Genomic DNA, 205,972 nt, shown 5'->3' with positions numbered 1-205,972 from the left:
TTCCGCGGCGCCGGCTGTTGCTGCGGCTGCTGGGCGCGCTGCGCGGGCTGGGCCGGGGACTGCGGCGCGGCGGGCGCCTGCTGCGGCGTACCCGACTGCTGCCGGGCCCGCGCCGGGCCCGCACCGTCACCGGAGCCGTTCGGGCTCGCGGCACCGGAGGACTGGCCCGCCTGACCGCCGCGAATCCGGCCCATCACGCGATCTGCGCGACTGGCGGCGTCACCGCCCGGTTGGCCACCCTGACCGTAGAAGTCCTGCTGACCGCGAACAACGGTCTGCTCGGCATCCGACTGGCCACCCTGACGGGTGCGGCCGGTGCCCTGCGGATCACTCACGGTTGTCCTCCTCCGCCTCGGCGGCGTCCTCGTTCACATCGTCATCCGGCGACCCATCATGCCCGCCGGACTCAACCGCGGTCGATTCGTCCACCTCGACCACGACCTCCTCGGCCGGACCGTCACCAGCGGCAGCCTCCTCGGCCGCCTCCGCCTCGGCCGCGACCTGTTCCTCCGGGTTGAGGGCGATCAGCGAGACCGCGTCATTGCCCTTCACCCCGACGAACTTGACTCCCATCGTGTCACGTCCCTTGACCGGAACCTCGGCGACACTGCTGCGGGTGATCTGTCCGGACTGCTTGATCGCGATGATCTCGTCGCTCTCCTGCACCACCAGACCGCCGACCAGCTCGCCGCGGCCCTCGTTCAGCCGCATCGCCTTGATACCCAGGCCACCGCGGCCCTGCTGGCGATATTCGCTGACCTTGGTGCGCTTGGCGTAGCCACCGTCGGTGACGGTGAACACGTAGCGGTCGTCCTCGGGCAGGTCCGCATCGATGACGGCCATCGACAGCAGCTTGTCGTCGTCGCGGAACTTCATCCCGGTGACACCGGAGGTCGCCCGGCCCATCGGCCGCAGCTGCGCGTCATCGGCGGCGAACCGGATCGACTGGCCGTTGCGCGAGATCAGCAGCACATCGTCCTCGGGGCTGACCAGCCCGGCGCCGATCAGCTCGTCGTCCTCGTCGCGGAAGTTGATCGCGATCACGCCGGCCTGGCGCGGTGAGTCGTACGCCGGCAGTGCGGTCTTCTTGACCAGCCCGTTGCGGGTGGCCAGCAGCAGATATTCCGCATCCTCGTACCCGCGGATCGCCAGCACCTGCGCGATCTTCTCCTCGGGCAGGAAGCTGAGCAACCCGGCCACGTGCGAACCGCGGGAGTCCCGGCCGCCCTCGGGCAACTGCCACACCTTGGCCCGGTAGACCCGGCCCATGTTGGTGAAGAACAGGATCCAGTGGTGGTTGGTGGTGGTGAACAGGTGCGCCACCTCGTCGTCGGCGCGCAGGCTGGCGCCGCGTACGCCGCGGCCGCCGCGCTTCTGCACCCGGTAGAGGTCGGTGCGGGTGCGCTTGGCGTACCCGCCCTGGGTGATGGTGACGACCACGTCCTCGTCGGGGATGAAGTCCTCATCGGACAGGTCGCCGTCGGCGGAGATGATCCGGGTACGCCGGTCGTCGCCGTACTTGTCGACGACCTCGGCGAGCTCGCTGCCGATGATCTCGCGCTGTCGGTCCTCCGAGGCCAGGATCGCCTTCAGCTCGGCGATCCGCTTCTCGATCTCGGCCAGGGTGTCGATGATCTTCTGCCGCTCGAGGGCAGCCAGCCGGCGCAGCTGCATGTCCAGGATCGCGGTGGCCTGGACGTCGTCGATGTCCAGCAGTTCCTTCAGACCCTCGCGCGCCTCCTCGGTGGACGGCGAGCGGCGGATCAGCGCGATGACCTCGTCGAGCGCGTCCAGCGCCTTCACCAGGCCGCGGTAGATGTGGGCCTGTTCCTCGGCCTTGTTCAACCGGTACTGGGTACGTCGGCGGATCACGTCGAGCTGGTGGGCGATCCAGAAGGAGATGAACTGGTCCAGCCGCAGGGTGCGCGGCACGTCGTCGACGAGCGCCAGCATGTTGCAGCCGAAGGTGTCCTGCAGCGCGGTGTGCTTGTAGAGGTTGTTCATCACCACGCGCGGCTGGGCGTCGCGCTTGAGCACGATGACCAGCCGCTGACCGGTCCGCGCGGAGGAGTCGTCGCGGATGTCGGAGATCCCTTGGAGCCGGCCGGAGTTGACCAGTTCGGCGATCTTCAGCGCCAGGTTGTCCGGGTTGCACATGTGCGGCAGCTCGGTGACGACCAGCAGCTGGCGGCCGTTCTTGTCCTCCTCGATGTCGATCACCGCGCGCATGGTGACCGACCCGCGGCCGGTGCGGTAGGCGTCCTCGATGCCCTTGCGGCCGACGATCAGCGCACCGTTGGGGAAGTCGGGGCCCTTGACCCGCTCGATCGCGGCCTCGAGGAGCTCCTCGGCGGGCGCGTCGGGGTGCTGCAGGCTCCACTGCACGGCCTCGGCGACCTCACGCAGGTTGTGGGTGGGGATGTTGGTGGCCATCCCGACCGCGATCCCGGTGGAGCCGTTGACCAGCAGGTTCGGGAACCGGCTGGGGAGCACGACCGGTTCCTGCTCGCGGTTGTCGTAGTTGGGCTTGAAGTCGACGGTGTCCTCGTCGATGTCGCGGACCATCTCCATGGCCAGCGGCGCCATCTTGCACTCAGTGTACCGCATCGCGGCGGCCTTGTCGTTGCCGGGCGAACCGAAGTTGCCCTGCGAGGAGACCAGCGGGGCGCGCATCACCCAGGGCTGCGCCAGGCGTACCAGGGTGTCGTAGATCGCCGAGTCACCGTGCGGGTGGTAGAGGCCCATCACCTCGCCGACGATCCGGGAGCACTTGTTCCAGCCGCGATCCGGGCGGTAACCGCCGTCGTACATGGCGTAGAGCACGCGGCGGTGTACCGGCTTGAGACCGTCCTTGACGTCCGGCAACGCGCGGCCGACGATCACGCTCATCGCGTAGTCGAGGTAGGACCGTTGGATCTCGACCTGCAGGTCGATCGGTTCGGTGGTGCCCTTCTCGGGCGGGGTGATCTCGTCGACCACCGAATCGCTCTCGTTGGTCGGCTCGTCCGGGGTGTCTGTCATCGAGCATCCTCACTGATCGGGCCCGGCGGGACCCGCCATTGAAATGGGTACGCCGCAGCGGCGGGAGGAGCCTCCCGGCGGGCACACCCATATCGCGACTTGGCCATCTCGGCGATTCTATCCGGTCAGAACCAGTTGGTACGCCTCATCGCGGCGTGTGGGCCCATCGACTGGAAAGATTCAGACCGGAGGTGGAGATGAGGGGTCTCGGCAGACGGTTCGCAGGCCGACGCGGCGACCCGGATCGCCGGGCGGCTCGGCTCGAGCTGGCCCCGCGATCCATCGAGGCCTGGGTGCATCCATCGAGCGCTGCAGCACGCGATGGGTGCACTGTGGGCTCGATGGATGGGCAGGTAGTGGATCGCCGAGGTACCGGTCGGTCCCGCGGACTGACTCAGCGGGAATCGGAGCCGACGTGCACGGCGAACAGGGTGAGGATGGCTCCGGCGATGAGCGAGAGCGACGCCGCTGTAGCGATGGTGACTCTGGCCTCACCGAAGATGCCCCATCTGGGCGACTCGAGCAGCACGAACTGGAGCCAGGTGAATCCGACTCCGAGACCGAGCACGACGGCACCGATCTGGGCCAGTTTCGCCGACCGTTCGGATCGCTCACCGGCGAACCACAACAGGGCGGCCACGACGGCTACGACGGTCGCGCCCCAGACGGCCGGCAGCACACCGAAGGTGATCCAATGGCCCTCGGGAGCCTTGTCGGTGAACAATCTGACGATCAGCGACAGCAGCGACAGCGATTCGTCACCGAGGTCCCCGTCCTCGTCGGTCATGAAGGGCAGGAACAGTCCGGCGATCAGGGCGACCAGCGCCGTCACCTGGACCATGCCGAACTGGCGACGCTCCAGTCTCTCCACCCGGTGGACCAGGTCCCAGTGCTCGCGCCGGATGTCACGCACCGTCGGGTGCGTGGGCCCGAACTCCTCTGGTGCGGAACCGTCCTTCATGTGAATCAGGGTAGGTACCGACCGGCTCACCGGGCTCCGCCCGCGGACTGAACCCAACTGCGATCCAGCGAACCGTACGTGCATCCCGCCAGCCCTATAGGGCAAGCGGTATCACCAAAAGATTCGCTGGATCGCGAACGCGCGGAAACTCAGCTCCTGGCGATGATCGGGTTGCTGACCGTACCGACGGATTCGACCTCGACGGTCACCTCGTCACCGGGGTGCAGGAAGACCGGGGGCTTGCGGCCGGCGCCGATGCCACCGGGCGTACCGGTGGCGATGACATCACCGGGCAGCAGAGTGATCGTGTCGGTGATGTAGGCGATGATCCTGCTCACCGAGTGGATCAGGTCGCGGGTGTTGCCCTTCTGCATCACCTCGCCGTTGACGCGGGTGGTCACCTCGAGCTCGCCGGGATTCGGGACGTCGTCGGCGGTCACCACCGGAGAGATCGGGCCACTCAGGTCGGCATTCTTGCCCACCGTGAACTGCGGGGTCTCCAACTGCTTGGTCCGCGCGGACAGGTCGTTGAACGCCGCATAACCCAAGACGTGATCGTCGGCGTTCTGCTCATCGGCCTGCCAGACCTCGTCCCCGATCACCGCGGCGAGCTCCACCTCCCAGTCCAGACCGGGTTCGTTCGGCGGCACCGGCACGCCGACCCCATCGACGGTCAGCGACTGCTGCCAGCGGCCGAAGATCATCGGCACCTTCGGCTCGTCCAGACCGGCGAGGTCCTTCGACTCGTCGGCATGACTGCGGTAATTGATGCCCACACAGAAGATCCGGGCGGTCTCGGGCACGGCCGGAGTCAGCTCGAGGCCGGCGAGCGGGCGTACCTCACCCCCGGATCCGGTGAGCGCCGCCTTCGGGTCCCGATAGAAGTCCGCGGCACTCCCCAGGTCGCGTACCCCATCGCCCTCGATGGCGCCGATGTGGCGTACCCCGTCCTGCACGAATCCGGTCAGTTTCATGATTTCCTTCTCTGGTTGGCTTCTTGGCGTCACACGCGGTTGATCAGGGTTGACCGTAGTGCGGCCCGGTCGGGAACTCCTCGACGACGGCACCCTCGGGGATCGCGTCATTGGCCAGATCACTGCCGTAGGGCCGAGACATCTCGTAGGCGATCTCGCGGACGATCTGGCCGTCCTTCATCTCGAACAGATGCACCAGCCGCATGCTGAGTCGGTCGCCGGGTTTGAACGGCAGGTTGGGCATCTGGTCCCCGACGACGGTCATGTCGATCACCTGGTCGTCGAACACGTAGTCCTCGGTGGCGAAGCGGCGCAGCGTCGTCGCCTTGTTGAAATGCACCGTGCTGTAGATCCCCATGTACGCCTCGCGCACCTTGGCCGGGTCGGTGAGATGCTGGCCGCGGTTCGGCCCCTCCCAGCTGATCTCGGGTCCGTAGAGCGCGATCGCCTTGTCCACGGTCTCCGGCGCCTCGTTGTGGAAGTGCGCCTCCACGACCTTGAGGTTGTGGGCGATCAACTCATCGCGGGTCATCGTGGACGTGTCGATCGGTCCCGGCAGGACCTCATCCTCGTTGATGGTCATCGTTCTCCTCCCTTGGAATGGCCCCACGGCGTCATCCTCCTGCTGACAGTTCCTGGCAACAGATCTCTCATGTGCCGAGGGATTGCCTTCGACGCTAGGCCTGTCCGAGAAATCTGTCAACAGTTTCTCTCGACACCGATTCCGGTAGGCGCGGTAGGCTGCCCAAGCAGATCGGTACCCCTTCGGACCGTGCCCGACCGGGCACCCAGTGAAAGGCCTGGCAGACGTGACCATCGAAGCGAAGGCGTCGCCGACGATGTCGGTCGATGAGATCTTCGTCCAGCTCCGGAACGAGATCCTGCACGGACAGCTCGAGGCGGGTGCGGTGATCAGCCAGGTGAAGCTGGCCGAACGGCTCGGTGTGAACCGGACGCCGCTGCGGGAGGCGTTGCGGATGCTGCAACGTGAACACCTGGTCACCGCCGAGCTCAACCGCCGCGTTCGGATCGCCGGGCTCGACTCCACCGACCTGGTCGACCTCTACGCGCTGCGGATCACCGAGGAGGCGCTCGGCATCCGGCTCAGCGTCCCGAAGTTCACCACGGCCGATATCGCGGAGCTGCGGGATCTGCTCGCTTCGATGGATGAGTACGCCGACCCGGAGACCGTCGATGTCTGGGAGACCTATCACCGGCGCTTCCACCGCCTGCTGATCAGTCACGCCGGGGAGCGGATCACCGGGGCCGCCTACGATCTGGCCGACTACTGCGAGCGGTACCGGCGCGCCCTGCTGGTCAGCCGGCCGATCTCCTTCGACATCGGCCGCGCGGATCATCATGCGATCACCGACGCCTGCGCGGACCGCGACGCGGATCAGGCCGTGCACGCTCTTTCCCAGCACCTCGCGCGCACCGCGCTGAGCCTGCTCTCGATGACCGATCCGGCCTTCGACCCGCGACCGGTACGCGAGGCATTGGCGCTGGTTACCCGCGCGTGACCCGGCCGCGGTGAGTCGTCAGCGTTTGGTGCCCACCGCGAAGTAGGTCAGCTTCGCAACGATCGTGTCGGTGACCGTGTCCAGCGCCACCGTTCCGCCCGCGCCGGTGGCCGCCGCCGCCATGCGGGTCCGTGACGCGGGGTTGTGACCTCCCGAAGGCCAAGGCTGAGAAGTCTGGCCTGTGCCTGAGATTTGCAAAATGATGTTCCATGACCCCCGCCGATGTGGTTGGGTCCGTATTAGAGAGTTCCCATGAACCACACCTGCATTGAGGAGATTGTGATGAAGAAGGCCTTCGCCGCCGCTGCCCTGGGCATCGGGATGGTTTCCGCTGCCGCGCTCGCCGGCGCCCCCGCTCACGCCGCACCGAGCGGCAAGGTCACCGCCAGCTACGGTTGCCAGTCGGCCACCTTCACCAACAACAGCGGCAGGACTGCCACGGTGACCTATGGCTACGCGGGGTCGGAGAGCAACAAGTCGGTGACGCTGTCGCCCGGGGCCTCGAAGTCGGTGAAGGCGACCTCGGGAGAGAGCAAGAGCTTCGGCTGGATGGCCAAGACGGCGAATGGCACCGAGGTGGGGCTCGAGGACTATCCCGGGGTGAACCTGTTGAAGTACTGCTCCGGCACCGGTTCCAGCAAGCCGTCCACCGGGGGGCTGGCCAAGACCGGCGTCTGAGGGGCGATCTGTTCATCTCGACACGTCGTCCCGGCGTCGCTCCGCAGTGCCGGGACGGCTACTCGATGAACGTCAAGTCGGCGGGCGGAGGACGTCGAGGTCGACGCCGCCGTTGATCCCGTCGACGCGGGCCCAGAACTGCACCTGCCAGATCCGCCATTCCCCACTGGGGCGGAGAAAGAAGCTGGTCGTCCACTCGGGCCGGCCGGCGACCGGTGCGATCTGGTAGACCGAGGTGAAGCTGTTCCGCGCGTACACCACGAGCGGCCGACCCCAGGCCGCCTCGACGGCGGTGACGAAGGCTGTCAGCTCGGTGTCCACCCATTGCTGCGAGGGCCGGTCGGTGCAGCTGCCGATCAGTTCCAGGTCGATCGCCGGCGCGAGCGCGGCGGGGTCGGGCGGCGCGGTACGCAGGAAGTTCGCGGCCTGTTCGGCGCCGGGTGCGCACACCGTGAAGAAGTGGTACGCCCCAGCGGGCACCCCGGCGCGGCGGGCCTCGGCCCAGTTCCGGGCGAAGAACGGGTCGACCCAGCCCCGACCCTCGGTGGACTTGATCATCGCCGCACCGATCCCGTCCGCGCGTACCCGTTGCCAGTCGATTTCCCTTTGGTGGTTGGAAACGTCGACCGCGAGCAGCTCACCGGGTTGCAGCGCGGGCCGGTACGCCGGGACCGCGAGGTAGCGCACCGCCAGTCCGATCAGAGCCAGTGCGAGCACCGCGATCCCCGCCGCCCGCAGGCGGCGTACGATCACGGTGCTCGTCATCGGCTCAGATGTCGAGGAAGCGGACGTCTTTGGCGTTGCGCTGGATGAAGTGCCGGCGCGATTCGACGTCTTCGCCCATCAGGATGGAGAACATCTCATCGGCGCGGGCGGCGTCCTCGAGGGTGACCTGCAGCAGGATCCGCTGCTCGGGATCCATGGTGGTCTCCCACAGGTCGTCGGGGTTCATCTCGCCCAGACCCTTGTAACGCTGGATCGGGTTGACGTTGGGCAGCTTCTTGCCCTCGGCCAGGCCCTTCTCCCGCAGCGCATCCCGCTCGGCATCGGTGTAGGCGAGTTCGTGCGGGGCATTGGTCCACCGCAACCGGAACAGCGGCGGCTGGGCCAGATAGACGTAGCCGTGGTCGACCAGCGGCTTCATGAACCGGAACAGCAGCGTCAGCAGCAGGGTCCGGATGTGGGCGCCGTCGACGTCGGCATCGGCCATCAGCACGATCTTGTGATAGCGCAGTTTGGCGATGTCGAAGTCCTCGTGCACACCGGTGCCGAGGGCGTTGATGATCGCCTCGACCTCCTTGTTCTGCAGGATCTTGTCGATACGCGCCTTCTCGACGTTCAGGATCTTGCCGCGGATCGGCAGGATCGCCTGGATCCGCGGATCCCGACCGCCCTTGGCCGAGCCACCCGCCGAGTCACCCTCGACGATGAAGACCTCGCACTCCTCGGGGTTGGTCGACTGGCAGTCGGCGAGCTTGCCGGGCAGACCGCCACCACCGAGCAGACCCTTGCGGTTGCGGGCCAGGTCGCGGGCCTTGCGGGCCGCCTGCCGCGCGGTCGCCGCGTCCTGCGCCTTGCGGACGATCAGCTTGCCCTCGGTCGGGTTCTCCTCGAACCAGTCGGAGAGCTTGTCGTTGACGACCTTCTGCACGAAGGAACGCGCCTCGGTGTTGCCGAGCTTGGTCTTGGTCTGACCCTCGAACTGCGGTTCGGCGAGCTTGACCGAGATGATCGCGGTCAGCCCCTCGCGGATGTCCTCGCCCTTGACCCGGTCGTCGGCCTTCTTCATCAGGCCCCAGGTCTCACCCCACTTGTTGACGGTGTTGGTGAGCGCGCCGCGGAAGCCCTCCTCGTGCGTACCGCCCTCATGGGTGTTGATGGTGTTGGCGAAGGTGTGCACCGATTCGGTGTACGCGGTGGTCCACTGCATCGCCAGCTCGACGCTGAGGCCCTCGTCGGCGTTCTCGGCCTCGACATCGATGACGGTGGGGTTGATCGTCTCCTTGCCCTTGGTGAGGTAGCGGACGTAGTCGATCAGGCCCTCGTCGTAGCGGTAGTCGGCGGTGTTCGGGTGGCCGTCCTCATCGACGTGGTCCGGCCGCTCGTCGGTGATCCGGATGGTCAGGCCCTTGTTCAGGAAGGCCATCTCGCGGAACCGGGTGGACAGCGTCTCGAAGGAGTAGTCGGTGGTCTCGAAGATGTCGCTGGAGGCGTAGAAGATGACCTTGGTGCCGGTCTCGTCGGTCTCCTCGCCGCGCTCGAGTTCCCCGGTCGGTACGCCCAGGTGGAAGCCCTGCGTCCAGACGTAGCCGTCGCGGCTGACCTCGACGGTGAGCCGGTCGGAGAGGGCGTTGACGACCGAGGCGCCGACGCCGTGCAGGCCGCCGGAGACCTTGTAGCCGCCGTCGCCGAACTTTCCGCCGGCGTGCAGCTCGGTGTAGACCAGCGTCACAGCGGGGATGCCGGTCTGCGGGTGGATCTTGACCGGGATGCCGCGGCCGTTGTCACTGACCGAGATGCCGCCCTCGGGCAGCACCTTGATGTCGATGGTGTCGCAGTAGCCGGCCAGCGCCTCGTCGACGGAGTTGTCGACGATCTCGTAGACCAGGTGGTGCAGGCCGCGCTCACCGGTCGAGCCGATGTACATGCCCGGGCGCTTGCGGACCGCCTCCAGACCCTCCAGCACGGTGATCGCGGAGGAGTCGTAGACCCCGGCGTCGACGAGATGCTTCTTCTGTGCCTCGGCCTTCTCCTCGACCGTGGCGGACTGCTCGGCGGTGATGCCCGCAGCGGCGTTCGGCACCGGCACATCCGCGGTCTCGTCGGGACGCTCGTCAGGGGCGTCAGTCATGGGTCTCCTATCTCCCTACAGCATGGCAAGTCTACCCGCAGAAACCACCGATTCGCGGAGATCTGTGGGCCGTTTGGACACCGGTTTGCGTTCACACGCCCGCTGATGCCGTTGAGACGGGTTCGACACCCGTCCCCGGTCCCCACCACGCGGTACGCCTGGTCGTCACGTCTGAGCGGGGGCTCCGGCCGAGTCTGGACGAGCCGACCGTCTTGGTTCACCCCAAGTATCCGGGGCTTCGCCGAGTGGTCCGGCCGGGCCTTCGTTCGCCGCCGCCATCGCGGGGCCGGCCGACCAGGTGGCTGCTGCCCATCTATCTGGTGGCGGTTCAAGGCCATCAGTGGCGAAGACCGCGGCCACTTTGTCCGGGATACCGGGCCAGGCTCCAATTTCCCCCGGACCGGTTCACCAGACGTCAGCCGTTGACCACGAATCCCTTCAATCGATTGGGTATGGAACTGGGGTCTATATTGATCGGGCGACCGTCCTGTCTATAGATCATGACTTCCTCGGGCACTCCGTCGTCTGTCACCGACAAAAGTATAGAAATTGTCTCGCCATCAGTATCCTCGGCTTCCGCCTCGACTGGTATCCCCTTTTGGATCTGTGGAATCGGCACAGGATTCTCTGGAAAAATAAGGAAGCTGAGGCTGTCGGACCAGCTTGGAGAAACATGAAACGACTCCAGTTGTCCCAAAAGGCATGTCGACCCATCGAAGTCTTCATGCGCGAGTCGCTCAAGTAGCTTTCGTTGCCAGGACTGCGGCCTGCTACGGCTTGGGGAAATAGTAGGTTCCGACATGGATAGTGCTCCCATTCTTGATAGGCATTGCTCTATACTCTACGATTCTTCCCCCGACGTTACTCCGACCCCACAGGGATCCGGCTGGAGCATGGGTGGAGTTTGCGAGCCGTATGCCTTGTTAATATCGGCCCAAGAGGTCGGTGTTAATCCGTAACCATTCCTGCTGTACCGATCATAGAATCGGCCTGGATGGAGGTAAGCTATTAGCTTGGTCGCAGCCTTTGTTTTTGGGGCTTTGGCAATAGGTTTCGAGTATGCAGCACGCGAGTTTCTGAACCTTCGATCAGCCTCCTGGTAACGGTACCCCTTGATTCCATAGCCTTGCTTGTAACTGACACCACCGGCCCGCCAGGAGGGTGTTCTGTAAGCGGCATTGTTTGCGCGCATTTGTGATTGTGTATGGCTGTAACCCTTCTTCTTGCTGCCGTTGAATACCTGGAGGTATCTGGTGTACATCTGCCCGTCCATGTCGTCGGGGCGGAGTCCGGTCGGGTCGGGTTGATCGGTGGGGTTGTTTGTTGCCGTAGCCGTATGCGTTCCACTGGGTCGAGCTGCTGCTTGCATCCAGGATCGGGTCGGGTTGGAGGAACCGGCCGGTGGCGGGGTCGTAGTCGCGCGCGCCGATGCGGATCATACCGAGTGCGGGGTCGTTCAGGCCCTGCACGAAGCCACAATCGGAGGCAAACCGGGTCGCCATATCACGGGGTGCGCCGTAGGGGGTGGTGCGCTGAGTGGTGACCGCCCCGTTGGTGTTTTGGACCTGCCAGGCAGCGGTGTTGTTGAGGTCGGGCCAGAGCGTGTAGACATCGAAGTCGTTGCTGCTGGTGCGCATGGCCACGGTCTGACCGGCGAACTGGACGTAGCGTGCGGAGGCTGATTCTGCGGCCGAGCTGGTCGTAGGTGTAGGCGAGGGTTTCACCCTTGGCGTTGGTCGAGGTGAGCATTTGCCCGGCCACGTCGTAGCTGCGGCTGGAACGGCCGGTGTCCGGGTCATCCCCGCTGGTTTTTGGCCCTGCAGGTTGTAGTTGTAGGTCCAGGTGTTGTCGGCGTGGTCGGTCGTACCTCCTTTGCTCAGCCAACGGGTGGCAGGCTCGATTCATCTCGAACACGCTCATCTCGACACGCTCGCTGCGCGAGCTACTCGATGAGCGGAGGGATGTGGCTCCGCTCCGACGGGGTTGCTGCTCGATGAACGGATGGCGTGGTTTCGACTCGGTCGTACGTCCCTCGCTCAGCCAACGGGTGGCAGGCTCGATTCATCTCGACACGCTCATCTCGACACGCTCGCTGCGCGAGCTACTCGATGAGCGGAGGGATGTGGCTCCGCTGCGCCGGGGTTGCTACTCGATGAGCGGGGGCATGACTTCGAGTCGGTCGTACCTCCCTCGCTCAGCCAACGGGTGGGCCGGGCGCGATAGGGTCGGACCGTGGTTTCGAGGACTCCGGAGTATCTGGCTCAGAACGTGTTGCGGCCGGTGGCGCGGGCGGCGATCTTTCTCACCGTGACGGTGCCGGAGGGCCGAGAGGCCGATGTCCGCGACGCCCTTACCGATGTGCCCTCGCTGATCCGGGCGGTCGCCTTCCGGGTGCCGGAGGGTCAGCTGAGCTGCGTCACAGGGATCGGCGCGGAGTTCTGGCAGCGGGCGTACCCCGACCTCGAACCGCCCGCCGACCTGCACCCGTTCATCCCGCTGGACGGCGGCAAACATCAGGCCCCGCGTACCCCCGGTGACCTGCTCTTCCACATCCGCTCGATGCAGGTGGACATGTGCTTCGAGCTGGCCCGCCAGCTCCAGCTCCGCTTCGGCGATTCCATCGAGATCGTCGACGAGGTGCACGGCTTCCGCTACTGGGACGACCGCGACCTGCTCGGCTTCGTCGACGGCACCGAGAACCCCGACGCCCCACTGGCCCAGGTCGAGGCGACGCTGATCGGTGATGACGACCCGGTCTGGACCGGCGGCAGCTTCGTCATCGTGCAGAAATACCTGCACGACCTGACCACCTGGGACGCGATCTCGGTCGAGGAACAGGAACGGGTGATCGGGCGGACCAAGCTCGCCGACATCGAACTGCCCGACGACGTCAAACCCAGCAACTCCCACGTCGCGCTCAACCAGGTCAACGACGCCGACGGCAAGCAGTTGCAGATCGTCCGCGACAACCTGCCCTTCGGCCGCCTCGACGGGGAGGAATTCGGCACCTACTTCATCGGATACGCCGCCGACCCCGGCGTCACCGAGGAGATGCTGCGGAACATGTTCCTGGGCAAGCCGGCCGGCAACTACGACCGGATCCTCGACTTCTCCACCGCCGTCACCGGGTGCCTGTTCTTCGTGCCCCCGGCCGGTTTCCTGGAGGAACCGGAGGCGTACGCCAGCACCGAGGCCAGCGACGAAACCCCCACCGAGCACCAACCCGCCACCGATGGTTCACTCAACATCGGTGGTCTGTGAAGGAGTCACGAATGAACAACCTGCACCGCGAACTCGCCCCGATCTCCGAGGCCGCCTGGGCCGACCTCGAGCAGGAGGCCCGGCGCACCTTCAAGCGCTGGATCGCCGGCCGCCGCGTCGTCGATGTCAGCGGCCCCGCCGGTCCCGAACTCGCCGCGGTCGGCAACGGCCGGCTGACCGAGCTGAGCAACACCGACGGGGTCCGTACCCGGCTCCGCGAGACCCAGTCGCTGGTCGAGCTGCGGGTGCCCTTCGAGGTCTCCCGCGCGGAGGTGGACGGTGTCGAGCGCGGCTCCCAGGACGCCGACTGGCAGCCGGTCAAGGACGCGGTCCGCAAGCTGGCGCTCGCCGAGGACGACGCGATCTTCAACGGTGCCACCGAGGCCGGCATCACCGGCATCGTGCCGAGCAGCTCGAACAAGAAGCTCAAGGTGCCCAGCGAGGTCCGCGACCTGCCGGACGTCGTCGCCAAGGCGCTCTCGGAGCTGCGGCTGGCCGGGGTCGACGGGCCCTACACGCTGCTGCTGTCGGCGGAGAACTACACCGCGGTCAGCGAGATCACCGACCACGGCTATCCGATCCGCGAGCACATCAACCGGCTCCTCGACGGTGAGGTGATCTGGGCGCCCGCGGTCGAGGGGGCGCTGCTGCTCAGCACCCGCGGCGGTGACTACGAGCTGTTCCTCGGCCAGGACGTCTCGATCGGCTACCTGTCCCACGACGCGGAGACCGTGCAGCTCTACTTCCAGGAATCGCTGACCTTCGTCGCCTACACCAGCGAGGCCAGCGTCGCCATCGCCGGCTGAGCGCAATCAGACCGAGATGAGTACGCCGCTGGGGCCGCGACCCGGTTCGCTGCCGCCGATCCACCTCGATCCAGAACCACTGGATCGGGGCTGGCGGCCGCCGCGACGCGGCGACCAGCGGTGGTCGGCGAGCCAGAAACTCCTCGTCGTGGTGGCGGTCCTGCTGCTGGCCTTCGGAGTCATCCTGACCGCCGGCGGGTTCGCGAAACGCGGCGACCGGGCCAAAACGTACGCCGCCGGGCAGGTCGTCGATGTCGGCCCGTTCACGCTCACCCTGGAGCGGGTCGAGATCACCCTCCAGCCCAAGGCGCAGTACAACGATGCGGACTTCGACAAGTTCGCGGTGGTGGCTTTCGGCACCGCCACCAGCAAGTTGAAGAAGCCGACGGCGGTGGTTCTCGACCCGGCACTGGTGATGCTGGAGAACGGCCGCCAGTTCAAGGCCCGGATGCAGTTCGGCGACGAGGCGCAGCCGCCGAGCACGCTGGCACCGGGCCTGACCGGCGTACCGGTGCGGATCACCGCCGAGATCCCGGCGACCTGGCGACCGACCGGCCTGCTGCAGGTCGGGGTCTGGCAGCAGAAATACGGCCGGCAATCAGAAGAGATGGCCGACTCCCGCAAGAACTGGGGCAAGACCCAGACCGCGCTGCTGTTCTGGTGCCCGGTCACCCGGATGCCGGACAGGACGAACTAACCGACCGGCGGCTCAGCGCGGCGGGGTGAGCGCGTTGTGCCGGGTCCGCCAGTCCCGCTGGCTGGTGTCGTAGATCCCGATCAGCCGGTCGACCTGACTGCGGGGAATCTCGAAGGCGAGTTCGCCCCGCGTCGGCTCGCCGACCGGGAAATCCGAACAGTAGGCCCGCAACTCCCGGCCATAGACCTTGCTGCTGTTCTCGTAACTGCGCCCGTCGGCACCGGCGAGATTGAACAGGCAGAGCTCGTCATCGACCGCACGGGTCACCTCGAAGGTGACCGCGACGAAGGTCATCCCCTCATCGGCGGTGATCGGTTCCCCGCCGTAGTCGGCCGAGCGCGCGAGCACCGGGCTCTGCACCATCGACAGCACCCGGAAGCTGGACCCCTTCGAGGTGAGCCCCGGTTCACCGGGCGGGCGCTGCACCACCCGCAGGTTGAGATGGGTGTAGGACCAGTACGCCCAGCCACCGACGTAGGTGGCCGAGAGCATCAGCACGCACCACAGCGCCAGCCAGGGCCGCGGATCGAACCGTCGGCGATGCAGCGGGCGCGCGGGAACCCGGGTGCTCATCAGATCCCCCTGGCGGTCGCCCGCGGAATCGGCAGGATGGTGCTCCGCGGCACCCCGAGCAGGGCGTCGGCCCGTTGCGGATCGACGTCGAGGTCGATGACGGCCCGCTGCCGGTAGCGGTAGGTGAGCTCCTCGTGCCACAGCCGCAGCTGCACCGGCTGCCTGCCCGCGGCGGCGCGGAAGCGCTGCGGGTCCACCTCGGCATAGGCCGGCCCGGTGCTCTCGGTCCCCGGATCGGTGGTCGGCAGGTTGCGCAGTCCGGTCGTCAGCCCGGCATAGCTGAGTTCGCCCTGCAGACCGAGCGGGCGTTCGTTGCCGCTCGCCTCGACGCGCAGTTGGAACACCAGATAGATCCCGGTGGCGCGGTCGATCTCGTTCCCGGTCGGCGGATCCAACTGGTACGCCGATTGCAGCCGGTCCACGCTCACCTGCACGCCGTCGATGGTCGCGGTCTCGCCGAGGCGTACCCGGGTGTCGTCGAAGACCTCCGGCGCCGATGAGCCGATCCGCCGCTCGATCACCCCGTCCACCGCTCCGGTGACCAGCAGCACCAGGACCGCGACCAGGGCGGCCAGCCAGGTGGCCCGGTCACGCCGCTTCATCGGGTCACCTCCGGCGCGGTCTTCCCGGCCTCGGCCTCGGTGGCCTCCGCGTCGGCGGCGGCCTCGGCGCGGGCGCGGAAGCGGGCCAGGCAGGCGGCGAAGGTGACCGCGAGCAGGCAGATCCGCAGGGGCTGGAACGGCACCTCGCGGGCCAGGTCGACGAGCGGGCCCCACGTGTACCAGAACTCCGAGCGGTGCCCGCCGATCAGCCATTGGATGGCGTACGCCCAGGCGTCCTCCAGGCGGGTGATGGCCAGGTGCAGCAGCACGAACGCGACCAGGAAGAGTACGCCGGAGCGCAGCACCAGTCGCAGCGATTGCAGTGTGGGCACGTATTTGTCGTCGATGTCGCCGAGGAACAGTTCCTGGAATTCCAACCAGGCGCGGCGGCCGACACCGGAGGATCTGACCGCCTGGTGCCGGCGCTGGCGTTCGGCGAGCTTCTCCACCGCGCGGGTCGGCGGTTCGCCCTTGCGCCACAGTTCGGCCACCGACAGCACGTGCGAGCCGTAGACCAGGGCCGCGACCGCGAGCCAGGCGATCGGCTGGGAGATCACGTTCAGCAGGAACGGGAAAAGGTTGTCCTGCAAGAAATTCCCGACGACCAGGATGATCGCGGGCAGGTTGATCTTGATCTGCGCGAGCACCGCCGACAACCCGTCCACCCAGCCGTCGACCCAGGCAGAGAGCACCCGGTCACCGAGCCAGTTCTTGACGAAGTTCAACAGGTTGCCGCCGGCCAGGATCAGGCTGAGCATGAAGAACGCCTCGACGAAGGCGGCGGCCAGCCCGAGCACCCGGCGGTCGGTGAACTCGTGCAGCAGGTCCAGGCCGCGGCGGACCACGTAGGCGCCCGCGACGATCCCGATCACCATCAGGACGCCGTCGCGGCTGCGGGGCGCGAACTGGGTCATGATCGTGGCATCGGAGAGGAATCCGGTCTGCTGCAGGGAGGCGACGACGAGTTCACGCGCCCGCTCCTGGACATAGCCGAAGGCGGCGTAGATGCCGAGGAACGGCAGCAGCGTCAACGCGAGCAACCGGGGTACCGATTCGTCGCGGTCGTCGTTCGGGGCACTCTCCGGCAGCACCTGGCGTACGCCCAGCTCCGCGCCGACCAACCGGAGCTGCAGCACGATCGCGGTGAGCAGCGAGACGAAGCCGGCGGAGAACACGACCAGCGCCGCCCAGGCCGACTTCTCCACCAGCGAGGCGGCGATCCGCAGGCTGGCACCGTAGCCGAGCCAGCCGAGCAGCTGCAGGGTCACCAACTTGGGGAACAGACGGATGAAGACCCGCCAGGTGTCCCCCGCAAGCTGGGTGAGATAGCCCCAGAGCTCTCGCAGTGCGCCGATCATTGGGCAGCATCCTAGGGCCCGACCAGCATCCCAGGGTCTGCCCCGGTGGTGGAAGACGTTGCTAGCGTGCGTGCTCCGAAGCTTTTCCAATGCTGGAAAGGAACACCCCCATGGCCGACAAGCCCGCAGTCGTACTCGTCCACGGATTCTGGGGAGGCGCCGCGCACTGGGCCGGTGTCATCACCGAACTGAACAAGCGCGGCTACACCGATCTGCATGCCGTGGAGAACCCGCTCACCTCGCTGGCCGACGACGCCGAACGGACCCGCAAGATGATCGCCCAGATCGAGGGCCCGGTGCTGCTCGTCGGCCACTCCTACGGCGGCGCGGTGATCACCGAGGCCGGCAACCAGCCCAACGTGATCGGACTGGTCTATGTCGCGGCGTTCGCACCGGATGCCGGGGAGAGCCCGGGTGCGATCAGCCAGGAACACCCGCCGGCCGCGATCGAGAACCTCGAACCCGACTCGGACGGCTATCTGTGGGTGAAGCAGGACAAGTTCGGTGAGAGCTTCTGCCAGGACCTGCCGACCGATCAGCAGCTGGTGATGGCGGTCACCCAGAAGGCGCCACTCGCCTCCACCTTCGGCGACAACGTCACCGAGCCGGCCTGGAAGTCCAAGCCGGTCTGGTATCAGGTGTCCACCTCCGACCGGATGATCGACCCGGACAACGAGCGCCGGATGGCCGCACGGATGAACCCGCAGAAGACGATCGAGCTGGATGCCAGCCACGCCTCGCTCGCCTCCCAGCCCGGCGCCATCGCCGACCTCATCGACGAGGCCGCCGCCGGTACGGCCAGCTGACGTTCATCGAGTAGCCGCCATGCGGAGCAAGGGAGCAACTCCCCGCCACGTTCATCGAGTAGCCACCATGCGGAGCCTGCGGAGCAATGGTGGCGTGTCGAGATGAACCGGCTCATCTCGACACGCTCGCTGCGCGAGCTACTCGATGAGCGTGGGGGGTTCGCTGCGCGAGCTACTCGATGAGCGTGGGGGTGCTCGCTGCGCGAGCTACTCGATGAGCGTGGGCTCAGCCGTAGGTGTCGCGGGGGCCGCGGCCGCGGACCGAGCGGCGGCCGTGCTTCCAGCTCGGGGCGTCGGGGCCGAGGACGTGCACCCGCCGTACCGTGCCCTGGCCGAGTTCGTCATTCAACCGGGCGACGAGCTGGGGTGCGAAGAGCCGCAGCTGGGTGGCCCAGGTGGTCGACTCGGCGCGGATGGTGAGCACCTCGTCGTCGTACTTCTCCGGGCGCGAATGTTCGGCATTCACCGTGCCGACCAGCGCCGGCCAGTTCGCCAGCAGCAGATGCACGTTCACCTGGGTGTCCCAGCCCTGTTGACGCATCAGCCCCTTCAGCGCCGGGCCGAGCAGCTGCGGATCGCGGTCGTCGGGGTGTGCGCCGGAGGACTGGACGCCTTCGGGGCGCTTCTTCCGCTTGCCGGGCCGGCGGCGTACCCCCTTGCTCGCGGCACCCACCTGCGCCGCGATCTGGCGGGCCAGATCCATCCCGGTCGGGTCGTGCGGCTCCGCGGCGGCGGCCAGCTCGGAGGCGGGTTCCTCGGGACGCTCGCTCGGGGAGTTCGGGGATTCAGTCATCGGCGCGCACCTCCCCGCCGCCGACCAGGAATCGCTGCCCGGCAAGCATTTCCGGGACATCGGCACCGACCGCGGCGGTGACCAGCAGCTGTTCGGCCTGCACCACCCCGGCCGCCAGCCGTTGCCGGCGGGTGGAGTCCAGCTCGGCGAAGACGTCGTCGAGCACCAGGACCGGTTCGATGCCGTCGGCGCGGAGCAGCTCGAAGGCGCCGATCTTCAACGCGAGTGCGAAAGACCAGGATTCGCCGTGGGAGGCGTACCCCTTGGCCGGCAGCTCGCCGAGCGTGAGCGTCAGGTCGTCGCGGTGCGGGCCGGCCAGGGTGACACCGCGCTGCAGTTCGTCGCTGCGACGGTTCAGCAGTTCGGCCTGCAGTGCCTCACCCAGGGCGTGGCGGGTCCAGTCCTCGCCGATCTCGATCGCCGACTTGTACGCCGCAGCGGCCTCGTTGTTGGTCGGTGCGATCTCGGCGTACGCCCGGGCGGTGTGCGGGAGCAGATCGCGCAGCGTATCGAGCCTGGCCTCCAGCAGCTCCGCCCCGGCGCGGACCAGCTGGGCGTCCCAGACCTCGAGGGTGGACGCGGCGTAGGGATCGTCGCGATTGGCCGAGCGTCCCCGACCGGCCAAGGATTTGAGCAGGCTGTTGCGCTGCTTGAGGATCTTGTCGTAGTCGCTGCGCACCCCGGCCATCCGCGGCCATCGGTTCACCACCAGCGCGTCCAGGAAGTGCCGCCGCTCCGCCGGATCGCCCTTCACGATCGCCAGGTCCTCCGGTGAGAAGACAACCGTGCGCAGCATCCCGATGATCTCCCGCGCCCGCGGCAGCGGCGAGCGGTTCAACCGGGCCCGATTCGCCTTCCCGGGGGTGATCTCCAGTTCCAGCAGGATCCGCCGGTCGTCTTCCAGACCCGCGCGTACACCGGCCCGCACGATCGCCCGCTCGCAGCCGGCGCGGACCAGCGGGACCTCCGAGGACACCCGATGGCTGGACATCGTGGAGAGGTATTCGACGGCCTCGACCAGGTTGGTCTTGCCCTGCCCGTTGGCGCCGACGAAGGTGGTCACGCCGCTGGCGAGCGGCACGTCGACCGCGGGGTAGGAGCGATAGTCGGCCAGCGTGAGATGGTCGACATACACCGCTATTCGCCCCCTTCGTCGTCCTGTTCCTGCCCGCGTGGCGGCTCGGCCAACCCGAGCTCGAAGGCCCGGATCACCGCCTTCAACCGGGATTTGCAGTTCAGTTTGTCCATGATCGTCGAGACGTGCGCCTTGACCGTCGATTCGGACAGCCCGAGCGCACCGGCGATCTCGGCATTGCTGGCGGCCCGGCAGAGTTCGCGGAGCACCGCACGCTCCCGGCCGGTGAGTCCGTGCGGGCCGACCTCGGCGCCCTGCCACTCGTCCTGCGGCAGGTAGCGTTCGGCGAGCCGGGTGGCCGGTCGGGCGGAGATGACGTGGCCGCCGGAGTGCGCGACCTGGATGGCCTCGACGATCGCCTCCGGCGCGGAATCCTTGAGCATGAAGCCGTTCGCGCCGGCAGCCAGCGCGGCCAGCATCAGCTTGTCCTCATCGAAGGTGGTCAGCACCAGGACCTTCACCCGGCTTCCGGTACGCCGCAGCTCGCGGGTCACCTCGATTCCGTCCATCTCGGGCATCCGGACGTCCATCAGCACCACATCGACACCGTGGCCGGCGAGCAGTTCCAGGGCCTGCCGGCCGTTGCGGCAGGTGCCGACCAGCCGCATCCCGCTGTTGCGGGTGACGTAACCAGAGAGTGCGTTGCGGACCAGGGAGTCGTCGTCGACGACGACCACCCTGATGGTCTCAGCCGACACCGGCGGCACTCCGCAGCGGCACGGTGAGCTGGGTGATCCAGTGGTCGCCGACGCGATGGGCGGTCAGCTCGCCGCCGCTCCGGCCGGCCAGCTCGCGCAGCCCGATCAGGCCGAGACCGGAGTGCGTGTGGGCGGTCGAGCCGTTGCTGCCGGGAGCCGGGGCGTTGACGAGCAGCACCTCGAGCTCGTCGGGTCCGGCGTCCACCATGATCTGCGCCGGCTGCACCGGGTCACCGTGTTTGCTGATGTTGGACGCTCCTTCGTTGATCACCCGCGCGGCGAGCTGGCGTACCTCCTGAGGCATCGACGCCACATCGCCCTCCACTCCGCATTCGACGCGGAACCCGAATGCCGACAGCTTGTCCACCTGAGCCTGGACCACCGCGGGCAACGAGTCCCCGATGGAGGGTAGCGGGGTGGACTCGGTGTCGTCACGAAGCAGCGACAACATGGTGCGCAGCTGGCTGGTCGCATCCCGCCCGGTTCGCGCGATGTAGTCCAGATCCTGCAGCGTCTTCTCGTCCTGGTTTCCGCGCAGCCGAGCCTCCTCGGCCTTCATCACCATCGTCGTGGTGGCGTACGCCAGGGTGTCGTGCAGTTCGCGGGCGATCGCCAGCCGCTGTTCGGTGGCGGCCTCGATCGCCTCCTGGCGCTGCTTCTCCTGGCGCTGCCGCAGGCGGAAGATCACTTCGCCGATCACCAGGGGAAGCGCCATGAACACCATCAGGAAGGTGACGCTTCGCAGGATCATGTCGGGCGGCGTGCCCGCGACGGTCAAGGAGATCGAGAGCGCCAAGAACCAGAGGGTGTAGATAGTGGCGACGAGCCGCCTACCGATCGCACAAGACGTGGCGATGACGATCGCCGGCGCCAGCATGGCCAGTCCCACGGCTTGGGTCTGGCTGAATGTGAGCAAGGTGAGCGCCACGCCAAGAAGCGCTCCGGAGATGACCGGCCAGCGAAGGGCAGTGCCACCGAGGATGCAGCAGCAGACCAGCACCGTCATTGCCAGTGGGTCACTGAAAGCAACCGTCGGCAGGGAGATCACCAGCAATACAACGGCGACCAGAACGGCTGCGACCTCGCGGCGCAGCGCAGCAGAAACGATTCGTCCGGGATGGCTTCGCGGCATCCCCGTCCTGGGCGCCCTCACCCGGACAGTCTACGGTCCGCGACTGTCCGGGTGTGCTCCACGATCAGTAGCAGAAGGGCTTGACCTTGGCCCACTCGCAGAAGCCGTCAACAGCCATCACCGTCACGCCGGAAGCGGCGCCCTGGGCGGGCTGGGCGGAGGCCATCGGAATCGCGAACGAGACGGAGGCGATGGCAGCGGTCAGAACGGCGAGAGCACGCATCTTCATGGGGGACCCCTTGTTATGAGAGAATTAGATGGGACTCCTGTGTGGAGCGCCTCGAGACTATGGGTCTTTAGTACTGGGCAACCACCGACGAAAGTACGGAGCACCCCCTACTTTCGTACTGTCTTCTGAGGGTCCCTTCCCACCTCCCGCCGCACCCAGCATGATTTTCCTCAGGGGTTGAGTTCGGACAGGGTCCCCGAAAATCTGTCCGAGCCACTCGACTCAGCACCACCCCCACTTTGATCGGAGCCCCGTTCCCCGGCGGGGCTCCGATTCATTTCCCCGACCATCCGGCCTCCATGTCGACCGGTGGACGCGATTCGATCGCGGTCCCCGGCCCGGGCAGGATGATCGGAGTGAGCCAGTCCAGCGCCGAACAGCACCCCTCCCGGGCCGTTGTCGTCCTCTCGGTGCTCGGCGCGGTCATCTGTGGCGCCCTGGTCGCCGTCCAGTCCCGGCTCAACGGTGACCTCGGCACCCGCAGCGCCGACCGGTTGTTCGCGGCGGTCGTCTCCTTCGGTGTCGGCCTGCTGCTGATCGGCCTGGTGACGATCGGCCGCCGCAGTGGCCGCGCCGGCCTGCGGACGGCCTGGCAGTCGTTCCGCTCCGGTACGCCGCCCCGCTGGCTCTTCTTCGGTGGGCTGTTCGGAGCGGTCACCGTGCTCTCCCAGACGACCACCGTCGGCGTACTCGGCGTCGCCATGTTCACCGTCGCCCTGGTCGCCGGCCAGGTGCTCAGCGGACTGATCGTCGACCGGACCGGATTCGCCGGCGTACTGCGCAAACCGCTCACCCCCAACCGGGTCCTGGGCGCCGGCCTGACGGTCGCCGCGGCGCTGCTGGCGGGAATCCCGCAGCTGCGCGGCGGAGCGACGATCCTGCTGCTGCTCCTGCTGCCCTTCCTGGCCGGTTGCCTGAACAGCTTCCAGTTCGCGATGAACGGCCGGATCCGGCTGCTGACCCACTCCGCCCCGACCGCGACCACCGTCAACTTCACCGTCGGCCTGCTGGCACTGCTGATCGCCTTCGGCGGCAAGCTGCTGGCCACCGGCCGGCCGCCGACCCCACCCGCCGAGTGGTGGCTCTATCTCGGTGGCGCGATCGGGGTGCTGGTGATCGGCGCGAACACCGTGCTGGTACGCCACATCGGGGTGCTCCTGCTGCTGATGGCCACGATCGCCGGCCAGGTGCTCGCCTCGCTGATCATCGACGCGCTGTTCTTCCACCACGCCCCGCCGCTGAGCACCCTGATCGGTGCCGCCATCACCATGATCGGCGTCCTCGTGGCCGCCGCCCCCAAACGCCGCGTCGCCATCGACTGAACGCTCCTCGAGTAGGCGGGCCATGCGCAGCGAAGCGGAGCAATGGCCGCCGTGTCGAGAGGAGCCGGCTGGCGGGCTCGGCTCATCTCGACACACTCGGCATCGCTCCGCTCCGCTCCGCATGCCGAGTTACTCGATGAGCGTGAGAACCGTTGACATTCTCAATCGTTGATGATTCCCTGTGATTCAGGTCGCACAGAGAGGTGCCCCGTGAACACACCGAGCATCAGCCAATGGCCGGTTCGCCAGGCCGCCCGCAGTCCCGAGTCCGTCGCCACCGTGTTCGACGGTGTGCAACGCAGCTATGCGGAGTTCGACACCGACATCGCCCGCGCCGCTGCCGCGTTGCGCGCCCGCGGCATCGGCCACGGTGACCGGGTCGCGCTGCTCAGCGCCAACCACCCGGCCCACATCGATCTGTTCTTCGCCTGCGGCCGACTGGGCGCGATCCTGGTACCGCTGAACGCCCGGCTCAGCGAGAACGAGATCGCCCACTGCCTGAGCGACTCCGGCACCGCCCTGCTGGTCACCTCGGCCGAGTTGGCGGGTCGCGGCACCCCGGCCGCCGAGCAGGCCGGTACCCGCGAGGTCATCGACCTCGCAGCCTGGACCCAGCTCTGCGCCGAGACCGACCCGGACCGGGACGAACCGCGCGGCACCGGGGACGACCCGTGCATGATCATGTACACCTCGGGCACCACCGGGCGACCCAAGGGCGCGGTGCTCACCCACTCCAGCGTCACCTTCGCCACCCTCAACGCCGCCCTCGATCTGGGACTCACCGGCCGGGACGTCTCGCTCGCCTGCGCGCCGCTCTACCACACCGCGGCGTTCTTCATGGGTGCGACGCCGACGCTGCTCCGCGGTGGCACCGTGATCATCCAGGACGGCTTCGAACCGGGCCGGGTGCTGGCGCAGATCGAGGCCGACCGGATCAGCTACGGCTTCGGCGTACCGGTGATGCTCGACATGCTGTCCAGACACCCGGACTGGGACCGGACCGATCTGACCAGCCTGCGGGTCTTCACCGTCGGCGGGGCACCGGTCCGGCTCGACACCCTGCACACCTGGCTCGCCCGCGATGTCGCGGTCTGCCAGGGCTACGGGCTCACCGAGTCCGGACCCGGAGCGCTGGTGCTGACCCCGGAACAGGCCAAGGACAAGGTCGGTTCCGCCGGTCTGCCGCACCTGTTCACCGAGGTCCGGATCGCCGGGCTCGACGACGCACCGGTCACCCCCGGAGAGCGCGGCGAGATCCAGGTCCGCGGCCCGAATGTGATGGCCGGTTACTGGAACAACCCCGGGGCCACCGCCGCGGCCTTCGCCCCGGACGGCTGGTTGCGTACCGGCGATGTCGGGGTCGCCGATGACGACGGCTTCATCACCGTGGTCGACCGACTCAAGGACATGTTCATCTCCGGCGGGGAGAACGTCTATCCCGCCGAGGTGGAAGCCGCGATCATCGAGCTGCCCGGCGTCCTCGAGGCCGCCGTCCTCGGCGTACCCGACGAACGCTGGGGTGAGACCGGGCTGGCGCTGATCCGGCTCGCCGACGGGGCCGAACTCACCGCGGAGGCCCTGGCCGACCAACTGGCCGGCCGGCTGGCCCGCTACAAGATCCCGCGACGACTGCAGATCGTCGACTCCATCCCGCGGAACCCCACCGGGAAAATCCTCAAATCCCGCATCCGCACCACCTTGGAGGTCGACCAATGAGCACCCCGACCCCCGCCGGCGAACAACTCGAACCGGCCGCCGAGAGCAGCCCGTCCCAGGTCCGCAAGGTCGTCATCTCCAGCTATCTGGGCAGCACGATCGAGTTCTACGATTTCCTGCTGTACGCCACCGCGGCTTCGTTGGTCTTCGGTCCGGTGTTCTTCGGCAACCTCGACCCCTGGGCCGCCACCATCGCCTCCCTCGGCACCTTCGCGGCGGGTTATGTGGCCCGCCCGATCGGCGGACTGATCCTCGGCCACTTCGGCGATCGGATCGGCCGCAAACGGCTGCTGCTGCTGTCGATGATGGTGATGGGGCTCGCCTCCTTCGCGATCGGGCTGATCCCGCCGCCGTCGATGATCGGCTCCTGGGCGGCGGTCATCCTGGTCACCATGCGCGTCCTGCAGGGCATCGCGATCGGCGGTGAATGGGGTGGCGCGGTGCTGATGGCACTCGAACACACCGGCGGCCGGAACCGCGGTCTGGCCGCGGCCTTCACCAACGCCGGTGCCCCCACCGGTGCGGTGCTGGGCACCCTGGCGATGACCGCGGCATCCACCCTGCCCGACGAGCAGTTCCTGAGCTGGGGCTGGCGGATCCCGTTCCTGGCCTCGGCGCTGCTGCTCCTGCTCGGGTTGTTCGTGCGGCTGCAGGTGACCGAGAGCCCGCTCTTCGCCAAGGCGGTACAGGCCGGCCAGCTCGCCGAACAGCCGGTACCGCTGTTCCAGGTGTTGCGCCGGCCGATGACGGTGATCAAGGTCGCGCTGGCCTGCATGGCCGCCTTCGGTATCCAGACCATGTTCGCCACCTTCGCGGTCGGCTACGCCGTGGGCACCGGACTGTCCCGGCCGCAGGCACTCACCGCCTTCGCGATCAGCCAAGCACTCGCCGTGCCGGCGGTGTTGGCCAGCGGCGCCCTCTCCGACCGGCTCGGTCGGCGCACGGTGATGATCGGCTCCCTGGCCGTGTTCCTGGTGCTGTGCTATCCGATCCTGAACCTGCTCGGCAGTGGCTCCTTCGGTCAGGTCGCGCTCGCCTTCTTCCTCGGCATCGTCGTCTGTCAGAGCACCATGTACGGGCCGATGGCGGCGTTCATCGCCGAGCAGTTCGGCACCGGGTCGCGTTATACCGGCGCCTCCCTGGGCTATCAGTTGGCCACGCTGATCGGCGCCGGCTTCACCCCGGTGATCGTCGCCTCGCTGGCCGCTGTCGGCAGGGGTTCGACGATCTGGGTCGGGGTGTTCCTGATCGGGCTGGCGCTGGTCAGCGCGCTCTTCGTCGCCCTCATCCCGGAGAGCCGCAAACACGACCTGGAGACGGTATGACCGGCTCAGCCGCCCCGCACCGTCCCGCCGTCGGTGAGCACCAGATGGCGCAGCAGCGCGACCAGTCGCTTCCCCTCGGTGCTGCGCAGCTCGGCGAGCGGTACCGCGTGAGCCTGATCGACCAGGAGCCGGGCCCGCTCCCGCACCTCGCGGCCCTCGGCCGTCGGGACCAGCAGCCGGTTCCGGCGATCCGCGGCATCCTGGGTACGCCGCAGCCAGCCGGCGCCCTCCAGGTCGTCCACGATCGGCACGATCTGCGAGGGATCCAGGTCGAGCACGGTGGACACCCGCCGCTGGGTCACCCCATCGCCCTCGTCGCAGACCAGCGCCAGCACCGAGTAGGGACGGATCCGCAGGTCCAGTTCGGCCAGCGCGGCGTTGGCGCTGCGGTTCAACTGGATCGCCAGCCGGGCGATCAGGAAACCGGGCTCGTCGAACAGGGCTGCCTCGGTCATCCATCGGTCCCTTCGCCGTTCCTGCATCGTCTCGTCCCGCCCACCGGTCGCGGCGGAGCCACCAGCAAGTCAATCATTGAACTGATCAACAACCGAGAAGGAGCACGCGCATGACCACCTCCACCCCACTGCTCACCGACAAGGTCGCCGTCGTCACCGGCGCCGGCCAGGGCCTCGGCCGGGCGTACGCCCTGGAACTCGCCCGGCAGGGCGCGGCGGTGGTGGTGAACGATATCGACGCACAGGCCGCCCAGGCGGTCGTCGATGAGATCACCGACGCCGATGGCCGGGCGGTCGCCGCGGTCGCACCGGTCGGCCCGACCAGCACCGCCGATGCCCTGGTGGCGGCCGCCGTCGACAACTTCGGCCGGCTCGATGTGATGGTCACCAATGCCGGGCTGTTGCGCGACAAGGTGCTGTGGAAGATGAGCGACGACGACTTCGACCAGGTGATCGAGGTGCATCTGCGCGGTACCTTCACCTGCGCCCGCGCCGCCGCGATCCGGATGCGGGAACAGGGCGAGGGCGGGCGGATCATCTGCGTCGCCTCCCCCGCCGGGCAGCGCGGCAACTTCGGCCAGACCAACTATTCCGGTGCCAAAGCCGGCATCGCCGGCATGGTACGAACCTGGGCGATGGAGCTCGCCAAGGCGGGCATCACGGTGAACGCGGTGGCGCCGGTGGCGGCGACGGCGATGACCGAGACCATCCCCTTCCTCGCCGACCACGTCCGCGCGCTCGCCGAGGGCGTACCGCTGCCCGACCAGTTGCGACACGATCTGGGCTTCGGTACGCCGGAGGACGCGGCCGGCCTGATTTCCTTCCTGGCCAGCGATTCCGCGGCCGGGGTCACCGGTCAGGTGATCGCGATCGGTGGGGATCGGGTCGCGCTCTGGTCCCATCCGCAGCTGACCGAGAAGGCGTATCACTCCGGCGGCTTCAGCGCCGAGGACCTGATCGAGATCTGGCCCGGCACCTTCGCCGAGCATCAGGAGTCGGTCGGTGAGGATCTGCCGGAGGTCGCACCCCGATGAGCTATGCACCCGAACTCGATCTCGCGAACCTCAAGGCGATCGATATCCACACCCACGTGGAGATCGACAGCACCGGGCACCGGTCGGTCGACGACGAGCTGATGGACGCCTCCGCGGCGTACTTCAAGGCGACCGACACCCGAACCCCGACGATCGAGCAGATCGCCGACTACTACCGGCAGCGGTCGATGGCCGCGGTGGTGTTCACCGTCGATGCGACGACCGCGCTCGGCCGGCCGCCGAACTCGGTCACCGAGTTGGCCGAGCGGGCCGCGGACCATCCGGACGTGCTGATCCCCTTCGGCTCGGTCGATCCGTGGGCACCGGATGCGGTGGAACGCGTCGGACTGCTCGTCGAGCAGTACGGAGTGCGCGGATTCAAGTTCCATCCCGGCGTCCAGGCTTTCCGGCCCAACGAGGAACGGTTCGCGCCGATCTATGCAGCGATCGCCGCGGCCGGCGTACCGGCGCTCTTCCACACCGGGCAGACCGGGATCGGGGCCGGGCTGCCGGGCGGCCGCGGCATCAAGCTGCACTACAGCGATCCGCTGCTGCTCGATGACGTGGCCGCCGACTTCCCCGACCTGACGCTGATCATGGCGCACCCGGCAGTGCCCTGGGTGGACGTGCAGATCTCGATCGCCACCCACAAACCGAATGCGTTCATCGACCTGTCCGGCTGGTCACCGAAATACTTCCCGCCGCAGCTGGTCCGGGCCGCCAACTCACTGCTGCAGGACAAGGTGCTGTTCGGCACCGACTTCCCGCTGATCAGCCCGGACCGCTGGCTCGCCGACGCCGAACGCCTGGACTTCAAACCCGAGGTGCTGCCCAAGCTCCTCAAGGACAACGCGCTGCGGGTGCTCGGCCTGCGGCAGGAGGGATGACCATGACCACCGAGGTTGCCGATGTGACCGAACTGGAGGCGCTCGCCGGCTCCGACCTGGGCACCACCGACTGGCTGAGTGTCGATCAGCAGCGGATCCAGCTGTTCGCCGACGCCACCGACGATCAGCAGTGGATCCACACCGATCCGGAGCGGGCCACGAAGGAGAGCCCGTTCGGCGGGCCGATCGCCCACGGCTATCTGACGCTGTCACTGCTGATCCCGCTGTGGAGCAGCCTGTTGGTGGTACGCAGCCAGAAGCAGGCGGTCAACTACGGGCTGAACAAGGTCCGCTTCGTCTCCCCGGTACCGGCCGGTGCCCGGATCCGGTTGCGCGGTGTGCTGAACGAGGTGACCCGGTTGCCGAACAACGGCGCCCAGATGACGGTGGCCGCCACCATCGAGCTCGAGGGCTCCGACCGCCCCGCCTGCGTCGCCGAGGCCATCTTCCGGGTGTACGAGTAACCCGCCCGCTGGTTGAGCGAGGGAGGTACGAGCGAGTCGAAGCCACCCCGCTCACGTCGGTTGAGCGAGCGAGGTACGAGCGAGTCGAAACCACGGCCTCTGGGTGACGATGGTTTCGACTCGTCGCTGCGCTCCTTGCTCAACCAACGTGGAGGGGACCGCTGCGCTCCTCGCTCAACCAACGGCGGGGGAGGTTCATCTCGAGACGCCAGAAGGCGTCACGAGACCCCAGTTGCAGTAGGGGTCTCGTGACCGTCCTTGGTGTCTGGCGGCACTTTCTGGTGTCTCGTGCGGGATGGTTTCGACTCGTCGCTGCGCTCCTCGCTCAACCAACGTGGGAAGAGCTGCGCTCCTCGCTCAACCAACGTGGGAAGCGCTGCGCTCCTCGCTCAACCAACGTGGGGAGGGGCTCATCTCGACACGCTCGCTGCGCGAGCTGCTCGATGAGGGTGGGGGTCAGTGGCGGGCGAGTTCGCCGTCGACGGTGCGCAGCAGGTTCAGCGGGTTGCCGTCGCGGAGGGCTTCGGGGAGCAGGGCCTGCGGGACATCCTGGTAGCAGACCGGACGCTGGAAGCGGCGGGCGGCGGTGATCCCCACGCTGGTGTGGATCGAGCCGACGGTGGCCGGGAACGGGCCGCCGTGCTGCATCGCCCAGCTCACCGCGACACCGGTCGGCCAGGCGTTCCAGATCACCCGGCCGGCCCGCTCGGACAGCAGCGGCAGCAGCTTGCCCGCCAGCTCGGTGTCGGCTTCGCTGCCCTGCACCGTGCAGGTCAGCTGGCCCCCGAACTCGGCCGCCAGCTTCAACAGCTCCTGCTCATCGGCGTACTCGACGATGATCGACAGCGGGCCGAAGCACTCGGTCATCAGCTCCTCGCGCTGGCCGAGGAACTCGGGCACGGTGGTGGCGAGCAGCGTCGGGCTGGCCTGCTCGTCGGTCTCGGTACCGGCGGTCAGCACCTGCACGGCGCCGTTCTCGCGGCGGCTGGCCGCGCCCTCGGCGTACCCGCTGTAGACGCGGTCGTTGAGCATCTGGGCCGACCCGACCTCCGCGGTCGCCTGCGCGAGCTTCTCGGACAGGCCGTGCCCGGCGGGCAGCAGCAGGATGCCGGGGCTGGTGCAGAACTGGCCGACGCCCAGGCTCATCGAGCCGACGTAGCCACTGATCAGCTCATCGGGGCGATCGGCCAGCGCGCCCGGCAGCACGAAGGCCGGGTTGGTGCTGCCCAGCTCGCCATAGAACGGGATCGGGTCGGGCCGGGTGGCGGCGATCCGGTGCAGCGCGGTCCCGGCGCCCTCCGACCCGGTGAAGCCACCCGCCCTGATCCGGCGATCCTTGAGCGCGTCCGTGCCGACCTCGACGCCCTCGATGAGTTGCAGGATCCCGGCCGGGGCGCCGGCCGCCTGCATCGCCGCGGCCGCGACCTGGGCGGTACGCCGGGAGGTCTCGGGATGGCCGGGGTGCGCCTTGGCGACCACCGGGCAGCCGGCGGCCAGCGCGGAGGCGGTGTCCCCGCCGCAGACGCTGAACGCGAACGGGAAGTTGGAGGCGCCGAAGACCAGCACCGGGCCGAGGCCGACCAGTTCGCGGCGCAGATCCGGTCGCGGCGGGGTCTGCTCGGGGTCGGCGGAGTCCAGGATGTATTCCGACAGCCAACCGCTCTCCAGCGCGTCGGCGAACATCCGCAGCTGGCCGGAGGTACGCCCGACCTCGCCGGTCAGCCGTGCCTCGGGCAGGTGGCTCTCCTTGATCGCCAGCGGCACCAGTTCTTCGCGGTGCGCATCCAGGGCGTCGGCCGCGGCGCGCAGCCAGCCGGCCCGGGTCGCCGGGGCGGCCGCCGACAGGACGGGCGCGGCCTCGGTGGCGGCGTCGAGGATCTGGTCGAGTTCGGTGCTGGTGGTGTCGGTCATCGCATCTCCTCTGGTGGTTCGGTTTCTGTGGCTTCTGGTGTGGCTTTCGATGTGGCTTCGACTCGCTCGTTCCTCGCTCGCTCAGCCACCGTGAGGGGGCCGCTCAGCCGACGGGAGGGCGTTCGCCCCGGCACAGGGCGCTGAACGGCTCGCGGCCGAGGGCGACGGTATTGGTCAGGCTGCCGAGTCCGGCGATCTCGATGGTGATCACATCGCCCTCCTGCAGCGCGAAATCCAGTTCCGGCACGATCCCGGTGCCGGTGGACAATGCCACCCCGTCGGGGAACTCACACCCCCGGAACAGCCACTCCAGCAGGTCGGCCGGTCGGCGGGCGAGCTGGGTGGTGCTGGTCTCACCGCTGAACACGACGTTACCCGCCCGCTCGATCCGCATTCCGATGGCCAGGTTCGTCGGTTCCCCGACCCCGGTGAGCAGGGTGATCCGCGGCGCCAGCGCCATCGCCCCGGCGTACACCTTGGCCTGCGGGATGTAGACCGGATTCTCCCCCTCGATCGAGCGCGAGCTCATGTCGTTGCCGATCCCCAGGCCGACCAGTTCACCGGCCGCGTTGGCATAGAGCACCAGTTCGGGTTCGGGCACGTCGTGGCCGGAGTCGGCGCGGATCCCGACCGGCTCACCGTCGGTGACCACCCGCCAGGCGGGTGCCTTGCCGAACAGCTCGGGCCGCTCGGCGGCGTACACCTTGTCATAGACCGACGCCTCGGTGGACTCCTCCATCCGCGCCCCCATCGAGCGGGCATAGGTGACACCGGCGCACCACACCTCACCGCGGCCGTCCAACGGCGGCAGCAACCGGGTCACCGTGAGCTCATCGCCCGGATTCTCCACCAGTGAAAGGATCCGTGACAGGGGCAGCGCGAGCAGCTCGGCCATCGAATCGACCGGCAGAGCGTGTACGCCGTCAGCGGTCGCGACGCCGATGCGTACGCCGCCCGGGGTCTCGGCCCGGACCAGGCTGGTTGGGTCGGTCATGGGAATTCCTTGTCTGGGTTGGGGAATGTGGCTTCGACTCGCTCGTTCCTCGCTCGCTCAGCCAACGGTGGAGAGGATCACATGCTGGTGCCGAGCAGGCCGCGGGTGACCTGGAAGCCGAGATTGCCGGTCCGCAGCACGGCGGCGCGGCCGCGGCCGGAAGCGGCGTCGGCGATCAGTCCGAGCGCACCGGCGGCCTGCGCCGTGGCGTCACCGGTGAGGACCCCGTCCAGGTCGCCGAAGCAGACCTCCTCGGTGGCCGGGTCGGCGGTCACCTGCAGCACCGGTACCAGCCGCTCACCGGTCAGCGTGCCACCGGTGACGTGCACCAGCAGCTGCTGCACCCCGGTCGCAGCCAGCCCGGAGGCGGTTTCGGTCCAGTCGTGGGTCGGGTTCCGCATCACCTGCCAGCCCGGTTCGGTCGGCTGTTGGCCGTGCGCCAGCGTCGGCTCGACCGGATCGGTGCTGCCGAACGCAACCCGGCGGAACTCGGGATCGGCCAGCAGGGCGCTCGTCGCCGGCAGCACCACCGTGCCCCCGGCGGCGACGATCCAGCCGCCGAGGATCGCCAGCGCCTGCACGGTCGCCGGCCGCATCGCACCACGGGCGTCCAGACCGAGCGACAAGGCGCCCAGCTCGGCCGGTTCGCGGTCGGGGGAGTCGACCGCGGCGGCCGCCTCGGTGAACCAGTCCTCCGCCTTGCCGGTGACCTGGCCGATGCCGCCGTCGAGCTGGATGCTGGCCCAGCCGAACCGCGTCGGATCCAGACCGCGGGCCAACACGGCGTTGCGGAACCAGTCGTTGTGGGTCTTCTCACAGCCGTGCTCGACGAGCAGTGCGAGCAGCACGTTCGGGTGCAGCAGGTGCCCGAGCATGATCCGCTCGTAGGTGTCCACCACCGCCCCGCCGGAGACCCCGCAGCCCTCGGTGTGCGGCAGCGCGCAGGCCCGGTCGATGACCGGCCCGGCCCAGCGTTCGGCCTGTTCGGAGAGCCCGAGCCCGACCTGGCCGGAGCACAGGCTGGTCGGCAGCACCAGGCCGATCCGTTCGGTGGCCCAGCGGCCGTCGATCCGGTGGAGGCGCAGCTCGACCGCCGGCGCCGGGGGCAGCGCGGCGACTGCCTCCGGGGTGACCGGCAGCGGTTCCCCGGGCAGCGGACGGTCGGCGAGCTCGGCGGGCAGATCCTCGGTACGCCGGGCGATCCGGCCGTCGACCGAGATCGAGACGCCCGCGACCGGGCCGGTCTGGCGCCAGTTCCGCCAGATCGAGACCTGGCTCTGTCCGGTGCGCTCCCCCGCGCTCGGGGTGCCGGAGGCGATGGCCAGGGTCTGCGCTAACACCTCGGCGGTCAGCTCGGCCATCGGTTCGCCATCGAGATAGCGGCCGGCGTTGACGTCCATCTCGTTGTTCATCAGCTCGAAGCGGCCGGTGGTGGTGACGTATTTCATCGTTGGGACGAAGGGAAAGTTGGTGATCGAACCATTGCCGGTGGTGAAGTGGATCATCGTGCAACCGCAGCCGATCTGCCCGGCCACCGACTCCAGGTCGTTGCCCGGGGAGTCCATGAACACGTAACCGCCGTGTCGGATCGGCCGGCCGTAGTCGACGACCTCGTCCAGGCGTACCTGCCGGGCCAGCTTGCGCGCGGCACCGACCGATTTCAGCACGATGTTGTAGAGACCGCGGTAGACGTTGCCGCCGGACGGATTGCCCTCGGCGGTGTGCCCGTGCCAGGAAACCCTTTCCTTGAAGGTGTTCACGCGATCCACGAAAGCCCGCGCCACCTCCGCGGAGCGGACGTTCTTCAGCACATAGGGTTCGGCGCCGATCAGCTCGTCGGTCTCGGCGATCACCGCGGTACCACCGTGCCGGATCAGCTCCGCGGACACATTGCCGAGCAGGGGGTTGGCGCTCAGCCCGGAGAAGGCGTCCGAACCGCCGCACTGCAACGCGAGCGACAACGCGGCCGCGGGCTGCGGCGTACGCTCGGCGCGGACCTTTTCCAACCACGGTTCGACGATCGCCTGCGCACGATCCAGGTCGGCGGCGAAGGATCCGCTGCGGGTGAAGGTCTCCACGATGCCGGTCGGTGCCGGATAGTCGCCTGCGCGCAGGTGTTCCAGCACCTCGGCGCTGGTCAGCGCGGCGCCCTCGGTGTCGACCAGCAGGATCGCGGCCACGTTGGGGTGGCCGACCGAGCCGGCCAGCACCGACAGCACGAACTCGGCGTTGTTGGGGCGGGTGTCCTCCCCGGCCTCGGTGTGCGCGAGCGCGACCACACCGTCGAAGCCCTCGGCTTCCCGACCGGCGAATCGCTTGGCCAAAGCGGTCGCGAAACTGGCGCCGCGGGAGGTCACCCCGCAGATGACGATGTGGTTGCGGGTGCCGACGCGGCCGTCGCCGCGGTCGTAACCCGGGAAGGTCGCCGGCTGCTCCACCGGTGGCACCTGCTCCCCGACGACCAGCGCGGATTCGTCGAACTGGTAGGGATCCAGCGGCACGTTGGCCGCCGACGCCACCTCCGGGAGCCCCTCGACGCCCCGGTCCTTCAACAGGGCGAGGGACTGGTCGGTGCAGACGTAGTCACCGGGGGACAGGTCGCGTACCGCGGTCGCGAAGGGGGTGAGCCAGGAGGTCAGCGGGCCACCGGCCGGGATCGGCGCGATCACTAAGCGGTGCCCCTCCATCACCAGGTGCGGCAGGGTGATGGGCTTCGACTCGCTCGTACCTCGCTCGCTCAGCCGGCGTACCTCACCAGGAATCGCGATCTGTGTACCGGCCGGGATGTCCGCCACCGCGACCGCACAGTTGTCACCGGGCTCGGGAACGACGGCGAGACTGTCCAACGGTTCGGCCATCTCAGTTCTCCTTGCCCCAGCGCAACAGGAAGATGTCGCGCCGCTGTGCCAACTCCACCAATTTGCGCCTGGTGTCGGGGTGCACGGTGCCGCCGGGGTGGCGCATCGTGTCGTGGGCGATCACGCCGGCCTCGACGAGCAGCACCTTGACCGCGGCCTGGGCGACCTGGCGGTTCTCGTAGTGGATCAGCGGCAGCAGTCGCTCCCAGGTGTGTTCGGCCAGATCCCGTTCCCCCGCATGGAAATCGGCGATCAGGCCGTGCAGCTCGTGCGGCAGGGTGGCCGAGGACATGCAGCCCACCGCTCCGGCCTCCAGGTCGGGGATCAGGGTGATCGCCTCCTCCCCGTCGAACAGACCGGGCAGGTCGGGCGCCAGCTCGCCGAGCGTGCGCAGGGTGGCGGCGGCGCGGGCGGTCTCCACCTTCACCGCCTGCACACCGGGTACCTCGCGGGCGATCCGGGCGAGCAGTTCCGGTGCCAGCAGGGTCGGGCTCATCGGCGCGTCCTGGACCATGATCGGGACGTCGATGGCCGCTGCGACCCGGGCGAACCAGTCGACCACGTCATCGGCACCGACCCGCATGCTGGCACCCACGAACGGCGGCATCAGCATCACCATGTCGGCGCCCAGGTCCTGGGCGCGGCGGGAGCGTTCGGCGGCGATCCGGCTGCTGAAGTGGCTGGTGGTGACACAGGCCGGTACCCGGCCGTCGAGGTGCGTCATCGCGGTCTCGAGCACCTGGTCGCGCTCGGCGTCGGAGAGGGCGTACTGCTCGGAATAGTTCGCGAGCAGGCAGACCATGTCGGAGTCGGCGTCCACCAGATAGTCGAGCACCCGGCGCAGCCCGGGCAGGTCGAGCGCCTCGTCGGCGTCGAAGATGGTCGGTACGACCGGGATCACCCCGGCGGCGGGAACGGTCATCGGGCGGGCTCCTCGGCTCGGATCTGCGCGGCACGGACAGTAGCCTGATTCGAAATTTCGAACTACGTTTGGGATATCGAATGAAAGGATCGCCCGGTGGTCGAACCAGTGTCAAGGACCCGGCTCACGCCGGCGGTGTTGCGCAGCCTGGACATCCTCGAGCTCTTCCTCGATCACCACGACGGGCTGACCGGGGCCGAGGTGGCCCGGCTCACCGGGCATCCGCGGGCGTCGGTGCACGAGTTGTTGGCGACCCTGGTGGCCCGGGGCTATCTGAGCCGGGCCGGGCAGACCTATCGGCTCGGCGTGTGCACCCTGCAGCTCGGCAACGCCTATCGGGAATCGATCCGGCTGCCCGAACTGGCCCGCCGGGTGGCCACCGAACTCGTCGCCGAGTGCGGTGAGACGATCAACGTCGGCGTGCTCAGCGGCCGCGACGTGGTCTATCTGGTGAAGGTCGATTCACCGCACCCGGTGCGCATGGTCTCCAGCCCGGGCGGACGGGTGGCGGCGGCCGGTACCAGCGTGGGCAAGATGCTGCTGGCCTCGGTGGAACCCGCCGAGCTCGACGTCCTGCTGGCCGCCGGCTGGCCCGCGCTCACCGAACGCACCATCACCGATCCGCAGCTGCTGCGGGCCCAGCTCACCGCGGCCCGCCGGGACGGGATCGCCCACGAGTCCGGGGAGTCCACCCCCGAGGTGAGCTGCGCCGCCGCCCCGGTCCGCGACGATTCGGGCCGGGTGGTCGCGGCGATCAGCGTCGCGGTCCCCGACTCGCGCTGGGAGCAGCGGCCAACGGATCACTGGGATGGGGTGGTACGCCGCGGTGCGGAGTCACTGTCGCGGCTGCTCGGGTACGTCGAGCCCGCGGCCGGCTGATGTCGACAGGCGATGTTGACGGGCGTGGACAGAGTTCAGATCGGACCGGTCAGGCGGTGCCGCCCGCGACCGGCGGCTGCGGCGGCTGACCGGGTGCGGCGACCTCCTGCACGGCGTGCCCGCCGAACTGGTTGCGCATCGCGGCGACCATCTTCATCGCCGGCGAATCCTCCTGCTGGGACACGAAACGCGCATAGAGGGCGTCGGTGATGGTCGGCAGCGGTACGCCGAGTTCGATCCCGGCCTCGACGGTCCAACGACCCTCACCGGAGTCCGCGGCGTACCCGCGGATCTTGTCCAGGTGCTCGTCGGAATCCAGTGCCGCGACCGCGAGATCCAGCAGCCAGGACTTGATCACCGAACCCTCGCGCCAGGAGTTGAAGGTCTCCCGCACCGAGGTGACGTGACCGGCCGCCTCGAGCAGCTCCCAGCCCTCGGCGTACGCCTGCATGATCGCGTACTCGATGCCGTTGTGCACCATCTTGGCGAAGTGCCCGGCGCCATGATCCCCGGCGTGCACGAAGCCGTAATCGCCGGCCGGCTTGAGGGAATCGAAGATCGGCTGGACCTTGGCGACCACCTCGTCCTTGCCGCCGACCATCAGCGCATAGCCGTTCTTGATGCCCCAGACGCCGCCGGAGACACCGCAGTCGAGGTAGTCGATGCCCTGCTTGGCGAGCTTCTCGGCCCGCGGGCCGTCGTGGGTCCACTTGGAGTTGCCGCCGTCGATGATCACATCGCCGTCACCGAGCACCCCGGCCAACTCATCGATGACCTGATCGACGACCTTGTCGGGCACCATCACCCAGACGACCTTGGGCTGATCGTCGAGCTTGCTGGCCAGCTCCGCCAGATCCTTGACATCGGAGAGCTCGGGGTTGGTGTCGTAACCGACGATCGTGTGCCCGGCCTGGCGCAGGCGGTCGCGCATGTTGCCGCCCATCTTGCCGAGTCCGATGAGTCCCATCTGCATGCTGAAGCTCCTTAGGTGTGTACGCCGGGTCCACCCTAGCGAGGCGCCGATTTCGGTGGACGCCGGTGGCGGGTGAGAATGGGTGGACACCGACCCCCACCGGCCGAGACCCGGGCGGCCAAGGCGACACCTCGTTGACGCGCGTTCGTCACCTCGACCGCCTAGCCTGCGCCAGAGCCCGATGGTGGTCGGAGTCGAAGGCGTGTGAGGGAAGTTGCTGGCAGTGTTTCGGAGTTCTGATGTTGACCGGGTGGCGGGGATGTTCCGCTACCTCGCGGCCCTGGAACGCCTCCGGCTGACCCCGGTGCGCACCACCCGGGCATACGCCGACACCGCGGACGGCCGGGTCGTGGCGCTGCCCGGACTGCGGGACACCGACGATCCCACCACCCCGCTGCTGGTCGCCGGCCGTGGCGATGCCGCGCACGAGACCCTCTTCGCGAGCGCGCTGGAGCACGCCGCCCGGCCCGAGGAGCTCGAGCTGGTGCTGGCGCTCGGGCTGGTACGCCGCAGCGGCCCGCCCGCGGTCGCGCGGCATGCCGTGACGATTCCCGCCCGGCTGGTGACCGATGCCGACAGCGGGCGGGTGTCGCTGTTCACCGACGGTGACCCGGTGCCCGAACTGCGCAGCTTCCTCGATCCGCGGGACTGGCCCGATGCGGGCACCGACTGGGAACAGCGGGTGCGGACGAGCCGCGGTGGCTGGGCCCAGCTGGTTCCGCTGCTCGCCGACCTCGACGCCGAGCCGGAACCCACGCTGGTGCTGCGCCGCCGTGGCCAGCAGGGGATCGCCACCGTGCTGGAGCAGATCGCCGAGCGGATCGTCCGCGACGACCGGGTACCCGACGGGCTGGGGCCGCTGCTCGACCCGGATCGGGTGCCGCCGCCGGTCGGGACCCGGCAACGATCCCCGGGTGAGGGCGCGTTCGTCGAGGTGGCCGGGGATCCGTTCGGGCCGCTGCCGCTGAACGCGGCCCAGCGCCGGGTGCTGCAACGGGTCGACAACCAGGCCCAGGTGGTGGTCCAGGGACCGCCCGGTACCGGCAAGACGCACACCATCGGCGCCCTGGTCAGTCACCTGCTCGCCCAGGGTCAGCGGGTGCTGGTCACCGCGCCCACCGACCGGGCCCTGACCCAGCTCCGGGCCCAGTTGCCGGCACCGCTGCGGGCGCTGGCGGTGAGCGTGCTGGGCACCGCCGAGGCCGAACTCGACGAACTCACCGAGGCGGTCCGGCGGCTCGCCGACGAGGCCGCCCACGACGATCCGGACGCCCGGACGGCCCGGATCCGGCAGCTGCACGGCGACCTGGACCGGCTCGGTGCCGAGCGCGCGACCTGTCTCGATGCCCTGGTCGCCGCCCGCGCCGCCGAGACCGTCGAGGTCCCCGAATCGGGTCGCCCTGGCACCCTGGCCGAGGTGGTCGGCTGGCACCGCGAGCACCTGGACCGGTACGGCTGGGTGCGCGAGTTCTTCGACCCGCAGCGCTCCTGGTCCCCGGTCGGCGGTGCGGACCTGCTCGGTCATCGGCGCGCCGCGCGGGGGGCCGCCGCGCAGGCCGAACAGGCCGACGGGGAACTGCAGCGTCGGCACCAGGCGGCCCGCCGCCGGGCCGAACGCCATCAGAACCCGGGCCTGCAGCGCTGGCTCCCCGGGTTGCGCGCGATGGCCCCGGTGCAGCGCCGAGACTTCGCGGCCACCCTCACCGATCTGCGCGGCCGGATCACCCGACTGCGGCAGGCACGCTCGTCGTGGACCGAGTCCGCGATCACGGCGGTGCTCGAGGGTGCGACCTCCTGGCGGGCCCGGGCCGCGACCGTTCGGGAGGTGGTCGGCGCTGCCGAACGCCAGGCGGAGGCGCTGGGGCGTACCAGCCAGGTCGTCATCGACGGACCCACCGACGGCCTGCTCGAACTCGTCACCGGGGCACGTGACTATGCCGGCGACCACCGGATCCGGCTCGGCGCCGACGGTCACATCCGGACCCGGCTGCTGACCGGGCGCACCTTGCGGGCGGTCGCCCCGGACCTGGAGCGGATCCGGGTGGACGGCCGGATCCCGACCACCCCGGACCAACTCGACCAGGTGATCGCCCACCTGGAACTCGAACGGCTGCTGACGCTGGCCGATGACCAGTGGGAGAACCCGCCCGCGCCCGGCGCGGACCTGCGGACCCGGTTGGACGCGCATCGCACCGAACGCGATCGGCTGGTCGAGCTGGTCCGGATCGCCGAGGAGCTCGGCGGGATCGACGACTTCGCCGCCTCCCGCGGCTGGCCCAAGCCGGACTGGGCCGAGTTCCGCAGCGGCCAGGAGCTGCTCGACGCGGTCGCGGCGATCCCCGACCTGGATCACGAGCAGGCGATCGCCCGCGATCTGGCCCGCTCGCGGCAGGAGTCCGACCGCGGCCGGGATCGGCTGGCCGGGGAGATCCTGGACTGGAATCCGCGGTTGGCGGCGGCGCTCACCGACTCCGACGAGTCGCAGGATTCGCTGTGGCAGCAGCGATTGCGGGACTTCGACGCGGCCTGGGCGTGGGGGCGTACCGATCACTGGCTGAGCACCCGGGCCGCCGCCGACAGCCAGGATGTCCGGGAACGGTTGGACGCCCTCGACGCCGCGATCGTGGCCGTGGTCGCCGAGCTCGCGGCCGAACAGGCCTGGCAGCACGCGATCGAGCGGCTCACCCCGGCGGCGCGGGCGGCGCTGACGGCGTACGCCCAGCAGGTGCGGTTGCTGGGTCGCGGGACCGGTCGGCACGCGGCCCGGACCCGGCGCGAGATCCGGGAGCTGCTGGCCACCGCCCGGGGCGCGGTGCCGGCCTGGATCATGCCTCTCTATCGGGTCGCCGAACAGGTCGAGGTGAGCGAGCAGGCCTTCGATGTGGTGATCGTCGACGAGGCCTCCCAGGCGGGCCTGGACGCGGTCTTCCTGCAATACCTGGCGCCGCGGATCGTGGTCGTCGGCGATGACAAGCAGGTCTCGCCCGCCGGCGTCGGCCAGGACCGGGACCAGCTGCGTGCGCTCGCCGCCGAACATCTCGGCGACGACCCGCTGGCGCGACTGTGGACCAACCCGATGCGCTCACTGTTCGACGAGGCGACGCTGCGCTTCGGCAGCCGGCAGGTGCTCACCGAGCATCGCCGCAGCGTGCCGGAGATCATCGACTTCTCCAACCGGATCGCGTACGCCGCCGAGGGCATCCGGTTGCAGCCGGTCCGCCAGTTCGGGCCGCTGCCACCGTTCCGGACGATCGCGGTCACCGGTGCCGAACTGGGCCGCGGCAATGTGAACGCCGCCGAGGTGGACGCGGTCGTCGCCGAGGTCACCCGGTTGGTCGCCGACCCGGGATACGCGGGGATGAGCATCGGGGTGGTCAGCCTGCTCGGCCAGGAGCAGTCCCGCGCCATCGCGACCCGGTTGCAGCACGAGCTGCCCACCGAGGTGTGGAGCGAACGGCGGTTGCAGGTCGGCGAGCCGCCGGCCTTCCAGGGCAGCGAACGCGACGTGATGGTGGTTTCGATGGTGGCGGCGCCCGCCGCCCGGCTGGTCGCCCAGACCCGGGAGGTCGCGGTGCAGCGCTACAACGTGGCGATCTCACGGGCCCGCGACCAGGTGATCCTGGTGCATTCGGTGGGGTTGGCGGACCTGCCGAATCCCGAGGATCTGCGGCGGCAGTTGCTGGAGCATGCGCTCGAGGTGGAGGCCCGGGCCGGTGGTGGATCCGGGGTGCCGGTGCCCGGTGAGTTGAGCGATGCGGTGGGCGATGCGGTGTTGGTACCGCCGTTCACCTCGTTGCTGCAGCAGCGGATCGCCGATGCGGTGCTGGAGCAGGGTTTCCGGGTGAGCGCGGGTGAGGTGGTGCAGGGCCAGCAGCTCGATCTGGTCGTGCACGGGAGCCGTGGCCGGGTGGCGGTGGAGTGCGAGTCGGCGCAGTGGGCGGGCGCTGCGGCGTACCGCTCGGAGCTGACCGGCCGTCGCGATCTGGAGCGCGGTGGCTGGCGGTTCGTGCGGATCACGGATTCGGCATGGGCGGCCGATCCGGCGGCGGCGCTGCGGCCGTTGTGGGAGACCCTCGGGATCGCCGGGATCGAGCCGGTCACCCAACCGGCGCCGGCGGCGTCCCGGGCCGCCGGGTTGGAGGAGTACCGGGTGTTCGCCGGCCCGATCGCCGCCGATGCCGACCTGTCGAGCCTGCTGCCCGAACTGGTGGCGGTCGAAGGACCGGTCGTCGGGCAGCGGCTGGCGGAGGCGTACGCCGGGGCGGCGGGGTTGCGTCGCATCGATGCGGGGCTGGTACGCCGGCTGGGTGAAGGGTTGGCCGCGCTAGTGGCCGCCGAGGTGCTGGTGGTCGACGATCCGCTCGGCAGCGACGACTGGCGGGAGCGGGTGTACCGGTTGCCCAGCCAGCCGGAGGCCAGGGCCCGACGGCTCGGCCCGCGCCGGTTGGCGCTGATCCCGTTGTCGGAGGCGGCGCTGCTGCTCGATCTGGTGACCGCCCGGCGGCCGGCGGCGGCCGAGGACGAGCGGTTCACCGCCGTGCTCGAGCACTGGGGTCTGCCGCGGCGGTTGAGCGATGCCGCCCGGGAGTATCTGCGTACCGCCGACCGGCTCGGCTGACCAGCACCGGTCCTCGAGTAGATCGCGCAGCGACCGTGTCGAGAGGACCTGAGCGAAGGTTCTCCCCAGAGTTGTCCACAGGCTGGGGAAAGTTACATCGATGTTTTTTGGGAGCGCGCTCGGCGGCTTGGCTAGCGTGTGCGACGTGACTGAGATTCCTGTCATCCGCACCCTCGCCGAATTGCGTGAGCGGACCGAGCCGGTACGCCGGTCCGCCGGCCGGATCGGCCTGGTCGCGACGATGGGCGCGCTGCACGAGGGCCATCTGAGCCTGATCCGGGCGGCCGCGGCCGAGTGCGAGCAGGTGGTCGTGACGATCTTCGTGAATCCGGCGCAGTTCAACGACCCCGGTGACCTGGACGCCTATCCGCGGACCGAGGACGAGGACGTCCGGCTGGCGACCGAGGCCGGGGCGACGGTCATCTTCGCGCCGGGACCGGAGGAGGTCTATCCCCCGGGGTTCGTCACCGCGGTCCGGGTCGGCGGGGTCAGCGAACCGTGGGAGGGCGCGGCCCGCGGGGCCAGTCATTTCGACGGTGTGGCACTGGTGGTGGCGAAGCTGTTCGGGATGGTCACCCCGGATCTGGCCTGGTTCGGCCAGAAGGACGCACAGCAGGTCGCGGTGGTCCGCCGCCTGGTGGCGGACCTGAACATCCCGACCGCGATCCGGGTCGCGCCGACGGTCCGGGAAGCGGACGGTTTGGCGATGTCGAGTCGCAATGTCCGGCTCGATGCCGCCGACCGCGAGGCCGCACTCTCCCTGTCCCGGGGGCTGCGGCTGGTCGCCGATCGGGCGGCCGCCGGGGACACCGATGCGCCGGCGCTGGCACGGGCCGGGCGCGCGGTGGTCGAGCAGGCCGGCGCCGAGGTCGAGTACTTCGCGATCGTCGATCCGGGGACCTTCGCCGAGCTGGATGACGTCGGTGACCGGAACGCCCTGGCGATCGTGGCCGCCCGCGTCGGCCAGGTTCGCCTGATCGACAACTGGGAACTCCCCCGTCACACCTGACTCTTGGTCAAAGACTTCTCCCCAGAGTTATCCACAGCCTGGGGAAAGCTACAAGCGTGTAGTTTGCTCCGGATCTCCGGTCCCTGGGGTCCCTCCGAAACGATGCGTTTCTGCATACACCCCGTAGGCAGACCCGGACCGCCCGCACCGGGTTCAATGAGGGTTGACCATCGCCGCCGCGAACGGTGTCCCCAGCGGACCGAGGCGGACGCCGGCGGTGAGCCGCTGCCAGGTGAAACCAGCCGGGTCGGCCTGCATCGGGCCAGGAGCGAGCGCGACGAGAACCTCAGCGGCCATCGGCTGGTAGTCGCCGCGGAAGTGCACCGAGCTCTTCACCGCCACGATCGCCTGATCCTCGGGGTCGAGGCCGGCCGCACGGATCTGGTTGCGATCCATGATCTGCGCCTTGTGCGCGTTCACCACGACCCGGACGTTGCCATGGCGAAGCAGGCAACTCGGACCGACGGACAACCGGTTGCCGTGCATCATCGGCCCGTCGAAGACCAGTTCTCCGGAGTTGAGCGCCTCCACCTCGAACTCGGTTTCCATCGGCTCGTCCCCCGGTACGCCGGAGCCGGCGAACCGCGCGGTGACGGTCGCACCGACACCGGCTTCGGTCGCGGCGCGAGCCACCTCCGGGTACCAGAGCGCGGCCAGCACGGTTCCCTCGACATCGGCGGCCAGCAGTTCCCGGAGCAACCCGAGACTGGTCGCATCACCGCCGGCGCCCGGGTTGTCCTGGGTGTCGGCGATCACCACCGGACGGCTGCCCTCCGCCACCAGTTCACCGGCGCGGGCCACGGCCCGGTCGGCGGGCAGCGCCTGCAGCACGAATTCCGCCTCGGCGGCAGCGACCCGGCCGGCCAACTCCGCCACCACCCGGCGTACCGCTTCTTCGTCCGGTCCATAACCGAAGACGCACGGCCGGCAGTCTGGAAAGTCGGCGGCGGGGAACCCGGCGGCGAAGGTGAGCACCACCCCCTCCGATTCCAACTCCTCGAGCTCGGCGTACAACCCGCGAGCCGGTTCCAGCAGGGTGCTGCCCGAGTTGATCGGAATGAGGAAGTCCAGCTGCTCCGCCGCGGCGTGCAATCGCCCGCCACCGAGCAGTACCCGCAGTTGTGCGGTGCTGCGCACCCCGGTCTCGGCCATGTCCACATGGGGATAGGTGCGATAGGCGACCATCGCATCGGCGGAGGTCAGCATCAGCTCGGTCACGTTGGCGTGCAGGTCGAGGCTGACCGCGATCGGCACATCCGGACCGACGACGTCGCGGACCCGGCGCAACAGTTCACCGTCACCATCGTCGAAGTCCTCGGTGACCATCGCGCCGTGCAGATCCAGATAGACCGCATCCGGCTGTTCGGTCCGACAGGCTTCCACGATCAACTCGGACACCCGTTCGAAGGCATCGCGGGTGACCGGAGCCGAAGGTGAGGCGGCGCACCAGATCACCGGAACCAGCTCCCACTCCGGGTCAGCCGAGGTGAGGAAACCACCCATCGGGATGTTCACCTCGGCCAGTTCGACGATCTCCACGCCGCGGTGCATCCGCGGAAACCCTTCCCCGTTGACGAAATTCTCCCAACCGGCCGGCGTTCTGGCGAAGGTGTTGGTCTCGTGCAGGAAGCCAGCCACCAGGACGCGCGTCATGTGCTGACCCGCTCCCGCTGCAACACCGTCGAGGGTCTGATCAACAGCAGGGCAATGATGGAAACGACCAGCAGCACGACCATCGCGATCAGACCACCCTGGGTGCTGCCGGTCGCCTGCTTCACCAACCCGATCAGATAGGGCGCGACGAAACCGCCGAGGATGCCGATGGTGTTGATGAAGGCGATCCCACCGGCGGCCGCCGTGCCACCGAAGTGTTCACCGGGCATCGCCCAGAACACCGTGTAGGCACCCCAGACCGCACAGATCGCCACGCACAGCGCCGGGAACGAGACGGCGAAGTTCTTCGCGGAGAAGGCGGCCACCAGCAGGGCAACGGCCGCGACCACGGTCGGTACGATCGCGTGCCAACGCCGCTCCGCGTGGGCATCGGAGCGCCGCGACAACCAGATCATCACCACGATCGTGAACACGTAGGGCACCGCACTGAGCAACCCGACGGTGAAATTGTCGGAAACCCCGTTCTCCTTGAGAATCGTCGGCAGCCAGAAGGTGGCGGCATAGATCCCGCACATGATCCCGAAGTACGCCGCCGCCATGATGTGCACCTGCGGTTGCTTCAGCGCGGTAGCGAAACTGTGCGTCGCCTCGTCCTTGCCCTCACCGACCGCACGGCGCACCACCTGCTTCTCCCGATCGGACAACCAGTCGGCCTGCTCGGGACGATCTGACATCACCTTCCAGAAGATGATGCCCATCACCACGCAGGGCAGGCCCTCGATGAGGAACATCCACTGCCAGCCGGCCAGGCCCCAGACGCCATCGAAGGTGCGGATGATCAGCGCGGACCCGCTGGAGCCGATGATCGACCCGATGGGCCCGGCCAGCATGTAGATACCCATCGCCCGGGCCATCCGCCGGACCGGGTACCAGTAGGTGAGGTAAAGAATGATGCCCGGTGCGAAACCGGCCTCGAAGATGCCGAGGAGGATCCGCAACACATAGAAGGTGGTGAGGTTGTTCACGAACATCATCGCCGCCGAGGTCAGACCCCACAGCACCATGATCCGGGTGATCGTGCGCCGCGCTCCGATCCGGTGCATCAGCAGATTGCTGGGGATCTCGAAACAGGCGTACGCGATGAAGAACAACCCCGCCCCCAGCCCGAAGGCCGCCTCGGTGATCGCCGGAATGTCCGCCTGCATGTGCAATTTGGCGAAACCGATGTTCACCCGATCCAGGTAGGCAAAGGTGTAGCAGAGCAGCAGAAACGGCAGCAGCCGCGCGTCGATGCGCCGCAGTACGGCCCGCTCCTCGCTGCGGTCTCCGGTCGTATCGCTGGTGCTCATTCCGGCCCCCTGGTCGATGAGTTCCGTCGAACCTAGAAGGCGGTGCACGCGATGGCGCCATAGGATGGAGGAGCGTCCCAAATCGGGGTTGCATGACGGAAGCGCCAGTGGTTTCGGAGGTCAGTGACGGATGCGCGGCAACCAGGTGGATGCCACGGATCTGGAGATCGTCGACGCCCTGCAGCACAATCCGCGCGCCAGCTGGGCCGCCGTCGCCCGGGCACTCGGACTGGCCGAGGTGACCGTGGCACGGCGCTGGCGCCTGCTCGAGCAGCAACGCCTGGTCTGGGTCAGCGCCGCACTGCATCCGGAGGTCTCCCTGGGGGCCTTCCTCGAGGTGAGTTGCGAACCGCGAGCGGTGGAACGGATCGCCGCGGCGCTCGCCGAACATCCGGACATGATCACTGTGGGGCGTACCACCGGGGACTTCCAGATCTTCGCGATCCTGCTCGCCGGCGACCTGGCTTCGCTGTTGCAGCGGATCGGGACCGGTCTGCCCGAGCTGGGTGAGGCGGTGCGGGTCCGGCAGAGCCTGTTCCGCCGACTGCACGGAGGGGTGCACTGGCGACAAGGCATCATTCCCGCAGCAGCCGCCGAACAGCTCACCCCCCGGTTGCCGGAGCTGGTGAGCAGCCCGCCGCCGATCTCGGCGGAGGACCGGGCACTGTTCCGCACACTGAACACCGATGGCCGGCTCACCGCCGCCGAGGTCGCCGAACGGATCGGCTCAAGCCGACCGGCGATCACCCGCAGGTTGACCCAGCTGGAGGGGTCCAGGCAGTTGTTGTTCCGCTGCGACGTCGCCCGGCCGCTTTTCGATCTGCCGTTGGGCATGCTGCTGTGGTTACGGGCGCCCGACCGGTTGGCCAGCGAGATCGCCGCAGCCCTCGGCGCCTGGACCGAGACCCGGTTGTGCGCGGTCACCATCGGTTCCAGCAACATCGTGCTGATCGTCGGGCTGCATGACCTGGCCGATGCCGAACAACGGTTGATCCGGATCGCCCAGGATCATCCGCAGGTCGAGGTGGTGGATCGCCGACTGATCACGCGGATGATGAAGGTCTACGGTCGAATCCTCGACGAGCAGGGCCGGGGCGCTCGCGCGGTACCGGTCGATCCGTGGCGACCGGACGCTCCTTCTGCGGCGCGGTGAACCTCGGCAGGGCGACGCCCCGGTGGGGATCAGACGCTGGGACATGCAGTAGTTGGATTCGACCGCACGGTAATCCCAGTCCCACTGGGTTTGATCATGGAAGTTTGGGACTACTGCATGTCCCAGTGCACGCTCAGGAGCAGTCGTCGCAGATGCCGGTGGCCGGGAGTTCGACGAAGCAGGTCGGGCAGACCGGGCGGCGACGCTCCTCGATCGGCGTGGGGCGGGCGGCCTTCGCGGGTCGCGGCGTCCCGGAGGAGGCGCGGGTACCGGTGGTTGCCTTCGCCCGGGTGGTCCGCCGGCGGGCGGGCGCGTCGGGGTTCGGGAGCTTCGCCCCGTAGGCCTTGTGCGCCTCCAGCCGGGCGGCCGAGACGACCGATGAGGGCGCCTGGCCGGGCGGGTCGACGAACTCGGTGAGCCGCGGTTCCCCGGATTCCTGGCAGCGGGTGGCGACCTCCGACAGCACATCGGGCAGCCAGCTCGCGGGCGGCAGGTCGGTGCGGATGCCACTGCGCCGCTGCACCTCATGGGCCACATCGGTGAAGGCGATCGAGCGGCCGTAGCGCGGGGCGATCTCCTCCAGGATGTCGTGCGCGTTCAGCGCCCATTCCCGGGTGGCCTCCCCCGCTGTCACCGGTGTTCGATCAAGTTCCCGCCAGATGCCCGCCACGACTCCAAGCCTAGTCCGCGACACCAGCCCCGACGAACTCGCCGACGCAGCCCCCGTCGGTCGATGGCGTACGGTGGCGCGGTGCCCGCTGACCTGCCGGATCTCGGTCTGCTGTTCGACCTGGCGATGGCCGACGCACGCTCCGGGGCGCTGATCCGCAGCGCCCTGCGCGGGGTCGACCTGACCGCGAGCGAATATGCGGTGACCAGCGTGCTGGCCGACTCCGACGGGCTCACCCCGAGCACGGTCGCCGCCCGGATCGGGCTGCCACGCTCCACCATGACCACCCTGATCGCCGGCCTGGAACGCCGCGGGCTGCTCGCCCGCAGCAGCGCCGCCGATCGCCGCTCGGCCCATCTCTGGCTGACCCCCGCCGGCCGCGTCGTGCACGACCAGGCGGTGGCCGCGGTGATCGCACGCTGGTGGCCGGTACGGGATCGGCTGGATCTCGCCGAGACCCGCCGGCTGGTACGCCGATTCGTCACCGAGGTCGATCGGGAGCTCGAGGCCGAACCCCCGACCGACTGACCGACCGACTGACGGACTGACCAACCGACCGGGCAGGGCGTACCGATGAATCTCTTTACAAACCCCTGGGAGTCCAGTTCACTGTGACTGGTACGAGATCGAACCATCTCGGGGGGCCAGTGATGATGAAGCGCACCAGGAGACTGCTGCCGATCGGGGCGCTGTCGTTGCTGCTGGCCACCGCCGCGGTACCGGCGTACGCCGATCCATTGCCGCCGGCGGGCACCGAATTGGTCGTCAGCAGCCAGCCCGGCACCCTCCCCGAGGGCATCGAGGTGGCTCCGAACGGCCGGGTCTACGTCACCGGCTCGGGGGACGGGGACGTATATGTGAGCGATCCGAGCCGCCCGGGGCAGCTCGTCTTGCTCGCCGATGGAGCCACCCAGGGCCGCACCGCCGCGCTCGGCATCGAGCGCGATCAGCGGGGGCGGCTCTGGGTGGCCGCCGTCGACCACGTCGATCTGTTGGATCGATCAGGTCGGCTGCTGCAACGGATCGACCTGCCCGATGGCGGCGCCGACAGTTATCTCAACGACCTCACCGTGACCCGGGACGCGGTCTATGTGACCGACTCGAACACCGCGGTCGTCTGGCGGATTCCCCTTACCGGTAACGAGATCGGGACGATGGAGCGGTGGCTCGATCTGACCACGGTCTTCCCCTACCCGGTCTACTACTTCTATCTGAACGGGATCGTCGCCTCCCCCGACGGGCAGCGCCTGCTGGTCGCCAGCCAGGGCCTCGGGGTGCTGTTCCGGATCGACGTCGCCACCCGGGGGGCCACGATCGTGGACAGCGGTGACTCGTCCTTCGGCGCCGACGGCATGGTGCTGCAGGGTGACACCGTCTACGGCGTGCTGAACTACGAGGCGCCCGAGGGCAAGCAGGGTGTCTATCGCGGCGTACTGTCCGCTGACTGGACCACGATGACGGTCACCCCGGTGGACACCACCGGTTTCGACAGCCCGACGACGCTGGCGCTGCACCGCGGCCGGTTCTATGTGGTGAACAGTCAGCTCGACCGCGCCCCCGGTACGCCGCCCTACACGGTCTCGGTGCGCTGACGCTGCGGCGTTGGAGCCGTCTCGTCGCTGCACTCCGCGTCCAAGCGCCCTCATCGGTGGGTTAGCGTGCGGCAATGGCCACCGATTCGACGACGAACGCCGGCAGCACGACGGCGCCCGGAATGAACACCCCGCAGATGCGGCGGATCCTGTTCTCCAGCTTCATGGGTTCGACCATCGAGATGTACGACTTCTTGTTGTACGCGCTGGCGACCAGCCTGGTCTTCAACAAGGTCTTCTTCGCCAACATGAGCGACGGGCTCGCGGCGGTGGCCGGATTCGCCACCTTCGCGGTCGGTTATCTGGCCCGCCCGATCGGTGGCTGGCTGTTCGGGCAGTTCGGCGACACCCTGGGCCGCAAGAAGATGCTGGTGATCACCATGCTGATGATGGGACTCGCATCGATGGCCATCGGTCTGCTGCCGGACCAGCGCACCATCGGTGTCGCGGCCCCGCTGCTTCTGCTGCTGCTGCGGGTGATCCAGGGCATCGGCCTCGGTGGTGAGATCGGCGGGGCGGTGCTGGTCGCGGTCGAACACGCCCCCGGACACCGCCGCGGTTTCGCCGCCTCCTTCGCGAACCTGGGTGGCCCGGCCGGTTCCTTCCTCGCCGCCTTCGTGCTCGGGTTGTTCAGCAAAATCCTGTCCCCACAGGATTTCCTGGCCTGGGGCTGGCGGATCCCGTTCCTGTTCTCGGTGGTGCTGCTCGCGATCGGCATGATGATTCGCCTGCAGGTCGCCGAAACCCCGCTGTTCACCGAGCTGCAGCAACGCACCGAGGCCCGGCGTACCCCCGCCGCGGATGTCTTCACCAAGCACTGGAAGGCGCTGGTGATCGGTGTGCTGGCAGGAATCGCGGGCTTCGCCACCCAGGGCTTCATGTCGGTCTGGGCGGTGCAGCGCGCCACCACGCTGAAGGTGCCGCAGGCCGCGATCCTGGACATCAAGGCCTGGGCGCCGCTGGGCATGTTCGTGGTGATGGCATTCACCGCCTGGCTCTCCGACCATGTGGGGCGTCGGGCGGTGATGCTGACCACCTGCGTGATCGGCGCGGTGCTCTGCTTCCCGTTGCTGAACGCCTTGGACACCGGAACCATCTGGGGGACCGCGCTGGCGATCATCGCCGGCCAGGCGATCATGCAGGGTGCCCTCTTCGGCCCCTACACCGCCTTCTTGTCCGAGCTGTTCCCGACCGAGGTCCGCTACACCGGCACCTCGCTGGCCTACCAGACCGCCTCAACCCTCGGCGCCGGCTTCACCCCGCTGATCGCGGCCGAGTTGATGCGTCGTTACGACGCGATGCTGCCGATCCAGCTCGCCTACCTGGCGGCCTTCGCGATCACCGCGGTCGCGGTGCTGATCGCCCGCGAGGGACGCAAGGTCGACCTGCGCAATCCTCACGTCGGCTGAGCGAGGGAGGTACGACCGAGTCGAAGCCACGTGGCTGAGTACTTGGCTTCGACTCGCTGGCGCTCGCTCAACCGGCGTACCACCGGGGAGCGCGGGAATGCTCAGCTGGGCAGGCGCATCAGCATGATCACATGCCGGTAGTCGGTGATCGGCTCACCGTCGAGCTCCGGCAGACCGGTGATCAGACAGGGCTTGCCCGGCGCGGTGAAGGAGAAGTGGGCATAGGGGGCGTCGAGCGCGCCGAGGGCGTCGAGCAGGTACGCCGGGTTGAAGCCGGCCGCCGAGATCGGCTGCTCGCCGCCGCTGTGATTGGTCACGGTGGCGGTGATCGCCTCGGAGGCCTGCGCCTGGTCGCCGGTCGCGGCCTCCAGCACCACCGAGTCGGAGTCGATCATCATCCGCAGCGAGGTGTTCCGCTCCGCGACCAGCGCGACGCGCTTGGCCGCGGCGATCAGCTCGGCGGTCTCGGCGCGGACCGACAGCGCGGGCTGGATGTTCATCAGGTGGCGTACCTTCGGGAACTCGCCGTCCAGCAGCCGGGTGGTGGTCTCGCGTACCCCGCCCGGGCCGGTGCCCTCGAAACCGATCAGCCCGTCGCCGGCGCTGCTGGCGGCCAGCGACATCGTCACCGACTCGCCGGCGGTCATCGACTTGGCGGTCTCCGAGAGCACCTTCGCCGGCACCAAGGCGTTGCCGTTGGCCTGCGGGGAGGCCGGGTTCCAGGTCAGCTCCTTGAGCGCCATCCGATACCGGTCGGTGGCCAGCAGGCTCATCGTGTCGCCGTCGATCTCGACGCGGACACCGGTGAACACCGGCAGCAACTCGTCGCGACCGGCGGCCACCACGACCTGGGAGACCGCTTCGGCGAAATCGCCCGAGGGCACGGTGCCGGCCGATTCCGGCATCGTCGGCAGTGCCGGGTATTCGGCGACCGGCAGGGTCTGCAGGGTGAACCGGGCGGATCCGCAGACCAGTTCCATCCTGGACTCGTCGGCGGTGATGTCGACCGGCTTGTTCGGCAGCGAGCGGCAGATGTCGGCGAGCAACCGGCCGGAGACCAGTGCCTCGCCGTCGTCGGCGACCTGGGCCTTCACGTTGATCTGCGCGGAGGTCTCGTAGTCGAAGCTGGACAGCACCACCTGGTCATCGCTGGCGCGGACCAGCAGCCCGGCCAGGATCGGCACACTGGGGCGGGTCGGCAGGCTGCGGGCAGCCCATGCCACGGCTTCGGCCAGTACGTCGCGCTCCAGGCGGATCTTCACTATCGCTCCTCGCAGGGGTGCTTCCCGCGTGTCAATCCGGCACGCGGGGTGTTGATCATATCGAGCCGGCCGGAGACGGTCCACGAGCCCGACCGGAGCTGGATTGGGGGTGGCTTCGTCTCGCTCGTTCCTCGCTCGCTCAGCCAGCGTGTGCGGGTACGCCTCAGGGGCGCCAGACGATGATCCGGTCGTCGCCGGAGCGCGGGCTGCCGCGGAAGGTGTTCGAGGTGACCACGAACAGACCGCCGTCACCGGTCGGTTCGACGGTGCGGATCCGGCCCAGGTTGGTCAGCAGCTTCTCGGGTTCACCGCCGGCGAGCGGGATCCGCCAGACGCCCTGGCCGCGCAGCGCGGCCATGTAGAGCGAGCCGTTCAGATAGGCCAGCCCCGAGGGGGAGGCCTCGTCGGTGCTCCACACCCGCAACGGATTGGTGTACGCCGGGTCGTTGCCCATCCCCTCGACCCGCGGCCAGCCGTAGTTCTTGCCGGGTTCGATCTTGTTCAGCTCGTCCCAGGTGTTCTGGCCGAACTCCGAGGCGTACATGGTGCCCTGCTCGTCCCAGGCCATGCCCTGCACGTTGCGGTGTCCGAGCGTCCAGACCCGGGTGCCGAAGGGGTTGCCGGGAGCGGGGTTGCCGTCCCGGTCGACGCGCAGGATCTTGCCGCCGAGCGAGTCCGGGTTCTGGGAGTTGGCGGTGCGGTTGCCGTCACCGGTGGCGATGTAGAGATACCCGTCGGGGCCGAAGGCGAGCCGGCCGCCGTTGTGGATCGAGGCCGCCGGCATCCCGTCGACGATCACCCGCTCCACGGTGAACCGGTTGCCGGTCAGCCGCAGCCGGGCCACCCGGTTGTCGTTGGCGGCGCGATAGTGCACGAAGACCACCTGCGGATCCTGCGGGTCCACCGCGATCCCGTGCAGACCACCCTCGCCACTCGGCTGCACCCCGGGCACCTGGCCGAGCGAGGAGCTCTCGCCGAGCGAGACCCGGGAGATCCGGGCCTGGTCGCGCAGGGTCACCAGCACCGATCCGTCGGGCAGCCGGGCCAGTCCCCAGGGCACGTCGAGATCGGTCTCGAAGTCCCCGACCGGCAGCGGCGGCGCGGTCGGGGTCGGGGTCGGCGAGGGTGCTGCGGTGCTGGTCGTCGGAGCGGGGCTCGGTGTCGGCGAGGGGCTCTCGGTGGGACCTGCGGGCCCGGTGGTGCTGGCCGGCGGTGCCGGACTCGGCGCCGTCCCCGGTGAGGGCGCGCTGCACCCGGCCAACAGCAGCGCGGCGGCGGTACCGGCGATCAGATGCGTGGGGGAAACGGCCATACGTCATTGTCCCGTGCCGACCCAACCGCTGGTACGCCCGGGCACTTTTGTTAGGTTAGCCTCGCCTTATCGCCATCCGGGGAATATCTGAGAGGACAGGATGCTCATTCCAGCACCGGACCGCCCCCAGCCCAACACCCTCCCGCTCGACCAGTTGCTCGATGGACCCGGTTCGGTCGGCTACGAGCGCGCGATGTGCGGCGTGGTCGCGACCGTGGCGGATCGATTCGCGCACTGCAACGGCCCCTGCTCCGGGATCACCCACACCGAGCTCGGCGCGCAGCTCGCCGCCGTCGATCTGGATCGCCCGCTCGGTGACACCGCCAGCGCGGTCCGGGAACTGGAGACGCTCTATCTCCGCGACGCCGTCTATTTCCACCACCCGCGCTATCTGGCGCACCTCAACTGCCCGGTGCTGGTCCCGGCGGTCGCCGCCGACGCCATCGCCAGTGCGGTCAACTCCTCCCTGGACACCTGGGACCAGAGCGTCGGCGGCACCCTGATCGAACAGCGGTTGATCGCCTGGAGCTGTGACCGGGTCGGTTTCGACTCCGGTTCGGCCGACGGCATCTTCACCAGCGGCGGTACCAAGTCGAACCTGCACGCGCTGTACCTGGCCCGCGAGCAGGCGCTCACCGCCAGCGACCGCCCGCGGACCGAGACCCTGCCGCTGCTGCGCATCCTCACCTCCACCGACAGCCACTTCAGCGTCACCACCGCCGCCCGGTTGCTCGGCCTGCATCCCGATGCGGTGCTCCCCGTGCGGACCGATGAGCGGCGGCGGATGGATCCGGCCGCGCTGCGGCAGGCGCTCGGCCAGCTCGGCGAACAGGGGTTGGTGCCGATGGCCGTCGTCGCCACGGCCGGTACCACCGACTTCGGGGTGATCGACCCGCTCCCCGCGGTGGCCCAGGTCGTCGAGGCGCAGCCCGATCCGCTCTGGCTGCATGTGGACGCGGCCTACGGCGGCGGGCTGCTGGTCTCACCGACCCGTCGCGGACTGCTCGACGGGCTGGAGCGGGCGCACTCGGTGACCGTGGACTTCCACAAGTCGTTCTTCCAGCCGGTCTGTGCGAGCGTGGTGCTGGTCCGCCGGCGGCACTGGATGGATCCGGGCCGGCACCACGCTGACTATCTCAATCCGATCGCCATGACCCGGGCCGGCATTCCCAACCAGGTCGACAAGAGCCTGCAGACCACCCGTCGCTTCGATGCGCTGAAACTGTGGGTGACGCTGCGGGTGCTCGGCGCCGATGGGGTCGGTGCCCTGTTCGACCGGGTGATCGACCTGGCCACCGAGGCGTACGCCCGGATCGCGGCCGATGACCGGTTCGAGGTCGTCGCACCCTCCGACCTGAGCACGGTGGTCTTCCGCTGGGTGCCCGGAACCGGCGCCGAACCCGATCCCGAGCTGGTGGCCGCCGCGAATCTCGCCGCCCGCCGGGAACTGGCCCGCAACGGCGAGGCGATGATCGCGAGCACCACCGTCGACGGACACACGTTCTTGAAGTTCACCCTGCTCAACCCGCGTACCTCGGCCGCCGACATCGCCGCGGTGCTCGAGTTGATCGCCGACCACGCCGCTACCGTCCACTCCGCCGCGCGTCCCTCGTTGGCGTCCTGACCCGGAAGCAGAACTCCATGATTCACGACTTCATCGGGATCGGCCTGGGACCGTTCAACCTGGGCCTGGCCTGTCTCACCGAACCACTCGAGGACCTGAGCGGTGTCTTCCTGGAACGCAGCCCCGGTTTCGACTGGCACCCGGGGATGATGCTGCCCGGGACGACCCTGCAGACCCCGTTCCTGGCCGACCTGGTCACCCTCGCCGACCCGACCTCGCGCTTCAGCTTCCTGAACTTCCTGAAACAGCGGGACCGTCTCTATCCCTTCTACATCAGGGAATCCTTCTTCCCGCTGCGCCGCGAATACAACGAGTACTGCCGTTGGGCCGCCGATCAGCTGGCCTCGATCCGCTTCGGCCACGAGGTGCTGCGCACCAGCTGGGAGGAGGCCGAGCAGGCCTATCGGGTCGAATCCCGGCGGACCGATACCGGTGAGCTGGTGGAACACCACGCCCGGCACCTGGTGCTCGGCACCGGCAGCCAACCCCACCTGCCGGATGCCGCGCGTGGGCTGGACAGCCCTGCGGTGCACAACTCGGCCTACCTGCAGCATCGTGAATCCCTGCTGGAGAAGCGCAGCATCACGATCGTCGGCAGCGGACAGAGCGCGGCGGAGATCTTCGCGGATCTGCTGGCGGAGAAGGAGAACCACCGCTACCAGCTGAACTGGGTGACCCGCTCGCCGCGGTTCTTCCCACTCGAATACACCAAGCTGACCCTGGAGATGACCTCCCCCGACTACATCGACTACTTCAGCGACCTCACCGAGGACCAGCGCTACCGGTTGATGGCCGAGCAGCACTGCCTGTCCAAGGGCATCAACGCCGAGTTGATCAACGACATCTTCGACGAGCTCTACGCCCAACGGCTGGGCCCACCGGCCGGCCCGGCGCCGCTGCTGCTCACCAGCACCGCGCTCACCGAGGTCGGCTACGACCCCGGCACCGGTGTGCACCAGCTCGGGCTGCACCAGCAGGAACAGGACCGCCGGTTCTGCCTGGCCACCGAGGGCCTGGTCTTCGCCACCGGGTACCGGCATCGGCTGCCGGAGTTCCTGGCACCGCTCGGCGACCGGTTGCGCTTCGACGACCACGGCCGGTACGCGATAGCCCGCAACTATTCGATCGATGACAGCGGCCGCCGGGTCTTCGTGCAGAGCGCCGGGGAGCACCTGCACAGCGTCACCTCACCCGATCTCGGGATGGGGGCGTACCGCAACTCGGTGATCATCCGGGAACTGACCGGGCGCGAGCCCTACCGGGTGGAGGAATCCATCGCCCACCAGCAGTTCGGCGTACCGAGGGAGCTGGCGCGATGACCGATCTGCGCACCATCCACCGCGACGGCAACGGCACCTTCGGCGTTCGTCCGGTCGACCCGGAGGGTGACGCGGCACTGCTGCACACCTGGTTCACCCATCCCAAGGCCCGCTTCTGGCTGATGGGTGAGGCGACCCTGGCCGATGTGATCACCGAATACCGCCGGATCGCCGCGCACCCGGATCACCATGCCTACCTGGGCTTCACCGACGGCGAACCGAGTTTCCTGATGGAACGCTACGACCCCAGCCGGGTCGAACTGGCCGGTGTACCCGAGATCCGCGCCGGTGATGTCGGCATGCACTTCCTCACCGCCCCGACCACCCAGCCGCGGCCCGGGTTCACCCGCTCGGTGATCACCGCGGTCCTCACCGACCTGTTCACCGACCCGGCCACCCGACGAGTGCTGGTCGAACCCGACATCCACAACACCGCGGTCCAGCAGCTCAACGCCGCGGTCGGCTTCACCCCGATCCGCGAACTCCGGCTGCCGGAGAAGACCGCACTGCTCAGCGAGTGCCCGCGGGCGGCCTTCCGCCCCGCCGGCCCACCACCCACGATCAAGGATCTCTCGATGCAGCAAGGAAAATCTGTCTATCCCACCGATCCCGCAGCGGCCGTCGCGCACCTCGACCCGGCCACCTGGGCCGAGGCGAACCGGATACTGCTCGCCAAGGCGCTGGGCGAATACAGCCACGAACGGCTGCTGGAGCCCGAACCGATCGGCGCCGATCGCTACCAGCTGCCGACCCCCGACGGGTCCGGGTGCTGGCGGTTCACCGCCCGCCGGCTGCCGCTGCGGCACTGGCAGGTCGACCCCGGGTCGATCAGCCACCAACGCGACGGCGTCGACCAGCCGCTCGATCTGCTGCGGTTCGTGCTGGACTTCGGTTCCCGGCTGGGACTCGACGACCAACTGCTGCCGGTCTATCTGGAGGAACTCAGCGCCACCCTGTCGGCCCTGGCGTACAAGCTCAGCGAACCGGCACCGAACAGCCGCGAGCTGATCCACGCCGACTTCCAGCAGATCGAGGCCGCCATGCTCGCCGGCCACCCGTGCTTCATCGCCAACAGCGGCCGGATCGGCTGGGGTGTGCACGAATACCGGGCCTTCGCACCCGAGGCGGCCCGCGGCGTACGCCTGCTCTGGCTGGCGGCGCGGCGGGAGGTGACCACCTTCAGCTCCTGCCGCGATCTGGACTATGACGAGCTGCTGGAGGCCGAACTCGGCGCCGAGGAACGGGCCCGATTCGCGGCCCGGTTGCGTGAGCTGGGGCTGGATCCGCAGGACTATCTGCTGCTGCCTGTGCACCCCTGGCAGTGGTGGAACAAGCTGGCGGTGACCTTCGCCGCCGACGTCGCCAACCGACGGCTGGTGGTGCTCGGCGAGGGTGGTGACGACTACCAGGCCCAGCAGTCGGTGCGGACCTTCTTCAATCGCAGCGATCCGGGCAAGCACTATGTGAAGACCGCGCTCTCGGTGATCAACATGGGTTTCATGCGCGGTCTCTCGGCGGCGTACATGGAGGCCACCCCGGCGATCAACGACTGGCTCGCCGACCTGGTCGCCGGTGATGAGACGCTGCGCGGGACCGGGGTCCGGGTGATCCGGGAGCGGGCGGCGATCGGCTACCACGCCCGGCAGTATGCCGAGGCCAGCGACAAGCATTCGCCCTACCGCAAGATGCTGGCGGCGTTGTGGCGGGAGAGCCCGGTGCCGGGGTTGGCACCGGGGCGCCGGCTCGCCACGATGGCGGCGCTGCTGCATCTCGATCGCGACGGTGGCTCGTTCTGCGCGGCCCTGATCGAGCAGTCCGGGTGGGCGCCGACGCAGTGGCTGCGGCGCTATCTGGAGGCCTATCTGGTGCCGCTGCTGCACTGCTTCTATCGCTACGGTCTGGTGTTCATGCCGCACGGGGAGAACATCATCCTGGAGCTCGACAACGGGGTGGTGGAGCGGGTGATCCTCAAGGACCTGGCCGAGGAGATCGCGGTGATGTCGGCCGACACCCCATTGCCGAGCGAGATCGAACGGGTCCGGGTCGAGGTCCCCGAGGAGCTGCAGCTGCTGTCGATCTTCACCGATGTGTTCGACTGCTTCCTGCGGCCGCTGAGCGCGATCCTGGCCGACCAGCGGCTGCTGGAGCCGGCGGAGTTCTGGGCGGTGGTGGCCGCGGTGGCCGGTGACTACCAGCGCTCGACACCGGAGCTGGCCGAGCGGTTCGCCCGGTTCGATCTGTTCACCGAGGAGTTCGCGCTGTCCTGTCTGAACCGGTTGCAGCTGCGGAACAGTCAGCAGATGGTCGATCTGGCCGATCCGGCCAGTGCGTTGCAGCTGGTCGGTTCACTGGCCAACCCGCTCGCGGGAGCGGCGGGCTCGGCGCAGCAGCAGCCAGCCGCCGATACCGAGCGCGGTCAGCAGCACCGCGCCGAGCAGCCAGGGTGAGCCGAGGGCCAGTTCGATCGCGGCGCCGATCACGGCGAGGCCGGCGGTGAACCAGAGGATCGCCCAGAGCACGGCGCCGACGGCGACGGCCGGCAGATAGCGCCGCAGCGGCATCCGCAGCGCACCGGCGGTGGCGTTGACGGCGGTCTGCAGGCCGACGGTGAGGAAGGACAGCGGGACGGCGAGTACGCCCCAGCGGGCGATCAGCGCCTCGGCGCGCGCCCGGCCCCGCTGCCGTCGCTCGGAGGGTGGCCGGTTGCGGCCCAGCCGGATCACCCCGGCGGCGGCGCCGCGACCGACCCAGTAGGTGGCGTTGCCGCGGAGCAGGGCGATGACGAACATGACCGCCAGCCCCTGGGCCAGGGGCAGCTGCCGCACCCACTCCATCCGCGCTCCTTGTTAGGTGACCCTAACTCTAGCTCGGATCACCGGTCGGACAAGGCGCTTTCGAAGGCGGCGTACGCCTTGTCGTCGAACAGCCAGAAGCGGGCCTCGGTGACCTGCGGATGCTCGGCCATCGCGGCTCGGGTGGTGTCGATCGCGATCCGGGCGGCCTGGTCCAGCGGGTAGTGGTAGATGCCGCAGCTGATCGCCGGGAACGCGACCCGCTGGTCACCGTTCTCGGCGGCCAGTTCGATGGCGCGGCGATAGCAGGAGGCGAGCAGCTCCGCCTCGTCCCCGGTGCCGCCGTGCCAGACCGGCCCGACGGCATGGATGACGTGGTTCACCGGCAACCGGCCGGCGCCGGTGATCTTGGCGTCCCCGGTGTCGCAACCGCCCAGCAGGCGGCATTCGGCGAGCAGCTCGGGGCCGGCGGCGCGGTGGATCGCACCGTCCACGCCACCCCCGCCGAGCAGGCTGGAGTTGGCGGCATTCACGATCGCGTCGGCGTCGGCGTCGGTGGTGATGTCGCCGCGGTGCAGGGTGATCTCGGCCATGCAGCAACGGTACGCCCCGCTCAGGGAGCGGGATCGGGTACCGGGGTGGGGCCCTTCGCCAGGGTGGTCGCGATGAACTCCTTCAGCGCGGGCACGTCATTGGGCAGATCGACGACGTGCCTGGGCAGGTCCTCGATACCGACGAAGGCCTCGGGACGATCGGGTTCCCGGTCGACGGCCTCGCGGATGGTGGCGGCGAACTTCACCGGCAGTGCGGTCTCCAGCACGATCACGGTCTCATCGGGTCGGGCGAGCTCGTCGGCGACCTTGACCGCGTCGGCGGTGTGCGGGTCGATCAGCACCCGGTGCTCCTGCCAGACCCGCTTGATGGTGGCGAGCCGGTCGGCGTGGGTGGAGGAACCGGAGGCGAACCCGAACCGCTCCGCCAGGCCCGCGAACTCCGGCGTACCGGACAGATCGAAGTAGCCCTGGTTCGGCAGCTGCTCGGCGAACAGCTCCCGCACCCGGTCCGCGTCGCCGGCGTACAGATCGTGCACGAACCGCTCGAAGTTGGAGGCCTTGGAGATGTCCATCGACGGGCTGGAGGTCTCGTGGGTCTCGGCGGCCGCGCGGACCCGGTAGACCCCGGTGCGGAAGAACTCATCGAGCACGTTGTTCTCGTTGGTGGCCAGCAGCAGCCGGTCGATCGGCAGGCCGAGCTGGCGGGCCAGGTGGCCGGCGCAGATGTTGCCGAAGTTCCCGGTCGGTACGCAGAAGGAGACCTGCTGATCGTCGGCCTCGGTGACGCGCAGCCAGGCGACGATGTAGTAGACGATCTGGGCCATCAACCGGGCCCAGTTGATCGAGTTCACCGCGCCGATGTGATACCTGGCCTTGAACTCGGGGTCGGCGTTGACGGCCTTGACCAGGTCCTGGGCGTCGTCGAAGACACCGGCGACGGCGATGTTGTGGATATTGGTCTCATCGAGGCTGAACATCTGCGCCTGCTGGAACGGGGTCATCCGCCCGCGCGGGGTGAGCATGAAGACCTCGAGGTTGTCCCGGCCGCGCATCGCGTACTCGGCGGCCGAGCCGGTGTCGCCGCTGGTCGCACCCAGGATGGTCAGGCTGCTGTCGCGGCGCTCCAGCTCGTATTCGAAGAGCCGGCCGAGCAGCTGCATCGCCAGGTCCTTGAACGCCGCGGTCGGCCCGTCGGACAGGTGCGCCAGCCAGCGCCGGTCACCGAGTTCGCTGACCGGCACGATCTGCTCGGTGGCGAAGTTGTCGGTGCTGTACGCCGCCCGGCAGATCCTGCGCAGGTCCTCGGCCGGGATGTCGTCGACGAACAGTTCCAGCACCTCGGCCGCGACCGCGGCGTACCCCTCCTCGGCCAGCACAGTGCGCCAGCCGGGCAGCCGGTCGGTGATGTCGGGGTAGCGCTCGGGCAGATAGAGGCCGCCGTCGGGGGCCAGCCCGGCGAGCAGGATGTCGCCGAATTGCAGTCCCTGATCGGGTGGGGTCCGGGTCGAGTGGTAGCGCACGGCCCAAGCCTAGGGTCACCGTGCCGGTGCCTGGTCCGTTGCTCACCAGCGGATCTCGATCACCCCGGGTGGCCTTCGGGTCACAAGAATCCCCAGGTTGGGCGCGGTCGTACTTGGGGTCTTGTAATTGAGTTTGTAATTTCATGGTCATCACAGCGGTTGTGGATCCTGTGGACAACCGGCGTCTGCGCTGGTCAGCAGCGAATTGTTGTTCCTCGGTGACTGTGGAGAAGTCGAAATCACACGGGGAGGATCTGCGGATGGGCACCGGGGGCCGGAACGCCGCCCACATGCCAGCGGGGTGGCTGTGGATGACGGGGCCCGGTCACCCACATGGCTGTGCCCAGCCTCGACCGGGGGTGTGCGGGCACCGGCCTGGTAACGAGTCGACAAGGAAACGGGGGTTTCGGAGTTAAGACAGGTCAGTTCTGGCACGATTGAGCCATGGTCGGGGAGACGGGTACCAAAGGGGGGCGCAGGCGCGAGCAGATCCTTGCCGCGGCGGTCGAGCTGTTCGGCGAGGTCGGCTACCGGGGCACGTCGCTGCGCGACATCGCGCAGCGCGTGGGGATCACCCATCCGGGGCTGCTCTACCACTTCCACTCGAAGCAGGAACTGCTCAGCGCGGTGCTGGAACGCCGCGACGACACCAACGACGACGTGTTCCACCTGCTCGAGCAGCCGAGTGCGCGCGAGCACGTGAAACGGGTGCTGGAGCTGGCCGCGCACAATGCCACGATCCCGGGGATGATCGAGCTCTTCGCCACGCTGTCGGCCGAATCCACCGATCCCGATCATCCGGCGCACGACTACTTCACCGAGCGCTACCGCAAGATCGTCGGCATCAACCAGCGGATCTTCGACGACCTGTACGCCGACGGCGAGCTCCGCGAGGGTGTCGATCCGAAGCTGCTCGGCCCCTCCTTCACCGCGCTGATGGACGGTCTGCAGATCCAGTGGCTCTATGACCCGGAGAGCGTCGACATGCCCGAGGCGCTGCGGTTCTACTTCAACACCTATCTGAAGAACCCGCTCTAGTCGGCGTATCGGGTCAGCGGCGCTGCTGCTTGATCCGGCTGGTCAGCTCGGTGACCTGGTTGTAGATGTTGCGGCGCTCGTTCATCAGCTGCCGGATCTTGCGGTCGGCGTGCATCACGGTGGTGTGATCGCGGCCGCCGAACTCCTGGCCGATCTTCGGCAGCGACATGTCGGTGAGCTCGCGGCACAGGTACATCGCGATCTGCCGGGCGGTCGCCAGGGCATGGGTACGCGAGGCGCCGCACAGGTCGTCGACGCTCAACCCGAAATACTGGGCGGTCTGGGAGATGATCAGATTCGGGGTGATCTCGGCATCGGCGCCGTCGGGGATGAGGTCCTTCAGCACCTCCTGGGCGAGCTCCATCGTCACCGGGGTCCGGTTCAGCGAGGCGAATGCGGTGATCCGGATCAGCGCACCCTCCAGCTCACGGATGTTGGTCTGGATCCGGGAGGCGACGAACTCGAGCACGTCCAGGCTGACGGTGAGTCGCTCCTGGGCGGCCTTCTTCTTCAGGATCGCGATCCGGGTCTCCAGGTCCGGTGCCTGCACGTCGGTGATCAGCCCCCACTCGAAGCGGGACCGCAGCCTGGGCTCCAGCGCTTCCAGCAGCTTCGGCGGCCGATCGGAGGTCATCACGATCTGTTTCTGCGCGTTGTGCAGGGTGTTGAAGGTGTGGAAGAACTCCTCCTGGGTCTGGATCTTCGACTCCAGGAACTGGATGTCGTCGATCAGCAGGACATCAACATCGCGATAGCGGCGCCGGAACTCCGCGGTCCGGTTCTCCGAGATCGCGTTGATGAAGTCGTTGGTGAGTTCCTCGGTGGAGACGTAGCGGACCCGGACCCGGTCGTAGTAGTGCCGCACATAGTGCCCCAGGGCGTGCAGCAGATGGGTCTTCCCCAGCCCGGACTCGCCGTAGATCATCAGCGGGTTGTAGGACTTGCCCGGGGTCTCCGCGACCGCCACCGCGGCCGCGTGCGCGAACCGGTTCGAGGAGCCGATGACGAAATTCTCGAAGGAGTACTTGGGGTTCAACCGGGAGTCGATCGGCGGGCGGTGCCCGTTGCTGCTGGTCTGGGGGGCGTAGCGATCACCGGCCGGCGGCGCGGCGGCGGTCCGCGGTTCCGGCTGGGTGCGCAGCGACGGATCCAGGTCGGGGCGCCGATCGATCTCCAGTGGGACGGCGTCCTCGGCCAGCGTCGGATCGATGCTGATCGCCAGCCGGCTGTCGCGGCGGAAGTAGTCCGACAGCGCACCTTCGATGTTGCTGCGCATCACCTGGTCGCGGGTGAACTCGTCGGGGACCGCGACCATCACCGTCGACTCGTGCAGCGCCAACGGCTTGCCGCGCCGCAACCAGACGCGCTGGTTGGGTGACACCCGGCCCATCAGCTGCTCCCAGATGGCGACCAGGTCGGTTCCGGGATTCACGGTGTCCTGCTCGGGGCGGTGGTCGGTGTCGGAGGATCGGTCGTCAAAAGTGGGTCGTCGGTCGCCGGCGTGCTGGCCGTCGTCGAAACCCGCTCCATCGAACTCGCTCACAATCACCCCGGGGTCTCACTCGTGGTCGTCCGTCCGGTTCGGATGGCTGTCCGCAATCCAGCCATCACCGGGCCTGAGTCCACAGAGTTTTCCACAGCCTGTGGGTAGCCCAAAATGCGGGTACCGCACCTGGCGATCCGACCCGGCTGGGGACCGCACCACAGCGGCGTACGCCACCGTGGATCGTGAGGTGTCACAGCCGGGACGGACGGTCAGGTGCCGCTGGCCCGGAGTGCCGACGCTAAACCAACCCAAACCATGATCGCAAGACACGAAGGTGCCGCTTCGGCGTGTCGAGTGGACGCCGTCACCGCGAGCTGTCTGGTTTGACCCGACAGGCCCCGCCACGTACCGTATGGAGGTCGCCGGGTAGTCCGGCAACCCTGCTGGCTGCCCCGAAACGGGCGGTGTCGCCACGCCCGTGCCGACACCTGCGGTCGGTGGGTACGAGCCACGACACAAGTGGGAGAACTCCCGTGAGCAAGCGCACTTTCCAGCCGAGCAACCGGCGTCGCAGCCGCACCCATGGCTTCCGTCTGCGGATGCGTACCCGCGCCGGGCGCGCCATCCTCTCCTCCCGCCGCCGCAAGGGGCGCGCCAAGCTGGCCGGCTGATCCGGCCGCGGCGACGTGCTCCCAGCCGCGCTGCGGATGAGATCGGCGGCCGAGTTCCGGCGCACGATCTCCTCCGGGGTCCGAAGCGGACGGTCCACCCTGGTCGTGCATGCGCACCAGCCCGTCACCGACGGGGGTGGCACGACCACGGTGGGCTTCGTCGTGTCCAAGGCCGTTGGCGGGGCTGTCGTCCGCAACCGGGTCAAGCGTCGGCTGCGGCACCTCTCGGTGCCGCTGCTCGCCGAGACCCCTGCCGGGACCCGGGTCGTGGTCCGGGCGCTGCCGCCGGCGGCGACCGCGCCCGAGCTGGGCAACGATCTCCGCGGCGCCTGGCACGGCTGCCTGCGCAAGCTGGCGGCGTACCGGCCGAAGCAGCCCGCCCCGGAAACGGCACGACGGTGAAGTGGCTGCTGATCGGCTTCATCAAGGCCTGGCGGGCCGTGATCAGCCCGCTCTACGGGAACGTCTGCCGTTACTGGCCGAGCTGTTCGGCCTACGGTCTGGAAGCGGTCCAGGTGCACGGGGCGCTGCGCGGCAGCTGGCTCACCGTACGCCGGATCGGGCGCTGCAATCCCTGGTCGGCCGGGGGTTACGACCCCGTCCCGGGCACGCCGGCGGCCGCCGAATGGGAATGTGAGCAGGCCGAGGCCGAACGATCCCGTCGCGATTTCGGGGAGAACTCCGGGTCCGCGGAGGCGCTCGGATCGGATGAGCCGACGGACACTGGAACAGAATCCGAACGAACCACTCGAGGTGTGAACTGATGCAGACCCTGATGCCCCTGCTCACGACGCCGGGGCTGCTCCCGCTGGAAGGCTTCTGGGACACCATCATGGCGCCGCTCTACTGGGCGGTGTCCGGGCTGCTGGTGCTGGCGCACTACCTCTTCTCGCCGCTGTTCGGCACCGACTCCGGGATCACCTGGACGCTGGCGATCATCCTGCTGACCGTGGTCATCCGGACCGCGCTGATCCCGCTGTTCGTCCGCCAGATCCGGTCCTCGCGCAACATGCAGGTGCTGCAGCCGAAGGTCCGCGAACTGCAGAAGAAGTACGCCCACGACCGGGAGAAACTCGGTCAGGAGACGATGAAGCTCTACAAGGACGAGGGTGTCAACCCGATGGCGTCCTGCTTCCCGATCCTGCTGCAGATGCCGATCTTCTTCGCGCTGTTCAACGTGCTCAACGGCGCCGCCCGCGGCCAGGCCCGCGGCACCTTCCTGGTCGACCGGCCGGAACTGGTCACCTCGATGGCCAATGCCAAGATCTTCGGCTCGGTGCGGATCGCCGACACCTTCCTGCCGCTGAGCAACGGCTTCGGGATGATCCAGGTCGTCGCGCTGATCCTGATCCTGGCGATGGTGGCGACGACGTTCATCTCGCAGAAGCAGCTGATGGCGAAGAACATGCCGCCGGAGGCGATGACCGGCCCGATGGCCCAGCAGCAGAAGATGATGCTCTACATCTTCCCGGTCGTCTTCGGTATCGGCGGCGTCTCCTTCCCGATCGGTCTGCTGATCTACTGGACGGCCTCGAACGTCTGGACGATGGGCCAGCAGTTCTATGTGATCCGCAACTCGCCGACCCCCGGCACCCCGGCCTACGAGGCCTGGGAGGCGCGGATGGTGGCCAAGGGTTACGACCCGACCACCGTGAAGCCCGGTCAGAAGCCGCAGAAGCGGCGTACCGTCGCCGCCGAGGACACCAGCGAGCCGACCAATGCCGAGTTGGCCGCCGAGAACGGCACCGACGACCGGCCCAGGATCCAGCGGCAGCAGCCGCGTCGCCAGACCAGGGCGAACCGCAAGAAGTGAACTGACCCAGGCCACCAACGGCCGCCCGTCGCCACCCCGCGGCGGTTTCTGCGAAGGAGTCGAGTGTGAGCGAGAACCAGTCCCAGACCCACACCCTTGAGGCTGAAGTGCCCGATGGTGCGGAAGTGACCGAGGAGAAGGTGACCGAGGCGACGACCGTCGAGACGCCCGAGGCCTCGGAGACGACCGACGACGGTGAGGAGAACACCGGCGAGCGGCGCTCCAACAAGCAGGCCGTCCTCGACGAGGAGGGCGACATCGCCGCCGACTATCTCGAGGAGCTGCTCGACATCGCCGACCTTGACGGCGACATCGACACCTACACCGAGGGCGGGCGCGCGCACGTCTCCATCGTCACCGAGGGCAATGTGCTCGTCGGCAAGGACGGCGAGGTGCTGGACGCGCTGCAGGAGCTGTCCCGGCTCGCGGTGATGACCGAGACCGGCCGCCGCAGCCGGCTGATGCTCGATGTGGCCGGGCACCGCGACAAGCGTCGCGCCGAGCTCACCGATCTGGCCAACGACGCCATCGAGGAGGTCAAATCCTCCGGTGAGCAGGTACGCCTCAGCCCGATGAACCCGTTCGAGCGCAAGATCGTCCACGACGTCGTGGCGGCCGCCGGCCTGGTCAGCGAATCCGACGGCGAGGAGCCCAACCGGCGCGTCGTCGTGCTGCCCAACTGAGCAGCGGGGAGCCAGGGGTGGCCGACGTGCCGCAGTCGTCGCCGTCGGAGGCCGTCGCCGCGCAGGTGTTCGGGGACCGGTTCGAGGCGGCCCGGCAGTATCACGACCTGCTCGCGAACGAGGGCACCGAATGGGGCCTGATCGGGCCGCGTGAGGTGGACCGGCTCTGGTCCCGGCACCTGCTGAACTCCGCCGCCCTGGCCGAGGTGGTGCCCAGCGGAGCCGAGGTGATCGACGTCGGCTCGGGTGCCGGGCTGCCCGGGATCCCGCTGGCGCTTGCCCGGCCAGATCTGGGGATCACCCTGCTGGAGCCGCTGTTGCGGCGGTTCAACTTCCTCACCATGGCTGTGGAAAACCTGGGGATAACCGACCGGGTCGCGGTGGAACGGGGTCGGGCCGAGGACTTCGAGGGATCCTTCGACGTGGTCACCTCGCGCGCGGTCGCCCCCCTGGAGCGGTTGATCGGCTGGTGTCTGCCACTGCTCTCCCCCACCGGGGCGCTGATCGCGCTCAAGGGTGCCTCGGCGGCCGATGAGGTCAAGGCTGTGGATAAGCTGCTGACGAAGCAGAAGCTGAGTGCCGAGGTGTTGACGGTGCGGGCGCATCCCGCGGCCGAGGCCACCTTCGCGGTGCGAGTACGCCGCGGCTGATCTCCGCCGGTTCGAGGGTGACGAGCGGGCGGGTCAGCGGACCGGCCGGAATTCGACCAGGTCCACCTGTTCGCTCAGCGGTCGTCGGCCGACCTCCTCGAGGTGGAGGGTCAGGGGTCTGTTGCCGAACAGCGGGACTCCGGCACCGAGCAGCACCTTGTTGATCTTGAACCGGAAGACATCGATCTCCTCGAGCAGCTGACCGGCCAGCTCCCCACCGCCGCACAGCCAGAGATCCTTGCCGTTTGACTCCTTGAGACCGCGGACCAGGGCGAGCGGATCGTCGCTGACGGTGACGGTCGGGTCGGCCGGCAGGTCGTCGTGGTGGGTGATCACGTACTGGTGGAGATGCGGGTACGCGCTGGTCAGGCCGGCATCGAGAGCCGGTTGGTGGGTACGCCGGCCCATGATCACCGCATCGAAGTGCCGATTCGGTGCCATGACGCCCAGCGGTGCACGGGCCGGAGCCGGGCAGGTCTCGGGATATTCGGTGAAGAGCTGCCGGAGCACCGCGGGGGAATCGTCGAAGGCGGACCAGCCACCGCTGGTATCGGCGATGAAGCCGTCCAGGCTGACCGCGACGTAGAAGATGAGGGAGCGCATCGGGTTCCAATCACAACAGATGTGGTAGTTAGGGTGATCGGGAGTGTAGCACTACTGTTGTGGTGGTTGGAGGTGATCGGATGGTCGCGAACGCAAAACGCCGGGGGCTGATCGTTGATACGGCCCTCGCGCTGCTGGGCGGGGGTGGGTCCCGGGCGCTGTCCCACCGCGCCATCGACCGGGCTGCGGAGTTGCCCCTGGGAACCACGGCGAACTACTTCCCATCGCGGGCGGAGTTGGTCCGCGCGTGTGCGGAGCGGATCTTCGAGCGGCTGGCGCCGGATCCTGATCGCGTGGCCGAGATCCGGGCCTCGTATTCGGGGCGCACGGCCGTCGAGGAGTTCACGGTCGATGTGGTACGCCGGTTGGCCGCGGTACCAGCACTGACTGCGGCCCTGTTCGAACTGCGGTTGGAGGCCGGGCGTACGCCGGAGGTGGCGGCGGTGCTGAATCCGTTCCTGCGGACCGGGTTCGAGGAGGATGTCCGCTTCCACCGGGCAGCCGGTCTGCCGGGCGGGCGTACCGAGGTGGGTCTGCTGCACCAGGCCGTCAACGGTCTGCTGCTGGAATTCCTGGGCGGGCAACGCCCCGCCGAGGAGCTGGAGCCGACCACCCGCGAGCTGGTTCAGCGGCTGATCCCGGAAGAGCTGGTGCGGTAGTCTGGGGCGGCCCGCGGCCGATCGAAACAATCCAAGGAGTGTGATGAACCAGCCCAGTCAGGATGCGCTCGGATGGCCGCGACCATTGGCGCGTCAGGCCGGCCTGGGGTGGCCCGTACCGGGGGATTCCCCGGAGACCGCCGAGGACGAGCTCGCCGACGAGGTGGGTGCCGAGATCCAGGACACCGATGTGCAGCGTCCGTATTTCGCGGAACCGTCCGCGGAGAAGCTGCCCCCCGTTTCACGTGAAACGGCAGAAGACCCGGCCGAGGCGGAATCCCCGGCGATCGAATCGACCCCGGCCGTTTCACGTGAAACATCGCCGGACGAGCCGGCCAATGGCCAGGTGGCCGGTGACGCGCCGGACGAGATCCTCGGTGCAGCCATCTCCGCTGACGAGCTCGGCCCATCCGGCGAGGACGACGCCCCGGCCGCACCGCCCGTTCCACGTGAAACATTGCCGCACCCGGCGCAGCCCCGCGTCCTGGTGATCGCCAATCAGAAGGGCGGTGTCGGCAAGACCACCACCGCGGTGAACATCGCGACGGCACTGGCGCTGGGTGACCAGCGCGTGCTGGTCGTGGATCTGGATCCGCAGGGCAATGCCTCGACCGCGCTCGGGGTCGACCACGAACCGGGTACGCCGGGCACCTACGAGGTGCTGATCGAGGGGGCGGCGGTCGCCGACCACGTGAAGCCCTCGGCCGAGGCGGACAACCTCTGGGTGCTGCCCGCCACCGTGGACCTGGCCGCGGCCGAGATCGAGCTGGTCTCCACCGTCGCCCGGGAATCTCGGTTGGCCAAGGCGCTTCGGCGCTATCTCCGCGACCACGACGTCGACTACGTCTTCCTGGACTGCCCCCCGTCGCTGGGCCTACTCACCTTGAACGCGCTGGTCGCGGCCGAGGAGATCCTGATCCCGATCCAGTGCGAGTACTACGCCCTCGAGGGCGTGTCCCAGCTGCTCAACACGATCAACCTGGTGAAGGGCGAGTTGAATGACGAGCTCGAGGTGTCGACGGTGCTGCTCACCATGTTCGACCCGCGTACCCGGCTCGCCGCCCAGGTCGTCGACGAGGTCCGCGCCCACTTCCCCGAGCAGACCCTCGAATCGGTGATCCCCCGCTCGGTGCGGATCTCCGAGGCCCCCAGCTACGGCCAGACCGTGCTCACCTACCAGCCCACCTCGACGGGCGCGATCTGCTATCGCCGCGCCGCCGCCGAGATCGCCCACCGTGCCGTACCGGAGGAGACGCAGTGAACCAGCAGCAGCGCCGCAGTGGACTGGGCCGTGGCCTCGGCCAGTTGATCCAGAACACCGATCCCGCGACCACCCGGCCGCATCGCCCGGTCGATGGGGTGATCGACTCGCAGAAGTCCTCCCGCCGGATGCCGGAGGGCTCCTGGTTCGCCGAGGTGCCGATCGAGGCCATCACGCCGAACCCGAAGCAGCCCCGCACCGAGTTCGACGAGGATGATCTCACCGAGCTGACCGAGTCGATCAAGGAAGTCGGGCTGCTGCAGCCGGTTGTCGTCCGGCCGCTGGGCAAGGGTCCGGACGGTGAGCAGTTCGAGCTCGTGATGGGCGAACGCCGCTGGCGTGCCAGCCAGGCGGCCGGCCGCAGCACGATCCCGGCGATCGTCCGGCCCACCGAGGAACACGCCCTGCTCCGCGACGCCCTGCTGGAGAACCTGCACCGCGCCAACCTCAACCCGCTCGAAGAGGCGAACGCCTATCAGCAACTCCTCGATGACTTCGGCTGCACGCAGGAGGAGCTGTCGACGCGGATCAAACGTTCCCGGCCGCAGATCTCCAACACCATCCGCCTGCTGCGGCTTCCCGCCTCCGTACAGCGCCGGGTCGCCGCCGGGGTGTTGAGCGCCGGTCATGCCCGCGCCCTCCTCGGGCTCGATGATCAACTGGCCCAGGAACGCCTGGCTCAGCGGATCGTCGCCGAGGGGTTGTCGGTGCGGGCCACCGAGGAGATCGTCACCCTGGGTGAGACCGGCAGCGAGCCGCGGGCCCCTCGGGCGCCGAAGGAACGCCCGGAACGAGCGGTCGAACTGTCGGATCAGCTCTGCGACCACTTCGACACCCGTGCCCGGGTGGACATGGGTCGCAGCAAGGGCAAGATCGTGATCGAGTTCGCCTCACCCGAGGATCTGGAGCGGATCGTCGCCCTGATGCGACTGGGCGACCAGGGCTGAGCGCGCCCGCGCCCGCGAGGATCAGGAAGCCTGGTTCTCGATGGCGTCGGCGGCGGCCAGCTTGGCCTGGACATCCTTGGTGGCGTACCGCTCCGCGACGAACGACAGGAACGGCACCGTACCGGCCAGGGCGATTCCCAGCAGCCGCTTCCACGCCCACTTCACCCGGCGTCCCAGGTCGTACGCGGTCACCAGCAGCGCCATGTAGAGCCAGCCGTGCCCGATGCCGAGGACGGTGTTGATCTTGCCGCCGAGCTCGTTGAGCGTTGGATCGGGGGCCAGATACTTCAGCGGCATGCCGATGCAGATCAGCACCACGAGCAGCACGCCGACCACGTAGGCCATCACCCGGTAGCGCAGCAGCGCCGCTCGCACGGCACGGGGGTTATCCACAGTTTCTCCCATCAGTTCCGGTTTGCTCACCGGTCGGTCGTCCCCAGCTCACGCGGGTTCCCCGAAGCTCCCGCATCCGGCGTGTTTCCCCTGGTCAGCGCGGGAATGGACGCATCATCCGCGCCCTCGGCGGTGGCCTCGCGGGCGCCGTCCCCGGGTCGCTCGTCCACATCGTCGCCGGACTTCTCCACCGGGTTGTCCCCAGCGTCATCCACCTCGTCACCGGAGATCAGCGAGGTGCCCCGCCCGGCATCGCGAGAGAGCTTGATCGTCGCCGCCACGGCCGCGGCGGCGAAGATCCACCACTGCAGTGCGTAGCCGTTGTTGCGGGCCTGCCCGGCGGCACTCGGGACATCCACCTGGGCGGCGGTCATCCCCTGCGCCGCCGCCCCGGCGTCATCGAGGCTCAGGAACCCGGGCATCAGCTGGTCCGGCCAGAGCTGAGCCAGCCGCTGCAGGCGTACCGTGCCGAGCTGACCGGCCGGCGCGGGCGACTCCGGCTCCGCCTCGGTGGGCAGCAACAGCCCGGTCTGGGTGACCTCACCGGCCGGCGGCGGGGGCGCGTCGGTACCCTCGACGACCCCGCGGACCACCGGCAGCACCGTGCCGTCGGCCAGCCGCAACGCGGTCACAACCCGAAACCGCCCCGGGGCGTTCGGCTCGGGGACCAGCACCTGCTGCTCCGGCAGATACCGGCCCGTGGTCGTCACCGGGCGGCCATAACCGTCCTTGGGGATCTCCCCGACCTGCAGCACCGAATCCAGCGGTACGGCCGCCTGGGTCATCCGGGCGCGCATCGCATCCTGGCCCTGGGTGCGAAACGTCTGCATCTGCCACAACCCGAGCCCCAGCATCACCCCGGTCACCACCAGCCCCACCAGCCAGATCAGGGCCTGGCGGCGGCGCCGCGCGGGGGTGACGCGCGCCCGACCGGTTGGGGTGGCCGCGGCGGGCAAGGAAGGGTCATCGGATGGCTGTTTCATGCTGGCGACCATTCTACGATGGACCCCATGGAGGAGGATGTTCGCTACCGGGGCCCGTTCCGACCGTTGATCGGGGACGAGGACCTGCTGCGCCCGACTCCCAGTCGCATGGTGTGGCTCGGCCTCGGCCTGCTGGCCGCGATCGTGCTCGGTTTCGCGATCGGGCTCACCCAGCCGCGTCGCCTCGGCCAACCGGACCGGGAATCGAAGTGACCCTGCGCCCGCGGCTGCGGCCCTTGGTCGCCGAGCGACTCGCCGAACTCCCGCTGACCTGCTCGGAGTGTCCGCTCGGTGCGACGGTCCGCGCGGGTGTCGAAGCCGACCACGGCCCGGCCGGCTGGGCGCGGGCGGCCCAGCAGGAATGGGGCCTGTGCGGGATCACCGGCCACGAGGACGGACGGCTGGCCGGCCACCTGCTGTTCTGCCCGCCGCTGCACGTGCCGCGCAACGGGCCGCAGGGTGGCGGGCCGCGCAACCCCGATGCCGCCGTCGTGCTCTCGATCCGGGTCGATCCGGGTTGCACCGCCGAGGGCCTCGGCCGGCAACTGGTGCAGGCGGCGGCCGCGCGGATGGTCCGCGTACCCGGCATCCATGCCCTCGAGGTACGCGGCAGCCGCCACGGCGGGTCCTGCGTACTGCCCCCGGTCGAATTCCTGGAGCGGGTCGGCTTCCAGGTGAGCACCGACCATCCGCTGCAACCCCAGCTGCGACTCGAATTCTCCCGTACGCTGCGCTGGCGACCCGGGCTGCTCGACTCCGCCCTCGATCGGGTCACGGGATGGATCCGGCCGCTGCCACCCGAGCCCGCGAACCATCGACCGCACGGTGGCTAAGGTCTCCCCATGGAGATCGCACCCCACGGCGCCTGGCGCTCCGAACTCGGCGCCGACCTGCTGACCGGCTCCTCGGTCGGCCTCGGCGGACCCTGGCTGGACCAGGAATCCCTGTACTGGTTGGAATCCCGGGCGGATCAGGGCGGCCGGACGAGCCTGTGGCGACAGTCCCCCGACGGTACCCGGACCGAGCTCACCCCCGAGCACTACCTGCGCAGCACCGTGCACGAATACGGTGGTGGCGCCGTCGCCATCGCCGATGGTGTGATCGCCTTCTGCGACCATCCCAGCAATGAGGTGCTGCTGTTGGAACCCGGTGGCTCACCGCGGGTGCTCACCGGGTCCCCCGACCTGCGCTACGGCGATCTGCGGTTGCACCCGGCCGGCCGGTTGTTGCTCGCCGTCCGTGAGGACCATCGGGCCGAGACCCTGGCCGAGCACGGCGAACCGGTCAACAGCATCGTCGCCCTGGACTGGGAGACCGGCGCCGAATCCGTGCTCGTCGAGGGCGCCGACTTCTACGACGGCATCGCGGTCTCCCCCGACGGCCGGATCGCCTGGGTGGAATGGGATCACCCGAACATGCCCTGGGACCAGACCCGGATCCGGACCGCCGCCCTGACCACCGACGGCACCGGCGTCCGCCTCGGCGAGCAACACACGGTGTCGGATCGCCCGCACACCTCGGCGATCAGCCCGGCCTGGCAGGACGGCGCAATCGTCTTCCTCAGCGACGAATCCGGCTACTGGAACCTGCACCGCTGGCGCGATGGCACCAGCACCGCCCTGCATCCGGTCGACAACGAGTTCGGTACCCCACCCTGGCAGCTCGGGATCGGCGATTTCGCTGTCGTCGATGCCGATACGATCCTCTGCCGCTGGCTGGAGAGCGGCGTCGCTCGGCTCGGATTCCTCACCAGCACGGGATTGCAGCCGATCACCACCACCGCGAACACCATTCGAGGCCTGGCCGCGGACCATGATCGGATCGCCCTGCTCGCCGGTTTCCCGGATCGCCCGAGCGCGATCATCACCCTGGACCCGAAGACTGACACCGGCACCGACCCCGGCACCGAGACCGTGGTCCGGGCCAGCACCGAGGTGGATCTCGACCCCGCCCTGCTCTCGGTCGCCGAGCCGATCAGCTTCGGCGAGCCCGCGGCGTACGCCTGGTTCTATCCCCCGGTGAATCCGGCATTCTCCGCTCCACAAGGGGAACTGCCGCCACTGAAGGTGCTCAGCCACGGCGGCCCGACCAGCTTCTCCGCACCCGCTCTGCGCCTCGATGTGCAGTTCTGGACCTCCCGCGGATACGCCGTCGTCGACGTCAACTACAGCGGCTCCACCGGTTACGGTCGCGCGTATCGTCAACGCCTGCAGGGAAACTGGGGCATCGCGGACGTCGCCGACTGCGTGGCCGCCGCCCAGCATCTCATCGACCGCGGTCTGGTCGATCCCGCGCGGGTCTGGATCGAGGGTGGTTCCGCGGGTGGCTACACCACCCTCCGGGCACTCACCAGCACCGACTTCTTCGCCGCCGGCATCAGCCACTACGGCATCGGCGACCTGGGCGCGCTGGCCGAACACACGCACAAGTTCGAGTCCCGCTACCTGGACGGGCTGGTCGGACCGTGGCCCGCGGCACGGGCGATCTATGAGGATCGTTCGCCGGTGCAGCAGCTGGATCGGTTGAACACCCCGATGCTGATCCTGCAGGGTGCCGAGGACAAGGTCGTACCGCCGGAGCAGGCGTACCAGATGGCCGATGCCGTGCGGGAGAAGGGATTGCCGGTGGCCCTGGTCGTGTTCGACGGCGAGGCGCACGGCTTCCGCCGCGCGGATTCGATCCGGCGCACCCTGGCTGCCGAGCAGTCCTTCCTCGGTCAGGTCTTCGGATTCACTCCCGCCGATCCGGTACCGCGGCTGGCGATCGACAACCTGTGAGGTGCAGGCGAACCGGCGCGCTCATTCACCCATCATGACGTGGATCGCCGGCGGCAGGTCGAACTTCTTCGCCCAGCTGCGTGCGGTGAGTTCATCGACCGAGGCGCCGCCGCGCCGTGCGGCCAGCATCTCCTGCGGATCGAAGGCCGGTCCGATCGAATCCTCCTGATAGTCCGGCCCGTTCAGGTATTCGGTCGCGGCCTCGGGTTCGAGGACGTCGATCTGCAGCTCCACGAAGTTGCGGTCCGGGTCCCGGTAGTACAGCGAGGTGGTGATGCCGTGATTGACGCAGACGGCCGGTTCGATGCCACGGTCGCGGAGTAGCTGGTAGCGATCGAGCAGTGTGTCGATGCTGTCGAAGGTGTAGGCCACGTGGTGCATCCCGGAGGTCGTCGGGGTCTTCTTCTGCATGTCGATCGGCGGGTGCAGCAGCGCGACGCGATGGTGCTCCTCGTCGTAGGCGATGAAGGTCAGGGTGTCGTCGGCGAACACCACTTTTCCGTCGAGTACGCCAGTGTACCAGTCGCGCATCGCGTCCGGCTGGCCGGTCTGCAGCACCACATGTGCGAACTTCGGCGTAGCAGCCATCTGAATCGCCCTCCCTTGGACTGTCCATTGCTCGGCACCACCGTAAGCGCTATATGTGATAACAACAAGGCCGACCGGCGCGGAGTGATAGCGTCACGGGGCCCATGTACCGAGCCTCGAATCAAGGGGGATGCCATGGCGGCGGTCCGGCAGATCGAGTCGAGTTCGGTGACCGAGAAGGTGGCGACCGAGTTGCGCCGCTCGATCGTCTCGGGCGATCTGGCACCCGGACAGACCTTCTCGCTGCGGGAGATCGCGGCGATGCTCGGGGTGAGTTTCATTCCGGTACGCGAGGCCCTGCGGCAGCTGGAGGGCGAGGGTCTGGTGGTCATCCGCCCGGGTCGCAGCGCGATCGTCGCCCCGCTCGACCTGGACGACCTGCACGCCATCTATCGGCTGCGGCGTACCCTCGAACCCGCCCTGGCGCGCCGTTCGGTGACCCTGGTCGCCGAGCCGGAGCTCGACCGACTGGCCGCAGTGGCCCGCGATTTCGGTGCCCCCGACGAGGGCATCGACGCGATCTATGACGCCCATCACGAATTCCACGAGGCGCTGCTGGCCCCGGCGGCGAGCAGCTGGGACCTGCGGATGCTGCGCACCCTGTGGCGGGCGACCGAGCGCTATGTCCGGATCGGCTTCCGCACCCTCGACCCGGACCCCGAGGAACACACCCGCCGCCGGGTCGCCCACGAGGTGCTGCTGGATGCGTTCCGCTCCCGAGACCCCGAACGCGCCGGCGCGGCCCTCGATGCGCACCTGGCGTTCAACGAGCAGACCGCGATCGCCGCGCTCGGTCAGACGGCGAAGAGCTGATCCGGGTCGGCGAACGCCTTGAACTCGAGATTGTTGCCCGAGGGGTCGACGAAGAACATCGTCCACTGCTCACCGGGCTGCCCCTCGAACCGCAGATAGGGTTCGATCACGAACTCGACCCCGGCATCGCGGATCCGCTCGGCCAGCGCGTGGAACTCCGGCACCGGCAGCACCAGCCCGAAGTGCGGGACCGGGACGTCATGGCCGTCCACCGGATTCGTCGGCGCGGACCGGGGCGGCTCGGTGACCTCGTGGGTGACCAGCTGGTGGCCGTGGAAATTCCAGTCGGTCCACCGGGTGTCGGAGCGACCGCGGGCCAGCCCGAGCACGCCGCCATAGAAGTCGCGGGCCTCCTCGATGTTCTGCACGGGGATGGCCAGGTGCATCGGGGGCAGCGGGCTGGTCGTCACGGCGTCCTCCTGGAGATCGGTTCGGCTGGAGATCGGTTCGGTACGCCGACGCTACTGCCTCACAGCATCTCCAGTGGTTGCGGTCCACTCGGCGCCGGGAAGGCCCGATCCAGCGCCGCCAGGTCGTCCGGGGTGAGCTCGGTGTCCAGCGCGGTGGCGTTGTCGCGGACGTGCTCCGGGGTGCTCGCCTTGGGGATCGCACAGATCGACTCGCGGCGCAGCACCCAGGCCAGGGCGGCCGCTGCCGGGCTGATCCCGTGCGCGTCGGCGACCTCGGCGAGCGTCGGGTCGTTCAGGATACGGCCCTGTTCGATCGGCGAGTAGGCCATCACCGGCAGGTCGTGGTCGGCGCACCAGGGCAGCAGGTCGTACTCCGGCCCGCGCCGCGACAGGTTGTAGAGCACCTGGTCGGTGGCCAGCCCGTCGCTGCCCGGGACGTCCTGCAGCTCGGCGAGTGCGGCCCGGTCGAAGTTGCTGACACCCCAGGACCGGATCGTCCCGTCGGTGATCAGCTGCTCGAACGCCGCGAGCGTGTCCGCCAGCGGGTGCCCGCCCTGCCAGTGCAGCAGGTAGAGATCGATCCGGTCGGTGCGCAGGCGTTCCAGACTGCGCTCGCATGCCGCGATCGTGCCGGAACGGGACGCGTTCGACGGCAGCACCTTGCTGACCACGAACGCCTCGTCACGGCGACCCGCCAGCGCCTCCCCGAGGACCTCCTCCGCGCCGCCGTCGGCGTACATCTCGGCGGTGTCGACCAACCTCATGCCGAGATCCAGGCCGGTGTGCAGGGCCGCGATCTCGGCTCTTCGGCGGCCGGGGTCCTCGCCCCAGCCCCAGGTCCCCATGCCCAGCACGGGGACGGATTCTCCAGCTGCCAAGATGATTTGTCGCATCAACAACGGTAACCCTCGGCCCGATCGGCCCGACCCCCGTGGGGGGTACGCCTCAGAGCACCCGCCGCAGCTCCGCTGCCGCGGCCCGCACCCGGACGGCGGCGGCGTCGGCGTCCAGTCCGGCCAACGCGACGACCCCGACGCTGCACTCCAGATCCTCGTGGTCGTCGGGCAGGCCGAGCCCGCAGCCGACGCCGACCGCGCCCGGTTCCAGCTCGCCGCGGGTGACCGCATGGCCCAGCTCGCGGGCCCGGCGTACCGATTCCGGATCGTCGGCCTGCTCGGGCCGCGCGGCCAGGATCGCCACCCCGGAGGCGCCCCGGGTCAGCGGGTGCCGGGCACCCACCCGGTAGGCGACCCGCAGCGACTCGGTCGGCGGCTCGTGGGTGAGCGCGACGACACAGCTCTCCTGCTCGGCGACCGCCAGATAGGAGGTGGCACCGGTCTCGGCGGCGAGCCGGGCCAGCACCGGCCGGGCCGCGCTGCGCAGGGCCGGCGCGAACCGGGCCGCGAGCCCGAGCACCCCGGCCGCCAGCCGGACCCGGCCGTCCTCACCGCGGTGCACCAGGCCGTGCTCGGCCAGGGTGGCCACCACGCGATAGCAGATGGTCCGGTGCAGCTCGAGCCGCGCACCGAGCTCGGCGACCGAGATCCCACCGGGGTGCGCGGCGACCTCGTCGAGCAGCCGCAGCCCGCGGTCCAGGGTCTGCAATGTCGTCATCGGAACTCCTAACCGCCCCAGAGCCTTGCCCGGTGGGCACCGGCCCATTACAGTGCGTGCGCTGAGCGAAACCAAGTGTGCGTTATTCGACACAACGATGTGACAAGCGTAGGGGGCCTGTCGATGTCCTGCCCGGTGTCCGGCCATCTCCCCTCGGCCAATGCCGCCGCCTTCGACCCGTTCACCGGTGACTACCAGGTGGATCCGGCCGAGGCATTGCGCTGGAGCAGGGAGCAGGAACCGGTCTTCTTCTCGCCGAAGCTCGGCTACTGGGTGGTGACCCGGTACCAGGACGTGAAGGCCGTGTTCCGCGACCACGCGCACTTCTCCCCGGCGATCGCGCTGGAGAAGATCACCCCGACCGTCGAGGCCGCCGATGAGGTGCTCCGCGGTTACGACTACGGGATGAATCGCACCCTGGTCAACGAGGACGAACCCGATCACATGCGCCGCCGCCGGGCGCTGATGGAGCCGTTCACCGCCGAGGCGCTGGCCCCGCACGAGGAGATGGTCCGCCGGCTGGCCCGGGAGGCCGTGGATTCCTTCGTGGACGCCGGATCCGCGGATCTGGTCGCCGAGATGCTCTATTTCGTCCCGCTCACCGTGGCGATGCACTTCATGGGCATCCCCGAGGAGGACATGGGGCCGCTGAAGGAGTTCTCGGTCGCCCACACGGTGAACACCTGGGGTCGCCCGGCGCCGGAGGAACAGGTCGCGGTCGCCCACCAGGTCGGCAGGTTCTGGCAGTACGCCGGGGGCGTGCTGGAGCGGATGCGGGCCAACCCCGACCGGCCGGGCTGGATGCCCTACTCGATCCGGGTGCAACGCGACGAGCGCGCACAGGGCTGCCCGGTCGGGCAGGAGACGGTGCACGACTCCTATCTGCACTCGATGATGATGGCCGGTATCGTCGCCGCCCACGAGACCACCGCCCATGCCGGTGCCAACGCGGTCCGGTTGCTGCTCGAGGAGCCCGAGCGCTGGCAGCAGCTGTGCGCCGACCCGTCGCTGATTCCCAATGCGGTCGAGGAATGCCTGCGGTTGCGGGGGTCGGTGGCGGCCTGGCGGCGGATCGCGCTGGCCGACACCGAGGTGGGCGGCGTACCGATCCCCCGGGGCTCGAAGCTGCTGATCGTGCAGGCCTCGGCGAACCATGACGCGGACCGGTTCGAGAACGCCGACGACTTCGATGTGTATCGCACCGAGGCCTCGGACCATCTCACCTTCGGCTACGGCGCGCATCAGTGCCTGGGCAAGAATCTGGCCCGAATGGAACTGCAGGTCTTCCTCGAAGAACTCACCACCCGGCTGCCGCACCTGCGCCTGGCCGAGCAGGAGTTCACCTTCGTCCCGAACACTTCCTTCCGCGGGCCGGAACGGCTGCTGGTGGAGTGGGATCCCGAGCAGAACCCCGAGCGCACCGCGCCGGAGATCCTGCAGCAGCGACAACTGCTGCGGATCGGCGAACCCTCCCGGCACACCCTGGGGCGCACCCTGCGGGTCGTCGAGATGATCCCCGAGACCGCCGAGGTGACCCGGGTGGTGCTCGCCGATCCGAGCGGGAAACCGTTGCCGGCCTGGAATCCCGGGGCGCACCTCGATGTGGAGTGCGGCACCGACGCCAATGGCAAACAGCGCTCCCGGCAGTATTCGCTGTGCGGTCGACCCGGCCCGCACTGGGAGGTCGCGGTGCTCCGCGAGGACGACGGCCGGGGCGGTTCGCGCTGGCTGCACGAGCACACCCGCGTCGGTGCCGACTGGCGGGTCCGCGGCCCCAGCAACCACTTCCGGCTGGACCGGGGCGAGGTGGCTCCGCAGACACCGGTGTTGCTGATCGCCGGCGGGATCGGGATCACCCCGATCGCGGCGATGGCCCATGCGCTGCGGGCCGCGGGCCGGGCGTACACCCTGCACTATTCCGGACGTAGCCGGCAGACGATGGCGCTGCTGGAGCGACTGCAGGCCGATCACGGCGAGGCCCTGGTGGTGCATGCCGCCGATGAGGGGCATCGCGCCGACTATGCCGCGATCCTCGCTGCGGCAGGGAATGCGGAGGTGTACGCCTGCGGCCCGCAACGGCTGCTGGCGGCGCTCGCCGAGCTGGTACCGGCCGAGCGCCTGCATGTCGAACACTTCACCTCCACCCTCGGCGAACTCGACCCGAGCACGGAGCATGCCTTCGAACTCCGGCTCGCCGACTCCGGACAGACGTTGGTCGTGCCCCCCGATCGGACCGTGCTGGACACCCTGCGTGCGGCCAACCTGGATGTCCCCTCGGACTGCGAGGAGGGGCTCTGCGGCACCTGCGAGGTGCCGGTGCTGGCCGGGGAGGTCGACCACCGCGATCTCGTCCTGGACGCCGGTGAACGGGCCGCCAATCGATCGATGATGTCGTGCTGCTCCCGCGCCCGCGGGGACTCACTCACCCTCGGGCTCTAGGGCCGCAACCGCTGGAAATGCAGTTCAGAAAGGAAAAGGTCAATGGCGACAGCAGAGGTGGAAACACCGGGGAGATCCACCAGACCCCGCGGCTTCGGTCGGGTGATGGCCGGCTCGATGGTCGGCGCGGTGCTCGAGTGGTATGACTTCGCGCTCTACGGGGTGCTGGCGGCGACCGTGCTCGGTCCGCTGTTCTTCGCGAGCAGGGACCCGATCGTCGCCACCTTGTCCGCCTTGGCGACGATGGGTCTGGGGTTCGTGGCCCGGCCGCTCGGTGGCATCGTCTTCGGGCACCTCGGTGACCGGTTCGGCCGACAACCGATGCTGGTGACCACCTTCTTGATGCTGGGCGCGGCCACCGCGGCGATCGGGTTCCTGCCCACGCTGCAGAGCGCCGGCATCCTCGCCACCGTGCTGCTGGTGGTGCTGCGGCTGATCCAGGGCTTCGCCCTCGGCGGCGAGTTCGGCGCCGCGGTGCTGCTGGTCAGCGAATACGGGGAACGCGAGAAGCGCGGTTTCTGGGCCTCCTGGCCGCAGGCCGGCGCCCCGATCGGCACCGTGCTGGCCACCGTCGTGGTCACCGTGCTGCAGCTGATCTTCCCCGGTGAGGCGTTCCAGCAATGGGGCTGGCGGGTCGCGTTCTGGCTGGCGATCCCGCTGCTGATCTTCGGCTTCTGGGTCCGGCACGGGGTGGAGGAATCACCGGTCTTCCGCGCCGCCCAGCAGCACGCCGAGCAGGTCGCCAGTGAGCGGCCGCGATCCTCGATCATCCAGGCGCTGCGCCGCCCGCGCGCGGTGCTGCACGGACTCGGCGTACGCCTCGGTGAGAACGTCGCCTTCTACGTCTACACGATCTTCGTGCTCTCCTACGCCACCAAGGTGCACGGCTATTCGACACCGACGGTGCTCAAGGTGGTGACCGCCGCCTCGGTCGGCCAGTTCCTCGGCATGGTGGTCGCCGGCTGGTGGTCGGACAAGGTGGGCCGCAAGGTCGCGATGCTCGTGCCCTCGGTGGCCCTGCTGGTCTGGGCCCCGGTGTTCTTCTGGATGGTCGGCAGCAACTCGGTCCCGCTGCTGGCGGTCGGCGTCATCGTCGGCGCCACCCTGCACGGCATGCTCGCCGGCCCGGAAGCCGCCTGGATCACCGAACTGTTCCCGACCCGCTACCGCTACGGCGGCTCCTCGCTGGTCTTCCAGGGCTCCTCCATCATCGCCGGCGCCCCGGCCCCGCTGATCGCGCTCTGGCTGTCCACCCGCTACGGCACCTGGGCCGTCGTCGCCTATCTCGCCGTCACCATGCTCATCACCATCATCGCCCTCGTCACCGCCAAGGAGACCGCCGGCCGCGACCTCCACGACAACGACACCGGCCCCTACGACCCCGTCCCGACCACTCGGTAAGCCGACTTTGTCAGCAGTTATGGCCCGTTCCAGGCGCCCGAACGGGCGATTGTGACCCAAGGGATCAGAACTTTCGGATCGATTCCGGATCCGGCGGAACCAATCCGGAGGGCCGACTCGTGGAGAGGAGTATGAGGATTCACGCGTTCATCACCCCCGTCCTGATCGCCCCGGTCCTGGCCAGCCTGCTGCTCACCGGCTGCGCCGGCTCGGTACCCGCCGAGCCGGCCGGTGGCGGGTCCAACGGCCCGGCGAGTACGCCGCCACCGACCCCGCCGGGCGATCCGACCCCGTCGACCCCGCTCGATCCGGCCGCCCTGCGGGGCAGCTGGAAGGCGGTCGAACTCAGCCCGGCCGCCCTCGTACCCGGCAGGGAACCGCGGCTCACCCTGCAGACCGACCTGATCGGCGTACTCCCCGGTTGCAACACGATGGGCGGCAGCTATCGCACCGAGGGCAACCTGCTGATCACCGACGGCCTCACCTCGACGACGATGGGGTGTCCCGAGGAGCTGATGGCCCAGGAGCGCGCGGTCGCCGACCTGCTCCAGGCCGACCCCCAGTGGTTCCTGGCCGGTGACCGGCTCACCCTGATCGAGGGTGACAAGAAGCTCGTCCTGGTCCGCGACACGAGTACGCCCCAGCCGCCGCCGGCGCCGAGCGCCCCGGTCGAACCCCCGCTCACCCCGGCACCCGGCCAGCGCTGAGCGGCCCGCGGATCAACCGGACCACTCCTCGGCCAGGATCGCGAACAGACAGCCGTCCAGCCAGCCGCGGTCGCGGTGCAGGCATTCCTTGCGGGTAACGGCTTCCAGCCGCAACCCGGCCTTCTCCAGCACCCGGCGACTGGCTTGATTGTCGGCGAAACAGCCGGCGGTGAGCCGGCGCAGCCCAAGCTCGGTGAAAGCGATCCGGATCAGCTCCCGGGAGACCTCGGTGGCGAATCCGCGGCCCGCATACCGGGGGTCGATCGCGTACCCGAACTCGGCCTGGCTGCGCCTGGCCGGCGCCAGATCGTCTTGTGCCCAGCCGTCGGTCAGCTTCAGGAAGGTGTCACCGACCAGCGCGCCGTCGAGCTCGATGGCCAGGTTCAACAGGGCCGGATCGGCGAGCAGGGTGAGCATCCGCTCGCGGAACGCGGCCGGATCGGTGTACGCCCGGCCGATCCACTCATAGACCGCCGGCTGGCTGCGATAGGCGAACATCGCGTCGAGATCCGCCTCGGTCAACGGCCGCACGGTGAGCCGTTCGGTACGCCGGGGCCAGCTCGACTCGGTGAACTCCATGCCGCGATCCTGCCAGCCGGCTCTAGCATGTCGCCATGAGATTTGCGGTGGTCGGCGCGGGCAGCCTGGGTGGATACTTCGGCGGGTTGCTGCAGCGCGACGGCCACCAGGTCAGCTATCTGGCCCGCGGCCGGACCCTGGAAACCCTGCGGGAGAACGGATTGCGGATCACCGGGCAGACCGAGATCGAGTTGCCGCAGGTGACCGCGACCGACGACCCGGCCGAGATCGGCCCGGTCGATGCGGTGCTGCTCTGCGTGAAGACCCCGCAGCTCGATGCGGTACTGCCCCAGCTGCCCGAGATGGTCGGCCCGCTCACCGCGGTGATCACCATGCAGAACGGCATCGACGCCCCGCGACGGGTCGCCGAGGTGGTCGGCGAGGGTGCGGTGCTGCCCGGCATCGTCCGGATCTTCACCCAGCTCACCGAACGCGGGGTGATCGATCATCGCGGCGGGCCGGGTTCGATCGCGTTCTCCGAGCCGAACAACGCCGAGACCGATCGGCTGGAGGCCCTCCGCGACGCGTTCAGCGAGGCCGGGGTGACCGTCGTCGAGCCCGCCGACATCTGGTCCGAGCTCTGGCAGAAGTATGTGTTCTTCGCCCCCTCCGGCCTGCTCGGCGCGCTCACCGCCGAGCCGATCGGCGTGATCCGCAACCGGCCGGGGCTGCGCCAGTTGCTGCAGCGCGCGATCGGTGAGGCGGTGGCGGTGGGCCGGGCGGTCGGCATCGACCTGCCCCCCGATGTCGAGACCCGCACGCTCACCTTCTGCGACCAGCTGCCTGAGGGCGCCACCACCTCGCTGCAGCGCGACCTGGCCGCCGGCGTACCCAGTGAACTCGAATCGGTGCTGGGTGCCCTGGTCCGGTTGGCCGCGGTCGCCGGCGTCCCGGTACCGCTGCACGAGCTGGGTTACGAGGTGTTGTCGGTACGCGCCGAGCACGCCGCGGAGCGGGCGGCCCAGGCACCATGACGCCCGCCCCGCAGGCCCCCGGGAGCCGCGGAACCAACATCCCGCGCATCGGCGACTGGAATCAGCGCGTGGTGATCGACTGGGTACGCCGCAATCCGCAGGGCACCAGCCGGGTCGAGTTGGCCGCCTCCACCGGACTGACTCCGCAGACGATCTCCAATCTGACCCGCCGACTGCTGGAACGGGGGCTGATCGAGGAACGTGGTCAGGTCGGCACCGGGCCGGGCAAACCGCGCACCCTGCTCGGCCTCGCTCCCGGTGGCATGCACGCGATCGGGGTCCATCTGGATCCGCTGCTGATCACCCTGGTGGTCACCGATCTGCTGGGCCGGGTGGTGGCCCGCGCCCAGCGGCGTACGCCGACCGGCAGCCCGGGTCGGGTCGTCCGCAGCATCACCGAGGCCGTGCACCGGCTCATCACCGAGGCCGAGATCGACCCGGGCACCGTCACCGGGGTCGGGGTGGCTGCGCCGGGCCCGGTCGAGGTGGAGACCGGGACCCTGGTCGAACCGCCGCTGCTCGACGGCTGGCGCCGCGTTCCGTTGCGGGACCGGCTCGCCGCGGCCCTGGCGCTGCCGGTCCTGCTGGAGAAGGACGTGCTGGCCGCCGCCGTCGCCGAGGACTGGGTGCGGACCGATGGGGATCCGCGCACCTTCGTCTTCTGGTATCTCGGCACCGGGATGGGGGCCGGCTTGGTGCACCGCGGTGAGGTGTTGCGCGGGGCCTCCAACAATGTCGGCGAGGTCGGCCACCTGATGGTGGACCCGCACGGCGCCGCCTGTGACTGCGGGGAACCCGGGGTGCTGTCGCAGGCACTCGGTCCCCGGCAGCTGGTGGCCGCGGGGTTGGCCGCCGGGGTGCTCACGCCCCCGCTGCCCGAGAGCCGCCGAGCCGTCGACGACGCGGTCACCGAGCTGTGCCGACGCTCCGCCGAGGGGGATCCGGCCGCCGCCGCGGTCCTCGACCATGCCGGGGAGCTGCTCGCCCGCGCGGTGATCCAGGTCTGCGATCTGCTCGATGCCGACGAGGTGGTCTTCGGCGGCCCCTACTGGGACCGGTTGCAGCATCGGCTGGAACCCGTTGTACGCAAGGATCTGCACGCACGTGCCGCGATGCGGCAGGTGCATCCGATCCGGGTGCACAGCACCCGGCTGGGGGAGGACGTGGCCGCCATCGGCGCCGCCTCGCTGGTGCTGGAGGACGCGCTCTCGCTGCGTCCGACCTCGCTGCTGCTGATCGACTGAGTGCCACGACACGGTTCAGCAACGTTCTGAAACGACCTCGGGAATCTCTTGACAGCGGGAATCCGCGTCGCTCTACTGGGTTTATCCAAGTAATGGATTAACCTGCCCGATCAGTTCCCCGGACGCCGCGGCCGAAGGAGTCCCCATGCGTCGACGTACCTTTCTCGCCGGAATGGCCGGCCTCGCCGGCACCGCCGTCACCGGCCTCAGCGCCTGTGGCTCGGGCGGATCCGGCAGTGCCAACAGCGGCACGCTCAAGGTGGCGTACCAGAAGTTCGGCAATGCGACGGCAGCGGATTCCCTGTTCACGAAGATGAAGACCGTCTTCGAGCAGGCGAATCCGGACTTCACCGTCGAGCTGATCCCGATCGAGGCCAGCCAGAACGACTACTTCACCAAGCTCGCGCTGATGAACCGCTCCCCGAGCACCGCACCGGATCTGATGTATGAGGACACCTACATGATCCGCTCCGATGTGGGCGCCGGCTATCTGATGCCGCTCGATGACTACCTCAACGGCTGGCCGGAATGGTCGGATACATCGAGGTCGCCAAGACCGGCGGCCGCGCCGATGACGGGAAGATGTATGGCATCCCGCTCGGTACCGATACCCGCGGGCTCTGGTTCAACAAGCAGATCCTGCAGCAGGCCGGATTGCCCGGTGACTGGGCGCCGAAGAACTGGGACGAGATCCTCGGTGCCGCCCGGGCGATCAAGGAGAAGGTGCCCGGGGTGATCCCCTTCAACATCTATTCCGGCAAGCCGATGGGTGAGGGCGCGGTGATGCAGGGCTTCGAGATGTTGTTGTACGGAACGAAGAACACCCTCTATGACGACCAGGCGAAGAAGTGGGTCGTCGGCTCCCAGGGCTTCTCCGACGCCCTCGATTTCCTCCGCACCGTCTACACCGAGGGCCTGGCACCGACCCCGCAGCAGGCGCTGGACAGCAACCTGAGCACCCGCGTGACCGGCGAACTGCTGCCGCAGGGCAAGCTGGCGATCGCCCTCGACGGCTCCTGGCTGCCGAGCAGCTGGCAGCCGTCGGGCAAGGCGGCCTGGCCGGCCTGGGAGAGCACCATGGGAACCGCCGCGATGCCCACCCAGACGGGCGATTCGCCCGGCAAGGTGTCGATGTCGGGCGGCTGGACGCTGGCCATGGGGGCGAACACCAAGGCCCCCGATGCGGCGTTCAAGTTCCTCAGTCTGTGCATGAATCGGGAGAACTCGCTCGGATTCGTCATCGAGGACTCCCAGATCGCGGTCCGCAAGGACGTCGCCGAGGACCCGGCGTACCTGAAATCCAACCCCACCACGAAATTCTGGACCGATCTGGTGCCGGTGACCCACTACCGGCCGGCGACCGCCGACTATCCGCAGATCTCGAACGCCATCATGGTCGCGATGGAGGCGGTGATGACCGGGCAGAGCGATGTGGCCTCCGCCGCGGCCGCCTACGACAAGGCGGTGACCGGGATCGTCGGTGCGGAGCAGACCGTCAAGGCCTGATCGCGTCGATGACTGCCACCACGCTCCCACCCGCCCGGCGCACCCGCCGCCATCCGTGGCGCTCGGTGCCGCTGCTGCCAGCGGTGATCCTGCTCGCCATCTTCATGGTCGGCCCGGCGATCTGGTCGGTCTACGGATCGCTGACCAACACCGCGCTGACCGGGCGAGCGGCGCGCTTCCCGCGGTTCGTCGGGCTGGCGAACTACGAGCGGTTGTTCGCCGATCCCGAGTTCACCCGGGCGATCCTGCTCACCCTGGCGTTCACCATCGGCAGCGCGATCGTCGGTCAGAACGTCCTCGGGCTCACCATCGCGGTGCTGCAGCGACGGGCCCACCGGGCCGTGCAGACCGTCGTCGGCACCCTGGTCGTGGCGGCCTGGGTGATGCCGGAGATCGTCGCCGCATTCGCCATGTACGCGTTCTTCCAGACCGACGGCAGCCTGAACGCGGGCCTGGGGATCCTCGGCATCGCGCCGATCGAGTGGCTCTACCGGCATCCGATGCTGGCGGTGATCCTGGCCAACATCTGGCGGGGCACCGCCTTCTCGATGATGGTCTATTCGGCGGCGCTGGCCGACATCCCCGACGAGCTGACCGAGGCCGCTGCCGTGGACGGCGCGTCGCGGCGGCAGACCCTGTTCCGGATCACCATCCCGCTGATCCGGCGGGCGATCGGCACCAACCTGATGCTCACCACTCTGCAGACCCTCTCGGTGTTCACGTTGATCTATGTGATGACCGGTGGCGGCCCCGGTACCGACTCGTCCACGCTGCCGGTGCTCGCCTACCAGACCGCCTTCAAGTTCGGCGAGGTCGGTTACGGCACCGCCATCGCCACGGTGATGCTGGTCATCGGCGCGCTCTTCTCACTGGTCTACATCCGCCTGCTGCGCTCGGAGGTCGATCGGTGACCGCCGTGCAGAGTGTTCAGCGTCCGGCCCGGCCCCGCAGCCTGGCCGCGCCCGGTGCGACCTCGGCGCGCGGGCTGGCCGATGCGGCGCTGGTCGTGTTGGGTCTGGTGTTCCTGGTTCCCCTGCTCTGGTTGGTGTTCGCGTCCTTCGACACCCGGGCCACCCTGGTCGCCGGGCTGCCCGAGGCCCCGGGGTTGGGCAACTTCACCGAGGTGATCAGCTGGGATCGGCTCGGGCGGCCGCTGCTGAACAGCACCGTGCTCTCCGCCGGTGCGGCCGCCGTCGCGACACTGGTGGCCACCCTCACCGCGTACCCGCTGTCTCGCTACCGGCTCCGGTTCGGCCGCGGATTCATGTACGCCGTGCTGTTCGGCACCTGCCTGCCGATCACCGCGATGATGGTGCCGGTGTACGCCCTGTTCGTGAAACTGGAGTGGCTGGATTCGTTGCTGGCCAGCACCCTCTTTCTGGCCGCCACCTCGCTGCCGATGGCGATCTTCATGACCAAGAACTTCATGGATTCGGTGCCGGTGTCGCTGGAGGAGGCTGCCTGGACCGACGGCGCCTCGGCCCGGCAGACCCTGGTCTCGATCGTCACCCCGCTGATGCGGCCCGGGCTCGCGGTCGTCTTCGTCTATGTCTTCGTGCAGTGCTGGGGAAACTTCTTCGTCCCGTTCGTGCTGCTGCTGTCGCCGGAGAAGCAACCCGCCGCGGTCACCATCTTCTCCTTCTTCGGGCAGTACGGCACCGTTGCCTACGGTTCGTTGGCCGCCTTCTCGCTGCTCTACTCCCTGCCCGTGGTCGTCCTCTACGCGCTGGCCCAACGGTTGATCGGTGGCGCCAATGCGATGGCCGGCGCGGTCAAGGGCTGACCCCGAATCCACCGTCGTCGAAGGGACACCCATGCATGACCGCACCGAGCACACCATTGCTCGGCTGGACCGTTTCCTCAGCGAGCGGATCGAACCGGCCCTTTGGCGCCGTCGGGCGCCGCTGACGGTCACCGCCTGGCAGGTGCCTGACGAACCGGTCCCGTTCAGCGAGGCGGTCGGCCAACCCTTCCAGGAGTTCGCCATCGGGCAGGGCTGGGCCCGGCCGTGGGGCACGACCTGGTTCCGGGTGCAGGGTGGCGTTCCGGGCGAGTGGGCCGAGCAGAGCGGGACGGCCGTGGAGCTGCTGGTCGATCTCGGCTTCAGCGGCTCCGGACCGGGTTTCCAGGCCGAGGCGACGGCGTACACCCCCGACGGGGTGATCCTGAAGGGGATCGAGCCCCGGAACCATCACGTTCCCACCGATGCCCGGCCGGGCGAGCCGGTCGACGTCTTCGTCGAGGCGGCGGCGAACCCCAGCTTCGACGACGGCGGTTTTCGCACCCCGACCCCGATGGGGGACAAGGAGACCGCCGGGGCGGAACCCCTCTACCGGTTGCGTTCGGTGGAGGTCGCGTTGCGGGATCTCGCGGTCGCCGAGCTGCACGCCGATCTGCTCACCCTGCGCGGACTGCTCGACGAACTGCCGGCGACCAGCCCGCGCCGGGCCGAGATCCTCGCCGGTTGCGAGCGGGTGATCAACGCGGTCGACCCGGACGATGTGCCCGGCACCGCGGCGGCCGGCCGTGCCGAACTCGCCGGCCTGCTCGCCGCCCCGGCGTACGCCTCCGCGCATCGGGTGCACGCGGTCGGGCACGCGCACATCGATTCGGCCTGGCTGTGGCCGACCCGGGAGACCGTGCGCAAGTGCGCGCGAACCTTCTCCAACGTCATCGAGCTGCTGGAAACCCAACCAGGGTGGCGATTCGCGGCGTCCTCGGCGCAGCAGTACGCCTGGATCAAGGAGCACTACCCCGAGCTGTTCGAACGGATCCGTGCCCAGGTCGATGCCGGGGGTTTCGTCCCGGCCGGTGGCATGTGGGTGGAGTCCGACACCAACCTGCCGGGTGGGGAGGCGATGGCGCGGCAGTTCCTGCTCGGCACCCGCTGGTTCATCGACGAGCTCGGTGTCGAACCCCTGGACGTCTGGCTGCCGGACTCCTTCGGCTACTCCGGGTCACTGCCCGGGATCGCCACCGCAGCAGGAAAACGCTGGTTCCTGACCCAGAAGATCTCCTGGAACGACACCAACACGATGCCGCACCACACCTTCTGGTGGGAGGGCATCGACGGGCGGCGGATCTTCACCCACTTCCCACCGGTCGACACCTACAACTCCGATCTGTCGGCCGCCGACCTGGCTCGCGCCGAGCGACAGTACGCCGAGAAGGGCCGGGCGAACACCTCGCTGGTTCCCTTCGGCTACGGCGATGGCGGCGGTGGCCCGACCCGGGAGATGCTCGCCGCCGCGGCCCGGACCGCGGACCTGGAGGGATCGCCGAAGGTCACCCTGTCCAGTCCGGCTGAGTTCTTCACCGCCGCGGAGGAGGAGTACGCCGACCCGCCCGTCTGGCGGGGTGAGATGTATCTGGAGTTCCACCGCGGCACCTACACCTCCCAGCATCGCACCAAGGCCGGCAACCGGCGCAGCGAGCACCTGCTGCGGGAGGCCGAACTCTGGGCGACCACCGCGGCCGTCCGCGCCGGCAGCGCGTACCCGGCCGAGGAACTGGACCACTGGTGGCGGATCGTGCTGCTGCAGCAGTTCCACGACATCCTGCCCGGGTCGTCGATCGCCTGGGTGCATCGCGAGGCCGAACGCAACTATGCCGAGGTGGCGCAGGGGTTGGAACGGATCATCGCGGATTCGCTGGCGGCGTTGGGATCCGAGGCGGGTGCGCAGGATGCGGTGCTGGCGAATGCCGGGCCGTTCCCGGTGCGCGGGGTGCCGGCGCTGGGGGTCGGGCGTGCCCGGGAATCGGGTGCCGAGGCGCGGGTGCGCGTCGAGCAGGAGGGCGGCGACTGGGTGCTCACCGGCCCCGGGATCCGTGCCGTGGTCGATGAGCACGGCCGGTTGACTTCGGTGCGTGACCTGGCCGCGGACCGTGAGGTGCTGGCACCCGATGAACCTTCCGCCCGGTTGGTGCTGCACCGCGACGTGCCGAACCGCTGGGACGCCTGGGATGTCGACCACCACTATCGTCAGGTGTCCCGTGAACTCGACGAGCCGACCGTGATCGAACCGCTCGCCGATGGCCTGCGGATCACCTTCGTCACCGGGCGGTCGGAGATCGTCGAGACGGTGCGGTTGGCCGACGATCGGCCCGCGATCGAACTGGAACTGGAGCTCGACTGGCACGAACAGCAGCAGCTGCTGAAGCTCGATTTCGCGCTCGATGTGCACGCGGAGCAGGCGACCTCGGAGATCCAGTTCGGGCATCTGCAACGGCCGACGCATGAGAACACCTCCTGGGATGCGGCGCGTTTCGAGACCGTCGCGCACCGCTGGCTGCAGGTGGGTGAGCCGGGTTACGGGGTGGCGTTGGCGAATGACTGCAGTTATGGCTTCGACTGCACCCGAACCACCCGGGGTGATGGCGGGACGACGACGCGACTGGGTGTCTCGGTGGTGCGGGCGCCGCTGTTCCCCGATCCGGAGGCCGACCAGGGCCGGCACCGGTTGGCGTACACGCTGCGCGTCGGGGCCGGTGTGGCCGAGGCGATCGAGGAGGGATACCGGTTGAATCTGCCCCTGCGGACGGCGCCGGGATCCGGGGCGGCGCCGCTGTTGTCGATCGACGATCCGGCGGTGGTGATCGAGGCGGTCAAGCTCGCCGAGGACGGTTCGGGTGATGTGGTCGTGCGCTGTTACGAGTCCCGCGGCGGCCGGGCTCGCGCCAGGGTGACGGCGGACTTCGAGATTGTCGAGGTGCTGGAGACCGATCTGCTGGAGCGCCCCATCGAACCGCGGGTGCTGCGCGCGGTCGACGGCCCGGTCGCCACCCTCGAACTGCGTCCCTTCCAGCTCTGCACCCTCCGGTTCCGGCGCACACCCACGTCCCTGGAGTAACTCGCGCGGCGACCGTGTCCCGCACGTTCATCGAGTAGGTCGCGCAGCGACCGTGTCGAGATGAACCGAAGGCGAGTTGCTCATCTCGACACGCTCGGCATTGCTCCGCTTCGCTGCGCATGCCGAGCTACTCGATGAGCGTGCGGAAACCTAGCTCTGGTTGGGAATCAGGGCAGGCTAGGATTCCGGCGGAGCCGGCTTCTTCGCCGTCTGCTTCGCCGTCTGCTTCGCCCTCTTCTGTTTGGCTGCGTTGGCCTGGTCGCGGGCAGCCTGGCGTAGGTCGCGGAGGCGTTGGTTCTTGCGGGCGCGGCGGAGCCGCTCGCGTTCGCGAGCTTCGTCGGCTGCTTGTTCGGCTTCGGCCTGTTCCTTCTCCAACTGGGTCTGCCCGTTGCACAGGGTCTCCCAGAGAAGCTTTTCGGTTCGGGAGAGCGACGCCGCGGGATCGTTGATCAGGTGATCGGGTGGTGGATGCTCCCAGGTCCCGTGTGCGCTGACCCAGGCTTCCTGCCCGGCCGGGGTTTTCCAGTGGAACACCCCCGGGGAGGGTTGTTCGACCTGATAGCCGGCGTGGGTTCGTGCGCGGTGCGAGGCCCGGGTCAACGGCCCCAGGTTGCCCGAGCTGGTCGGCCCCTCCGGGGCGGGAATCGTGTGATCGAGATCGACGCCCCGGCCGAACGCACCGCGATTCGATCGGGGGAACATCACATACCGGTCGCGGAGCTTCACCCGCTGGGCGAGCTCGTCGCTGGGTCGGTAGGTGTTCACCATGACCGGCGCGGCCAGGTCGATCACCGGCCGCACCTTCACGGTCCCGCCGCAGCGCTTCAGTAGCTCCTTCAAGTGCTGGAGGGTGACCGGTCCGAGGGCGTCGCCTTCACCGCCACGGCGGTTGGCGAGGTCCTTCTGGTGGACGTGCAGGATCAACTCAGCGCCATGCCGGCACCGCTCGGAGGTGGGGGTGACGACCTCGCCGTCACGGTTGACCACCTCACCCGTAGGCGTGACGGTCGCGCCGTCGAACAGCGAGGGTTGGAGCAGTTGTCGGGCACGCTCGGGATGCGCGAGGTGACCCAGGGCTTCGGCCCGCAGCTCGTCCCTGGATGCCGTCGAGCCACCGGCTTTGAGCACGTCGGCGAGGCGGTCGAGGGTCCCATTCAACTGGGCGGCGTCACCGGCGTCGAGGTTGGCGTAGAGGTCGGTGATGCCAGCGATGGTCCGGTTCGGGATGAACTCGACGCGGCGGTGCTTCTTGGCGGCCTGGCGTTCGGCTTCCTTGTCGTCGTTGAGGATCAGTGCGACCTGAGCCTCGGTGGTCGCGACCGCGCGCTTTGGAGTGAGGTTGACCAGACGGAGTGACCAGAGGGAGTCGAATTCGCGGGCCTGGGTGAAGGACAGGTGCAAGGCGGCGCGGGAGACATCGCGGGCGACCCAGACGGGAATGTCGCAGTCCAAGGTGGCCTGCCACAGGATCGGATGCCGATGCCGCAGATTCAACACATCAGCGGTCCAGACCTGCGCGGTCTCCGGTGAGCACCCCAGCGACATCGCCAACTCGAGGTGGAAGAACTCGGTGATGCCGGGCGTACCGTCGGCACCGGGGAAGACGAGTTGTTCGCCGTGGAGCACGCGGGCGGTGAGTTCGTCGGTGTGGGTGTTGAGTCCGGAGTAGGTGTCGCAGGCGGCGGCGATCGCGACCAGCTGGCGGGCCGAAGCTTGGGCGATGGTGTCGCTTTCGGCGCGGATCGCTGCGAAGACGTCGACTCGTGGGTTGGTGGTCATCTGTGGTCACCTCCTCTCATCTGCTACATCCAATATTAGTCATCGTGTTCGAATAACTCAAGGGGTTTGGGGAGATCTTTTCGGGTTCATCTCGACACGGTCGCTGCGCGACCTACTCGATGAACGTGAGGGCGCAGGGGCGAAGGGGTTCATCTCGACACGGTCGCTGCGCGACCTACTCGATGAACGTGAGGGCGCAGGGGCGAAGGGGTTCATCTCGACACGGTCGCTGCGCGACCTACTCGATGAACGTGAGGGCGCAGGGGCGAAGGGGTTCATCTCGACACGGTCGCTGCGCGACCTACTCGATGAACGTGAGGGCGCAGGGGCGAAGGGGTTCATCTCGACACGGTCGCTGCGCGACCTACTCGATGAACGTGAGCGCGCAGGGGTGGTACGGGTTCATCTCGACACGTCGGCCATTGCTCCGCTTCGCTGCGCATGGCCGACTACTCGATGAACGGGGGTCAGTCGGGGCGGGTGAGGCGGAAAAGGTCGCCAGGGGCGGCCCATTCGTCGGGGCCGCCGAGGCGGGCGACGGGGTTCAGCTTCTGGTATGCGGGCCGCGGGCGTTTGGCGTCCGGGTCGAGCACCGACTCCTCGATCGCGACGCAGAGCACCTCACCGATGACCAGGAAGCTGTCACCGACCTCGACGATCCGGTGCAACCGGCACTCGATGGCGATCGGGGAGGCCGCGACCCGGGGCGGTGCGACCAACCGCGCCGGTTCGGTGGTCAGTCCGACCTCGGCGAATTCGTCAACGTCGGCAGGAAAAGTCGCCGAGGTGGCGTTCGCGGCCCCGGCCAGCTCCTCGCTGACGAAGTTGACCACGAACTCCCCGGTCTCCCGGACATTGGTCAGCGAGTCCTTGACCCCGTTCGAGGTGAACTGCACCATCGCCGGCCGCCGGGAGGCGACGGTGAAGAACGAATGCGGCGCCAGATTCACCACCCCGGCCGCGGACACCGTCGACACCCAGGCGATCGGGCGCGGCACCACGCTGGAGGTGAGCAGGGGATAGCCGGCCCGGGGATCCTCCTCGGCCAGCACGATCTCGCGTCGGGTCATGACCCCACTGTTGCCCGCCACCCGGGGGTCGGCAAACCGGTCTCACGCACAGGGCGCCGGCAGGATCTGCCCGCGTACCTCGCCGAAGCCGATCCGCGACCCGTGCGCCCCCGGTGCGGTCGCCGAGATCGCCACCTGATCACCGTCCAGCAGGAAGGTGCGCTCCTCACCGTTGACGGTGACCGGCTCCTTGCCACCCCAGGTCAGCTCGATGAACGCACCGCGCTGCTCCTTCTCCGGCCCCGAGATCGTCCCCGACGCATAGAGATCACCGGTCCGCGCCGTCGCCCCGTTCACCGTCATGTGCGCCAGCATCTGCGCCGGCGACCAGTACATCTCCCCGTACGGCGGACGCGAGACGACCTGCCCGTTCCAGGCCACCTCCAGCTCGATGTCCAGCCCCCAGCCGCGCTCCTCACGCAGATAGGGCAGCGGTGTCGGATCCTGGCCGGGCAGCTCCCGGCGGGCCTCGGTGAGCGCCAGCAGCGGTACCACCCAGGGCGAGATCGAGGTCGCGAAACTCTTGCCCAGGTGGGGACCCAGCGGCACGTACTCCCAGGCCTGGATGTCGCGGGCGGACCAGTCGTTGACCAGCACGCAGCCGAACACCGAACGTTCGAAATCGGCGGTGGTGAGCTGCTCACCGAGCCGCGACCCGGTGCCGACCACGAAGCCCAGCTCGGCCTCGATGTCCAACCGGGTGCTCGGCCCGAAGGTCGGCTCGCTGGCATCGGGTGCCTTCCGCTGCCCGCACGGCCGGCGGATGTCGGTGTCGGAGACCACGACCGTGCCCGAGCGACCGTGATAACCGACCGGCAGATGCTTCCAGTTCGGCAGCAGCGGCTCGGCATCGGGGCGGAACAACCGGCCCAGATTGCTGGCGTGGTGTTCGGAGGCATAGAAGTCGACGTAGTCGGCGACCTCGATCGGCATCTGCAGGGTGACCTCGCTCAGCGGGATCCGGGTCTCGGCGGGCAACGCCTGCTCGGTGATCCGCTCCTGCAGCTGCCGCCGCACCTCCACCCAGGACTCGTAGCCGCTGGCCATGAACGCGTTCAGCGACGGCTGCTCGAACCGCGGATCGCCGAACAGCTGTGCCAGATCGATCACCTCATCCCCGAGGCGTACGCCGACCCGCGGCGCACCGCCATCGACCGAGAACACTCCGTAGGGCAGGTTTTCCGGGCCGAACAGGGCGGCGTCATCGGCGGGCATGGCACTCCTTCTGGGCAGGTGCTGCGGGCGTACGCCGATCCTAACGGCCGCGGGTTTCGGCCGGCGCCGGTCACCGATGTGACACGATCGAGTGGTGAACCAGGACCAGCCGCGCTTCGTCACCGCCAGCCTCGACATCGCCGCCGAGCCCGCGGCGATCTTCGAGCTGATCGCCGATCCGGCGCAGCAGCCGCGCTGGGACGGCAACGACAATCTGGCCGAGGCCGCGCCCGGGCAGCGGATCCGCGCCGTCGGCGAGGTGTTCACCACCACCCTCACCAACGGGAAGGTCCGCGAGAACCACGTCGTGGAGTACGCCGAGGGCCGCCGGATCGCCTGGCGGCCGGCCGAACCCGGTACCGAACCACCGGGGCACCTGTGGCGCTGGGAACTGGAGTCGGTGCCGACCGGCGGCACCCGGGTCACCCACAGCTACGACTGGACCGAGCTGACCGACCCGGCGCGGCTGGAACGGGCCGGCAAGACCAGCGCGGACTGGCTGCTCGCCTCGCTGCACCGGCTCGCCGCCCTGGCCGACCCGACCCGGAGCGACCGCTGATCGTGGCCGAACCATCGGACTGCCCGGCACGCCGGTCCGCGCATCGCCCGCAGCGGATCATCCTGGTCCGGCACGGCGAATCCCAGGGCAACGCGGACGACTCGATCTATGAGACCGTGCCCGACCACGCGCTGACGCTGACCGAACGCGGCCGCGCCGAGGTGACCGAAACCGGGCACCGGCTGCGGGAGCTGATCGGCACCGAATCCCTGCGGATGTGGGTATCGCCGTATGTGCGGACCCGGCAGACCGCCGAACTGCTCGACCTCGGCGTACCCACCGACGAGATGCGGCTGGAACCACGGCTGCGGGAACAGGACTGGGCGAACTTCCAGGACCCGGTGCAGATCGCCGAGCAGAAACGGCTCCGCAACTCCTATGGCCACTTCTGGTATCGCTTCAGCGAAGGGGAATCCGGCAGCGACGTCTATGACCGGGTGTCGAGTTTTCTCGAGTCCCTGCACCGGAACTTCGACGATCCGGCGATGGAGGACAACGTCGTGCTGGTCACCCACGGTCTGACGATGCGGTTGTTCTGCATGCGCTGGTTCCATTGGAGCGTTGAGTTCTTCGAATCGATCAGCAACCCGCCCAATGGCGGATTCGTGGTGCTGAACCGGCAACCCGACAACCGCTACCAGCTCGCGGAACCCTTTGTGCAATGGGATTCCACGGTGCAACCGACACCGCGCGAACGCAGTTCCTGGCCCTAGGATCGGCCCCATGACCTCGAGCCCCGGCAGCGCACTCGCCCCGACCGGCACCCTGCGTGCGGTGATCAACCTCGGCAATCCGGTGCTCGCCGCCGGCACCGCGGACGCCCCGACCGGGGTCACCGTCGAGCTGGCCCGCGAGCTCGCCGAGCGGCTCGGTGTCCCGCTCGCACTGCGGACCGTCACCGGTGCGAAGGCCGCCTTCACCGCCCTGGTCGACGGGGAGGTCGATCTCGCCTTCCTGGCCGACGAACCCGCGCGCGCCGCGCAGGTCACGTTCACCGCGCCCTACCTGTTCATCGAGGGCGGATACGCCGTGCCGGCGGCCAGCGGGATCGACTCGGCCGACCAGGTGGACCGACCCGGCGTGCGGATCGGGGTCAAGGAGGGATCGGCCTACGACCTCTTCCTGACCCGTACGCTGCAGCACGCCGAGCTGGTCCGCGGGACCGACGGCACCGCCGTCTTCGCCGAGCAGGGCCTCGACGTGGCCGCAGGCATCCGCCAACCGCTCACCGCCTACGCCGCCGAGCACGGGCTGCGCATCCTGGAGCCGGCGTTCATGCAGATCCGCCAGGCGGTCGCCGGCCCGCGCGAGCTCCCTGCCGAAGCCGCGGCGTACCTCGCCGGATTCGTCGAGGACGCCAAGGCCTCCGGGCTCGTCGCCGCGGCCCTCGAACGCGCCGGCCAGACCGCGACCCTCGCCCCCGCCGCCGGAGACTGAAGGACCCGGCCCGCGGGGGAGAGTCCGCGGACCGGGTGGCCTTCGTGGGGTGCCTCCGGGTCAGGAGACGTTGCGGAAGGTGAAGTTGACCTTGCCGTCGGGGTCGATCGTGGTCACCTCGACCTCGACCTTGCCCCTGCGATCGAGTGAACTCCAGTCGCAGGTCATCGTGGTGCCGACCTTGGCGGCGAGATCGCGCGGGCAGTCGACGATCACCGTCTGCCCGCTCTGGTCCTTGACCTTGTTCATGATCGCCAGCTCGACGTTCACCCGGGCGACCTTGCCCCCGCTGGTCGTCGGCTCGTCGGTGGGCTCGTCGCTGGGCTCCGGGGACGGGGTGGAGCTGGGCTCCTCACTCGGGCTGGTCGTCGGCCTCGAGGTCGGGCTCGCCGAGGGACCGGTGTTCCCGCCGGCCGGCGTGCTGTCCATCCGGAAGCTGTAGTCCACGGTGCTGCCCCGGACGCCGCTGACACTGACCCGGACGGGGTAGACATTGCCGTTGATCAGGGCGCTGCAGTCCATCGACGTGCCCTGCTCACCCTTGAGGTCGCTCGGGCAGGTGACCGTCGGCTGGGTGTTGGTCTGGTTCGCGATCTCGGTGGTCAGCTTCGCCTCGACGTCGGCCTTCTTGACCGACTTGCTGCCGAACGAGAATCCCGCCGTGCAGCCGGTCACGGACAGGACCGCGGCCAGGGTGGCGGCGGCCAGGGAGATGGCGGTGCGGCTCATGTTCACTCCTTTGCAGTGCACCCGGGGTCCCGGGCGGTGCCGCGGTTGCCGGGCACGCGTGGAGTGACGCAGCCTCTTTGCACCCGGTTCCCGAATGCAAATACTTCTGCAAAGTTTTTTGTCTGGTCAGTTCAGACCCAGCAGCTCGTCCAGCTCCTCGACGGGTTCATCGATGCTGCAGGTGCCGAAGGACCGGAACGAGCGGCGGACTCCCGGATCCAGACCGGCCAATCCGGCGGCGACCCGTTTCGGGTCACGTTCGGCCAGCGCCGCCGCGACCTGGTCGTCGTCCGCACCGGTCAGCGCGGCGCCGGTGGCGGTGAGCAGGTTCGCGAAGCCGTGCTGTTCGAGCTCACCGGCCTCGCTGTCGGCGGTGTTGCGGATCGCGTGGTGGAGCCCGGCGGTGGCCTTGAACGGCACCTGTGATCGCACGGCCGCCCGGATCGCGGTGGCCAGCTGCGCATCGGTGGGATAGAGCTCGGGGGTCACCCCACCGGTCCGCAGCTTGGCCATCACCGGGGTACCGGCCAGGGCCTCGATCACCGCGGTGTCGTAGCCGCCGTCGGCACCCCGGGGGATCTCCAGGAACAGTTGGACCCCGGGCAGCACGGCGGCGAGCTCGGTGAGCCGCCAGGTCAGCCGGTCCGGTGCCGGGTCGCCGAGCACCAGTTCGAGCGCGGCCAGCCGGATCGAGGAGATGGTGATCGCGTCCTCGGCCACCGCGGCCGCCTCGGTCACCGGGACACCGGTCAGCGAGATCTCCAGCGCCCCGTCCGCCCAGCCGCGGGTGAGCCGGGGGATCTCGTCCAGTGCGGAGCGCGGCAGGACCAGCGGGCCGACCAGGTCGCGGTGCGCGGAGCGGCGGTGTGCCCGATGATCGGGGACGGCCTGTTCGAGCGGTTTGTTGCCGGGCGGGAAGACCGCGGCGTCGTCCAGAAGTCCTTGCAGCAGGGGATTCGCGTCAGCCACGATCGCCCCCGGGCTTCTCGTCGGCGGCCGCGGCGCCACCCGCGTTCCGGACCCAGCTCCAGGCGTACGAGTCGTCCTCGCTGGCGGTGGCGCCCTCACCCAGATCGAGCGGGCGGAAGGTGTCAACCATCACCGCGAGCTCGTCGAAGAACTCCGCACCGATGGAGCGTTCGTACGCCCCCGGCTGCGGCCCGTGCACGTGGCCGGACGGGTGCAGGGAGACCGATCCCTGGCCGATGCCGGAGCCCTTGCGGGCCTCGTAATCCCCACCGCAGTAGAACATCACCTCATCGGAGTCGACGTTCGAGTGGTAGTAGGGCACCGGGATCGACAGCGGGTGGTAGTCGACCTTGCGCGGGACGAAGTTGCAGACCACGAAGTTGGTGCCCTCGAACACCTGGTGGCTGGGCGGCGGCTGGTGCACCCGACCGGTGATCGGCTCGTAGTCGTCCACGCTGAACTTCCACGGATACAGGCAACCGTCCCAGCCGACCACGTCGAAGGGGTGGTTGGCGTGCACCATCTCGGTGCCGGTGATGCCGGCCCGGCCGTGGTGCTTGGTGAGCACCGGCACGTCGGTACCGGTCATCTCGAAGGTCTCGTTCGGCCCGTGCAGGTCGCGCTCGCAGTAGGGCGCGTGCTCCAGCAGCTGGCCGTAGCGGGACAGGAACCGCTTCGGCGGGGCGATGTGCGAGTTCGCCTCGATGATGTACGCCCGCACCGGCTCGGAGCCGTGCGGCAGCCAGCGGTGGATGGTGGCCCGCGGGATCAGCAGGTAGTCGTGGCCGGTCGCCTCGATCACCCCGAAGACGGTCTCCAGCCGGACATCCCCGGATTCGATGTAGACCAGCTCGTCACCGGTGGCGTTCTTGTAGAGCGGGCTCTCGGCGCGGGCGACGACGTAGCCGATCCTGACATCGTTGTTGCCGAGCAGCAGCCGCCGACCGTTGACCATGTCGGTGCTCGCCCAGCTCTCCTCGGCGAACAGGTCGTGCAGCTTGAAGTGCCGGGGCAGCAGCGGATCGTTGGGCCGGGTCTGCTGGTCGGGCAGCTGCCAGGGCCGAGTCGCCGAGATCGCCGAGGGGATGTTGCGGTGGTAGAGCAGCGAGGAATCGGCGGAGAACCCCTCCTCACCCATCAGCTCCTCGTAGTAGAGGCCGCCGTTGCTGTTGCGGTGCTGGGTGTGCCGCTTCGGCGGAATGCTCCCCACGCTGCGGTAGTACGCCATCGATCCTCCCTGACCGGTCCGGACTCCCACGACTCAGTTAGTACATGGATGTACTAAATTGTACCCGACCCTCCGCACCATGTCAGCAGTTATCGCCCGTCTGAACGACGAACACCGGCGGATGGGGCCCAAGAGATTGCTCGGGCGAGTCGATCGGGGAATTGCCCGGTCGTTCAGGCCAGGGCCTTGGCGGCCGCCTTCAGGGTGAACCCGGGTTCCCGGGCCTGCTCGGGGGTGACCCCACCGCCGCCGGCGGCGATCAGCTTCCGGGCGGCCAGGTGATCACCCGGGGCGCCGACGCTCTCCACGCAGACCAGCCGGCCGTCGATGAAACCGAGCACGCTGCCCTTCCCGGCGTCCAGCTCCCCGGTGGTCACGGTCTCCATCTCCGGCACCGCCAGGCCCGCGATCTGCAGCTTCGTGCCGCACTGCACGGTCCAGAACCACGGCACCGCGGTGTACGCCTCCGCGGTCCCGGTCAGCGTCCGGGCCAGTGCCCGCGCCTGATCGGTGGCGTTCTGCACCGCCTCCAACCGGACCCGGCAACCGGCGTACCCGCTCGGATAGGAGGCCACGTCACCGATCGCATAGATGTGCGGGTCGCTGGTCCGCAGCTGCTCGTCCACCGCGATCCCGTTGTCGATCCTCAGGCCCATCTCCCGACCCAGCTCGTCGGCCGGGGTGATGCCCAACCCGAGCACCACCAGATCGGCCTCGTACCGGGCCCCGCTGCTGCCGATCACCGCGCTCACCCGGCCGTCGCTGCCCTCCAGTTCCGCCAGTCCCTCGCCGAAGACCAACCGCGCGCCCGCGGCCTGATGCCGCGCGCGATAGTGCTCGGACATCGCCGGGCTCAGCACCCGCTGCATCGGCCGCTCGGCCAGCTCCAGCACGGTCACCGCCAGGCCGCGCTTCTCGGCGGCCGAGGCGAACTCCAGCCCGATGAAACCGGCACCGACGACCACCACCCGCCGGGCGTCCGCGAGCATCGAGCGGACCCGGATCGCATCGTCCAGGGTGCGCAGGATCAACACCCCATCCAGCTCGGACCCCGCACAGGGCGCGGGCCGGCCGTGCGCCCCGGTCGCCAGCACCAGGTCGTCGTAACCCAGTTCGGTGCCGTCGGCCAGCCGGACGATCCGGGCCTCGCGGTCCACCCGCTCGACCGGGGAGCCGAGCAGCAGGCGTACCCGCTGGTCCGCCCAGAACTTCGCCGCCCGCATCGGCAGCGGGCTCGCGTCCGCGCCCGGATCGACGTAGTCCTTGGACAGCGGCGGCCGCTGGTAGGGCTCGTGGGTGGCGCCGTCGACGATCGTCAGCTCCCCGTCGTAACCCTGCCGGCGCAGCGCGTCGGCGGCCTCGACCCCGGCATGCCCGGCGCCGATGATGACGATCGCCATCAGACCTGCTCCTCGGGCAGGCGCACCGCGAGGGTCTCGAAGTCGGCGCCGGCGGTGAGCTGGCAGCCGAGCCGGGACTCCTCGGTCCGCTCGCTCGCGGTCTCCTCGAGCATCTCCTCCTCATCCTCGGAGATCTCCGGGAGGCCGGTCTGGTCGGCGACGTAGACGTGACAGGTCGCGCACATCGCCTGGCCACCGCACTCGCCGACGATCCCGTCGACCCCGTTCGCCAGCGCAGCGCGCATCACCGAGACCCCGGCCTCGACGTCGACCTCGTCGACGGAGCCGTCGGAATGGGTGTACGAAATGTGGGGCATCGTTGCTCCTCCTCGCCGGGCCGCACCTGCGCGGCGTCGTGGCACCGAGTGAAGCACGTCCCCAATCCTCGGGAAAAGCGCCTATTCTCGGGTTGCAAACACGACTGGATCGAGGAATCGTGCCCGACTTCACGCTGCGCCAGCTCGAGTGTTTCGTCGCGGTCGCCGACGCGGCCACCATCGCGGCCGCCGCCGAGCAGCTGCACGCCTCGCCGTCGGCGGTCGGGGCCGCCATCGAGGAGCTGGAGCGGCACCTGGGCGAGCGGTTGACGGTACGCCGGCGGGCGCACGGGGTCACCCTCACCTCCGCGGGTTCGGCCCTGCTGCCGCGGGCCCGGGCGTTGCTGACCGCGGCCGCCGACCTGCAACCGGCCGCCGACGGTGCGCTGGCCGGCAGTCTGGTGGTGGGCTGTTACGAGACCCTGGCGCCGTCGCTGCTGCCGCGCATCGTCGAGGGGTTCGAGGCGGAGCATCCGGCGGTGCGGGTACGCCTGGCCGAGGGCTCCCAGTACGAGCTGCTGGACGGGCTGGAGTCCGGTCTGATCGACGCGGCGATCCTCTACGAGCGCGATCTGCGCGGCGACCTCGACACCATCGTGCTCTACCGGTTGCCCGCGCACGTGCTGCTGCCGGCCGATCATCGACTGGCCGGCGCGGACCGGGTCCGGCTCGCCGACCTGGCCGAGGAGCCCTTCATCCAGTACAACGTCGAGCCCGCCTGGCAGAACACCCAGGCCCTGTTCACCGCGACCGGCGTACGCCCGAACGTCCGGTACGTGACCGGGAACTACGAGCTGGCCCGGTCCCTGGTCGGCCGCGGTCTCGGCTACACCGTGCTGGTGCAGCGGCAGGCCACCGACCGCACCTACGAGGGCGGCCGGGTGGCGGTCTGCGAGATCGATCCGCAGCCGCAGCCGACCACCATCGTGCTCGCCTGGCCCAGGGAGACGGGCCGCTCGCGGCTGCTGCGGACGCTGGTGGGGTGGGCGCCCGGCCAGGTGCAGAAGTGGCGGACCGGCGTACGCGGTTGACCGTGGGCCGCCCCGGGTGATTCCACGACTCACTCGCGTTTCCACCCCTGATATCTGCGCGTGCGCCGATGAAGCGGCGGTGCGAGACTCGGCACAGGCCTCCCGAGGAAGTGAGTACGCCATGCAGGATGCAGCAGCGCCGACCACCGCACCGGTCATCGACTGGTTCGACCCGCACGAGATGTTCGCCGACCCCTACCCCGGGTACGCCCGGCTGCGCGAGGTCGGTCCGGTCGTGCAGGTGCCGACCATCGGGCGCCACCTGATGACCAGCCAGGCGGCGGTACTGGCCGCCGAGCACGATCCCGAGACCTTCTCCTCGCACAGCTCACCCAATCTGATGGTCGAGGCCCTCGGTGGCCGGCCGATGCTGCGCCTGGACGACCCGGCACACGCCGAGGAGCGCGGCGCGGTGAACCCGACACTGCGGCCGAAGGCGATCAAGACGGTCTGGTCGGCGAAGTTCGAGAAATCCGTCGACCGCTGGCTGGACCGGCTGGCCGAGGTGTCCGACCCCGACCTGAACCGGGACTTCGCGGCCCCGGTCGCCAGCCAGAACCTGATCGACCTGGTCGGCTTCGACGTGGTCGACGGGGTCACCGTCGATGACATGGCCCGCTGGTCGACCGACTACATCGCCGGGATCGGCAACATCCTCGACGACCAGGACATCTGGGCTCGCTGCACCCGCTCCCGCGAGGAGGTGGACGCGGTCCTCGACGAGCTGATCCCGCGGCTGGCCAAGGAACCGAACGGCTCGGTGACCAGCCACCTGATGCAGGCCGGGCTGTCCGAGGACCAGGTCCGGGTGAACACCCGGCTGACGATCTCCGGCGGGATGAACGAACCCCAGCACATGATCACCGCGATGGTCTGGGCACTCGAGCAGCACCCCGAACAACGCGCGATGGTGCTCGATGACCCGTCGCTGTTCGGCGGCGCCTTCGAGGAGACCGTCCGCTGGCAGTCACCGATCGGCATGGTGCCCCGGCAGACGACCCGGGACGTCGAGGTGCTCGGGGTGCAGATCCCCGAGGGCGCCCAGGTCGGTGTGCTGCTCGCCAGCGCGAACCGGGACCCGGAGGCCTTCCCCGACCCGGACCGCTTCGACATCACCCGGCACGCCCGCGGCCATGTCGGCTTCGGCAACGGCGCCCACATGTGTGCCGGTCGCTGGGCCGCCAAGACCGCGGTCGGTGAGATCGCGCTGCCGCGGCTCTATCAGCGGTTCCCCGACCTGGCGCTGGCCGCCGACCGCCCGGCCAGCTGGGCCGGCTGGGTTTTCCGCGGGATCACCGAGCTGCCGGTCACGCTTCGGGCGTGACCCCCTCCTCGATGCGGAACCGGACATCCCGGGAGATCCGATAGGGGTGTGACTCCACCAGCGCGCCCACGCTGCGCCGCAACCGGGACAGCTCGGCGCGGATGGTGACGGCATGGTCGGGGTCGCCGTAGACCAGGTTGCTCAGCTCGGCCGCGGTCAGACCCGCCGCCGGAGCACCGGCCAGCAGCCGGAGCAGCTCGACGTGCCGGGCGGTCAGCGGCGCCCGCCACGGGCCGTCGGCGGAATCGACCTCGAGCACCCGCTCGGCGGCGATCAGCCGCGCACTCATCCGGGCCTCGGCGGCCTCCGGGCGCAGCAGCCACCCCTCGGCCAGCCGTTCGGGCAGGCAGATACCGAGACCGGGGACCGCCAGCGGGTGCTGCTGCTGCGGCACCTGGACCCGGTCCCGGCGGGCCAACCCGGCCTGGTGGGCCACCCAGCCCAGGTCGTCGACCACCAGCAGCGGGCCGCGGGCCCCGACCAGCAGCGGTTCGGCGGTCCGCCGCAACCGGTCCAGCCGCTCCCGGTGCAGGTCGCCCAGCCGGGCCTCGGCCAACCGGACCGCGCTCTCCACCAGCACCCGGATCGTCGGGTGCAGGGTGAGCGCCGGGCCGCTGACATCGACCACACCCAGCAGCTCACCGGTGCGCGGGTCGTGGATCGGCCGGGCCGAGCAGTACCACGGGTGCTGGGCCTGGGCAAAGTGTTCGGCGGAGAACAGCTCGACCGGCGCGGCCTCGGCCAGTGCGGTGCCGATCGCGTTGGTACCGACCGTCTGCTCGGTCCACAGCGCGCCCTCGGCGAAACCCAGGGAGTCGGCCTGGCGGCGTACCCGGGTCGATCCCTCGCGCCACAGCACCACCCCGTCCGCGTCGGTGACCACCATCAGATAGCTCGATGCATCGGCCACCGAGGTCAGCACGTGCCGGAGCTCGTCGATCACCAGGGTCAGTGCGGAGGCGGTACGCCGCCGCTCGACCTCGGCGAGCGGCAGCGGATCCCGGGCATTGCTCGCGTCCGCGGCCAGCCCGGTGGCCATCACCCGGCGCCAGGAGCGGACGACCAGCTCCCGCACCGGTGGGGCCTTCGTCGGCCGCAACCCCGACAGGATCGCGTCGTGCAGGACGCGGAGCTCCCGGGCACGCAGGCTCAGATCGGTCCCCGGCGCGACCGCGCCACCCCGCCTCGTTCGGTCCTGCATGGTTCGGGCCATCGTCGTCCTTGTCGTCGGCTCGCCTTCGAGGATAGATGCCGGATGTGACGGCCGCCACGCCCGCGCCCCGGACGTTGCAACACGATGCAACGCTGTCGCCCCCGCTGTGGTCGGGGTGTGATGTGACCCTCGCCACAGATGACCGACCAGGGAGGCACCGCATGACCCAGACCCTCGATCCGGCCGCCGACGCCACGACCGACACCGGGGCTCCCAGCGACCCGCAGGCCCGCGTCGACGCCTGGTTGGCCCGTTTCCAGCAGGCGCTGTCCGCCGCGGACGGTGCGGCGACCGCGGACCTGTTCGCCACCGAGAGCTACTGGCGCGACCTGATCGCGTTCACCTGGAACCTGAAGACCGTCGAGGGGCGGGAGCAGGTGGCGGACCTGGTCACCCAGACCGGCGAGCGGACCGCCGCCACCGGTTTCGCCACCTCCGAGCCGCCGGAGGAGGCCGACGGGGTGATCACCGCCTGGCTCCGCTTCGAGACCGCCGTCGGCCGCGGGATGGGCCTGGTCCGGCTCGTCAGCGAGGACGGTGAGGACCGCGCCTGGACCCTGCTGACGGCGATGTATGAGCTGAAGGGCCACGAGGAGCCACGCGGCACGCACCGCCCGATGGGTGCCGAACACGGTGCGAACAAGCAGCGCAAGACCTGGCAGGAGCGCCGGCAGGAGGAGGCCGAGAACCTCGGGTCGACCACCCAGCCCTATGTGCTCGTGGTCGGCGGCGGACAGGGCGGCATCGCGCTGGGCTCGCGGTTGCGGCAGCTCGGCGTACCCGCACTGGTCGTCGACAAGCATCCGCGCCCCGGTGACCAGTGGCGGCAGCGCTACAAGTCGCTCTGCCTGCACGACCCGGTCTGGTACGACCACCTGCCCTACCTGAAGTTCCCCGACAACTGGCCGGTGTTCGCGCCCAAGGACAAGATCGGTGACTGGCTGGAGAGCTACGTCAACGTGATGGAGGTGCCCTACTGGTCGAGCACCCAGGTGAAGAGCGCCTCCTTCTCCGAGGAGGCCGGCGAGTGGACCGTCGAGCTGGAGCGGGAGGGCCGGGCGCTGACCCTGAAGCCCACCCAGTTGGTGTTCGCGACCGGGATGAGCGGCAAACCGCGGATCCCGGAGATCCCCGGGGTGGAGAAGTTCAAAGGCGATGTGCACCATTCCTCCGCGCATCCCGGACCGGACGCGTACGCCGGGAAGCAGGCGGTGGTGATCGGCAGCAACAACTCCGCCTTCGACATCTGTGGGGCGCTGTGGGAGCACGACGCGGACGTGACCATGGTGCAGCGCTCGTCGACCCACATCGTGAAGAGCGGCAGCCTGATGGAGTACGGGCTCGGCGATCTCTATTCCGAGCGGGCACTGGCGGCGGGGGTGACCACCGAGAAGGCGGACCTGATCTTCGCCTCGCTGCCCTACCGGATCATGCACACCTTCCAGATCCCGGCGTACGAGAAGATGGCCGAGGCCGACAAGGACTTCTACGACCGGTTGGAGAAGGCCGGATTCTGGCTGGACTGGGGCGATGACGGGTCCGGGCTGTTCATGAAGTACCTGCGCCGCGGCTCGGGCTACTACATCGACGTCGGGGCCGCCGACCTGGTCGCCGACGGTCAGGTGAAGCTGGCGCACGGGCAGGTCACCGAGTTCACCGAGAACGGGGTCCGGTTCGACGACGGCACCGAGCTCCCGGCCGATGTGGTCGTCTTCGCCACCGGTTACAACTCGATGAACGGCTGGGTCGCCGACCTGATCGACCAGGAGACCGCCGACCGACTCGGCAAGTGCTGGGGGCTCGGCTCGGACACCACCCTCGATCCGGGTCCGTGGGAGGGCGAGCAGCGCAACATGTGGAAGCCGACCCAGGTGCCGAATCTGTGGATGCACGGTGGCAACCTGCACCAGTCCCGGCACTACTCGCTCTATCTGGCGCTGCAGCTCAAGGCCCGCCTGGAGGGCATCGACACACCCGTCTACGGCCTCCAGGAGGTGCATCACACCGGTTGAGAAGGGCACCGCCGCATCGGTGGATTCCGTTACCTCACACGGAATCCGCGCGGTGCCGCGGGGTCTCCTCGACCTCGGTCGGGTCACCGGGCCGCCAGCTGTCCCACTGCCCGGAGCGCTCGAAGCCGATGTCCAGAGGGATGTGGCTGCGGTCCTTCAGCAGGATCGCCGCCGTGGTGCCGATCGCGATCATCACCACCAGGTAGGCCACGATGGCCCAGGTGGTGCCGGTGGCCTGCAGCAGCGCCTGGGCGATCGAGGCGGCGAAGGCGCCGCCGAAGATCGCGCCGATCGCATAGCTGATCGAGACCCCGGAGAAGCGCACCGAGGCGGGGAACATCTCGGCGTACCAACCGGCCTGCGGACCATAGGTGAGGCCGAGCCCGATCGCCAGCAGGGAGGCGCCGAGACCGATCCCGGTGACGCCCTGCTTGACCAGCTCGAACAGCGGGATCGCCGCGGCCAGCAGCAGCACGTAACCGAGGATGAAGGTGCGCTTCCGGCCGAAGCGGTCGGAGAGCCAGCCACCGAAGAGGGTGGAGAGGAACCAGACGAAGGCGCTGACCAGGATCGCCAGCTGGACGCCGACCGGGTTGAATCCGTACCCGCCCTGGGCCGGTGGGCGGGAAGCCAGGCCCTGGATGTAACCGCCGGTGGTCATGTAGCCGAGCGCGTTGTTGCCGGCGAAGAGCATCGCCGCGAGCACGACGATCCCGCCGTACCGCTTGAACAGCACGCCGATCGGGGCCGACTCCTGCTCCTTGTGCTCCTGGATCTCCTGGAAGACCGGCGATTCCTCGACGGTGCGCCGGACCACGTAACCGACGACGATCAGCACGATCGAGACCAGGAAGGGCACCCGCCAGCCCCAGGCCAGGAAGGCCGGACCGGGCGCGACGCTGCGCATGATCGCCAGCATCGCGGAGGCGAGCATCATCCCCAGCGGTACGCCCAGCTGCGGGAACATGCCGTAGAGGCCGCGCTTGCGGGCCGGCGCGTGCTCGACCGACATCAGCACCGCGCCACCCCATTCGCCGCCGGCGGAGATGCCCTGCAGGATGCGCAGCAGCATCAGCAGCACCGGGGCGGCGACGCCGATGGTCTCGTAGGTGGGCAGCAGGCCGACCAGGGTCGTCGCGCCACCCATCAGCAGCAGCGTGAGCACCAGCATCGGGCGGCGGCCGAGCTTGTCGCCGAAGTGGCCGGCGAGGAACGCGCCCAGGGGCCGGAAGAGGAAGGACAGGCCGATGGTGAGCAGCGAGAGGATCGTCGCGAACTCCGGCCCGGCCGGTTTGAAGAAGAGTTCGGCGAACACCAGGTTCGCCGCGAAGGAGTAGATGAAGAAGTCGTACCACTCGATGGTGGTCCCCACGATCGTCGCCGCGACGACCTTCCTGCGTTCTCTGGGACTGCTGTGCACCGCTGTGTTCACGGGGAGACTCCCTTGTCTCGGTATGTCGGCGTCTCGGCTGTATCGGCCGCGGACGATTCGTATCATATACGATCCGGTACGCCGCGGCGAGAGTCAACAGTCGGATCCGGATCGGGCTCGAACCGTTGTCAGCCCTCGATGGATCGTATACGATGCATCCCATGGCGACGACGCACACCCCCTCGGTACCGGCTCCGGCCCAGCTGGCCTGGGAGCTGCTGGGCACCCGCCCCGGCACCGTGTTCGCGATGCACATCTCCTATCCGGCCCGCGCCGCGCAGAAGGGGCGTACGCCCGAGGCCCCCGGCTACTTCCTCAAGCCGCCCACCTCCCTGGCGCCGGCGGGGGAGGTCGAACTGCCGGCCGGCTGCGAGATCCTCGGTTTCGAGGGCGAGATCGCGCTGGTGATCGGCACCGGTGGCCGCCGGATCCCGGTCGAACAGGCCTGGGACGCCGTCGCCGCGGTGACCGCCGCCAACGACCTCGGCGTCTTCGATCTGCGCTGGGCCGACAAGGGGGCGAACGTCCGCTCCAAGGGCGGCGACGGTTACACCCCGATCGGCCCGGACCTGCTGCCGGCCGCCGAACTCGACCCGGCCGCCCTCGAGATCCGGGTCTGGAAGAACGGCGAGCTGGTCCAGTCCGACGACACCTCGACGCTGCTGTTCTCGCTGCCGCAGATCGTCTCCGACCTCTCCCAGCTGATCACCCTCGAACCGGGCGATGTGATCCTCACCGGCACGCCCGCCGGCGCCTCCACCTTCAGCCCCGGTGAGACCGTCGAGGTCGAGGTGCGCGCGGGTGAGCGGTCCACCGGCCGGCTCGCGACCACCGCGGTTGCGGGCAGCGAGCCGCTGCCGGCGTACAGCCCGCAACCGAAACCGACCCCCGAGCAGTGGGCGGATGCCTCCGGCCGGCCCATCGAGGAGTTCACCGGACCCGCGGAAACCACGCTGAGCAAGGAGACCGCCGAGCGGTTGCGCGGGGTCGCGGTCGCCACCCTGGCCCAGCTGATGCGCAAACGCGGGCTGAACGATGTCACCATCGACGGGCTGGCACCGCTGCAACCGGGCGCCCGCCTGGTCGGGACCGCGCGCACCCTGCGCTACGTCCCCGGCCGCGAAGACCTGTTCGCCTCCCACGGCGGCGGATACAACGCACAGAAACGGCTCTTCGACTCCCTGCGCCCCGGTGAGGTGGTGGTGATCGACGCCCGCGGCGAACGGGACGCCGGCACCCTCGGCGACGTGCTCGCGCTCCGGGCCCGGCAGCTCGGCGCCACCGGGCTGATCACCGACGGCGCGGTCCGGGACGCCGACGTGGTCGCCGAGATCGGCGTACCCACCTGGTCGGCCGGCTCCCATCCCGCCGTCCTCGGCCGCCGGCACGTGCCCTGGGCGCTCGATGAGACCGTCGCCTGCGGGGGCACCACCGTGCAGCCCGGGGACGTGATCGTCGGCGACGGTGACGGCCTGCTGGTGATCCCACCCGGAATGGTCGAAGAACTCCTCACCGCCGCCGAACAGCAGGAGGCCGAGGAGGAGTTCATCGCCGAGATGGTCCAACAGGGCCACAAGGTCGACGGGCTCTTCCCGATGAACGCCGAATGGCGGGCCCGCTTCCAGGAGCAGCGATGACCCGGGCGACGGCGAGCAAATCCCAACAGGCGTACGAGATCCTGCGTGCCCGGATCGTCGAGGGTCGCTACGAACCGGGGATGCGGCTGGTCCTGGCCCAGCTCGGCGCCGAGCTCGGTGTCAGCGTGGTCCCGGTCCGCGAGGCGATCCGCCGGCTGGAGGCCGAGGGCCTGGTCACCTTCGAACGCAATGTCGGGGCCCGGGTCGCCGAGATCGACGAGCGGGAATACCTGGAGACCGTGCAGACCCTGTCGATCGTCGAGGGCGCCGCGGTGATGTACGCCGCGGAGGTCCCGGACGCGATCGATCTGGAGCAGGCCCGCGAACTCAACGACCTGCTCCGCGACAGCCTGGCCGACCTGGAACCGGTCCAGTTCACCCGGCTCAACGAGGCCTTCCACCGGGCCCTCAGCGATCCCTGCCCGAACAGCCATCTCCGTGATCTGGTGGATCGCGGTTGGCACCGGCTCGCCCGCCTGCGCCGCTCCACCTTCGCCTACGTGCCGACCCGCGCGGCCGCCTCGGTCGCTGAGCACGACCGGATCCTCGAACTGATCGGCACCGGTGCCGACCCGCGGGCCATCGAACTCGCGGTCCGGGAACACCGGCTCGCCACCCCGCAGGCCTTCCTGCACCGCCCGGGCCACGAGGCGCCGGCGGACCTCCGATGACTCAGAAACCGTTCCACCGAAAGAAAGCAGGGCATCCATGAGCCAGCGACCAGCGAATCTGCCGAGCCACCTGCAGCACTACATCGGCGGACGGCACGTCGACTCCGTCGGCGGTGAGAAGTTCGACGTGCTCGACCCGGTGACGAACGAGGTGTACGCCACCGCGGCCGCCGGTCAGCAGGCCGACATCGACGCCGCCGTCGCCGCGGCCACGACCGCGTTCAAAGAGGGCCCCTGGCCGGGGATGAAAGCGCGCCAGCGGGCGAAGATCCTGCAGCGGATCGCCGACATCGTGACCTCCCGGGACGCCGAACTGGCGGCCTTCGAGACCTTCGACTCCGGCCTGCCGATCACCCAGGCCAGGGGTCAGGCGCAGCGCGCCGCCGAGAACTTCCGCTTCTTCGCCGACCTGATCGTCGCCCAGCGTGACGACGCCTACCAGGTGCCGCACAGCCAGCTGAACTACGTCCACCGCAAACCCAAGGGGGTGGCCGGGCTGATCACGCCGTGGAACACCCCGTTCATGCTGGAATCCTGGAAGCTCGGCCCCGCACTCGCCTCCGGTTGCACCGTGGTGCTCAAGCCGGCGGAGTTCACCCCGCTGTCGGCCTCCCTGTGGGCCGGGATCTTCGAGGAGGCCGGACTGCCCGAGGGGGTGTTCAACCTGGTCAACGGCATCGGCGAGGAGGCCGGTGACGCACTGGTCAAGCACCCCGGCGTCCCGCTGATCTCCTTCACCGGTGAGTCCCGGACCGGCCAGCTGATCTTCCGCAACTGCGCCGAGGGATTGAAGGCCATGTCGATGGAGCTCGGTGGCAAGTCCCCGGCCGTCGTCTTCGCCGACGCCGACCTGGACGCCGCCATCGACTCCACGCTGTTCGGGGTCTTCTCGTTGAACGGTGAGCGCTGCACCGCGGGGTCCCGGATCCTGGTCGAGCGGTCGATCTACGACGACTTCGTCGAGCGGTACGCCGCCCGGGCCCGCAACGTCGTGGTCGGCGACCCGTCGGACCCGAAGACCGAGGTCGGTGCGCTGGTCCACCCCGAGCACTTCGAGAAGGTGATGTCCTATGTCGAGATCGGCAAGGGCGAGGGCCGGTTGCTGGCCGGCGGGGGCCGGCCCGAGGGACTGGAGACCGGCAACTACGTCGCCCCGACCGTGTTCGCCGATGTCGCGCCCGAGGCGCGAATCTTCCAGGAGGAGATCTTCGGCCCCGTCGTCGCGATCACCCCGTTCGACGACGAGTTGGAGGCGCTCGAGCTGGCGAACGACACCCGCTACGGCCTGGCCGCCTACATCTGGACCAGTGATCTGGTCCGCGGGCACACCTTCGCCCAGGGCGTGGAGGCCGGGATGGTGTGGCTGAACAGCCACAACGTGCGCGACCTCCGCAGCCCCTTCGGCGGGGTGAAGGCCTCCGGTCTCGGCCAGGAGGGCGGCTACCGCAGCCTCGACTTCTATTCCGACCAGCAGGCCGTGCACATCACGCTCGGCGACGTCCACACCGCCCGCTTCGGCTCCGTCGAGGACGCCGCCGAACTGGCCGAATGACCTTACCCAGCAGCAAAGGAGCCGCACCCATGAGCGAGACACCCAGCACCGAGATGCCGCCGCCACCCGACATCGTCCGGTGCGCATACCTGGAGCTGGTCGTCACCGACCTGGCCGCCAGCCGGAAGTTCTACGTCGACCTGCTCGGCCTGCACGTCACCAAGGAGGACGACGAGGCGATCTACCTGCGCTCGCTGGAGGAGTTCATCCACCACAACCTGGTGCTGCGCAAGGGCCCGGTCGCCGCGACCGCCGCCTTCGCCTTCCGGGTGCGTACGCCCGAGGACGTGGACCGGGCCGAGGCCTGGTACCGGGCATCGGGGTGTCGCACCGAGCGTCGCGCCGACGGTTTCGTCGACGGGATCGGTGACGCGGTGCGGGTGGAGGACCCGCTCGGTTTCCCCTACGAGTTCTTCCACGAGGTCGACCACGTCGAGCGGCTCACCCAGCGCTACGACATCTACGACGCCGGCGAGCTGGTCCGGCTCGACCACTTCAACCAGGTGACCCCCGACGTGCCGCGCGGGCGGGCGTACCTGGAAAGCCTCGGATTCCGTGTCTCGGAAGACATCCAGGACGCCGACGGGGTCACCTACGCCGCCTGGCTGCACCGCAAGCAGACCGTGCACGACACCGCGCTGACCGGTGGCGACGGGCCACGGATGCACCACATCGCCTTCGCCACCCACGAGAAGCACAACATCATCCAGATCTGCGACAAGATGGGCGCGCTGCGGATCTCCGACCGGATCGAGCGCGGACCCGGCCGGCACGGGGTGTCGAACGCGTTCTACCTCTACATCCTCGATCCCGACGGGCACCGGGTGGAGATCTACACCCAGGACTACTACACCGGCGACCCGGACAATCCGACGATCACCTGGGACGTGCACGACAACCAGCGCCGCGACTGGTGGGGCAACCCGGTGGTGCCGTCCTGGTACACCGAGGCCAGCCTGGTGCTCGATCTGGACGGCAACCCGAAGGAGGTCGTCGAACGCTCCGACGCCCGGGAGATGGATGTCACCGTCGGCGCCGACGGCTTCTCCTACACCCGGGCCCCCGGGGACGCGGTCGCCGCCGAACCCGACGAGGAGGTCGGCTTCAAGATGGGTCATCAGGTCTGATGGCCGGCGGGGGGCGCGGCCTGGACGACCGGACCGTGGCGCAGCTGGCCGACGAACTCGCCGCGGCGAGCGAGTCGCGGACCACGATCGAGCTGATCACCGCGCGGTATCCGGAGATGACCATCGAGGACTCCTATGCCGTGCAGCGGGTCTGGCGGTCCCGGCGGGAGGCGGCCGGGCGGACGCTGGTCGGCCGCAAGATCGGCCTCACCTCACGGGCGATGCAGCAGGCGACCGGGATCGACGAACCCGACTACGGGGTGATCTTCGACGACCAGGTCTTCGACTCCGGCGTACGCATCCCCTTCGACCGCTACTCGAACGTGCGGATCGAGGTCGAGCTCGCCTTCGAACTCGGCGCCCCGGTGGCCGCTGGTGCCTCGGTCGAGGAGGTGCTGGCCGCGACCGCCGCGGTGATCCCCGCGCTGGAGGTGCTGGACTCGCACATCCAGCTGCAGGGCCGCACCATCGTTGACACGATCAGCGACAACGCCGCACTCGGGGCGATGGTGCTCGGCGAGCGGATCCCGCCCGAACAGATCGACGACCTGCGCTGGGTCGGGGCGATGCTCTCCCGCGGTGCGGTGATCGAGGAGTCCGGGGTCTCTGGTGCGGTGCTCGGGCATCCGGCCCGCGGCGTCGTCTGGCTCGCCGACCGGCTCGCCGGGCACGGCGACCGGCTGGCCGCCGGTGAGATCATCCTGGCAGGCTCATTCACCCGTCCGATGTGGGTCGAGCGCGGCGACCGGGTGAGCTGCGACTACCACGAACTGGGACAGGTGACATGCTCCTTCGACTGAAACCGACCTTCGCCGACCGGCTGCGGGAGAGCACCGAACCATTGGTCGGGCTCTGGGCGGCGAGCGGCAGCCCGGTCGCCACCGAGATCGTCGCCGGATCCGGGGCCGACCTGGTGCTGATCGACGCCGAGCACGGGCCGATCGACGCCAGCACCGCCCTGCCGCTGCTGCAGGCGGTCGCCGGTCACGACTGCACCGCCCTGGTCCGGGTGCCGTGGAACGACGCGATCGCGATGAAACGGTTCCTCGACATCGGTGCCCAGAACCTCATCGTGCCCACCGTCTCCAGTCCCGGCGAGGCCGAGGCGGCGGTCCGGGCGATGCGCTATCCGCCGGCGGGGGTACGCGGGATCGGCTCGGCGCTCGCCCGCGCCTCCCAGTGGACCCGGGTGCCCGACTACGTGCCGAACGCCGATGCGTACGTGTCGCTGACCGTGCAGATCGAGACCGCCGAGGCCGTCGAGCGGGCCGCCGAGATCGCCGCCGTCGACGGTGTCGATGCGATCTTCATCGGCCCCTCGGATCTGGCCGGGTCGATGGGGCAGCCCGGTCCCGAGGTGGTCGGTGCGGCGGTGCTGCGGACCATCGAGGCCGTCCGGGCCGCCGGCAAGCCGGTCGGGGTGAACGCCTTCGTGCCCGCCGACGCCGAGCGCTATCTGGCAGCCGGGGTGGACTTCGTCGTCGTCCAGGCCGATGTCACCGTGCTGGCGCGCGGGCTCGACGCCGCGGTGTCGCAGGCCCGCGGCGCCGTCCGGGAGGAGCGGGGAGGGGTGTACTGAGTGCAGTTCCACCACTTCGGTTATGTGACCAGCGATCCGCGGGTCCTGCCCGCGGCCGGGATCGGGCTGGACCGCCCGGCCGAGCTCCCCGATGAGATGGATGTGCTGATCGTCGGCACCGGTCCGGCGGGGATGCTGCTCGGTGCCCAGTTGTCGATGTACCCGGGCGTGCACACCCGGATCATCGAGCGCCGCGCCGGGCGGCTGGAGCGGGGCCAGGCCGACGGGTTGCAGCCGCGCTCCATCGAGACCTTCCAGGCCTTCGGTTTCGCCGACCGGCTGCTGGCCGAGGCGTACCGGATCATCGAGATGCAGTTCTGGCGACCCGATCCCACCGACCGGGCCCGGATCGCCCGCGCCGAGAAGGTGATCGACAGCGCCGCCCTGCCGGGGAGCGCGCTGAGCGAGTTCCCGCACGTGATCTGCAACCAGGCCCGGGTGCAGGACTACTTCGCCGAATACATGGCCAACTCGCCGAGCCGGATGACCCCCGACTACGGCTGGGAGCTGGCCGAGCTGCGCGTCGAGGAGTCGGGTACGCATCCAGTGGTGGCGACGCTGCGGCGTACCGCCGGTGACGAGGTGGGGGAGGAGCGGGTGGTCCGCGCCCGGTACGCGGTCGGCTGCGACGGTGCCCGCAGCCAGGTCCGCACCGCGATCGGCGGAACCCTGCGCGGCGACTCCCGGAACCATGCCTGGGGGGTGATGGATGTGCTGGTGAAGACCGACTTCCCCGACATCCGCACCAAGTGCGCGATCTCCTCCGATGCCGGCAGCATCCTGCTGATCCCGCGGGAGGGCAACTCGCTGGTCCGGATCTATGTCGACCTGGGGGATCTGGCGCCCGACGACGCGCACCGCATCCGGGCCACCCCGATCGAGAAGATCATCGAGATCGCCCAGCGGATCTTCCGGCCCTACCGGCTCGAGGTGCCGCACGTCGCCTGGTGGAGCGTCTACGAGGTCGGCCAGCGGCTCACCGACACCTTCGACGACGTCCCGGCCGAGCGGCGCGGTGCGCAGCGGCCGCGGGTGTTCATCGCCGGCGACGCCTGCCACACCCATTCGGCGAAGGCCGGGCAGGGGATGAATGTGTCCATGCAGGACACCTTCAACCTGGGGTGGAAACTCGGCTCGGTGCTGACCGGGCTGAGCCCGGCGGAGCTGTTGGACAGCTATTCCAGCGAACGCCAGGTGGTGGCGCAGAAGCTGATCGACTTCGACCGCGAATGGTCGACGCTGATGGGTGCGCGGACCTTCGACCCGGCGCATCCCGAGCTGGGTGGCATCGATCCGCAGGAGGTCTACGACCACTACGTGCGCTCGGAGATCCAGGCCTCCGGCTTCGGCGTGCACTACCAACCGTCGGTGCTGACCGCCGGGGCGGAGTACCAGGGGTTGGCGACCGGTTTCCCGATCGGGCAGCGGTTCCGCTCGGCACCGGTGACCCGGGTCTGCGACGCGGTACCGATCGAGCTCGGCCATCATGCGCGGGCCGACGGGCGGTGGCGGTTGTACGCCTTCGCCGGGCCCGAGGCGCCGGGACAGGGTGGCGCGATCGAGGCCTGGGCGGACTGGCTGCGCACCGCACCGGAGTCGCCCTATGTCCGCACCCGGGTCGACGGCGCGGATGCCGGGGCGGTTTTCGACGTGAAGGTGATCTGGCAGCAGGACCATGATCAGATCGAGCCCGGTGACGTGCCGGCGGTGTTCCGGCCCGAGTTCGGGCCCTTCGGGGTGATCGACGAGGAACTGGTGTACGCCGCCGACCCGGCCGAGGACATCTTCACCGCCCGCGGCATCGACCGCGCGGGCTGTGTCGTCGTGGTCCGCCCCGATATGTACGTCGGCGCCCTCCTCCCGCTCGACCGCCCCGACCTGCTCGCCGCCTACTTCGCCCCCCTCCTCCTCCCCGCCCCGTAGCAGTTGATCATGGTTTTACCCGACCCCGATGGGACTTTGTCAGCAGTTATCGCCCGTGTTCGAGCCCGGGACCGGCCGATCATGCCCAAGAGGTCAATGATCATGGATAGCATGATCATGGAACCACAACGAGTTTGATCATGGTCGGCCGCGGACCGGGAAATCGGTCCGGGTGATCAACTTCTCCAGCAGCCGGGTGAGGGTGGCCCGCTCCTCGGCGCTGAGGGCCTGGGCCCACTGCTGTTCGCGGCGGTGGTGCTCGGCGAAGAGTTCGGTGATCTCGGTCCGCCCGGTCTCGGTGAGTGCCAGGCGAACCGAACGTCGATCCTGTGGATCCGCGGACCGGGAGACCACGCCCGCCTCGACCAGTGGGGCGGTGAGGTTGGAGATGGCGGCCCGGCTCTGACCGGTCAGCTCGGCGGCGCGCTTGGATTCCAGGGGGCCGGCGAGCCAGAGCACGAACATCAGCCGGAACGCCGCCCAGGAGCGGCCGCGCGGCCGGTGGATGGAGGCCTCCAGGTCATAGGTCACGACCGCGGACGCGCGGTTCAGGGTGAGCAGCAGCCGGGTCGCCGACGGGTCCGTGCTGTGCCCGCTGTCGCTGAGCGTATTGCTGGCCGCCTCGACGAAATCCCAGAACTCACCGGCCTCCATGGCCTCGAGTCTGGCAGAGATCTGCGGGTCCGACCCCGGACACCACGAACGCCCCGGCTAGGTGCCGGGGCGTTCGCAGGTTGGTTGGTTGGCTGTACGCCGACCGAGCGGCTCAGCGGCCGCCGGGCAGGTCGCCGCGGCCGACGTTGCCGTCGCCGTCGCGATCCAGCTTGTCGCGCAGGTTGCCCATCTCACCGATCGGGGTCCCGCCGAGACCGTGCTTGTCGCCGGCCTGGCCCTGACCCCCCTGCTGGGTCGGGTCCTGCTGGCCCTGGCCGCGCTGACCGGTGAGGTCGTCGGCGCCGAGGCGGCCGTCGTTGTCGCGGTCCAGGCGATCCTTCAGGCCGCCCTGCTGGCCCTGATCGCGATCCTGGTAGCCACCCTGCTGGCCCTGGTCGTAACCGCCCTGGCCGGTGCCCTGCTGGTATCCGCCCTGGCCCTGGTCGTAACCCTGGCCCTGACCCTGCTGGTAGCCGCCCTGCTGACCGGGGACCTGCTGGCCCTGACCATGCTGGTGACCGCCCTGCTGGGTGTAGTCCTGATCGGCGGAGCGCTGCGGGGCGCCACCGGCACCCTGCTGGTACCCGGACTCGCCCTGCATTCCCTGCCCCTGCAGGTTCTGCTGGCTCTGCACGCCCTGGCTCTGCTGGTAACCCGGCCCGCCCTGGACACCCTGGTCCTGCTGGTAACCACCCTGCTGGCCCTGCTGGTAACCGCCCTGCTGCTGCGAGGCCGCGCCGGCCGCACCACCGGCCGCGCCGGCGACGCCAGCGGCACCCGCCGCACCGGCCGCACCGTGGCCCTGCTGGCCCTGGCCGTAACCGGCGCCCTGCTGGTCGCGGTCGCGGCCGCGGAGGTCGTCGGAGTCGAGGCGGCCGTCGTTGTCGCCGTCGAGCTTGTCGCGTACCCCGCCCTGCTGGTTGCCCCGGTCGTAACCGGCGCCCTGCTGACCCTGACCGTAACCGGCGCCCTGCTGGTCGCGGTCGCGGCCGCGGAGGTCGTCGGAGTCGAGGCGGCCGTCGTTGTCGCGGTCGAGCTTGTCGCGGAGCCCGCCCTGCTGGTTCCCGCTGCGGTCGTCGTACTGACCGTCGCGGTCGCGATCCCGGCCACCGGCGGCAGCCCCGGCCGCACCCGCGGCACCGGCAGCGCCGGCAGCACCCGCAGCGGCGCCGGTTCCGACACCGCCGCCCTGCCGCTCATGGCGACGCAGCCGCTGACGCTCATCGGCGCCCTGGCCCTGGTTGGCGGTCATCCCGGTCTGCTGACCGCTCTTGTCGGCGATCCCGTAGTGGCTGTAGAGGCGGGCCTCCGAGTCGGGGGTCAGGTGCTCATCGACGTCGAGATTCGGGGCGTCCTTGATGGTCGCCTTGTCGTGCGGTACGCGGATCTCGCCGTCGGTGTAGGTGGCGTCCTGGAGCGGGACGAACGTCTCCTTCGTGCCGAACAGGCCGGTCGACACGGTGACCCAGCTCGGTTGGCCGGTGTCATCATCCAGATAGAGCTGACCCACACTGCCGACCTTGGACCCGTCCCTGTCATAGACGGTGGCGTTCAGTAGGGCATCGATCTCGTTGTTGCTGTTCGTCATGCTCGCTCCTTGAACTGGGCTTAGCTGCCGATCGAGAAAGAAGATCAACCTTCCGGAAAATCACTATATCTCCGGGTCTCCGCGCACTGTCGAGACCTCAAAGTGAAGGGGGATTGACCCGACGAAAAGTGGGTAACTGTGAGAAGTTCCTCAATCAGGGTAGAAAATGCGGCGGGTTCGCCGTGCGCCTGGGATTCACTCGCCGAGGATGTTGTCGGTGTGCTGCACCGCGCGATCGGCGCGCTCGGCGCCATAGATCGACAGGAACTCCGCGATCTCGGGATATCGGTCCCGAACCAGTTCCGCGGCGCCCATGAAATCGCTCGCCGATGCGGTCCGCCGGCAGATCTCCTGGATCTCGGTGGCCAGGTGACGGGTACGCCGGGGGGCGCCGGTCGTGGTCGTCGCGCCGAGCACCTCGGAGGACTCCGCATTGCGCTGCAGCTCGACCAGGGCGTCCGGCAGCGGCATCGTCCCGGTCTCCACCTGCTGGGCGATCTGGATCATCCACTGCAGCCGCTGCGCGGCGGCCGGATTGCCGATCTTGATCCGGTGCCCGTTGATCAGCTGGGACAGCATCGGCGCCGAGATGCCGAGCAGTTCCGACATCCGTGCCTGGGTCAGATTGAGGGCGCGGGCGCAGCGGCCGAGCACGTCCTGCAGCGGTTCGCCATAGAGCTCGACCTGCCGAGCTCGGGTCTGTGTGACTGCGGCGTCCCCGCGCTGCATCGGACCTCCCAGGTGAGCCGAACATTCCACTCTTTGCACTGACCCCGAAATTTTACTCAAGCAAAGATCGGCTCAGAAGATAGCAAGCACCAGGGCCACCAGCAGACAGATCAGGCCGGAAATTCCCAACACCCACACCGATTTCGGGGTACGCCGCCGCGGTGCCGTCTCGACGGTGGTCCCGCGGGCCGGCGTACCCGTCCCCGTCCCGGTGACCGCAACCGTCGCCGCCGACGCACCCGCCCGCGGCCCGGGTCCGTTCGGCCCCCAGCCCTCGGGCAGCGGGCCGATCTGGTCGAACACCTCGATCGGATCGCGCTCCGCCGCACCGCTCGCACGGATCCCGCGCAGCGCCCGGCGGGCCTCGGTGGCGGACTCGAAACCGTGCCCGGACTCGGCCGCCAGCCGCTCGACGAAATCGGTCAACGGTGCGGAGACCCCGGCCGCGGCCAGGTCCACCGGCGGATCGGTCTCCCGGGGCCGCTGGCCGGTGAGCATCTCACCGAGCACCATGGCGGTGGCATAGAGATCCTGGGCCGGTTCCGGATCGGCGCCCATCCGGGCGAGGGTGGACATGTAGCCGGGCGTACCGACGACCTCGGTGGTGTGGGTGAGCCGTGGGTCGTCGATCCGGGCGGCGATCCCGAAGTCGGCGAGCCGGACACTCGGCAGCGCCGTCCCGGTCGCCGCCAGCAGCAGATTGCCGGGCTTGATGTCGCGGTGGATCAGGCCGCTGGCATGCACGGTCTCCAGCGCCGACAGCAGCTGATCGATGATGATCATGGAAAACCAGTCGGGCAGCGGGCCATAGTCGTTGATCATGGTCCCCACCGAGCCGCCGCTGACCAGGTCCATGGTGAACAGCACCCGGTCGTCCTCACCGACCCAGGAGGTCGGGGCGAGCACGTGCGGGTGGTCGATCCGGGTGCCGGTCTCCCGGATGAAGCGCAGCAGAGCGATCGAGTCCGACTGCTTCATCAACTTCGCGGCCCGGTAGCCGAACTCCTTCCAGTCCCAGACCCGCCAGACCGTCCCGGCGCCGCCGGCGCCGATGGGGTCGACCAGCTCGAACCGCCCCCCGAACACCTCACCCATGCCGTCAGCATGCCAGCAGCCCCGCGCCGCTCCGGCGTACCGGGCCGGGCTGCGACACAATGGCGCGGTGAATCCTGGATCGCGCGGCCGGCTCCGCCGGTTGCTGGCGGGTACGCTCGCGGGCGGCCTGCTGCTCGGTGGTGCCGTCGCCGGCGCACCGCTCGCCGCCGCCGCTCCCGGCGAGATCATCGGCAGCACCGACCCGGCCAATGCGACCGCACTGCCGCTCGGGGACAGCCGCAGCAGCCTGGGCAACGGATTCGATCAGGTGGATCGGAACCGCTACTACCGACTGCAGCGCAGCCAGCCGGACAGCACCATCTATCTGGGTGCGGTGATGCTGCCGCCGGGGCAGGGCCGGGACGGGTTCTCCATCGACACCTCGCTCGGTCAGGGCCGGGACTGCTTCTCCGGCAGCGAGTTCACCCCGACCCGCGGCGGTGGGGTGGTCGCGGTCAGCGGGGATGCGCTGGACGGCTGCGGCCCCGAACCCTCGGTGCAGGCCCGGGTGCAGCGGGTCAACCTGCCCGAGATGACCGGGGCCGCCGAACCCGCTCAGACGCTGCTGCGGGTGACCGAGGTGCCGCGGGCCCGCAACTACGACCAGCTGCCCGGCCCGGCGCCCCGGCCGAACCCCGATGACCTGCCCACCGACAACCAGGCCCAGGTCACGGCGGGCACGCTCATCGACCCGGCTCCGATCGAGTCCGAGCGCAGCTATCGGCTGCGGCTCACCTCCGGACAGTTGCAGGTCTTCGCCACCGACCTCGACTGGGGGCAGTGGCTGCAGGTGCAGGCCCGGATCGCGCCCTCGACCGAGACGGCTCGGGTCGCCGATGCCGCCCCGCAGTTCGGGATCACCGCACTGGGTCCGGATCTCGGCACGGTGGCCGAGACCTCGGCATCGCTGACCGGTGACGCCGACCAGGCCGACCTGGTCACCGACCCGGTGGCATTGCGGGCCTACCGCGGTCGTGGTGGCACCCCGTTCCTGGCCGGCCGGCACCTGATCGCGGTCTGGCTGTCGCCCGATGCGCTGCCCGGTCCGTTGACGGTGGACTACACCCTGACCACCCGCGTCGGCGGCGCGGTCAGCGGTGTCCCGGACTTCGGCGGCGACCAGATCCGCGGGGCCGGTAGCGGCCGCCCGGCCTGGCGGATGCCGGCCGCGATCGGTGTCGGTGCGGTCGGGGTGGGACTGCTGGTCGCCGCCGGTGCCGTGTGGTGGGTGAGCCGGCGGCGTACCGGCGCGGCGCCGTAGCGAGCCGAGCGGATGGCCGGGGTTCCTGACGCCGCTGCTCAGCCGGGTCCGGACTCCCGGGCCAGTCGGGCGACCTCGACCAGCGCCGAGTCGTCGGTACGCCCCAGCCCCTCGCTCTGGCCGTCGCGGAACAGCCGCAGCGCGGTGTCGGCCAACGGAACCGGTTGGCGTACGCCCTCGGCGGCGTCGGTGACCAGGCCGAGATCCTTGGCGATGATGTCGACCGCGGAGGACACCGGCACCTCGGGATAGTCGAGCATCCGGGCGCCCCGGTCGTTGAACATGAAGGACTGTGCCGCACCGCCCCGCAACACCTCCCAACAGGTCCGCGGATCCAACCCCATCGCCTCGGCATAGGCCAGGGCTTCCCCGGCCACCGCGACGTGTACGCCGCAGAGCAGCTGGTTCACCAGCTTCAGCCGCTGCCCATCGCCCGGTTCGGGACCGACCGCGTGCACCGACCCGAGGGCGTCCAGCACCGGTCGGGCCCGCTGCACAGCGGCCGGCTCCCCGCCGACCATCAGCAGCAGCTCACCGGTGCCGGCGCGGACGGTGCCGCCGGAGACCGGGGCGTCGACCATCCCGATCCCGCGTTCGGCCAGCCGCAGCGCCGCCTCCCGTGCCGAATCGGGGCCGATCGTGGCGAACACCAGCACCACCGCGCCCTCGGTGAGCGCGTCCAGCACCGAATCGAGCACGGCCTGCACCTGTGCCGGGGTGGCCACCATCAGCCCGACGACCTCGGCACCGGCGACCGCGGCAGCCGCGTCGGGGGCATCGGCGATGCCGGCCAGCCCGCGCACCACCGGGTCGAAACCAGTCACGGTGAAACCGCTGCGGGCCAACTGACCCGCCATCGGGCCACCCATCGCACCCAGTCCGATCCACCCGACGTTCATCGCGCATCTCCTTCCTGGGCGTCATTCCCGGCGTCTGCATCGGAACGGGGGCGCTCCGCGGCGAAGCGGTCCAGCACCTTCGCCAGCGCGTACTCGTCGCCGACGTTGCCGGCGAAGACCACATAGGGCACGCCGACCACCTCCGGTGGTGCATCGAGGGCGCGGACCACCGACACCATGCCCTCGAAGAGCTGTCCGAGCACCAGCCCGCGGCGGATGCCGAGGCCGCGGACCGCGACGTCGTGGGAGGTGATGCCGCCCTTGGCGACCACCCAGGCCGGCCGGGCGTCGCGCACCTGCTTCACCACCTCGACGATCGCCTGGGAGACCTTGCGGGCGATCGCCAACGAGTCCTCGGGATCGTCGACGGCGACCAGTTCCCGGCTGGTGAGCAGCAGCACGTCGCTGTGCGTCAGCGAACGCGTCACCAGGCTGATCGTCGAGGCGAGATGGGTGTCCGCCTCCTTGCGGAGCAGGTCGGGTACCGAGAGTTCCACCTCGACCAGTCGCCCGCGCGCCCGCGCCCGGTCGAGCTGGCGGGTGGTCATCCCGACGTGCGAACCGACGACGAGCAGCCCGTGCCCGTCGTCGCGGCGACCCTCGGGCCAGATATCGGCGGCGGTGAGCACCGTCCGCGGTTCGATCCCGCTGAGCGCCCGGACATAGCTGGGCCCCGAGCGGGCCAGGAAGCTCGCCCCCTCGGCCTGCACCTGTTGCTGGGCGAGCGCGACGGTCTCCAGGTCGGCGTAGTCGGTGGCGTTCACCACGAACCAGGTCGGGCCGTCCGCGGTGGCGGTTCCGATCGCGGCGCGCAGTGCGTCGGCCACGGCGGTGACCCCGCCACCGCGGATCAGCTCCAGCGACAGCGACCGGACCCGGTCACCGGCGAGTTCGCCCGCGCTGAGTTCGGCCAGCAGCTCCTTCAGGTCGGAGGAGCGATAGCCGAAGGTGCGGTCCTTCGCGAACTCGGTCTCGCCGACGGGTACCGCCTCGCCGCCGACCATCGCCCAGTGCACGTCACCGGCGGTGAACCGGCCGGCCTCGAGATAGGCCGGCACCAGCAGGACACCGTCGAAGCCGTTCCCGGTGACCTCGCGGCGGGCCCGGTCCAGTGCGGTCACCTCGGTGAGGATGTGTCCGCGCAGCGTGGAATCGCTGCGGCTGACCAGATCCAGCGGCCAACCACCCTCGGCGGCGAGCGAGAACAACCCGGTGCCGAGCCGTTCGTTCAGCGTCATCGCGACGTTGCGGGCCAGGCTGCGGGAGTTGGTGAGCAGGAACGCGGTGGCACCGGGTTCGGCGAGCGCTGCGGCGTACTCGCTGCGCTCCAGCACGGTGACCACCTCCACCCCGTGCACGCTCTGCGAACCAGTGGGGTCGTCGTCGAGGGCGACCGTCCGTCGGCCCTGCTCCGCGCGCAGGCGCCGGATCTCGGCCCGCCGGCCCTCCTCGGAGACCGGTCCGGGTACCGCGTCGAGAATCGCCGTCAGGTCGGGAGAACCCGCCGCATCGCTGGTCATGGCCCGATCGTTCCGGCTGCCGGCCCCCACGGTCAAGGGACGTGGGCTGCGCTCCCGGACCCCCTAGGATGACGCCGGTGATGAGCGGAGAGCATGCGGTGCGGCGTACCTGGATCCACAAGGAGACGACTCGGGCGCTGGTGGCGATCGCGATCGCGCTGGTACCGGCGGTGATCGGTTACCTGGTCTTCGCCACCCTGCGCGGTGAGTTCTCCTCCAAGGAGATCGGTGCGGTGATGCTCGGTTGGGTCTTCTACGGGGTGGCCTACGGATTGCTGACCTGGCAGGCATTCCGGCGCGCCTCGGCGGCGGAGCTGACGGCGTTGGTCCGTCGGCCGCGCGGTGAGACGCGCGCGCTGCGCTGGTTCCTCGGTGGCGGCGACGGCCCGGACTCGGCGCTCGCGCTGGCCCTGGTCGCCTTCGCCGGCGCGTCGATCCTGCCGCGCATCGAGGCGGTGGGCAATCCGAGCGACCGCTCCATCCTCAGCGGGTTGGCGATCGGTGTGGTCGCGGTCAGTTGGATCATCGTGGTGGTCAGCTATGCCGTCTACTACGCGCGGTTGCAGGCCGACCACGGCGGTCTGGACCAGCCCGGCGGGAAACCGCAGGTCTTCTGGGACTTCCTCTATTTCGCGCTGATGGTCAGCACCACCTTCGGCACCACCGATGTCGACGTGCAGACCACCCGGATGCGCAAGGCCGTCTGCGGCCACGCGGCGCTCGCCTTCGTCTTCAACACCGTCATCCTGGCGCTGGTCATCGGCGCCCTCACCTGAGCAGGATCTCAGGGAAAACAGGGGGACATTCCCGCTGGTACGCCACCCGCCCGGCCACCAGCATGGAGACATGCGCACCGTCATCCAGATCATCGCCACCGCAATCGCCGTCTTCGTCGCCACCCTGGTCCCGGGCATCGACGTCACCGGCAGCAGCACCGCGGCCGTGGTCGGGACCCTGCTGGCGGTCGCGGTGATCATCGGCGTCGTCAACGCGTTCGTGAAGCCCGTGGTGTCCTTCTTCACCGGCTGCCTGATCTGGCTCACCCTGGGGCTCTTCCTGCTGGTCATCAACGCGCTGATGCTGATGCTCTCGTCCTGGCTGGCCGGTGTGCTGGGCCTCGGCTTCCACGTCTCCGGCTTCTGGGCCGCGCTTTTCGGCTCGATCGTGATCAGCCTGGTCTCCGGCGTGGTGATCGGCCTCTTCGAGCGCTCCGGGGCGCGTACCCGCAACGCCGGCTGAGCGAGCGCAGCGAGTCGAAGCCACCGCTCGGGAACACCTCCCGCACGCTACGGAACTGCTGCCACTGTGGCAGCAGTTCCGTACACGTTCCGAGACGTCCTTCCTCGAACAGCGCACTAGGGTGATCCCAGCACCCGACTCGACGAGGAGTTCAGCATGCGCATCGTGATCACCGGCGGCCACGGATTTCTCGGCAACGCGGTCGCCCGCGAACTGTTGCAGCGGGGGAGTTTCGACGGCCGGCCGATCGACCAGCTGGAGCTCGCCGACCGGATGGCGCCCGACCCGGACCCGTTCGCCGACGACGATCGTGTGACCACCGTGGTCGGCGATCTGACCGACACGATCGATGAGCTGTTCGCCGAACCGGTGGACGTTCTCTTCCATCTCGCGGCCGCCGTCTCCGGTGAATCCGAGCGGGATTTCGACCTCGGCATGCACGCCAACGTCGACGTCACCCGCGCGGTGCTCACCGCCTGCCGCGCCCAGCAGCAGGCCGGCGGCCCGCTGGTCCGGTTGTTCTTCGCCTCCAGCCTGGCCGTCTACGGCAGCGACGACGCCCTCCCGCTCGCGGCGACGATCGATGAGACCCAGCTGCCGATGCCGCAGGGCAGCTACGGTGCCCAGAAGGCGATCTGCGAATACCTGGTCAACGACCACACCCGCAAGGGATTCCTGGACGGCCGGGTCGCGCGGTTGATGACGGTCTGCGTACGCCCCGGCCGGCCGAACGCCGCCGCCTCCAGCTTCGTCTCCGGGATCATCCGCGAGCCGCTCGCCGGCGAGCAGGCGATCTGTCCGGTCGAACCCGAGCTTCCGGTGCTGCTCGCCTCACCCCGGCGTACCGTCGAAGGCATCCTCACCCTCGCCGAGGCCACCCGCGGCGACGGTCCCGGTGAGCTCACCGGACGGCTTCCGGTCAACCTGCCCGGGCTGCGGGTCACCGTCGGCGAGATGGTGGCCGCGCTGCGCCGGATCGCCGGCGACGAGGTCGCCGATCGGGTCGTCGTGCAACCCGACGACACCATCCGGGCGCTGGTCCTGACCTGGCCGCGGGATGCCGACAACTCCCGCGCCGCGACGCTCGGCCTGGAACCGGACCCGGACGTCGACACGGTGATCGAGCAGTACATCGCCGATCACCCCGAGGCCATCGCCGGCTCCGACGATGAAACTCGCTAGGCCTATCTAGGTCAGAAGCTAGAGAGTCGAATACGAGCCGATCGGGTCAGCGCGCGGTCACCCGGATCACCGAGGAGGACCAGTTGTCCCCGGCGTCGGTGGAGCTCACCCCGATCGACTGCAGCGGCTCGACATTGCGCGCCTGCTCGGGATCCATGTTCCCGGTCAACTGCGGCTTGAACGCGTTCAGGTCCAGATAGAACACCGCCTGGGCCCCGCCGGCGTTGGCCACCGCGGCCTTGAAGTTCGGCGAGTCCTTCAGCTTCTGCGTCGGGTTGCTGAGTTTCTGGGCGTACGCCGGGCTGAGCGAGACATAGGTGGGCTTGTCACCGACCTTCGTCAGCTGCAGGCCGCTCTGCTCGAACTTCGCGAGCAGCGCGTCGAGTTTGGCCCGGTCGGTGTCCATCGCCAATCCGATCGGGATGGTGTCCGGATTCGTCGGGTCCACCCGGTTCGGGTCGAAACGGTCCGCGGCGATCACCAGATCGTCACCCAGCAGCGTCTCCAGATCGCCGGGGAGCTGCAGGCCGGTCTGCGCGGCGACCGTGCTGGGGTCCATGCCGGCCTTGGTGAGGGTGTCCATGATCTGCGGCACCAGGGTGCGGCCGCCGGCGATGCCGAGCGCCATGGTGGTCTCGGCCGGCAGATCACCGACCTTCGTCTTCGCCGAACCGAGCGAGGTCCCACCGCGCGTGACGGCGGTCAGCTCGGGATTGCCACCGGTGAACCGCAGCGTGCCGGCGGTGGTCTCGAAGGGTGTCTGGGGGGCCGCCATGCCGATCCCGCCGGTCAGCCCGCCGGCGGCCTGCTGCAGGCCCGCACCATCGGCCCAGAAGCTGGCCACGCCGGTGCCACCGAGCTTGTCGATCGCATCGGTGAACGGCTTCTGATCGGCCAGCGACCCCTGGTCGGCGGCCCGGGCGGCGTCATCGGCGCTGCCCTGCCCCTCCGCCAGCACCAGGTGTCCGTTGCTGAAGGCCACGTTCATGTTCGAGCACTGGGCGAGCGGGGCGATGCCGTCGCGGGCCTGCTGCTCGTTCTTGGCGGCGAGCAGCACGATCGGCGACTGGGCGCCGCGACGCAGCGCGAACCCGGCCTGATCACCGAGCCACGGCTTGATCTGGTTCTCGTAGTCGACCGGGCAGTTCTGGTCCTTGGTGATCGACTCGAACAGCTGCTGCTTCGGGTCACCGCCCTCACGCAGGTTCGTCTTCTCCCGCACCGAGGGGAACTTCAGCGCGAAGCGGATCATCTCCACCTGCTGGGCGGCTCCGGGGTTCAGATTGATGTTGGCGTACGCGATGGTGTCCGCCGGCGCGGCCTTGGCGGTCTCGGTGTTCGCGCGCATCCCGAGCGGGTCGACGGCGACGAAGGCGCCGACGCCGACCAGCACCAACGCTGCCGCACCGGCGCCGATCTTCGCACCCAGCGGGATGCCCTTCTTCGCGGGCTGGCCCGGGGCTCCCGGCGGTACCGGCTGACCGGGCTGCTGCGGCGGGAACTGCTGCCCCTGCGGGAACTGCTGCCCCTGCGGGTACTGCGGCTGCCCCTGCGGGTACTGCCCATAAGGCTGGCCGGGCTGCTGCCATCCGCCGTTATTGGGTGGCTGGGTCACCGTTCCTCCTGAGGCCGCGCGTTCGTCGCGCTCAGCCTAGGGGAGGAGGGCGGTCACTTCGTGCCCTGCAGGATCTCCTTGCCGGCCGCGACGAGCTCATCGACCGGCTGGCTGCGCAGCCCGACGACCAGCACCGCGGTCTGACCGCGGCGTACCACGCAGACATCGAGTTCGTTGTCCGGCATCCGCCCGCACCAGGCGTCACCGATCTGGCGTACGCCGTTGGCCTTGATCTGGGTGAGCAGCGCGCGGCCGTCGGGCACCGGGCGGGCGCCGATCGCGATCAGCGCGGGCTGCCCGTTCTGCCGGTAGTTGGCGCTCGAGGTCTGCACGCTGCGGTCCACGCCGAACTCGGGCGGGGCCTCCACATTGCCCGGGTCGCGGGAGTACGCCCCGGCGGTCACCGGGAGGTCGGGCTTGCCGGTCGGCTCCGGGGCGAGCGGGGTGCTGGCCGGTGTCGGTGCCGCGGACTGCCGGGTGACCAGATAACCGACCCCGCCGAGGGTCGCGAGCAGCACGACCAGGGCGACCACCATCACCACGACCGGGATGTTGCTGCGCTTGTGCGGCTCGTCCTCACCGGCCAGGCCGGGCAGCTCGGTCGGTTCGTCGGGCTTGTTCGCGGTCCCGGGTTCCGGGTCGGGCCGGCCGGACTGGCCCGGGGACCAGGGCGTCGAGCCCTGCGGCGGTTGGCTGTCACTCATGGATCAGACGTACTCCTCGATGGCCCGGGTGATGGTGGCCTTGGTCCGGGCGCCCTGCAGGCTCTGGACGAGTTCCCCGTCGACGAAGAAGTGCACCGTCGGCAGCCCCTTGACCGCATAGTTGGTCGGGGTGACCTGGTTGTCGTCGGTGTCCAGCTTCACGAAGTCCATCCGGTCGCCGTAGGCGTACGACAACTCGTCCAGGATCGGCTCGAACTGCTTGCAGGGCGAGCACCACTCGGCCCAGTAGTCGACCAGCACCGGACGCTCGGAGCGCAGCACCATCTCATCGAAGGTGGTGTCGGTCACCTCGGTCACGGCCATTGCGGCGCCCCCTGGTCTGTCCAGTCGGTCGAAATCGTCGCCCCAAGTCTGCCGCGCCGGTCAAGTCGCGCCAACCCACGCCTCCCACGTTCATCGAGTAGCAACCCCGGCGCAGCGAAGCGGAGCCGGGGTTGCGTGTCGAGATGAACCGACCGTGTTGAGATGAACCGACCGTGTTGAGATGAACCGACCGTGTCGAGATGAACCGACCGTGTCGAGATGAACCGAGCGTGCCGACCGGCCTCAGCCGACGACCGGGAGCTCCTCCTCGAGGACCACACCGGGGGTGGCCTCGTCGTCGAGTTCGGCCAGGTAGGCCTCCGCGTCCAGGGCGGCGGCGCAACCGGTCCCGGCGGCGGTGATCGCCTGCCGGTAGTGGTGGTCCACCAGGTCACCGCAGGCGAAGACGCCGCGCACATTGGTCCGGGTGGACGGCGAGTCGACCAGCACGTAGCCGTCCTGGTTCAGCTCGACCTGGCCGTTGACCAGCTCCGAGCGCGGATCGTGGCCGATCGCGATGAACAGCCCCTGCACCGGCAGCTCGCGGGTCTCCCCGGTCACGGTGTCCTTGAGCGTCAACCCGGTCAGCGAGTCCTCACCGTGGATCGCGGTGACCTCGGAGTTCCAGGCGAAGTGCAGCTTGGGGTCCTTGACCGCGCGGGCCGCCATGATCTTGGAGGCGCGCAGCTCGTCGCGGCGGTGCACCAGGGTCACCGAGCGGGCGAAGCGGGTCAGGAAGGTGGCCTCCTCGACCGCGGAGTCGCCACCGCCGACGACGGCCAGATCCTTGTCCTTGAAGAAGAAACCGTCGCAGGTCGCGCACCAGGAGACGCCGCGGCCGGAGAGCCGGTCCTCATCGGGCAGCCCGAGCTTGCGGTAACCGGAGCCGGTCGCGAGCACCACCGAGCGGGCCCGGTAGGTGCCGGACTCGGTCTCGACGACCTTGACGTGGCCGGTCAGGTCGAGCTTGATGGCGTCCTCGGTGAGGATCTCGGCGCCGAAGCGCTCCGCCTGCTCACGCATGTTCGACATCAGATCCGGGCCCATGATGCCCGTCGGGAAGCCGGGGAAGTTCTCCACCTCGGTGGTGTTCATCAGCGCCCCGCCGCCCTCGAGCGCACCCTCGATGACCAGCGGCTTCAGCTCCGCGCGGGCGGCGTACACCGCGGCGGTCCAACCCGCCGGGCCACTGCCCACGATGATGATGTCGCGCACCTCGTCCGTCATGTCCTCAACTCCCAATTGCGACCCGTTGCAGATCGCTTGCTGCAACAACCTTGCCGACCATATCCAACCGCCGCCACGGCACCGGTATTCCCAGACCGTTCGCTGGTTAGAGTCATCGCATGCGGACCGCGGCGACCAGGACCCCTCGGGGCTCCGGCTGGCTCGCCGGGGTGGTCGCGATCCTGCTGCTCGCCGGCCTGGTGGTGGTCACCGCGGTCGCCTTCGCGCCGATCTCGGCACTGCCTGCGAACGAGGGGGCCCGGTACGCCGCCACTCCCGGCAGCACCGAACGGGTCGGTCTCGGTCGCGCCGAGCTCCCCGCCTCGGTCGAGAACCGGCTGCTGGACGGCACCGCGGTCGCCCTGGCCGTGCCACCGGTGGTGCTGGCCGGGACCGGACCGGTCGGGCCGGTGACCACGATGCGCTGGCTGGAGGAGGTGGTCAGCCCCGATGTGCCCGGTGGACCGGGGGCCGAGGAGGTCACCGCCCAGGCCACCCTGCGCTCGGCCACCGATGCCGGGCTCTCCCTGCACGCCCGCTACGGCCGGGAGAATCTGGCGCTGGAACCGGCCCTGCTGGAGCTACCGGCCGGGGTCGCCGTCGGCGAGCGCTGGTCCTCCGACGGCACCGTGACCAGCCCCCAGGGGCAGGGTCGGTACGCCAACCAGTCCTTCGCCCGGCCCGGACCCGAGGGCTGCCTGGTGGTGGAGTCGACGACCACGCTGCGACTGGCCACCGAGACCACCCGGACCGATGTGGCGACCTGGTGCCGCGACCGCGGCATCGTCGACGGCACGCCGACCCTGGCCGGCCTGTCGCGGCAGCCGTTCACCGGCCGCTGGCCCGAGCCCGGTCCGGTGCTGCCCGCCGACTGGACCGGTGTCCGGGAGGAGCTGACCCGCCGCCCCCCGGTGGTGGTCCGCGGCCCGGCCGGTGACACCGAACCCTGGCCCCGGATCGTCGACAGCGCCCGGCCCGCCGTGCTCAGCCGCAGCGGCACCCTGTTCAGCGTCGGCCAGCTCAGTGACGACATCGCCGGCCACCGCCCCGACGGGGAGACCCTGCTGACCCGCTGGTGGGGGCTGCCCGCCGGCGGCGTACTGAACCTGAACACCACCGGAGACATCGTCCTCGCCACCAGCGGGGACCGCCGGCTGGTGGCGTACACCGAAGCCGGGCTGCGGCTGTGGTCGGCCCGGCTCAGCGACATCGCCCCCGACGGGGCGGTCGGCCTCGGTTCGGACCGGGTGGTGCTGAGCACGCTGAGCGGCACCCTGGAGGCCTACGAGCTGCGTACCGGGCGGCGGCTGTGGCGCACCGAGGTCCCCGACGGCGCCGACGGGCGGCCCTGGGTGATCGGCGACACCGTCTATGTCAGCCGCAAGGCCGATGCCGGGCTGGCCGCCGTCGACGGCCGGACCGGTGCGCTGCGCTGGAGCAACAACGACCTCGCCTACGAGCTGGCCGGGGTGGCCGAGGACCGCGGGGTGCTGCTCGCGGTCTCCCGCTACGGCACCCTGCTGCGCATCGACGCCCGCAGCGGTGCCTCACGGAGCAGTGGGGTCGCCGGGCTCGGCAGCCGCCCGGATCGGCTGGTACCCGGCATCGACGACCCGGCGGTCTCCGCGCTGCGCACCCGGGACGGGGTGCTGCTGCTGGACACCGCGACCGGCGGCGTGCTCACCGAACTGCCCGGTGCGCGCGACGTGGTCGCCGCCGGCGAGGGCTGGTGGATCCGGGAGGACGGCACGGTCCGGCTGCTCGATCCGCGCGGGCGGGAACTGCGCCGGCTCGCGGTGAGCGGCCCGGTGCCCGCCGATGCCCGGATCCTGCTCGGTCCCGACCGGATCTGGCTGGTCGGCAGCACCGATTCCGCTCTCGACGTGGTCTGGGTCGGCCGATGACGATCCTCACCCGGCTCTGGCAGGTGCTCCGCTTCACCGTCCGGCACACCTTCATCGACCCGATCCGCAGCGGCCACCTCAAGGAGAACCCGCAGCATCCCTGGCCGCGGGGGATGCGCTGGCTGGTCGGGATCAGTGTCGGGTTGTACGCCCTGCTGACCGTGCTCGGCCTGGCCGCCGGCCGGTTGCGGATGCTGGATCTGGCCACCGGGCGGGGCCAGTCGATCCCGTGGGCGACCGGGCCGTTCCTGCTGCTGGCCGCGATCGTCGGCCTCAGCCTGGCCTACCTGGCCGCGGTGCATGCGGGCTGGCGGTTGCAGCTGCCGCTGGCGGTGCTGTTGGCGGTCGTGCTCGGTGGTACGCCGACCAGTCCCGGACTGAGCGGGCTGCTGCCGACCGCGGTCGCGCTGCTGGTGCTGCTCGGCTTCGGGCTGTGGCGCCGGCGCCGGCCGCTGAATCCCTGGGAGTTCGTGGTCGCGCTGCTGGTGATCGGGTCGTTGCTGGCCAGCCGGTTGCTGGCGCCGCTGTTCATCGGGGCGGGGATGCAGCAGTGGGGCCTCACCCTGCTCGGCTACTGGATCAGTCTGCTCACCGTGATCACCGCCCCCTCCGCGCTGCTCGCCGGTGCGGCGATGACCGAGCTCGCGGTCCGGCTCGGCGCCTGGACCGCCCGCGGCGTCTGGGAGGCGGTGCCCGGTGCCGATCCCGGGACGCGGACCCGCCGGCTGATCGGTGGCTGGTTGTTGGCGGTCGTGGTGGTCGGTTCGCTCGCCCGCGAGGTCTGGCTGGCGGTCACCGATGTGAACATGGAGCCGGCCGGGATCGCGTTGGCGGCCGGCTATCTGCTGCTGGTGGCGGCCGCCGGGCTGGCGGTGCTCCGGTTCGCGCCGGGCTCGGTGGCTCGCGGCGTACCCACCGATGTCGACGACCTGGCCAGTGCCTGGTCGCGGACCTCGTGGCCGCTGGCGCTGCTGCTGGCGCTGTCGGTGTTCGGCGGGGTGGTGCTGCAACTGCTGTTCAGCCTGTTCGGGCTGCGCCGGGTCCGGTTGGACTCCTTCTGGACCGGTGGCCTGGCCGCGGTCCCAGCGGCCGCGGTGGCGATCGGCCTGGGGGTGTTGTGGGCGCGCCGGGGCCGGACCGCGGCCGCGTTGCTGGCGACCGTGTTCGGCGGTGGGCTGCTGGTCACCCAACTGGTGCTGCTGCTGCAGGTCACCTTCGACACCCGGCAGATCGTCTCGGCCTCGGTGCTGCTGGCCACCGGCGTGCTGATCTGGTTGCTCGCGACCCGGCGGCTCACCGCGGACCGGGGGCTGGCGATCGCCTCCCTGCTGCTGATCGGGCGGCTGCACGAATACCGCGACATCATCGACGAACCGTTGGCCGCCATCTTCGCCGCCACCGGTGGCGGGGCGCTGTTGCTGCTCGGTCTGCTCTGGCGCCAGCTCACCGAATACCAGATGGCCCGCGGCCACAGCCGGACCCTGCCGCACTACGTCCGGGTGCTGCTGGCGCTGGCCAACATGACCCTGATCGGGATGACCGTCTCGCACTTCGCGCTCAGCGGATCCCCGGGCACCGCGCAGCTCAAGGTGCTGGAGAACGGCGGCGACGACCAGCTCGGCGGGGCCCTGCTGCTCGCCGCCCTGGTCGCCGGACTGCTGCTCGCGGTCCGCGGCCGCGAGGGCGGCGATCAACGCCCCGGCGAGGAATTCCGGGTCGATCACCCGATCCTCGTCGAACCCAAGTCCCCGCTGGCTGCCAGCAGCGACCGTGTCCCCCCACGTTCCTCGAGTAGGTCGCGCAGCGACCGTGTCCCCCCACGTTCCTCGAGTAGGTCGCGCAGCGACCGTGTCCCCCCACGTTCCTCGAGTAGGTCGCGCAGCGACCGTGTCGAGAGGAATCCCCCCACCCAGGAATTCCCGTGACCCGCATCCCACCGGGTCCCGGGCGCGCGGAGCGGACCGTCTTCGCGCTCGGCGATGCGTACGCCGGGGGCGCGTCCTCGCTGATCGCGGTGCTGCACCTGGTCTTCCTCACCGACATCGTCGGGTTGAATCCGGCGCTCGCCGGGACCGCGGCGCTGCTCGCGAAACTCTGGGATGCGATCAACGACCCGCTCACCGGTGCGCTCAGCGACCGTACCCGGACCCGGATCGGTCGGCGCCGGCCGTGGATCATCGGCGGCGGGTTGCTGCTGATCGGCGGGATGACCCTGCTCTGGTGGCCGCAACCCCCGGTCCGCGACCAGCTCGCCCTGGCAGCGTGGGCGATGGGCACCTACATCGTCTACAACACCATCCAGACGACGATCGCGGTGCCCTATGCCTCGCTGAGCACCGAGTTGAGCACCGACCCGGCGATCCGCAACCGGATCAATGTGCTTCGGCTGCTCTGTTCCACCGTCGCCAGTGCCTCGCTCACCCTGATCGCCACCCAACTGGTCACCCTCTACCGCGAGGGGTCGCTCTCCGCCCGGGGCCTGCAGCTCGCCCTGGTCGGCGGCTTCGGGTCGGTGTTCACGATCCTGGTGCTGCTGGTCGGAATCTGTTGCCGGGAACGGGTTCCGCTGCCACCGAGACCGACGCGACTTCGCTTCTTCAGCGGGTTCGCCGCACCGCTGAAGGTGCCGGCCTTCCGGGTGCTGCTCGGCATGTACCTGGCGCAGGCGATCGCGATGGACATCATCTCCGCGACCCTGCTCTACTACTCCGCCAACGTGGTCCGCGGCATCAACCCGACCGTCTTCCTGGGCACCTTCATCGCCATCAACCTGATCGCCTTCCCGATCGTCGGGCAGCTGGTGAAGCGGGTCAGCAAACACACCATCTATCGCACGCTGCTGCCGGTGGCACTGGTCGCGATCTGGGTCGTCGCGCTCTATCCGCGCGGTGGCTCGCCGCTGGGGGTGTACGCCGCAGCGGCCCTGCTGGCGATCGGGATGTCGGGTGCCCAGCTGCTCAGCTGGGTGATCTTCCCCGATGTGCTGGACGCCGCCGAGTTGGCCACCGGACGCCGCGACGCCGGCTCCTTCGGCGGTCTGATGACCTTCACCCGGGGCGTGGCGGCGGCGATCACGATCCAGCTGATCGGGCTGATGCTCTATCTCACCGGTTACCGCGTCCCGGTCGCCGGGCAGCTCCCGCCGCAGCAACCGGAGTCTGCGATCTGGGGCATCCGGCTGGTACTGCTGGTCGGGGTGTTCACGCTGCTTTCCGTTGCCTGGTTCATTTCCCGACGCTATCCCCTCACCCTGGACCGCACCCGTGGGATCGCCGCGGAGCTGGATCGGCGCCGCGGCGCCACCGTGACCGACACCCTGGAGCAACGATGACGAGCGACTGGACGATCAGCGGAGCGACCGATGAGGCGCGGGCGCCCAGCGGTGGCGAGGATCCGGGGATGGCGGTCAAGATGACCGGCGCCTCCTTCGCCGGTATCACCGATCTGGCCGCCGGGCGGCGCATCGATGAGACCGAACTGCTCGCGCTCTGCGACTTCGTCGATGCCCGCATCGACTGCGCCGACTTCCGGATGATCACCCTGCTCAAGGTGCGCTATGAGTGGGCCGACCTGCTCTCATCCGCCACGCTGGCCCGGATCGACGCCAGCATCCTCGGATTCCGCTACTGGATGGACGAACCGGGCGAGGACTCGATGTGCTACTGGTCGGAGAACCACCAGTGCCTGTTCGCGGTCTGCGAGTACCTGGCCGGAAACCTCTTCCCGGACGGGGTTTTCGGAAATCTCGGCGTCAACGGGCTGCGGCGCCGGGAACGGGGTGCGGCACGGTTGCGGGTCTGGCTCGCCGACCGGTTCCGGTTCGGGTTCACCGAGTGGCTGTCGAACACCTACTACGAGGAGGACATCGCCCCGCTGGCGCTGTTGATCGACCACGCCCCCGACGAGTCGCTGCGCACCGGGGCGACGATGGTGCTCGACCTGCTGCATCTCGATCTGGCGCTGCACCGCTTCGGCGGGCGGTTCGTGGGCAGCGCCGGACGCTGTTACGAGGCGCAGAAGCAGGATCCGGCGACGGCCGATGTGAACGACATCCTGCGGGATGCGTTCGGCGGGCCGGGGGAGCCCGATCCGACCCGGATCTCCGCGGCGTACATCTTCCGCAGCCGGTATCGGGTTCCCGAGGTGATCGCCGCGATCGCCGCTGAGGAAGGGGATCTCCAGGTCCGCGCCAGCCACGGACTGGACCTGGCCGAGGTCGCCACCGCGGTCGGCGGGGACCGGGTACGCCGGGGTCTCTTCTTCTGGTTGATGGAGGCCTTCACCACCCCGGAGTCCATCGACGACACGATGGCGCTGTTCGACCGCTGGCGGTTGCGCAGCAACTCCTTCCTGGCCCCGCTGGCACCGTTCGCACCGCTGCGGCGTACCGGCCTGCTGCCGGCGCTGGTCCGGTTGCTCAACCCGGCCACCCAGGGCGTCGCGATCCAGCGGGCGAACGTGCTCACCACCCGGACCCGGGGTTGGCTGCTGTCGGCCGCACAGCGTTACCAGCCACGGGAATTCGGCGACCAGCAGCATCTGTGGCAGGCCACCCTGCCGGGTGATGTCACGGTCTTCGCCAACCACCCCGGGGCGCCGATGTTCGACGACACCGCCCGCGGCTTCTCCCCGGCCTACTGGGTCGGCAACGGCATCAACCCCGATGTGGTCGCCGACGGCAATGCGCTGCTCGCGGTGCACGATCTGCGCGTCCGGGGCGGTTATCTGGAATCGACCAGGCCGCTGTTCAGCCATCTGTGGTTCCCCACCGAACGCTTCGATGAGGTGCTGCGCGGACCGGACTGGATCTGCGGCCGGGCGGGGGACTCACTGATCGGCGTCCGCGCCGCACGCCCGCTGGTTGAGCAACCCACGTCGGCTGAGCGAGGTACGAGTCGAAGCCACGACTTCATCCAGTCCGGCGAACTCACCGGCTGGGCGGTGCTCTGCTCCGACATCGGCGAATCCGGCAGCCTGGCCGAGTTCGCTCGGGGCATCGCCGCCAGCCCGCTGCTGCTCGCCGGCGACCTCGCCAGCTGGCGGTTGCCCACCGGTCCGGCGGCCCGCGGCCGGACCACCCTCTCACTGCGCCGCGACGGTCCCGCGCTGGTCGACGGGCAGCCGATCGAGACCGAGTATCCCCGGTTGGACAGTCGGTTCGCCACCGTGGCCAGGGAACCGGGGCAGATCGAGATCTCCCATGCCGGCAAGGGATTGCGGCTGGACTGGACGAATCGTCGAAGGGAAGCATGGTGACCACCCCCGATCCGCTGCGCACCGCGATCGCGCTCTGCGACGACCTCACCGGCCGGGACCTGGCGCAGGGCCGGATCCGCCGGTGGAGCTGGGGTCCGGCGCTGCTCGGCTTCGCGCTGACCGAGCTGGAGGCGTACGCCCCCGGGCACTATGACGACTGGCTGGGTGCCTGGGCCGAGCACCATCTCACCCATCCGTCGCGGATCGACCAGTCCGACATGGCCGCGCCCGCGCTGATCACGCACCCGCTCGGGCGGCGTACCGACGATCCGCGGCTGGCCGAACTCACCGAGCGGGTGGTGCACTATCTGCGGCACGAACCGCGGCTCGTCGACGATGTCACCAACCATCTCGGCCCGAGCGCGATCGGGCGGCTCTATCCGCGCTCGGTCTGGGTGGACAGCCTGATGATGTTCGGGGTGTTCGCCGCGATCCGCGGCCGCGACCGGGGCGAGGCCGATCTGGTCGAGCTGGCCGCCCGGCAACCGGAGCAGTACGCCCGGTTGCTGCAGGACGAGCGGACCGGACTGTGGGCGCACGCCTGGTGGGCGGGTCGCCGGGAGCCTTATCCACAAGGAGTTTTCTGGGGTCGCGGCAATGGCTGGGTGCTGGCGGCGTTGCCGATGATCGTCGAGGCGATCGGGGTGGCGCACCCGCGCGCCGATGCGATCGCTGGTCTGCTGGGGCGTACCTCGTCGGCGATGGTGGCCCGGCAGCGACCCGACGGGGCGTTCAACACCCTGCTCAGCCAGCCCTCCTATCGGGAGCTGTCGGCGACCGCGCTGGCGGCGGCCGGCTGGTTCAGCGGGGTACGCCTGGGGCTGCTGCCGGGCTGGTATCGGGAGCCCGCCGAGCTGGCACTGGCCGCGGTCACCGCTGCGGTGCACACCGAGCGCGGCCGGTGGGTGCTGCCGGAGATCTCCGGGCCGACCATTCCGCTGCCGCTGTTCCCGCGGACCGGTTATCTGCTGGTCCCGCGGGGCGCGAACTGGGACTACGGGGTGGCCGCGTTCGTCTTCGCGGCGATCGCCCGCGAGCGACTGCTCGGGGCTACTGCACCGGGCCGCTGAACTGGACCGGGCCCTTGTCGGCGGCGCCACCGTCGATCATGATCGTCACGTTCTGCAGCTGGTCGGCCGGGATCGCGAAGCCCATCGTCGCCTTGGCCTGTGCACCGGGTTGGACGACACCGGAGAAGGAATCGCCGAGCTGCTTGGTCTCGTCGACGATCTTGGGGGCGCCGACGTCGTCGTAGTAGCCCCAGACGGTGATCGCGGAGGTGTCGTAGGGCTGGCTGGACTGGTTGGTGACCAGGATCTCCGCGACCACCATGCTGCCCTCGGTGCCCTCGGCGCCGTGCTGCTGCGGATTCGTCACCGCCTTGGCGATGGTGGCGATCTCGACCAGCACCCCGTCGTCGTAGCGAGCCGCCTGGTCGAAGGTGAACTTGTCACCGGTCGGCGGATCGGTCGGTGCCGCCACCGGATCGGCGCGCGTCGGGCTCGAGCTCGGGATCGTCCCCGGCCCGTCCGCACCGGCCGAGGCGCCCGGTGTCGTTGCCCCCGGGGTGGGCGGCTTGCCGCAGCCGGCCAGTGGCAGCACGGCCAGGCAACCGATCGTCACTGCCACCAGGATGCCGTGTCGCGCGGTACGCCTCTGCTGCATGCGACCACCGTAGACCGCTTGGGAGCACCCCCGTAGCCTTTGCCCCATGAAGAAGCTGCTCGTGTTGCTGGCCGGGGTCGTCGGGACGCTCGGGGTGGTCATGGTGCGGCAGAACCGCAAGGCCCAGGCCGAGGCCGAACTCTGGGCCGAGGCCACCGACCCGCTGAGCCCCACCGAACGCCCCCCGCACGCCGGCTGAGCACTCGCCCCGCTCGTCGAGCAGGTCGCGACCCCACAACGTTCGTCGAGTAGGTCGCGCAGCGCCGGCCCCCCACGTTCGTCGAGTAGGTCGCGCAGCGACCGACCCCCCACGTTCGTCGAGTAGGTCGCGCAGCGACCGTGTCGAGACGAACTGGCTCATCTCGACACGCGATCCATTGCTCCGCTTCGCTGCGCATGGCTCGCTACTCGATGAGCGTGGTGGGGCACCGGCTTCATACGTTCGTCGAGTAGGTCGCGCAGCGACCGTGTCGAGACGAACTGGCTCATCTCGACACGCGATCCATTGCTCCGCTTCGCTGCGCATGGCTCGCTACTCGATGAGCGTGGGGGTGTCCGCTGGGCATGGCTCGCCATTCGATGGGCGTCAGGCGATCTCGGCGAGTTCGGCGGCGTGGGCGCGCATCCGGCGTACCGCGACATGGCAGCGCTGCCGGACGGCGCCGGGGTTGGCGTGGTGGCGTTCGGCGGCGGCCGCCCCGCTGCAGCCCTCGGCGTACACGGTGGCGAGCAGGGCGCCGGTGGCCCGGTCGATCAGGCCGAGCCGGCGGGCGGCGCGGATCAGCCGGCGGGCGGTGAGCTCGTCGGCGGTCTCCAGCACCGGCGGCAGCAATCGCTCCAGCTCGGGCTCGGCCACGGGGACCAGCTGCTGGTGCCGCTCCGCACGCACCGCCTTCAGCGTGTCCAGGGCCAGGTTGGCCGCGATCCGGCGTGGCCGGCGGTCCAGCGGATACCGCCGGATCACCAGCCACAGCTGCGCGAGATAGTCATCGATTCCGGCCGACGGGTCCCGCCGCGCCATCCGTCGCAGCTTCGGCAGCATGGTCTGCAGCACCACCCGCCCGGCCAGCGGGCAACCGGCGGCATCCTCGGCGAGCAGCGCCGCCAGCGTCGCATCGGGCTGCTCGGCGATCCGCTCCAGCACCGCCAGGGGCCCCTCGCAGCCGGCCAGCACCGGGTGTCGCTCGGCCCAGCCGCGGACCCGTGCCCCGCTGTGTTCGACCAGGTACGCCCAGTCCTCGGCGAGGTGGTCGAGGTGTTCGCGATCGCTGCTGCTGTTCATCATCTGCTCCCTTCGTCGGCCCTGGGATGAGCCTGTCCGGGGAGCGTTGCGGCAGGTGTTGTCCGAAACGTGCAGGTGTTGTCCGGACCCCGACACGCCGCCGGGAAACGTGACGAGGCGGCGCCATCCGCTCGGATGACACCGCCTCGTTTCGGTCCGGGACCCCGTGGCTTCGACTCGTTCCTCGCTCAGCCGACGGGGGATCTCGTTCCTCGCTCAGCCGATGGGGACCGGCATCACTTGACCTGGTACTTGGTGATCTTCGGATCCGCCTTCACCTGATCGGCGGCCTTCTGCATGTTCTCGCAGAACTGCTCCGGGGTCGCCTTGCCGGTGAGCAGGTTGCGGACCTGGTCCTTTGAGGCGTTCTTGATCGGCGCGTACCAGGTGTCGTACTGCAGGTTGAAGACATTGCTGCCCGCCGCCTGCTGGGCGTCGGCCACCGACTGCAACGCGGTCGAGGGGTTGGTCAACCGCTTGCCGGCGTCCTTCACCGCGACCAGGCTGCCGGTCAGCTCGGCGAACTTCGAGGTCGCCTCGTTGGACAGCATCTGGCGCATGTACTCCAGGCCGCCGGCCTTGTTCTTGCTGGCCTCGGAGACCACGAAGGGCTCACCCGCGCTGCCGCGGATCGCGGTCTGCGGCATCTTGTCACCGGGCAGCGACGGGGTGGTGAACACCTTCATGTCGAAGCCCTCCGGCGCCTTGGACTTGCCGGTGGCCTTGTCCTTGAGCTCGTTCTCCAGCCAGGAGCCGACCGGAATCATCGCCGCCTTGCCGAGCGCCCACTCGGCCTGCGAGGTGGTGTGGTCCAGACCCTCGGCGCCCGGTGCGATGAAGCCCTTGTCGTAGTACTCCCGCCAGGCCTTGGCGACGGCGAGCATCGAGTCGTCGGTCCAGGCACCGTCCTCGAGGTTGTCCAGCTTCTTGGCGTACTCCAGACCGCCCTTCTTGACCGCCATCGTGCCGATGATCGCGGCCATGTACTGGGTGTGCACACCGGTGTGTATGTAGGGCGCCATCTTGCCGTCGGCCTTGATCTTCTCCGACAGCGCCATGAACTCGTCCCAGGTCTTCGGAACCGTCCAACCCTTCTCGTTGAAGAGCTTGGAGGAGTACCAGATGCCCCACATCGAGAAGACGTAGTTCAGCTCGCGCATGACGCCGTCGAAGGAGCCCTGCTCGGCGGTCCCCGGGGTGAGGATGTCGCGGATCTTCTTGCTCGGGTCGTCGACCGTGGGCGCATCGAGCAGCGGGGTCAGGTCGGCGACCTGCTTCTGCGCGACCAGCTGGGCGCGGGGCAGCGCATCGGCACCGGAGTTGTCGAACACCTCCGGCGGGTTGGCCGCCTGGAACCGCGGCTGCAGCTCGGTGGCGATCTTGGTGGTGGACTTCATCTTGGCGACGTCGCCACCGGCCCACTTGTTGTAGAGCGCCACCTGCTCGGTGCCGTACTTGTCGCCGTAACCGCCGTTGAAGATGACCACCTCGATCGGGGCCGACTTGTCCACCCCGAACGGGTTGTCGGGTGACTTCTGCTCGCCCCCGGAGCTGCCGCTGCTGCCCGAGGTGTTGCCGCCGCCGGTCGCGCAGGCGCTGAGGGAGCCGAGGCCGATCACCGCGGCGCCACCGACGGCGATCTGGAAGAGGCTGCGGCGGCTGATGTTGTGTGGATCTGGGCTCATCATCGAGACCTTTCTGTGGGAATTACTTGACTGCGCCGGCGGTCATACCGGTCTGGATCTGCTTCTGGAAGATGAAATAGAGGATGAGGACCGGCGCCATGCCGATCACCAGTCCCGCGAACAGGCCGGAGAAATCGGACCGGTAACCGGCGTCGGCGGCCATCCGGGCCAGGCCCTGGGTGATCACGTACCGGCTCGGGTCGGGGTTCAGGAACAGCGGGATCAGGTACTGGTTCCACAACCCGACGAGGTTGAAGATGCCGATCGAGACCAGGCCCGGGCGGGCCATCGGCAGCATCACCAGGAAGAACGTCTTGAAGTGCCCGGCCCCATCGACGAAGGAGGCCTCGTAGACCTCCTTGGGCAGCGCCCGGAAGAAGGAGGTCAGGAAGAACACGGTGAACGACAGCGCCCAGGCGGTGTAGACCGCGATCATCCCGCGGTAGGTGCCGAGCAGTTCCAGCCCGCGCATGATCCCGAACAGCGGCACCAGGGCGACGAACATCGGCACCGCGTTCGCGCCGACGAAGATGCCGAGCAGGATCTTGCGGCCCGGGAACTCGTAACGGGCCAGGCAGTAGGACACCATCGAGCCGAGCACCATCACCAGCACCACCGAGCAGCCGACGATGATCACCGTGTTCAGGAAGTAGGACGCGAACCCGGACTCACCCCAGGCCCGCGCATAGTTCTGGAACATCAGCGTCTTCGGCAACTTCCAGGAGTCGACGAAGATCTCGTTGTCGGTCTTCAGCGAGCTGGAGAACACCCACAGCACCGGGATCACGGTGACCAGGGTCCAGATGATCAGCACCACCTGGGTGACCACGCTGAGTCCCCGGCCCGTGCGCTCCCGGCGCAGCGGCTGCTGCGTCGGGGCCTGCTCGACCTGCTCGTCGGTGAGGGTCACAGTTCCACCTGCTCTCGTCGGGTGATCCGGAAGGCCAGGGCGAGCAGGATCGAGGTGAGGAAGAAGACCACCACCGCCTGCGCGGAGGCGTACCCGATCCAGGCCTGCTCCTTGAAGGACCGGTAGACCGAGAGTGCCATCACCTCGGTCGCGCCATTCGGTCCGCCCGGTCCGACGGTCATCACCTGGATGATCGCCAGTCCGTCGAGGCAGAAGATCGCCAGATAGATCAGCGCGGTCTGCACCGCCGGCCAGAGCAGCGGCAGGGTGATCCGGAAGAAGGTCTGGAACTTGGAGGCCTGGTCGATGGAGGCGGCCTCCAGCAGTTCGCGCGGGATCGCGGCCATCGCGGCGGAGAAGTAGACCATGTAGAAGCCGACGTGCGTCCAGACCATCACCGTGATCACCGCGCCCAGCGCGAAGCGGTCATCGGCCAGCCAGGTCGGCCCGTCGATGCCGACGACGGCGAGCAGCGAGTTCAGCAGGCCGCGCGGCTGGAAGACCTGCTGGAACATGATGCCCAGGGCGGCCACCGAGATCACCTGCGGCACGAAGAACAGGAAGCGGTACGCCGGGGCGCCCCAGACGCCGCGGATCTGGCCGGCGCGGGCGCCGGAGAGATTGAGCATGGTGGCGAAGAACAGCGCGATCGCGATCGTGATCAGCGGCACCAGCACCAGCAGGATCAGGTTGTTGCGCAGGCCCCGCCAGAAGGTCAGATCGGGTGGTGCGCCGATCCCCAGGATGTATTTGTAGTTCTGCAGCCCGACGATGTTGAAATCCGGGGTGAGGCCCGTCCAGTCGGTGATCGACAGATAGAAGGCCTGCGCGAACGGGGACAGCACGAAGATCCCGAACAGGACCAGCGGCGGCACCAGGAATGTCAGCAGGAACGGGACGCGCCCTCGCTTCATCTACTCGGCCCCATCGTCGTCGGTGGGTCACCCTGGTGGTGACATCCGTGGAACAGATTTCTGTCAAACTACAAACTCGCGGGCCAAAGTTCCACCAACTCCGGTAACGATTCCCTCACCAACTCGTTTCCGGGCGGCTTCAGGAACCGGTGAACCGTGCCTGAGCGGCCACGAGCGGCTCGAGTCACACCGTGCACATTCTGCATCGAGCCGTGCGCTGCCGGACAAGCGTGGGTGCCGTCCGGCGGCGGATACTCGGTCCATCCTCGTTCAAGGGAGAGGTTGGGGATCGATGGAGACCTACGAAAGTCTGCTGGCAGCGGTGAGCGTCGAGGACGGCGAACCGATCACGAATCCGGCCACCGATGAGGTGGTGGGGCGGGCACCGCAGGCCACGGCCGATGATCTGACGCGGGCGGTCGCGGCCGCCGAGAAGGCCCAGCCCGGCTGGGCGGCCCTCGGTCACGAACGCCGCTCGCAGCTGCTGAACGAGGCCGCGGACGCGGTGGATCGTTCGGCGGAGGCGCTCGCCGAGCTGATCGCCCGCGAGCAGGGCAAGCCGCTGAACGGGCCCGGTGCCCGCTTCGAGGCCGGCGGGGTCGCCGCCTGGCTGCGCGCCGCGGCGGCCACCCCGTTGGAGCCGGAGCAGGTGCTGGATGACGAGACCGGTCGCGCGACCCTGAGCTACCGGCCGATCGGTGTGGTCGGCGCCATCGGGCCCTGGAACTGGCCCGCGCTGATCGCCAGCTGGCAGTTCGCGCCGGCGCTGCGGATGGGCAACACCGTGGTGCTGAAACCCAGTGAGTACACCCCGCTGTCGGTGCTTGCGCTCGGCGCGATCGTCAACCAGGTGCTCCCCGAAGGCGTCCTGCAGGTCCTCTCCGGTGGCCGGGACCTCGGCGCCGCGATGACCAACCAGCCCGGTTTCGGCAAGCTGATGTTCACCGGTTCGACCGCCACCGGCAGGGCCATCGTCGCGGAGAGTGCTGAGCAGCTGCCCCGCCTCACCCTCGAACTCGGCGGCAACGATCCGGGGATCGTGCTCCCGGATGTGGATCCGGAGGCGATCGCCGAGGACCTGTTCTGGGGCGCCTTCATCAACACCGGTCAGACCTGTGCCGCGCTGAAGCGGCTCTATGTGCACGAGGACGTCTACGACGCGGTCGTCGCGGCGCTCACCGCCGTCGCGGAGAAGATGGCGATGGGACCGGGCACCGACGAGCAGAACGTGCTCGGCCCGCTGACCACCCCCCAGCAGTTCACGATCGTCGATCGCCTGGTCGAGCAGGCCAAGGCATCGGGTGCGCGGATCGTCCTCGGTGGCGAGCCGGATCGGGATGCACCCGGAAACTTCTATCCGGCCACCCTGGTCGCGGACATCGATCCCGATCAGCCCCTCGTCATCGAGGAGCAGTTCGGACCGGCACTGCCGATCATCCGCTACCGGGATCTGGATGAGGTGATCGGGCTCGCCAACGCACTCGACGCGGGCCTCGGTGCCTCGGTCTGGTCTGGTGATCCGGGGGCCGCGCGAGAGATCGCCACCCGGATCCAGTCCGGCACCGTGTGGATCAACAGCCACGGTGGGGTGCACCCGATGGTCCCGTTCGGCGGTGTGAAGGGGTCCGGATACGGCTTGGAGTTCGGCGTCGAGGGCCTCAAAGCGGTGGCCGTGCCCCAGGTGATCAACGGATAGGGCCCATTGGCGGGTACGCCTCAGCGACCGGCGATACCGGTCTCGTAGGCGAACAGCACCAGACCCACCCGGTCCCGGGCCTGCAGCTTGGACAGCAGCCGCCCGATATGGGTCTTCACGGTGCCCTCGGCCATGTAGAGCCGGGCGCCGATCTCGGCGTTGGTGGCGCCGTGGGCGATCTCGGTGAGCACCTCCAGCTCGCGCTCGGTGAGCACCTCCAGCCGCGGGTCGGGGCCGCTCTGCCCCGGGTTGGCGGGCAGGCTGGGCGCGATGTGATCGAGCAGCCGCCGGGTCGCGCTGGGGGCCACCACGGCATCGCCGGCGGCGACGTCGCGGATCGCGGCGAGCAGTTCCGCCGGCCGGGCGTCCTTGAGCATGAAGCCGGAGGCGCCGGCCTTCAGGGCCGCGAACACGTATTCGTCCAGATCGAAGGTGGTCAGCACCAGGACCCGGGTCGGGTTCTCCGAACCGACGAGCCGGCGGGTCGCCTCCACCCCGTCCAGCACCGGCATCCGGATGTCCATCAGCACCACATCGGCCGGGCGGGCGGTCAGCGCGGTGACCGCCTCCTGCCCGTCCGCTGCCTCCCCGACGACCTCCATGTCGTCCTCGGCCTCGATGAGCATCCGGAAGCCACTGCGTACCAGCGACTGGTCGTCGGCCAAAAAGACCCTGATCATGCGAAGACCCTGATCATGCGTACCTCTTCTGTGCGTGTGCGGGTCAGCCCCGGGCGGGCATCCCCGGCTGGGGCTGGGTGCGGATGCTGCCGGTGGGCAGCACCGGTACCAGTGCGCGTACCCCGAATCCTCCCGCAGATCGGGGTCCGACCTCCAGCACCCCGCCCATCGCACCGACCCGTTCGGCCATGCCCTTCAGCCCGTTGCCCATCCCGTCGGAGGCCGAACCCTGTCCGATGCCGTCGTCGACGACCTCGGCGATGATGCTCTCCCCGGAGTAGCGCAGCGTGACGAGCGCGCGGGCCTGCGGGCCGGCGTGCTTGAGGAAGTTGGTCAGCGCCTCCTGCACGACCCGGTACACGGTGAGCTGGGTCGCGGCACCGCAGGGTGGTGGTGTCCCCTCGACGCGCAGTTCGACCCGGTCACCCATCCGCTGCACCATCTCGGGGATGTCGCCCATGCCGGGCATCGGGGCGTACGCCTCACCCTCGTCGGATCCGGAGCGCAGGACGCCGACGATCCGGCGCATCTCGGTGAGCGCCTCGCGGCCGGTGCTGGCGATGGTGTCCAACACCTCGGCGGCCTTCTCCGGCTTCTTGGCCGCCATCGCGCGGCCGCCCTCGGCCTGCACGACCATCACCGACACCGAGTGGGCGACGATGTCGTGCAGTTCGCGGGCGATCTGCTGCCGGGCGCTGATCTCGGCCATCCGGGCCCGCTGGTCGCGTTCGGCGAGCAGGTTCTGGATCCGTTCGGCCTCGGCATTGGCCTGCTGCAGCTTGGCCCGCTCCGATTCCCGCAGCCGGCGGCCGACCACGTAGGGGGTCAGCACCATGCCCAGGCAGACCAGCACGGCGAGCACCGCGACGTTGACGTCCCAACCGGTGTCGGCCTTGTACCAGCTCATCGGACCGAGGGCGGAGGCCGCCCCGCCGATCACCAGCGCGATCCGCGATTCCCGGGCATCCACCCAGCGGGCCACCGAATAGACGACCAGCGGGATCACGATCAGGCAGGGCAGCGGGGTGTCGGACAGCAGCAGGTGGAACACGCCACCGACGCTGACCAGGCCGAGCATCAGCATCGGGAAGTGGCTGCGCAGCGCCAGCGGGGTGACCATGGTCAGCCCGACCAGGATCTGCCCCCAGCCGGAGAACCCCCAGTAGCCGTAGGTGAGCACCAGGAAATAGGGGAACACCGTGGTGAGCAGCAGGAATCCGGTCAACGCCAGATCACCGATCCACCCACGCGGGTGGTCGGTCAGCTCACCGTCGGGGGTGAGCGTCGTGGCGCGGCGCAGCATGGACATGGCGCGTCCAGACTAGGCGTACGCCGCTGGCGGGACATCGGTCTGTGGTCGCTCGGTGCGGGCCCGGTGATCGGTCCGTGGAACGGGATTGCGCCCATATAGGAAGACCCTATAAGGTCATCGCATTCATCAATGAGGTGTCGGCGATGGCCGGCGCCCGTCAGCGAAAGGGACCGCCGTGGCCATCATCTTCAGCCACACCGTCGACGATCTGCTCCGGGCCCGGGTGGCCCAGATGGCGTCCGCGGTGGACTGTGGGGCGATGGCGCCGGACGAGGCGGTGGACCAGATCGCGGCCGCCGGGCTGCTGGGCCGCCCGGTCGGGGCCGGTCTGCAGCGCTCGGCGGACACGGTCGCCGCGCTGGCCGAGGAATGCCCCACCACGGCGTACGCGGTGCTGCGGTCGCTGGGTGCCGAGGGGATCGCGGCCGATGTGCTGGAGCTGTCCTGGTACGCGGGACTGATCCGGGGCGGGCTGGCCGATGCCGAGACCGTGGTGGACCGCGGGACCCACGAGCGGTACCGGGTCGAGGTCGACGAGCTGCGCGCGGAGAGCTATTCGCTGCTCGGCGGCTGGCAGCGCTGGGCCTGCAACACGATGGCCGGCAGCATCAGCGAACTGTGGGTGCTGCTCGGTGCCGCCCGGCTGCTGGCGCGGCGGGCCGGTGAGCTGGCGGTCGAGCTCGATGGCCGCCCGGCCGCCCGCCGCCGACTGGCCGCCGTCTCCGCCCCGGTCTCCTTCGCCCTGGCCGGCTGACCCCGACCCCCCGTTCATCGAGTAGCCGCCCCGGCACCGCGTCAGCGGGGCCGGGGCGGCGTGTCGAGATGAACCCTGCTTTCCGGGGGCCTACCAACCGTCGGTCCGCCCGCTCACGGGGTCCGGACCGGTGCGTTGACCGGATCGGCGCGCCGCCGCAGCCGCAGGGAGGCGTACAGCACGCCGCCGACGACCAGGCAACCGCCGAGCAGCTCGGCCCAGGCTGGTACCTCGTCGAAGGCGAGCCAGCTGGAGAGCACGCCGACCACCGGCACCAGCATCGACCAGGGCGCGACCTGGCTGGAGGGGTGCCGGGCCATCAGGCTGTTCCAGATCCCGTACCCCAGGATCGAGGCGCAGACCACGATGTAGAGCATCCCCAGGTTCGCCGGCAGGGCTGCCGGGGTGAGCGCGGTGCCGAGCGCCTGGCCGATCCGGTGCGGACCCTCGAAGAGCAGCGACAGCCCGAGCATCGGCAGCGGCGGGATCAGCGACATCCAGAAGGTCAGCTGGATCGGCTTGGGCGCCTTCGCCTGCCGGGAGCAGATGTTGCCGATCGCCCAGCCGAGCCCGCCGCAGAGTGTCAGCAGCACCGGCAGCAGGGCGGCGGCCTGGGCGCGGTGCCAGGCGATCACGCTCAACCCCGCGACCGCGATCAGCACGCCGATCAACTGCTGGCGGGAAAGCCTTTCGTGCAGGAAGATCCCGGCGAGCAACACGGTGAACGGCGCCGAGGACTGCAGCACCACCGAGGCCAGCCCGGCCGGCATCCCGGCCACCATCGCGACATAGAGGAAGGCGAACTGCAGCACGCCGAGCCCGATCCCGGTGCCGATCAGCCAGCGCAGCTTGATCTGCGGCCGCGGGACGAACAGCAGGGTGGGGATCGCCAGCAGGGTGAACCGCAGGGAGGCCGCGAGCATCGGCGGATAGTGCTGCAGGGCGTACGCGGTGGCCGGGAAGTTGAGCCCCCACAGCACGGCCACGCTCAGGGCCAGGAGCTTCTCGCGTGCGGTCATGGTTTCATCCTGCGCCCGGCGATCAGTGAAGGACAATCACAATGTTCTGAAGTGACGATGTAGCATCCCTTCATGGATCTTGCTCAGCTCGAAGCGCTCCGCGCGCTGGCCGAGTATGGGTCGGTGACCGATGCGGCGCTGGAGACCGGGCGTACGCCGAGCGCGGTTTCCCAACAGTTGAAGGCATTGCAGCGGTCGGTGGGTGCGCGGTTGGTCGAGCGCGACGGCCGCGGCGTCCGGCTGACCGACGCCGGGGCGGCCCTGGCCGCGGCCTCCCGCCGGGTCGCGGTGGCGATGGCGGAGTTGGAGGAGGAGTGGGCCGCGTGGCAGCAGGCCCCCGGTGGCACCGTGCGGGTGGCGACCTTCCACTCGGCCGGCGAACTGCTGCTCCCCGGGCTGCTCAACCGGCTCGGCGACCGGCCCGATCTGCGACTCGAACTCGCCGACCAGGACGTCTCCTCCGACAGCTTCGCCGCCCTCACCGGCCAGCACGACATCGTGATCGGCCACCGTGGTGACGACGCGATCCCCGCCGGCCGGGACCGGGTCGAGGTGCATCCGCTGTTCACCGAACCGGTCGATGTCGCGGTACCGGTCGATCACCGGTTGGCCGGCCGCTCCGGGGTGCGCGCGGCCGACGTCGTCGACGAGCCCTGGATCGGCGTACCACAAGGATTTCCGCTCGATCGGATCCTCACCGCGCTCGCCACCACCGCGGGCAACCCGGCCCGGGTGCGGCACCGCTCGGTGAACTTCCAGCTGGCCGAACGACTCGTCGCCACCGGGCACGGGGTGGCCCTGTTGCCGCGCCACACCACCGCGCTGCACGCCGTACCGGGGCTGGTGCTGCTGCCGGTCACCGATGTCCGGTTGCGCCGGCATGTCGAGGCGCTGGTCCATCCCGAACGCGGGGTACGCCGGGCGGTGCGCGCCGTGCTCACCGAGCTGACCGCCGAGGCCACCTCGATCGGGGCCGATACCGATGGATAGCGCACGCACTAGACATCCCTAGAAAAAGGTATCCGCCGGGCCCGGGGGCCCGGCGGATACCGGTGTCGGCGGCGTCGTCGCCGACTCAGCGCCCGGCCTCCCTCACCGCCCGGTCTCCCTCACCGCTTGGCCTCCTTCAGGGCGAAGGTGCCGTTGCCCGCCGGGATCGAACCGGTGTAGCGCTCCAGGTAGTAGTCCAGCCAGGGCGCCCGGCCACCGTGGGTCGGGATGTCGCCGGCCGGGTTCTGGGTGGCCAGGTCGAGCTTGGCCTGCTTGACCCGGATCGGCTGGTTGGTCGGGGTGACGATCCAGCTGCCGTTGCCGTCCACCGAGCCGATGCTGACCGCCAGGCTGTGCCCGGCCAGCAGCTTCCAGTCCTGCGACTTCAGCTCGAAGCTCAGCTCCCCGTCACCGGAGATCCGGGCCACGTTCTCGTTGAACATCACCGCCTGCCGGCTGCCGTCGGCCTGGGCGCCGGGGGAGACGTCCCACAGCCGCACCATCACCTGCGAGGAGGTGACACCCGGCGGCACGTCGACCTGCATGGTGACCTTCGGCGTACCGGTCAATCGGACGTCGTTCTTCACCGGTTGGCTGTAGCGGACGTAGCTGTCGGTGACCTCACCGGAGTTGCCCGGGTTGCCGGGTTTCGCGGGCTTGCGGGATCGGGCCTGTGCCGAGTTGCCGGGCGGGGCGTTCTCCATGTCCCACTTCTGACCGTTGCGCTGCCCCTGGGCCGCCTCGGTCGCCAGCGCCCGGGTGTCCCGGCCGGCGTCTATGAAGGTGCCGGACTGCAGGTTCACCGAGAAGTCGGTCCGCGGACCGGTCCAGGCGGCCTGCTGGCGCCAGCTGCCGTAGTTGTCCTGGACCGCGAAGTTCGGATCGATGACGCTCGGCTGGATGCCCTTGAGGTTCTTGTCATAGAAGCGCATCACCTCGTCGAACCAGCCCTCGCGGCCCATCTTGAGCCGACCGGCGCTGTCGGTCTCGTTGCCGCGCACGTGTTCCCACGGTCCCAACCAACCGCGTTCCTCACCGGTGTGGTTGTTCAGGTAGGTCTCCATCGCCTCGGGCTTGGTGTTGTTCTCCAGGAAGCCCTGGGTGACGATCAGCGGGGTGCTCGACCCGGCGGCCTGCGCGGCCAGGTTGCGCGCCTGCCAGTAGGGCGAGTTGTGGTCGGGATTGTTGTTGTTGCTCAGATTGTTCGCGAAGCACTGCGGATTCGACTTCTCGAAATCGGCGTTCTTCTTGTACCGATCGGTGTCGTCGGCCATCCCGGGCAGGCTCGCGATCGAGTTGTACGCCCGGGGCGTGCCGGTCACGTTCGGGCGCGGGACGCCGTTGCTGAACAGGTAGTTGTAGAGATCCCACACCGGTTCCTGGGCGACCACCGCCGACAGCCCGGGGGTGCCCAGGTTGTTGCCGATCAGGCCGGTGACGCCGTCGTAGGACTTGCCGTAGAGGCCGACCTTGCCGGTCGACCAGGGTTGGGTCGCCGACCAGCGGATCGCCGCGTCGACATCGGCCTGCTCCCCGGGGCCACCCCAGTCGAGACAGCCGGTGGAGCCGCCGAACCCGCGCAGGTCCACCAGCACCACGGTGTAGCCGCGCTCCATCAGCTGCCCGCCCTCGATCAGGTCGTTGAAGCGCTCGGAGGGGCCGGTCTGGCTGAACCCGTCGTCACCGGTCTGGCCGATATGGGCGAAGTAGGGCCCGACCGACAGGATCACCGGGGAGCGGTCGGTGGGCTTCAGGTTGGCGGGCCGCAGGATGTCGGCATGCAGTTCGACGCCGTCGGTGGAGCCGAAGTAGTCCTCGCTCCAGGCGGCGCCGTCGGGCACCCGGTCGTTCTGTGCGTTGGTGATGCCCGGGGCGGCACCCACCGGCGCGGGTGCCGCGGCGGTGTCGGTGGCGGCCGGCGGTGCGGCGTACGCCAGCGCGGGGCCAATTCCCAGCGTCAGGGGTCCCAGCGTCAGGGCCGCGGTGGCGGCCAGCAGGGGTCGGCGGAGCATGGAGGTGCACCTTTCGTCGTGCCACAACGGTGTGGCTGGGGTGTGACGTGTGTCAGCAACCTAATCGGTGCTCCCCCGACTGTCCATGGTCTGACCAGTGTCGTTCGGGTTGAGCGTGGTGCGGGGCGACGCCCGCGTCAGAGGTCGATCCGGTACCGCAGCTTCGCCGGATGGGGCGGGTACTCGGTCGCCTCCACGGTGCCGTCACCGACCCAGCCGTGCTTGGCATAGAAGGCCCGGGCGCGATGGTTCTCGGCCAGCACCCAGAGCCGGGCGCTGGCGTACCCGCGCTCGGCGATCGTCCGCAATCCCTGCTGCAGCAGGCGATGCGCCAATCCGGTACCGGCCTCGGTGGCGAGCACGCCGAGGTGGTCGATCCAGTCCTCATGGGTGGCGCAGTAGCCCAGGCCGGTCCCGTCGCGTTCGGCCCACCAGATCAGGTACGCCGGATCGGCCAGTTCGCGGTGCCACTTCGCCCGGATCTCCTGCACCGGAAAGGGAAACTCCGCCGGCGGGAAGATGTGCGCGAACGCCGGGGTGGTGATCCGCTGCTCCAGCAGCGCGCCGGCATCGGCGTCGGCGGGGCCGGCCGGCCGCAGCGTCGCGGCGCTCACCCGTCGGCGAGCGCGGCCAGGGCCGCACCGGTGAGCCGCTGCGAGGTCCACTCGCTCAACGGCAGCGCGCCGATCGAGCGATAGAACGCGATCGACGGTTCGTTCCAGTCGAGCACCGTCCACTCCAACCGCGGATAGCCGCGCTGCACGCACAGCTGCGCCAGCGAGGCGATGAGTGCCTTGCCGTAACCCTGCCCGCGCTGGGATTCGTCGACCCACAGGTCCTCCAGCCAGATGCCGTGCCGGCCGGTCCAGGTGGAGTAGGTGAGGAACCAGACCGCGATCCCGACGATCCCGCCGTCGCGCTCGACGACGTGCGCGAATGCCTTCGGCTCGGTGCCGAACAGCGTCTCGGTGAGCTGCGCCTCGGTGTTCGCCACGGCGTCGGGTTCCCGCTCATAGGTGGCGAGCTGTTGGATGCAGCGCAGGATCCCGGCCGCGTCACCGGCGACCGCGGGACGCAGCACCGCCCCGCCGGTCAGCGTGCGCGGCGGCAGCGGGGCAGTGGTCACCGCCCGCCCTGCTGGTGCTCCGAGGACAGCACCGAGATGCCCGGCTTTCCTTCGTGCACGATCTTTCCGGGGTTCAGATTGCCCTTCGGGTCGACCCCGTCGAACAGTTCGCCGATCATCCGCTCACCGGCCGGGGAGACGTCCTGGCTCATCCACGGGGCGTGCTCCAGACCCACCCCGTGGTGGTGGGACAGGGTGCCGGAGGAGTCGATGAAGGACTGCTGGATGGCCCGCTTCACGTGGTCGTACTTGTCCAGCACCTGCTCGGAGTCGTCGGCGATCGCGAAGGTGAAATAGAGGCAGGCGCCGGAGTGGTAGTTGTGCGAGAGGTGGCACATGATGTAGCCCTGCGAGCCCACCTCGGCCATCGCCTCCTCGGCGGCGGCGATCGTGTTGTCATACAGCGGTTCCAGCTTGGAATAGGGTGCCGCGGTCTCCGACACGTCCGCCGCCGCGCCCCGGTCCAGCAGGAAGTCGCGCAGGTAGGGGGTGTCGAACTTCTTCTGGTCGTAGAGCGCGCCGGGGCCCTTGCCGACGACCATGCCGCCGTGCTCGGTGACGAGCTCCTTGACCAGCTGCTTCTGCCGGGCGACGTGCGCCTTGGAGCCCTCGAAGCCGATGAAGCTCATGCACAGCTTGTCCAGATCCCAGCCGCGGCGCTGCAACAGCTTGAAGATCGCCTCGGTGGCGTACTTCTTGACGCCCTTCTGCTTCTTCTGGGTGGCGAAGGAGAAGGCGGTCTCGCGGGGATCGGAGACCCGGGCCACGATCACCTGGGCCTCGGACTTGCTGATCGCCTGCATCGCGCGCAGCGCCCGGGACCAGTCGGGGAAGAAGTACGCCAGCACCACCCGCTCCTCGGGCAGCCGGTGCACGTTCACCCAGGCCTCGGTGATCACGCCGAGCCGGCCCTCCGAGCCGAGGATCATCTCCCGCACGCTCGGCCCGGTGGAGGTGGCCGGCAGCGGGTTGAGCACCAGCACGTCCCCCGGCTGCACCATCCGCAGCCCGCGGGTGACATCGCCGATGTCGCCGTACTTGTCGGACTGCATGCCCGAGGACCGGGTGGCGATCCAGCCGCCGAGGGTGGAGTGGGTGAAGGAATCGGGGAAGTGGCCCATCGTCCAGCCGCGCCGGTTCAGCTGCTCCTCCAGCGCCGGGCCGAGCGCACCGGCCTGGATCCGGGCCAGCCCGGCCTCCTCATCGATCTCCAGCACCTTGTTCAACCGGCCCAGATCCAGCGAGACGACCTGGCGGTCCTCACCGGCCAGCGGCTCCAGGGCGCCGACGATGTTGGACCCGCCGCCGAAGGGGATCAGCACCGCATCGGCCTCGACCACCGCGTCGACGACCCGGCGTACCTGCTCCTCGTCGGCGGGGTAGACGACCACATCGGGCACCCGCTTGAGCTGGCTGCGGCGCATCCGGATCAGGTCCCGGACGGACTTGCCGAAGGTGTGCACCACCCGGTCCATGTCCTCGGTGACCACATATTTCTCACCGAGCGCGTCGACGAGTTGGCCGCGCAGCGGGTCGCCGAGCCGGGAGGCCGGCACCTCGATCTCGTCGAAGGCCGGCGGCCGGCCGGCGGGGGCATCCAGATCCAGGCCGACCTTCTCCAGCACGAACGGCGCGAAGTTCGGCTTGTCCTCGTGGTGGAAAGCGACGCCGTCGACACCCCAACCCCACCACTTCATGTGCTTGACGCCGTTCATTGGTCGTTCTCCTTCTCATCGGGCGAGTCGAGGCTCCTGGTCATCTTCTCCGCCAGCGCGGCCTCTTCGTAGTCCTGCATCCGCGGCAGACCGACGGCCTGGGCGGTGGTGTCGTGCAGTTCGCGGATGTAGCTCGCGATCCGCTCCGAGAACTGGTGTGCGGTCTCGCCGGGCTCGGCCCACATCGGATCGCCGAAGACGACGTGCACCGACGGGCGACCCCAGCGCGGCAGGCTGGCGCCGCGCGGCATCGCCAGCGCCGCACCGACCAGGGCGACCGGGAGGCAGGGCACATTGCGGGAGATGCACAGCGCCGCGACCCCGGGGGTGAACCGGCCCATCGCCTTGGTCTTGGAGCGGGTGCCCTCGGGGAAGAGCAGCAGCGGTACGCCGTCGTTGAGCAGGTGGCCGGACATGCCGCGGGACCGGGAGCCGCGCTCGCCCTTCTGCCGCTGGCTGAAGCCGCGTTCCACCGGGAAGGCGTTGAAGAACAGCGAGGTGGGGGCGCGCCGCCAGAAGGATTCGAAGAAGTAGTCGGCGGCCGCCCCGGTGGCCAGATGCCGGGACAGCCGGCGCGGCAGGCCGCCGATGATCAGCGGGGAGTCGAGGTGGGAGGAGTGGTTGGAGACCACGATGAAGGGGTCGGACAGGTCACGCAACCGTTCCCGGCCGTACACCGTGACGTCCACCAGGCCCCACACCGCGGGCTTCAGCATCAGCTGCTGGGCCACGAATCGCGCCGCCCGATGGGCACGCGAGGTGTAGCGCCCTCTTTCACTCACCGCCACAGACTAGTGCCCCCTTCAGTGCCGCCGGGAGGTCAGCCTGGCCGAGATCGTGCGGATCACCGACCGCGGCAGGAACTTGGCCACCGTGATCGCGGTCTTCCACAGCGGGGTCGGCACCGAGATCACCCGGCCGCGGTCCAGGTCGACGAGCGCGTCGGCGACCAGCCGGTCCGCATCGATCCAGGCCCAGCTGGGGATCGAGCTGGCGTTGATGTTGGCCCGATCGTGGAATTCGGTGTGCACCCAACCGGGGCAGAGCGCGGTCACCGTCACCCCGGTGCCGCGGAGCTGGGTGGCCAGGCTCTCGGAATAGCTGGTCACCCAGGCCTTGATCGCCGAATAGTGGCCCATCGCGACGAAACCGGCGGTGGAGGAGGTGTTCAGGATCCGGCCGTGCCCGCGGGCCTTCATCGCCCGGGCGGCCGCGCCACCGAGAACCAGCACCGCCCGGCACATCACGTCCAGGGCCCGCTCATCGACGGCGGTGTCGGGGTTGAGCAGGTTGGAGCTGAGCCCGAAACCGGCGTTGTTGATCAGCACCTCGATCGGCCGGTCCGGGTCCTCGAGCCGGTCCGCGACCCGCTGGGTCTGCTCCCGGTCGGCCAGATCGGCGGTCAGCGTCTCCACCTCGACCCCGTAGCTGCTGCGCAGCTCCGCGGCGTAGGTCGCCAGTCGGTCGGCGTCGCGGGCGACGAGCACCAGATCGTCGCCGCGGGCGGCGAGCTGGCGGGCGAAGGTCGCGCCGATACCGGCCGTTCCTCCGGTGATCAGGGCAGTGGGCATGCCCGCACCCTATCGACGCCGGTACGCCGGGTGCGAGCCGTGACCACTGGCGGCGTACCGGCGGCGTATCGTGCCGGGGGTGGCCGATGACCAGTCCGAGGCGGTGCGCGCGGATCCCGCGCTCGCATGGCACTACACCAACGGGCCGGGGCTGATCTCGATCCTGCGGTCGCACACCCTGTGGGCCACGTCGGCGGCCTTCCTGAACGATCGGCACGAGGTGCAACTGGGGGGCCGGCTGATCGCCGAGCGGGCCGCCGCCCGGGCGGCCGGGCAGGGGCGGCCGGAACTGGACGAGCGGCTGCGGCGGATCTCCGAGGACGGGCTGGGGCCGGCAGCGTCCCGGTTCTACATCCTGTCGGCATCCCAGTTGTGGGATTCGCTGGCGATGTGGCGGCTCTACGGCGGCGCGCAGGAGTCGTACGCGATCGGGCTGGACACCCGCGAGCCGCTATCGGTGCTGAGCGGACGGTCGACCGGTGCGGACGACCCCGGCCCGGTACCGGGGTTGTTCCTGCAGCGGCAGAGCTGGGCCCCGGTCCGCTACACCCCCGAGCGGCAGGCCGAACTCGCCGACACCGTGCTGGACGGGATGGACGCCCAGCTCGCCGAGCTGCGCACCCTCGGCATCGACCCCGGGCAGGTGCCGGATTCGGCCGCCGATCGGGAGGCCGCTGAACCCGACCCGCGCGATCGCTTCGACACCCAGTTGCCGGCCGCAGTGCGGGACAAGATGGCCGCGCTGTTCGAGGACATGCAGCAGGCGCTGCTGCTGATCAACCATCCCGGCTTCATCGACGAGCGGGAGACCCGCTACTCGCTGATCCTGCAGGCCCACCCGGGGTTTGCGGAGGCGGTGCGGGCCGAGGACGCGGCGCTGAACTACCGGCCGACCGGCTACGGCATCGCGCCCTACCTGCGGCTCACCGGCGCGGCACCGGGTCCGGCCGAGCGGACCGGCAGCCTGACCTCGACCGCGCGCGCCCTGCCGGTCCGGGCCGTGGCGATCTCCCCCTCACCCAACGGTGCGGTCGCCGCCGACTCGGTACGCCGGTTGCTGGCAGCGTCCGGTTACGGGGAGGTACCGGTGCTGCGGTCGGAGATCCCGTTCCGCGGTTGAGTGCTCAGACGCGTTCGCGCAGCCAGTCCAGGTCGGCGCGGTGTTCGTCGACCCCGCCCGGGGTCTCCAGCATCAGCGGTGCCCCGGCGAGCCGGCAGACCTCCGCCAGGCCCTCGGGATCACAGTTCCCGCTGCCCAGGTTGGCGTGCCGGTCGGCGCCGGAGTCGAAGTCGTCGCGGGAGTCGTTGATGTGCACCAGGTCGATCCGGCCGGTGATCTCCTGCACCCGGCCGACCAGGCCGAGCAGTTCGTTGCCGCCGGCGTGTGCATGACAGGTGTCCAGGCAGAAACCGACCTGGTCGCCGCCCTCGGCGGAGAGCACCGCGGCCCAGAGCCGCTCGATCCGCTCCAGGTGCCGGGCCATCGCGTTACTGCCGCCGGCGGTGTTCTCGATCAGCACCGGCACCGGCATCTCCAGCCCGTCGATCGCCTTGCGCCAGTTGTCGAAGCCCTTCTCCGGATCGTCCTTGGCGCCGAGATGTCCGCCGTGCACGATCACCCCGGCGGCGCCGACCTCGGCGGCCAGGTTGACGTGCTGCTGCAGCAGCTTGCGGCTGGGGATCCGGATCCGGTTGTTGAAGGTGGCGACGTTGAGCACATAGGGAGCGTGCACATAGAGCGTCACCCCGGCATCGGCCGCGGCCTGCCTGAGCCCGTCCGCACCCCCGGCGTACGACACCACCGGCGCCTTCCAGCCCTGCGGATCCCCCAGGAAGAACTGGGCCACGTCGGCGCCTCGCGCCACCGCCTCGGCCACCGGATCGGTCTGTTCGACATGGGCTCCCATCAACATGCCGCCGACTCTAGCGAGCCGCCCCGACACCCACCCCGACACGAAGATGTCAGGGGTTATGCACGGTCGCAAGGGGGTCCGACCATGAGGTTGGACCCAAGAGATCAAAAGGTCAGGCGGGCAGGCCGAGTACGCCCGGGTCGAGGTGTGCGTCGATCGCGTCGGCGACCCGGTTCAGCATCGTCTCCCGACGCTCCGCGAACCCGGGTACGCCCGCAGCGGGCCGCCAGTCCGATCCGGACTCGGCCGCGATCCGGCTCAGCCAGGCCCGCCGGAAGGCATCGGATTCGAAGCAGCCGTGCCACATCGTCCCCCACAGCGGACCGAGCCGCAGCCCACCGGGGAACGGATCGGCCTCGGCCACCGGGGCCACCGACCCGTGATGGACCTCGTACCCGGCCACCTCCAGACCCTGCCAGACACCCCTCGGCAGCCCGAGGGTCTTCTCCGCGGTGAACGTCACCCGGGTCGGCAACAGCCCCAACCCGGGCACCAGACCGGCACCGGATTCGACCGGGTCGTCCAGGGTGTCGGCGAACATCTGGAAGCCACCGCAGATGCCCAGCACCGGACGGCCCAGGCGGACCCGCTCGGCGATCGCCTCGGCGAGTCCGCGTTCGCGCAGCCAGCCCAGATCGCTGACGGTGGCGCGACTGCCCGGCAGCACCACCAGGTCGGCACCGAGCACCGTCGCCGGGCTCGCGGTGACCAGCACCTCGACCCCCGGTTCGGCGGCCAGCGCCTCCACATCGGTGGCGTTCGAGACCCGCGGCAACCGGACCACCGCCACCCGCAGGCTGCCCTCACCCGGGCGTACCGCCGCCTCGCTCCAGCGGTCCGGCCGCAGCGCATCCTCGGAGTCGATCCAGACCTCGGCCAGCCAGGGCAGCACCCCGGCGAACGGGACACCGGTGCGGGCGGTGATCTCGTCCAGGCCGGGTTGCAGCACCGCCTCGTCGCCGCGGAATCGGTTCACCACAAAGGATCTCAGCAGTTTCTGGTCGGCCGGATCCAGCAGCGCCCAGGTGCCGTAGAGGGCGGCCAGCAGCCCGCCGCGGTCGATGTCGCCGACCACGCTCACCGGCAGCCCGAATCGTCGCGCCAGGCCGAGATTCACATAGTCACCGCGACGCAGGTTGATCTCCGCCGGGCTGCCCGCACCCTCGCAGATCACGACGTCGAAGTCGGCGGAAAGCTCTTCGTAGGCGGCGAATGCGGCCTCCGCCAGGTGCTGCCGGCCGGTTGCATAGTCACCGGCCTCCAGGGTCTCGGCGGCCCGGCCCCGGAGCACCACGAACGCGCGCCGATCGCTGCCCGGTTTGAGCAGCACCGGGTTCATCGCCGAGCTGGGTGCCACTTGGGCGGCGACGGCCTGGGTCCACTGCGCCCGACCGATCTCGACCGCACCGCCGTCCGGATCCAGGCACACCATCGAGTTGTTCGACATGTTCTGCGCCTTGAACGGTGCGACCCGGATTCCCTTCCTGGCAAGGGATCGGCAGATGCCGGCGACCAGCAGCGACTTGCCGGCATCGGAGTTCGTACCGGCGATCAGCAGCCCGCTCACTCGTCGACCTGGGCGGCGGCGGCCTGGGCGGACTTCACCACCGAGGGCATGCCGAGCCCGTCGAAGGCCGACCCGACCAGGCGTACGCCGCTGCCGGTCAGCCGCTCCCGCACGCTCGCGATCCGGGCCGCATGCCCGACCTCGAGCTGCGGGTACGCGCCGTTCCAGCGGGTGACCAGGCTGTCGAGCGGCCGCTCGGCGATCCCGGTGAGCTCGGCGACCTCCTTGTGCACCTGCCGGGCCAGCGCGGTGTCGTCGTGCAGGTCGAGCACATCGCTGCCGGCGCGGCCGGCGGAGGCCCGGATCACGAACACCTCGTCGGAGGACAGGTGCTGCCACTTGCGGGAGAGGAAGGTGGCGGCCTTCACCATCCGACCGGAGCGGGAGTTCAGCAACAATCCGTTTCCGCCTGCCAGGGTTGGATTCTTCGCGACCGCGGCCGGATAGGCGAGCACGATGGTGGCCACGTCGGCGACCCGGCCGAGCGCGAGCTCGGCGGCGACCTCGGGGTGGTGCGGGGCGAGCAGGTCACCGGCCACCCGGGCCGGGACGGCGAGCAGCACCTCGTCGGCGACCAGCGTCTCGCCGTCGGTGACCACCTGCCACTCGGCCCCGGTACGCCGCAGCTCCCGCGCCGGCGTACCGACCCGTACCGGCGCCTCGGCCGCCAATGCGTCGACCAGCCGCCGCAGGCCGTCGCCGAAGGAGGCGAACATCGGCACCTTCGCCGCACCCGGCGGCGGGGTGGGCCGCTTGCGCAGCACCAGCGAGCGACCCTCCCGGGCCACCGGCAGCAACTGGGGGGCGGTGGAGACCAGGCTGAGCCGATCCACATCACCGGCGTGCAGGTTGCCGAGCAGCGGGTCGACGAAGGTCTCGGTCACGGCCCGGCCGAAGCGCCGGCTGGTGAAGGCACCGACCGAGAGGTCACCGGAGATCTTCCGCGCGAACAGCGGCTCCATCCCGGCGCGGGCGAGCGCGATCGGGGAGAGCAGTCCGGAGCGGATCACCGGCCCGAGCCGGGTGGGGCCGGTGGGCCCGACGCCGGCCGGCAGCGGGGTCAGCCCGCGCCGGGTGTGCAGCCAGGAGCTGCCGGGATTGGCGCCGACGACGGACTCGGTGAGCCCGAGTGAATCGACCAGGGCGGCGAGCTGCGGGGCGCCCAGGTGCATCGCCTCGGCGCCCACGTCGACCGGGAGCCCGCGGAAGTCCACGGTGCGGACCTGACCACCGACCCGGTCACCGGCCTCCAGCACGCTCACCTGATGACCCCGGCCGATCAGTTCCCGGGCCGCGACCAGCCCGGCCAGTCCGGCTCCGACGATGACGATGCGCTTCACCCCGGCGAGGTTACTCGGGAAATCGGGACCTCGATCCCAGGTCGAAGCGGGGCTGCTCGGATCACCGCTGCTGAGGTAGCCTGAATCCATGAGGCGCACACCCAGAAGGCCCCTGCGGGTCAAGGCCCGGACGCAGCCGCGCGTCCCGGTGGCCGCGCTCGCCGCCGCGCTGTTCGCCTTCGTCGCCCTGACGCTGGTCGCGCTGCTGGGCCAGGGCACCTTCACCGGTTCGGGGCTGCTCGCCGACACCGGTTCCAGCCTGAGTGCGTGGGGCCTCGGCGCGATCGCGGTGATCGTGCTCGTCGGCATCGCCTGCCTGGTGATCGGCCGGCTGCGCGGGGACTCCCACACCGACTGACGCACACCGCACAGACGCGGAGAGCCGCCCAGGACTCGAGGTCTCGGGCGGCTCACGCTTTGGACGGCCCTGCCAGTGCGCCTCTCGGCGAGTGGCCGCTCGCAGCGGCTATGGGTTGGGGCCCGGGGCATGTCCAGGACCGTCGCTGGGTACAACTGTCGGCCGTCCGGTTTTGTTCCCGGGTGGCGCGAGTCATTCGGCGTAGGCCAGGACCCGCGGGAAGAGCACGTTGTTCTCCTTGTGCACGTGCTCGTGCAGATCGCGCTCCATCCGCGCGAGCCGCTGCATCACCTGCTGATAGGACTGGCACCCGTCCGCCGGCGTACGGAAACCGTCGGTCAGTCCATGCAGCTCGGTGAACAGCTCACCGACGTGGTCGTGCTCGCGGAGCATCTGGGTGATCGGGCTGCGCAGTGCCGTCGCGAGCGGCCCCCGGTCACCGGGGGCGAGCGCGTCGAGCCGCTGCAACCGGGGGAAGATGATCCGCTCCTCCTTGAACAGGTGCGGTTCCAGGTCCGCCATCGCCAGCCGGTACGCCTCAGCGACTCGGGCCAGTTCGTGGTGCCGGGTGCCGTGCACCCGGTGCACCTTGTCCAGCAGGGTGCCGAGCGGACCCATCTCCCGCCACAGGTAGCGGTGGTGCACCTCGATGATGTGGGCCGCCAGGGCCCCGACATCCAGCGACTGCCATTCGGGGGCCGGTTCGGGATCGGGCAGGTTCAGTGCGGAGGCGACCAGCTCGGCGTCCAACTCCGCGGCCGCGCAGGCCTCCCCGAGTGTGCGGGCCCCGCCACAGCAGTAGTCGAGCCCGAAGCTCTCCAGTACGCGCGCCCGGCGCGGGTCCGCGGTGACCAGGTCACCCAATTGCTGGGTGACCGGAATCGCTGTGCTCATGGGTCTTCCTTCCATCGGTGCCGGGCAGTCGGGCCTGCCAACTGGCGGCGGGGGTGTTCGCGAGGTCGTGCAGCAACGCACCGCGGGCTCTGCTCCACGCCTGGTGGACGACGCAGGGGGTCAACCCACCGCAGGGCCGGTCGACGACCACGCACTGTCCGGTATCGGTGGGTCCGTCGACGGCCTCGATGACCTCCAGCACGCTCAATCGCCCGGCCTCCGGGTGCAGCAGATATCCGCCGCTGGGCCCGGGCTCGGAGCGGACGAATCCGGCCTTGACCAGCGGATTGACCACCTGCGCGACGAAACCGGGGGTGGTGTCGAGTGCCGCGGCCAGGGCGCCGGACTTCAGCCGGCCGCGCTCGGTCAGCACGGTGATCGCCTGCACTGCGAGCTCGGCTCGCCGCGTCACCTCTAGTCTCATAGTAGGAGACTAAACAATTCATCGGGTGGGGTGCATCAGGTCAGACCACAAACCGCCACGCCGTGCAATAAGGTAACGATTCGGTCACGGCCCGGGCCACCGACTATCCGTTGTGAACCGGCACACACCAGTGTTGCTCCCACGACGAGGCCTCACCCCGGGCCCGTGCGACCACGGTTGCGGGGCAGGTGACTCCAGGGGGGACGATGACCGCAACCAGTGACCAGACATCGTCCTTCGCCGCGGCCGACATCGGCCGACCCGAAACCCCCGCGGGCCGGTTACGAGCCCGTCGACAACCCCGGTGGATGGCGGCCGGTGTGTTGGCGATCGCGCTCGGCGGACTCGGGGCGACCCTGCTCTGGCAGGAACTCACCACCGCCCAGCAGGTGGTCGTGGTGCAGCGCACCATTCCGCGTGGCGAACCGATCCGCGCCGGTGACCTGCGCGCGGTCGAGGTCGGCAGCATCTCCGAGGTCTCCACCGTTCCGGCTGCCGAGATCCCTTCCCTGGTTGGGAAACGGGCGTTGGTTGACCTCTCCGAGGGATCGATGCTGCCGAACGGTGCGGTGGGTACGCCCAGTCTGGACCGCGGCGTCACCCAGGTCGGGCTCAAACTTGCCCCGGGGCGGTTGCCGAGCGGCGAACTGCCCCAGGGCACCCCGGTCCGTCTGGTTCCCCTGGAGGACCAGCGGCAGGGCCCGGGGCAGAGCGCGGCACCGCTGCCTGCGGTGATCACCGCCAGCATCGCCTCACCCCCGCGGACCGGGCCGGACGGCGTCGCCACCCTCCTCGACGTCCGCGTCGACCAGGCCCTGGCCCAGCAGGTGGCCGAGCTCGCGGCCGCCGAACGGCTCGCCCTGGTCAAGGAAGCCGGTCGGTGAGATGGCGCTGCTGCTGCTCACCTCCGCGGCCGGTGCTCCGGGAGTCACGACCACCGCGCTGGGGCTGGCGCTGCACTGGTCGGGGGACTCGTTGCTGGTCGATGCCGACCGGCAGCCCTCGCAGGCGATCCTCGCCGGGCACCTGCACGGCGTCTCCGGTCTGGGCCGCGGCCTGACCGGTCTCGCCCGGGTGCAACGGGAGCGTCGTCCGCTGGCCGCCGAGCTGACCGTGCACTGCCTGCGGCTGGGCAGCGCCGACGAGGAGCACCGCCGGATGCTGCTGCCCGGCTTCAGCCATCCCGGTGCGCCGGCGCTCTTCGGCCCCGTCTGGGGTGAACTCGCCGACACCCTGCACCGGCTCTCCCTCGGTGGCACCGGTGTGGTGGTCGACGCCGGTCGGATCGGTGAGGGCCTGCCCGCCCCGCTCGCCGCGGCCGCCGATGTGGTCCTGGTGGTCACCCGCTGCACGCTGCGGCAGCTCGCCGGCGTACGCCTCCAGCTCCCGGTGCTGCAGCAGCGGATCGACCAGCTCGGCTCCGGAACCGCGCTGGGGCTGCTGCTCATCGGCCCCGGGAATCCCTATGGGGCCAAGGAGATCGCCGAACAGTTCGGCGTCGAGGTCTGGGCGAGCCTGCCGGAGGATCCGGCTGCGGCCCGGGTCTGGTCCGACGGTTACCCGGCACCTCGCCGCTTCACCCATTCCCCACTGGTGAAGGGAATCCGCTCGGCCGTGTCCTCGCTGGCGATCCGCACCCAGACCACCCAGGTCCGCTCATGAGCAGCGGGCCGCAGGTTCGCCTGGACCAGGTCGAACTGTTCCATGCACCGGTGCTCGACCCCAGCAGCACCCCCGGGCTGATCACCGGCATCCCCACCGCGTTCAGCCCCGATCAGCTCGCCGAGACCCACCGCGCCGTGCACCGCGCCGAGGAGGCGGTGGACTGGGGCCTGGTGGTGGCGCTGCGGCGTACCGCCGGCACGCGGATCACCGAACAGGTGCAACACGAGGCGGATCAGCAACGACCGCTGAGCGAACCGGATCGACGTCGGATGAGCCACGCCACGATCCGCCGGGTGGTGCACGAACGCGCCGAGCAGTTGCAGGCCGAGGGCCAGGCGATGTGGTCCACCGAGCTCGAGGAGGCGTACACCCGCGCGGTGGAGAGCGCGATGTTCGGTTACGGCCGGTTGCAACCGTTGTTCGAGATCGCCGAGGCCGAGAACATCGAGATCCACGGGCACGACTCGGTGGTCGTGCAGTACGCCGACGGCACCCGCCGCAGCCATCCACCGGTCGCGGACAGCGACGACGAACTGGTCGAGGCGATCCGCTTCCTCGGTGAGCAGGCCAGCCCGAGCAGACCCTTCGACGACGCACATCCCACCATGACCCTGGCGCTGGGCGACCGTTTCCGGTTGCACGCCATCGGTTTCGGACTGGCCTTCCGGCCCTCGGTCACGATCCGGCAGCACACCCTGGTCGATGTCACCCTGCCCGATCTGGTCGCTGCGGGCATGCTGCCCGAGGCGGTCGCACGCTATCTGCACGCGGCCATCCAGGACCGGCGGTCGATCGTCATCTCCGGTGACCAGGGCGCGGGCAAGACCACCCTGCTCCGCGCCCTGATCGCGGCGATCCCCGACACCGAACGATTCGGGACGATCGAGACCGACTACGAACTGCTCACCCATCTGCAGCCGACCCGCCGCAACATGATCGCCCTGCAGGCGCGGATCGGCCTCGGGGAACGCCAGGACGGTCGGCCGCTCGGTGAATACACGGTGGCCGATCTGCTGCCCGAGGCGCTGCGGCAGAACCTGACCCGGATCGTCGTCGGCGAGGTGCGCGGCGTCGAGGCGGCGGCCATGTTCGAGGCGATGAGCGCCGGGGCCGGCACGATGAGCACCACCCACTCCCACTCGGCCTCGGCGACGATGGACCGGTTGGCGATGCGGATCGCCCAGGGCGGGTCCCTGCAGATGGCCGATGCCTACCGCCAGATCGCGCACAACATCGGCTTCCTGGTGCACGTGACGCTCATCGATGACACCTGGCGCGGTGGGACCCGGCAGCGGTTCGTCTCCGAGATCCGCCAGCTCACCGGCACCTTCGAGGGTGAGCGGCCCACCACGCATCTGTGCTACCGCAGTCTCGGCCCGGGTGACCCGGAGACCTTCTTCCGGCCCGATCCGCTGACCAGCCAGGAACTCGCCCGGTACGCCGCCGCCTGGCCGGGGCGGTCGTGAACGCCGCACTCGCGGCCGCCGTGGGCGCGCTGCTGGCGGCGGGAATCCTGATGCTGGCCCACGGTCTGATCCCGCGACCGGTCGCCGAAAGCTCATCCAGCAGGGAAAACCTGGCACAACGCTGGGCGCGGCTCAGCCGGCGACCGCCCGGACCCAGGGGTCGGCGCCGGGACCGGTTGCTGCTCATCGCACTGGGTGCCGGGTTGATCGGTTACCTGGCCACCGGGTGGCTGCTGCTGATCCCGCTGGCGCCCCTGCTGGTGCTCGGTATCCCTTATCTGCTGGGCGATCCGCCCAATCGCGAGGTCGAACTGCTCGGTGCGCTGGATCGCTGGGTGCGGTCGCTGGCGGCGACGCTGCCGATCGGCCAGTCGATCGTCGATGCCATCCGCGGTTCGGTGCGGACCGCCCCCGAACTGCTCGTACCACACCTGCGGCACCTGGTCGGCCGGCTCGATCAGCGGTGGAGCACCCGCGACGCGCTCACCGAGCTCGCGGACCGGTTGCACAGTCCCGATGCCGATGCGGTGCTGGCCGCGCTGACCCTGGCCGCGCATCGGGGTGGCACCGGCGCCACGCTGACCCTGAACGAGCTCTCCGATTCGATCAGCGAACGGCTGAAAGCCCTGCGAGACATCGAATCCGAGCGGGCGAAGCCGCGGGTCGTGGTACGCCAGGTCACGGTGATCAGCGTGCTCGTGCTCGGCGGCGCGCTGCTCACCGGGGGTGAGTTCTTCGCGCCCTATCGGACCCCGCTGGGTCAGTTGATCCTGGCCGTGCTGCTCGCCGCCTACGTCGCTGCCCTCGTCGCGATGCGGCGGATGACCGCGCCGGTCCGCCGGGAACGGATCCTCACCTCCGGCCAACAGGCCGCCGATCGGGTCGAGACGGGCGCGGAATGACCGGCCAGCAGCTCTCCGGACTGGTCCTGCTCACCGGCATGCTGATCGCCGGCGGACTGGCCGCGGTGGCGTACGGTCTGCGTCGCAGCCATCCCCGGTTGGCCGATGCGCTGGCCGAACTGGACGGCCACCCCGCCGGTGGTGTGACGGCCCCGACGGCGAGCGCGACCCGGGGCAGTGAACGGGCCGGGCTGTGGCTCTACCAGCACAGCCCGATTCCGTTGCACAGCAGCCAATTGCGGCTGCTCGAGCTGCGCAACAAGTCGGTGGCCGAGTTCTTCGCCGACAAACTCGTGCTGGCGCTGCTCGGGCTGTGCGTGCCGACGATCCTCGGTGCGGTCTTCACCATCGCGGTCGGCATCCCGGTGACCGTACCGGCGGTGCTCGCCCTGGTCGGGATGCTGGCCGGCTGGTTCGCGCCCGATGTCCAGCTGCAGCGCGCCGGCGAACGATCGCGCAGCGACGCCCAGGAGGCACTGTTCAGCTACTTCGATCTGGTCACCCTGGAACGGTTGGCGAATCGGTCGGCGACCCAGTCGCTGCAGTCGGCGGCGATGGCCTCGGACCATCCGTTGTTCCTGGCGATCCGCGGCGCCCTGCTGCGTGCCCGGCTGGAGCAGCAGGCACCGTACGCCGAGCTGCGCCGGCTGGCCGACCGGCTCCGGTTGCCGCAGCTCGCCGACATCGCCGATGTGATGCAGCTGGACGAACAGGGTGCGGCGGTGGCGGGCACGTTGCGGGCCCGGGTACGCGAGCTGCGCGACGCGCACCTCACCGAGGCCCGGATCGCCGCCCACGCGGTGAGCGAACGGATGACCGTGTTCATGGCGATCCCCGCGATGGTGTTCGGTCTGATCTTCCTGGTACCCCCACTGATTCGGCTGATCGGCTGACATCGACCCCCAGAAATCGGCCTGTAGAGGGTGGGAGCACTCAGCAACCACCCGGGGCCCGCACCGAAGGAGACCAACGATGACCCGCACCAATCCGCTGCACCTGTTGCTCGGGGTCCTGCTGACCCTCGCCGCGATGGGTGGCAGCGCGCCGCCCAGGCGCGACGAGCGGGGCCTGTCGCAGTCGACGGAGAACGCGATCCTGCTGGCGGGGGCGGTGACGATCGCCGGTCTGGTGATCGCGGCGGTCACCGTCTATGTGCAGGGCAAACTGCCCAAGTGAGCCATCGTGCACACCAGGGATGAGCGGGGCCTCAGCGAATCGGTGCAGTGGGCCATGCTCACCCCGGTGCTGCTGCTCACCCTGCTCGGCGGCATCCAGGCGGGCCTGTGGTGGCACGGCCGGAACACCGTGCTGCATGCCGCCGCGGCGGCGGCCGAGGCGGAGTCCGCGCTCGGCAGCGGGCAGGGTGCCGGGTCGAGCGCAGCGGCATCGATCGCGGCCGCGGGCGGGCTCACCGGTGTGGAGGTCTCGGTACGCCGCAGCTCCTCCACCGTGGATGTCGAGGTCACCGGCCGGATCCCCCTGCTCGTCGACCTCGGCATGAGCCGGGTCACCGAACGGGCCAGCTCACCGGTGGAGCACCGATGAGGCGCCGCGATGAGGCCGATCGCCGGGGTGAGCGCGGGGCGACCGCGCTCGAGGTCGCGGTGCTGACACCGGTGGTGCTGATGGTGGTGGCGGTGATGGTCGGCGGTGCCCGGGTCTGGTTCGCCCGTGCCGCGGTCGCCGATGTCGCGCACAGTGCCGCGCGGGCCGCCTCGTTGGCCCGCGATCCCGGGGCCGCACGGCAGCAGGCCCAGGCGGCGGCCGCCAGCGGATTGTCCACCGCGGGGCTGCGCTGCACCGGGCGGTCGGTCAGCGTCGACGTCAGCGGTTTCGCGGTCGCGGTGGGTACGCCGGCCCAGGTCACCGCGCGGGTGCAGTGCCGGGTCGAGCTGGCCGACCTGATCGGGTTCGGGCTGCCCGGTTCGGTGGACGCCTCCGCCCAGGCCGTCTCGGCGCTGGACACCTACCGGAGGCGTTGATGCGATTCGTCCGCGGCCTGCTCGCCCTCGCGCTGCTGCTCGGCACGATCGGCGGCGCGCCCTGGCTGCTGCTCCGCGCCGGCCGGCTGGGTGAGTTGGCCCGGTTGTCGACCGATTTCCCCGCCGTGCTGCTCACCCCGGACAACGGCACCCTGCTGCTCGGTGTGCTCACCCTCCTCGGGTGGCTCGCCTGGGGTGTGTTCTCCCTGTCGGTGCTCGGTGAGCTGCTCGGGATGCTCAGCGGGCGGCGGATCCGGGTCCGGCTACCGGGTCTCTCCCGCCCGCAGGCCCTCGCCTCGGTGCTGCTGGTGAGCGTCGCGGCGATGCTCACCGCACCGGCGGCCACCGCATCGGCACTGCCACCCGAAGGAACCCACCCGGTGCCGACCCCCGACCATGTCGCCACCGCCGACCAGACCCCGACCCCGGCCTCGGAACCTGCCGCCGAACAGTGGCTGCGGCACCGGGTGCAGCGCGGGGAGAGCCTCTGGACGATCGCGGAACAACACTACGGTGACGGCCGGCAGTGGGCACGGATCGCCGAGGCCAATCCGTTCGTCACCGATCCCGACGAGATCGAGGTCGGCTGGTTGCTGAGCCTGCCCGGGATCCAACCGGCCCCGGCAGCGGAACCGGCACCCGACCCGCCACCGGCGCCACCCCCGACCGCCACGCCGACACCGGGCACCGCACCCGCCCAGCTGTGCGCCATGCCGGCCGCGATACCGCCCCCTCCGGCCGCCGCCGAGCCGGTGGCGAACCAGACCCGGACGCCCGCGGACCCCGCGCTCACCCCCGCCGCACGGATCGCGTTGGCCGCCGCCGGGATCAGTTCGCTGACCGCGGCCGCCCTGCTCGGCCGGGTCGCGGTCCGCCGCCAGGTCCAGCTCACCCGGCGGCCACCCGGCCGGCAGCTGCTGCCGCCGACCCCGCCGCAACAACACCTGGAGAGCGCCCTCGGCCAGGCCCAGGATCCGCTCACCCTGACCACCCTGGACCTGGCGCTGCGCGCCCTCGGCCGGCACTACCGCGCGGTCGGGGAGCCGTTGCCGTCCCTCGGTGCGATCCTGGTCGGTGAGGACCGGATCAGCATCGCGGTGGACCGGATTCCGGGCACCCTGCCGGTCGGCTTCCACGCCGATGCCACCCACCTCTGGCTGGACGCGACCGGGGCCACCGAGCTGGCCGGCCTCGGGCTCGAGGGTGAACCCTGCCCCTATCCCAGCGTGGTCTGCCTGGGCGAGCTGCCCGACGATCGGTTGCTGCTGCACGATCTGGAGACCATCGGCCTGCTCGGGCTGGCCGGTGATGCGGAACCGGTGACCGGCGTGCTCGACGCACTGCTGCTGGAGCTGGGTTGTTCCTGGTGGGGAGCGGGCCAGTCGATCACCGTGATCGGTGCCGACGCCGCCCTGCCCGAGGCGGTCGGTGAGGTCGGCATCCGGGTGTCACCCACCCTGTCCCCGGTGCTCGACGAGCTGGAGACCGAACGGGCCCGCCGGCCCGACACCGACCGCCATCCCCGCGATCTGCGCACCCGGCCGGAGCTGGCGGAGGCGTGGCGACCGCGGGTGCTGCTGATCCACGATCCGCTCGCCGCCGGTGAACTGGAACGGCTCTCCGCCCTGACCGAGACCCGCCTGCTGATCGCGGTGGTCGCCGATCCGCGGATCCCGGGTGCCGAGATCCGTACCGCGCCCGAGCTGTCGGTGCTGCCGAACGGGATCGAGTTCCGCGCCCAGCAACTGGGCGCGCAGACCCGGGCCAACCTGGTCGGGCTGCTGGAGCGTACCGATGCCACCGTGACCCGACCGGCGCCGTGGTGGTCCGCCCCGGTCGAGGAGTACGCCGAATCGCCCGACCCCTACCCGAACGTCACCCCACTGGGCCCGAGGCGGGCCGATCCGAGCACCGAGGAGCCCGCTGCCATGGACGCCCACGAACCGACCCTGCACCCAACCGCGACCCGGACGAGCGCCGCCGCGCACCCGCTGGTCCTGTTGATGGGCCCGGTCGAGCTGGTCGGCGCCCGCGGCGAGACGCCCACCCGGGCCCGCCGGCAGTGCATCGAATACTGCGCCTGGCTGTTGGAGAACCCGAACGCCACCTCGGCGATGATGGCCAACGCGCTGTTCGTCGCCGAGGGCACCCGGCGCTCCAACATGAGCCGGCTCCGTGCCTGGCTGGGTGACGACGGCGCCGGCGAACCCTATCTGCCGGACGCCTATTCCGGACGGATCTCCTTGCACAGTGCGGTTTCCTCGGACTGGCAGCGCATCCAGCTGCTCACCTTCGGCGGCATCGACTGGTGCGCCGAGGGCAACCTGGTGCAGGCCCTGGAGCTGGTCCGCGGCGCCCCGATCGCCGACGCCGCACCCGGGCAGTGGCACTGGGCCGAGGAGTTGCGGACCGATATCGCCTCGATGGTCCGCGACATCGGTCTGGTGCTCGGCGCGCGGGCGCTGGAGCGCGGGGACCTCGACCTGGCCCGCTGGGCGGCCAACCGGGCCCTGATCGCCGCCCCGGAGGACGAGCGGTTGCTCTGCCTGCGGGTGCGCATCGAGCACCGCGCCAACAACCCTGCCGAGGTGGAACGGCTGGCGCTGCGGATGGTCCGGCATGCCCGCCGGCTCAACATCGACCTGGACGAGGAGACGGTGGAACTGCTGCAACAGGTGATGGAGGGTCAGCCCCGCAACCGCGGCCTGCTCGCCTGAAGAGTGGTGCGATCCATCGAGCCCTCGGGCCATCCATCGAGTGCTGCAGCGCGCGACGGGTGCACCTGGGATTCGATGGATCGCCCTACCCCGTAGATTCGCTGGGGTGCGAGTGAGCATCGACGAACTCATCGACCGGGCACGCCGGCTGATCCGACCCGGAGAGCGGCGCATCCTGGGGATCACCGGGCCGCCGGGGACCGGGAAGTCCCACCTGGCCGGTGCACTGGCCGCCGCCCTCGGCGACCGGGCGGTGCTGGTCGGGATGGATGCCTTCCACCTGGCGAACACCGAACTGGTACGCCTCGGCCGCCGGGATCGCAAGGGGGCCCCGGACACCTTCGACACCGACGGTTACCTCGCCCTGCTGGGCCGGCTCCGCGACCAGCGCACCGGCACGATCTACGCCCCGGTGTTCGATCGCAGCATCGAGACCGTCATCGGCAGCGCCATCCCGATCCCGGTCGAGGTGCCGCTGGTGATCACCGAGGGCAACTATCTGGTGCACGACGACGAAGCGTGGGTGGAGGTCCGCGGGGTGCTCGATGAGGTCTGGTACCTCGACACCCCCGCCACCGAGCGCGCGCGTAGGCTGCTGGGACGGCGCCGTTCGTTCGGGTACGCCACCGAGCAGGCCGCTTCGTGGGTGCGCGACGTGGACGCCGTCAACGCCGAAGTCGTCGAGCAGAGCCGGGAAAGGGCTGACCTGATCGTGCAACTGGACAACGAACCCACCCCACTCACCGCGGCGAACCTGCCACGGTTCACCGCCCCCGTCACCGCCCCCGACTATCCGCGCGACCCGCAGGGGATCAAGGTCGTGCACTTCGGCGTCGGCGGATTCCACCGCGCCCACCAGGCGATGTATTTCGACGCACTCCTCGCCCGCGGCGAGCACTGGGGAATCTGCGGTGTCGGCACGCTGCCGCAGGACACCGCGATCCGCGACGCGCTGAACGCCCAGGACCAGCTCTACACACTGCTCACCGTCGCCCCCGACGGCCGCGAAACCGTCCGGATCATCGGTTCGCACTTCGCCCACCTGCACGCCCCCGACGACCCCGCCGCGGTGATCGAACGACTGGCCCACCCGGACACCCGGATCGTCACCCTGACCATCACCGAGGGCGGTTACGGCGTCGACGATGCCACCCCCGACAGCGTACTCGGGCTGATCACCACCGGCCTGGCCACCCGCCGCGAACGCGGGCTGCCGGCGTACTCGGTCGTCTCCTGCGACAACATCCTGCACAACGGGCGGGTGGCCCGGGAGGCCATTCTCGGGTACGCCGCCCGGACCGATCCCGAGCTCGCCGACTGGATCGCCGACAATGTCGCCTTCCCGAACTCGATGGTCGATCGGATCACCCCCGCGACCAGCGAGGAGGTCCGCGCGGACGTCGCCGCGCTGGGTATCGGCGATCGGTGGCCGGTGCGCTCGGAATCCTTCACCCAGTGGGTGATCGAGGATTCGTTCAGCAACGGTCGGCCCGAGCTGGCTGCGCTCGCGGAGGCCGGCGTCCAGGTCGTCGAGGACGTCACCCCCTACGAGATGATGAAGCTGCGGCTGCTGAACGCCTCGCACCAGGTGATCGGACAGCTCGGCCTGCTCGCCGGTGCCACCGAGGTGCACGAGGTGATGCGCGATCCGAAGTTCGCGGAGTTCGTGGACGGCTATCTCCGCGAGGAGGGGCTGCCGACCCTGCCGGAGGTGCCGGGAATCGATCTGGATCGCTACTGCACCCAGCTGCTGGAACGCTACGGCAGCGAGGCGGTGCGCGACACCCTGGAACGGTTGGTGACCGACGCCTCCGATCGGATCTCGACCTTCCTGCTGCCGGTGATCGCCGACCAGCTCGCCGGCGACGGCCGCATCGAACGCAGCACGCTGACCATCGCTGCCTGGTGCCAGCGGCTCGCCTCCGGGGTCGAGATCAACGACCGCCGACGCGACGAGGTGGTCGCCGCCGCCCAGCGCGACGAGCAGACCCCCGGTGCCTTCCTCGACCTGCCGCTCTTCGGCGAGACCGGCCGCAATCCCAAGCTGCGTGAGGAATTCATCCGGGCCCGCGAACGGCTCCGGGTCGACCCGCACGTCGGCTGAGAGCCCACACGCTCAACCCCCGAGATGCGCGCAGCGAGCGGGTCGAGATGAGCGCCGCTCGGCCCGCCGAAATCTGCGGCTCGATTGCCAATCGGTGCCCAGATCGGTCGATTCTGCGATCGAGCCGCAGATTCCGCAGGGCGTCGCTCAGCCGGTACGCAGCGGAGGCTCATCTCGACACGCCCCGCGCTGCCTTGCTTCGCGGCGGCACCGCAGGGCTACTCGATGAGCGTCGGATCCCGCGGCACCGCAGGGCTACTCGATGAGCGTCGGATCTCGCGGCACCGCAGGGCTACTCGATGAGCGTCGGGTGCGATGAGCGGCTCACCGCTCCAGCGGATCGCGTTCGCGCTGTTCGGCGTGGGCGGCCAACCGGATGACGGTGTTCGGGGCGCCGTACCCGGCGTACCCGCCGGTGCGCTGCAGCACCTCCAGATAGAAGCCGTTCCCGAGGATCGGGGTGTAGACGTGGAAGAGTTCACCACCGGTCTCGTCGCGGTCATAGAGGACGCCGCCGGAACGCAACCGGGTGACCAGCTCCGCATCGAGGTCGGGGAAGCGGGCCGCCAGGTCGACGTAGTAGTTGTCCGGCACCGGCATCAGCTTCAACCCCGCCCGACGGGCCTGCTCGACGACGGTGAAGATGTCGGAGACCGCGATCGCCACCTGGTTCAAGCCGCGGCGTGCCTCATCGGGGCGGGTACCGTCGTCGACCGAGACGATCACCCGCAGATCCCCGACCGCCGGCGTCAGCGGCCGGGACCGCATCCGCCCACCCGGCTGCATGAACTCGCTCAACGCCCCGGCCCGCATCCCGAGCACGGTGCGGAAGAACGACTGCTCCGCGGGCAGCAGGTTGGGGTCGATGGAGGCACCGACGTGGTCGATGCCCAGCCCGGTGCCCTCCTCGGCGAGCGGTGCGTCGGTGGCTTCGTCTCGCTCGTTGCTCGCTGGCTCAGCCATCGTGACGGAGGCCGGGGCGCGGAAGTCGACCTGCCAGCCGTCCCCGTGCTCACCGGCGGAGAGGAAGACCGCCAACCCACCCGGGGTGTCCAATCCGGGCAGCGGCGCATCCCCCGGTCGGCGCCGGGATCGCGCCCGCGGCCAGAGCAGCGCCTCGGCCCGGGAGGCCACATCCAACGGATCGCCGACGCCGACCCCGAGCGCGGTCACCGACAGCGGCGCCGCGGTCGGCAACGCGTTCAGCACGATGTGTGCATCACCGTTGCGCCACCAGTGCACCGGCAGGCCCCGATGCGTACCGACCTGGCTGAATCCCAACCCGGACAGGGTTTGCTGGATCCCCCCGGAGCCGAACTCACCGCCGACCGCGATCTCCACGAAGGCCGCGTCCACCCGCTCGGGCGCCGGCGGCGGATCGAAGAGTTCCACCCGCGGCCGTCGGGCACCCACACCTTCGGCCGACCAGATCTCCCGCAGTTCCTCCTCCAGATGCAGCAACGAGCGCATCGCATCCAGCGCGGTCGCGCGCGGGTCGGCCTCCCGGACCACGTCGGAGAAGATCTCCAGCGACAGCGGCCCGCGATACCCCCGGGCGTACACCTCGGCGACCAGCGGGGCCACCTCGAGATTGCCCTGACCGGGGAAGCAGCGGAAATGCCGGGACCACTCCAGCACCTGCATACCCATCCGCGGCGCGTCGGCGACCTGCAGGAAGGCGATCCGCTCACCCGGTACGCCGGCCAGCGCCTGGGGTCCGTCACCCCGGCCGAGCATGTGGAAGGTGTCCACCACCACCCCGACATTCGCGTGATCGCAGCGCTGCACGACATCCCAGGAGTCGACGAAGCGGCTGGTGGTCCGCCCCCAGGCCAGCGCCTCGTAACCGACCAGCACCCCGGCCTCGGCCGCCAGATCACCCACCGCGGCCAGCTGTTCGGCCATCAGGTCACGGTCCTCGGTGATCGCATTGGGTGCGACGCTGGAACAGATCAGCATCCGATCCACACCGAGCTCACCCATCACCCGCAGCTTGGACCGCACCCGGTGCAGCACCGCATCGAAGCGCTCCGGCGGCGTACCCTCCACATCGCGGACCGGCTGGAACAGGTCGATGCTCAACCCCAGATCGGCGCAGCGGCGGGCGAGTTCGGCGGGGGAGAGCGGGGCGGAGATCAGGTCGGCGTCGAAGATCTCGATACCGTCGAAGCGGGCCGCGGAGATCGCGTCCAGCTTCTCGGTGAGCGTGCCGCCGACCGAGACCGTCGCAATGCCCTTGCGCATCACTGCCCCCGCAGTGCGGCGATGCGTTCCACCGCGAACTGGTAACCCTGCACGCCGCAGCCGACGATGATGCCGCTGGCGATCGGTGAGAGATACGAGTGGTGCCGGAACTCCTCGCGGGCGTGCACATTGGAGATGTGCACCTCCAGCAGCGGGCCGGTGATCGTCACCAGGGCGTCCCGCAGCGCGACCGAGGTGTGCGTCCAGCCACCCGCGTTCACCACGAAACCGGCCGCCTCGGTCCGCCACTGGTGCACCGCATCCAGGATCACACCCTCGTGGTTGCTCTGCAGGCAGCGCGCCTCCATCCCGAATCGCGCGGCGGTCTCGGTGCACAACCGCTCCACGTCGGCCAGCGTGTCGTGGCCGTAGACCTCGGGCTGCCGCTGGCCGAGCAGGTTCAGGTTCGGGCCGTTCAGCACGGCGACGAAATCACTCATGGCTATTCTCCTCAGGCCCCGCCGCACGCCTCGCCGATTGGGCGGCGTGGAACACTGGGCACGTAGTTGGTATCAGCGAAGGGGCGAGTGGATGTCGAACCAGGCACCGGCCGAGTTGCAGCGCGACGCCGCGCGGACCCGGGCCGAGATCCTGGCGGTTGCCACCGAGGAGTTCGCCCGGGTGGGTTATTCCGGGGCGCGGGTCGACGACATCGCCGCCAAGACCCGCACCACCAAGCGGATGATCTACTACTACTTCGGCGGCAAGGCCGGTCTCTACACCGCGGTGCTGGAGGAGACGTACGCCAAGATCCGTGCCGAGGAACAGAATCTGGCCCTCGGTGACCTGTCGCCGACCGAGGCGATGGCCGAGATCGTGCGCTTCGAGTTCGACTACCACGGGGAGCATCCCGAGCTGTGCCGGCTGGTGTCCATCGAGAACATCCACCACGCCCAGTTCCTGCGCCGTTCCGAGCGGGCGATGGCGCTGAACTCGCCGGTCATCGATCTGATGGACGAGGTGCTGGAACGCGGCCACGCCGACGGCACCTTCCCCCGCCGGGCGACGGCGATGGAGGTGCATCTGCTGGTGATGTCGCTGGCGATGTACTCGGTCAACAACCGCAACTCGATCGCCGCGATCTTCGCCTACGACATGGCCGAACCGGCGCATCGCGCGCGGCTGCGGCAGATCGCGGTCGACTCGGTGCTCGCCTGGTTGTGCACGCCCGACGACTGAGCTGGTGACCCCGGGCATCGGTCAGCCGATCCCCAGCAACCTGGCGGCCGAGCCGCCGAGCACGGTGTCCCGCTCCTGCTCCGACAGTCCGACCGCCTCGACCGCGCCCACCGGGTCGCGATCGGCCAGGTCGAACGGGTAGTCGGTGCCGACCAGCACGTGTTCGGTGCCGACGTCCTCCACCAGCCGGCGCAGCAGCACCGGATCGAAGACCGCGGTGTCGTAGTAGAGCCGTTCGAAGATCGCGCTCGGTGGCAGTTCGGTGGTGTGCGCCACCGGCTTGCGGTCCCAGCCCATGTCGAGACGCCCGCGCAGCGCCGGCAGGCAGCCGCCGCCATGCGCCAGGCAGAGCGGGAACCGGTTCGCCTCCAGCACCCCGGAGAACGCCAACCGGGCGGTGGCGATCGCCGTCTCGATCGGATAGCCGACCAGCTGCGGGAACCAGAAGTCCTTCATCCGTGGCGGTTCCGGGGTCGCCGAGGGGTGCAGGAAGGTGAACACCTCACGCTCGGCGAGCAGCGACCAGACCGGTGCGTTCACCGGATCGTCGAGATCCCGGCCGGCACCCCGGGAACCGATCGCGGCCCCGCCGAGCCCCAGCGAATCCAGTCCGCGGCGGACCTCGTCGGCGGCCTGCGGGTGACCGAGCGGTACGCCGATCAGTCCGATCAGCGCGTCGTCGTCGGCGACCAGCTCGGCCAGCGCGTCGTTGCCCCGGCGTACCAGCTCACCGACCAGCTCGCTGTCGTCGCAGGTCGAACCCATCAGGAACGGCGGCAGCGAGATCGCCTGATGGGTGACACCCTGCTCCGCCATCTCGGCGCGCCGCACGGTGTTGTCATACATCGATTCGGGCAGCGGCAGCGGCGCCCCGGCGCCGACCCCGGAGACCCGCGGGTCGATCACCACGATCCGCTCGTCCTTGCGGGACAGGTCGGCCAATCCCTGGTCCGCGAGCCATTCCAGCAACGTCAACGGCATCGCGTGCGCGTGCACGTCGACGACCGTGCACCCCATCAGGCGCCACCCCGGACGGGCGTGTGCAGCACCGCGGCCATGCCGTTGATCCACTCGTAGATCGGCTCGTAGGCGAGTGCCTCGGTCTTCGATCCGGCCATCGCCCCGGCGACCATCACCCAGGCGCGGACCTCGCCGGTGCCGTTGCCGGCCTGGGCGAGTTCCTCGTTGCCGAGATCCAGCAGCTCGTCGGGACAGCCGTCCTCGAGCATCTGCAGGAACCAGCGATCGAAGTCCTCATCGAGATCGCCGACCCGCGGCTCGCCGACGAAGTGCGAAACGCCGCCCGCACCGCAGATCGCCACCCGATCGAGGCCGTCGAAGTCGCGGATCGTCTCACCCAGCTTGACGCCGAAGTTCCATGCCTGCCGCAGCGTCATCAGCGGCGGGGTGGTGCAGTTCACCACCACCGGCACCAGCGGCAGATCCTTGCTCGGTGAGATCTTGTCGTAGACGGTCATGAAACCGTGGTCGACGATCAGCTGGTGCGACAGCGCCGGGAGCTGGTCGCGCTCGATCAACCCGGCCAGGATGTGGTCGGCCAGCGCGGGCTGCCCCGGGATGACCACCCGGTCGATGCCGAGCCACTTCTCCACCGGACCCAGATGGGTCTCGCCCAGACCGATGGAGATCTGCGGCAGGTTGTCGAGGAAGAAGTTGCTGAAGTGCTCACCGGAGACCATCACCAGGGCCTGGGCGTCGCTCTCGCGCACCGACTCGGTGAGTCGGTCGATCGCGGCGAAGAAGCGCTCGGCCTGGCCGGGCGGGGCGGACCCCGGGTCCGCCGACATCATCGGCGCGTGCGATGCCGAGAAGCCGGTCACGATTTCTGCCATCGGGTCCTCCCGGTGTTCTCCGCCTGCCGGATCTGTTCGGCCCGGAACAACTGTTTGTAGTCGGCGCGCTTCCAGCCGTTCGCGCGGCAGTAGCCGTTGATCAGCACCGGATGCACACCCAGGTCGTGGAACTCTGCCACGTCCCCGTTGCGTGCGGCCGCTCTCTCTCGCTCATCGAGTTCATAACCCTCGGTCACCAGATCGTCCGCGGCCCGATCGCTGTTCGGGTCCTCGAGTCGACGCAGGTGGTCGAACACACATTTCTGAAGTGCATAACTGGACAAGTTCCGCTCACCCCCTTGTGAAACTTAGCAAGACGAGATTAATGTACCGTCTCGTACATTGTTTGTACCAGACGGTTCATTGCTTGAGACGGCAGGACCGGACAACCCAGCCAGACCCAACCATCCAACGACGAATGGAGTGGCAGCATGACGAACGCTGCTGGCGGTGCCCGACTGAGCGCCGGTGACCACGAGCCGCAGGGCGAGCGCAGCCCCCGGAAGGCGGCCGCATCCGGATTCATCGGCTCGGCCCTGGAGTACTACGACTTCTTCATCTACGCCCAGGCCGCGGCCCTGATCTTCCCGCAGATCTTCTTCCCCTCGGGTGATCCCACCGTCGCCATCGCCACCTCGCTGGCGACCTACGGCGTCGGCTACGTGGCCCGCCCGATCGGCGCCTTCTTCCTCGGCCGCTGGGGAGACGTGCACGGGCGCAAGAACGTGCTGGTGCTCTGCATGATGCTGATGGGCGTGTCCACCCTTGCGGTGGCCTTCCTGCCCACCTATCAGCAGGTCGGGGCGCTGGCGCCGATCCTGCTGGTGGTGCTGCGGTTGATCCAGGGCTTCGCGGTGGCCGGCGAGATCTCCGGTGCCTCGTCGATGATCGTCGAACACTCACCATTCGGCCGGCGGGGCTATTTCGCCTCGTTCACCCTGCAGGGCACCCAGTTCGGCCAGATCCTGGCGGCGGCGGTGTTCATCCCGCTCGCCCGGTTGCTGCCCGAGCAGGCCTTCAACTCCTGGGGCTGGCGGATCCCGTTCGTGCTCTCGGTGGTGGTCGTCATCGCCGGTTACCTGATCCGGCGCCGGGTCCCGGAGACCCCGGCCTTCAAGGAGGAGGCCCGCGAGGTCGACCAGGGCGAGCTGGCGAAGGTCAACCCGATCACCGCCGCGTTCACCGAGACCGGGCCGAACATGATCCGGGTGGTGCTGATGGCGCTGATGAACGTGATCCCCACCGTGGCGACGATCTTCGGGGCGGCGTACGCCACCCAGAAGGCGTACGGAATCGGGATGCACAAGGACGTCTATCTCTGGATCCCGGTGCTCGGCAACATCCTGGCCTGCATCGTCATCCCGATGGTCGGCAGGCTCTCGGACCGGATCGGGCGCCGGCCACCGATCATCGTCGGCTGTCTCGCCTCCGGGGCGCTGTCCTTCGGCTATCTCTGGGCGATCGGACAGGGCAGCGTGCCGTTGGCGATCGTCTTCTCGCTGGCCATGTGGGGCTTCGTCTACCAGGGCTACAACGGCATCTTCCCGTCGTTCTACCCGGAGCTGTTCCCGACCCGCACCCGGGTGACCTCGATGGCCATCGCGCAGAACGTCGGCACCATGCTGACCGCCTTCCTGCCCACCATCTTCACCCTGGTGGCGCCGCCGGGAAGCACCGGCATCTGGTGGAAGATCGGCTCGATCACCTTCGCGATCACGATCATCTCCGCGCTGTCGGCGCTCTCGGCGCGGGAGACCTACCGGATCCCGGTGCAGGAGCTCGGTGAGAAGGACGCCCAGCCGATCCCCCAGGAGGAGTACCTGCGGCTGCGCGCCGAGTCCGGGAGCCGGTCCTGATGCTGCGGATCGCCGTGGCCGGGGCGGGGCTGATCGGCCGCCGGCACCTCGCCGCGATCCAGGCGTACGCCGGGACCGAGGTCTGCGCGATCGCGGACCCGGCCCCGGCGGCCGCCGAGCTGGCCGACGAGCTGGCGGTCCCGGGGTACGCCTCGGTGGCCGACCTGCTCGCCGCCCAGCGCCCGGACGGGGTGATCCTGGCCACCCCGAATCTGCGGCACCATGCCGATGGGTTGGCGGTGCTGCGGGCCGGGATCCCTGTGCTGGTGGAGAAACCGCTGGCCACCACGGTCGCCGAGGCGGCCGAGCTGGTGGCCCTCGCGCAGGCCGGTGGCGTACCGCTGCTGACCGGCCACCACCGCAACCACTCCGCGATCATGCGGACCGCGCGTGAGGTGATCGCCTCCGGTCGGCTGGGCCGGCTGGTGGCGGTGCAGGGCAGCGCCTGCTTCCGCAAACCCGATGACTACTTCGAGGTCGGCGGTGGCTGGCGACGACGGAGCGGTGGCGGCCCGATCCAGCTCAACCTGATCCACGAGGTCGACAACCTGCACCAGCTGCTCGGCCCGGTGGTCGAGGTGCAGGCGATGACCTCGGCCGCCGCCCGCGGATTCGAGGTGGAGGACACCGCGGGAATCCTGCTCCGGTTCGCGAACGGGGCGCTCGGCAGCTTCCTGCTCTCCGACGTCGCGGCCTCGGCGCGGTCGTGGGAGCAGACCAGCGGCGAGAACCCCGACTACGACCACCACGACGACGAGGACGCCTACGTGGTGATGGGCACCGACGGCTCCCTCGCCATCCCGACGATGCGGCTGAAGTCCTTCGCGGACAGGGCTTCCTGGACAGAGCCGCTGATCGGCGAGAGGGTGCCGGTCCCGGCCGTCGACCCGATCCACGCCCAGCTGGCGCATTTCGCCGCGGTGATCCGCGGCGACCAGCAACCGGTGTGTGACGGCGCCGCCGGGTTGGCGGCCGTCGCCACCATCGACGCGATCCTGACCGCCGCCCGCACCGGCGGCACGGTCACCGTACCCACCCCCGGAAACGAGAGGAATCCCCATGCTCACGGGAAACTCGACCCTGCTCCTGCATCTCGGTGATCCGACGCACTCGTTCAAGGCGCCGATGATCTACAACCCGTGGTTCGCCCATGCCGGGATCGATGCCTGCGTGGTACCGCTCGGGGTCCGGGCCACCGAGTTCACCGCCGAGTTCGGGCTGCTGATGAAGGCGACGAATGTGCGCGGTGCGCTGGTCACCATGCCGCACAAGGTGACGGTGCTCGACCTGGTCGACGAGGTCCGCCCCGCCGCAGCCATCGCCGGTGCCGCCAATGCGGTCCGGGTGGAACCCGGCGGGCGCCTGGTCGCGGACATGTTCGACGGGGAGGGGTTCGTCCGCGGCATGCGGCGTAACGGGCGCCCACCACAGGGGCTGTCCGCGCTGGTCGTCGGTTCCGGTGGTGTGGGATCGGCGATCGCCGCATCCCTCGCCGCGGCGGGCGTTTCCCGGATCGCGGTGTTCGACACCAGGGCGGCGGTGATGCAGGGGTTGGCCGACCGACTGCGCAGCCATCATCCGGCGCTCGAGGTGCAGACCGGGATCAGCGATCCGGCGGGTTTCGATGTCGTGGTGAACGCGACTCCGATGGGGATGAACCCGGGCGACCCGATGCCGGTCGCGGTGGACCGGTTGGCACCCGGCACCTTCGTCGGGGAGGTGGTGATGACCAGGGCGATGACACCGTTCCTGCAGGCGGCGCGGCAGCGCGGCTGCACCACCCAGGTCGGCACCGACATGCTCTTCGAACAGATTCCCGCCTATCTGGAGTTCTTCGGGTTCACCCCGCTGCCGACCCCTGCCCAGCTCCGCGAACACGCCCAACTCGTTGCCTGACCCCGACGTTCATCGAGTAGGTCGCGCAGCGACCCGTGTCCCCGACGTTCATCGAGTAGGTCGCGCAGCGACCGTGTCCCCCACGCTCATCGAGTAGGTCGCGCAGCGACCGTGTCGAGATGAACCACCTCGATCGGCACATCTCGACACGTCCGGCGCTGCCTCGCTTCGCGTCGGCACCGCCGGACCACTCGATGAGCGTCCGGCTCACTGCTCCGGCAGGCCGTGCCGCTCCTCGAGCTCCCGGATCTCGGCGAGCACCGACGGTGCCCGGTTGGCGACCGACTGACCACCGAACAGGTACGCCAGATCGAGCGTCTGCTGCAGCTGCTCCCAGCTCGCCCCCTGACGCCGCGCCGCCCAGCCGTGCAGCTTCGCCGCGTCACTGAGTCGGCTGGCCAGGATCGCGAACAGCATCAGTTGCACCGTCAGCTCGTCCAGGTCGGCCGGGTTCGACACCAGCGCTCGCGCCTTCTCCTGTGCCAGCAGAAGTTCCGGGTTGCTGGAGCGCAGCGACTCGAAGCGAGCCGCGACCCGCGGCGGCACGAAACCCATCAGCTCCCGGTAGCTGGCCAGGTAGTCCTCGATCTCGGCGTTCTGCTGTTCGCTCGTCATGACCCGATTCTTCCATCGGCCGCCTCAGTCGAGCTCGATGACCAGATCCGCCAGGTCCCGCGGCCGATCCTGCAGCCAGTGCCGGCGCTCCTGGGCCGCCCAGCGCTCCCAGTGCGGCTCGTAGGCGGCACCGTCCCGGGCCAGCGCCCGCTGGCGGCGTACCGGCTCGGACAGTTCCAACCAGACCGACACCGACGCCAGCGCGACCGATGCCCGGGTGATCGCCCCGCACCCCTCGATGATCAGATCCGCGGCCGGGTCGAGCGGGACCCACTCCCCGGGCCGATCGGCGGCCCAGTCCCAGCGCCGATAACCCGAGCGGTCCGAGAGGATGTCGGCGGTCACCATCGCCGCGCCGGCGGCCAGGCCGTCCCAGCCGGGATAGCAGTCGTCCAGGCTGACCACCCGCGGTGCCGGATCGAGCAGCCGGGCGAGCTCGTGCGCGGTGCTCGTCTTGCCGGATCCGGAGCCGCCGTCGAGGAGCGCCACCCATCGCCCGGGCCCGGTCAGTCCCGGCTGCAGCAGCGGTGCCAGCGCCTCGGCGATCACGAGCCCACCCAGTTGGCGGTGCCGAACCAGACCGCGGAGCCGACCGCGACCGCACCCATCACCGCACACACCAGCACACCCACCGCGTCGGCGCCCCGCAGCCGGGATTCCCTTGCCCAGCTGCGTTCTGGAGCATCCGGACCGGTCGCGCCGAAGCCCTTCGCCTCCATCGCCGTGGCCAGTCGGCTGCCGCGCCGGATCGCCAGCACCAGCAGCGCGAAGGCCATCGACAACCAGCGCCGGACCCGCCCGGTGTCCCCGAGGCCGCGGGCGCGGCGGGCCAGTCCGAGCGAGCGCCAGTCGTCGGTGAACAGCCCCAGCATCCGGATCCCGGCCAGCGCGCCGAGCACGAACCGCGCCGGCAACCGGGCCACCTGCGCCAATCCGTCGGCCAGGTCGGTGGGGTCCACATCGCCGAACAGCAGCACCGCCGACAGGCCGAGCGCCAGCACCCGCAACAGCACCGCCACCGCCAGCAGCAGCGAGTTGTCGGTGACCCGGATCAGCAACCAGGCAAACCATTCCGCGCCACCGGGGCGCCCGTACAGTGCCATCGAGATCGCCGCCAGCATCCCGACCACGAACAGCACCGCCAGCCGGCGGGCGATCAGTCGCGGTGGGAATCCACAGGCCAGCGCGGCGATGAGCACCAGCACCAGCCCGACCGCGGCACTCAACCAGTCCAGGGTGAGGATCAGCGGGATCGAGAGCACCAGCGCCATCGCGAATCGGGTCACCGGATTCAGCCGATCCAGCAGCGTGTTCGCCTTCTCGGTCATCGTGCCGCCACCGCCAACCGGCGCTGCCCGAGCACCTCGATGAACGGCTCGTCATGGGTGACCGAGAGCACCGCACCCCCCTCACCCAGCATGCCCGCGACCAGGCGTACCAGGTCCAGCCAGGTGGTCCGGTCCTGGCCGAAGGTCGGCTCGTCGAGCACGATGAGTCGCGGGCCGGTGGCCAGCACCGTACCGACCGAGAGCCGGCGTTTCTGCCCACCGGAGAGGGTGAACGGATTCGCTGCGGCCAGCGGTTCGAGATGCAACAGGGCAAGGAGTTCCTCGACCCGCCGGGTGATCTCGGTGGCGGGGATGCCCAGCGCCCGCAGCCCGACGGCGAGCTCCTCGCGGACCGTGGCCGCGACGAACTGGTGCTCGGGCTGCTGGAAGACCGTACCGATCCGGGGCAGCAGATCCACCGAGCGCCAGGTCGCCGGATCGGCCGGGTTCGGCGTACGCCCGAAGGCACGTCGCCGGGCGGGGGGCCGCAGCTCCGGAGCCGCCACCAGGTCACCGCCGAGCCGGGGCAACAACCCGGCCAGGGTGAGCGCCAGGGTGGTCTTCCCGGCACCGTTCGGGCCGGTGAAGACCGTGGAGGTGCCCGCCGGGAGGGTGACGTCGATGCCGTCGCGCAGCACGGTGTCGTAACCGATGGCGAGCCCCCGGCCGACCAGCAGCTCGGTGGCATCGGCCGGTGGCGTGGGCACGGCCACCTCGGGCAGCGGTACGCCCGGCACCCAGACCCCGGCGGCCAGCAGCCGGTCCCGGTGTTCGGCGAAGACCCGGTCGGGCGGGCCGTCGGCGAGAACGCCACCGCCGGCATCGAGCACCACGACCCGGTCCACCAGGTCCTGCCAGAGATCCACCCGGTGCTCGACCACGACCAGCGTGGTCGAGCGGTCGGCGACCAGCTCGCTGACCGCGGCCCGGACCTCCTCGATGCCGACCGGGTCGAGGTTGGCGGTGGGTTCGTCGAGCAGCAGCAGCCCGCTGCGCATCGCGACGGCTCCGGCCAGTGCCAATCGCTGCTTCTGGCCGCCGGAGAGCTGGCTCGTCGGATGACCCAACGGCATCCGCAATCCCAACCGGTGCAGGGATTCGCTGACCCGCGGCCAGATCTCGGACCGCGGTACGCCGAGGTTCTCCAGCCCGAAGGCGACGTCGTCACCGATCCTGGCCAGCACCACCTGGGATTCCGGATCCTGCAGGACCAGCCCGATCCGGCCGCGCTGCCGGGAGGGATGCTTGCCGCCGACGAGCAACCGGCCGGTTTCCTCGCCCTCCTCGGCGCCGCCGAGCACCCCGGCCAGCGCGTGCAGCAGGGTGCTCTTGCCCGCCCCGGACGCGCCGAGCAGCAGCACCCGCTCACCCGGTTCGATGGCCAGATCGAGGTCGGTGACCGCCCAGGCGCGCCGCCCCGCATGCCGCCAGCCCCAGCCCTCGGCGCGGACCGCGAGCGGGGTGGCGGCCGGGTCGGTGGTGTTGCTCAGACCAGCCGCCTGGACTCGCGCCCGGCGGCGAAGCGATCCAGCGCCCCGGCACGCGCCAACGCCTTCATCAGCAGCCAGGCCAGCAGGCCCGCCAGCACCGCACCGGAGAGCGCGGTGCAGATCAGGTAGAGCGTGTTGTAACCGGCCGACTTGGACCAGTTGCCGAGGATGAACTCATTGACCCAGGCGCCGACGCCGGCGAGCAGGCCGGCCAGGATGGCGACGATCGCGCCGAAGCGGCGGTAGGCGAAGATGGCGAAGACCAGCTCCGCGCCGAGCCCCTGGGCGAGTGCGGAGTACATCGTCTCCCAGCCCCACTGGTTGCCGAGCGCCATCGAGACGAATCCGGCGACCAGTTCGACGAAGAGCGCCGCACCGGGCTTGCGGATGATCAACCCGCCGAGCGGGCCGCCGAGGAACCAGACGCCGGCGGCCAGGCCACCCAGGCCCGGGGTGAGCGCATCCATCGCCGAGTACCAGGCGTACCCCAGGGAGTTCCAGCCGAAGAAGATCAGGCCGCAGGCGACGCCGAGGACCGCCGCGACGACGATGTCGACCACCCGCCAGCGGTGCCGGCCACCGCTGTCCGGCCGGGTCTGGTCGTCGACGCGAGCCTGCTCGTGCTTCTGGTTGCTCATCGTGTGCCTCTCTGCTCGCACGGGCCCAGCGGCGGCTGGTGCAAGAGGCCTCCCTGCGCTGGCATGACCCAGATCAGGTGTGACGGTCGAAGGTCTGACCTTCCTCTCAGCCCGGTGCCCCGGACTCCCGTGATCCGAATCAGTATAGAACCGGGCCGCGGTCCCGGTCGTGGGGGCGTACCGGGAATACCACCAAGTAGTTGACTGTTGAACGAGTGTGAAGAAAATTGGTTTCCTGAACTTCGGCCATTGGAGCGAGACGCCCTACTCCAAGGTGCGCACCGCCTCCGATGCGCTGCTGCAGTCGATCGACCTGGCCGTCGCGACCGAGGAGCTGGGCGGTGACGGGGCGTACTTCCGGGTGCACCACTTCGCCCGGCAGCTCGGTTCGCCGTTCCCGCTGCTCGCCGCGATCGGTGCCCGCACCAAGCGGATCGAGATCGGTACCGGGGTGATCGACATGCGCTACGAGAACCCGATGTACATGGCCGGGGACGCCGGTGCCGCCGACCTGATCTCCGGCGGCCGACTCGAGCTCGGCATCAGCCGGGGATCGCCCGAGCAGGTGATCGACGGCTGGCGCTACTTCGGCTACCAGCCCGCCGAGGGTGAGACCGCCGCCGACATGGCCCGCCAGCACGCGGAGGTGTTCCTGGAAGTGCTGTCCGGCAAGGGATTCGCGCGACCCAACCCGCGGCCGATGTTCCCCAACCCGCCGGGTCTGTTGCGTCCCGAGCCGCATTCCCCCGGTCTGCGCAGGCGGATCTGGTGGGGCGCGGTCTCGGATGCCACCGCGCGCTGGACAGCCGAGAAGGGGATGAACCTGATGAGCTCCACGCTCAAGGCCGACGAGACCGGTGAGCCGTTCCACGTCCAGCAGCGCAAGCAGATCGAGGCCTTCCACGCCGCCTGGCAGGAAGCCGGCCACGACTGGCAGCCGCGCACCTCGGTGAGCCGCTCGATCATGCCGATCACCACCGATGAGGACCGGATGTATTTCGGCCACGAGGGTGAAAGCTCCGATCAGGTGGGTCAGATCGAGCAGGATCTGCGGGCGGTCTTCGGGCGCAGCTATGCCGCCGAACCGGACAAGCTGATCGAACAGCTGGCCGACGATGAGGGCATCGCCGCCGCGGACACGCTGCTGCTCACCGTGCCGAACCAGCTCGGGGTGGACTACAACGCCCGGCTGATGGAAACGGTGCTGACCCAGGTCGCCCCCGCGCTCGGCTGGCGCTGAGGCGCAGCCGGGGTCGCGGGTGGGGCAGGATGAACCCATGGCGACCACGTTGAGCTGGGATGAACTGGGCGAGGGGATCGGGCGCGCCGGGACGGTGCTGCGGGCGAACGCTGCCAGCAGCGGTCTCGACGCCCCGGTGCCCACCGCACCGGAGTGGACGGTCCGCGACCTGGTCGCGCACCAGGGCCGGGTGCACCGGTGGGCCGTCGCGGTGCTGGACGGCCGCGCCCAGCTCGCCGACAGCGGCGACTTCGCACCGACCGAGGACGAGGCCGCCGATCTGCTGGAGTGGTTCGACGACGGCTGGGCACTGCTGCTGCACACCCTCGGCGGTGCACCGGAGGATCTCGACGTGCCGTTCTTCCTGCGCACCGGGGATTCACCGCGGGTCGGTTGGGCCCGCCGCCAGGCCCACGAGACCAGCATCCACGCCGTCGACGCCCTCGCCGCGCGGCTGGGGCGTACGCCGGAGGCTGCCGAGACCTGGTTGCAACCGATGTTCGCCGCCGACGGTGTCGACGAGCTGCTGATGGGTTTCGCACCCCGCCGTTCCACCGGGTTGCGCAACGACGAACCCATCACCGTCGAGGTGTCGACCACCGACACCGGGCATGTCTGGTCGCTCGATATCGGCCCGGAGGGGACACGTCCCCGCGCCGAGGCCTCGCCCGATGCGGCGGTACGCCTCAGCGGCCCGGCGGTCGAGCTCTACCTCGGGCTCTGGAACCGCGGCGACTCGAATCGGGCCGGGCGGATCGACGACCCGCAGAATTTCCTGCCCAGCTGGGCGGAGCGGGTGCGGATCTGAGCAGACGCGTGCGGTGAGACGGCCGACCGAAAGGCTTAACACCTCAGACCTCCAGCGGTAGTGTCCGCCAGCAACGACCGCGGGAGGCACGATGACGAGCACCGAGGACCCGGAACGGACCAGCGAGAGCCGTTACGAGCAGGGATACCACACCTCCGGCGTGATCACCTCGATGCAGCGGCGGGTGCTCGCCGGCGCCTCGGTCGGCCAGTTCATCGAGTTCTATGATTTCGCGCTCTATGCGATCTCGGCGATCACGCTGTCCCGGCTGTTCTTCCCACCCGGCAACGAAACCACCGCGCTGCTCTCGCTGTTCGCGGCCTACGGTGTCTCCTTCTTCATCCGTCCCGTCGGCGGGCTCGTCTTCGGTGCCCTCGGTGATCGGATCGGCCGCCGCAACGTGCTCTTCGCGACCCTGCTGCTGATCGGTGTCGCGACCGCCGGAATCGGTTCCCTGCCGAGTTATCACACGATCGGCATCACCGCGACGGTGCTGCTGGTCTTCCTGCGGCTGGTCCAGGGCTTCTCCGCCGGCGGGGAATCGGTCGGCTCACCCGCCTTCGTCTTCGAGCATGCACCGGTCGATCGGCGCGGTTGGTGGATCAACATCGCGCTGGCCGCGACCGCGTTGCCCTCGGTGGTGGCCTCCGGGCTGGTGGTGCTGCTGCAGACCACCATGGAGCCGGCCGCCTTCGGTTCCTACGGTTGGCGGATCCCGTTCTGGATCGCGTTGCCGCTGGCGGTCTTCGGCATCTGGATCCGGTTGCGCACCGACGAATCCCCGGCCTTCAGGCAGATGGAGGCCGCCCAGCGCGCCGAACTCGCCCAGGCCACCCCGGTCCGCGACGCCTTCCGCGAGAACTGGCTGACGATGGTGCAGGTGGTCTTCGTGATGGGGATGACCGCGATGGGCTTCTATTTCCTGTCCGGCTACTTCATCTCCTACGTCGCCACCACCGGCCGGTTGAGCAGCAGCCAGTCGCTCGGCCTGAACGCGCTCGCGATGCTGGCCTACACCATCCTGCTGCCGATCATGGGCCGGATCGGTGACCGGGTCGGCCGGCGCACGATGATGCTGGCCGGGCTGGCCGCGATCCTGGTGCTGGCCCTGCCGGCGTTCCTGCTGGTCACCAGCGGCAATGTCGCTCTGGCGCTGCTCGGCCAACTGCTCTTCGTCCTCGCGATCACCATCTATGGCGGCGGTTGCTACACCTTCTTCATCGAGGTCTTCGACACCCGCACCCGCTTCACCTCGGCCGCGTTCAGCTACAACCTGGGATACGCACTGTTCGGCGGCACCGCGCCGCTGATCGGGACCGCGCTGGTGTCGGCATCGACGATCCCTTACTCACCGGCGTTCTATGTGATGGGTTTCGCCGTCCTGGTGCTGGTGCTGATGTTCGCACTCCGCATCCCGGAGACCCGCGGCCGGATTTCCTGAACCCGCAAGCTGCGCAGCAGAAGGAGAATCGATGGAGACGAACAGGTCCGCTGCCGAGGTGCTGGCATCCTTCGCGGAACTGAGCCGGATCGGGGCCACCGAGGCCGGCGGGGTGGAACGGCAGGCCGCGACCGCGGCCGACGGTGAGACCCGGGCCTGGTTCCGGCGGTTCGCGAGCGAGCGCGGCTGGTCGACCCGGGTGGACGGGATCGGCAACCTGTACGCCCTGGTCGAGTTGGTGCCCGGTGCGCCCTCTGTCTATCTGGGTTCGCATCTGGACTCCCAGCCGCGCGGCGGCAGGTTCGACGGGGCCTACGGTGTGCTCGCGGCCCTGCACGCGGCCGACCGGTTGCAGCGCCGCGCCGCCGCCGAGCCGGGTGCGGTGGCGTACAACCTGTGCGTGGTGGACTGGTTCAACGAGGAGGGCGGCCGGTTCCAACCCTCGATCATGGGCAGCTCGGTGTTCGCCGGAATCATGGACCGCGAGACGATGCTCAAGGTGACCGATGACGACGGAATCACCGTGCGGGAAGCACTTGCGGCGATCGGCCAGCTCGGCACCGACGAGCCACCGGCACCCGCCGCGTACGCCGAGATCCACATCGAGCAGGGCCGGATCCTGGAGCGCGAGGGGATCGGTTTCGGTGCGGTGGATTCCACCTGGTACACTCAGAAGCTCGATATCGAGGTCGACGGCGAACAGTCGCACACCGGTGCCACCTTGATGGCGGACCGGCATGACGCGCTCTACGTCGCCTCCCGGGTGATCACGATGCTGCACGACATCTGCGACGAGTTCGAACCCGAGGCGCTGCTCTCGGCGGTCGGCTATTTCACCGTCGAACCGAACTCGCCGATCGTGGTGAACCGTTACGTGCACATGGTCGGCGATCTGCGTTCCAACGATCCGCAGATCGTGCACCAGGCCCGGGACCGGCTGGTCGAACGGTTCGCCGAACTGGCCAGGGAGACCGAGGTCCGGATCACCGCCAAGGATGTCGACATCCGACCCAAGCTGCACTACCCGGAGGCCGGGATCGAGCTGGTGGAGAAGGTCGCCGCCGATGCCGGGGTCGAGGTGCGCCGGATGCAGACGATGGCCGGCCACGACTCGGTGCCGATGAACACCGTGGTGCCGACGGTGATGATCTTCATCCCCAGCGTCGACGGGGTTTCCCACTGTGAAAGGGAGTTCACCCGCGACGAGGACCTGCTCGCCGGTGTCGATTTCCTGGAGAACGTCGTCTGGGAACTGCTGCAGGGCCGGTTGGACGGGGTCGAACCGGCACCCCGGTACTGAGCCGGTGACCCCGGCGCCGACCTACCCTGTTGGGGCACGGTTGTCGGTCCAGGAGGTAGGCGGTGCCGGTGCTCGGGATGGTCCTGCTGGTGGCGATCGTCGCGCTCGCCCTGGTCGCCGTGCTCGACCTGATCCGCCGGGTGCCGCTGATCTGTGCACCGATGCTGGCGCTGGCCGTGCCGGTGCTCCTGAACGCACCCCTGCTCGGCTGGTACCTCGACCGGGAACTGGGCGGTCGGTGGCGCGCCCCGATGATCGTGCTGGCGGTGCTGCTCGGCTACCTGTGGCTGCGGTTGCAGCTCGCCCCGATCCGCGACGGCGTACGGCTCGGACCGCTCACCAAGATCCTCGGCGGCGCCACCCCGATCCTCTATTCGCTCTGCTATGCAACGATTCTGCAGGCCATCGTGCTGCCGGTGGTGTGGGTCAGCTGGGGTGCGCTGATCCCGACCGGCGTGCTGGTCACCAACCTCGTCTGGTCGGTGTTGAGCTGCCTGCTGCTCTATCTCAACGGCGCCCTGCGCGCGGTGCTGTTGTCGAAGAGCCTGTCGGTGGTCAGCCGGGTGTTCCTGCTGGGCACCCTGTGGATCCCGGTGCTCGGCTGGATCGCCGGGGTCGGCGCCGGGCGTACCGTCCGCCGCGAATATCTGGCCGCCGTCGACCGGGCCGAGTGGGAACGGGAACTGCCCACCGACGACCGGTGCGCGACCCGGTATCCGATCCTGCTGGTGCACGGCGTCGGCTGGCGGGACCGGATGCTGTTCAACGCCTGGGGCCGGATCCCGCGCTATCTGAAGCGGCACGGGGCGAGCATCTACCACGGTGAGCAGGAGGCCTGGGGCACGATCGAGGAGAACGGGAAGCAGGTCGCGGACCGGATCGCGCAGGTCTGCGAACAGACCGGCTCGCCGAAGGTCAACGTGATCGCGCACAGCCGCGGCGGGATCGATTCCCGCTACGCGATCTCGACGCTCGGCATGGGTGATCGGGTGGCCAGCCTGACCACGATGAACACCCCGCATCACGGCGTACGTTTCGCCGACACCGCAACGAAGCTGAAGGAACCGGTCTATCTCAAGCTCGCCGCGGTGGTGAACTGGGTCTTCGCGGTGGCCGGTGACACGACCCCGGACTTCCTCACCTCGACGATGGCCTTCCGCACCGAGCTGGCCCGCGAGTTCAACCGCAACACCCCCGACCATCCGGCGGTCCACTACCAGTCCTACACCTCGGTGATGAGCTCGGCCGCGAGCGATCCACGGTTGGCGGTGCCCTATCGGGTGATCAAGGCGCTCGGTGAGGAGAACGACGGGTTGGTCTCGGTGGATTCGGCGAAGTGGGGCGAGTTCCGCGGGGTCTTCCGCAGCACCGGACGCCGCGGTGTCTCGCACGGTGACCTGGTCGACTACAACCGCGAGGACTTCCACGGGTTCAACGTGCTCGCCGAATACATCCAGATCGTCGGCGAACTCAAGCAGCGCGGCTATTGAGCTCGCGCAGATATCGCCGCACGGCGGTCGCGGCCGCGCGCCCACCCCGGTTGCCACCGATGGTGCTCGCCGACGGGCCATAGCCGACGAGCTGGACGCGCGGGTCACGCGCGGCGGTGACGGCGGCCTGCGGGCCGCTGCCCGAGGGCAGCAGCGCGATCCCGCCGAACTCGGAGCGCAGGTGCAGCGGCGCGAGATGCGAGACCGCGGGCCGGAAGCCGGTGGCCCAGAGGATCACGTCGGCCGCCTCGAAGGAGCCGTCGGCCCAGCGCACCCCGTCCGGTTCGATCGAGTCGAACATCGGCCGGCGATCGGCGTACGCACCCAGCCGTCGCGCCTGTTCCTCCTGCGGCCGCAGCATCAATCCGGTCACGCTGACCACGCTGGCCGGCGGCAGCCCCTGGGTGACCCGTTCGGCCACCCTGGTCACGGCCTCCAGTCCGGCATCGGGATGAAGTCACCGCTGCGCCAGACGGGTTCGCGGCGGGTGACCCAGATCGTCTCGGCGACCGGGGCCAGCTCGCCGAGGAACTGGATCGCCGATGCGCCACCACCGACGACCACGATCCGCTTGCCGGCCAGCTGCTCGCGCCCCGGATAGTCGGCGGTGTGCCACTGCTCGCCGGTGAAGGATGCCTGGCCGGGATAGCGCGGCACGAACGGGCGGGTCCAGGTGCCGGTGGTGTTGACCAGGGTACGGGTCCGCCAGAACCGGTCACCGGCCTCGACCCGCAACAGTTCCGGCTCCTCGGGATCGTCGCGGACGGCGTCGACGCGCACCGGACGGATCACCGGAAGTCCCTGTGTCTGCTCATAATCCGCGAACCAGGTCGGGATGATCTGGTTGGCGCGGTCGGTGGAAGTGCCGGGTGCCGGTGCATCCGGCAGGTCCGCGACCCCGTGCACATCGGTCATCGTCAGCGAATCCCAGCGGTGCTGCCAGGCGCCCCCGGCGCGCTCATCGGCGTCCAGCACGACATGGTCGATCCCGCGCCGCTTCAGGTGATGGGATGTCGACAACCCGGCCTGCCCGGCGCCGATCACCAGCGAGTCGAGAACATCCATCACGGTGGGTGGAACAACGAAACCGCCGCGGTTATGCCCGATCGGCCAGTGTCGTGCCCCAGTCGGGGTCGATCGCACCGCCCACGGCGTCGGCAAAGGTGCCGCGCACCAGCGCCACCAGACCGGTGAGATAACCGGTGCGCAGCGCGTGGGTGTCCGCGGTGTCACCCGCCAGGTGGCCGAGCGTGCCACGGGCCAGTTGCAGGGCGCTGCCGGCCAGGTGCTCGACGCCCTCGGGGTCGATCGGCTGCAGTTCCAGGGCGTGGGCGATCGTGCGGTAGTGACCGGTCAGCCGGTCCCGGTCCTGCGTGTCGATCTGGGCCAGCCGCTCCCGCAGACCGGGATCCGGTGAGGTCATCGCCAGCGCCCGGACCGCGACGAAAGCCCGCCAGCGCTCCGAGCCGGTGAAGATGGTCAGCTCGGCATCCGCGCTGTCGGCGATGAAGCGGGCCGCGCAGGCACGCCGATCGCGGTCATCCGGCAGCACGGCGCGCCGGGCGATGGCCACGACCTCCTCGCGGCCGAGGGTTGGGCTGCTGTGCACGGCCAGCGCCTGGTCGATCGCGAACGCCTGGAACTCGGCGCGATTGCGCCAGATCCGGTACGCCGAGGCGCGGGAGACGCCGGCGGCCTCGATGATCTGCTCCATCGGCAGGTCGGCGGTCACCGGTACGCCGTGTTCGGCGATCTGGCGCAGTACCGAGGCGACGACGAGTTCGCGGGTCTGCTGTTCGGTGCGGTGGGTTCTGGTCGTCACGTGGGCCTCCTTGACGTCGAGACACAGTGTCTCATACGGTTGTTGAGACATCACATCTCAAAGGAGTCCGATCATGCCGCAGAATCGTTCGCGTACCGCCGTGCTGGCCGGGATCGTGGCCAGCGTGCTCGCCATCGCGGCCGTCGCGCTCAGCAGCGACGCGCTGCGCACCCAGCTCGCCGGGGCGTACGCCTATCCGAATGCGTCGGGGATGAGCCTGGACGACGCCACCTCCTGGACGACGACCTATCTGTTCCTGATCTTCGGCGCCGCCCTGCTGGTCGCGTTGATCTATCTGATCCCGCGGGTCGCCGGCTCGCGCGCGGGCTGGTGGACCGGTGCCGTGCTCACCGTGCTCGGCGCCGCCCTGGCGATCTACAACGCGACCCAGGCCTTCCCGATGCTGATCAGGGTCGCCGGCTTCCTGCCCGTTGCCGCCGGGCTGGTCTGGCTCAGCCTGTCTGGCTCCGGCCGGCGCACGGCTCGGGCTGCCGCTGCGGCGTGACCGATGCGGTGGCGGTCGGCGTACGCCCCGGGATGGTCAGCGCGACGAGCGTCGCGATCCCAATGATCACGGCGATTCCGGTCATCGCGACCGTGAGCGGTACGCCCCCACTGACGGTGACCACATTGATCAGCACCGCCAGGCCGATCGCACCGCCGAGCTGCTGACCGGTGGTGGCGATCCCGCTGGCGGTGCCCTGATCGGCCTCGGCGGTGCCGGTGGTCGCGGTGGCGTACATGGTCGTGAAGACGACGCCCTGCCCGATGCTGAAGAGCGCGGCCAGTGCGAGCACCAGCGGCCACCCGGTCGCGTCCCGCACCAATCCGGCGAACAGGGCGACACCGGCCAGTCCGATCAGTTGACCGGACAGCATCGCCGTCCGCAACCCGGTGCTGGTGGCGAGTCGGCCGCCGATCGTGGTGCCGATCAGCACCCCGGCGCACGGGATGACGAAGGCGAGTCCGGTCACGAACGGGCTCAAACCCCGTACCTGCTGGAAATACAGGGTCAGGAAGTAGGCCGTCGCACCGAATCCGGCCATGAACAGGAAGGTCGACGCGGTGCCGGTGGACAGGTGCCGGTTGCGGAAGCGGTGGAGGTCGAGCAATGGATCGGCGGCCCGTCGTTCGACGAGCAGCAGGACCGCGGCGGCGACCAGCCCCGCGACCAGGGTGCCGAGCGCGGCGGTGGAGGCCCAGCCGCCCTCGGCGGCGAAGGTGAAGCCCATCACGACCAGTACCGCGGTGGCGGTGGTCAGCACGGCGCCGGGGAGGTCGAGGCGCCCGGCGTGCGGGCGGTGCGCATCGGCCGGTACCGAGCGCGCGGCGAGCAGCGCGACCAGCGCGACCAGCGGCAGGTTGATCGCGAACACCGCCCGCCAGCCGAAGAGGTCGGTCAGTACGCCGCCGAGGATCGAACCGAGCACCATGCCCGATGAGCCGGCGGCGCCCCAGATGCCGAGCGCCCGGTTGCGGGGCGCGCCCTCGGTGAAGCTGGTGGTCAGCAGGGCCAGGGTGGCGGGTGCCAGGGCTGCGCCGCCGATGCCCTGGATGCCGCGACCGAGGATCAGCATCCATTCGGCGACGGCGATGCTGCCGAGCAGTGAGCCGAGGGCGTACCCGGCCAGTCCGAGCAGGAACATCCGGCGCCGCCCGAGGGCGTCGACGAGTCGGCCGCAGAGCAGCAGGAACCCACCGAATGCGATCGCGTACGCGCTGACCACCCATTGCAGGGTCTCGGCGGAGAAGCCGAGCCCGGCGATCTGGGGGAGTGCGACGAAGACGATGTTGTAGTCCAGTCCGATCAGCAGCTGGGCCGCGGCGAGCACGGTGAGCAGCAGCGCCGGGTGTCGTGGGGATGCGGGTTTCGTGGGGTTCATCTCTCTCCGAAATAGTCCGAGTTACCATCTTCCGAGTTCGGACAGTAACAGTTCGGGAGAGGTCCGGCTAGAGTCATGGTGTGAAAAGTTCCGGTGGTGATGTGGAGCTGTGCGGGTTGGTGGCGCGGCTGAATCAGCGGCTGGATTCGCATGTCCGCCGGGTCGCGGACCGTCTGGGGATCACCTCCTCGCAGACGATCGCGTTGCGCGAGCTGTCCGAGGCGATGACGCTCACCGAGCTGGCCGAGCGGATGAGCTGCGAGGCCTCCAATGCTGGGTATGTGATCGACCGGATGGCCGAACAGGGCCTGGTCACCCGCGAGCCGCATCCCGGTGACCGGCGCCGCAAACTCCTCGAACTCACCGCGGCAGGGCAGCGGTGCCGCCGCAATGTGCTCACCGCGCTGGCCCAGCAGGCCCCGGTCGACACCCTCGACGCGGCCGAGCAGGACGCGCTGAAAACCCTGCTGCGCAAGGCGACCGGGGGCTGATGCCCCGTTCATCGAGTAGCCGGCCTCCCACGTTCATCGAGTAGCTGGCCCGGTGTGGCGAAGCGGAGCCCGGGGCAGCGTGTCGAGATGAACCGGTGCCCAGGGTCAGTCGCCGACCTGGCCGATCCGCTGCGTACCCAGTTCGTCCTGCAGTCCGGCCAGCAACTTGCTCAGCAGGCGGGCGAGAGCCTCGCGTTCCTCGCTGTCCAATGATTCCAGCAGCTCCAGCTCGCGGCCGAGAACGGCGTCGACGAGACGTTCGACGGTCTCGTGGCCGGCCTCGGCCAGCGTGACGTCGACCGCGCGTGACCCGGCTCGTGGGGTGCGTCGGACCAGGCCCTGCTTCTCGGCCCGGTCGACGCGTTGGCTGATCGCTCCGGCGGTGACCATTCCTGCCACCGCCAGTTCGCGGGTGGTCAGCGTGTAGGGGTCGCCGGAACGGCGCAGGGTGGACAGCAGGTCCAGGGTCGCGGCATCGGCGTCATTGCTGCGCAACAGGCGGGTGCGATCGTCGCCGAACAGTTTCGCGGCGTGCCAGATCCGGGTGACGATGCCGATCGACTCGACCGAGGTGCCCGGGCGTTCTCTCAACCAGGCCAGTGCGATCGCGTCGACCTGGTCATCGGGGTCGTAGGCCATCGTGCGGCTCCCGTCGGATCGGATGCTAACGTTTAGGCCTAAACGTCAGCTCTGAGGAGGATGTCATGGACAGGACCGTGATCGTAACCGGTGGTGGTACGGGAATCGGGCGGGCGATCGCCGAGCGATTTGCTGCCGCAGGGGACCGGGTGATCATCACCGGCCGGCGCCGTGAGGTGCTCGACAAGGCGGCCGACGAGCTGGAGGGGAATGTCGAGGTGCGCGACTTCGACGCGTCGGATCCCGGGCAGGTGGAAGCGTTCGTCGTTTCGCTGGATGGGGTGGACGTCCTGGTCAACAACGCCGGCGGCAACACCGACTTCGATGGCGCGGAGCCCGGCAGCCTGGCGGAGGTGGCTGATGCCTGGCAGCGAAATCTGGCTGCGAACCTGATCTCGGCGGTGCTGGTGACCACGGCCCTGGGACCGAAGCTGGGCGCCGGGGCCTCGGTGATCTCGATCGGCTCGATCGCTGCCGACAAGGGCGCGGGTGCCTATGGGGCGGCCAAGGCGGGGATCGCTTCCTGGAACATCGGGCTGGCCCGCGAGCTGGGTCCGCGTGGGGTCACCGCGAATGTGGTGTCTCCGGGATTCATCGAGGCGACCGAGTTCTTCCGCGACGCGCTGACCGACCAACGCCGCCAGTCGCTGATCGATGCCGCGCTGACCGGGCGGGCCGGCGTGCCGGACGATATCGCCGCCATGGTTGAATTCCTGGCCTCCGAGGGGGCCCGCCAGATCGCCGGCCAGACGTTCGCGGTCAATGGGGGCGAGTGGCCGAGTCGCTGAGTGTCATGATGGGTGGGACGCGGAGGGAGTTGCGATGGCGGAACGCTTCGAGGTCGGCGATCATGTCGGCTGGAACTCCGAGGCCGGGCAGGTGGCCGGCCGGATCATTCGCGTGCACACCGCGGACTTCGACTACAAGGGCCACACCCACCGCGCCTCACCCGATGACCCGCAGTACGAGATCAAGAGCGACAAGACCGATCACATCGCCGCACACAAGGGTGGCGCGCTGCACCGGCTCGACGACTGAGCGGCGATGGGTACGCCGATCTTCACCATCGGACACTCGAACCGGTCACTCGAGGAGTTCATCGGTCTGCTGCAGGAGACCGAGATCGAGAGGGTCATCGATGTCCGCAGACTGCCGGGTTCGACACGCTACCCGTGGTTCGACGAGAGTGCGCTTGCCGGATCCCTTGCTGCGCAGGGGATCGCGCTCGATCGGTTGAGCGCACTCACTGGCCGCCGCCCGGTCAGCAAGGACGTCCCGTTCGAGGTCAACGCCTGGTGGGAGAACCGAAGCTTCCACAACTTCGCCGATCATCCCCTTTCGGCCGAGTTCACCGCGGCGCTCGCCACCCTGCAGGAATGGGGAGCTCTGGGGCGTACCGCGGTGATGTGCTCGGAGGCCGTCTGGTGGCGCTGCCACCGCCGGATCATCGCCGATCACCTGCTCGCCCACGGGGCCGACGTCCGCCACATCATGGGCCCGAAGCACGTCGACCGGGCCAGACTCAGCGAGGGCGCCGTGATCGGTGGTGACCTTGAGGTGACCTACCCGGCAACGGAGCGGTCCACGGTCTGATTCCGCGGTGGTCTTTGGGCCGATGTGGTGGCCAGAGCCCCGTAGATAGCTTGATGGCGTGTCGGCTGAACAGTTGGAGTCAGGGATGACGATCTTCGGGCGAATCATGCTGACGCTCGCGGTGATCGCCATCGTGATTCTGTTGGCCATCGGGGGAATGCGGGCATTGGTCTCCGGGTTCCTCTATCAGGGAAAGCTGTTTGCGTTCCAGTTTCCGGGCACTGCCAGCCACCATGCCTTCTTCCAGTGGAAGTACGACAGGCTCGCGCAGATCGCTCCCAGCCTGGGTGACAACGATCCGCTTCCGGCCGACTACGCCGAGATGGGCGTCGATGGTGTGGCGCATCGGGCGGATGGTTCGCCGACCGGCGAGTTCTATCTCGTGGCGTTCCGCAACTGGCGTGATGAGGCCGGCATGCTGATCGTTCTGACGGCTGCCACTTGGCCATCGAATGGAGTCAGCGTCAGCGGTGGTTGGGGAATCCAGCAGTGTGAGCGCCTCGACGATCGATGGCTGACCTGCTGGGGAGACTGACCCAGACGATTCACCCGGCGTACTCCCCGGGTGAATTGGACAGCTCCCGCACCGGTTGTACACAGAGTTCAACTCGGACGATCAGTGACAGGTGACGTTCGCCTGCTCGGCATGGACCGTTCGCCGGGAGTTCACCGGGCGGGAGTGAGGTTGGGCCATGACTCCTCTCATTCGTAACACGCGTCGTTCCGCGCTCGCGCTCGCCACGGTGGCGGTGCTGGGCATCTCCGCGACGGCCGCGTACGCCGCGGGCGGGCTCGCCGCCCAGGGTGGCGCGGCCCGCCTTTCCGGCGACCAGACCACGACGGTGAAGAAGGCCATCGACGGTGGCAAGGCCCGCAACGTCATCCTCATCATCGGCGATGGCATGGGCGATTCCGAGGTCACCTCGGCCCGCAACTACGAGTACGGTGCCGCCGGGAAGCTCCCCGGCATCGACGCCCTCCCGCTGACCGGCCAGTACACGACCTACTCGCTCTACAAGGACGGCAAGCCGGACTACGCTCCCGACTCGGCCGCGACCGGTACCGCCTGGGCGACCGGCACGAAGACCTACGACAACGCGGTGTCGGTCGACATCGAGGGTAAGCCGCAGAAGACGCTGCTGCAGCTCGCGAAGGAGCGCGGCCTCAAGACCGGCAACGTCACCACCTCCGAGATCCAGGACGCCACCCCGGCCGTGCAGGTCGCGAACATCTCGCAGCGTTCCTGCTACGGCCCGAACAAGACGAGCACGACGTGCCCGGAGGCCGCGCTGGAGAACGGCGGCCCCGGATCGATCACCGAGCAGACGCTCACCACCCGTCCCGACATCACCCTCGGCGGCGGTGCGGCGACCTTCGCCGAGACCGCCAAGGCCGGTGAGTACGCCGGCCAGACCCTGGCGCAGCAGGCGACCGCGCGCGGGTACCAGACTGTGACCGACGCCGCCGGCCTCGCCGCCGTCACCGAGGCGGACCAGTCCAAGCCGCTCCTCGGGCTCTTCGCCTCCGGCAACCTGCCGGTGCGCTACACCGGCCCGGAGGCCACTCCGACCGGCGGCTCCCTGCCGGCCGCGAAGTGCACGCCGAACCCCGAGCGTCCCGCGACGCAGCCTAAGCTCGCCGACATGACCAAGAAGTCCATCGAGCTGCTCGACAACAAGGGCAAGAAGGGCGGCAAGGGCTTCTTCCTCCAGGTCGAGGGTGCGAGCATCGACAAGCAGGACCACGCCGCCAACGCCTGTGGCCAGATCGGTGAGGCGGTCGACCTCGACGAGGCCGTGCAGGAGGCGCTCAAGTTCGCCGAGGCCGATAAGAACACCACGGTCCTGGTCACCGCCGACCACGCGCACACCAGCCAGATCGTCGAGGCCGGCTCCACCACGCCCGGTCTCACCGCGAACCTCCTCACCAAGGACGGCTCGCCGATGACGATCGCCTACGGCACCGCCGCGGCCGGTCGTTCGCAGCAGCACACCGGCTCGCAGCTGCGCGTCGCCGGTTACGGTCCGCAGGCCGCGAACGTCGTCGGTCTCACCGACCAGACCGACATGTTCTTCACCATCTCCCGTGCGCTCAGCCTCGGCGGTCGCTGACGCACATCTCTGCCGGTCCGGTCATCGCGATGCGGTGGCCGGGCCGGTTCGCGTCCGGACCTGCTTGACAGCGTGCGAACCACTGCTAGGGTCAGTGCATGTACACACACTTAGAGGATGGGGGATGGCATGAGCGAATCAGCGAGCGGCGCCTGGGCGCAGGTCGCGGCGTTCGCCTCGGCGGTGGATGCCAACCTCGACAAGTGGCTCGGTGACACCTATCGACTGGGGCTGACCGAGTATCGCGCGCTGACCTTCCTGAGCCAGTCACCGGACAAGGAGCTGCGGATCGCGGCGCTGGCCCAGCGGGTCGGGCTCACCTCCACCTCGACCACCCGGCTGGTGAGCCGACTGGAGAGCAAGGGGCATGCGCGTCGGGATGTGTGCGAGGACGACGGTCGCGGTGTGTACGCCGTGATCGACGAACCGGGCGAGGAGCTCTGCCGCGAGATCCAGGCGGCCTTCGATGCCCGCGTCGAGGAGCTGCTGAGCAACCCGGCCAAGCACTTCCCGCACCTGGATGCTCGCGCCCTCGCCTCGGCACTCCAGCAGGTGCGCGCGCTCGTCAAACCCTGACGCTCCGGTGGCTGCTGGAGGCGTACTTCTCGCAGCACATAAATGCATGTACACACACAGATAAAAGGAGATGTCCATGACCACGAAGATCGACGTGTTCGTCGACTACGTCTGCCCGTTCTGCTTCCTGGTGGAGCCGGCGATCGACGAACTCAAGCGGGACCGCGATGTGGAGGTGACGATCCGACCGTTCGAGCTGCGGCCCGATCCGGTGCCGACCCTGCGGCCGGAGGATGATTATCTGCCGCGGGTCTGGCAGCAGTCGGTCTGTCCGATGGCCGACCGCGTCGGCATTCCGATGACCCTGCCGTCGATCTCGCCGCAACCGCGGACCGAGAAGGCGTTCATGGTGCTGCAGCTGGCCCAGGAGCGTGGTCTCGCGGAGGCGTACAGCGAAGCGATGTTCGCCGCCTTTTTCCAGCAGGACAGGAATATCGGCCTCGACGAGGTGATCATCGCGGTCGCCACCGGTGTCGGTCTCGACCGGGACGAGGTGGTGGCGGCCCTGAACAGCGAGGAGCGCCGCACCCGTCAGCGGGCCGATCAGAAGCATGCGGTGAACACGGTCGGGATCGACGCGGTGCCGGGCATCGTGGTCGAGGGCCAGGTGCTGCGCGGCGTACCGTCGGCGAACCGATTGAAGAAGGTCGTCGACGATCTGCGGCGGGACCAGCCGTGACCGCCGCGCACCTGA

General features: G+C 69.4%; 194 protein-coding genes, 1 pseudogene and 1 riboswitch (1 of these 196 running past the window's edge). Of the genes and pseudogenes, 102 read left to right on the top strand and 93 right to left on the bottom strand.

Translation table 11 applies throughout. The features are described from left to right. The 5 genes from BI335_RS13575 to BI335_RS13555 all read right to left on the bottom strand — a co-directional run. Window positions 1-335: hypothetical protein (locus BI335_RS13575; RefSeq protein WP_229119583.1), on the bottom strand; the 335-nt coding region annotated here is incomplete at its 3' end. After that, window positions 328-3,021, bottom strand: a complete 2,694-nt coding sequence (gene gyrA / locus BI335_RS13570; protein ID WP_094431502.1) for a DNA gyrase subunit A — start codon at window positions 3,019-3,021, stop codon at window positions 328-330. The genes gyrA and BI335_RS13575, both read right to left, overlap by 8 nt. 394 nt (window positions 3,022-3,415) lie before the next feature. Continuing rightward, a complete protein-coding gene (locus BI335_RS13565; RefSeq protein ID WP_094431500.1) occupies window positions 3,416-3,982 on the bottom strand; it encodes a hypothetical protein in 567 nt (188 codons plus the stop codon). A gap of 149 nt (window positions 3,983-4,131) precedes the next feature. Further along, the gene (locus BI335_RS13560) at window positions 4,132-4,956 is read right to left on the bottom strand and encodes a fumarylacetoacetate hydrolase family protein (RefSeq protein WP_094431498.1); all 825 of its coding nucleotides are present in this window, start codon (window positions 4,954-4,956) and stop codon (window positions 4,132-4,134) included. Between the two features lie 43 nt (window positions 4,957-4,999). Continuing rightward, window positions 5,000-5,539, bottom strand: coding sequence for a nuclear transport factor 2 family protein (locus tag BI335_RS13555; protein ID WP_094356979.1), 540 nt, complete (start codon window positions 5,537-5,539; stop codon window positions 5,000-5,002). A 226-nt stretch (window positions 5,540-5,765) separates the two neighbouring features. Between BI335_RS13555 and BI335_RS13550 the strand changes: the two genes are divergently transcribed. Both BI335_RS13550 and BI335_RS13545 read left to right on the top strand, forming a co-directional pair. Further along, window positions 5,766-6,476, top strand: coding sequence for a GntR family transcriptional regulator (locus tag BI335_RS13550; RefSeq protein ID WP_133626070.1), 711 nt, complete (start codon window positions 5,766-5,768; stop codon window positions 6,474-6,476). Window positions 6,477-6,758: 282 nt separating this feature from the next. Beyond that, a complete protein-coding gene (locus BI335_RS13545; protein WP_094399647.1) occupies window positions 6,759-7,154 on the top strand; it encodes a hypothetical protein in 396 nt (131 codons plus the stop codon). 72 nt (window positions 7,155-7,226) lie between these two features. Here BI335_RS13545 and BI335_RS13540 read toward each other — a convergent pair whose 3' ends face one another. The 3 genes from BI335_RS13540 to BI335_RS13530 form a co-directional block, all read right to left on the bottom strand. Next, the gene (locus tag BI335_RS13540) at window positions 7,227-7,919 is read right to left on the bottom strand and encodes a GH25 family lysozyme (RefSeq protein ID WP_094431494.1); all 693 of its coding nucleotides are present in this window, start codon (window positions 7,917-7,919) and stop codon (window positions 7,227-7,229) included. 4 nt (window positions 7,920-7,923) lie between these two features. Continuing rightward, window positions 7,924-10,005 (bottom strand): DNA topoisomerase (ATP-hydrolyzing) subunit B, encoded by a 2,082-nt coding sequence (gyrB, locus tag BI335_RS13535; RefSeq protein WP_094431492.1) that lies wholly within the window; start codon window positions 10,003-10,005, stop codon window positions 7,924-7,926. A gap of 1,088 nt (window positions 10,006-11,093) precedes the next feature. Continuing rightward, the gene (locus BI335_RS13530; protein WP_094431490.1) at window positions 11,094-11,642 is read right to left on the bottom strand and encodes an RHS repeat-associated core domain-containing protein; all 549 of its coding nucleotides are present in this window, start codon (window positions 11,640-11,642) and stop codon (window positions 11,094-11,096) included. A gap of 595 nt (window positions 11,643-12,237) precedes the next feature. Between BI335_RS13530 and BI335_RS13520 the strand changes: the two genes are divergently transcribed. The 3 genes from BI335_RS13520 to BI335_RS13510 are packed head-to-tail and all read left to right on the top strand — an operon-like array spanning window position 12,238 to window position 14,769. Continuing rightward, window positions 12,238-13,266, top strand: coding sequence for a Dyp-type peroxidase (locus BI335_RS13520; protein ID WP_094431486.1), 1,029 nt, complete (start codon window positions 12,238-12,240; stop codon window positions 13,264-13,266). 11 nt (window positions 13,267-13,277) lie between these two features. Then, complete coding sequence (locus BI335_RS13515; RefSeq protein WP_094356972.1) at window positions 13,278-14,072, top strand: family 1 encapsulin nanocompartment shell protein; 795 nt, start codon at window positions 13,278-13,280, stop codon at window positions 14,070-14,072. A 16-nt stretch (window positions 14,073-14,088) separates the two neighbouring features. Beyond that, entirely contained in the window at window positions 14,089-14,769 is a 681-nt protein-coding gene (locus BI335_RS13510) for a hypothetical protein (protein ID WP_094356971.1), read from the top strand. Window positions 14,770-14,781: 12 nt separating this feature from the next. Here the strand turns inward: BI335_RS13510 and BI335_RS13505 are convergent, their stop codons facing one another. From BI335_RS13505 to BI335_RS21530, 3 genes are read right to left on the bottom strand one after another with little or no spacing between them, the layout of a single operon-like run. Continuing rightward, a complete protein-coding gene (locus tag BI335_RS13505) occupies window positions 14,782-15,342 on the bottom strand; it encodes a hypothetical protein (protein ID WP_094431483.1) in 561 nt (186 codons plus the stop codon). Further along, the gene (locus BI335_RS13500; protein ID WP_094431481.1) at window positions 15,342-15,944 is read right to left on the bottom strand and encodes a hypothetical protein; all 603 of its coding nucleotides are present in this window, start codon (window positions 15,942-15,944) and stop codon (window positions 15,342-15,344) included. Before BI335_RS13500 ends, BI335_RS13505 begins: the two co-directional genes overlap by 1 nt. Continuing rightward, complete coding sequence (locus BI335_RS21530; RefSeq protein WP_094356968.1) at window positions 15,941-17,302, bottom strand: hypothetical protein; 1,362 nt, start codon at window positions 17,300-17,302, stop codon at window positions 15,941-15,943. Before BI335_RS21530 ends, BI335_RS13500 begins: the two co-directional genes overlap by 4 nt. Before the next feature lie 110 nt (window positions 17,303-17,412). On the opposite strand from BI335_RS21530, the gene BI335_RS13490 reads away from it, so the two are divergent. Continuing rightward, window positions 17,413-18,108, top strand: a complete 696-nt coding sequence (locus BI335_RS13490) for an alpha/beta hydrolase (RefSeq protein WP_094431479.1) — start codon at window positions 17,413-17,415, stop codon at window positions 18,106-18,108. A gap of 226 nt (window positions 18,109-18,334) precedes the next feature. Here BI335_RS13490 and BI335_RS22395 read toward each other — a convergent pair whose 3' ends face one another. Genes BI335_RS22395 through BI335_RS21525 form a run of 5 tightly spaced genes read right to left on the bottom strand, consistent with a single transcriptional unit; the run spans window position 18,335 to window position 22,095 of the window. Further along, the gene (locus BI335_RS22395; protein WP_094431477.1) at window positions 18,335-18,901 is read right to left on the bottom strand and encodes a DciA family protein; all 567 of its coding nucleotides are present in this window, start codon (window positions 18,899-18,901) and stop codon (window positions 18,335-18,337) included. Further along, window positions 18,894-20,036: a DNA replication/repair protein RecF gene (recF, locus tag BI335_RS13480; RefSeq protein ID WP_094431475.1), complete on the bottom strand. Its 1,143-nt coding sequence runs from the start codon at window positions 20,034-20,036 to the stop codon at window positions 18,894-18,896. Before recF ends, BI335_RS22395 begins: the two co-directional genes overlap by 8 nt. Window positions 20,037-20,038: 2 nt before the next feature. Further along, window positions 20,039-20,734, bottom strand: a complete 696-nt coding sequence (locus BI335_RS13475) for a response regulator (RefSeq protein ID WP_141212345.1) — start codon at window positions 20,732-20,734, stop codon at window positions 20,039-20,041. Beyond that, window positions 20,724-21,887, bottom strand: coding sequence for a sensor histidine kinase (locus BI335_RS13470; RefSeq protein WP_144009124.1), 1,164 nt, complete (start codon window positions 21,885-21,887; stop codon window positions 20,724-20,726). The genes BI335_RS13475 and BI335_RS13470 overlap by 11 nt, the downstream gene beginning before the upstream one ends. Before the next feature lie 43 nt (window positions 21,888-21,930). Continuing rightward, window positions 21,931-22,095: a hypothetical protein gene (locus BI335_RS21525; RefSeq protein ID WP_172421901.1), complete on the bottom strand. Its 165-nt coding sequence runs from the start codon at window positions 22,093-22,095 to the stop codon at window positions 21,931-21,933. Window positions 22,096-22,451: 356 nt separating this feature from the next. Between BI335_RS21525 and BI335_RS13465 the strand changes: the two genes are divergently transcribed. From BI335_RS13465 to BI335_RS13455, 3 genes are all read left to right on the top strand, one after another. Further along, window positions 22,452-23,417 (top strand): DMT family transporter, encoded by a 966-nt coding sequence (locus BI335_RS13465; RefSeq protein WP_172421900.1) that lies wholly within the window; start codon window positions 22,452-22,454, stop codon window positions 23,415-23,417. A gap of 210 nt (window positions 23,418-23,627) precedes the next feature. After that, a complete protein-coding gene (locus BI335_RS13460; protein ID WP_229119582.1) occupies window positions 23,628-25,133 on the top strand; it encodes an acyl-CoA synthetase in 1,506 nt (501 codons plus the stop codon). Then, a complete protein-coding gene (locus BI335_RS13455; RefSeq protein WP_094399669.1) occupies window positions 25,130-26,458 on the top strand; it encodes an MFS transporter in 1,329 nt (442 codons plus the stop codon). The genes BI335_RS13460 and BI335_RS13455 overlap by 4 nt, the downstream gene beginning before the upstream one ends. Before the next feature lie 5 nt (window positions 26,459-26,463). Here BI335_RS13455 and BI335_RS13450 read toward each other — a convergent pair whose 3' ends face one another. Then, window positions 26,464-26,913 (bottom strand): MarR family winged helix-turn-helix transcriptional regulator, encoded by a 450-nt coding sequence (locus tag BI335_RS13450; RefSeq protein ID WP_208109219.1) that lies wholly within the window; start codon window positions 26,911-26,913, stop codon window positions 26,464-26,466. A 110-nt stretch (window positions 26,914-27,023) separates the two neighbouring features. Between BI335_RS13450 and BI335_RS13445 the strand changes: the two genes are divergently transcribed. From BI335_RS13445 to BI335_RS13435, 3 genes are read left to right on the top strand one after another with little or no spacing between them, the layout of a single operon-like run. Then, window positions 27,024-27,947, top strand: coding sequence for an SDR family NAD(P)-dependent oxidoreductase (locus tag BI335_RS13445; RefSeq protein ID WP_094399672.1), 924 nt, complete (start codon window positions 27,024-27,026; stop codon window positions 27,945-27,947). Then, window positions 27,944-28,834: an amidohydrolase family protein gene (locus BI335_RS13440; protein ID WP_094399674.1), complete on the top strand. Its 891-nt coding sequence runs from the start codon at window positions 27,944-27,946 to the stop codon at window positions 28,832-28,834. Before BI335_RS13445 ends, BI335_RS13440 begins: the two co-directional genes overlap by 4 nt. Before the next feature lie 2 nt (window positions 28,835-28,836). After that, window positions 28,837-29,298 (top strand): MaoC family dehydratase, encoded by a 462-nt coding sequence (locus BI335_RS13435; protein WP_324252407.1) that lies wholly within the window; start codon window positions 28,837-28,839, stop codon window positions 29,296-29,298. A 456-nt stretch (window positions 29,299-29,754) separates the two neighbouring features. Here BI335_RS13435 and BI335_RS13430 read toward each other — a convergent pair whose 3' ends face one another. The 4 genes from BI335_RS13430 to BI335_RS13415 all read right to left on the bottom strand — a co-directional run bounded on the left by BI335_RS13430 (window position 29,755) and on the right by BI335_RS13415 (window position 35,983). Continuing rightward, window positions 29,755-31,209 (bottom strand): aldehyde dehydrogenase (NADP(+)), encoded by a 1,455-nt coding sequence (locus BI335_RS13430; protein ID WP_094399678.1) that lies wholly within the window; start codon window positions 31,207-31,209, stop codon window positions 29,755-29,757. A 103-nt stretch (window positions 31,210-31,312) separates the two neighbouring features. Next, window positions 31,313-32,203, bottom strand: coding sequence for a fumarylacetoacetate hydrolase family protein (locus BI335_RS13425; protein ID WP_094399680.1), 891 nt, complete (start codon window positions 32,201-32,203; stop codon window positions 31,313-31,315). Between the two features lie 77 nt (window positions 32,204-32,280). Then, complete coding sequence (locus BI335_RS13420) at window positions 32,281-35,061, bottom strand: UxaA family hydrolase (RefSeq protein WP_094399682.1); 2,781 nt, start codon at window positions 35,059-35,061, stop codon at window positions 32,281-32,283. Window position 35,062: 1 nt separating this feature from the next. Then, window positions 35,063-35,983 carry a dihydrodipicolinate synthase family protein gene (locus tag BI335_RS13415; RefSeq protein WP_094399684.1) on the bottom strand — a complete coding sequence of 307 codons (921 nt, stop codon included), beginning with the start codon at window positions 35,981-35,983 and terminating at the stop codon, window positions 35,063-35,065. Window positions 35,984-36,079: 96 nt separating this feature from the next. On the opposite strand from BI335_RS13415, the gene BI335_RS13410 reads away from it, so the two are divergent. Further along, entirely contained in the window at window positions 36,080-36,862 is a 783-nt protein-coding gene (locus tag BI335_RS13410; RefSeq protein ID WP_208109220.1) for an IclR family transcriptional regulator, read from the top strand. 49 nt (window positions 36,863-36,911) lie between these two features. Here BI335_RS13410 and gnd read toward each other — a convergent pair whose 3' ends face one another. Then, the gene (gene gnd, locus BI335_RS13405) at window positions 36,912-37,835 is read right to left on the bottom strand and encodes a phosphogluconate dehydrogenase (NAD(+)-dependent, decarboxylating) (protein WP_094399686.1); all 924 of its coding nucleotides are present in this window, start codon (window positions 37,833-37,835) and stop codon (window positions 36,912-36,914) included. A gap of 259 nt (window positions 37,836-38,094) precedes the next feature. Between gnd and BI335_RS13400 the strand changes: the two genes are divergently transcribed. Together BI335_RS13400 and panC are read left to right on the top strand one after the other, a co-directional pair. Then, window positions 38,095-42,453 carry an AAA domain-containing protein gene (locus BI335_RS13400; RefSeq protein ID WP_094431465.1) on the top strand — a complete coding sequence of 1,453 codons (4,359 nt, stop codon included), beginning with the start codon at window positions 38,095-38,097 and terminating at the stop codon, window positions 42,451-42,453. A gap of 145 nt (window positions 42,454-42,598) precedes the next feature. Then, the gene (gene panC, locus BI335_RS13395; RefSeq protein WP_229119581.1) at window positions 42,599-43,462 is read left to right on the top strand and encodes a pantoate--beta-alanine ligase; all 864 of its coding nucleotides are present in this window, start codon (window positions 42,599-42,601) and stop codon (window positions 43,460-43,462) included. Window positions 43,463-43,615: 153 nt separating this feature from the next. On the opposite strand, the gene BI335_RS13390 is transcribed toward panC, so the two are convergent. Together BI335_RS13390 and BI335_RS13385 are read right to left on the bottom strand one after the other, a co-directional pair. Continuing rightward, window positions 43,616-45,115, bottom strand: a complete 1,500-nt coding sequence (locus BI335_RS13390; protein ID WP_094431462.1) for a M81 family metallopeptidase — start codon at window positions 45,113-45,115, stop codon at window positions 43,616-43,618. Further along, a complete protein-coding gene (locus BI335_RS13385) occupies window positions 45,112-46,425 on the bottom strand; it encodes an MFS transporter (RefSeq protein WP_094399692.1) in 1,314 nt (437 codons plus the stop codon). The genes BI335_RS13390 and BI335_RS13385 overlap by 4 nt, the downstream gene beginning before the upstream one ends. A gap of 130 nt (window positions 46,426-46,555) precedes the next feature. Between BI335_RS13385 and BI335_RS13380 the strand changes: the two genes are divergently transcribed. Then, window positions 46,556-47,578, top strand: coding sequence for an Lrp/AsnC family transcriptional regulator (locus tag BI335_RS13380; RefSeq protein WP_094431460.1), 1,023 nt, complete (start codon window positions 46,556-46,558; stop codon window positions 47,576-47,578). Window positions 47,579-47,711: 133 nt separating this feature from the next. On the opposite strand, the gene BI335_RS13375 is transcribed toward BI335_RS13380, so the two are convergent. Next, on the bottom strand, window positions 47,712-48,248 hold the full coding sequence (locus tag BI335_RS13375) for a hypothetical protein (RefSeq protein ID WP_133626077.1): 537 nt from the start codon (window positions 48,246-48,248) through the stop codon (window positions 47,712-47,714). Between the two features lie 81 nt (window positions 48,249-48,329). Between BI335_RS13375 and BI335_RS13370 the strand changes: the two genes are divergently transcribed. The 3 genes from BI335_RS13370 (at window position 48,330) to BI335_RS13360 (ending at window position 51,249) form a co-directional block, all read left to right on the top strand. Next, window positions 48,330-48,776, top strand: a complete 447-nt coding sequence (locus BI335_RS13370; protein ID WP_166646770.1) for a MarR family winged helix-turn-helix transcriptional regulator — start codon at window positions 48,330-48,332, stop codon at window positions 48,774-48,776. Between the two features lie 122 nt (window positions 48,777-48,898). Then, window positions 48,899-49,840, top strand: a complete 942-nt coding sequence (locus BI335_RS13365) for an SMP-30/gluconolactonase/LRE family protein (protein ID WP_094356948.1) — start codon at window positions 48,899-48,901, stop codon at window positions 49,838-49,840. A gap of 74 nt (window positions 49,841-49,914) precedes the next feature. Continuing rightward, window positions 49,915-51,249 carry an MFS transporter gene (locus BI335_RS13360; RefSeq protein WP_094431456.1) on the top strand — a complete coding sequence of 445 codons (1,335 nt, stop codon included), beginning with the start codon at window positions 49,915-49,917 and terminating at the stop codon, window positions 51,247-51,249. Window positions 51,250-51,350: 101 nt separating this feature from the next. Here BI335_RS13360 and dnaN read toward each other — a convergent pair whose 3' ends face one another. Together dnaN and BI335_RS13350 are read right to left on the bottom strand one after the other, a co-directional pair. Continuing rightward, window positions 51,351-52,511, bottom strand: coding sequence for a DNA polymerase III subunit beta (dnaN, locus tag BI335_RS13355; protein ID WP_094356946.1), 1,161 nt, complete (start codon window positions 52,509-52,511; stop codon window positions 51,351-51,353). Between the two features lie 163 nt (window positions 52,512-52,674). Then, entirely contained in the window at window positions 52,675-53,823 is a 1,149-nt protein-coding gene (locus tag BI335_RS13350; RefSeq protein WP_094404259.1) for a PQQ-dependent sugar dehydrogenase, read from the bottom strand. Window positions 53,824-53,923: 100 nt separating this feature from the next. On the opposite strand from BI335_RS13350, the gene BI335_RS13345 reads away from it, so the two are divergent. Genes BI335_RS13345 through BI335_RS13335 form a run of 3 tightly spaced genes read left to right on the top strand, consistent with a single transcriptional unit; the run spans window position 53,924 to window position 59,213 of the window. After that, window positions 53,924-55,447 (top strand): pyridoxal phosphate-dependent decarboxylase family protein, encoded by a 1,524-nt coding sequence (locus BI335_RS13345; RefSeq protein ID WP_172421898.1) that lies wholly within the window; start codon window positions 53,924-53,926, stop codon window positions 55,445-55,447. A gap of 17 nt (window positions 55,448-55,464) precedes the next feature. Then, complete coding sequence (locus BI335_RS13340; RefSeq protein WP_094404260.1) at window positions 55,465-56,766, top strand: lysine N(6)-hydroxylase/L-ornithine N(5)-oxygenase family protein; 1,302 nt, start codon at window positions 55,465-55,467, stop codon at window positions 56,764-56,766. Continuing rightward, a complete protein-coding gene (locus tag BI335_RS13335) occupies window positions 56,763-59,213 on the top strand; it encodes a GNAT family N-acetyltransferase (RefSeq protein ID WP_094404261.1) in 2,451 nt (816 codons plus the stop codon). Before BI335_RS13340 ends, BI335_RS13335 begins: the two co-directional genes overlap by 4 nt. Here the strand turns inward: BI335_RS13335 and BI335_RS13330 are convergent. Genes BI335_RS13330 through thrC form a run of 3 tightly spaced genes read right to left on the bottom strand, consistent with a single transcriptional unit; the run spans window position 59,112 to window position 61,632 of the window. Beyond that, window positions 59,112-59,600 (bottom strand): DedA family protein, encoded by a 489-nt coding sequence (locus tag BI335_RS13330; RefSeq protein WP_094404262.1) that lies wholly within the window; start codon window positions 59,598-59,600, stop codon window positions 59,112-59,114. The two genes, BI335_RS13335 and BI335_RS13330, sit on opposite strands and share 102 nt — an antisense overlap. Before the next feature lie 38 nt (window positions 59,601-59,638). Then, on the bottom strand, window positions 59,639-60,151 hold the full coding sequence (locus BI335_RS13325; protein ID WP_094356941.1) for an O-acetyl-ADP-ribose deacetylase: 513 nt from the start codon (window positions 60,149-60,151) through the stop codon (window positions 59,639-59,641). Between the two features lie 20 nt (window positions 60,152-60,171). Beyond that, a complete protein-coding gene (gene thrC, locus BI335_RS13320; protein ID WP_094404263.1) occupies window positions 60,172-61,632 on the bottom strand; it encodes a threonine synthase in 1,461 nt (486 codons plus the stop codon). A 444-nt stretch (window positions 61,633-62,076) separates the two neighbouring features. Here thrC and BI335_RS13315 point away from each other — a divergent pair, with 444 nt between their 5' ends. Next, on the top strand, window positions 62,077-62,670 hold the full coding sequence (locus BI335_RS13315) for a TetR/AcrR family transcriptional regulator (RefSeq protein WP_094356938.1): 594 nt from the start codon (window positions 62,077-62,079) through the stop codon (window positions 62,668-62,670). A 13-nt stretch (window positions 62,671-62,683) separates the two neighbouring features. On the opposite strand, the gene dnaA is transcribed toward BI335_RS13315, so the two are convergent. After that, a complete protein-coding gene (dnaA, locus tag BI335_RS13310; RefSeq protein WP_094357031.1) occupies window positions 62,684-64,060 on the bottom strand; it encodes a chromosomal replication initiator protein DnaA in 1,377 nt (458 codons plus the stop codon). Between the two features lie 629 nt (window positions 64,061-64,689). Here dnaA and rpmH point away from each other — a divergent pair. The 6 genes from rpmH (at window position 64,690) to rsmG (ending at window position 67,973) form a co-directional block, all read left to right on the top strand. Beyond that, a complete protein-coding gene (gene rpmH, locus BI335_RS13305) occupies window positions 64,690-64,827 on the top strand; it encodes a 50S ribosomal protein L34 (protein WP_094356937.1) in 138 nt (45 codons plus the stop codon). Window positions 64,828-64,842: 15 nt separating this feature from the next. Next, window positions 64,843-65,229 carry a ribonuclease P protein component gene (gene rnpA / locus BI335_RS13300; RefSeq protein WP_094404264.1) on the top strand — a complete coding sequence of 129 codons (387 nt, stop codon included), beginning with the start codon at window positions 64,843-64,845 and terminating at the stop codon, window positions 65,227-65,229. Beyond that, on the top strand, window positions 65,226-65,591 hold the full coding sequence (yidD, locus tag BI335_RS22475; RefSeq protein WP_094404265.1) for a membrane protein insertion efficiency factor YidD: 366 nt from the start codon (window positions 65,226-65,228) through the stop codon (window positions 65,589-65,591). Before rnpA ends, yidD begins: the two co-directional genes overlap by 4 nt. Next, the gene (yidC, locus tag BI335_RS13290) at window positions 65,591-66,640 is read left to right on the top strand and encodes a membrane protein insertase YidC (RefSeq protein WP_411266759.1); all 1,050 of its coding nucleotides are present in this window, start codon (window positions 65,591-65,593) and stop codon (window positions 66,638-66,640) included. The genes yidD and yidC overlap by 1 nt, the downstream gene beginning before the upstream one ends. A 65-nt stretch (window positions 66,641-66,705) precedes the next feature. Further along, the gene (locus tag BI335_RS13285; protein ID WP_094404266.1) at window positions 66,706-67,323 is read left to right on the top strand and encodes a Jag family protein; all 618 of its coding nucleotides are present in this window, start codon (window positions 66,706-66,708) and stop codon (window positions 67,321-67,323) included. A gap of 26 nt (window positions 67,324-67,349) precedes the next feature. Then, complete coding sequence (gene rsmG / locus BI335_RS13280) at window positions 67,350-67,973, top strand: 16S rRNA (guanine(527)-N(7))-methyltransferase RsmG (RefSeq protein ID WP_229117667.1); 624 nt, start codon at window positions 67,350-67,352, stop codon at window positions 67,971-67,973. A gap of 33 nt (window positions 67,974-68,006) precedes the next feature. Here rsmG and BI335_RS13275 read toward each other — a convergent pair whose 3' ends face one another. Next, complete coding sequence (locus BI335_RS13275; RefSeq protein WP_094404268.1) at window positions 68,007-68,576, bottom strand: dihydrofolate reductase family protein; 570 nt, start codon at window positions 68,574-68,576, stop codon at window positions 68,007-68,009. An 80-nt stretch (window positions 68,577-68,656) separates the two neighbouring features. Here BI335_RS13275 and BI335_RS13270 point away from each other — a divergent pair, with 80 nt between their 5' ends. From BI335_RS13270 to BI335_RS13260, 3 genes are all read left to right on the top strand, one after another. Beyond that, the gene (locus BI335_RS13270; protein ID WP_094404269.1) at window positions 68,657-69,235 is read left to right on the top strand and encodes a TetR/AcrR family transcriptional regulator; all 579 of its coding nucleotides are present in this window, start codon (window positions 68,657-68,659) and stop codon (window positions 69,233-69,235) included. 286 nt (window positions 69,236-69,521) lie between these two features. Next, window positions 69,522-70,496, top strand: a complete 975-nt coding sequence (locus BI335_RS13265; protein WP_324252520.1) for a ParA family protein — start codon at window positions 69,522-69,524, stop codon at window positions 70,494-70,496. Beyond that, on the top strand, window positions 70,493-71,443 hold the full coding sequence (locus tag BI335_RS13260; RefSeq protein ID WP_094404271.1) for a ParB/RepB/Spo0J family partition protein: 951 nt from the start codon (window positions 70,493-70,495) through the stop codon (window positions 71,441-71,443). The genes BI335_RS13265 and BI335_RS13260 overlap by 4 nt, the downstream gene beginning before the upstream one ends. Window positions 71,444-71,464: 21 nt before the next feature. On the opposite strand, the pseudogene BI335_RS13255 reads toward BI335_RS13260, so the two are convergent. Further along, a pseudogene (locus BI335_RS13255) lies at window positions 71,465-71,833 on the bottom strand (DUF3817 domain-containing protein); the annotation flags it as partial. Between the two features lie 29 nt (window positions 71,834-71,862). Further along, the gene (locus tag BI335_RS13250; RefSeq protein WP_166646772.1) at window positions 71,863-72,819 is read right to left on the bottom strand and encodes an SURF1 family protein; all 957 of its coding nucleotides are present in this window, start codon (window positions 72,817-72,819) and stop codon (window positions 71,863-71,865) included. A gap of 27 nt (window positions 72,820-72,846) precedes the next feature. On the opposite strand from BI335_RS13250, the gene BI335_RS21520 reads away from it, so the two are divergent. The 3 genes from BI335_RS21520 to BI335_RS13240 are packed head-to-tail and all read left to right on the top strand — an operon-like array spanning window position 72,847 to window position 75,596. Then, window positions 72,847-73,032, top strand: a complete 186-nt coding sequence (locus BI335_RS21520) for a hypothetical protein (protein ID WP_166646773.1) — start codon at window positions 72,847-72,849, stop codon at window positions 73,030-73,032. Continuing rightward, entirely contained in the window at window positions 73,029-73,652 is a 624-nt protein-coding gene (locus tag BI335_RS13245) for a GNAT family N-acetyltransferase (RefSeq protein ID WP_166646774.1), read from the top strand. Before BI335_RS21520 ends, BI335_RS13245 begins: the two co-directional genes overlap by 4 nt. Window positions 73,653-73,661: 9 nt before the next feature. Then, window positions 73,662-75,596 (top strand): S9 family peptidase, encoded by a 1,935-nt coding sequence (locus tag BI335_RS13240; protein WP_094404273.1) that lies wholly within the window; start codon window positions 73,662-73,664, stop codon window positions 75,594-75,596. Between the two features lie 21 nt (window positions 75,597-75,617). Here the strand turns inward: BI335_RS13240 and BI335_RS13235 are convergent, their stop codons facing one another. Beyond that, complete coding sequence (locus BI335_RS13235; RefSeq protein WP_094356927.1) at window positions 75,618-76,184, bottom strand: VOC family protein; 567 nt, start codon at window positions 76,182-76,184, stop codon at window positions 75,618-75,620. A 135-nt stretch (window positions 76,185-76,319) separates the two neighbouring features. Between BI335_RS13235 and BI335_RS13230 the strand changes: the two genes are divergently transcribed. Further along, entirely contained in the window at window positions 76,320-76,997 is a 678-nt protein-coding gene (locus tag BI335_RS13230; protein WP_094404274.1) for a GntR family transcriptional regulator, read from the top strand. Here the strand turns inward: BI335_RS13230 and BI335_RS13225 are convergent. The 3 genes from BI335_RS13225 to BI335_RS13215 form a co-directional block, all read right to left on the bottom strand. After that, the gene (locus BI335_RS13225; protein WP_229117608.1) at window positions 76,979-77,407 is read right to left on the bottom strand and encodes a VOC family protein; all 429 of its coding nucleotides are present in this window, start codon (window positions 77,405-77,407) and stop codon (window positions 76,979-76,981) included. The genes BI335_RS13230 and BI335_RS13225 overlap by 19 nt on opposite strands. A 59-nt stretch (window positions 77,408-77,466) precedes the next feature. Further along, complete coding sequence (locus BI335_RS13220; protein ID WP_229117669.1) at window positions 77,467-78,252, bottom strand: aldo/keto reductase; 786 nt, start codon at window positions 78,250-78,252, stop codon at window positions 77,467-77,469. Between the two features lie 100 nt (window positions 78,253-78,352). Beyond that, window positions 78,353-79,021 carry an IclR family transcriptional regulator gene (locus BI335_RS13215; RefSeq protein ID WP_094431451.1) on the bottom strand — a complete coding sequence of 223 codons (669 nt, stop codon included), beginning with the start codon at window positions 79,019-79,021 and terminating at the stop codon, window positions 78,353-78,355. 123 nt (window positions 79,022-79,144) lie between these two features. On the opposite strand from BI335_RS13215, the gene BI335_RS13210 reads away from it, so the two are divergent. From BI335_RS13210 to BI335_RS13200, 3 genes are all read left to right on the top strand, one after another. Next, entirely contained in the window at window positions 79,145-81,460 is a 2,316-nt protein-coding gene (locus BI335_RS13210; protein ID WP_094431449.1) for a cytochrome P450/oxidoreductase, read from the top strand. A gap of 42 nt (window positions 81,461-81,502) precedes the next feature. After that, window positions 81,503-82,861: an MFS transporter gene (locus tag BI335_RS13205; protein WP_094431447.1), complete on the top strand. Its 1,359-nt coding sequence runs from the start codon at window positions 81,503-81,505 to the stop codon at window positions 82,859-82,861. A gap of 131 nt (window positions 82,862-82,992) precedes the next feature. Then, entirely contained in the window at window positions 82,993-83,568 is a 576-nt protein-coding gene (locus tag BI335_RS13200; RefSeq protein ID WP_094431445.1) for an META domain-containing protein, read from the top strand. A gap of 12 nt (window positions 83,569-83,580) precedes the next feature. Here the strand turns inward: BI335_RS13200 and BI335_RS13195 are convergent, their stop codons facing one another. Continuing rightward, window positions 83,581-84,147, bottom strand: coding sequence for a GNAT family N-acetyltransferase (locus BI335_RS13195; RefSeq protein WP_094431443.1), 567 nt, complete (start codon window positions 84,145-84,147; stop codon window positions 83,581-83,583). A 35-nt stretch (window positions 84,148-84,182) separates the two neighbouring features. Here BI335_RS13195 and BI335_RS13190 point away from each other — a divergent pair, with 35 nt between their 5' ends. From BI335_RS13190 to BI335_RS13165, 6 genes are all read left to right on the top strand, one after another. After that, a complete protein-coding gene (locus tag BI335_RS13190; RefSeq protein ID WP_094431439.1) occupies window positions 84,183-85,121 on the top strand; it encodes a 2-dehydropantoate 2-reductase in 939 nt (312 codons plus the stop codon). 68 nt (window positions 85,122-85,189) lie between these two features. After that, window positions 85,190-86,365 (top strand): ROK family transcriptional regulator, encoded by a 1,176-nt coding sequence (locus BI335_RS13185; RefSeq protein WP_166646775.1) that lies wholly within the window; start codon window positions 85,190-85,192, stop codon window positions 86,363-86,365. Between the two features lie 528 nt (window positions 86,366-86,893). Beyond that, complete coding sequence (locus BI335_RS13180) at window positions 86,894-87,871, top strand: extracellular solute-binding protein (RefSeq protein ID WP_267489867.1); 978 nt, start codon at window positions 86,894-86,896, stop codon at window positions 87,869-87,871. Window positions 87,872-87,879: 8 nt separating this feature from the next. Beyond that, a complete protein-coding gene (locus tag BI335_RS13175) occupies window positions 87,880-88,782 on the top strand; it encodes a carbohydrate ABC transporter permease (protein WP_094431434.1) in 903 nt (300 codons plus the stop codon). Then, the gene (locus tag BI335_RS13170; RefSeq protein WP_094356915.1) at window positions 88,779-89,654 is read left to right on the top strand and encodes a carbohydrate ABC transporter permease; all 876 of its coding nucleotides are present in this window, start codon (window positions 88,779-88,781) and stop codon (window positions 89,652-89,654) included. Before BI335_RS13175 ends, BI335_RS13170 begins: the two co-directional genes overlap by 4 nt. A gap of 31 nt (window positions 89,655-89,685) precedes the next feature. Beyond that, window positions 89,686-92,721, top strand: coding sequence for an alpha-mannosidase (locus BI335_RS13165; protein ID WP_094431432.1), 3,036 nt, complete (start codon window positions 89,686-89,688; stop codon window positions 92,719-92,721). Between the two features lie 177 nt (window positions 92,722-92,898). Here BI335_RS13165 and BI335_RS13160 read toward each other — a convergent pair whose 3' ends face one another. The 3 genes from BI335_RS13160 to fahA all read right to left on the bottom strand — a co-directional run bounded on the left by BI335_RS13160 (window position 92,899) and on the right by fahA (window position 96,785). Beyond that, window positions 92,899-94,500, bottom strand: a complete 1,602-nt coding sequence (locus BI335_RS13160) for a hypothetical protein (protein WP_094426433.1) — start codon at window positions 94,498-94,500, stop codon at window positions 92,899-92,901. A gap of 467 nt (window positions 94,501-94,967) precedes the next feature. Beyond that, window positions 94,968-95,570, bottom strand: a complete 603-nt coding sequence (locus tag BI335_RS13155; protein ID WP_094404284.1) for a flavin reductase family protein — start codon at window positions 95,568-95,570, stop codon at window positions 94,968-94,970. Window positions 95,571-95,612: 42 nt separating this feature from the next. After that, window positions 95,613-96,785, bottom strand: a complete 1,173-nt coding sequence (gene fahA, locus BI335_RS13150; protein WP_094426431.1) for a fumarylacetoacetase — start codon at window positions 96,783-96,785, stop codon at window positions 95,613-95,615. 94 nt (window positions 96,786-96,879) lie between these two features. On the opposite strand from fahA, the gene BI335_RS13145 reads away from it, so the two are divergent. The 3 genes from BI335_RS13145 to BI335_RS13135 are packed head-to-tail and all read left to right on the top strand — an operon-like array spanning window position 96,880 to window position 98,781. Continuing rightward, the gene (locus BI335_RS13145; RefSeq protein WP_094426429.1) at window positions 96,880-97,344 is read left to right on the top strand and encodes an SRPBCC family protein; all 465 of its coding nucleotides are present in this window, start codon (window positions 96,880-96,882) and stop codon (window positions 97,342-97,344) included. A 2-nt stretch (window positions 97,345-97,346) separates the two neighbouring features. Then, entirely contained in the window at window positions 97,347-98,057 is a 711-nt protein-coding gene (locus BI335_RS13140) for a histidine phosphatase family protein (protein WP_094356909.1), read from the top strand. A 10-nt stretch (window positions 98,058-98,067) separates the two neighbouring features. Continuing rightward, entirely contained in the window at window positions 98,068-98,781 is a 714-nt protein-coding gene (locus tag BI335_RS13135) for a transporter substrate-binding domain-containing protein (RefSeq protein WP_094426427.1), read from the top strand. A 60-nt stretch (window positions 98,782-98,841) separates the two neighbouring features. On the opposite strand, the gene BI335_RS13130 is transcribed toward BI335_RS13135, so the two are convergent. From BI335_RS13130 to BI335_RS13110, 5 genes are all read right to left on the bottom strand, one after another. Beyond that, on the bottom strand, window positions 98,842-99,510 hold the full coding sequence (locus BI335_RS13130) for a DUF4333 domain-containing protein (RefSeq protein WP_094426425.1): 669 nt from the start codon (window positions 99,508-99,510) through the stop codon (window positions 98,842-98,844). Window positions 99,511-99,636: 126 nt separating this feature from the next. Continuing rightward, a complete protein-coding gene (locus tag BI335_RS13125) occupies window positions 99,637-100,479 on the bottom strand; it encodes a hypothetical protein (RefSeq protein WP_208109237.1) in 843 nt (280 codons plus the stop codon). Then, window positions 100,472-101,707: a homogentisate 1,2-dioxygenase gene (locus BI335_RS13120; protein ID WP_094426422.1), complete on the bottom strand. Its 1,236-nt coding sequence runs from the start codon at window positions 101,705-101,707 to the stop codon at window positions 100,472-100,474. The genes BI335_RS13125 and BI335_RS13120 overlap by 8 nt, the downstream gene beginning before the upstream one ends. Window positions 101,708-101,880: 173 nt before the next feature. Beyond that, complete coding sequence (locus tag BI335_RS13115; protein WP_094426420.1) at window positions 101,881-103,107, bottom strand: NAD(P)/FAD-dependent oxidoreductase; 1,227 nt, start codon at window positions 103,105-103,107, stop codon at window positions 101,881-101,883. Continuing rightward, window positions 103,107-103,424 (bottom strand): 2Fe-2S iron-sulfur cluster-binding protein, encoded by a 318-nt coding sequence (locus BI335_RS13110; protein ID WP_094426418.1) that lies wholly within the window; start codon window positions 103,422-103,424, stop codon window positions 103,107-103,109. The genes BI335_RS13115 and BI335_RS13110 overlap by 1 nt, the downstream gene beginning before the upstream one ends. 119 nt (window positions 103,425-103,543) lie before the next feature. Here BI335_RS13110 and BI335_RS13105 point away from each other — a divergent pair, with 119 nt between their 5' ends. Both BI335_RS13105 and BI335_RS13100 read left to right on the top strand, forming a co-directional pair. Beyond that, window positions 103,544-104,455: a LysR substrate-binding domain-containing protein gene (locus tag BI335_RS13105; protein WP_094426416.1), complete on the top strand. Its 912-nt coding sequence runs from the start codon at window positions 103,544-103,546 to the stop codon at window positions 104,453-104,455. A 121-nt stretch (window positions 104,456-104,576) separates the two neighbouring features. Then, the gene (locus tag BI335_RS13100) at window positions 104,577-105,779 is read left to right on the top strand and encodes a cytochrome P450 (protein WP_094426414.1); all 1,203 of its coding nucleotides are present in this window, start codon (window positions 104,577-104,579) and stop codon (window positions 105,777-105,779) included. Here the strand turns inward: BI335_RS13100 and BI335_RS13095 are convergent. Beyond that, on the bottom strand, window positions 105,763-106,992 hold the full coding sequence (locus BI335_RS13095) for a GAF domain-containing protein (RefSeq protein ID WP_229119580.1): 1,230 nt from the start codon (window positions 106,990-106,992) through the stop codon (window positions 105,763-105,765). The two genes, BI335_RS13100 and BI335_RS13095, sit on opposite strands and share 17 nt — an antisense overlap. A 161-nt stretch (window positions 106,993-107,153) precedes the next feature. On the opposite strand from BI335_RS13095, the gene BI335_RS13090 reads away from it, so the two are divergent. Further along, complete coding sequence (locus BI335_RS13090; RefSeq protein ID WP_094426410.1) at window positions 107,154-109,004, top strand: flavin-containing monooxygenase; 1,851 nt, start codon at window positions 107,154-107,156, stop codon at window positions 109,002-109,004. 34 nt (window positions 109,005-109,038) lie between these two features. On the opposite strand, the gene BI335_RS13085 is transcribed toward BI335_RS13090, so the two are convergent. Further along, the gene (locus tag BI335_RS13085; RefSeq protein WP_208109238.1) at window positions 109,039-110,436 is read right to left on the bottom strand and encodes an MFS transporter; all 1,398 of its coding nucleotides are present in this window, start codon (window positions 110,434-110,436) and stop codon (window positions 109,039-109,041) included. Between the two features lie 161 nt (window positions 110,437-110,597). Between BI335_RS13085 and BI335_RS13080 the strand changes: the two genes are divergently transcribed. From BI335_RS13080 to BI335_RS13050, 7 genes are read left to right on the top strand one after another with little or no spacing between them, the layout of a single operon-like run. Continuing rightward, window positions 110,598-112,073: a fumarylacetoacetate hydrolase family protein gene (locus tag BI335_RS13080; protein ID WP_094431429.1), complete on the top strand. Its 1,476-nt coding sequence runs from the start codon at window positions 110,598-110,600 to the stop codon at window positions 112,071-112,073. After that, on the top strand, window positions 112,070-112,744 hold the full coding sequence (locus BI335_RS13075) for a GntR family transcriptional regulator (RefSeq protein ID WP_094431427.1): 675 nt from the start codon (window positions 112,070-112,072) through the stop codon (window positions 112,742-112,744). The genes BI335_RS13080 and BI335_RS13075 overlap by 4 nt, the downstream gene beginning before the upstream one ends. Before the next feature lie 37 nt (window positions 112,745-112,781). Beyond that, window positions 112,782-114,296, top strand: coding sequence for a 5-carboxymethyl-2-hydroxymuconate semialdehyde dehydrogenase (hpaE, locus tag BI335_RS13070; RefSeq protein ID WP_094431424.1), 1,515 nt, complete (start codon window positions 112,782-112,784; stop codon window positions 114,294-114,296). 29 nt (window positions 114,297-114,325) lie between these two features. Beyond that, complete coding sequence (gene hpaD, locus BI335_RS13065; RefSeq protein WP_094426406.1) at window positions 114,326-115,423, top strand: 3,4-dihydroxyphenylacetate 2,3-dioxygenase; 1,098 nt, start codon at window positions 114,326-114,328, stop codon at window positions 115,421-115,423. Further along, window positions 115,423-116,223, top strand: coding sequence for a 2-keto-4-pentenoate hydratase (locus BI335_RS13060; protein ID WP_094426404.1), 801 nt, complete (start codon window positions 115,423-115,425; stop codon window positions 116,221-116,223). Before hpaD ends, BI335_RS13060 begins: the two co-directional genes overlap by 1 nt. Continuing rightward, window positions 116,208-117,002: an HpcH/HpaI aldolase family protein gene (locus tag BI335_RS13055; protein ID WP_094431421.1), complete on the top strand. Its 795-nt coding sequence runs from the start codon at window positions 116,208-116,210 to the stop codon at window positions 117,000-117,002. Before BI335_RS13060 ends, BI335_RS13055 begins: the two co-directional genes overlap by 16 nt. Next, the gene (locus BI335_RS13050; RefSeq protein ID WP_094431418.1) at window positions 117,003-118,925 is read left to right on the top strand and encodes an FAD-dependent monooxygenase; all 1,923 of its coding nucleotides are present in this window, start codon (window positions 117,003-117,005) and stop codon (window positions 118,923-118,925) included. Window positions 118,926-119,063: 138 nt separating this feature from the next. Here the strand turns inward: BI335_RS13050 and BI335_RS13045 are convergent, their stop codons facing one another. The 4 genes from BI335_RS13045 to BI335_RS13030 form a co-directional block, all read right to left on the bottom strand. Beyond that, window positions 119,064-119,579 carry a MarR family winged helix-turn-helix transcriptional regulator gene (locus BI335_RS13045; protein WP_094426399.1) on the bottom strand — a complete coding sequence of 172 codons (516 nt, stop codon included), beginning with the start codon at window positions 119,577-119,579 and terminating at the stop codon, window positions 119,064-119,066. 112 nt (window positions 119,580-119,691) lie between these two features. Further along, window positions 119,692-121,167 carry a PRC-barrel domain-containing protein gene (locus BI335_RS21515; protein WP_094426397.1) on the bottom strand — a complete coding sequence of 492 codons (1,476 nt, stop codon included), beginning with the start codon at window positions 121,165-121,167 and terminating at the stop codon, window positions 119,692-119,694. Window positions 121,168-121,362: 195 nt separating this feature from the next. Continuing rightward, window positions 121,363-121,896, bottom strand: coding sequence for a helix-turn-helix domain-containing protein (locus BI335_RS13035; protein WP_094426395.1), 534 nt, complete (start codon window positions 121,894-121,896; stop codon window positions 121,363-121,365). A gap of 72 nt (window positions 121,897-121,968) precedes the next feature. Next, the gene (locus BI335_RS13030; protein WP_172421896.1) at window positions 121,969-122,991 is read right to left on the bottom strand and encodes a serine/threonine protein kinase; all 1,023 of its coding nucleotides are present in this window, start codon (window positions 122,989-122,991) and stop codon (window positions 121,969-121,971) included. 67 nt (window positions 122,992-123,058) lie between these two features. Between BI335_RS13030 and BI335_RS21510 the strand changes: the two genes are divergently transcribed. Then, window positions 123,059-124,252 (top strand): hypothetical protein, encoded by a 1,194-nt coding sequence (locus BI335_RS21510; RefSeq protein WP_172421894.1) that lies wholly within the window; start codon window positions 123,059-123,061, stop codon window positions 124,250-124,252. Between the two features lie 38 nt (window positions 124,253-124,290). Here BI335_RS21510 and BI335_RS13020 read toward each other — a convergent pair whose 3' ends face one another. Next, window positions 124,291-125,151: an NAD(P)-dependent oxidoreductase gene (locus BI335_RS13020; RefSeq protein WP_094431412.1), complete on the bottom strand. Its 861-nt coding sequence runs from the start codon at window positions 125,149-125,151 to the stop codon at window positions 124,291-124,293. Continuing rightward, on the bottom strand, window positions 125,148-126,671 hold the full coding sequence (locus BI335_RS13015; protein ID WP_094431409.1) for a four-carbon acid sugar kinase family protein: 1,524 nt from the start codon (window positions 126,669-126,671) through the stop codon (window positions 125,148-125,150). Before BI335_RS13015 ends, BI335_RS13020 begins: the two co-directional genes overlap by 4 nt. Before the next feature lie 80 nt (window positions 126,672-126,751). On the opposite strand from BI335_RS13015, the gene BI335_RS13010 reads away from it, so the two are divergent. The 3 genes from BI335_RS13010 to denD all read left to right on the top strand — a co-directional run bounded on the left by BI335_RS13010 (window position 126,752) and on the right by denD (window position 129,092). Then, complete coding sequence (locus BI335_RS13010) at window positions 126,752-127,447, top strand: DUF1345 domain-containing protein (protein WP_172421892.1); 696 nt, start codon at window positions 126,752-126,754, stop codon at window positions 127,445-127,447. A 70-nt stretch (window positions 127,448-127,517) separates the two neighbouring features. Continuing rightward, complete coding sequence (locus tag BI335_RS13005) at window positions 127,518-127,910, top strand: phage holin family protein (protein ID WP_094431404.1); 393 nt, start codon at window positions 127,518-127,520, stop codon at window positions 127,908-127,910. Between the two features lie 156 nt (window positions 127,911-128,066). Then, window positions 128,067-129,092, top strand: coding sequence for a D-erythronate dehydrogenase (denD, locus tag BI335_RS13000; RefSeq protein ID WP_094431401.1), 1,026 nt, complete (start codon window positions 128,067-128,069; stop codon window positions 129,090-129,092). A gap of 46 nt (window positions 129,093-129,138) precedes the next feature. Here denD and BI335_RS12995 read toward each other — a convergent pair whose 3' ends face one another. The 4 genes from BI335_RS12995 to trxB all read right to left on the bottom strand — a co-directional run bounded on the left by BI335_RS12995 (window position 129,139) and on the right by trxB (window position 132,962). Further along, window positions 129,139-130,707 (bottom strand): DUF3352 domain-containing protein, encoded by a 1,569-nt coding sequence (locus BI335_RS12995; RefSeq protein WP_094431399.1) that lies wholly within the window; start codon window positions 130,705-130,707, stop codon window positions 129,139-129,141. A gap of 53 nt (window positions 130,708-130,760) precedes the next feature. Continuing rightward, entirely contained in the window at window positions 130,761-131,411 is a 651-nt protein-coding gene (locus BI335_RS12990) for a hypothetical protein (RefSeq protein WP_094356881.1), read from the bottom strand. Between the two features lie 3 nt (window positions 131,412-131,414). Then, entirely contained in the window at window positions 131,415-131,735 is a 321-nt protein-coding gene (gene trxA / locus BI335_RS12985; RefSeq protein ID WP_094356880.1) for a thioredoxin, read from the bottom strand. 243 nt (window positions 131,736-131,978) lie between these two features. Beyond that, a complete protein-coding gene (trxB, locus tag BI335_RS12980; protein WP_094356879.1) occupies window positions 131,979-132,962 on the bottom strand; it encodes a thioredoxin-disulfide reductase in 984 nt (327 codons plus the stop codon). A gap of 119 nt (window positions 132,963-133,081) precedes the next feature. Here trxB and BI335_RS12975 point away from each other — a divergent pair, with 119 nt between their 5' ends. Genes BI335_RS12975 through BI335_RS12955 form a run of 5 tightly spaced genes read left to right on the top strand, consistent with a single transcriptional unit; the run spans window position 133,082 to window position 141,192 of the window. Further along, a complete protein-coding gene (locus BI335_RS12975; protein WP_094431397.1) occupies window positions 133,082-134,866 on the top strand; it encodes an outer membrane protein assembly factor BamB family protein in 1,785 nt (594 codons plus the stop codon). Then, on the top strand, window positions 134,863-136,791 hold the full coding sequence (locus BI335_RS12970; RefSeq protein WP_094431395.1) for a hypothetical protein: 1,929 nt from the start codon (window positions 134,863-134,865) through the stop codon (window positions 136,789-136,791). Before BI335_RS12975 ends, BI335_RS12970 begins: the two co-directional genes overlap by 4 nt. Continuing rightward, window positions 136,788-138,197 (top strand): MFS transporter, encoded by a 1,410-nt coding sequence (locus BI335_RS12965; RefSeq protein ID WP_166646784.1) that lies wholly within the window; start codon window positions 136,788-136,790, stop codon window positions 138,195-138,197. The genes BI335_RS12970 and BI335_RS12965 overlap by 4 nt, the downstream gene beginning before the upstream one ends. Next, the gene (locus BI335_RS12960; RefSeq protein ID WP_094431390.1) at window positions 138,194-140,122 is read left to right on the top strand and encodes a hypothetical protein; all 1,929 of its coding nucleotides are present in this window, start codon (window positions 138,194-138,196) and stop codon (window positions 140,120-140,122) included. The genes BI335_RS12965 and BI335_RS12960 overlap by 4 nt, the downstream gene beginning before the upstream one ends. Further along, window positions 140,116-141,192: a glycoside hydrolase family 88 protein gene (locus BI335_RS12955; RefSeq protein WP_094431388.1), complete on the top strand. Its 1,077-nt coding sequence runs from the start codon at window positions 140,116-140,118 to the stop codon at window positions 141,190-141,192. Before BI335_RS12960 ends, BI335_RS12955 begins: the two co-directional genes overlap by 7 nt. Here the strand turns inward: BI335_RS12955 and BI335_RS12950 are convergent. Continuing rightward, window positions 141,173-141,787, bottom strand: coding sequence for a hypothetical protein (locus BI335_RS12950; RefSeq protein ID WP_094431386.1), 615 nt, complete (start codon window positions 141,785-141,787; stop codon window positions 141,173-141,175). The two genes, BI335_RS12955 and BI335_RS12950, sit on opposite strands and share 20 nt — an antisense overlap. A gap of 46 nt (window positions 141,788-141,833) precedes the next feature. Here BI335_RS12950 and BI335_RS21505 point away from each other — a divergent pair, with 46 nt between their 5' ends. After that, entirely contained in the window at window positions 141,834-141,986 is a 153-nt protein-coding gene (locus BI335_RS21505) for a DLW-39 family protein (protein WP_166646786.1), read from the top strand. 387 nt (window positions 141,987-142,373) lie between these two features. Here BI335_RS21505 and BI335_RS12945 read toward each other — a convergent pair whose 3' ends face one another. The 4 genes from BI335_RS12945 to BI335_RS12930 form a co-directional block, all read right to left on the bottom strand. Beyond that, the gene (locus BI335_RS12945; protein ID WP_133626115.1) at window positions 142,374-143,069 is read right to left on the bottom strand and encodes an RNA polymerase sigma factor; all 696 of its coding nucleotides are present in this window, start codon (window positions 143,067-143,069) and stop codon (window positions 142,374-142,376) included. 236 nt (window positions 143,070-143,305) lie between these two features. Beyond that, entirely contained in the window at window positions 143,306-144,754 is a 1,449-nt protein-coding gene (gene ngcE / locus BI335_RS12940) for an N-acetylglucosamine/diacetylchitobiose ABC transporter substrate-binding protein (RefSeq protein WP_172421891.1), read from the bottom strand. A 22-nt stretch (window positions 144,755-144,776) separates the two neighbouring features. After that, entirely contained in the window at window positions 144,777-145,664 is an 888-nt protein-coding gene (locus BI335_RS12935; RefSeq protein ID WP_094356872.1) for a carbohydrate ABC transporter permease, read from the bottom strand. Continuing rightward, a complete protein-coding gene (locus BI335_RS12930; protein ID WP_094431379.1) occupies window positions 145,661-146,578 on the bottom strand; it encodes a carbohydrate ABC transporter permease in 918 nt (305 codons plus the stop codon). Before BI335_RS12930 ends, BI335_RS12935 begins: the two co-directional genes overlap by 4 nt. Before the next feature lie 292 nt (window positions 146,579-146,870). On the opposite strand from BI335_RS12930, the gene BI335_RS12925 reads away from it, so the two are divergent. Next, window positions 146,871-148,274, top strand: a complete 1,404-nt coding sequence (locus BI335_RS12925; protein WP_094431377.1) for an aldehyde dehydrogenase family protein — start codon at window positions 146,871-146,873, stop codon at window positions 148,272-148,274. A 20-nt stretch (window positions 148,275-148,294) separates the two neighbouring features. Here the strand turns inward: BI335_RS12925 and BI335_RS12920 are convergent, their stop codons facing one another. Together BI335_RS12920 and BI335_RS12915 are read right to left on the bottom strand one after the other, a co-directional pair. Next, on the bottom strand, window positions 148,295-148,954 hold the full coding sequence (locus BI335_RS12920; RefSeq protein WP_094356869.1) for a response regulator: 660 nt from the start codon (window positions 148,952-148,954) through the stop codon (window positions 148,295-148,297). A gap of 43 nt (window positions 148,955-148,997) precedes the next feature. After that, complete coding sequence (locus BI335_RS12915) at window positions 148,998-150,263, bottom strand: sensor histidine kinase (protein ID WP_094404316.1); 1,266 nt, start codon at window positions 150,261-150,263, stop codon at window positions 148,998-149,000. A 178-nt stretch (window positions 150,264-150,441) separates the two neighbouring features. On the opposite strand from BI335_RS12915, the gene BI335_RS21500 reads away from it, so the two are divergent. Then, the gene (locus BI335_RS21500) at window positions 150,442-151,020 is read left to right on the top strand and encodes a hypothetical protein (RefSeq protein WP_094356867.1); all 579 of its coding nucleotides are present in this window, start codon (window positions 150,442-150,444) and stop codon (window positions 151,018-151,020) included. 113 nt (window positions 151,021-151,133) lie between these two features. On the opposite strand, the gene BI335_RS12910 is transcribed toward BI335_RS21500, so the two are convergent. Beyond that, a complete protein-coding gene (locus tag BI335_RS12910; protein WP_166646788.1) occupies window positions 151,134-152,039 on the bottom strand; it encodes an EamA family transporter in 906 nt (301 codons plus the stop codon). Between the two features lie 72 nt (window positions 152,040-152,111). Here BI335_RS12910 and BI335_RS12905 point away from each other — a divergent pair, with 72 nt between their 5' ends. Then, window positions 152,112-153,029, top strand: coding sequence for a LysR family transcriptional regulator (locus tag BI335_RS12905; protein WP_094431375.1), 918 nt, complete (start codon window positions 152,112-152,114; stop codon window positions 153,027-153,029). A gap of 119 nt (window positions 153,030-153,148) precedes the next feature. On the opposite strand, the gene BI335_RS12900 is transcribed toward BI335_RS12905, so the two are convergent. The 6 genes from BI335_RS12900 to BI335_RS12875 all read right to left on the bottom strand — a co-directional run bounded on the left by BI335_RS12900 (window position 153,149) and on the right by BI335_RS12875 (window position 159,453). Next, complete coding sequence (locus BI335_RS12900; RefSeq protein WP_094431372.1) at window positions 153,149-155,041, bottom strand: CocE/NonD family hydrolase; 1,893 nt, start codon at window positions 155,039-155,041, stop codon at window positions 153,149-153,151. Window positions 155,042-155,178: 137 nt separating this feature from the next. Next, a complete protein-coding gene (locus tag BI335_RS12895) occupies window positions 155,179-155,655 on the bottom strand; it encodes a GNAT family N-acetyltransferase (protein WP_166646789.1) in 477 nt (158 codons plus the stop codon). After that, window positions 155,652-156,167 (bottom strand): GNAT family N-acetyltransferase, encoded by a 516-nt coding sequence (locus BI335_RS12890; protein ID WP_229119579.1) that lies wholly within the window; start codon window positions 156,165-156,167, stop codon window positions 155,652-155,654. Before BI335_RS12890 ends, BI335_RS12895 begins: the two co-directional genes overlap by 4 nt. Further along, entirely contained in the window at window positions 156,164-157,882 is a 1,719-nt protein-coding gene (locus BI335_RS12885; RefSeq protein ID WP_094356863.1) for an FAD-binding oxidoreductase, read from the bottom strand. Before BI335_RS12885 ends, BI335_RS12890 begins: the two co-directional genes overlap by 4 nt. Further along, window positions 157,879-158,664 (bottom strand): lysophospholipid acyltransferase family protein, encoded by a 786-nt coding sequence (locus tag BI335_RS12880; protein ID WP_411266758.1) that lies wholly within the window; start codon window positions 158,662-158,664, stop codon window positions 157,879-157,881. The genes BI335_RS12885 and BI335_RS12880 overlap by 4 nt, the downstream gene beginning before the upstream one ends. Window positions 158,665-158,685: 21 nt before the next feature. Further along, window positions 158,686-159,453: an SDR family NAD(P)-dependent oxidoreductase gene (locus tag BI335_RS12875; RefSeq protein WP_094356862.1), complete on the bottom strand. Its 768-nt coding sequence runs from the start codon at window positions 159,451-159,453 to the stop codon at window positions 158,686-158,688. Between the two features lie 79 nt (window positions 159,454-159,532). Here BI335_RS12875 and BI335_RS12870 point away from each other — a divergent pair, with 79 nt between their 5' ends. Next, window positions 159,533-160,573 carry a hypothetical protein gene (locus tag BI335_RS12870; RefSeq protein WP_094431370.1) on the top strand — a complete coding sequence of 347 codons (1,041 nt, stop codon included), beginning with the start codon at window positions 159,533-159,535 and terminating at the stop codon, window positions 160,571-160,573. A gap of 4 nt (window positions 160,574-160,577) precedes the next feature. Here the strand turns inward: BI335_RS12870 and BI335_RS12865 are convergent, their stop codons facing one another. From BI335_RS12865 to hemG, 3 genes are all read right to left on the bottom strand, one after another. Further along, window positions 160,578-161,366 carry a deoxyribonuclease IV gene (locus tag BI335_RS12865; protein WP_094431368.1) on the bottom strand — a complete coding sequence of 263 codons (789 nt, stop codon included), beginning with the start codon at window positions 161,364-161,366 and terminating at the stop codon, window positions 160,578-160,580. A gap of 112 nt (window positions 161,367-161,478) precedes the next feature. Then, entirely contained in the window at window positions 161,479-162,933 is a 1,455-nt protein-coding gene (locus tag BI335_RS12860; protein WP_094431366.1) for a cobyric acid synthase, read from the bottom strand. After that, the gene (hemG, locus tag BI335_RS12855; protein ID WP_172421890.1) at window positions 162,930-164,273 is read right to left on the bottom strand and encodes a protoporphyrinogen oxidase; all 1,344 of its coding nucleotides are present in this window, start codon (window positions 164,271-164,273) and stop codon (window positions 162,930-162,932) included. Before hemG ends, BI335_RS12860 begins: the two co-directional genes overlap by 4 nt. 88 nt (window positions 164,274-164,361) lie before the next feature. Between hemG and BI335_RS21495 the strand changes: the two genes are divergently transcribed. Continuing rightward, window positions 164,362-164,631 carry a hypothetical protein gene (locus tag BI335_RS21495; RefSeq protein ID WP_172421889.1) on the top strand — a complete coding sequence of 90 codons (270 nt, stop codon included), beginning with the start codon at window positions 164,362-164,364 and terminating at the stop codon, window positions 164,629-164,631. A 192-nt stretch (window positions 164,632-164,823) separates the two neighbouring features. Here BI335_RS21495 and ric read toward each other — a convergent pair whose 3' ends face one another. Beyond that, window positions 164,824-165,525, bottom strand: a complete 702-nt coding sequence (ric, locus tag BI335_RS12850) for an iron-sulfur cluster repair di-iron protein (protein WP_172421888.1) — start codon at window positions 165,523-165,525, stop codon at window positions 164,824-164,826. Further along, window positions 165,488-165,937, bottom strand: coding sequence for an RrF2 family transcriptional regulator (locus BI335_RS12845; protein WP_208109240.1), 450 nt, complete (start codon window positions 165,935-165,937; stop codon window positions 165,488-165,490). The genes ric and BI335_RS12845 overlap by 38 nt, the downstream gene beginning before the upstream one ends. A 218-nt stretch (window positions 165,938-166,155) precedes the next feature. On the opposite strand from BI335_RS12845, the gene BI335_RS12840 reads away from it, so the two are divergent. The 10 genes from BI335_RS12840 (at window position 166,156) to BI335_RS22035 (ending at window position 176,785) form a co-directional block, all read left to right on the top strand. Next, complete coding sequence (locus tag BI335_RS12840; protein WP_094356856.1) at window positions 166,156-166,833, top strand: SAF domain-containing protein; 678 nt, start codon at window positions 166,156-166,158, stop codon at window positions 166,831-166,833. 1 nt (window position 166,834) lies between these two features. Further along, entirely contained in the window at window positions 166,835-167,611 is a 777-nt protein-coding gene (locus BI335_RS12835) for a P-loop NTPase family protein (RefSeq protein ID WP_094431359.1), read from the top strand. Next, window positions 167,608-169,080, top strand: coding sequence for a CpaF family protein (locus BI335_RS12830; RefSeq protein ID WP_094431357.1), 1,473 nt, complete (start codon window positions 167,608-167,610; stop codon window positions 169,078-169,080). The genes BI335_RS12835 and BI335_RS12830 overlap by 4 nt, the downstream gene beginning before the upstream one ends. Next, window positions 169,077-169,982 carry a type II secretion system F family protein gene (locus BI335_RS12825; protein ID WP_094431356.1) on the top strand — a complete coding sequence of 302 codons (906 nt, stop codon included), beginning with the start codon at window positions 169,077-169,079 and terminating at the stop codon, window positions 169,980-169,982. The genes BI335_RS12830 and BI335_RS12825 overlap by 4 nt, the downstream gene beginning before the upstream one ends. Beyond that, a complete protein-coding gene (locus BI335_RS12820) occupies window positions 169,979-170,875 on the top strand; it encodes a hypothetical protein (protein ID WP_094431354.1) in 897 nt (298 codons plus the stop codon). The genes BI335_RS12825 and BI335_RS12820 overlap by 4 nt, the downstream gene beginning before the upstream one ends. 79 nt (window positions 170,876-170,954) lie before the next feature. Continuing rightward, window positions 170,955-171,158, top strand: coding sequence for a hypothetical protein (locus tag BI335_RS12815; RefSeq protein ID WP_094426336.1), 204 nt, complete (start codon window positions 170,955-170,957; stop codon window positions 171,156-171,158). A 6-nt stretch (window positions 171,159-171,164) separates the two neighbouring features. Continuing rightward, window positions 171,165-171,527: a TadE/TadG family type IV pilus assembly protein gene (locus BI335_RS12810; protein WP_094431351.1), complete on the top strand. Its 363-nt coding sequence runs from the start codon at window positions 171,165-171,167 to the stop codon at window positions 171,525-171,527. Continuing rightward, window positions 171,524-171,964, top strand: a complete 441-nt coding sequence (locus BI335_RS12805) for a TadE/TadG family type IV pilus assembly protein (protein ID WP_094431349.1) — start codon at window positions 171,524-171,526, stop codon at window positions 171,962-171,964. The genes BI335_RS12810 and BI335_RS12805 overlap by 4 nt, the downstream gene beginning before the upstream one ends. After that, window positions 171,964-174,681: a LysM peptidoglycan-binding domain-containing protein gene (locus BI335_RS12800; RefSeq protein ID WP_094431347.1), complete on the top strand. Its 2,718-nt coding sequence runs from the start codon at window positions 171,964-171,966 to the stop codon at window positions 174,679-174,681. The genes BI335_RS12805 and BI335_RS12800 overlap by 1 nt, the downstream gene beginning before the upstream one ends. A gap of 106 nt (window positions 174,682-174,787) precedes the next feature. Further along, the gene (locus BI335_RS22035; RefSeq protein WP_144009123.1) at window positions 174,788-176,785 is read left to right on the top strand and encodes a nucleoside/nucleotide kinase family protein; all 1,998 of its coding nucleotides are present in this window, start codon (window positions 174,788-174,790) and stop codon (window positions 176,783-176,785) included. Window positions 176,786-177,109: 324 nt separating this feature from the next. Here the strand turns inward: BI335_RS22035 and BI335_RS12790 are convergent, their stop codons facing one another. Both BI335_RS12790 and aroQ read right to left on the bottom strand, forming a co-directional pair. Continuing rightward, complete coding sequence (locus BI335_RS12790; RefSeq protein WP_094431343.1) at window positions 177,110-179,029, bottom strand: sugar phosphate isomerase/epimerase and 4-hydroxyphenylpyruvate domain-containing protein; 1,920 nt, start codon at window positions 179,027-179,029, stop codon at window positions 177,110-177,112. Next, window positions 179,029-179,469, bottom strand: coding sequence for a type II 3-dehydroquinate dehydratase (gene aroQ, locus BI335_RS12785; RefSeq protein ID WP_094426328.1), 441 nt, complete (start codon window positions 179,467-179,469; stop codon window positions 179,029-179,031). The genes BI335_RS12790 and aroQ overlap by 1 nt, the downstream gene beginning before the upstream one ends. 91 nt (window positions 179,470-179,560) lie before the next feature. Here aroQ and BI335_RS12780 point away from each other — a divergent pair, with 91 nt between their 5' ends. After that, entirely contained in the window at window positions 179,561-180,208 is a 648-nt protein-coding gene (locus BI335_RS12780; protein ID WP_094356844.1) for a TetR family transcriptional regulator, read from the top strand. Between the two features lie 21 nt (window positions 180,209-180,229). On the opposite strand, the gene BI335_RS12775 is transcribed toward BI335_RS12780, so the two are convergent. From BI335_RS12775 to BI335_RS12765, 3 genes are read right to left on the bottom strand one after another with little or no spacing between them, the layout of a single operon-like run. Beyond that, window positions 180,230-181,225: an amidohydrolase family protein gene (locus BI335_RS12775; protein WP_094431341.1), complete on the bottom strand. Its 996-nt coding sequence runs from the start codon at window positions 181,223-181,225 to the stop codon at window positions 180,230-180,232. Next, window positions 181,225-182,061 carry a DODA-type extradiol aromatic ring-opening family dioxygenase gene (locus tag BI335_RS12770; protein ID WP_094356842.1) on the bottom strand — a complete coding sequence of 279 codons (837 nt, stop codon included), beginning with the start codon at window positions 182,059-182,061 and terminating at the stop codon, window positions 181,225-181,227. The genes BI335_RS12775 and BI335_RS12770 overlap by 1 nt, the downstream gene beginning before the upstream one ends. After that, window positions 182,046-182,318, bottom strand: coding sequence for a hypothetical protein (locus tag BI335_RS12765; protein ID WP_094356841.1), 273 nt, complete (start codon window positions 182,316-182,318; stop codon window positions 182,046-182,048). The genes BI335_RS12770 and BI335_RS12765 overlap by 16 nt, the downstream gene beginning before the upstream one ends. Before the next feature lie 174 nt (window positions 182,319-182,492). On the opposite strand from BI335_RS12765, the gene BI335_RS12760 reads away from it, so the two are divergent. Genes BI335_RS12760 through BI335_RS12750 form a run of 3 tightly spaced genes read left to right on the top strand, consistent with a single transcriptional unit; the run spans window position 182,493 to window position 185,813 of the window. Further along, window positions 182,493-183,917, top strand: coding sequence for an MFS transporter (locus tag BI335_RS12760; RefSeq protein ID WP_094356840.1), 1,425 nt, complete (start codon window positions 182,493-182,495; stop codon window positions 183,915-183,917). Next, complete coding sequence (locus BI335_RS12755; protein ID WP_094431339.1) at window positions 183,917-185,017, top strand: Gfo/Idh/MocA family protein; 1,101 nt, start codon at window positions 183,917-183,919, stop codon at window positions 185,015-185,017. Before BI335_RS12760 ends, BI335_RS12755 begins: the two co-directional genes overlap by 1 nt. Then, window positions 184,977-185,813, top strand: a complete 837-nt coding sequence (locus tag BI335_RS12750; RefSeq protein ID WP_094431337.1) for a shikimate dehydrogenase family protein — start codon at window positions 184,977-184,979, stop codon at window positions 185,811-185,813. Before BI335_RS12755 ends, BI335_RS12750 begins: the two co-directional genes overlap by 41 nt. 207 nt (window positions 185,814-186,020) lie before the next feature. On the opposite strand, the gene BI335_RS12745 is transcribed toward BI335_RS12750, so the two are convergent. The 5 genes from BI335_RS12745 to BI335_RS12725 are packed head-to-tail and all read right to left on the bottom strand — an operon-like array spanning window position 186,021 to window position 189,884. Continuing rightward, complete coding sequence (locus tag BI335_RS12745; protein WP_094356837.1) at window positions 186,021-186,428, bottom strand: carboxymuconolactone decarboxylase family protein; 408 nt, start codon at window positions 186,426-186,428, stop codon at window positions 186,021-186,023. Between the two features lie 24 nt (window positions 186,429-186,452). Then, complete coding sequence (locus BI335_RS12740; protein WP_229119578.1) at window positions 186,453-186,977, bottom strand: nucleoside/nucleotide kinase family protein; 525 nt, start codon at window positions 186,975-186,977, stop codon at window positions 186,453-186,455. After that, window positions 186,974-187,756: an energy-coupling factor transporter transmembrane component T family protein gene (locus BI335_RS12735; RefSeq protein ID WP_094431335.1), complete on the bottom strand. Its 783-nt coding sequence runs from the start codon at window positions 187,754-187,756 to the stop codon at window positions 186,974-186,976. Before BI335_RS12735 ends, BI335_RS12740 begins: the two co-directional genes overlap by 4 nt. Then, on the bottom strand, window positions 187,753-189,246 hold the full coding sequence (locus BI335_RS12730) for an ABC transporter ATP-binding protein (RefSeq protein WP_094431333.1): 1,494 nt from the start codon (window positions 189,244-189,246) through the stop codon (window positions 187,753-187,755). The genes BI335_RS12735 and BI335_RS12730 overlap by 4 nt, the downstream gene beginning before the upstream one ends. Beyond that, on the bottom strand, window positions 189,243-189,884 hold the full coding sequence (locus BI335_RS12725; protein WP_094356834.1) for an ECF transporter S component: 642 nt from the start codon (window positions 189,882-189,884) through the stop codon (window positions 189,243-189,245). The genes BI335_RS12730 and BI335_RS12725 overlap by 4 nt, the downstream gene beginning before the upstream one ends. 33 nt (window positions 189,885-189,917) lie before the next feature. After that, window positions 189,918-190,025, bottom strand: a riboswitch (TPP riboswitch). A gap of 76 nt (window positions 190,026-190,101) precedes the next feature. Between BI335_RS12725 and BI335_RS12720 the strand changes: the two genes are divergently transcribed. The 5 genes from BI335_RS12720 (at window position 190,102) to BI335_RS12700 (ending at window position 196,163) form a co-directional block, all read left to right on the top strand. Beyond that, the gene (locus tag BI335_RS12720) at window positions 190,102-191,124 is read left to right on the top strand and encodes an LLM class flavin-dependent oxidoreductase (protein WP_094431331.1); all 1,023 of its coding nucleotides are present in this window, start codon (window positions 190,102-190,104) and stop codon (window positions 191,122-191,124) included. A gap of 37 nt (window positions 191,125-191,161) precedes the next feature. Next, complete coding sequence (locus BI335_RS12715; RefSeq protein ID WP_094431329.1) at window positions 191,162-191,932, top strand: maleylpyruvate isomerase family mycothiol-dependent enzyme; 771 nt, start codon at window positions 191,162-191,164, stop codon at window positions 191,930-191,932. 91 nt (window positions 191,933-192,023) lie between these two features. Continuing rightward, the gene (locus BI335_RS12710; RefSeq protein WP_094431327.1) at window positions 192,024-193,373 is read left to right on the top strand and encodes an MFS transporter; all 1,350 of its coding nucleotides are present in this window, start codon (window positions 192,024-192,026) and stop codon (window positions 193,371-193,373) included. Window positions 193,374-193,404: 31 nt separating this feature from the next. Continuing rightward, the gene (locus tag BI335_RS12705; protein WP_094431325.1) at window positions 193,405-194,673 is read left to right on the top strand and encodes a M20 family metallo-hydrolase; all 1,269 of its coding nucleotides are present in this window, start codon (window positions 193,405-193,407) and stop codon (window positions 194,671-194,673) included. A 62-nt stretch (window positions 194,674-194,735) separates the two neighbouring features. Next, complete coding sequence (locus BI335_RS12700) at window positions 194,736-196,163, top strand: esterase/lipase family protein (protein ID WP_094431323.1); 1,428 nt, start codon at window positions 194,736-194,738, stop codon at window positions 196,161-196,163. On the opposite strand, the gene BI335_RS22385 is transcribed toward BI335_RS12700, so the two are convergent. The 3 genes from BI335_RS22385 to BI335_RS12690 are packed head-to-tail and all read right to left on the bottom strand — an operon-like array spanning window position 196,144 to window position 197,985. Beyond that, the gene (locus tag BI335_RS22385; protein WP_324252835.1) at window positions 196,144-196,593 is read right to left on the bottom strand and encodes an NAD(P)/FAD-dependent oxidoreductase; all 450 of its coding nucleotides are present in this window, start codon (window positions 196,591-196,593) and stop codon (window positions 196,144-196,146) included. The genes BI335_RS12700 and BI335_RS22385 overlap by 20 nt on opposite strands. Then, window positions 196,590-197,228 carry an NAD(P)-binding domain-containing protein gene (locus tag BI335_RS22380; RefSeq protein WP_324252834.1) on the bottom strand — a complete coding sequence of 213 codons (639 nt, stop codon included), beginning with the start codon at window positions 197,226-197,228 and terminating at the stop codon, window positions 196,590-196,592. The genes BI335_RS22385 and BI335_RS22380 overlap by 4 nt, the downstream gene beginning before the upstream one ends. Before the next feature lie 31 nt (window positions 197,229-197,259). Next, window positions 197,260-197,985, bottom strand: a complete 726-nt coding sequence (locus BI335_RS12690; RefSeq protein WP_094431321.1) for a hypothetical protein — start codon at window positions 197,983-197,985, stop codon at window positions 197,260-197,262. A gap of 73 nt (window positions 197,986-198,058) precedes the next feature. Here BI335_RS12690 and BI335_RS12685 point away from each other — a divergent pair, with 73 nt between their 5' ends. After that, window positions 198,059-198,490, top strand: a complete 432-nt coding sequence (locus tag BI335_RS12685) for a hypothetical protein (RefSeq protein ID WP_094431319.1) — start codon at window positions 198,059-198,061, stop codon at window positions 198,488-198,490. On the opposite strand, the gene BI335_RS12680 is transcribed toward BI335_RS12685, so the two are convergent. Beyond that, entirely contained in the window at window positions 198,438-199,868 is a 1,431-nt protein-coding gene (locus tag BI335_RS12680) for an MFS transporter (protein ID WP_094431317.1), read from the bottom strand. The two genes, BI335_RS12685 and BI335_RS12680, sit on opposite strands and share 53 nt — an antisense overlap. 80 nt (window positions 199,869-199,948) lie before the next feature. Between BI335_RS12680 and BI335_RS12675 the strand changes: the two genes are divergently transcribed. Continuing rightward, window positions 199,949-200,359, top strand: a complete 411-nt coding sequence (locus BI335_RS12675; RefSeq protein WP_094356818.1) for a MarR family winged helix-turn-helix transcriptional regulator — start codon at window positions 199,949-199,951, stop codon at window positions 200,357-200,359. 105 nt (window positions 200,360-200,464) lie between these two features. Here the strand turns inward: BI335_RS12675 and BI335_RS12670 are convergent, their stop codons facing one another. Next, window positions 200,465-200,998 carry a MarR family winged helix-turn-helix transcriptional regulator gene (locus tag BI335_RS12670; RefSeq protein WP_094404346.1) on the bottom strand — a complete coding sequence of 178 codons (534 nt, stop codon included), beginning with the start codon at window positions 200,996-200,998 and terminating at the stop codon, window positions 200,465-200,467. A 65-nt stretch (window positions 200,999-201,063) separates the two neighbouring features. On the opposite strand from BI335_RS12670, the gene BI335_RS12665 reads away from it, so the two are divergent. The 8 genes from BI335_RS12665 to BI335_RS12630 form a co-directional block, all read left to right on the top strand. Beyond that, entirely contained in the window at window positions 201,064-201,786 is a 723-nt protein-coding gene (locus BI335_RS12665) for an SDR family NAD(P)-dependent oxidoreductase (RefSeq protein ID WP_094431315.1), read from the top strand. A gap of 34 nt (window positions 201,787-201,820) precedes the next feature. Continuing rightward, the gene (locus tag BI335_RS12660) at window positions 201,821-202,036 is read left to right on the top strand and encodes a hypervirulence associated TUDOR domain-containing protein (protein ID WP_094404348.1); all 216 of its coding nucleotides are present in this window, start codon (window positions 201,821-201,823) and stop codon (window positions 202,034-202,036) included. Window positions 202,037-202,042: 6 nt separating this feature from the next. Continuing rightward, on the top strand, window positions 202,043-202,591 hold the full coding sequence (locus tag BI335_RS12655; protein WP_094404349.1) for a DUF488 domain-containing protein: 549 nt from the start codon (window positions 202,043-202,045) through the stop codon (window positions 202,589-202,591). A gap of 58 nt (window positions 202,592-202,649) precedes the next feature. Beyond that, window positions 202,650-203,126, top strand: a complete 477-nt coding sequence (locus BI335_RS12650; protein WP_144008655.1) for a hypothetical protein — start codon at window positions 202,650-202,652, stop codon at window positions 203,124-203,126. Between the two features lie 157 nt (window positions 203,127-203,283). Continuing rightward, complete coding sequence (gene phoA, locus BI335_RS12645) at window positions 203,284-204,702, top strand: alkaline phosphatase (protein ID WP_094404351.1); 1,419 nt, start codon at window positions 203,284-203,286, stop codon at window positions 204,700-204,702. A 129-nt stretch (window positions 204,703-204,831) separates the two neighbouring features. Continuing rightward, entirely contained in the window at window positions 204,832-205,278 is a 447-nt protein-coding gene (locus BI335_RS12640) for a MarR family winged helix-turn-helix transcriptional regulator (protein WP_094356811.1), read from the top strand. A 76-nt stretch (window positions 205,279-205,354) separates the two neighbouring features. After that, the gene (locus BI335_RS12635; protein WP_094404352.1) at window positions 205,355-205,957 is read left to right on the top strand and encodes a DsbA family oxidoreductase; all 603 of its coding nucleotides are present in this window, start codon (window positions 205,355-205,357) and stop codon (window positions 205,955-205,957) included. Further along, a protein-coding gene (locus BI335_RS12630; RefSeq protein ID WP_208109245.1) for a deaminase crosses the window boundary here: on the top strand, window positions 205,954-205,972 show its 5' portion. It continues 476 nt past the right edge of the window; 19 of the gene's 495 nt are visible here — the first part of the coding sequence; the start codon lies at window positions 205,954-205,956; its stop codon lies beyond the right edge, outside the window. Before BI335_RS12635 ends, BI335_RS12630 begins: the two co-directional genes overlap by 4 nt.

It is taken from the genome of Enemella evansiae (assembly GCF_002250705.1).
Classification (GTDB): domain Bacteria; phylum Actinomycetota; class Actinomycetes; order Propionibacteriales; family Propionibacteriaceae; genus Enemella; species Enemella evansiae.
This window is presented reverse-complemented; position numbering and strand designations above follow the sequence as displayed.

Coding starts and splice junctions, on each gene's coding strand:
- BI335_RS13455 (WP_094399669.1), top strand. CDS start 25,130: ATGAGCACCCCGACCCCCGCCGGCGAACAACTCGAACCGGCCGCCGAG.
- BI335_RS12735 (WP_094431335.1), bottom strand. CDS start 187,756: ATGACCGAGAAGGCGAACACGCTGCTGGATCGGCTGAATCCGGTGACC.
- BI335_RS13135 (WP_094426427.1), top strand. CDS start 98,068: ATGACCTCGAGCCCCGGCAGCGCACTCGCCCCGACCGGCACCCTGCGT.
- BI335_RS12790 (WP_094431343.1), bottom strand. CDS start 179,029: ATGCGCAAGGGCATTGCGACGGTCTCGGTCGGCGGCACGCTCACCGAG.
- BI335_RS13345 (WP_172421898.1), top strand. CDS start 53,924: ATGCTCATTCCAGCACCGGACCGCCCCCAGCCCAACACCCTCCCGCTC.
- BI335_RS12800 (WP_094431347.1), top strand. CDS start 171,964: ATGCGATTCGTCCGCGGCCTGCTCGCCCTCGCGCTGCTGCTCGGCACG.
- BI335_RS13035 (WP_094426395.1), bottom strand. CDS start 121,896: ATGCAGCGCGGGGACGCCGCAGTCACACAGACCCGAGCTCGGCAGGTC.
- BI335_RS13540 (WP_094431494.1), bottom strand. CDS start 7,919: ATGACGAGCACCGTGATCGTACGCCGCCTGCGGGCGGCGGGGATCGCG.
- BI335_RS13015 (WP_094431409.1), bottom strand. CDS start 126,671: ATGACCAGCGATGCGGCGGGTTCTCCCGACCTGACGGCGATTCTCGAC.
- BI335_RS13500 (WP_094431481.1), bottom strand. CDS start 15,944: ATGAAGCGGCGTGACCGGGCCACCTGGCTGGCCGCCCTGGTCGCGGTC.
- BI335_RS12755 (WP_094431339.1), top strand. CDS start 183,917: ATGCTGCGGATCGCCGTGGCCGGGGCGGGGCTGATCGGCCGCCGGCAC.
- BI335_RS13020 (WP_094431412.1), bottom strand. CDS start 125,151: ATGAACGTCGGGTGGATCGGACTGGGTGCGATGGGTGGCCCGATGGCG.
- BI335_RS12760 (WP_094356840.1), top strand. CDS start 182,493: ATGACGAACGCTGCTGGCGGTGCCCGACTGAGCGCCGGTGACCACGAG.
- BI335_RS13565 (WP_094431500.1), bottom strand. CDS start 3,982: ATGAAGGACGGTTCCGCACCAGAGGAGTTCGGGCCCACGCACCCGACG.
- BI335_RS13505 (WP_094431483.1), bottom strand. CDS start 15,342: ATGAGCACCCGGGTTCCCGCGCGCCCGCTGCATCGCCGACGGTTCGAT.
- phoA (WP_094404351.1), top strand. CDS start 203,284: ATGACTCCTCTCATTCGTAACACGCGTCGTTCCGCGCTCGCGCTCGCC.
- BI335_RS13510 (WP_094356971.1), top strand. CDS start 14,089: ATGAGTACGCCGCTGGGGCCGCGACCCGGTTCGCTGCCGCCGATCCAC.
- BI335_RS12820 (WP_094431354.1), top strand. CDS start 169,979: ATGACCGGCCAGCAGCTCTCCGGACTGGTCCTGCTCACCGGCATGCTG.
- BI335_RS13530 (WP_094431490.1), bottom strand. CDS start 11,642: ATGCGCACCAGCAGCAACGACTTCGATGTCTACACGCTCTGGCCCGAC.
- BI335_RS12915 (WP_094404316.1), bottom strand. CDS start 150,263: ATGTCCATGCTGCGCCGCGCCACGACGCTCACCCCCGACGGTGAGCTG.
- BI335_RS12815 (WP_094426336.1), top strand. CDS start 170,955: ATGACCCGCACCAATCCGCTGCACCTGTTGCTCGGGGTCCTGCTGACC.
- BI335_RS13210 (WP_094431449.1), top strand. CDS start 79,145: ATGTCCTGCCCGGTGTCCGGCCATCTCCCCTCGGCCAATGCCGCCGCC.
- BI335_RS12955 (WP_094431388.1), top strand. CDS start 140,116: ATGGTGACCACCCCCGATCCGCTGCGCACCGCGATCGCGCTCTGCGAC.
- BI335_RS12930 (WP_094431379.1), bottom strand. CDS start 146,578: ATGAAGCGAGGGCGCGTCCCGTTCCTGCTGACATTCCTGGTGCCGCCG.
- BI335_RS13110 (WP_094426418.1), bottom strand. CDS start 103,424: ATGCCCCACATTTCGTACACCCATTCCGACGGCTCCGTCGACGAGGTC.
- BI335_RS13155 (WP_094404284.1), bottom strand. CDS start 95,570: ATGACCCGACGCGAGATCGTGCTGGCCGAGGAGGATCCCCGGGCCGGC.
- BI335_RS12905 (WP_094431375.1), top strand. CDS start 152,112: ATGGATCTTGCTCAGCTCGAAGCGCTCCGCGCGCTGGCCGAGTATGGG.
- BI335_RS13220 (WP_229117669.1), bottom strand. CDS start 78,252: ATGGGGACCTGGGGCTGGGGCGAGGACCCCGGCCGCCGAAGAGCCGAG.
- BI335_RS13200 (WP_094431445.1), top strand. CDS start 82,993: ATGAGGATTCACGCGTTCATCACCCCCGTCCTGATCGCCCCGGTCCTG.
- BI335_RS13390 (WP_094431462.1), bottom strand. CDS start 45,115: ATGACGCGCGTCCTGGTGGCTGGCTTCCTGCACGAGACCAACACCTTC.
- BI335_RS12925 (WP_094431377.1), top strand. CDS start 146,871: ATGGAGACCTACGAAAGTCTGCTGGCAGCGGTGAGCGTCGAGGACGGC.
- BI335_RS13335 (WP_094404261.1), top strand. CDS start 56,763: ATGACCGATCTGCGCACCATCCACCGCGACGGCAACGGCACCTTCGGC.
- ngcE (WP_172421891.1), bottom strand. CDS start 144,754: ATGAGCCCAGATCCACACAACATCAGCCGCCGCAGCCTCTTCCAGATC.
- BI335_RS12715 (WP_094431329.1), top strand. CDS start 191,162: ATGGCGACCACGTTGAGCTGGGATGAACTGGGCGAGGGGATCGGGCGC.
- gyrA (WP_094431502.1), bottom strand. CDS start 3,021: ATGACAGACACCCCGGACGAGCCGACCAACGAGAGCGATTCGGTGGTC.
- BI335_RS13005 (WP_094431404.1), top strand. CDS start 127,518: ATGCGCACCGTCATCCAGATCATCGCCACCGCAATCGCCGTCTTCGTC.
- BI335_RS21505 (WP_166646786.1), top strand. CDS start 141,834: ATGAAGAAGCTGCTCGTGTTGCTGGCCGGGGTCGTCGGGACGCTCGGG.
- BI335_RS13555 (WP_094356979.1), bottom strand. CDS start 5,539: ATGACCATCAACGAGGATGAGGTCCTGCCGGGACCGATCGACACGTCC.
- BI335_RS13425 (WP_094399680.1), bottom strand. CDS start 32,203: ATGACCGACCCAACCAGCCTGGTCCGGGCCGAGACCCCGGGCGGCGTA.
- BI335_RS13240 (WP_094404273.1), top strand. CDS start 73,662: ATGGAGATCGCACCCCACGGCGCCTGGCGCTCCGAACTCGGCGCCGAC.
- BI335_RS12840 (WP_094356856.1), top strand. CDS start 166,156: ATGACCGCAACCAGTGACCAGACATCGTCCTTCGCCGCGGCCGACATC.
- BI335_RS13235 (WP_094356927.1), bottom strand. CDS start 76,184: ATGGCTGCTACGCCGAAGTTCGCACATGTGGTGCTGCAGACCGGCCAG.
- BI335_RS12655 (WP_094404349.1), top strand. CDS start 202,043: ATGGGTACGCCGATCTTCACCATCGGACACTCGAACCGGTCACTCGAG.
- BI335_RS12685 (WP_094431319.1), top strand. CDS start 198,059: ATGCCGCAGAATCGTTCGCGTACCGCCGTGCTGGCCGGGATCGTGGCC.
- hpaD (WP_094426406.1), top strand. CDS start 114,326: ATGAGCGAGACACCCAGCACCGAGATGCCGCCGCCACCCGACATCGTC.
- ric (WP_172421888.1), bottom strand. CDS start 165,525: ATGAGCACAGCGATTCCGGTCACCCAGCAATTGGGTGACCTGGTCACC.
- BI335_RS13030 (WP_172421896.1), bottom strand. CDS start 122,991: ATGGGTGAGGTGTTCGGGGGGCGGTTCGAGCTGGTCGACCCCATCGGC.
- BI335_RS22380 (WP_324252834.1), bottom strand. CDS start 197,228: ATGGATGTTCTCGACTCGCTGGTGATCGGCGCCGGGCAGGCCGGGTTG.
- BI335_RS21530 (WP_094356968.1), bottom strand. CDS start 17,302: ATGATCGGCGCACTGCGAGAGCTCTGGGGCTATCTCACCCAGCTTGCG.
- BI335_RS12660 (WP_094404348.1), top strand. CDS start 201,821: ATGGCGGAACGCTTCGAGGTCGGCGATCATGTCGGCTGGAACTCCGAG.
- BI335_RS13435 (WP_324252407.1), top strand. CDS start 28,837: ATGACCACCGAGGTTGCCGATGTGACCGAACTGGAGGCGCTCGCCGGC.
- BI335_RS12835 (WP_094431359.1), top strand. CDS start 166,835: ATGGCGCTGCTGCTGCTCACCTCCGCGGCCGGTGCTCCGGGAGTCACG.
- BI335_RS21525 (WP_172421901.1), bottom strand. CDS start 22,095: ATGAAGATGCGTGCTCTCGCCGTTCTGACCGCTGCCATCGCCTCCGTC.
- BI335_RS13250 (WP_166646772.1), bottom strand. CDS start 72,819: ATGAAACAGCCATCCGATGACCCTTCCTTGCCCGCCGCGGCCACCCCA.
- BI335_RS13340 (WP_094404260.1), top strand. CDS start 55,465: ATGATTCACGACTTCATCGGGATCGGCCTGGGACCGTTCAACCTGGGC.
- BI335_RS12885 (WP_094356863.1), bottom strand. CDS start 157,882: ATGAACGGCGTCAAGCACATGAAGTGGTGGGGTTGGGGTGTCGACGGC.
- BI335_RS13385 (WP_094399692.1), bottom strand. CDS start 46,425: ATGAGCACCAGCGATACGACCGGAGACCGCAGCGAGGAGCGGGCCGTA.
- BI335_RS12745 (WP_094356837.1), bottom strand. CDS start 186,428: ATGACGAGCGAACAGCAGAACGCCGAGATCGAGGACTACCTGGCCAGC.
- BI335_RS13330 (WP_094404262.1), bottom strand. CDS start 59,600: ATGGAGTGGGTGCGGCAGCTGCCCCTGGCCCAGGGGCTGGCGGTCATG.
- BI335_RS13130 (WP_094426425.1), bottom strand. CDS start 99,510: ATGAGCCGCACCGCCATCTCCCTGGCCGCCGCCACCCTGGCCGCGGTC.
- BI335_RS21515 (WP_094426397.1), bottom strand. CDS start 121,167: ATGACGAACAGCAACAACGAGATCGATGCCCTACTGAACGCCACCGTC.
- BI335_RS13490 (WP_094431479.1), top strand. CDS start 17,413: ATGGCCGACAAGCCCGCAGTCGTACTCGTCCACGGATTCTGGGGAGGC.
- BI335_RS13230 (WP_094404274.1), top strand. CDS start 76,320: ATGGCGGCGGTCCGGCAGATCGAGTCGAGTTCGGTGACCGAGAAGGTG.
- BI335_RS13430 (WP_094399678.1), bottom strand. CDS start 31,209: ATGACCGACACCACCAGCACCGAACTCGACCAGATCCTCGACGCCGCC.
- BI335_RS12635 (WP_094404352.1), top strand. CDS start 205,355: ATGACCACGAAGATCGACGTGTTCGTCGACTACGTCTGCCCGTTCTGC.
- BI335_RS13055 (WP_094431421.1), top strand. CDS start 116,208: ATGCTCCTTCGACTGAAACCGACCTTCGCCGACCGGCTGCGGGAGAGC.
- BI335_RS12875 (WP_094356862.1), bottom strand. CDS start 159,453: ATGCCCACTGCCCTGATCACCGGAGGAACGGCCGGTATCGGCGCGACC.
- BI335_RS13350 (WP_094404259.1), bottom strand. CDS start 53,823: ATGGCCGTTTCCCCCACGCATCTGATCGCCGGTACCGCCGCCGCGCTG.
- BI335_RS12900 (WP_094431372.1), bottom strand. CDS start 155,041: ATGCTCCGCCGACCCCTGCTGGCCGCCACCGCGGCCCTGACGCTGGGA.
- BI335_RS22395 (WP_094431477.1), bottom strand. CDS start 18,901: ATGACTGAATCCCCGAACTCCCCGAGCGAGCGTCCCGAGGAACCCGCC.
- BI335_RS12750 (WP_094431337.1), top strand. CDS start 184,977: ATGCTCACGGGAAACTCGACCCTGCTCCTGCATCTCGGTGATCCGACG.
- BI335_RS13095 (WP_229119580.1), bottom strand. CDS start 106,992: ATGGCCCGAACCATGCAGGACCGAACGAGGCGGGGTGGCGCGGTCGCG.
- BI335_RS13160 (WP_094426433.1), bottom strand. CDS start 94,500: ATGACCACCAACCCACGAGTCGACGTCTTCGCAGCGATCCGCGCCGAA.
- trxA (WP_094356880.1), bottom strand. CDS start 131,735: ATGGCCGTGACCGAGGTGACCGACACCACCTTCGATGAGATGGTGCTG.
- BI335_RS12770 (WP_094356842.1), bottom strand. CDS start 182,061: ATGGCAGAAATCGTGACCGGCTTCTCGGCATCGCACGCGCCGATGATG.
- BI335_RS13120 (WP_094426422.1), bottom strand. CDS start 101,707: ATGGCGTACTACCGCAGCGTGGGGAGCATTCCGCCGAAGCGGCACACC.
- BI335_RS13400 (WP_094431465.1), top strand. CDS start 38,095: ATGTTCCGCTACCTCGCGGCCCTGGAACGCCTCCGGCTGACCCCGGTG.
- BI335_RS13115 (WP_094426420.1), bottom strand. CDS start 103,107: ATGGCGATCGTCATCATCGGCGCCGGGCATGCCGGGGTCGAGGCCGCC.
- BI335_RS12960 (WP_094431390.1), top strand. CDS start 138,194: ATGACGAGCGACTGGACGATCAGCGGAGCGACCGATGAGGCGCGGGCG.
- BI335_RS13415 (WP_094399684.1), bottom strand. CDS start 35,983: ATGACCGTTCCCGCCGCCGGGGTGATCCCGGTCGTACCGACCATCTTC.
- BI335_RS13515 (WP_094356972.1), top strand. CDS start 13,278: ATGAACAACCTGCACCGCGAACTCGCCCCGATCTCCGAGGCCGCCTGG.
- hpaE (WP_094431424.1), top strand. CDS start 112,782: ATGAGCCAGCGACCAGCGAATCTGCCGAGCCACCTGCAGCACTACATC.
- BI335_RS13325 (WP_094356941.1), bottom strand. CDS start 60,151: ATGGCCGAGATCACCCTGCACCGCGGCGACATCACCACCGACGCCGAC.
- BI335_RS12680 (WP_094431317.1), bottom strand. CDS start 199,868: ATGAACCCCACGAAACCCGCATCCCCACGACACCCGGCGCTGCTGCTC.
- gnd (WP_094399686.1), bottom strand. CDS start 37,835: ATGCAGATGGGACTCATCGGACTCGGCAAGATGGGCGGCAACATGCGC.
- BI335_RS12950 (WP_094431386.1), bottom strand. CDS start 141,787: ATGCAGCAGAGGCGTACCGCGCGACACGGCATCCTGGTGGCAGTGACG.
- BI335_RS12705 (WP_094431325.1), top strand. CDS start 193,405: ATGGAGACGAACAGGTCCGCTGCCGAGGTGCTGGCATCCTTCGCGGAA.
- BI335_RS13090 (WP_094426410.1), top strand. CDS start 107,154: ATGACCCAGACCCTCGATCCGGCCGCCGACGCCACGACCGACACCGGG.
- BI335_RS13100 (WP_094426414.1), top strand. CDS start 104,577: ATGCAGGATGCAGCAGCGCCGACCACCGCACCGGTCATCGACTGGTTC.
- BI335_RS13190 (WP_094431439.1), top strand. CDS start 84,183: ATGAGATTTGCGGTGGTCGGCGCGGGCAGCCTGGGTGGATACTTCGGC.
- BI335_RS13560 (WP_094431498.1), bottom strand. CDS start 4,956: ATGAAACTGACCGGATTCGTGCAGGACGGGGTACGCCACATCGGCGCC.
- BI335_RS12640 (WP_094356811.1), top strand. CDS start 204,832: ATGAGCGAATCAGCGAGCGGCGCCTGGGCGCAGGTCGCGGCGTTCGCC.
- BI335_RS12805 (WP_094431349.1), top strand. CDS start 171,524: ATGAGGCGCCGCGATGAGGCCGATCGCCGGGGTGAGCGCGGGGCGACC.
- dnaA (WP_094357031.1), bottom strand. CDS start 64,060: ATGGGCCGGGTGTCACCCAACCAGCGCGTCTGGTTGCGGCGCGGCAAG.
- denD (WP_094431401.1), top strand. CDS start 128,067: ATGCGCATCGTGATCACCGGCGGCCACGGATTTCTCGGCAACGCGGTC.
- BI335_RS13545 (WP_094399647.1), top strand. CDS start 6,759: ATGAAGAAGGCCTTCGCCGCCGCTGCCCTGGGCATCGGGATGGTTTCC.
- BI335_RS21495 (WP_172421889.1), top strand. CDS start 164,362: ATGAGGCGCACACCCAGAAGGCCCCTGCGGGTCAAGGCCCGGACGCAG.
- gyrB (WP_094431492.1), bottom strand. CDS start 10,005: ATGACTGACGCCCCTGACGAGCGTCCCGACGAGACCGCGGATGTGCCG.
- BI335_RS13275 (WP_094404268.1), bottom strand. CDS start 68,576: ATGCGCTCCCTCATCTTCTACGTCGCGGTCAGCCTGGACGGCTTCATC.
- BI335_RS12990 (WP_094356881.1), bottom strand. CDS start 131,411: ATGAGTGACAGCCAACCGCCGCAGGGCTCGACGCCCTGGTCCCCGGGC.
- BI335_RS13165 (WP_094431432.1), top strand. CDS start 89,686: ATGCATGACCGCACCGAGCACACCATTGCTCGGCTGGACCGTTTCCTC.
- BI335_RS13445 (WP_094399672.1), top strand. CDS start 27,024: ATGACCACCTCCACCCCACTGCTCACCGACAAGGTCGCCGTCGTCACC.
- BI335_RS12975 (WP_094431397.1), top strand. CDS start 133,082: ATGCGGACCGCGGCGACCAGGACCCCTCGGGGCTCCGGCTGGCTCGCC.
- trxB (WP_094356879.1), bottom strand. CDS start 132,962: ATGACGGACGAGGTGCGCGACATCATCATCGTGGGCAGTGGCCCGGCG.
- fahA (WP_094426431.1), bottom strand. CDS start 96,785: ATGCCCGCCGATGACGCCGCCCTGTTCGGCCCGGAAAACCTGCCCTAC.
- BI335_RS13075 (WP_094431427.1), top strand. CDS start 112,070: ATGACCCGGGCGACGGCGAGCAAATCCCAACAGGCGTACGAGATCCTG.
- BI335_RS12780 (WP_094356844.1), top strand. CDS start 179,561: ATGTCGAACCAGGCACCGGCCGAGTTGCAGCGCGACGCCGCGCGGACC.
- BI335_RS12670 (WP_094404346.1), bottom strand. CDS start 200,998: ATGGCCTACGACCCCGATGACCAGGTCGACGCGATCGCACTGGCCTGG.
- BI335_RS13215 (WP_094431451.1), bottom strand. CDS start 79,021: ATGACGACATTGCAGACCCTGGACCGCGGGCTGCGGCTGCTCGACGAG.
- BI335_RS13420 (WP_094399682.1), bottom strand. CDS start 35,061: ATGGCCGAACCGTTGGACAGTCTCGCCGTCGTTCCCGAGCCCGGTGAC.
- BI335_RS12775 (WP_094431341.1), bottom strand. CDS start 181,225: ATGGGGTGCACGGTCGTCGACGTGCACGCGCACGCGATGCCGTTGACG.
- BI335_RS12970 (WP_094431395.1), top strand. CDS start 134,863: ATGACGATCCTCACCCGGCTCTGGCAGGTGCTCCGCTTCACCGTCCGG.
- BI335_RS13060 (WP_094426404.1), top strand. CDS start 115,423: ATGGCCGGCGGGGGGCGCGGCCTGGACGACCGGACCGTGGCGCAGCTG.
- yidC (WP_411266759.1), top strand. CDS start 65,591: ATGCAGACCCTGATGCCCCTGCTCACGACGCCGGGGCTGCTCCCGCTG.
- BI335_RS13270 (WP_094404269.1), top strand. CDS start 68,657: ATGGTCGCGAACGCAAAACGCCGGGGGCTGATCGTTGATACGGCCCTC.
- aroQ (WP_094426328.1), bottom strand. CDS start 179,469: ATGAGTGATTTCGTCGCCGTGCTGAACGGCCCGAACCTGAACCTGCTC.
- BI335_RS12910 (WP_166646788.1), bottom strand. CDS start 152,039: ATGACCGCACGCGAGAAGCTCCTGGCCCTGAGCGTGGCCGTGCTGTGG.
- BI335_RS13365 (WP_094356948.1), top strand. CDS start 48,899: ATGATGAAGCGCACCAGGAGACTGCTGCCGATCGGGGCGCTGTCGTTG.
- BI335_RS13175 (WP_094431434.1), top strand. CDS start 87,880: ATGACTGCCACCACGCTCCCACCCGCCCGGCGCACCCGCCGCCATCCG.
- BI335_RS12945 (WP_133626115.1), bottom strand. CDS start 143,069: ATGAACAGCAGCAGCGATCGCGAACACCTCGACCACCTCGCCGAGGAC.
- BI335_RS13315 (WP_094356938.1), top strand. CDS start 62,077: ATGGTCGGGGAGACGGGTACCAAAGGGGGGCGCAGGCGCGAGCAGATC.
- BI335_RS12830 (WP_094431357.1), top strand. CDS start 167,608: ATGAGCAGCGGGCCGCAGGTTCGCCTGGACCAGGTCGAACTGTTCCAT.
- BI335_RS13205 (WP_094431447.1), top strand. CDS start 81,503: ATGGCGACAGCAGAGGTGGAAACACCGGGGAGATCCACCAGACCCCGC.
- BI335_RS13450 (WP_208109219.1), bottom strand. CDS start 26,913: ATGACCGAGGCAGCCCTGTTCGACGAGCCCGGTTTCCTGATCGCCCGG.
- BI335_RS12710 (WP_094431327.1), top strand. CDS start 192,024: ATGACGAGCACCGAGGACCCGGAACGGACCAGCGAGAGCCGTTACGAG.
- BI335_RS13380 (WP_094431460.1), top strand. CDS start 46,556: ATGCGCGGCAACCAGGTGGATGCCACGGATCTGGAGATCGTCGACGCC.
- BI335_RS13010 (WP_172421892.1), top strand. CDS start 126,752: ATGAGCGGAGAGCATGCGGTGCGGCGTACCTGGATCCACAAGGAGACG.
- BI335_RS21520 (WP_166646773.1), top strand. CDS start 72,847: ATGGAGGAGGATGTTCGCTACCGGGGCCCGTTCCGACCGTTGATCGGG.
- BI335_RS13045 (WP_094426399.1), bottom strand. CDS start 119,579: ATGGAGGCCGGTGAGTTCTGGGATTTCGTCGAGGCGGCCAGCAATACG.
- BI335_RS13360 (WP_094431456.1), top strand. CDS start 49,915: ATGGCCACCGATTCGACGACGAACGCCGGCAGCACGACGGCGCCCGGA.
- BI335_RS12665 (WP_094431315.1), top strand. CDS start 201,064: ATGGACAGGACCGTGATCGTAACCGGTGGTGGTACGGGAATCGGGCGG.
- BI335_RS13195 (WP_094431443.1), bottom strand. CDS start 84,147: ATGGAGTTCACCGAGTCGAGCTGGCCCCGGCGTACCGAACGGCTCACC.
- BI335_RS13080 (WP_094431429.1), top strand. CDS start 110,598: ATGGCGACGACGCACACCCCCTCGGTACCGGCTCCGGCCCAGCTGGCC.
- BI335_RS12920 (WP_094356869.1), bottom strand. CDS start 148,954: ATGATCAGGGTCTTTTTGGCCGACGACCAGTCGCTGGTACGCAGTGGC.
- BI335_RS13180 (WP_267489867.1), top strand. CDS start 86,894: ATGGTCGGATACATCGAGGTCGCCAAGACCGGCGGCCGCGCCGATGAC.
- BI335_RS12865 (WP_094431368.1), bottom strand. CDS start 161,366: ATGTTGATGGGAGCCCATGTCGAACAGACCGATCCGGTGGCCGAGGCG.
- BI335_RS12725 (WP_094356834.1), bottom strand. CDS start 189,884: ATGAGCAACCAGAAGCACGAGCAGGCTCGCGTCGACGACCAGACCCGG.
- BI335_RS13440 (WP_094399674.1), top strand. CDS start 27,944: ATGAGCTATGCACCCGAACTCGATCTCGCGAACCTCAAGGCGATCGAT.